227 protein-coding genes, 2 tRNA genes, 6 pseudogenes and 1 riboswitch (2 of these 236 cut by a window edge) are annotated in these 221201 nt (G+C 64.1%); of the genes and pseudogenes, 155 read left to right on the forward strand and 80 right to left on the reverse strand.

From position 1 onward, the window contains the following. On the reverse strand, positions 1 to 560 hold the 5' portion of the coding sequence (locus CJD35_RS07570) for a YiaD family glycine zipper/OmpA-like lipoprotein (RefSeq protein WP_017183834.1). Its footprint begins 121 nt before the window's first position; only the first 560 of its 681 coding nucleotides appear in the window; the start codon lies at positions 558 to 560; its stop codon lies off the left edge, out of view. Positions 561 to 725: 165 nt separating this feature from the next. Here CJD35_RS07570 and CJD35_RS07575 point away from each other — a divergent pair, with 165 nt between their 5' ends. Beyond that, positions 726 to 2060 (forward strand): hemolysin family protein, encoded by a 1335-nt coding sequence (locus tag CJD35_RS07575; protein ID WP_017183835.1) that lies wholly within the window; start codon positions 726 to 728, stop codon positions 2058 to 2060. A gap of 66 nt (positions 2061 to 2126) precedes the next feature. Continuing rightward, positions 2127 to 2540, forward strand: a complete 414-nt coding sequence (locus CJD35_RS07580; RefSeq protein WP_017183836.1) for a nuclear transport factor 2 family protein — start codon at positions 2127 to 2129, stop codon at positions 2538 to 2540. Between the two features lie 7 nt (positions 2541 to 2547). On the opposite strand, the gene CJD35_RS07585 is transcribed toward CJD35_RS07580, so the two are convergent. Both CJD35_RS07585 and CJD35_RS07590 read right to left on the reverse strand, forming a co-directional pair. Further along, positions 2548 to 3129 (reverse strand): GNAT family N-acetyltransferase, encoded by a 582-nt coding sequence (locus CJD35_RS07585; protein WP_017183837.1) that lies wholly within the window; start codon positions 3127 to 3129, stop codon positions 2548 to 2550. Between the two features lie 33 nt (positions 3130 to 3162). After that, entirely contained in the window at positions 3163 to 3783 is a 621-nt protein-coding gene (locus CJD35_RS07590; RefSeq protein WP_017183838.1) for a c-type cytochrome, read from the reverse strand. A gap of 185 nt (positions 3784 to 3968) precedes the next feature. On the opposite strand from CJD35_RS07590, the gene CJD35_RS07595 reads away from it, so the two are divergent. The 7 genes from CJD35_RS07595 to CJD35_RS07625 all read left to right on the forward strand — a co-directional run bounded on the left by CJD35_RS07595 (position 3969) and on the right by CJD35_RS07625 (position 9118). After that, on the forward strand, positions 3969 to 4859 hold the full coding sequence (locus CJD35_RS07595; protein ID WP_017183839.1) for a prephenate dehydratase: 891 nt from the start codon (positions 3969 to 3971) through the stop codon (positions 4857 to 4859). A gap of 213 nt (positions 4860 to 5072) precedes the next feature. Continuing rightward, the gene (locus CJD35_RS07600) at positions 5073 to 5804 is read left to right on the forward strand and encodes a sterol desaturase family protein (RefSeq protein WP_017183840.1); all 732 of its coding nucleotides are present in this window, start codon (positions 5073 to 5075) and stop codon (positions 5802 to 5804) included. Next, a complete protein-coding gene (locus tag CJD35_RS07605) occupies positions 5801 to 6238 on the forward strand; it encodes a DUF2141 domain-containing protein (RefSeq protein ID WP_017183841.1) in 438 nt (145 codons plus the stop codon). The genes CJD35_RS07600 and CJD35_RS07605 overlap by 4 nt, the downstream gene beginning before the upstream one ends. 72 nt (positions 6239 to 6310) lie before the next feature. Continuing rightward, positions 6311 to 7153, forward strand: a complete 843-nt coding sequence (locus CJD35_RS07610) for a MipA/OmpV family protein (RefSeq protein ID WP_095686974.1) — start codon at positions 6311 to 6313, stop codon at positions 7151 to 7153. A gap of 218 nt (positions 7154 to 7371) precedes the next feature. Next, positions 7372 to 8283: a tetratricopeptide repeat protein gene (locus tag CJD35_RS07615; protein WP_026002523.1), complete on the forward strand. Its 912-nt coding sequence runs from the start codon at positions 7372 to 7374 to the stop codon at positions 8281 to 8283. A gap of 11 nt (positions 8284 to 8294) precedes the next feature. Then, entirely contained in the window at positions 8295 to 8909 is a 615-nt protein-coding gene (locus tag CJD35_RS07620) for an LON peptidase substrate-binding domain-containing protein (protein WP_017183844.1), read from the forward strand. A 20-nt stretch (positions 8910 to 8929) separates the two neighbouring features. Then, entirely contained in the window at positions 8930 to 9118 is a 189-nt protein-coding gene (locus tag CJD35_RS07625) for a Trm112 family protein (protein WP_017183845.1), read from the forward strand. Positions 9119 to 9135: 17 nt separating this feature from the next. On the opposite strand, the gene CJD35_RS07630 is transcribed toward CJD35_RS07625, so the two are convergent. The 3 genes from CJD35_RS07630 to CJD35_RS07640 form a co-directional block, all read right to left on the reverse strand. Further along, positions 9136 to 9558 carry a RidA family protein gene (locus CJD35_RS07630; RefSeq protein ID WP_017183846.1) on the reverse strand — a complete coding sequence of 141 codons (423 nt, stop codon included), beginning with the start codon at positions 9556 to 9558 and terminating at the stop codon, positions 9136 to 9138. Between the two features lie 79 nt (positions 9559 to 9637). Continuing rightward, entirely contained in the window at positions 9638 to 12250 is a 2613-nt protein-coding gene (locus CJD35_RS07635; RefSeq protein ID WP_017183847.1) for a TonB-dependent receptor plug domain-containing protein, read from the reverse strand. Positions 12251 to 12441: 191 nt separating this feature from the next. Continuing rightward, the gene (locus tag CJD35_RS07640; RefSeq protein ID WP_017183848.1) at positions 12442 to 13023 is read right to left on the reverse strand and encodes a TlpA family protein disulfide reductase; all 582 of its coding nucleotides are present in this window, start codon (positions 13021 to 13023) and stop codon (positions 12442 to 12444) included. Between the two features lie 58 nt (positions 13024 to 13081). On the opposite strand from CJD35_RS07640, the gene argH reads away from it, so the two are divergent. The 4 genes from argH to CJD35_RS07660 are packed head-to-tail and all read left to right on the forward strand — an operon-like array spanning position 13082 to position 16760. After that, a complete protein-coding gene (gene argH, locus CJD35_RS07645) occupies positions 13082 to 14452 on the forward strand; it encodes an argininosuccinate lyase (protein WP_017183849.1) in 1371 nt (456 codons plus the stop codon). After that, entirely contained in the window at positions 14449 to 14706 is a 258-nt protein-coding gene (locus tag CJD35_RS07650) for a hypothetical protein (protein WP_017183850.1), read from the forward strand. The genes argH and CJD35_RS07650 overlap by 4 nt, the downstream gene beginning before the upstream one ends. An 18-nt stretch (positions 14707 to 14724) precedes the next feature. Further along, positions 14725 to 15990 (forward strand): diaminopimelate decarboxylase, encoded by a 1266-nt coding sequence (gene lysA, locus CJD35_RS07655; protein ID WP_017183851.1) that lies wholly within the window; start codon positions 14725 to 14727, stop codon positions 15988 to 15990. Beyond that, positions 15990 to 16760 carry a precorrin-2 dehydrogenase/sirohydrochlorin ferrochelatase family protein gene (locus CJD35_RS07660; RefSeq protein WP_017183852.1) on the forward strand — a complete coding sequence of 257 codons (771 nt, stop codon included), beginning with the start codon at positions 15990 to 15992 and terminating at the stop codon, positions 16758 to 16760. The genes lysA and CJD35_RS07660 overlap by 1 nt, the downstream gene beginning before the upstream one ends. A gap of 35 nt (positions 16761 to 16795) precedes the next feature. On the opposite strand, the gene CJD35_RS07665 is transcribed toward CJD35_RS07660, so the two are convergent. Continuing rightward, positions 16796 to 17419 (reverse strand): response regulator transcription factor, encoded by a 624-nt coding sequence (locus CJD35_RS07665; RefSeq protein ID WP_017183853.1) that lies wholly within the window; start codon positions 17417 to 17419, stop codon positions 16796 to 16798. Positions 17420 to 17568: 149 nt separating this feature from the next. On the opposite strand from CJD35_RS07665, the gene CJD35_RS22700 reads away from it, so the two are divergent. The 4 genes from CJD35_RS22700 to CJD35_RS07680 all read left to right on the forward strand — a co-directional run bounded on the left by CJD35_RS22700 (position 17569) and on the right by CJD35_RS07680 (position 20080). Next, positions 17569 to 17709, forward strand: a complete 141-nt coding sequence (locus CJD35_RS22700; protein ID WP_017183854.1) for a hypothetical protein — start codon at positions 17569 to 17571, stop codon at positions 17707 to 17709. Continuing rightward, positions 17706 to 18530 (forward strand): hypothetical protein, encoded by an 825-nt coding sequence (locus tag CJD35_RS07670; protein WP_241763672.1) that lies wholly within the window; start codon positions 17706 to 17708, stop codon positions 18528 to 18530. Before CJD35_RS22700 ends, CJD35_RS07670 begins: the two co-directional genes overlap by 4 nt. Beyond that, positions 18518 to 19417, forward strand: a complete 900-nt coding sequence (locus CJD35_RS07675) for a hypothetical protein (protein WP_017183856.1) — start codon at positions 18518 to 18520, stop codon at positions 19415 to 19417. Before CJD35_RS07670 ends, CJD35_RS07675 begins: the two co-directional genes overlap by 13 nt. 66 nt (positions 19418 to 19483) lie before the next feature. Then, positions 19484 to 20080 carry a winged helix-turn-helix domain-containing protein gene (locus tag CJD35_RS07680; protein WP_241763673.1) on the forward strand — a complete coding sequence of 199 codons (597 nt, stop codon included), beginning with the start codon at positions 19484 to 19486 and terminating at the stop codon, positions 20078 to 20080. Here the strand turns inward: CJD35_RS07680 and CJD35_RS07685 are convergent. Further along, positions 20035 to 20706, reverse strand: a complete 672-nt coding sequence (locus CJD35_RS07685; protein WP_017183858.1) for a TetR/AcrR family transcriptional regulator — start codon at positions 20704 to 20706, stop codon at positions 20035 to 20037. The genes CJD35_RS07680 and CJD35_RS07685 overlap by 46 nt on opposite strands. A gap of 89 nt (positions 20707 to 20795) precedes the next feature. Here CJD35_RS07685 and CJD35_RS07690 point away from each other — a divergent pair, with 89 nt between their 5' ends. Genes CJD35_RS07690 through CJD35_RS07700 form a run of 3 tightly spaced genes read left to right on the forward strand, consistent with a single transcriptional unit; the run spans position 20796 to position 25016 of the window. Beyond that, the gene (locus tag CJD35_RS07690; RefSeq protein ID WP_017183859.1) at positions 20796 to 22310 is read left to right on the forward strand and encodes an efflux transporter outer membrane subunit; all 1515 of its coding nucleotides are present in this window, start codon (positions 20796 to 20798) and stop codon (positions 22308 to 22310) included. Further along, positions 22303 to 23472, forward strand: coding sequence for an EmrA/EmrK family multidrug efflux transporter periplasmic adaptor subunit (locus CJD35_RS07695; protein WP_026002524.1), 1170 nt, complete (start codon positions 22303 to 22305; stop codon positions 23470 to 23472). The genes CJD35_RS07690 and CJD35_RS07695 overlap by 8 nt, the downstream gene beginning before the upstream one ends. 11 nt (positions 23473 to 23483) lie before the next feature. Beyond that, positions 23484 to 25016, forward strand: a complete 1533-nt coding sequence (locus CJD35_RS07700; RefSeq protein WP_017183861.1) for a DHA2 family efflux MFS transporter permease subunit — start codon at positions 23484 to 23486, stop codon at positions 25014 to 25016. A gap of 6 nt (positions 25017 to 25022) precedes the next feature. Here the strand turns inward: CJD35_RS07700 and mobA are convergent, their stop codons facing one another. After that, complete coding sequence (gene mobA, locus CJD35_RS07705) at positions 25023 to 25544, reverse strand: molybdenum cofactor guanylyltransferase (RefSeq protein ID WP_026002525.1); 522 nt, start codon at positions 25542 to 25544, stop codon at positions 25023 to 25025. A 45-nt stretch (positions 25545 to 25589) separates the two neighbouring features. Here mobA and CJD35_RS07710 point away from each other — a divergent pair, with 45 nt between their 5' ends. The 7 genes from CJD35_RS07710 (at position 25590) to CJD35_RS07740 (ending at position 34864) form a co-directional block, all read left to right on the forward strand. Continuing rightward, a complete protein-coding gene (locus CJD35_RS07710; RefSeq protein ID WP_017183863.1) occupies positions 25590 to 26492 on the forward strand; it encodes a LysR family transcriptional regulator in 903 nt (300 codons plus the stop codon). Positions 26493 to 26591: 99 nt separating this feature from the next. Then, entirely contained in the window at positions 26592 to 27044 is a 453-nt protein-coding gene (locus CJD35_RS07715; RefSeq protein WP_017183864.1) for a formate dehydrogenase subunit gamma, read from the forward strand. Beyond that, a complete protein-coding gene (locus CJD35_RS07720) occupies positions 27041 to 28690 on the forward strand; it encodes a formate dehydrogenase beta subunit (RefSeq protein ID WP_017183865.1) in 1650 nt (549 codons plus the stop codon). Before CJD35_RS07715 ends, CJD35_RS07720 begins: the two co-directional genes overlap by 4 nt. Further along, positions 28687 to 31533, forward strand: coding sequence for a formate dehydrogenase subunit alpha (fdhF, locus tag CJD35_RS07725; RefSeq protein WP_017183866.1), 2847 nt, complete (start codon positions 28687 to 28689; stop codon positions 31531 to 31533). The genes CJD35_RS07720 and fdhF overlap by 4 nt, the downstream gene beginning before the upstream one ends. Before the next feature lie 10 nt (positions 31534 to 31543). Then, positions 31544 to 31777, forward strand: coding sequence for a formate dehydrogenase subunit delta (locus CJD35_RS07730; protein WP_017183867.1), 234 nt, complete (start codon positions 31544 to 31546; stop codon positions 31775 to 31777). Then, on the forward strand, positions 31774 to 32568 hold the full coding sequence (gene fdhD / locus CJD35_RS07735; protein ID WP_095686975.1) for a formate dehydrogenase accessory sulfurtransferase FdhD: 795 nt from the start codon (positions 31774 to 31776) through the stop codon (positions 32566 to 32568). Before CJD35_RS07730 ends, fdhD begins: the two co-directional genes overlap by 4 nt. Before the next feature lie 68 nt (positions 32569 to 32636). Next, positions 32637 to 32856: riboswitch (cobalamin riboswitch) on the forward strand. 172 nt (positions 32857 to 33028) lie between these two features. Then, positions 33029 to 34864: a TonB-dependent receptor plug domain-containing protein gene (locus CJD35_RS07740; protein ID WP_026002526.1), complete on the forward strand. Its 1836-nt coding sequence runs from the start codon at positions 33029 to 33031 to the stop codon at positions 34862 to 34864. A gap of 37 nt (positions 34865 to 34901) precedes the next feature. Here the strand turns inward: CJD35_RS07740 and CJD35_RS07745 are convergent, their stop codons facing one another. Then, positions 34902 to 35771, reverse strand: coding sequence for an ABC transporter substrate-binding protein (locus CJD35_RS07745; protein WP_095686976.1), 870 nt, complete (start codon positions 35769 to 35771; stop codon positions 34902 to 34904). Between the two features lie 77 nt (positions 35772 to 35848). Between CJD35_RS07745 and CJD35_RS07750 the strand changes: the two genes are divergently transcribed. Both CJD35_RS07750 and CJD35_RS07755 read left to right on the forward strand, forming a co-directional pair. Then, positions 35849 to 36844 (forward strand): FecCD family ABC transporter permease, encoded by a 996-nt coding sequence (locus CJD35_RS07750; protein ID WP_017183871.1) that lies wholly within the window; start codon positions 35849 to 35851, stop codon positions 36842 to 36844. Beyond that, positions 36838 to 37629 carry an ABC transporter ATP-binding protein gene (locus CJD35_RS07755; RefSeq protein WP_017183872.1) on the forward strand — a complete coding sequence of 264 codons (792 nt, stop codon included), beginning with the start codon at positions 36838 to 36840 and terminating at the stop codon, positions 37627 to 37629. Before CJD35_RS07750 ends, CJD35_RS07755 begins: the two co-directional genes overlap by 7 nt. Here CJD35_RS07755 and CJD35_RS07760 read toward each other — a convergent pair whose 3' ends face one another. Next, positions 37630 to 38835, reverse strand: a complete 1206-nt coding sequence (locus CJD35_RS07760) for a penicillin-binding protein activator (RefSeq protein ID WP_017183873.1) — start codon at positions 38833 to 38835, stop codon at positions 37630 to 37632. Between the two features lie 11 nt (positions 38836 to 38846). On the opposite strand from CJD35_RS07760, the gene rsmI reads away from it, so the two are divergent. The 4 genes from rsmI (at position 38847) to CJD35_RS07780 (ending at position 41856) form a co-directional block, all read left to right on the forward strand. Then, positions 38847 to 39689: a 16S rRNA (cytidine(1402)-2'-O)-methyltransferase gene (gene rsmI / locus CJD35_RS07765; protein ID WP_017183874.1), complete on the forward strand. Its 843-nt coding sequence runs from the start codon at positions 38847 to 38849 to the stop codon at positions 39687 to 39689. Next, positions 39686 to 40039 carry a YraN family protein gene (locus tag CJD35_RS07770; protein ID WP_017183875.1) on the forward strand — a complete coding sequence of 118 codons (354 nt, stop codon included), beginning with the start codon at positions 39686 to 39688 and terminating at the stop codon, positions 40037 to 40039. Before rsmI ends, CJD35_RS07770 begins: the two co-directional genes overlap by 4 nt. 138 nt (positions 40040 to 40177) lie before the next feature. Further along, positions 40178 to 41152, forward strand: coding sequence for a glutathione synthase (gene gshB / locus CJD35_RS07775; protein WP_017183876.1), 975 nt, complete (start codon positions 40178 to 40180; stop codon positions 41150 to 41152). 104 nt (positions 41153 to 41256) lie between these two features. Next, the gene (locus tag CJD35_RS07780) at positions 41257 to 41856 is read left to right on the forward strand and encodes a DedA family protein (RefSeq protein WP_095686977.1); all 600 of its coding nucleotides are present in this window, start codon (positions 41257 to 41259) and stop codon (positions 41854 to 41856) included. Here CJD35_RS07780 and CJD35_RS07785 read toward each other — a convergent pair. Further along, positions 41853 to 42746 (reverse strand): tyrosine recombinase XerC, encoded by an 894-nt coding sequence (locus tag CJD35_RS07785; protein ID WP_017183878.1) that lies wholly within the window; start codon positions 42744 to 42746, stop codon positions 41853 to 41855. The two genes, CJD35_RS07780 and CJD35_RS07785, sit on opposite strands and share 4 nt — an antisense overlap. Positions 42747 to 43175: 429 nt before the next feature. On the opposite strand from CJD35_RS07785, the gene CJD35_RS07790 reads away from it, so the two are divergent. The 5 genes from CJD35_RS07790 to CJD35_RS07805 are packed head-to-tail and all read left to right on the forward strand — an operon-like array spanning position 43176 to position 47308. Next, a complete protein-coding gene (locus tag CJD35_RS07790; protein ID WP_017183879.1) occupies positions 43176 to 44054 on the forward strand; it encodes an MBL fold metallo-hydrolase in 879 nt (292 codons plus the stop codon). 23 nt (positions 44055 to 44077) lie between these two features. After that, positions 44078 to 44776, forward strand: a complete 699-nt coding sequence (locus CJD35_RS22360) for a DUF4230 domain-containing protein (RefSeq protein ID WP_157742292.1) — start codon at positions 44078 to 44080, stop codon at positions 44774 to 44776. Continuing rightward, complete coding sequence (gene nadA / locus CJD35_RS07795; protein ID WP_017183880.1) at positions 44773 to 45759, forward strand: quinolinate synthase NadA; 987 nt, start codon at positions 44773 to 44775, stop codon at positions 45757 to 45759. The genes CJD35_RS22360 and nadA overlap by 4 nt, the downstream gene beginning before the upstream one ends. Positions 45760 to 45762: 3 nt before the next feature. Next, the gene (nadC, locus tag CJD35_RS07800; RefSeq protein WP_017183881.1) at positions 45763 to 46611 is read left to right on the forward strand and encodes a carboxylating nicotinate-nucleotide diphosphorylase; all 849 of its coding nucleotides are present in this window, start codon (positions 45763 to 45765) and stop codon (positions 46609 to 46611) included. Continuing rightward, positions 46604 to 47308 (forward strand): ribonuclease T2 family protein, encoded by a 705-nt coding sequence (locus tag CJD35_RS07805; protein ID WP_017183882.1) that lies wholly within the window; start codon positions 46604 to 46606, stop codon positions 47306 to 47308. Before nadC ends, CJD35_RS07805 begins: the two co-directional genes overlap by 8 nt. Before the next feature lie 24 nt (positions 47309 to 47332). On the opposite strand, the gene CJD35_RS07810 is transcribed toward CJD35_RS07805, so the two are convergent. From CJD35_RS07810 to CJD35_RS07825, 4 genes are all read right to left on the reverse strand, one after another. After that, the gene (locus CJD35_RS07810) at positions 47333 to 47755 is read right to left on the reverse strand and encodes a DUF4112 domain-containing protein (protein ID WP_017183883.1); all 423 of its coding nucleotides are present in this window, start codon (positions 47753 to 47755) and stop codon (positions 47333 to 47335) included. A 26-nt stretch (positions 47756 to 47781) separates the two neighbouring features. Continuing rightward, a complete protein-coding gene (locus CJD35_RS07815) occupies positions 47782 to 49278 on the reverse strand; it encodes an ABC transporter substrate-binding protein (protein WP_017183884.1) in 1497 nt (498 codons plus the stop codon). 63 nt (positions 49279 to 49341) lie between these two features. Beyond that, positions 49342 to 50940, reverse strand: coding sequence for a sensor histidine kinase (locus CJD35_RS07820; protein WP_017183885.1), 1599 nt, complete (start codon positions 50938 to 50940; stop codon positions 49342 to 49344). Further along, positions 50909 to 51613: a response regulator transcription factor gene (locus CJD35_RS07825; protein ID WP_017183886.1), complete on the reverse strand. Its 705-nt coding sequence runs from the start codon at positions 51611 to 51613 to the stop codon at positions 50909 to 50911. Before CJD35_RS07825 ends, CJD35_RS07820 begins: the two co-directional genes overlap by 32 nt. 293 nt (positions 51614 to 51906) lie before the next feature. Here CJD35_RS07825 and CJD35_RS07830 point away from each other — a divergent pair, with 293 nt between their 5' ends. The 3 genes from CJD35_RS07830 to CJD35_RS07840 all read left to right on the forward strand — a co-directional run bounded on the left by CJD35_RS07830 (position 51907) and on the right by CJD35_RS07840 (position 54925). Then, positions 51907 to 53511, forward strand: a complete 1605-nt coding sequence (locus CJD35_RS07830) for a phosphoenolpyruvate carboxykinase (protein ID WP_019053049.1) — start codon at positions 51907 to 51909, stop codon at positions 53509 to 53511. A gap of 114 nt (positions 53512 to 53625) precedes the next feature. Further along, on the forward strand, positions 53626 to 53943 hold the full coding sequence (locus tag CJD35_RS07835) for a hypothetical protein (protein ID WP_026002527.1): 318 nt from the start codon (positions 53626 to 53628) through the stop codon (positions 53941 to 53943). Positions 53944 to 54106: 163 nt separating this feature from the next. Next, entirely contained in the window at positions 54107 to 54925 is an 819-nt protein-coding gene (locus tag CJD35_RS07840) for a ferredoxin--NADP reductase (RefSeq protein ID WP_017183889.1), read from the forward strand. Between the two features lie 156 nt (positions 54926 to 55081). Here the strand turns inward: CJD35_RS07840 and CJD35_RS07845 are convergent, their stop codons facing one another. Then, positions 55082 to 56920 carry a DUF885 domain-containing protein gene (locus CJD35_RS07845; RefSeq protein ID WP_017183890.1) on the reverse strand — a complete coding sequence of 613 codons (1839 nt, stop codon included), beginning with the start codon at positions 56918 to 56920 and terminating at the stop codon, positions 55082 to 55084. 85 nt (positions 56921 to 57005) lie between these two features. Beyond that, complete coding sequence (locus CJD35_RS07850; RefSeq protein WP_017183891.1) at positions 57006 to 57467, reverse strand: hypothetical protein; 462 nt, start codon at positions 57465 to 57467, stop codon at positions 57006 to 57008. A gap of 319 nt (positions 57468 to 57786) precedes the next feature. On the opposite strand from CJD35_RS07850, the gene CJD35_RS07855 reads away from it, so the two are divergent. Then, entirely contained in the window at positions 57787 to 59325 is a 1539-nt protein-coding gene (locus CJD35_RS07855; RefSeq protein ID WP_017183892.1) for a methyl-accepting chemotaxis protein, read from the forward strand. Positions 59326 to 59385: 60 nt separating this feature from the next. Here the strand turns inward: CJD35_RS07855 and CJD35_RS07860 are convergent, their stop codons facing one another. Both CJD35_RS07860 and CJD35_RS07865 read right to left on the reverse strand, forming a co-directional pair. Then, complete coding sequence (locus CJD35_RS07860) at positions 59386 to 59829, reverse strand: NfeD family protein (RefSeq protein WP_017183893.1); 444 nt, start codon at positions 59827 to 59829, stop codon at positions 59386 to 59388. Between the two features lie 280 nt (positions 59830 to 60109). Then, positions 60110 to 61081, reverse strand: a complete 972-nt coding sequence (locus tag CJD35_RS07865) for an SPFH domain-containing protein (protein ID WP_026002528.1) — start codon at positions 61079 to 61081, stop codon at positions 60110 to 60112. Between the two features lie 75 nt (positions 61082 to 61156). Here CJD35_RS07865 and CJD35_RS07870 point away from each other — a divergent pair, with 75 nt between their 5' ends. Continuing rightward, positions 61157 to 61972 (forward strand): HpcH/HpaI aldolase/citrate lyase family protein, encoded by an 816-nt coding sequence (locus tag CJD35_RS07870; RefSeq protein ID WP_017183895.1) that lies wholly within the window; start codon positions 61157 to 61159, stop codon positions 61970 to 61972. Between the two features lie 10 nt (positions 61973 to 61982). Here CJD35_RS07870 and CJD35_RS07875 read toward each other — a convergent pair whose 3' ends face one another. The 4 genes from CJD35_RS07875 to CJD35_RS07890 all read right to left on the reverse strand — a co-directional run bounded on the left by CJD35_RS07875 (position 61983) and on the right by CJD35_RS07890 (position 67299). Next, positions 61983 to 63416 (reverse strand): AcvB/VirJ family lysyl-phosphatidylglycerol hydrolase, encoded by a 1434-nt coding sequence (locus tag CJD35_RS07875; protein WP_017183896.1) that lies wholly within the window; start codon positions 63414 to 63416, stop codon positions 61983 to 61985. 98 nt (positions 63417 to 63514) lie between these two features. Continuing rightward, complete coding sequence (gene mprF, locus CJD35_RS07880; protein ID WP_086485918.1) at positions 63515 to 66109, reverse strand: bifunctional lysylphosphatidylglycerol flippase/synthetase MprF; 2595 nt, start codon at positions 66107 to 66109, stop codon at positions 63515 to 63517. After that, complete coding sequence (locus CJD35_RS07885; RefSeq protein ID WP_017183898.1) at positions 66088 to 66510, reverse strand: DUF2147 domain-containing protein; 423 nt, start codon at positions 66508 to 66510, stop codon at positions 66088 to 66090. The genes mprF and CJD35_RS07885 overlap by 22 nt, the downstream gene beginning before the upstream one ends. 3 nt (positions 66511 to 66513) lie before the next feature. Next, positions 66514 to 67299, reverse strand: a complete 786-nt coding sequence (locus tag CJD35_RS07890) for an AcvB/VirJ family lysyl-phosphatidylglycerol hydrolase (protein WP_017183899.1) — start codon at positions 67297 to 67299, stop codon at positions 66514 to 66516. An 80-nt stretch (positions 67300 to 67379) separates the two neighbouring features. On the opposite strand from CJD35_RS07890, the gene CJD35_RS07895 reads away from it, so the two are divergent. The 3 genes from CJD35_RS07895 to CJD35_RS07905 are packed head-to-tail and all read left to right on the forward strand — an operon-like array spanning position 67380 to position 69837. Next, a complete protein-coding gene (locus CJD35_RS07895; protein WP_017183900.1) occupies positions 67380 to 67754 on the forward strand; it encodes a PDZ domain-containing protein in 375 nt (124 codons plus the stop codon). Between the two features lie 13 nt (positions 67755 to 67767). Next, positions 67768 to 68448, forward strand: coding sequence for a winged helix-turn-helix domain-containing protein (locus CJD35_RS07900; RefSeq protein ID WP_017183901.1), 681 nt, complete (start codon positions 67768 to 67770; stop codon positions 68446 to 68448). Between the two features lie 24 nt (positions 68449 to 68472). Continuing rightward, positions 68473 to 69837 carry a sensor histidine kinase gene (locus CJD35_RS07905; protein WP_017183902.1) on the forward strand — a complete coding sequence of 455 codons (1365 nt, stop codon included), beginning with the start codon at positions 68473 to 68475 and terminating at the stop codon, positions 69835 to 69837. A gap of 105 nt (positions 69838 to 69942) precedes the next feature. Here the strand turns inward: CJD35_RS07905 and CJD35_RS07910 are convergent, their stop codons facing one another. The 6 genes from CJD35_RS07910 to CJD35_RS07935 all read right to left on the reverse strand — a co-directional run bounded on the left by CJD35_RS07910 (position 69943) and on the right by CJD35_RS07935 (position 77773). Then, positions 69943 to 70125: a hypothetical protein gene (locus CJD35_RS07910; RefSeq protein WP_017183903.1), complete on the reverse strand. Its 183-nt coding sequence runs from the start codon at positions 70123 to 70125 to the stop codon at positions 69943 to 69945. Between the two features lie 156 nt (positions 70126 to 70281). Further along, positions 70282 to 71199 (reverse strand): formylglycine-generating enzyme family protein, encoded by a 918-nt coding sequence (locus tag CJD35_RS07915; RefSeq protein WP_017183904.1) that lies wholly within the window; start codon positions 71197 to 71199, stop codon positions 70282 to 70284. A gap of 59 nt (positions 71200 to 71258) precedes the next feature. Continuing rightward, positions 71259 to 73154, reverse strand: a complete 1896-nt coding sequence (locus CJD35_RS07920) for a sulfatase-like hydrolase/transferase (protein ID WP_017183905.1) — start codon at positions 73152 to 73154, stop codon at positions 71259 to 71261. After that, positions 73151 to 74881, reverse strand: coding sequence for a sulfatase family protein (locus CJD35_RS07925; protein WP_095686978.1), 1731 nt, complete (start codon positions 74879 to 74881; stop codon positions 73151 to 73153). Before CJD35_RS07925 ends, CJD35_RS07920 begins: the two co-directional genes overlap by 4 nt. 86 nt (positions 74882 to 74967) lie before the next feature. Continuing rightward, on the reverse strand, positions 74968 to 76470 hold the full coding sequence (locus CJD35_RS07930; RefSeq protein WP_100215236.1) for a sulfatase family protein: 1503 nt from the start codon (positions 76468 to 76470) through the stop codon (positions 74968 to 74970). Between the two features lie 28 nt (positions 76471 to 76498). Continuing rightward, the gene (locus CJD35_RS07935; RefSeq protein WP_017183908.1) at positions 76499 to 77773 is read right to left on the reverse strand and encodes a spinster family MFS transporter; all 1275 of its coding nucleotides are present in this window, start codon (positions 77771 to 77773) and stop codon (positions 76499 to 76501) included. Between the two features lie 326 nt (positions 77774 to 78099). Between CJD35_RS07935 and CJD35_RS07940 the strand changes: the two genes are divergently transcribed. From CJD35_RS07940 to maiA, 5 genes are read left to right on the forward strand one after another with little or no spacing between them, the layout of a single operon-like run. Next, complete coding sequence (locus CJD35_RS07940; RefSeq protein WP_241763674.1) at positions 78100 to 80475, forward strand: TonB-dependent receptor; 2376 nt, start codon at positions 78100 to 78102, stop codon at positions 80473 to 80475. A 59-nt stretch (positions 80476 to 80534) separates the two neighbouring features. After that, positions 80535 to 82229 carry a glycoside hydrolase family 3 protein gene (locus CJD35_RS07945; protein ID WP_095686979.1) on the forward strand — a complete coding sequence of 565 codons (1695 nt, stop codon included), beginning with the start codon at positions 80535 to 80537 and terminating at the stop codon, positions 82227 to 82229. A 10-nt stretch (positions 82230 to 82239) separates the two neighbouring features. Then, a complete protein-coding gene (gtdA, locus tag CJD35_RS07950; RefSeq protein ID WP_017183911.1) occupies positions 82240 to 83304 on the forward strand; it encodes a gentisate 1,2-dioxygenase in 1065 nt (354 codons plus the stop codon). Beyond that, on the forward strand, positions 83301 to 83996 hold the full coding sequence (locus CJD35_RS07955) for a fumarylacetoacetate hydrolase family protein (RefSeq protein WP_017183912.1): 696 nt from the start codon (positions 83301 to 83303) through the stop codon (positions 83994 to 83996). The genes gtdA and CJD35_RS07955 overlap by 4 nt, the downstream gene beginning before the upstream one ends. Further along, complete coding sequence (gene maiA, locus CJD35_RS07960) at positions 83989 to 84624, forward strand: maleylacetoacetate isomerase (RefSeq protein WP_017183913.1); 636 nt, start codon at positions 83989 to 83991, stop codon at positions 84622 to 84624. Before CJD35_RS07955 ends, maiA begins: the two co-directional genes overlap by 8 nt. A 22-nt stretch (positions 84625 to 84646) precedes the next feature. On the opposite strand, the gene CJD35_RS07965 is transcribed toward maiA, so the two are convergent. Beyond that, positions 84647 to 85696: a LacI family DNA-binding transcriptional regulator gene (locus CJD35_RS07965; RefSeq protein WP_026002534.1), complete on the reverse strand. Its 1050-nt coding sequence runs from the start codon at positions 85694 to 85696 to the stop codon at positions 84647 to 84649. Between the two features lie 101 nt (positions 85697 to 85797). Beyond that, positions 85798 to 87288: a sulfatase family protein gene (locus CJD35_RS07970; RefSeq protein ID WP_017183915.1), complete on the reverse strand. Its 1491-nt coding sequence runs from the start codon at positions 87286 to 87288 to the stop codon at positions 85798 to 85800. Between the two features lie 153 nt (positions 87289 to 87441). On the opposite strand from CJD35_RS07970, the gene CJD35_RS07975 reads away from it, so the two are divergent. The 6 genes from CJD35_RS07975 to CJD35_RS08000 all read left to right on the forward strand — a co-directional run bounded on the left by CJD35_RS07975 (position 87442) and on the right by CJD35_RS08000 (position 98232). Next, positions 87442 to 89385, forward strand: coding sequence for a glycoside hydrolase family 3 protein (locus tag CJD35_RS07975; RefSeq protein WP_241763675.1), 1944 nt, complete (start codon positions 87442 to 87444; stop codon positions 89383 to 89385). Between the two features lie 306 nt (positions 89386 to 89691). Beyond that, positions 89692 to 92541: a TonB-dependent receptor domain-containing protein gene (locus tag CJD35_RS07980; RefSeq protein WP_017183917.1), complete on the forward strand. Its 2850-nt coding sequence runs from the start codon at positions 89692 to 89694 to the stop codon at positions 92539 to 92541. 274 nt (positions 92542 to 92815) lie between these two features. Beyond that, complete coding sequence (locus CJD35_RS07985; protein WP_241763677.1) at positions 92816 to 93835, forward strand: LacI family DNA-binding transcriptional regulator; 1020 nt, start codon at positions 92816 to 92818, stop codon at positions 93833 to 93835. Positions 93836 to 93896: 61 nt separating this feature from the next. Beyond that, entirely contained in the window at positions 93897 to 95618 is a 1722-nt protein-coding gene (locus tag CJD35_RS07990) for a sulfatase family protein (RefSeq protein ID WP_037514934.1), read from the forward strand. Further along, positions 95615 to 96697, forward strand: a complete 1083-nt coding sequence (locus tag CJD35_RS07995) for an aldose 1-epimerase (protein WP_017183920.1) — start codon at positions 95615 to 95617, stop codon at positions 96695 to 96697. The genes CJD35_RS07990 and CJD35_RS07995 overlap by 4 nt, the downstream gene beginning before the upstream one ends. A gap of 50 nt (positions 96698 to 96747) precedes the next feature. Then, the gene (locus CJD35_RS08000; protein WP_244917174.1) at positions 96748 to 98232 is read left to right on the forward strand and encodes a sulfatase; all 1485 of its coding nucleotides are present in this window, start codon (positions 96748 to 96750) and stop codon (positions 98230 to 98232) included. On the opposite strand, the gene CJD35_RS08005 is transcribed toward CJD35_RS08000, so the two are convergent. After that, positions 98208 to 99149, reverse strand: coding sequence for a LysR family transcriptional regulator (locus CJD35_RS08005; protein WP_095686980.1), 942 nt, complete (start codon positions 99147 to 99149; stop codon positions 98208 to 98210). The two genes, CJD35_RS08000 and CJD35_RS08005, sit on opposite strands and share 25 nt — an antisense overlap. A gap of 108 nt (positions 99150 to 99257) precedes the next feature. On the opposite strand from CJD35_RS08005, the gene CJD35_RS08010 reads away from it, so the two are divergent. From CJD35_RS08010 to CJD35_RS22960, 7 genes are all read left to right on the forward strand, one after another. Further along, a complete protein-coding gene (locus CJD35_RS08010; RefSeq protein ID WP_017183923.1) occupies positions 99258 to 100433 on the forward strand; it encodes a DSD1 family PLP-dependent enzyme in 1176 nt (391 codons plus the stop codon). Beyond that, positions 100427 to 100843, forward strand: coding sequence for a RidA family protein (locus CJD35_RS08015; RefSeq protein ID WP_017183924.1), 417 nt, complete (start codon positions 100427 to 100429; stop codon positions 100841 to 100843). The genes CJD35_RS08010 and CJD35_RS08015 overlap by 7 nt, the downstream gene beginning before the upstream one ends. Positions 100844 to 100865: 22 nt before the next feature. Then, on the forward strand, positions 100866 to 101735 hold the full coding sequence (locus CJD35_RS08020) for a GNAT family N-acetyltransferase (protein ID WP_017183925.1): 870 nt from the start codon (positions 100866 to 100868) through the stop codon (positions 101733 to 101735). Between the two features lie 11 nt (positions 101736 to 101746). Next, positions 101747 to 103024 carry an NAD(P)/FAD-dependent oxidoreductase gene (locus CJD35_RS08025; RefSeq protein ID WP_026002537.1) on the forward strand — a complete coding sequence of 426 codons (1278 nt, stop codon included), beginning with the start codon at positions 101747 to 101749 and terminating at the stop codon, positions 103022 to 103024. Between the two features lie 119 nt (positions 103025 to 103143). Continuing rightward, complete coding sequence (locus CJD35_RS08030) at positions 103144 to 104514, forward strand: aldehyde dehydrogenase family protein (RefSeq protein ID WP_244917242.1); 1371 nt, start codon at positions 103144 to 103146, stop codon at positions 104512 to 104514. Positions 104515 to 104556: 42 nt separating this feature from the next. Further along, complete coding sequence (locus tag CJD35_RS22955; RefSeq protein WP_244917175.1) at positions 104557 to 105387, forward strand: NAD(P)/FAD-dependent oxidoreductase; 831 nt, start codon at positions 104557 to 104559, stop codon at positions 105385 to 105387. Further along, positions 105384 to 105905, forward strand: a complete 522-nt coding sequence (locus CJD35_RS22960) for an NAD(P)/FAD-dependent oxidoreductase (protein ID WP_244917176.1) — start codon at positions 105384 to 105386, stop codon at positions 105903 to 105905. The genes CJD35_RS22955 and CJD35_RS22960 overlap by 4 nt, the downstream gene beginning before the upstream one ends. Before the next feature lie 94 nt (positions 105906 to 105999). On the opposite strand, the gene CJD35_RS08040 is transcribed toward CJD35_RS22960, so the two are convergent. From CJD35_RS08040 to CJD35_RS08050, 3 genes are all read right to left on the reverse strand, one after another. Continuing rightward, the gene (locus tag CJD35_RS08040; protein ID WP_017183929.1) at positions 106000 to 107646 is read right to left on the reverse strand and encodes an alkaline phosphatase D family protein; all 1647 of its coding nucleotides are present in this window, start codon (positions 107644 to 107646) and stop codon (positions 106000 to 106002) included. A gap of 23 nt (positions 107647 to 107669) precedes the next feature. Then, a complete protein-coding gene (locus CJD35_RS08045; protein WP_017183930.1) occupies positions 107670 to 109943 on the reverse strand; it encodes a TonB-dependent receptor in 2274 nt (757 codons plus the stop codon). Between the two features lie 323 nt (positions 109944 to 110266). After that, a tRNA-Ser gene (locus CJD35_RS08050) sits at positions 110267 to 110357 on the reverse strand. 93 nt (positions 110358 to 110450) lie between these two features. Here CJD35_RS08050 and CJD35_RS08055 point away from each other — a divergent pair. From CJD35_RS08055 to CJD35_RS08085, 7 genes and pseudogenes are all read left to right on the forward strand, one after another. Further along, positions 110451 to 111341 carry a peptidylprolyl isomerase gene (locus CJD35_RS08055; RefSeq protein WP_017183931.1) on the forward strand — a complete coding sequence of 297 codons (891 nt, stop codon included), beginning with the start codon at positions 110451 to 110453 and terminating at the stop codon, positions 111339 to 111341. 58 nt (positions 111342 to 111399) lie between these two features. Next, positions 111400 to 112515 carry an alanine dehydrogenase gene (gene ald / locus CJD35_RS08060; RefSeq protein ID WP_017183932.1) on the forward strand — a complete coding sequence of 372 codons (1116 nt, stop codon included), beginning with the start codon at positions 111400 to 111402 and terminating at the stop codon, positions 112513 to 112515. 219 nt (positions 112516 to 112734) lie between these two features. After that, positions 112735 to 113564: pseudogene (locus CJD35_RS08065) on the forward strand (sulfite exporter TauE/SafE family protein). A 70-nt stretch (positions 113565 to 113634) separates the two neighbouring features. Continuing rightward, positions 113635 to 114372, forward strand: a complete 738-nt coding sequence (locus CJD35_RS08070; RefSeq protein WP_017183935.1) for a response regulator transcription factor — start codon at positions 113635 to 113637, stop codon at positions 114370 to 114372. Beyond that, complete coding sequence (locus CJD35_RS08075) at positions 114365 to 115729, forward strand: sensor histidine kinase (RefSeq protein ID WP_017183936.1); 1365 nt, start codon at positions 114365 to 114367, stop codon at positions 115727 to 115729. The genes CJD35_RS08070 and CJD35_RS08075 overlap by 8 nt, the downstream gene beginning before the upstream one ends. Beyond that, positions 115726 to 116292 carry a hypothetical protein gene (locus tag CJD35_RS08080; protein WP_017183937.1) on the forward strand — a complete coding sequence of 189 codons (567 nt, stop codon included), beginning with the start codon at positions 115726 to 115728 and terminating at the stop codon, positions 116290 to 116292. Before CJD35_RS08075 ends, CJD35_RS08080 begins: the two co-directional genes overlap by 4 nt. 122 nt (positions 116293 to 116414) lie before the next feature. Beyond that, entirely contained in the window at positions 116415 to 116783 is a 369-nt protein-coding gene (locus CJD35_RS08085) for a hypothetical protein (RefSeq protein WP_017183938.1), read from the forward strand. A gap of 38 nt (positions 116784 to 116821) precedes the next feature. Here CJD35_RS08085 and CJD35_RS08090 read toward each other — a convergent pair whose 3' ends face one another. Then, a complete protein-coding gene (locus CJD35_RS08090) occupies positions 116822 to 118060 on the reverse strand; it encodes a phospholipase D-like domain-containing protein (protein WP_095686982.1) in 1239 nt (412 codons plus the stop codon). Between the two features lie 83 nt (positions 118061 to 118143). Between CJD35_RS08090 and rpoZ the strand changes: the two genes are divergently transcribed. Then, positions 118144 to 118488, forward strand: a complete 345-nt coding sequence (gene rpoZ, locus CJD35_RS08095; RefSeq protein WP_026002539.1) for a DNA-directed RNA polymerase subunit omega — start codon at positions 118144 to 118146, stop codon at positions 118486 to 118488. A gap of 108 nt (positions 118489 to 118596) precedes the next feature. Here the strand turns inward: rpoZ and CJD35_RS08100 are convergent, their stop codons facing one another. Continuing rightward, complete coding sequence (locus tag CJD35_RS08100) at positions 118597 to 118776, reverse strand: hypothetical protein (protein WP_017183941.1); 180 nt, start codon at positions 118774 to 118776, stop codon at positions 118597 to 118599. A gap of 7 nt (positions 118777 to 118783) precedes the next feature. Continuing rightward, positions 118784 to 119470 carry a uracil-DNA glycosylase gene (ung, locus tag CJD35_RS08105; RefSeq protein WP_017183942.1) on the reverse strand — a complete coding sequence of 229 codons (687 nt, stop codon included), beginning with the start codon at positions 119468 to 119470 and terminating at the stop codon, positions 118784 to 118786. Between the two features lie 95 nt (positions 119471 to 119565). Between ung and CJD35_RS08110 the strand changes: the two genes are divergently transcribed. Genes CJD35_RS08110 through CJD35_RS08120 form a run of 3 tightly spaced genes read left to right on the forward strand, consistent with a single transcriptional unit; the run spans position 119566 to position 122095 of the window. Further along, positions 119566 to 120555: a serine hydrolase gene (locus tag CJD35_RS08110; protein WP_017183943.1), complete on the forward strand. Its 990-nt coding sequence runs from the start codon at positions 119566 to 119568 to the stop codon at positions 120553 to 120555. Between the two features lie 58 nt (positions 120556 to 120613). Beyond that, entirely contained in the window at positions 120614 to 120979 is a 366-nt protein-coding gene (locus CJD35_RS08115) for an Mpo1-like protein (protein ID WP_095686983.1), read from the forward strand. 45 nt (positions 120980 to 121024) lie between these two features. Beyond that, positions 121025 to 122095 (forward strand): GNAT family N-acetyltransferase, encoded by a 1071-nt coding sequence (locus CJD35_RS08120; RefSeq protein WP_017183945.1) that lies wholly within the window; start codon positions 121025 to 121027, stop codon positions 122093 to 122095. Here CJD35_RS08120 and CJD35_RS08125 read toward each other — a convergent pair. Together CJD35_RS08125 and CJD35_RS08130 are read right to left on the reverse strand one after the other, a co-directional pair. Then, positions 122073 to 122942 carry a cupin domain-containing protein gene (locus tag CJD35_RS08125; protein ID WP_017183946.1) on the reverse strand — a complete coding sequence of 290 codons (870 nt, stop codon included), beginning with the start codon at positions 122940 to 122942 and terminating at the stop codon, positions 122073 to 122075. The two genes, CJD35_RS08120 and CJD35_RS08125, sit on opposite strands and share 23 nt — an antisense overlap. Next, positions 122939 to 124069: a GNAT family N-acetyltransferase gene (locus tag CJD35_RS08130; RefSeq protein WP_017183947.1), complete on the reverse strand. Its 1131-nt coding sequence runs from the start codon at positions 124067 to 124069 to the stop codon at positions 122939 to 122941. Before CJD35_RS08130 ends, CJD35_RS08125 begins: the two co-directional genes overlap by 4 nt. A gap of 181 nt (positions 124070 to 124250) precedes the next feature. Between CJD35_RS08130 and CJD35_RS08135 the strand changes: the two genes are divergently transcribed. The 4 genes from CJD35_RS08135 to CJD35_RS08150 all read left to right on the forward strand — a co-directional run bounded on the left by CJD35_RS08135 (position 124251) and on the right by CJD35_RS08150 (position 127962). Beyond that, positions 124251 to 125252 (forward strand): NAD-dependent epimerase/dehydratase family protein, encoded by a 1002-nt coding sequence (locus CJD35_RS08135; protein ID WP_017183948.1) that lies wholly within the window; start codon positions 124251 to 124253, stop codon positions 125250 to 125252. A 352-nt stretch (positions 125253 to 125604) separates the two neighbouring features. Further along, positions 125605 to 126564 (forward strand): KpsF/GutQ family sugar-phosphate isomerase, encoded by a 960-nt coding sequence (locus CJD35_RS08140; protein ID WP_017183949.1) that lies wholly within the window; start codon positions 125605 to 125607, stop codon positions 126562 to 126564. A gap of 41 nt (positions 126565 to 126605) precedes the next feature. Next, positions 126606 to 127367, forward strand: coding sequence for a cytidylyltransferase domain-containing protein (locus tag CJD35_RS08145; RefSeq protein ID WP_241763680.1), 762 nt, complete (start codon positions 126606 to 126608; stop codon positions 127365 to 127367). A gap of 4 nt (positions 127368 to 127371) precedes the next feature. Continuing rightward, positions 127372 to 127962 (forward strand): histidine phosphatase family protein, encoded by a 591-nt coding sequence (locus CJD35_RS08150; protein ID WP_026002542.1) that lies wholly within the window; start codon positions 127372 to 127374, stop codon positions 127960 to 127962. 64 nt (positions 127963 to 128026) lie between these two features. Here the strand turns inward: CJD35_RS08150 and CJD35_RS22705 are convergent, their stop codons facing one another. From CJD35_RS22705 to CJD35_RS08165, 4 genes are all read right to left on the reverse strand, one after another. Continuing rightward, a complete protein-coding gene (locus CJD35_RS22705) occupies positions 128027 to 128200 on the reverse strand; it encodes a hypothetical protein (RefSeq protein ID WP_017183952.1) in 174 nt (57 codons plus the stop codon). A 121-nt stretch (positions 128201 to 128321) separates the two neighbouring features. After that, positions 128322 to 128882 (reverse strand): LptA/OstA family protein, encoded by a 561-nt coding sequence (locus CJD35_RS08155; RefSeq protein ID WP_017183953.1) that lies wholly within the window; start codon positions 128880 to 128882, stop codon positions 128322 to 128324. Further along, on the reverse strand, positions 128882 to 129529 hold the full coding sequence (locus CJD35_RS08160; protein WP_017183954.1) for a hypothetical protein: 648 nt from the start codon (positions 129527 to 129529) through the stop codon (positions 128882 to 128884). The genes CJD35_RS08155 and CJD35_RS08160 overlap by 1 nt, the downstream gene beginning before the upstream one ends. A 21-nt stretch (positions 129530 to 129550) precedes the next feature. Continuing rightward, on the reverse strand, positions 129551 to 130168 hold the full coding sequence (locus tag CJD35_RS08165; RefSeq protein ID WP_017183955.1) for a ribonuclease D: 618 nt from the start codon (positions 130166 to 130168) through the stop codon (positions 129551 to 129553). A 239-nt stretch (positions 130169 to 130407) separates the two neighbouring features. Between CJD35_RS08165 and CJD35_RS23385 the strand changes: the two genes are divergently transcribed. Beyond that, the gene (locus CJD35_RS23385; protein ID WP_026002543.1) at positions 130408 to 131238 is read left to right on the forward strand and encodes a cold-shock protein; all 831 of its coding nucleotides are present in this window, start codon (positions 130408 to 130410) and stop codon (positions 131236 to 131238) included. Between the two features lie 172 nt (positions 131239 to 131410). Here the strand turns inward: CJD35_RS23385 and CJD35_RS22975 are convergent, their stop codons facing one another. From CJD35_RS22975 to CJD35_RS08180, 3 genes and pseudogenes are all read right to left on the reverse strand, one after another. Further along, a complete protein-coding gene (locus CJD35_RS22975) occupies positions 131411 to 132238 on the reverse strand; it encodes a GGDEF domain-containing protein (protein ID WP_244917243.1) in 828 nt (275 codons plus the stop codon). Between the two features lie 114 nt (positions 132239 to 132352). Continuing rightward, a pseudogene (locus tag CJD35_RS22980) lies at positions 132353 to 133186 on the reverse strand (MASE1 domain-containing protein); the annotation flags it as partial. A 226-nt stretch (positions 133187 to 133412) separates the two neighbouring features. Continuing rightward, positions 133413 to 134822 carry a helix-turn-helix domain-containing protein gene (locus CJD35_RS08180; RefSeq protein ID WP_017183957.1) on the reverse strand — a complete coding sequence of 470 codons (1410 nt, stop codon included), beginning with the start codon at positions 134820 to 134822 and terminating at the stop codon, positions 133413 to 133415. A 140-nt stretch (positions 134823 to 134962) separates the two neighbouring features. Between CJD35_RS08180 and CJD35_RS08185 the strand changes: the two genes are divergently transcribed. After that, the gene (locus CJD35_RS08185) at positions 134963 to 135160 is read left to right on the forward strand and encodes a hypothetical protein (protein ID WP_095686984.1); all 198 of its coding nucleotides are present in this window, start codon (positions 134963 to 134965) and stop codon (positions 135158 to 135160) included. Positions 135161 to 135223: 63 nt separating this feature from the next. Here the strand turns inward: CJD35_RS08185 and CJD35_RS08190 are convergent, their stop codons facing one another. From CJD35_RS08190 to CJD35_RS08200, 3 genes are all read right to left on the reverse strand, one after another. Continuing rightward, positions 135224 to 136222 carry an inorganic phosphate transporter gene (locus CJD35_RS08190; protein WP_017183959.1) on the reverse strand — a complete coding sequence of 333 codons (999 nt, stop codon included), beginning with the start codon at positions 136220 to 136222 and terminating at the stop codon, positions 135224 to 135226. 21 nt (positions 136223 to 136243) lie between these two features. Beyond that, positions 136244 to 137359 (reverse strand): DUF47 family protein, encoded by a 1116-nt coding sequence (locus CJD35_RS08195; RefSeq protein WP_017183960.1) that lies wholly within the window; start codon positions 137357 to 137359, stop codon positions 136244 to 136246. Positions 137360 to 137441: 82 nt separating this feature from the next. After that, positions 137442 to 138362, reverse strand: a complete 921-nt coding sequence (locus tag CJD35_RS08200; RefSeq protein WP_026002545.1) for a LysR family transcriptional regulator — start codon at positions 138360 to 138362, stop codon at positions 137442 to 137444. A gap of 110 nt (positions 138363 to 138472) precedes the next feature. On the opposite strand from CJD35_RS08200, the gene CJD35_RS08205 reads away from it, so the two are divergent. Then, a tRNA-Gly gene (locus tag CJD35_RS08205) sits at positions 138473 to 138546 on the forward strand. Between the two features lie 16 nt (positions 138547 to 138562). Here the strand turns inward: CJD35_RS08205 and CJD35_RS08210 are convergent. Further along, a pseudogene (locus CJD35_RS08210) lies at positions 138563 to 139551 on the reverse strand (LacI family DNA-binding transcriptional regulator). Positions 139552 to 139648: 97 nt separating this feature from the next. Between CJD35_RS08210 and CJD35_RS08215 the strand changes: the two are divergent. From CJD35_RS08215 to CJD35_RS08245, 7 genes are all read left to right on the forward strand, one after another. Next, entirely contained in the window at positions 139649 to 139843 is a 195-nt protein-coding gene (locus CJD35_RS08215; protein ID WP_017183962.1) for a DUF4169 family protein, read from the forward strand. 141 nt (positions 139844 to 139984) lie between these two features. Continuing rightward, positions 139985 to 140968, forward strand: coding sequence for a hypothetical protein (locus CJD35_RS08220; protein ID WP_244917177.1), 984 nt, complete (start codon positions 139985 to 139987; stop codon positions 140966 to 140968). A gap of 141 nt (positions 140969 to 141109) precedes the next feature. Next, positions 141110 to 142327, forward strand: coding sequence for an argininosuccinate synthase (locus tag CJD35_RS08225; RefSeq protein ID WP_017183964.1), 1218 nt, complete (start codon positions 141110 to 141112; stop codon positions 142325 to 142327). 81 nt (positions 142328 to 142408) lie between these two features. Beyond that, positions 142409 to 143062 carry a methyl-accepting chemotaxis protein gene (locus tag CJD35_RS23390; protein WP_276324375.1) on the forward strand — a complete coding sequence of 218 codons (654 nt, stop codon included), beginning with the start codon at positions 142409 to 142411 and terminating at the stop codon, positions 143060 to 143062. A 147-nt stretch (positions 143063 to 143209) separates the two neighbouring features. Then, positions 143210 to 143833, forward strand: a complete 624-nt coding sequence (locus CJD35_RS08235; protein ID WP_017183966.1) for an EF-hand domain-containing protein — start codon at positions 143210 to 143212, stop codon at positions 143831 to 143833. Between the two features lie 135 nt (positions 143834 to 143968). Continuing rightward, entirely contained in the window at positions 143969 to 144688 is a 720-nt protein-coding gene (locus tag CJD35_RS08240; RefSeq protein ID WP_017183967.1) for a response regulator, read from the forward strand. Further along, positions 144688 to 146043: a sensor histidine kinase gene (locus CJD35_RS08245; protein WP_017183968.1), complete on the forward strand. Its 1356-nt coding sequence runs from the start codon at positions 144688 to 144690 to the stop codon at positions 146041 to 146043. Before CJD35_RS08240 ends, CJD35_RS08245 begins: the two co-directional genes overlap by 1 nt. Before the next feature lie 23 nt (positions 146044 to 146066). On the opposite strand, the gene CJD35_RS08250 is transcribed toward CJD35_RS08245, so the two are convergent. Genes CJD35_RS08250 through pyrE form a run of 5 tightly spaced genes read right to left on the reverse strand, consistent with a single transcriptional unit; the run spans position 146067 to position 149802 of the window. Further along, on the reverse strand, positions 146067 to 147149 hold the full coding sequence (locus CJD35_RS08250; protein ID WP_017183969.1) for an AI-2E family transporter: 1083 nt from the start codon (positions 147147 to 147149) through the stop codon (positions 146067 to 146069). 24 nt (positions 147150 to 147173) lie between these two features. After that, positions 147174 to 148046, reverse strand: a complete 873-nt coding sequence (lepB, locus tag CJD35_RS08255) for a signal peptidase I (protein WP_026002546.1) — start codon at positions 148044 to 148046, stop codon at positions 147174 to 147176. Positions 148047 to 148081: 35 nt separating this feature from the next. Next, complete coding sequence (acpS, locus tag CJD35_RS08260) at positions 148082 to 148483, reverse strand: holo-ACP synthase (RefSeq protein ID WP_017183971.1); 402 nt, start codon at positions 148481 to 148483, stop codon at positions 148082 to 148084. Further along, a complete protein-coding gene (locus CJD35_RS08265) occupies positions 148480 to 149217 on the reverse strand; it encodes a pyridoxine 5'-phosphate synthase (RefSeq protein ID WP_017183972.1) in 738 nt (245 codons plus the stop codon). Before CJD35_RS08265 ends, acpS begins: the two co-directional genes overlap by 4 nt. Before the next feature lie 3 nt (positions 149218 to 149220). Then, a complete protein-coding gene (pyrE, locus tag CJD35_RS08270; RefSeq protein ID WP_026002547.1) occupies positions 149221 to 149802 on the reverse strand; it encodes an orotate phosphoribosyltransferase in 582 nt (193 codons plus the stop codon). Between the two features lie 283 nt (positions 149803 to 150085). Here pyrE and coxB point away from each other — a divergent pair, with 283 nt between their 5' ends. The 10 genes and pseudogenes from coxB to CJD35_RS08315 all read left to right on the forward strand — a co-directional run bounded on the left by coxB (position 150086) and on the right by CJD35_RS08315 (position 158941). Next, on the forward strand, positions 150086 to 151102 hold the full coding sequence (coxB, locus tag CJD35_RS08275) for a cytochrome c oxidase subunit II (RefSeq protein ID WP_017183974.1): 1017 nt from the start codon (positions 150086 to 150088) through the stop codon (positions 151100 to 151102). Between the two features lie 18 nt (positions 151103 to 151120). Continuing rightward, complete coding sequence (gene ctaD / locus CJD35_RS08280; protein ID WP_017183975.1) at positions 151121 to 152815, forward strand: cytochrome c oxidase subunit I; 1695 nt, start codon at positions 151121 to 151123, stop codon at positions 152813 to 152815. Between the two features lie 90 nt (positions 152816 to 152905). Further along, positions 152906 to 153814 (forward strand): heme o synthase, encoded by a 909-nt coding sequence (locus tag CJD35_RS08285; RefSeq protein ID WP_019052892.1) that lies wholly within the window; start codon positions 152906 to 152908, stop codon positions 153812 to 153814. Continuing rightward, positions 153811 to 153948, forward strand: coding sequence for a hypothetical protein (locus CJD35_RS22710; protein ID WP_017183977.1), 138 nt, complete (start codon positions 153811 to 153813; stop codon positions 153946 to 153948). Before CJD35_RS08285 ends, CJD35_RS22710 begins: the two co-directional genes overlap by 4 nt. Continuing rightward, entirely contained in the window at positions 153948 to 154523 is a 576-nt protein-coding gene (locus CJD35_RS08290) for a cytochrome c oxidase assembly protein (protein WP_017183978.1), read from the forward strand. The genes CJD35_RS22710 and CJD35_RS08290 overlap by 1 nt, the downstream gene beginning before the upstream one ends. Before the next feature lie 44 nt (positions 154524 to 154567). Continuing rightward, complete coding sequence (locus CJD35_RS08295; RefSeq protein ID WP_017183979.1) at positions 154568 to 155398, forward strand: cytochrome c oxidase subunit 3; 831 nt, start codon at positions 154568 to 154570, stop codon at positions 155396 to 155398. Positions 155399 to 155485: 87 nt separating this feature from the next. Continuing rightward, the gene (locus CJD35_RS08300) at positions 155486 to 155884 is read left to right on the forward strand and encodes a DUF983 domain-containing protein (protein ID WP_051034322.1); all 399 of its coding nucleotides are present in this window, start codon (positions 155486 to 155488) and stop codon (positions 155882 to 155884) included. Then, a pseudogene (locus CJD35_RS08305) lies at positions 155881 to 156515 on the forward strand (SURF1 family protein). Before CJD35_RS08300 ends, CJD35_RS08305 begins: the two are co-directional and overlap by 4 nt. Positions 156516 to 156559: 44 nt before the next feature. Next, positions 156560 to 157960: a threonine synthase gene (gene thrC / locus CJD35_RS08310; protein WP_017183982.1), complete on the forward strand. Its 1401-nt coding sequence runs from the start codon at positions 156560 to 156562 to the stop codon at positions 157958 to 157960. 111 nt (positions 157961 to 158071) lie between these two features. Next, positions 158072 to 158941, forward strand: a complete 870-nt coding sequence (locus tag CJD35_RS08315; protein ID WP_017183983.1) for a class I SAM-dependent methyltransferase — start codon at positions 158072 to 158074, stop codon at positions 158939 to 158941. A gap of 118 nt (positions 158942 to 159059) precedes the next feature. Here the strand turns inward: CJD35_RS08315 and CJD35_RS08320 are convergent, their stop codons facing one another. Together CJD35_RS08320 and ygfZ are read right to left on the reverse strand one after the other, a co-directional pair. Further along, entirely contained in the window at positions 159060 to 159806 is a 747-nt protein-coding gene (locus tag CJD35_RS08320) for a glutaminyl-peptide cyclotransferase (protein ID WP_017183984.1), read from the reverse strand. Continuing rightward, the gene (gene ygfZ / locus CJD35_RS08325) at positions 159803 to 160543 is read right to left on the reverse strand and encodes a CAF17-like 4Fe-4S cluster assembly/insertion protein YgfZ (protein WP_017183985.1); all 741 of its coding nucleotides are present in this window, start codon (positions 160541 to 160543) and stop codon (positions 159803 to 159805) included. The genes CJD35_RS08320 and ygfZ overlap by 4 nt, the downstream gene beginning before the upstream one ends. Before the next feature lie 48 nt (positions 160544 to 160591). Between ygfZ and CJD35_RS08330 the strand changes: the two genes are divergently transcribed. After that, on the forward strand, positions 160592 to 161923 hold the full coding sequence (locus CJD35_RS08330; protein WP_017183986.1) for a dihydroorotase: 1332 nt from the start codon (positions 160592 to 160594) through the stop codon (positions 161921 to 161923). A 246-nt stretch (positions 161924 to 162169) separates the two neighbouring features. Here CJD35_RS08330 and rarD read toward each other — a convergent pair whose 3' ends face one another. Next, positions 162170 to 163027: an EamA family transporter RarD gene (gene rarD, locus CJD35_RS08335; RefSeq protein WP_244917244.1), complete on the reverse strand. Its 858-nt coding sequence runs from the start codon at positions 163025 to 163027 to the stop codon at positions 162170 to 162172. A 49-nt stretch (positions 163028 to 163076) separates the two neighbouring features. Then, a pseudogene (locus tag CJD35_RS22995) lies at positions 163077 to 163289 on the reverse strand (hypothetical protein); the annotation flags it as partial. A 159-nt stretch (positions 163290 to 163448) separates the two neighbouring features. On the opposite strand from CJD35_RS22995, the gene CJD35_RS08345 reads away from it, so the two are divergent. From CJD35_RS08345 to CJD35_RS08375, 7 genes are all read left to right on the forward strand, one after another. Next, positions 163449 to 164192 carry a hypothetical protein gene (locus tag CJD35_RS08345; protein ID WP_017183989.1) on the forward strand — a complete coding sequence of 248 codons (744 nt, stop codon included), beginning with the start codon at positions 163449 to 163451 and terminating at the stop codon, positions 164190 to 164192. A 65-nt stretch (positions 164193 to 164257) separates the two neighbouring features. After that, a complete protein-coding gene (gene crcB / locus CJD35_RS08350; protein ID WP_017183990.1) occupies positions 164258 to 164644 on the forward strand; it encodes a fluoride efflux transporter CrcB in 387 nt (128 codons plus the stop codon). Continuing rightward, entirely contained in the window at positions 164641 to 166008 is a 1368-nt protein-coding gene (locus tag CJD35_RS08355) for an RluA family pseudouridine synthase (protein ID WP_017183991.1), read from the forward strand. Before crcB ends, CJD35_RS08355 begins: the two co-directional genes overlap by 4 nt. Positions 166009 to 166019: 11 nt before the next feature. Further along, positions 166020 to 166679: an HAD-IA family hydrolase gene (locus tag CJD35_RS08360; protein WP_017183992.1), complete on the forward strand. Its 660-nt coding sequence runs from the start codon at positions 166020 to 166022 to the stop codon at positions 166677 to 166679. Further along, positions 166676 to 166930: a hypothetical protein gene (locus CJD35_RS08365; protein ID WP_017183993.1), complete on the forward strand. Its 255-nt coding sequence runs from the start codon at positions 166676 to 166678 to the stop codon at positions 166928 to 166930. Before CJD35_RS08360 ends, CJD35_RS08365 begins: the two co-directional genes overlap by 4 nt. Then, positions 166927 to 167622, forward strand: a complete 696-nt coding sequence (locus tag CJD35_RS08370; RefSeq protein WP_017183994.1) for an ATP12 family chaperone protein — start codon at positions 166927 to 166929, stop codon at positions 167620 to 167622. Before CJD35_RS08365 ends, CJD35_RS08370 begins: the two co-directional genes overlap by 4 nt. Before the next feature lie 101 nt (positions 167623 to 167723). After that, positions 167724 to 168497, forward strand: a complete 774-nt coding sequence (locus CJD35_RS08375; protein WP_017183995.1) for a hypothetical protein — start codon at positions 167724 to 167726, stop codon at positions 168495 to 168497. 101 nt (positions 168498 to 168598) lie between these two features. Here the strand turns inward: CJD35_RS08375 and CJD35_RS08380 are convergent, their stop codons facing one another. The 3 genes and pseudogenes from CJD35_RS08380 to CJD35_RS08390 form a co-directional block, all read right to left on the reverse strand. Continuing rightward, on the reverse strand, positions 168599 to 169273 hold the full coding sequence (locus tag CJD35_RS08380) for a murein L,D-transpeptidase catalytic domain family protein (protein WP_017183996.1): 675 nt from the start codon (positions 169271 to 169273) through the stop codon (positions 168599 to 168601). Positions 169274 to 169325: 52 nt separating this feature from the next. Beyond that, complete coding sequence (locus CJD35_RS08385) at positions 169326 to 169634, reverse strand: hypothetical protein (RefSeq protein ID WP_017183997.1); 309 nt, start codon at positions 169632 to 169634, stop codon at positions 169326 to 169328. Between the two features lie 6 nt (positions 169635 to 169640). After that, a pseudogene (locus tag CJD35_RS08390) lies at positions 169641 to 171103 on the reverse strand (L,D-transpeptidase family protein). Between the two features lie 71 nt (positions 171104 to 171174). Here CJD35_RS08390 and CJD35_RS08395 point away from each other — a divergent pair. Next, positions 171175 to 172074, forward strand: a complete 900-nt coding sequence (locus CJD35_RS08395) for a histone deacetylase family protein (protein ID WP_017183999.1) — start codon at positions 171175 to 171177, stop codon at positions 172072 to 172074. A 33-nt stretch (positions 172075 to 172107) separates the two neighbouring features. Here CJD35_RS08395 and CJD35_RS08400 read toward each other — a convergent pair whose 3' ends face one another. The 7 genes from CJD35_RS08400 to hisB all read right to left on the reverse strand — a co-directional run bounded on the left by CJD35_RS08400 (position 172108) and on the right by hisB (position 176355). After that, on the reverse strand, positions 172108 to 172674 hold the full coding sequence (locus CJD35_RS08400; protein WP_017184000.1) for a hypothetical protein: 567 nt from the start codon (positions 172672 to 172674) through the stop codon (positions 172108 to 172110). Between the two features lie 71 nt (positions 172675 to 172745). Further along, positions 172746 to 173066 (reverse strand): phosphoribosyl-ATP diphosphatase, encoded by a 321-nt coding sequence (locus CJD35_RS08405; protein WP_017184001.1) that lies wholly within the window; start codon positions 173064 to 173066, stop codon positions 172746 to 172748. 44 nt (positions 173067 to 173110) lie between these two features. Further along, positions 173111 to 173374, reverse strand: a complete 264-nt coding sequence (locus CJD35_RS08410; RefSeq protein WP_017184002.1) for a PEP-CTERM sorting domain-containing protein — start codon at positions 173372 to 173374, stop codon at positions 173111 to 173113. 167 nt (positions 173375 to 173541) lie between these two features. Continuing rightward, on the reverse strand, positions 173542 to 174306 hold the full coding sequence (gene hisF / locus CJD35_RS08415; RefSeq protein WP_017184003.1) for an imidazole glycerol phosphate synthase subunit HisF: 765 nt from the start codon (positions 174304 to 174306) through the stop codon (positions 173542 to 173544). Positions 174307 to 174310: 4 nt separating this feature from the next. Next, on the reverse strand, positions 174311 to 175048 hold the full coding sequence (hisA, locus tag CJD35_RS08420) for a 1-(5-phosphoribosyl)-5-[(5-phosphoribosylamino)methylideneamino]imidazole-4-carboxamide isomerase (protein WP_017184004.1): 738 nt from the start codon (positions 175046 to 175048) through the stop codon (positions 174311 to 174313). 105 nt (positions 175049 to 175153) lie between these two features. Further along, positions 175154 to 175771, reverse strand: a complete 618-nt coding sequence (hisH, locus tag CJD35_RS08425) for an imidazole glycerol phosphate synthase subunit HisH (RefSeq protein WP_017184005.1) — start codon at positions 175769 to 175771, stop codon at positions 175154 to 175156. Then, positions 175768 to 176355, reverse strand: coding sequence for an imidazoleglycerol-phosphate dehydratase HisB (gene hisB, locus CJD35_RS08430; protein ID WP_026002551.1), 588 nt, complete (start codon positions 176353 to 176355; stop codon positions 175768 to 175770). Before hisB ends, hisH begins: the two co-directional genes overlap by 4 nt. Positions 176356 to 176465: 110 nt before the next feature. Here hisB and CJD35_RS08435 point away from each other — a divergent pair, with 110 nt between their 5' ends. The 6 genes from CJD35_RS08435 (at position 176466) to CJD35_RS08465 (ending at position 181177) form a co-directional block, all read left to right on the forward strand. Then, on the forward strand, positions 176466 to 176942 hold the full coding sequence (locus CJD35_RS08435) for an SspB family protein (protein ID WP_017184007.1): 477 nt from the start codon (positions 176466 to 176468) through the stop codon (positions 176940 to 176942). Positions 176943 to 177246: 304 nt separating this feature from the next. Next, positions 177247 to 177438 (forward strand): hypothetical protein, encoded by a 192-nt coding sequence (locus CJD35_RS08440; protein WP_017184010.1) that lies wholly within the window; start codon positions 177247 to 177249, stop codon positions 177436 to 177438. A gap of 152 nt (positions 177439 to 177590) precedes the next feature. Further along, entirely contained in the window at positions 177591 to 177914 is a 324-nt protein-coding gene (locus CJD35_RS08445) for a hypothetical protein (protein ID WP_037514946.1), read from the forward strand. Positions 177915 to 178675: 761 nt separating this feature from the next. Beyond that, complete coding sequence (locus tag CJD35_RS08455; protein ID WP_026002552.1) at positions 178676 to 179113, forward strand: hypothetical protein; 438 nt, start codon at positions 178676 to 178678, stop codon at positions 179111 to 179113. Between the two features lie 284 nt (positions 179114 to 179397). Further along, a complete protein-coding gene (gene fumC / locus CJD35_RS08460) occupies positions 179398 to 180783 on the forward strand; it encodes a class II fumarate hydratase (protein WP_017184013.1) in 1386 nt (461 codons plus the stop codon). 49 nt (positions 180784 to 180832) lie between these two features. Then, the gene (locus tag CJD35_RS08465) at positions 180833 to 181177 is read left to right on the forward strand and encodes a hypothetical protein (RefSeq protein WP_017184014.1); all 345 of its coding nucleotides are present in this window, start codon (positions 180833 to 180835) and stop codon (positions 181175 to 181177) included. Here the strand turns inward: CJD35_RS08465 and CJD35_RS08470 are convergent. After that, positions 181174 to 181728, reverse strand: coding sequence for a DUF2585 domain-containing protein (locus tag CJD35_RS08470; RefSeq protein WP_026002553.1), 555 nt, complete (start codon positions 181726 to 181728; stop codon positions 181174 to 181176). The two genes, CJD35_RS08465 and CJD35_RS08470, sit on opposite strands and share 4 nt — an antisense overlap. 66 nt (positions 181729 to 181794) lie before the next feature. Between CJD35_RS08470 and gmk the strand changes: the two genes are divergently transcribed. After that, on the forward strand, positions 181795 to 182460 hold the full coding sequence (gene gmk, locus CJD35_RS08475; protein ID WP_017184016.1) for a guanylate kinase: 666 nt from the start codon (positions 181795 to 181797) through the stop codon (positions 182458 to 182460). Between the two features lie 13 nt (positions 182461 to 182473). On the opposite strand, the gene CJD35_RS08480 is transcribed toward gmk, so the two are convergent. Together CJD35_RS08480 and lgt are read right to left on the reverse strand one after the other, a co-directional pair. After that, complete coding sequence (locus tag CJD35_RS08480) at positions 182474 to 183532, reverse strand: class I SAM-dependent methyltransferase (protein ID WP_017184017.1); 1059 nt, start codon at positions 183530 to 183532, stop codon at positions 182474 to 182476. Continuing rightward, positions 183522 to 184388, reverse strand: a complete 867-nt coding sequence (lgt, locus tag CJD35_RS08485) for a prolipoprotein diacylglyceryl transferase (RefSeq protein ID WP_017184018.1) — start codon at positions 184386 to 184388, stop codon at positions 183522 to 183524. The genes CJD35_RS08480 and lgt overlap by 11 nt, the downstream gene beginning before the upstream one ends. Positions 184389 to 184671: 283 nt before the next feature. Between lgt and CJD35_RS08490 the strand changes: the two genes are divergently transcribed. From CJD35_RS08490 to CJD35_RS08505, 4 genes are read left to right on the forward strand one after another with little or no spacing between them, the layout of a single operon-like run. After that, positions 184672 to 185793 (forward strand): Ppx/GppA phosphatase family protein, encoded by a 1122-nt coding sequence (locus CJD35_RS08490; RefSeq protein WP_017184019.1) that lies wholly within the window; start codon positions 184672 to 184674, stop codon positions 185791 to 185793. Between the two features lie 10 nt (positions 185794 to 185803). After that, positions 185804 to 186508 carry an RlmE family RNA methyltransferase gene (locus CJD35_RS08495; protein WP_019052925.1) on the forward strand — a complete coding sequence of 235 codons (705 nt, stop codon included), beginning with the start codon at positions 185804 to 185806 and terminating at the stop codon, positions 186506 to 186508. 41 nt (positions 186509 to 186549) lie between these two features. After that, on the forward strand, positions 186550 to 188058 hold the full coding sequence (locus CJD35_RS08500) for a YifB family Mg chelatase-like AAA ATPase (protein WP_095686986.1): 1509 nt from the start codon (positions 186550 to 186552) through the stop codon (positions 188056 to 188058). A gap of 7 nt (positions 188059 to 188065) precedes the next feature. Further along, a complete protein-coding gene (locus CJD35_RS08505; protein ID WP_017184022.1) occupies positions 188066 to 188434 on the forward strand; it encodes a YkvA family protein in 369 nt (122 codons plus the stop codon). A gap of 205 nt (positions 188435 to 188639) precedes the next feature. On the opposite strand, the gene CJD35_RS08510 is transcribed toward CJD35_RS08505, so the two are convergent. From CJD35_RS08510 to CJD35_RS08520, 3 genes are all read right to left on the reverse strand, one after another. After that, a complete protein-coding gene (locus tag CJD35_RS08510) occupies positions 188640 to 189020 on the reverse strand; it encodes a bactofilin family protein (protein WP_017184024.1) in 381 nt (126 codons plus the stop codon). Then, positions 189001 to 190086, reverse strand: coding sequence for a M23 family metallopeptidase (locus tag CJD35_RS08515; protein WP_017184025.1), 1086 nt, complete (start codon positions 190084 to 190086; stop codon positions 189001 to 189003). Before CJD35_RS08515 ends, CJD35_RS08510 begins: the two co-directional genes overlap by 20 nt. A gap of 261 nt (positions 190087 to 190347) precedes the next feature. Beyond that, a complete protein-coding gene (locus CJD35_RS08520; RefSeq protein ID WP_026002555.1) occupies positions 190348 to 192636 on the reverse strand; it encodes a putative bifunctional diguanylate cyclase/phosphodiesterase in 2289 nt (762 codons plus the stop codon). A gap of 368 nt (positions 192637 to 193004) precedes the next feature. Here CJD35_RS08520 and rpsL point away from each other — a divergent pair, with 368 nt between their 5' ends. The 29 genes from rpsL (at position 193005) to CJD35_RS08665 (ending at position 211659) form a co-directional block, all read left to right on the forward strand. Next, positions 193005 to 193376: a 30S ribosomal protein S12 gene (gene rpsL, locus CJD35_RS08525; protein WP_026002556.1), complete on the forward strand. Its 372-nt coding sequence runs from the start codon at positions 193005 to 193007 to the stop codon at positions 193374 to 193376. 14 nt (positions 193377 to 193390) lie between these two features. Further along, positions 193391 to 193861 carry a 30S ribosomal protein S7 gene (gene rpsG, locus CJD35_RS08530; protein WP_017184026.1) on the forward strand — a complete coding sequence of 157 codons (471 nt, stop codon included), beginning with the start codon at positions 193391 to 193393 and terminating at the stop codon, positions 193859 to 193861. 160 nt (positions 193862 to 194021) lie between these two features. Then, positions 194022 to 196094 (forward strand): elongation factor G, encoded by a 2073-nt coding sequence (gene fusA / locus CJD35_RS08535; RefSeq protein ID WP_017184027.1) that lies wholly within the window; start codon positions 194022 to 194024, stop codon positions 196092 to 196094. 131 nt (positions 196095 to 196225) lie between these two features. After that, positions 196226 to 197416, forward strand: coding sequence for an elongation factor Tu (tuf, locus tag CJD35_RS08540; protein WP_017184028.1), 1191 nt, complete (start codon positions 196226 to 196228; stop codon positions 197414 to 197416). Positions 197417 to 197554: 138 nt separating this feature from the next. Then, positions 197555 to 197863 (forward strand): 30S ribosomal protein S10, encoded by a 309-nt coding sequence (gene rpsJ / locus CJD35_RS08545; RefSeq protein WP_006960299.1) that lies wholly within the window; start codon positions 197555 to 197557, stop codon positions 197861 to 197863. 313 nt (positions 197864 to 198176) lie between these two features. After that, positions 198177 to 198929 carry a 50S ribosomal protein L3 gene (gene rplC / locus CJD35_RS08550; protein ID WP_017184029.1) on the forward strand — a complete coding sequence of 251 codons (753 nt, stop codon included), beginning with the start codon at positions 198177 to 198179 and terminating at the stop codon, positions 198927 to 198929. Between the two features lie 3 nt (positions 198930 to 198932). Continuing rightward, positions 198933 to 199556 (forward strand): 50S ribosomal protein L4, encoded by a 624-nt coding sequence (gene rplD / locus CJD35_RS08555; protein WP_017184030.1) that lies wholly within the window; start codon positions 198933 to 198935, stop codon positions 199554 to 199556. After that, a complete protein-coding gene (locus tag CJD35_RS08560) occupies positions 199549 to 199863 on the forward strand; it encodes a 50S ribosomal protein L23 (RefSeq protein ID WP_017184031.1) in 315 nt (104 codons plus the stop codon). Before rplD ends, CJD35_RS08560 begins: the two co-directional genes overlap by 8 nt. Positions 199864 to 199873: 10 nt before the next feature. Beyond that, positions 199874 to 200710, forward strand: a complete 837-nt coding sequence (rplB, locus tag CJD35_RS08565) for a 50S ribosomal protein L2 (protein ID WP_017184032.1) — start codon at positions 199874 to 199876, stop codon at positions 200708 to 200710. A gap of 5 nt (positions 200711 to 200715) precedes the next feature. Next, positions 200716 to 200991, forward strand: a complete 276-nt coding sequence (rpsS, locus tag CJD35_RS08570) for a 30S ribosomal protein S19 (protein ID WP_017184033.1) — start codon at positions 200716 to 200718, stop codon at positions 200989 to 200991. Further along, complete coding sequence (rplV, locus tag CJD35_RS08575; RefSeq protein WP_006960310.1) at positions 200991 to 201377, forward strand: 50S ribosomal protein L22; 387 nt, start codon at positions 200991 to 200993, stop codon at positions 201375 to 201377. The genes rpsS and rplV overlap by 1 nt, the downstream gene beginning before the upstream one ends. A 4-nt stretch (positions 201378 to 201381) precedes the next feature. Continuing rightward, on the forward strand, positions 201382 to 202077 hold the full coding sequence (gene rpsC / locus CJD35_RS08580; protein WP_017184034.1) for a 30S ribosomal protein S3: 696 nt from the start codon (positions 201382 to 201384) through the stop codon (positions 202075 to 202077). A gap of 21 nt (positions 202078 to 202098) precedes the next feature. Beyond that, positions 202099 to 202530 (forward strand): 50S ribosomal protein L16, encoded by a 432-nt coding sequence (gene rplP / locus CJD35_RS08585; RefSeq protein ID WP_006960313.1) that lies wholly within the window; start codon positions 202099 to 202101, stop codon positions 202528 to 202530. A 4-nt stretch (positions 202531 to 202534) separates the two neighbouring features. Then, the gene (gene rpmC, locus CJD35_RS08590) at positions 202535 to 202738 is read left to right on the forward strand and encodes a 50S ribosomal protein L29 (protein WP_006960315.1); all 204 of its coding nucleotides are present in this window, start codon (positions 202535 to 202537) and stop codon (positions 202736 to 202738) included. 12 nt (positions 202739 to 202750) lie between these two features. After that, positions 202751 to 203014 carry a 30S ribosomal protein S17 gene (rpsQ, locus tag CJD35_RS08595; RefSeq protein WP_006960320.1) on the forward strand — a complete coding sequence of 88 codons (264 nt, stop codon included), beginning with the start codon at positions 202751 to 202753 and terminating at the stop codon, positions 203012 to 203014. 164 nt (positions 203015 to 203178) lie between these two features. Then, entirely contained in the window at positions 203179 to 203547 is a 369-nt protein-coding gene (rplN, locus tag CJD35_RS08600) for a 50S ribosomal protein L14 (protein ID WP_006960322.1), read from the forward strand. Beyond that, positions 203547 to 203858 carry a 50S ribosomal protein L24 gene (gene rplX, locus CJD35_RS08605; protein WP_017184035.1) on the forward strand — a complete coding sequence of 104 codons (312 nt, stop codon included), beginning with the start codon at positions 203547 to 203549 and terminating at the stop codon, positions 203856 to 203858. The genes rplN and rplX overlap by 1 nt, the downstream gene beginning before the upstream one ends. After that, a complete protein-coding gene (gene rplE, locus CJD35_RS08610; RefSeq protein ID WP_017184036.1) occupies positions 203858 to 204433 on the forward strand; it encodes a 50S ribosomal protein L5 in 576 nt (191 codons plus the stop codon). Before rplX ends, rplE begins: the two co-directional genes overlap by 1 nt. A gap of 64 nt (positions 204434 to 204497) precedes the next feature. Further along, complete coding sequence (gene rpsN, locus CJD35_RS08615; RefSeq protein ID WP_017184037.1) at positions 204498 to 204803, forward strand: 30S ribosomal protein S14; 306 nt, start codon at positions 204498 to 204500, stop codon at positions 204801 to 204803. Positions 204804 to 204815: 12 nt separating this feature from the next. Next, positions 204816 to 205211: a 30S ribosomal protein S8 gene (gene rpsH, locus CJD35_RS08620; RefSeq protein WP_017184038.1), complete on the forward strand. Its 396-nt coding sequence runs from the start codon at positions 204816 to 204818 to the stop codon at positions 205209 to 205211. Beyond that, positions 205211 to 205744: a 50S ribosomal protein L6 gene (gene rplF / locus CJD35_RS08625; RefSeq protein ID WP_017184039.1), complete on the forward strand. Its 534-nt coding sequence runs from the start codon at positions 205211 to 205213 to the stop codon at positions 205742 to 205744. Before rpsH ends, rplF begins: the two co-directional genes overlap by 1 nt. A gap of 1 nt (position 205745) precedes the next feature. Further along, the gene (gene rplR, locus CJD35_RS08630; protein ID WP_017184040.1) at positions 205746 to 206099 is read left to right on the forward strand and encodes a 50S ribosomal protein L18; all 354 of its coding nucleotides are present in this window, start codon (positions 205746 to 205748) and stop codon (positions 206097 to 206099) included. Between the two features lie 2 nt (positions 206100 to 206101). Next, entirely contained in the window at positions 206102 to 206827 is a 726-nt protein-coding gene (rpsE, locus tag CJD35_RS08635) for a 30S ribosomal protein S5 (RefSeq protein ID WP_017184041.1), read from the forward strand. A 5-nt stretch (positions 206828 to 206832) separates the two neighbouring features. Further along, the gene (gene rpmD / locus CJD35_RS08640) at positions 206833 to 207012 is read left to right on the forward strand and encodes a 50S ribosomal protein L30 (RefSeq protein WP_006960339.1); all 180 of its coding nucleotides are present in this window, start codon (positions 206833 to 206835) and stop codon (positions 207010 to 207012) included. A 137-nt stretch (positions 207013 to 207149) separates the two neighbouring features. Next, a complete protein-coding gene (gene rplO / locus CJD35_RS08645) occupies positions 207150 to 207683 on the forward strand; it encodes a 50S ribosomal protein L15 (RefSeq protein WP_017184042.1) in 534 nt (177 codons plus the stop codon). A 194-nt stretch (positions 207684 to 207877) separates the two neighbouring features. Then, complete coding sequence (gene secY, locus CJD35_RS08650) at positions 207878 to 209242, forward strand: preprotein translocase subunit SecY (protein ID WP_017184043.1); 1365 nt, start codon at positions 207878 to 207880, stop codon at positions 209240 to 209242. 46 nt (positions 209243 to 209288) lie between these two features. Continuing rightward, positions 209289 to 209945: an adenylate kinase gene (locus tag CJD35_RS08655; RefSeq protein ID WP_017184044.1), complete on the forward strand. Its 657-nt coding sequence runs from the start codon at positions 209289 to 209291 to the stop codon at positions 209943 to 209945. A 38-nt stretch (positions 209946 to 209983) separates the two neighbouring features. Beyond that, complete coding sequence (locus tag CJD35_RS08660) at positions 209984 to 210517, forward strand: SRPBCC family protein (protein ID WP_026002557.1); 534 nt, start codon at positions 209984 to 209986, stop codon at positions 210515 to 210517. Positions 210518 to 210627: 110 nt separating this feature from the next. Further along, on the forward strand, positions 210628 to 211659 hold the full coding sequence (locus tag CJD35_RS08665; RefSeq protein WP_167383145.1) for an acyltransferase family protein: 1032 nt from the start codon (positions 210628 to 210630) through the stop codon (positions 211657 to 211659). 42 nt (positions 211660 to 211701) lie between these two features. On the opposite strand, the gene CJD35_RS08670 is transcribed toward CJD35_RS08665, so the two are convergent. Continuing rightward, the gene (locus CJD35_RS08670; protein ID WP_026002559.1) at positions 211702 to 212472 is read right to left on the reverse strand and encodes a CsgG/HfaB family protein; all 771 of its coding nucleotides are present in this window, start codon (positions 212470 to 212472) and stop codon (positions 211702 to 211704) included. A gap of 184 nt (positions 212473 to 212656) precedes the next feature. Here CJD35_RS08670 and lepA point away from each other — a divergent pair, with 184 nt between their 5' ends. From lepA to CJD35_RS08685, 3 genes are all read left to right on the forward strand, one after another. After that, on the forward strand, positions 212657 to 214465 hold the full coding sequence (gene lepA, locus CJD35_RS08675) for a translation elongation factor 4 (RefSeq protein WP_017184048.1): 1809 nt from the start codon (positions 212657 to 212659) through the stop codon (positions 214463 to 214465). Between the two features lie 71 nt (positions 214466 to 214536). Beyond that, complete coding sequence (locus CJD35_RS08680) at positions 214537 to 214938, forward strand: hypothetical protein (RefSeq protein ID WP_017184049.1); 402 nt, start codon at positions 214537 to 214539, stop codon at positions 214936 to 214938. 180 nt (positions 214939 to 215118) lie between these two features. Continuing rightward, the gene (locus tag CJD35_RS08685; RefSeq protein WP_095686988.1) at positions 215119 to 215820 is read left to right on the forward strand and encodes a ParA family protein; all 702 of its coding nucleotides are present in this window, start codon (positions 215119 to 215121) and stop codon (positions 215818 to 215820) included. A gap of 100 nt (positions 215821 to 215920) precedes the next feature. On the opposite strand, the gene CJD35_RS08690 is transcribed toward CJD35_RS08685, so the two are convergent. Then, the gene (locus CJD35_RS08690; protein WP_031309815.1) at positions 215921 to 217003 is read right to left on the reverse strand and encodes an IS5 family transposase; all 1083 of its coding nucleotides are present in this window, start codon (positions 217001 to 217003) and stop codon (positions 215921 to 215923) included. A gap of 67 nt (positions 217004 to 217070) precedes the next feature. On the opposite strand from CJD35_RS08690, the gene CJD35_RS22365 reads away from it, so the two are divergent. After that, on the forward strand, positions 217071 to 217406 hold the full coding sequence (locus CJD35_RS22365; RefSeq protein WP_157742293.1) for a hypothetical protein: 336 nt from the start codon (positions 217071 to 217073) through the stop codon (positions 217404 to 217406). A 461-nt stretch (positions 217407 to 217867) separates the two neighbouring features. Here the strand turns inward: CJD35_RS22365 and CJD35_RS08695 are convergent, their stop codons facing one another. Beyond that, a complete protein-coding gene (locus CJD35_RS08695) occupies positions 217868 to 219079 on the reverse strand; it encodes an IS256 family transposase (RefSeq protein WP_095686774.1) in 1212 nt (403 codons plus the stop codon). A gap of 227 nt (positions 219080 to 219306) precedes the next feature. On the opposite strand from CJD35_RS08695, the gene CJD35_RS08700 reads away from it, so the two are divergent. The 3 genes from CJD35_RS08700 to CJD35_RS08710 form a co-directional block, all read left to right on the forward strand. Then, positions 219307 to 220134 carry an IS5 family transposase gene (locus CJD35_RS08700; protein ID WP_095686800.1) on the forward strand — a complete coding sequence of 276 codons (828 nt, stop codon included), beginning with the start codon at positions 219307 to 219309 and terminating at the stop codon, positions 220132 to 220134. 2 nt (positions 220135 to 220136) lie between these two features. Beyond that, positions 220137 to 220676, forward strand: coding sequence for an SIR2 family NAD-dependent protein deacylase (locus CJD35_RS08705; protein ID WP_157742294.1), 540 nt, complete (start codon positions 220137 to 220139; stop codon positions 220674 to 220676). Positions 220677 to 220751: 75 nt separating this feature from the next. Further along, on the forward strand, positions 220752 to 221201 hold the start of the coding sequence (locus CJD35_RS08710; RefSeq protein ID WP_031309815.1) for an IS5 family transposase. The gene runs 633 nt beyond the window's last position; the window shows 450 of its 1083 coding nt (coding positions 1-450); the start codon lies at positions 220752 to 220754; the stop codon falls past the right edge of the window.

Here is a 221201-nt window from a genome sequence, read left to right on the forward strand (position 1 = left end):
CCGATGCGGGCGGACTGGACGCCGCGACCGATCAGATAGTCGGCGACGGAGCGGGCGCGCCGTTCCGACAGGGTCTGGTTATAGGCGTCCGACCCGTCGCTGTCGGTATGGCCGAGCACGTCGATATAGGTTTTGGGATATTGCGCCAGCACGCTCGCGACGTCGTTGAGCGTTGGCTGGAACTGGGGCTGCACATCGGCGCGGTCATAGCCGAAGGTGATGCCGGAGGGCATGCGCAGCAGCAGATTGTCGCCGTCGCGAATCACGTCGACGCCCGTGCCGGCGGTTTCTTCGCGCAGCTTGCGTTCCTGGGCGTCCATATAAGCGCCGACGCCCGCGCCCGCGATGGCGCCAATGCCAGCGCCCAGAATCTTTTCGGTCCGGTCATTGCGCCCGCCGACCAGATCGCCCAGCAGATAGCCGCCCAGCGCGCCGCCGATGCCGCCGATCGCGGCCTTGGAAATGGTGCGCTGACCGGTGTTGGGATCGGTCGTGCAGGCGGTGGTGGCCAGCATCGCGGCCAGGCCTGCCGCGCCGATGATGCGGTGAGAAATCTTCATGATCCTGATCCCTTGTCTTTCCTGAATCTCGTTTTGGCGCCCGTATGAGCCGAATAACCCCAAAATCACCGAGCTATGTGTTTGTTCCACAAGCGAACTGAACGGGCGATGATGGGGATGTTGTGCAATTGAAAGAATAACGGTTATAGGAGGTCGCTGACCGCCATGGCCACGATCCCCCTTCCCAATCCGACGCCCTTTCCCTGGGCCGATCTTTTCATCATTCTCGCCCTGGTGGCGTTGAACGGTATTTTCGCGATGTCGGAGCTTGCCATCGTATCGGCGCGCAAGCCGCGCTTGCAGGGGCTGGAGAAGGCCGGGCGCAAGGGCGCGGCGACGGCGTTGCGGCTGGCGAGCGATCCGGGCAAATTCCTGTCCACCGTGCAGATCGGCATCACCCTGATCGGCATTGTCGCTGGCGCCTATTCGGGCGCGAGCCTGGGCGGCCCGGTCGGCGAACGGCTCTATGCGCTGGGCCAGAATCTGGGCATAGGCCTGTCGTTCAATGCCGCGGAAAATCTGGGCTTTGCGCTGGTCATCGGTTTTACCACCTATGCATCGCTGATCATTGGCGAACTGGTGCCCAAGCAATTTGCGCTGCGCGCGCCCGAACCGATTGCGGTGATCATGGCCGGGCCAATGCTGTGGCTGTCCAAGGCGACCGCGCCGGTCGTGTGGGTGCTCGACGGGTCGAGCGCGCTGATCTTCAAGCTGTTGCGGATGAACCGCGAATCGGAACAGCATGTGACCGCCGAGGAGCTGCATCTGATCGTTGCCGAAGCCAGCCGGTCGGGCGTGATCGAGGAAAGCGAACGGGCGATCATTTCAGGCGTGGTGCGGCTGGCCGACCGACCGGTGCGCGAGGTGATGACGCAGCGCATGGACGTCGACTGGATCGACATTGCGGCGGATGACGCGACGATTCGCGCGCGATTGCTGGAAACGCCCCATACCCGGTTGCCGGTGGGCCGCGGATCGGTGGAGGATATTGTCGGCATCGTCCAGGCGCGCGACATTATGAGCGCGCTGTTCCGGGGCGAGACGCTGAATGTCGGCGCGCTGATGCGCAAGGCGGAGGTGGTGCCTGACCAGGTCGATGCGATGGACGCGCTGGAAGTGCTGCGCCGGTCGGACGTGCCGATGGTGATGGTCCATGACGAATATGGCCATTTCGAGGGGATCGTGACCCCGGCCGACCTGTTGTCGGCGATTGCGGGCCATTTCGCGTCCGATCGCGACGCCTATGACGAGCCTGACGTGGTGGAACGGGAGGATGGCAGCCTGCTGGTATCCGGGCAGATGCCGATCGACCAGCTGGCCGAGCGGATCGGCATCGGCCTGTCGGAGGACCGCGATTATGCGACCGTGGCGGGCCATGCGCTGTGGCTGCTCAAGCGCCTGCCGGAAGTCGGCGATTTCGTCGACGATCAGGGTTTCCGTTTCGAGATTGTCGATATGGACGGGCGCAAGATCGACAAAGTGCTGGTCGCAGAGCGCTGAGGCGCGCGGGACAATCGGTTGCCGAAATACTAACATTCGTTATGATCTTCCCCAAAGGAGAGGATCATGCGATTTACCGAACAGGATTATCTGGCCTATGTCGCTGCGTTCAACGCGCGCGACTACAAGACGCTGGAGACGTTTTTTGCCGACGATTTCGCGTTGGAAAATGCGGGGTTCAAGGTCCAGGGAAAGGCGGCGTTCCGCGAATTCTATGCGTTTTTCCATGACTATATCCGTGAAACCGTGTTGTTCCGCGGCTTTTATCCGGGCCAGGACGGCTTCGTCGCCCATGTCGTCATCCGCTTTGAAGGGCTGAAGGATCTGACCCCGGCCGTGCTGGCGGAAAAGGGTTATCCGGGCATGACGCCGGTCAATCGTGGTGGCAGCGCAGATGTGGAGTTTCTGATCCTCTACCTGCTCGATGCGGACGGACTGATCCGCCATATCAAGGGCGCGGTCTGGGTGCCGGAGCGCTGAGCGACGATCAGTCCAGCCTTTTCACCCAGAATTGCATCGGGTGGTCGCTTTCGACGGCGTCGCCCCTGTCCTTCCAGCCAAACTGGCCGATCAGCCCATCGACCGGCGCAAAGCCGCGCTTGTGCCAGAAGGGGTCGAGCGGGCTGTAGCCGGCGGGGCGGGCAGGGTGATCGGCCGGGCGGATGACGGCGCAGAAGGCGGCGATGGAAAAGCCAAGGTCGCGCGCCCTGGCTTCGCGCCGGTCGAAAAAGGCGTGGCCGATGCCATGGCCGCGCCATTCGGGCAGCAGGACCGATTCGCCGAAATAATAGACATGGCCAATATCCATGCCGCGCGCGCGGAAGGGGGCGGCGAAGGCGGCGGCATGATCGGCCATCGGCGCGGCGGTGGCGGCGCCGACCAGCCTGTCGCCCTGATCGGTCCTGGCAAAGGCGCCGACGACCAGCGCGCCGGGGCTGTCGGCATAAGCGGCCAGATAATCGCGCTCATAGGCGCGGTCCCCGTCATAGAGATAGGGGAAGTCCCTGAACACCGCGATGCGCAGGTCCGCCAACGAATCGAGCGCGGCAACCAGTGCCGCGCCCGTCAATTCGCATATGTCGACCGGCGTACCGATCGGGCTTTACTCGGCAGCGTTCGCTGCCGGAGCTTCGCTCGCATTGGCAGCGTTGCCCGCTTCGGCTTCGGCGGCGTTCGCGCCTTCGGCGGCCGGCGCAGCGTCGGCAGCTGGCAGCGGCAGGTTGGAACCCTGCGTGTTCATCCAGGCGATCAGGTTGGCGCGATCGACCGGATTGCCAAGGCCCGCAAAGGTCATCTTGGTGCCAGGCGCAAATTCACGCGGGCTCTTAAGCCAGTGATCGAGATTTTCGAAGGTCCAGCTGCCGCCCTTGCCGGACAGCGCCGCCGAGAAGGCGAAACCGCCCTTGCCCTTGCCGATTTCCTCGCCGACCGTCGCATACAGGTTGGGACCGATGCCGTTGGCGCCGCCCGACGTGATGGTGTGGCAGGCGGCGCACTTGGCAAACACCTTCTCGCCCGCTGCGACGTCCGCGCTGGCCAGCAGGGTGTTGAGGCCGGGGCCGGAAGCCGCGCCTTCGCCTTCAGCCTCGACGCCTTCGATCGCATAGCCCATCGGTTCGGGCCGTTCGTCATGGAAATATTTGGAACTGACGATCGCGCCGCCGAGCGCGATAATGCCAGCGAACAGCGCCCAGCCCGCTACGGTATTGAAACGATCGCCCATTTCGCTCGATTTCCCTTGCATTTCTGTTCGGGCGGCTGTCTTGGCGCCCCCTCTTGGCCGTTGCCATAATGGCGGACACGCGAACGTGCAACCCGGCTTGACACCACAAATGCGCAGGGGAGCGTCGCGCTTGCGCCGCCGACGCTTGCGCGGCCCCGCGCAACTGCCTAAGCGCGCAGCCATCCATGGAAAACTATCCCGCCCCCGCGCGCGCGATTGTCGCGCAACTGGCTGAAAAAGCCGCCGCCGACCCGGCCCGCGCCGTTGCCTATCAGGGCGCGCCGGGGGCCAATTCGCATCTGGCGGCGCTTGGCTATGCGCCCGATTGCGTGCCTTTGCCCTGTTTCGCATTCGAGGATGCGATCGATGCCGTGCGCAACGGACAGGCGGAACGGGCGATCATCCCGATCGAAAACAGCCTGCACGGGCGGGTGGCGGACATGCATTTCCTGCTGCCCGAATCGGGCCTGTCCATCGTGGACGAATATTTCCTGCGCGTGCGCCATTGCCTGATGGCGCCGGACAACAGCCCGGTCAAAAGCGCGATCAGCCATCCCCAGGCGCTGGGCCAATGCCGCCATTATCTGCGCGAACGGGGCATCCAGCCGGTCGCCTATGCCGATACGGCGGGCGCAGCGGCGCTGGTGGCGGAAACGCGCCTGCCCGGCGAAGGGGCGATCGCGCCCTATCTGGCGGCGGAGATTTACGGCCTGCGGCTGATTGCGGAGAATATCGAGGATAGCGACGATAATGTGACGCGCTTCCTGGTGCTGGCGCGCGCGCCGCGGATGCCGGTCGCCAATGTCGGGCCGGTCATGACGACTTTCCTGTTCGAGGTGAAGAATGTCCCCGCCGCGCTCTACAAGGCGATGGGCGGCTTTGCGACCAACGGCGTCAACATGACCAAGCTGGAAAGCTATCAACGCGGCGCGAGTTTCGCCGCGACGGAGTTTTTCTGCGATATTGAAGGCATGCCGGGCGACCCGGCGGTCGACCGGGCGCTGGCGGAACTGGAATTCCACACCAAATGGGTGCGGATGCTGGGCAGTTATCGGCAGGCGCGGCCACGGACTTAGGCGCGCGCAACCGATCATCCTCCCTTCAAGGGCAGGTGTCGGGCCGCAGGCCAGACGGAGGGGTGTCGCCGTCTCGATAGGGTAACACCCCTCCGTCAGCACGTCGTGCTGCCACCTCCCCTGCAAGGGGAGGATGTCACAGTTGTGCGAAGAAAAAGACGGGATTGCAGCTTTCGTTGGGATGCCGGGATTTGTTTGGGCTATAGGCGCTGGATGGTCGCAGCTATTTTCTGGTCCGCTTTGGCGATGAGCGCCATTGTCGGCGTTCGCTATCTGCTGGCGAGCGGCGGTTTTGCGCTGGCGACGCGAGTGCGGCAGCCGGGCCTGTATCGCGGGCTGGAGCGGCAGATGCGTCGGGAGATCGGCTGGTCGCTGCTGTCCGCGCTGATTTACGGCATCCCCGCCGGGATCGTCGCATGGGGATGGCAGGCGCGCGGATGGACGCGCATCTATACCGATGTCGCAGCCTTCCCGATCTGGTACCTCCCCGTGTCGGTACTGCTTTACCTGGCCGCACATGACACATGGTTTTACTGGACGCATCGCTGGATGCACCGGCCCAAGCCCTTTCGCATCGCCCATGCGGTGCATCATGCCAGCCGCCCGCCGACGGCCTGGGCGGCGATGAGTTTTCACCCCTGGGAAGCGCTGACCGGGGCGGTGGTGATACCGGCGCTGGTGTTCATCATCCCGATCCATGTCGGCGCGCTGGCGGCGGTGCTGACGATCATGACGATCATGGGGGTCAGCAATCATATGGGGTGGGAGATGTTTCCGCGCTGGATGGTGCGCGGGCCGCTGGGCGGCTGGCTGATCACCGCCACCCATCATCAGCGGCATCATGACCTCTATGCCTGCAATTACGGCCTCTATTTCCGGGTCTGGGACCGATTGTGCGGCACGGACCGGGGGCTGGGCGATTTTACGGCAAAGGCGCGCGCGTGAAGGGGCGGGCCGGTGGGTTGACGTTGCTGGTTCCGCTGTTGCTGGGCGCGGCGCCGCTGGGGCAGCCGCAGCCGCTCATCATGGCGCTGGAGGGGCTGCGATCGACCAAGGGACAGATATTGGTGTGCGTGACGCGGGTGCCGCGCTATTTCCCGGATTGCAGCGACGATCCCGACAAGCGGCATTTTGCGGTAGCGGCCAGGGGTGGCGCGGTGACGATCGGCAATGTGACGCCGGGCGATTACGCCATCGCGATCGTCCATGACGAAAATGGCAATGGCAAGCTGGATACGTTCGCGGGCATCCCGCGCGAGGGGGTCGGCTTTTCCCGCAATCCGGTGCTGCGCTTTGGCGCGCCCAGTTTCCGATCGGCCAGTTTTGCGGTCGCAGGCGCGCCGGTGGAACAGGATATCCGGGTCAAATATTTCCTGTAGGCATATCCGGCGGAACCTGTAACCGGCGTGAAACATTCTCTGGCCGACCGCCATTGGCTGAACAGGGGCCTTATGAACCAGCTTACCCGCATCCTCCTCCTTACCCTTCCTTTCATGGCCGCCGCGCCCGCGCTGGCGCAGGAGGCGGAGGATCACAGCAGCCTGACCATTGGCGTGGGCGTCGCTTCCGTCCCCAGCTATGAAGGGTCCGACGATTCCCGATTGATCGTTGGCCCGCAATTGCGCGGCAAGGTGAAGGATCATGCCTTCTTCACCCGTGGCCCCATGCTGTTTTTCGATGCCATTCCCAACCGGGATGATAGCGGCATCGACTTTCAGGCGGGGCCGGCCGTGGGCGTCCGGCTGGACCGGACCAGCCGCAAGCAGATCAAGGACAGCGCGGTCGAAGCGCTGGGCAAGCGCGATACCGCAGTCGAGGTCGGCGGCTATGTCGGCATCGGCAAGACCGGGATCATCACCAGCGCCTATGACAATCTGAGCGCGCGGGTCGCGGTGACCAAGGATGTCGCGGGCGCGCATGAAAGCTATATCGTCACCCCCGCGATCGAATATTTTACGCCGCTGTCGATCCGCAGCTTTGCGGGCATCGGCCTGTCGGCCGATTATGTCGGCAAGAAGTTTGGCCGCTATTATTTCGATGTCGATGCAGCGGGCGCGCTGGCAAGCGGCCTGCCGGTCTATACGCGCGGCGGCAGCAGTTCCGGGTTCCGGCGCGTCAACGCCAATCTGACGGGGGGCTATTCCCTGTCCGGCGACATCCGCAAGGGCTGGGTGATCGTCGGCGCGATTGGCTATTCGCGGATGCTGGGCCGCTATGCCGATTCGCCCGTGGTGGCGATTGCCGGGTCGAAGAACCAGTTTCTCGCCGCGCTCGGGGTTGGCTATACTTTCTGAGAAGTTTTTTTAAAAATGCGCGAAAGAGCGCATTTGTGCTGCCGCACCGGCCCGCTCCCCCACCCGGCCACCCATAGAATACTGGCGTAGGGCATCCGGGCAGGGGAGCGGGCGAGTTTGTTGCAGCGCGCGTATCTCCTGCCTTGCGGGGAGGGTGACGCTACCCATATTGCGGGCTATGGAGGCGGCGACGTACCGCAGTGGCAGGAGATGAAAGCGTGGCGACCCTGGGAATGAGCGAGGCCGACAAGCTGGCCGTGGAGGCGTTTCGCCGCGACGTGGTGGAGCCTTCGCGCACGCAGTTGGTGATCGTGGATTTCTGGGCCGAATGGTGCGGTCCGTGCAAGCAGCTGACGCCGATCATCGAGAAGGTGTGCGCCGACTATGCGGCCAAGGGCGTCAAGCTGGTCAAGGTGAATGTCGACGAAAATGGCTTTATCGCCAGCCAGTTCCGGGTCCAGTCGATCCCGACCGTCTATGCCGTGTTCCAGGGGCAGCCGGTCGCCGACCTGTCCCAGGCGCGGACTGAAGGGCAGCTCAAACAATATCTCGACCAGTTGCTGGGCCAGTTGCCGATCGAATCGGAGGAAAAGGCGCAGGAACTGGAAATCGCCCCATTGATCGCCATGGCCGAGGAAACGCTGGCGGCGGGCGATGCCGAGCGTGCTCTGTCGATCTTTGCCCAGATTGCCGACATGGTGCCCGGCCATGCCGATGTGGCGTCGGGCCAGGCGCGGGCGCTGGTGGCGATGGGGCAGCTGGACGAGGCGGACGCGGTGCTGGACGCGCTGCCCGCCGATGCGGCGAAGGATCAGGCGGTAGATCGCGCGCGCGCGGCGATTGCCCTGGCGCGTGACGCCAAGCCGGTGGCCGACCTGTCGGGGCTGGAGGCGAAGGTCGCAGCCGACCCGGACGATCATGCCGCGCGGTTCGAACTGGCGGGCGGGCTGATGGCCAATGGCGACCGGGACGGCGCGGCGGAGGCGCTGCTGGAGATCGTGCGGCGCGACCGGGCGTGGAATGACAGCGCGGCGCGGACGCAATTGCTGACCCTGTTCGAGGCGGTCGGGCTGGAAGATCCCTGGGTATCGGCGCAGCGTCGCAAGCTGTCGCAGATATTGTTCGCCTGACGGCCCGGCCGGTGCCTCTCGCCCGCGTCTCGATATTCCCGCTGTCCGGCGCGCTGCTGCTGCCCGGTATGGATTTGCCGCTGCATATTTTCGAGCCGCGATACCGCGCGCTGATTCAGGACACGATGGCGCGGGACCGGCGGATCGGCATGATCCAGCCGCGTGGCGACGGGCCGGTGCCGCCCCTGTTCGACATGGGGTGCCTGGGCCATGTCAGCCATATCGAGGCGCTGGACGATGGGCGGTTCAACATCATCCTGACCGGGCTGGCGCGGTTCAAGGTGGTGCGCGAATTGCCGGTAACGACGCAGTTCCGCCAGATCGAGGCCGATGTGATGCAGGCGCCGCAGGAGGATGAGGTGCTGCATGCGGTAGAGCGGGCGGCGCTGGAGCAGGAATCTCGCCGCTTTGCCGATGCGCTGGGCTATGTCGTCGACTGGACGGCGGTGTCGCGGCTCGATGATATGGCGCTGGTCAATGGCATCGCCCAGATCGCGCCATTCGACGCGGCGGCCAAGCAGACGCTGCTGGAGGCGGACACGCTGGGCGAACGGTCGGAACGGATCATCCAGCTGATGCAGATTTTCGGCCGGATCGAGCGCGATGGCGGCGCGACGATGCAATGAATGGGGCAATGACCGGGGCAATGAGCGGTTCAGGTGCTGGCGCGCCGGTCGACCCGTGGCTGATGGCCAAGCTGGTCTGCCCGGTGACGCGCACGCCGCTGCGCTGGGACGATGCGCGCGGGGCGCTGGTCTCCGACGCGACGGGGCTGGCCTATCCGGTGCGCGATGGCGTGCCGGTGCTGCTGCTGCGGGAGGCGGTGGCGATCTGAGCCGAATACGGAGGTGGTTACGGGTAAGCGGCGATACATTCCACTTCCAGCGGCGCGCCCAGCGCCAGGCCATCGGCGCCAAAGGCGCTGCGCGCGGGCAGGCGCTTGCCCTTGAAATAGGGGAGATAGGCCGCGTTGAAGCGGGGCCAGTCGGCCATGTCATCCAGCATCACCGTGCATTTGACGACATGGCCAAAGTCGAGGCCGTTGTCGGCCAATATCCTGGCGACCGAATCCATCGCCGCCCTGACCGCAGCATCAAACCCTTGCCCGTGCGGGTCCATGCCCGGCGGCACCTGCCCGATCTGGCCGGACAGATAGAGCGTGTCGCCGACGCGGACGGCGGGGGAGAAGGGCAGAGCCGCGGGCATCGCCTGCTGCGCCATGGCGGGTGCTGCGATGGTCAGGCTGAGCGCGGCGAGGAGGGCGAATGGCTGCATGGACGGACCCCTGTCGGACGGAAAAGGGCCGGTGCGTTTCCGAACCGGCCCTTCCTTTATGACATGATTTAACGGTCTATCAGAATTTGAAGTCGATGCGGGCGTAATAATAGCCGCCCGACGTGCCATAGGCGCCGTGGTTATAGGGGCTGTTATAGGAGCCGGAGCCGTTGATGTAGGGCGACACGCCGGGATTGACGACCACCCCGGTGCCGGTCACCAGCTTGGGCACTTCTGGAATCTTGTCGAACAGATTGTTCGCACCGATCGAGAAGGTGACATTGTCGGTGAAATCATAGCCGACTTCCAGGTCGGTGATGATTGCCCGTTTCACCACGCCGTTGAAATAGAGCTGGTTCGCATTGACGCCGTTGATCAGCGCGCCGTCGGCGATCAGGAAGCCGCCATCGGGGATCACGCCGCTGCCAACGCCCGGACGGACCAGCACGCTCTGCTTGGCATAGAGGGTTTCGCGCAGGTTGACGGTCAGCTTGTCAGCCTTCAGCAGGGCACCGAAGCCGACCTTATATTTGGGCGTCGTATCTTCGATATTGCTTTCCGACGCGGCGTTGAACAGCGGATAGCCGACCTTGTTCTTGGTGATCTTGGTCTTGTTGTAATTGCCGTTCAGCGACAGGTTGAGCGTGCCGAAACCAAGCGCGACCGGATAGCTGGCGGAGAAGTCGATGCCCTTGGTCTCCGTGTTGATGCCGTTGGTGAAGCTTTGCACGCCAACGGTCTGGAGCGCGGTATCGAGAACGATGCCGGCGGCCGCCAGCGCGTCGAAGATCGCTGCTGCGCCGGGCTGGATCACGCCGCCCTGGACGGCGTTGCGCGATGCGGTAGCGGCGATGCGGTCCTTGATCTTGATAAGATAGGCATCGACGGTGATCGCCAGCCGGGGCACGGGGCGCAGAACGATGCCCGCCGAGAAGTTCTTCGATTTTTCCGGGCCAAGCGAATCGAAGCCGAGCAGGGCGGCAGCGGGCGTGCCAGCGGGAAGCTGGGCGACGGCGCTGGTCGGCCCCACGTTGATGGTCGAATATTTCTGTTCGGCCAGTGTCGGTGCGCGGAAGCCGGTGCTGGCCGTGGCGCGGACCGCAAAGGCATCGGACAGATCATAGCGGGTCGTGATCTTGCCGATCAGCGTATCGCCGAAATCGGTATAATCTTCGTAACGGCCCGCCAGATCGACGCTCCAGCCTTCGACCGGGTTGGCGATGAAGTTCAGGTAGCCCGCGCGCGAACTGCGCTTGAAACGCCCGGCGTCGGTCGACTTGTAGCCGGGGAAGGACTGAACCCCCGTCTTGTAGGTCGAATAGAAATCGCCCTGGACGATTTCATAGGTGTCCTTGCGATATTCGCCGCCGAACGCGAAGGTCAGCGGAGTGGCCATGCCTATGTCGAATTCCTTGCGGATGTCGGCGGTCACTGTGGTCTGGCTGAGGCGGAAGCCGCCGTCATAGGCCTTGTCAGGCGTGTTGGGAACGCCGACGCCCAATAGCGACGCGGCATAGCTTTCCTGCCACACTTCGCGATGGGCGGACCTCTCGGTCCAGATGTCGTTCTTCTGATTGCCGTAGGTGGTGCTCAGGTCATAGTTCCAGCCTGCGGTTTCGCCCCGCGCGCCGACGGTGAAGCTATATTCATCCTCGATCACATGCTGGAGCGGGACCATGCCCACAGTGCCGGTATTGCTGTAGCAGATATTGGGATTGTAGGCCGCGGGCGTGACGCCGCCACCCAGATTGCCGGATTCGTAGCAGATGCGCTTGGGATGGCGGTAGCCCTGCTTGGCCCAGCCTTCGCGGCGGGCGAGGCTGCCGAAGCTATAGACTTCCACGCCGCCGAAATCATAACCGGCATTGTAGAAGAGCAGGTTGAGTTCGGTCTTGGGCTGGCCGCCATTGATCCCGGCCAGCGCGTCGCCGGTAAGGTTGGACCATTGGGCAGGGGCATTGGGCTGGAGCGTGCCATCCAGCTTCGTCACCTGCACCTGGCCTTCGCCGAGCGTGGTATAGTCCTGACGGCGATGGAACAGGGACAGGTTGATATAGCCGTCCTCGCCAAGCCGGACGCCATAATTGCCGGAAACGGAGAAAAGTTCGCCTTCGCTGTCATAATGCTGACCGCCGGTCAGCTTGATCGAGCCGCCCTCTGGATCATCCTTCAGAATGAAGTTGATGACGCCTGCAATGGCGTCCGTGCCATATACGGCGGCGGCGCCTTCCTGCAGCACTTCGACGCGTTCGACCGAGTCTGGCGGAATAAGATCAATGCTGGGCGCGGCCGAGCCGGAGAAGGCACCGAGCACCTGAAGGATGCCATTGCCGTGGCGGCGCTTGCCGTTGACCAGTACCAGCGTGTGGTTGGGGCTGAGACCGCGCAGACGGGCCGACAGCGAGAAGCTGGAAAGGTCGGTACCCTGCGTCTGAGCCGTGAAGCTTGGTACGATCTGGGTCAGCACCTGGTTGAGGTTCGGCTGGCCGACATGGGCGATGGCGTCCTGGCTGAGCACCTGGATCGGTGCGGCGCTGTCTGCGGCCTGCATGCCGACGGCGCGCGTGCCGGTGACGATGATCGCTGTACCTTCGTCAACCTGTGGTTCCTGCGGCGCGTCTTGCGCGATGGCGCAGGCGGACCAGGACGATGCGAGGATCAGTGAGAGTTTAAGCGCCGATAACCGTGTCATTCATGCCCCCTGTTCAGCTTTATCGATGACAGGGGGAATGACGAAGGGGCAGCGCCGATCCTCTATTGCGCTGCACAAAAATTACAGATTTATGGATTGTTTCTGCTTCGTTTCTATGTCGGAAACGAGGCGTTATTGGGCAGGCGCAGCCGCATAAGCCGATTTTGCGGCTGCGCCAAAGAGCCGTGTGGTCAGGACGCCATGGCGGCCTCTATCAGCGCCTTGGCTTCCGCCCCTTCCCAATCCATCGCGCCGATCACGCGGACCATTTCCTTGCCCTTTGCGTCATAAAGGACGGTCGTGGGGAGCAGGCCGGTGGCATAGTCGAAGCCGAAATGATTGTCCGGGTCAGCCCAGCCCTTGAGATGGGGCAGGGGATGCTTGGCGAAGAAGGGCTTGACGGCCTTTGCTCCCTGCGTGTCCTGCGAAATGGTGAGGACGGCCAGCCCCTTGGGGCCATAGCTTTGCGCGATCCGGTCGAGCGTAGGCATTTCCGCGACGCAGGGGGTGCACCATGTCGCCCACAGATTGACCAGCATCGGGCGTCCGGCGAAATCCTGCAAGGTAGCCTCGCCCCCGTCGGGATTCTGGAAGGCGAAGGTGGGAGCGGGGGTGCCCGCCTTGCTGCGGTCCAGCCGATAGCTGAACTCGCCGTCTCCCTGCGAGGCATTGCCTGACGCGGGAACCTCACCGCTCATGCTTGCATTGGCTTGCCCAGCGGGCGGCGATTGCCTATCGCAGGCCGCCAATCCGGCAGTCAGGAGCAGTATCATCAGCGCGCGTGAAGCAGATCGGGACAATGGGGGTTCCAAGGGAGAAGGCTCCAACAGCATGTGGGGTGGCCGGTTCGCGGCCGGCCCCGCTTCGATCATGCGCGAGATAAATGCCTCCATCCCATTCGACAAGCGATTGTGGAAGCAGGACATCGCAGGATCGAAGGCGCATGTCGCAATGCTGGCCAAGCAGGGCATCGTCGATGGCGAGGATGCGCAGGCGATTACTGAGGGGCTGAACCGGATCGCGGCGGAATATGAAGCCGATGGCGTGCCCGTGGACCTGGACCTTGAGGACATCCACATGGTCACCGAATCGCGGCTGGCGCAGCTGATCGGCCCGACCGCCGGGCGGCTGCACACCGCGCGCAGCCGCAACGATCAGGTGGCGACCGATTTCCGCCTGTGGGTGCGCGATGCGATCGACGAGGTGCAGGCGGGGCTGACCGGCCTGCAACGCGCGCTGCTGGCGCGGGCAGACGAGAATGCCGATGCGGTGATGCCGGGCTTTACCCATTTGCAGTCGGCGCAGCCGGTGACGCTGGGCCATCATTTGATGGCCTATTATGAAATGGTGCGCCGCGACCGCAGCCGCTTTGCCGATGCGCGGGCGCGGGCGGACGAATGCCCGCTGGGCGCGGCGGCGCTGGCCGGCACGGGCTTTCCGATCGACCGGCACGCGACGGCGGCCGCCCTGGGCTTTGCCAAGCCGACCGACAACAGCCTGGACAGCGTGAGCGACCGCGACTTCGCGCTCGATTATCTGATGGCGGCAACGCAGGCATCGCTGCACCTGTCGCGGCTGGCGGAGGAGTTCATCATCTGGGCCAGCCAGCCCTTCGGCTTCGTCAAGCTGCCCGACGCCTATTCGACCGGCAGTTCGATCATGCCGCAAAAGCGCAATCCCGACGCCGCCGAACTGGTGCGCGGCCATGCCGGGCGGATCATGGGCTGCATGAACGCGCTGTGCGTGACGATGAAGGGGCTGCCGCTCGCCTATTCCAAGGATATGCAGGACGACAAGCCGCCCGTTTTCGAGGCGCACGACCTGCTGGCCCTGTCGATCGCGGCGATGACCGGGATGATCGAAACGGTGACGTTCCGCACCGACCGGATGCGCGGCCTGGCCGAAAGCGGCTTTGCCACAGCGACGGACCTGGCCGACTGGCTGGTGCGCGAAGGGGGTATTCCTTTCCGCGAGGCGCACCATATCACCGGACGTGCCGTGGCGGCGGCGGAAGCGGCGGGCGTGCCGCTCGACCAGCTGCCGATCGCCACATTGCAGGGCATCGACGCGCGGATCGACGATCGCGTCTATGCGGTGCTGACGGTCGATGCGTCGGTCGCCAGCCGGATGAGCCATGGCGGCACGGCGCCCATGCAGGTGCGGGCGCGGATCGCGCAGGCGCAGGAGGAATTGGGATCATGACGATTCGGACGATCGTGGGACTGGCCTTTACCGCGCTGGCGCTGGTTTCCTGCGGCGGGCGGCAACCGTTGAAGCCCGTTGCGGGCCAGGAGCTGCCAGCGGTGCCGGTGGGCGCGGCGACTTCGCCGACCGCCGCGCAGTTGATGACGCCATCGACCCAGGCGCGGCCGCAACGCAATGTGGAATTGCTGACCCAGTCGCAAAAGCGACAGGCGGACGAATTTGACCTGCCGCCCGAAAAGCAGCCCCAATAAGAGACTGAGGACCGGAATTTGGACCATTTCGACTATGTGGACGGCGCCATGCAGGTGGAGCAGGTGCCGATGGCGGCGATCGCCGATGCGGTCGGCACGCCGGTCTATGTCTATTCGACCGCGACCCTGACGCGCCATGTCGGCGTGTTCCGCGACGCACTGGGCAGCCTTCACAATCCGCTGATCGCCTTTGCGGTCAAGGCGAACCCCAATGCGGCGGTGCTGGCGACGCTGGCGAAACTGGGCCTGGGCGCGGACGTGGTGTCGGGCGGGGAATTGCTGCGCGCGATCGCGGCGGGCATTCCGGCAGACCGCATCGTCTTTTCGGGCGTGGGCAAGACGGCTGAGGAAATGCGGCTGGCGCTGGACCATGGCATTTTCCAGTTCAATCTGGAAAGCGAACCGGAAGCGGAAATGCTGTCGCAAGTCGCGCTGTCGATGGGCAAGCGCGCGCCGGTGGCCTATCGGATCAACCCGGATGTGGATGCGGGTACCCACGCCAAGATTTCGACCGGCAAGTCGGAAAACAAGTTCGGCATCCCCTATGCCAGGGCGCTGGAAAGCTATGCCGCCGCGCGCGATCTGCCGGGGCTGGATGTGCAGGGCGTTGCCGTCCATATCGGCAGCCAGCTGACCGACCTCGCCCCGCTGGAGGCGGCCTTTACCAAGGTTGGCGCGCTGATCGCGGCGCTGCGCGATGCGGGCCATGACATTCGCACCGCCGATCTGGGTGGCGGCCTGGGCGTTCCCTATGACCCCGCCCAGCCGGAGCCGCCCAGCCCGGCGGCCTATGGCGACATGGTGTGCCGGGTAACGCAGGACTGGCCGGTGCGGCTGATGTTCGAACCGGGCCGGGTGATCGTGGGCAATGCAGGAGCCTTGCTATCGCGGGTTGTGCGGGTGAAGCAGGGCGCGAAGGCGCCTTTCGTCATCGTCGACGCGGCGATGAACGACCTGTTGCGGCCCAGCCTGTATGACGCCTGGCATGATATTCGCGCGGTGACCCCGGCGGGGCAGCGCGCCGCCGCCAATGTGGTGGGGCCGGTGTGCGAGACGGGCGATACTTTCGCCATGGGCCGCGACATGGACGTGGTGGCCGCGGGCGATCTGGTCGCGTTCATGACGGCGGGCGCTTATGGCGCGACGATGGCGGGCACCTATAACAGCCGCCCGCTGACCCCTGAAGTGCTGGTATCGGGCGACAAATGGGCGGTGGTGCGTGCGCGCCCGCCGATCGAGGCGCTGATCGCTGGCGATAGCATTCCGGACTGGCTGGCCGACTGATGCACAGCCTGCCCGTCTTTCTGCGCCTGACGGGCAGGCCGGTGATCCTGACCGGAGCGGGCGAGGCGGCCGACGCCAAGCGCCGCCTGCTGGAGCGGGCGGGCGCGCAAATCGTGGGTGAGGAGGACAGCGCTGCGCGGATCGCCATCGTGTCGGATGGCGACGCGGCGACGGCGGAGCGGCTGCGGGCGCGCGGCGTGCTGGTCAATGCGACCGACAATCCAGACCTGTGCGATTTCACCCTGCCCGCGATCGTCGACCGCGATCCGGTGCTGATCGCGATCGGCACGGGCGGGGCGTCGGCGGGGCTGGCCAAGGCGCTGCGGCAGAGGCTGGAGGCGATGCTGCCCGCGCGGTTGGGCAAATTGGCGGATGGCTTGCTGGCCGCGCGCGGGGCGATCAAGGCGCGCTGGGCAGATGCCGGCGCGCGGCGGCGGGCCATAGACGCGGGCCTTGCGCCGGGTGGGATGATCGACCCGCTACGGGCCGACGCGGCGGATGCACTTGGCGCGTGGCTGGCGGCGGAGGGGCAGGCGGTAGCAGCGCGGCTGGTATCCATCCGTCTATCGTCGGACGATCCGGATGAACTGACGCTGCGCGCCGCGCGGTTGCTGGGGGAAGCGGACAGGATCTACCATCCCCCGTCAGTGCCTGCCTTGATCCTCGACCGGGCGCGGGCGGATGCGGCGCGGATCGTGGCGGACGGGCCGCCTGATCATCCGGGTGAAGGCTTGTCGCTGTGGGTGACGTTGGGCGAGGGGATAGCCTAAATCTCGTCCGCTCGAAACGAACCGCGATGCGTGGCTCAGCCCTGTTGCGCGCTCAACCGTTCGACTTCGTCATGCAGCGCCTGGATGGATGATACGAGGCGGGCGCGGTCGGCCTGAAGTTCGCGCAAGGTTTCGCGCGTTTCGCCCAGTTCGACGGCGCGCCGCGCGATGCGGGCGTCCAGTTCGGCATTGTGACGGGTGAGCGTGCCGAGCGTTTCGGCGCGCAGGCACAGATGACGCAGCCGCGCATCGAGCACGTCGAAATCAAAGGGTTTGACGACATGATCGTCGGCCCCGGCCTCCAGCGCCTCCACCGTCGACTGGCTGTCGAGCCGCCCGGTCAGCATGACGAAGCAAGCGGAGGCGGAAAGGTTCGCCGCGCGGATTTTCTTCATCGTCGCGATGGCGGGCAACATGGTCAGCCCCATGTCTATCAGGATGATGTCGGCCGGGCGTGTGACGAGCAGGTTGACCGCGACAAAGCCATTTTCCGCCAGCGCCACGTCATAGTTCAGGTGCGACAGACGGCGGGCGACGACGGCGCGCGCGGTAGGATTTTCGTCGATCAGCAATATGCGAAGGCGGCGTTGCGGTCGGGCAGTCTCGCTCATGTCCTGATCGTCGGGCCGACGGCTGCGAACGCGTTTGAAGATCGGCATGGCTCCACCCTTTTGCTACAATCCCCATGATAGGATGGCCGCGCAAAGAATTGGTTAATGAGCGGTAGCCACGATTAATTACATTTAATTGGTCCCCCCTTCCCGCGCGCCATAGCGTCGCCCCTGCGACCCGCAGAAGGAGGATGCCGATGCCACAGACCGTGCCTCAACTGGCGATTGACGATATTGCCGACCTGCCTGGCGAGGTCAGCCTGTTCGGATTGCAGGATGGCGATGTGCTGGACATCAGCCTGATGGATATTGTGATTGCGATCATCGACCAGCCGTGACGCCAGCAGCGTTGGGGGCGGCGCTGGGGCGGGCAGTGGCCGAGGCGCAGGATGCGCCGCCTGGCCGTGCGCTGGCGCTGATCCGGCCGTTCCTGCATGACATAGGCTGGTTCACCGACCTGTTGGCGCAGGGCTGCGCGGCGTTGGCCGACGATCCGCTGCATTTGCCCGGCTTTCGCGCGAGCCGCAACGGTGCGGCCCGGCATATGGTGCTGGCGCGGACGGAGCGGATATGGCTGTCGGCGACGGTGATCGACCCGGTGCCGCAAACAGGATCGCGGGTGCATTTTTCCGGTCGTCACATGCTGTGCCGCCCGCTCAACCGCGCGCTGCGGGCCGAGGGGTTTCGGCTGGAGGCGGACCGGGCCGTGCCGACCGGGCAGCGGCATTGCGCCATGGGCGAGATATTGGAAGTGGACGAGCGGCGCGAAACGCTGCGCATTCTGCCGGACGGAGCGCCGCTGATGCTGTTGCGGGCACAGGTCGCGCCGCAAGGGCCGGTCCGTTCGCGCATATGCGATTTTGCGACCGGGGTGCTGGTGGCGCGGGCGGAGGCGGATGAGGGCCATGCCCGCGCGCTGATGCTGCTGTCGCTGTTGCGGGCGCAGGGGCGGGCCGACGCGGCGGCGCAATTTGGCGAGGCGCTGGATACGCCGCTTGCCGCGCAACGCTGGGCGGTGATGCGCGAATATCTGGCGCTGGATACGGCAAGCGCCCTGCCTGCCTTGCGCGCCATGGCGCAGCGGGAAAGCGACGTTGCAGTGCGGGCGCTGGCCGCGCGGACGCTGACGCAGATCGGGGACATGGCGTGCCCCGCCTGATCGATCCAGCGCCAGACGAGCGGATGATCGACCTGGATGCCCTGATCGACTGGTGCGAAAGTCCGGCCTTCGATCCCGCCGACGAGGACGGGCTGGCGGCTGCCGCGCCCATGCTGCGGGCGCTGGGGCGGAACCGGCATTTCCTGGCCGATTTTGCGATCGCCGAACTCAAGACGCGCTGCGCGGGGCAGCGGCAGGCCAATCCCTATTCGGCGCAGGTCATGCTGCTGCGCCCGCCCAGGGGCAAATATGTACTGCGCGCCGCCTTCTGGCCCGCCCAGCGCGACCATGTGATGCGGATGAGTGGCCCGGCCCCCTTCCTGTACCATGTGCCGCACGATCATGGCTTTGATTTCCTGACCATCGGCTATCTGGGGCCGGGCTATGGATCGGACTATTATGTCTATGACGGCGATGTCGCGGGCGCGGCAGGGGAGGCTGTGGCGCTGCGCTTTGTCGAGCGCAGCCATTTGTCGCAGGGGCGGATGCTGCTCTATCGCGCCAATCGCGACATTCATGCGCAATTGCCGCCGGACTCCCTCTCTGTCTCGCTCAATATATTGGCGAGCGCGCCCGACCAGGGCTGGCGACGGCAATATCGGTTCGATACCGCCCGCAGCACGATCGCCGAATGCATGACCGTGGCCAGCGCGCAATTGCTGCTGGAACTGGCGGTCGGATGCGGCACGGACAATGCGATCGACCTGGCGCGGGATTTTGCGGCCCGCCACCCGGTCGACGCGATGCGGCGGACCGCCTGGGACGCGATCGGCGCCGGGATGAACGGCGCGGCCCGGATCGACCATTGGGAATCGGGCGCGCGGGGGAGCAGCCCGCTGATCCGGCATGCGAGCGAGGCTGCGCTCCGAATGGTCCAAAATGGATAGGGATTGGCTTGTTTTCGGACTGCGTCGGCGGTCGGATGCGGCTGGTCAGCAATGGGTGGATGACAGGTGGGCAGGCGGGTCGATTGTCACGGATTGGGCAGTGATTTCGCCCCGCTGGCACGGGCGCTGAGCGCGCGCGGCTTCGACCTGGCGATGTTGGGTTCGGGCAGTGAGCCGCCGCGCGTCAGCATCAGCGACACGACGATATTGTGGCAGGGCGTGGACGATCCCGCCGCGCGCGCCCGTGCGCTGGAGAGCGGCGTACAGGATGTGGTTGGCCCCTGGATGCATGAAGACGAAGCGGTGGCGCGGATCATCCGGCTTGCCCGTGATGAGCAGCCCCGGCTGCGCGTGGGCGACCTGCTGATCCATCTGGTCGACCGGCAGGTGGAGCGGGCGGGCCGGGCCATCCCGTTGCTGGCCCGCGAATATGCGCTGCTGCTCCACCTGGCACGACGGCCGGGGGAGGCGATCAGTCGGGAGGCGCTGTTGCGGGCGATATGGGGGCTGGAGTTCGACCCCGGCACCAACAGCGTGGAAGTGCATATGTCGCGTCTGCGCGCCAAGATCGACCGGGACTTTGACTGGCCGTTGCTGCGGACGATCAAGGGGAAAGGCTATGCGCTCTGCCCGGTGGTGGCGACCGTGCTTTCAGGGGCATAGGCGCGCATGAACAGGTTGACCGCCAGGGCGACATCCGCCTGCAAGGCTTCCGGTCGTGGCTCGCGCATCTGCCCCATCAGCAATTGCTGATGACTGCCCCCCATGGTCATGGCCATCAGCATGCGTGCGGCGTCGGTTGGATCGGCCCGTCTTATCTGGCCGCGATTCATGGCGCCTTCCAGAAAGTCGGCGAGGAGCGCGCGGGTATGGCGGGGGGCAAGCTCGAAGAAAATCCGGCTGAGTTCGGGAAATCGCCCACCTTCGGAATAAATGAGGCGGTGCAGGGCGATGGCTTGGGGGGAGCAGACCTTGTCGAGCAGACTGCGGCAGGCGCGCAGCAGCGTCGGTTCCAGCAGGCCGCAGGGATCAAGGATTTGCGAGAGTTGCATCCGATAGGCCGTCACGACCCGATCGACGACGGCGGAAAATAACTCTTCCTTCGACGGAAAATGATTCCAGAGCGTCCCCTTCGACCCGCCCAAATCCGCCGCGATGCCCGACATGGTCGTTCCGGCATAGCCATGTTCCAGGAAATAGCGCTCCGCAACCGTCAGGATACAGTCCCGCCGGTCCAGCCTGCGCGCTTCCCTTCGCGTGGGAGGAGGAGATTTGACCACAGCTGTCATTAAACCGTACCATAGAGTATGGCAATTTTGTTGACAAGGCCTGGCAACAGCGGCAATGGCGGTTTTCATACTGGATGGTACGGTTTGTCATGTCGGTGAGTCGCCTGTTTTCCCCCGAACGCATCATGATTTCGACGGCGGCCCTGTCGCTGCTGTCAGCATGTGCGGCCGTGCCCGATCTTGGCCCCGCCCCCGCGATTCGCACGGCGCAGAGCGTGGCGGCGCAGGACAGCCTGCACGCGCCTGACGCCGCCTGGCCGGGCGAAGGCTGGTGGACCGCCTATGGCGACCCGCAACTGACCGCGCTGATCGAGGAAGGGCTGGCCAACGCGCCCGACATGGCGATCGCCGCCGCCCGATTCGCACAGGCGCAGGGCATGGCGCAACAGGCAGGCGCCACATTGCTGCCGTCGGCGGATCTGGACGCCAGGGCCGGGACGACCAAGCAAAGCTATAATATGGGACAACCCAAGGAGTTCATTCCGCAGGGCTGGCTCGGTACGGGTCAGGTGGCGCTCAATCTGGGCTTTGACCTGGACCTTTGGGGTCGGAACAAGGCCGCGCTGGCAGCGGCGACGTCACAGGCCCGCGCGGCGCAACTGGACGCGCAACAGGCGCGGCTGGCTCTGACGACGGGCATCGCCGACGCCTATGCCGATCTGGCGCGGCTGTATGACGAAGCCGAACTGCAACAGCGCACGCTGGACATCCGGACCGCCAGCCAGAAGCTGGTTGCCGATCGCCGCCAGAACGGGCTGGAAACGCGCGGCAATGTGCGCCAGTCGGACGCGACGGTTGCGACGGCGCGCGCGCAACTGGCTGGGGCGCGCGTGGCGATCGCGCTGCGCCAGCATCAGATTGCGGCGCTGGTCGGGGCGGGGCCGGATCGCGGGCTGGCGATCACCCGTCCGCCCAAGGGCCGGTTGATGCCGGTCGGGCTACCCGCGGACGTCACCACCAATCTGGTCGCCCGTCGCCCGGACATCGCAGCCGCGCTCGCCCGCACGGAAGCGGCAGCCAAGCAGGTCAAGGTCGCACGCGCCGATTTCTACCCGGCGGTGCGCCTGAGCGCGCTGATCGGGGTTCAGGCGCTGGGCTATGACACGATGTTTACCGGCACCGGCGTCAATGGATCGGCCAAGCCCTTCTACAACAGGCTGTTCGAGAAGGATTCGCTGTTCGGCAATGCCGGTCCGGCGATCAGCCTGCCGATTTTCCACGGCGGCGCGTTGCAGGGCCAGTATCGCGGCGCGCGCGCCGGTTATGATGAAGCGGTGGCCAATTATGACAAGACGGTGCTGGCCGCCTATCGCGACGTTGCCGATGCGCTGACCAGCCGCCGCACGCTCGACGATCGGCTGGTGGATGCGCGCGCGGCGCTGGCGGCGTTGCAGGACGCCTATGGCGTGGCGCGCAAACGCTATGATGGTGGCCTGTCCACCTATCTCGACGTGCTGAATGTCGAGGATCAGCTGATCGCCGCGCGCCGGTCCGTTTCTGCGTTGGAAGCCAGCGCCTTTTCGCTCGATATTGCCCTGATCCGTGCGCTGGGCGGCGGTTTCGCCGACAGCGCTACACTGCCCAAGGATGCTGCGCATGGCTGATGCCACCCCTGAATTTTCTGCCTCAGAGGCTTCGGATGCCACTGCGCCGGATGACACGAAAAAGGCGGATCGTGCCGCTGTGCGCAAGCTGTGGCTGACCCGTCTTGCGCTGGCAGTCGTGGTGCTGGGCCTGTTGTGGGCGGCCTGGTATCTGCTGATCGGGCGTAATCATGTCAGCACCGACAATGCCTATGTGAATGCCGAAATGGCGCAGGTGACGCCGTTGATTTCCGCGCAGGTGACGCAGGTGCTGGTCAGCGACACCCAGGCGGTGAAGCGCGGCGACGTGCTGGTGCGGCTGGACCCGACCAATGCGCGCATCGCCCTTGCGCAGGCGCAGGCCGATCTGGCCGAAGCGCGGCGCCGCTTCCGCCAGAGCAGCGCGACCAGCAGCGCGCTGGCGGCGCAGGTCGACGCGCGCGTCGCGGACATCGTGCAGGCGCGCGCGCAGCTGGCGACAGCGCAGGCCAATGTCGAAAAGGCGCGGATCGACCTGCAGCGGCGCGAGGCGCTGGTGGGCGACGGTGCGGTGTCGGGCGACGAAGTGACCAGCGCGCGCACCGCCTATGCCGCCGCGCGCGCTGCGCTGGAACTGGCGCAGGCCGGCGTCAACACCGCGCAGGCGACGCGCAGCGCGGCTAGCGGGCAGCTGGCCGCCAATGACGCGCTGGTCAGCGGGTCGAGCGTCGATACCGATCCGGGCGTCATGGTCGCGCAGGCCAAGCTGGATGCGGCGAAGCTGGACCTGGACCGCACGGTCATTCGCGCGCCGATCGACGGCGTCATCACCAAGCGGCAGGTGCAGGTAGGACAGCGCGTCGCGCAGGGCAGCCCGATCATGACGATCGTGCCGCTGGCGCAGGTCTATGTCGACGCGAACTTCAAGGAACGGCAGTTGCGCCAGGTGAAGGTCGGCATGCCCGCCACGGTCGTTGCCGACATTTACGGCGGCGACGTCGTCTATCATGGCAAGGTTGTGGGCTTTTCCGGTGGCACCGGATCGTCGCTGTCGCTGATCCCGGCGCAAAATGCGACCGGCAACTGGATCAAGGTGGTCCAGCGCCTGCCGGTCCGTATTTCGCTCGACCCCAAGGAGCTGGCGGCCCACCCGTTGCGTGTCGGCCTTTCCACGGAGGTCGATATCGACCTTTCCGGTCACTGAAAGGCCGGGTCGTGAGCGGCGAGGCAAATATTTTTTCCCGGCTGACGGCGCGACAGCGCACATTGGCGGGGATGGTGCTGGCGCTCAGCAATTTTATGGTCGTGCTGGACCTGACCATCGCTAATGTTTCCGTGCCGCATATTTCGGGCAATCTGGGCATCACGCCCGATCAGGGGACGTGGATCATCACATCCTACGCGGTCGCCGAAGCGATTTGCGTACCGCTGACAGGCTGGCTGGCGCAGCGCTTTGGCGTCGTCAAGATGTTCATCAGCGCGATGGTCGGCTTTGGCCTGTTTTCGGTGCTGTGCGGCCTGTCGATGTCGCTCAGCATGATCGTGGTCTGCCGCATTGGCCAGGGGCTGTGCGGTGGCCCGATCATGCCCATGTCGCAAACGCTGATGCTGCGCGTCTTTCCGCCCGAACGGCGTGCGCGGGCGATGGGGCTATGGGCGATGACGACGCTGCTGGGTCCGGCGATGGGGCCGATTATCGGCGGCTATATCAGCGATAATTGGAGCTGGCACTGGATCTTCTTCATCAACCTGCCGATCGCCATCCTGTGCGTATTTGCGGCGATGGCGCTGCTGCGTCCGGTCGAAACGGAAACGGCGCGCGTGCCGATCGACAAGATCGGGCTGGCGTTGCTGGTTTTCTGGATCGGCTGCCTTCAGGTCATGCTGGACCTTGGCCGGGACCATGACTGGTTTGCTGATCCGCTGATCTTGAGCCTGGCGATTCTCTCGCTGATCGGCTTTCTGGTCTTTATCATCTGGGAATTGACGGAAGAGCATCCGATCGTCGATCTGCGCGTGTTCCGCCATGTCGGCTTCACCACCGGGGTATTGTCGCTGGCGCTGTGTTATGGTGCCTATTTTTCCGGCATCGTCATCATCCCGCAATGGCTTCAGTCCGCCAGGGGCTATACCGCGACATGGGCGGGCATCGTCACCGCCTTCACGGCCATGGCCGCATTGATGAGTGCGCCGGTCGCCGCCAGGATCATGGGCCGGGGGGTCGATCCGCGCTTCATGATTTCGGGGGCCGTGTTGTGGCTGGGCCTGATGACGCTGTGGCGCGCGCACTGGACCAGCAGCGTCGATTTCTGGATGATGGCTGCGCCGCAGTTCATTCAGGGGTTTGCCATGCCCTTCTTCATGATTCCGCTGACCACGCTGACATTGGGGTCGGTGCGGCCCGAAGAGACGGCGTCCGCTGCCGGGCTTCAGAATTTCCTGCGCACCATGGCGCTGGCGATCGCGACGTCGCTGGTGCTGACAGGCTGGGGCAATGGTCAGCGCGTGTCGCGCAGTGAACTGGCGGGCACCCTCCAGCCCGCCGATACGCAGGCGGCCCTGGCGAATATCGGCATGTCGACCGACCAGGCGCGGCAGGTGATTTCGAACATCGTCGATCAGGAAGCGACGGCCATTTCGGTGGATCATATATTCTTCATATCGGCCCTGATCCTGTTCTTCGCGTCGGCGATGGTCTGGCTGGCGCCCCGTCCCCGCCCCAATGTGGACACGTCCGCCGCGCACTGACCCCGTTTACAGCGCCGCCAGATCCTCCGGCCGGTTGATATTGGGTAGTGCCAGCCCCGGCACCGTCACCACACGGGCGCCGATGCGGTCGAGCCAACCGTAGATGGAGCGATTATTCGCCTCCGCCAGATGCGCGTCCAATGCGTTGGCGAGCGATGCCGGCCACCAGCCAAGCAGTTGCTGACCCTCCAATATCGCGGCCTGTTCACCGATCAGCAGGGCGGGCAGGTCCGCAGGATAGACCGGCATGTCGCACCCTGTCGTCAATATTCCGGCAAACCCATGGGCCTGCGCGTGATGCAGCGCTGCGTTGAGGCCGCCGAGCGGTCCCATGCCGGGCGCGGGCCGATCCGCCAGACCGGCTGCGCGACCGCAAATCACCACTTGTTCGACATGGGGGGCCAGCCCCGCGATAGCATGGTCCAGCAAGGTTCGCCCATCCGGCAGTATCGCCAGCGCCTTGTCGCTGCCAAAGCGGCTGGAGCGCCCCCCTGCCAGCACCGCCCCCAATATCCGCCGTTCCGCCATGATGCTTCCTTGATAGCGCCGCTCTATCAGCCCTATAGCAAAGAGATGCAGACCCGCCTTGTCGAATATTTCCTGGCGCTGGAGCGCGAAGGCCATTTCGGGCGGGCGGCGGTGCTATGCCATGTGTCGCAACCCACGCTGTCCGCGGGGATCGCCACGCTGGAGACGCAATTGGGCAAGCGGCTGATCCGGCGCGACCGCAAATATGCCGGGCTGACGCCGGAGGGCGAGGCGATATTGCCATGGGCGCGGCAGTTGGTGGCGGCCGCCGAAGCGCTGGGGCAGGCGGCGGAAACTGCGCGTGGGCCGTTGAAGGGCGAGCTGCGGCTGGGCGCGATTCCCGCCGCCATGCCGGCGATCGGTTGTCTGGCAACCGCGATGCTGGACCGGCATCCGGGGCTGAACATTTCCGTCCGCGCGCTGACGTCGCGCCAGATCGAGCGCGAACTGGCCGCGTTCGAGCTGGATGCGGGCATCACCTATCTGGATTTCGAGCCGCCCGCCCATGCCCTGTCGGTGCCGCTGTATGCCGAACGGGCTATGCTGGTGAGCGCGGCGCATGGCGTGCCGATCCCGGCAGTCCTCGACTGGGCGGACCTGGCAAGCCTGCCGCTCTGCCTGTTGCATCAGGGGATGCAGAACCGGCGGATACTGGACGCGCGGCTGGCCGAGCGCGGGCTGGCGCTGCGGCCCCTGGTCACGGCCGATTCCTATGTCGCGCTGCTGGGGCTGGTGCAGCAGGGACGGCTCTGTTCGATCATCCCCGACAGCCATGCCGCCTTGCTGGACGGGCTGCGCTGGGCGCGCACCGCGCCGCTGCCGGACATGGGGGAGGGCAGCCGGGTGGGCGTGATCGTGTCGGACAGCGCGCCGATGGGGCCATTGGCGCAGGCGGTGCTGGCGGTGGCGCGCGGGTTGCGCCTGCCGCCCGGCTTTGGCTCCATTTGATAGATAAACTCTATCAAGCATCGCTGCCTTCGATTTGACCGGCGCACCTTCCCGCCGCACAATCGCGGCAAAGGCTGGGCCATAAGTCAGGGTATCGGGATGGAAGAGTTTATCGAAGGCTGGACTGCGCGTCATGGCGCAACCCGCGACCAGTTGCTGCCGCTGCTGCATGCGGTGCAGGAAGAGGCTGGCTATGTCGCGGACACTGTCGTGCCGGTCATCGCCCGCGCGCTGAACCTGTCGCGCGCTGACGTGCATGGCGTCGTCACCTTCTACCATGATTTCCGCCGGACGCCTGCGGGCCGCCATGTCGTGAAACTGTGCCGGGCCGAAAGCTGCCAGGCGCGGGGCGGCGCGGCGATCGAGGCGGCGGCGGCGCAGCGGCTGGGCGTGGCGATGGGGGAGACGCGCGGCGATGGCGCGATCAGTCTGGAGCCGGTTTATTGCCTGGGGCTGTGCGCGGTCGGGCCGAACGCGCTGGTCGATGGTCGCCCGGTCGCGCGGATCGACGGTGCGGCGCTGGACCGGATCGCGGCGGAGGTGGCGGCATGAAAATCTATGTGAGCCGCGACATGGCGTCGGTGGCGCTGGGCGCGGACGCTGTCGCGCAGGCCTTTGCCGATGCGGGGTGCGAGGTGATCCGCACCGGATCGCGCGGGCTGTTCAGCATCGAACCGCTGGTCGAGGTGGAAACGGCGCAAGGCCGGATCGGCTATGGTCCGGTCGGGCCGGGGGATGTCGCGGCGGTGCTGGATGGCAGCCACGCCAACCGGCTGGGGCCGGTCGACCAGCATCCATTCTTTGCGGGACAGCAGCGCTTCACCTTCGCCCGGTGTGGCGTGATCGATCCGGTCAGCCTGACCGAATATGCGGCGCAGGACGGATGGAAGGGGCTGGAGGCAGCGCGCGCAATGACGCCCCAGGCCGTGGTCGATGCGGTCAAGGCGTCGGGCCTGCGCGGGCGCGGCGGGGCGGGGTTCCCGACCGGCATCAAGTGGCAGACGGTGCTGGATGCGCCTGCGGGCGACAAATATATCGTCTGCAACGCCGACGAAGGCGACAGTGGCACCTTTGCCGATCGTATGCTGATGGAGGGCGACCCCTATTGCCTGATCGAGGGCATGGCGATTGCGGCCCATGCCGTGGGCGCGCGCCATGGCTATATCTATATCCGTTCCGAATATCCCTTCGCCATTGCCACGATGCGACTGGCGATCGAGCATGCCGCCCATCTGATCGCGCCTTTCACGCTGGAAGTGCGCGAAGGGGCGGGCGCCTATGTCTGCGGCGAGGAAACCGCGCTGCTCGACAGCATCGAGGGCAAGCGCGGACAGGTGCGGGCCAAGCCGCCTCTGCCTGCGCTCAAAGGTCTGTTCGGCCAGCCGACGGTCATCAACAATGTGCTGAGCCTGGCGGCCGTGCCGTTCATTCTGGCGGAAGGGGCGGAGGCCTATGCCGCCGTCGGCTTTGGCAGGTCGCGTGGCACGATGCCGGTGCAACTGGCGGGCAATGTGCGCCATGGTGGCCTGTATGAGATCGGCTTTGGCATCACGCTGGGCGAACTGGTGAACGATGTCGGCGGCGGCACGGCCAGCGGGCGGCCCGTACGCGCGGTGCAGGTGGGCGGGCCGCTGGGCGCCTATTTCCCGCCATCCATGTTCCATCTGCCCTTCGATTATGAAGCCTTTGCCGCGGCTGGCGGCCTGATCGGCCATGCCGGGATCACGGTGTTCGACGACAGCGTGGACATGGCGCATATGGCCCGTTTCGCGATGGAATTCTGCGCGGCGGAAAGCTGCGGCAAATGCACGCCCTGCCGGATCGGATCGACGCGCGGGGTGGAGATTGTCGACCGGATCATGGCGGCGAGACCGCCTATTTCCAGTCGTCATCCTGACGAAAGTCAGGATCCAGAGTCCCGCAATGCAAGGTTGGATGATGCCGCCCTGGATGATGACTTTCGTCAGCATGACGGGAAGGGGGGCTATCTTGGCAAAGCCCTCTACTCCCGTTCCCCCAGCCGTATCGATACGTCGCTCGACGCGCAAACCACGCTGCTGCGCGATCTGTGCGATACGATGAAATATGGCTCGCTCTGCGCGTTGGGGGGCTTCACCCCCTATCCGGTGCTGAGCGCGCTCGATTACTTCCCAGAAGATTTCGGCGCGCCTGCGCCGTTGAAGGAGGCTGCGGAATGACCTTTACCCGCGAAACCGACCATGGCACGCCCGCTGCGATTGCGACCGGCAAGTCCGTCACGCTGACCATCGACGGGCAGGCGATAACCCTGCCCGAAGGCACCAGCATCATGCGCGCGGCGTCGCTGCTGGGTGGCTCCATTCCCAAACTCTGCGCCACTGACAGCGTCGAAAGCTTCGGTTCGTGCCGCCTGTGCCTGGTGGAGGTGGAGGGCCGCAACGGCTATCCCGCGTCCTGCACGACGCCAGTGGCCGAAGGCATGGTGGTGCGCACCCAGACCGACCGCCTCAAGCAGTTGCGGCGCGGGGTGATGGAACTGTATATCTCCGACCATCCGCTCGATTGCCTGACCTGCGGCGCGAACGGGGACTGCGAATTGCAGGATCAGGCTGGCGCGGTTGGCCTGCGCGACGTGCGCTATGGCTATGATGGCGCGACCAATATGGGGCAGGCGAAGGACCAGTCTAACCCCTATTTCGATTTCGATCCCAGCAAGTGCATCGTCTGTTCGCGCTGCGTGCGCGCCTGTGACGAAGTGCAGGGGACGTTCGCGTTGACGATCGAGGGGATGGGGTTCGATTCCAAGGTTTCCGCGTCGCAGGGCGAGGGATTTCTGGGGTCCGAATGCGTGTCCTGTGGCGCCTGCGTGCAGGCCTGTCCCACCGCATCGCTGATCGAAAAGAAGGTCGTCGAAGTCGGCACCCCCGACCGCGCCGTCGTCACCACCTGCGCCTATTGCGGTGTGGGCTGCACCTTCCGTGCGGAAATGCGGGGCGAGGAACTGGTGCGCATGGTGCCGTGGAAGGACGGCAAGGCCAATCGCGGCCATAGCTGCGTCAAGGGTCGCTTCGCCTGGGGCTATGCCCAGCATCAGGATCGCATCCTGAACCCGATGATCCGCGCCAGCATCGACGAGCCATGGCGCGAAGTGTCGTGGGACGAGGCGATCGCCCATACGGCCAGTGAATTCCGTCGCATCCAGGCGAAATATGGCACCCGCTCCATCGGCGGCATCACGTCGAGCCGCTGCACCAATGAGGAAACCTTCCTTGTCCAGAAGCTGATCCGCCAGGGTTTTGGCAATAATAATGTCGATACCTGCGCCCGCGTCTGCCACTCGCCGACCGGCTATGGGCTGAGCCAGACCTTCGGGACGTCGGCGGGTACGCAGGATTTCGACAGCGTGATGCAGTCGGACGTCATCCTGGTCATCGGCGCGAACCCGACCGACGGCCATCCCGTATTCGCCAGCCGGATGAAACGCCGCTTGCGGCAGGGGGCCAAGCTGATCGTCATGGACCCGCGCCGCACCGATCTGGTCAAATCCCCCCATATCGAGGCGGACCATCATCTGCCCCTGCGCCCCGGCACCAATGTCGCGATGCTGACCGCGATGGCGCATGTCATCGTCACGGAGAAGCTCTATGACGAAGCCTTCATCCGCGAACGGTGCGACTGGGATGAGTTTGCCGACTGGGCCGATTTCGTCTCCCAACCCGCCCGTTCGCCCGAAGCGATCGAACCGCTGACCGGCGTGAAGGCGGACGAGGTGCGGGCCGCCGCCCGGCTCTATGCCACAGGCGGCAATGGCGCGATCTATTATGGCCTGGGCGTTACCGAACATAGCCAGGGGTCATCGACCGTGATGGCCATCGCCAACCTGGCTATGGCGACCGGCAATGTCGGGCGCGAAGGCGTGGGCGTGAACCCGCTGCGGGGGCAGAATAATGTGCAGGGCGCCTGCGACATGGGCAGCTTCCCGCATGAATTTTCCGGCTATCGCCATGTGTCCGACACGGCGACGCGGCAATTGTTCGAACGCACATGGGGCGTCAGCCTGGACGCCGAGCCGGGGCTGCGCATCCCCAACATGCTGGACGCCGCGACCGACGGGACGTTCAAGGGGCTGTTCGTGCAGGGCGAGGATATTCTTCAGTCCGATCCCAACACCCATCATGTCGCGGCGGGGCTTGCAGCGATGGAGTGCGTCGTGGTGCAGGACCTGTTCCTCAACGAAACCGCCAATTACGCCCATGTCTTTCTGCCGGGATCGACCTTCCTGGAAAAGGACGGCACCTTCACCAACGCCGAACGGCGCATCCAGCGGGTGCGCAAGGTGATGGCCCCGCTCAATGGCTATGCCGACTGGGAAATCGTGCAACTGGTGGCCAACGCCATGGGCCTGCAGTGGACCTATGATCACCCCGCGCAGATCATGGATGAGATCGCCGCGCTCACCCCGACCTTTGCGGGCGTCCATTATGACCGGCTGGAGGCGGAAGGATCGCTGCAATGGCCCGCCAATGACGCTGCGCCCGACGGTACGCCGACCATGCATATCGACGGTTTCGTGCGGGGGAAGGGCAAGTTCGTCGTCACCGACTATGTGCCGACGGACGAAAAGACCGGCCCGCGCTTCCCGCTGCTGCTGACGACGGGGCGCATCCTGTCCCACTATAATGTCGGCGCGCAGACGCGACGGACGGCGAACACCGCCTGGCACCCGGAGGACCGGCTGGAAATCCATCCGTCCGATGCGGAAAATCGCGGGATCAAGGAAGGCGACTGGGTTGCCCTGAAAAGCCGGGCGGGGGAAACCACGCTGCGTGCGCAAGTGACCGAGCGGGTAGCGCCGGGCGTGGTCTATACGACCTTCCACCACCCCGAAACCCAGGCCAATGTCATCACCACCGACTATAGCGACTGGGCGACCAACTGCCCGGAATATAAGGTGACGGCGGTGCAGGTGATGCCATCCAACGGCCCCAGCGACTGGCAACTCGACTATGCCGATCAGGCCAGGATGAGCCGCCGCATTGCGCCACTGGAAGCGGCGGAATAGGATCGGCCCGATGAGCGACGAAAATGACGTCATGTCCACCGCCGACCGGCTGATCTACATGGCCAACCAGATCGCGCGCAATCTGGCGGCGCAGGGCGATGCGGAGGCGGTTGCGTCCACCGCCAGCCATATCGCCAGCTTCTGGGACCCGCTTATGCGCGCGCGGATCGTGGCGCTGGCGGCGGAGCAGCCCGACGCCCTGTCGCCGATCGCGGCGCAGGCCGTGCGCCGGATCAGCGCTTGAAGCAGGGCGGCGACGCGCTGACCTTCACCCGCCTGGCCCGCGATGGGCAGGGCGAAGCGGTCGAACGGGTGCTGGCCGATGAAGTGCCGGTCGCGATCGAATTCAACGGCATCGGCTATGCGGTGCTGATGGCGACGCCCACTGATCTGACCGATCTGGTGCTGGGTTTTGCGCTGGCGGAACGGCTGATCGGGCCGGACGATGCGCCCTTCGACGTCGATACCCATGATACCGATCAGGGCATCGTGGCGCGCGCGACTCTGCCGCCATCGCGGACCGATTTGCTGCTGGACCGGGTACGGCACCGCGCGTCCGATTCATCGTGCGGCCTGTGCGGGATCGAAAATCTGGAACAGGCGATTCGGCCCCTGCCGCCAGTGACGGCGCGATCGCGCGCCGACCGCGCCGCGATCTTTCGCGCGCTTGATGGGCTGGCGGCGCATCAACCGCTCAATGCCGCGACCGGCGCGGCCCATGCCGCCGCCTGTGCCGACGCGGACGGGGCGATCCGTCTGGCGCGGGAGGATGTCGGGCGGCACAATGCGTTCGACAAGCTGATCGGCGCGATGAAGCGCGCGGGCGCGGGCTGGGACGACGGCTTTGCGCTGCTGTCGTCACGCTGTTCCTATGAACTGGTGGAGAAAGCGGTGCTGAGCCAATGCCCGCTTTTGGTGACGATTTCCGCCCCCACAAGGCTGGCGGCCGAGCGCGCGGCGGAGGCGGGACTGCCGCTGGTCGTGCTGGCGCGACGCGATGCGATGTTGCACCGGGGCAACGCACCGCTGACGTAGCGAAACAGCCGCTTGGCAATGCCGCGCCTTTGCCCTAGAGCGCGTCGCGTGAGGGGGGCTCGCTTTCCTTACAGCTAGATCGCGCCGGTGTCCCGCAAGGGGCTGAAAATGGGAATGCGGTGCGGGCGTGAAAGCGCCCTATTCCGCAGCTGTCCCTGCAACTGTAAGCGGTGAGCATGATGCATAAGGGTCGCAAGACCCGGCCACTGGACGCCAATGTCTGGGAAGGTTCGTGCATCATTGCCCTGACCCGTGAGCCAGGAGACCTGCCGGCGTCTGGTCGCTCTTGCCCTGATCCAGGGGATTGGTCATGGCACGGTGGTTTTCCGTCGAGCGACGCTGTGCGGCCGGGGCCGCATCGTGCCGTGCGGCGGGGGCTGGCGTCATCCCGCATCATGGCGCGACCGCGTGCGCGGACGCCCTGGCCTTGAAGTCGCATGGGACGCTCAGGGCATATATCATGGTAAGAACAGGGATTTCTCTCATTGCGCTGCTGGCGGCAACGCCCGCTCTGGCGCAGGACGATGACATCATCGTCACCGCATCGGGCATCGAACAGTCGCGCGACGAAGTGGGGCAGGCGATCACCGTCATCGACGCGCAGACCATCCAGACGCGGCAGGTTATCGATGTGGTCGATCTGCTGGCGACGACGCCGGGCGTTCGTTTCAACCGTAACGGGTCCACCGGCGGCGTGACCGGCGTATCGCTGCGCGGCGCGGAAACGACGCAGACTCTGGTGCTGATCGACGGGGTGAAGGTCAATGACCCCAGCGGCATTGGTGACGGTTATGACTTCGGCCATTTGCTGACCGGCAATATCAAGCGGATCGAAGTGCTACGCGGCTCCAACTCGGTCGTCTATGGCAGTCAGGCGATCGGCGGCGTGGTGAACATCATGACCGGCGTGCCGGTGGACGGCTTCGGCGCGAACGCCTCGGTCGATTATGGTTATAGCGATACGGTCAATGCCAAGGCGGACGTGTCCGGCACCAGCGGCATCGCGTCGGGCGGCGTGGGCGCGGCCTATTTCCGCACGGATGGCATTTCCTCTGCCGCGGGCGGCACGGAAAAGGACGGCTATGAAAATATCGCCACCAACGCGCGGCTCAAACTGGCGTTCAGCGATGCGTTGAGCCTCGACCTGCGTGGCTATTATATCCATGCGGATCTCGACTATGACAGCTTCTTTGGCGCACCGGCCGACAGCAGCGATGTGAGCAAGCTGGACCAATATGTGGGCTATGCGGGCCTCAACCTGGCTTTGCTGGATGGCAAGCTGACGAACCGCGCAGCCGTCACCTATCTGCGCAACGACCGCGACTATTATTTCGTGCGCGGCACCGACCCGGATTATGGCTATTCCGGCACTAACCTGCGCTTTGAATATGAAGGCGTCTATGCCCCGGTCGATCAGGCCAAGCTGGTATTCGGCTACGAGCATGAACGGCCCGACTATGAATTCTTCGGGTTCGGCAGCACGTCGTCGGCAAGGATCAATATCGACAGCGTCTATGCGCTGGCGATCGTCAAGCCCTTTACGGGCCTGTCGGTCACGGGCGGTGTGCGGCATGACGATCATAGCCAGTTTGGCGGCGCGACCACGTTCGGCGCGAATGCCAACTATTCGCCCAATGCAGGCGCGACCAATTTTCGCCTGAGCTATGGCGAAGGGTTCAAGGCGCCCTCGCTCTATCAGCTGTACGACATGTTCAGCGGCAATAGCGCGCTGCGCCCCGAACGGTCGAAAAGCTATGATGTCGGCTTTGACCAGAGCCTGGATGGTGGCCGGGCGATCCTGTCGGTAACGGCGTTTCGTCGCGACACGACCGACCAGATCAATTATGACAATGCGACCTTCAGCTACAGCAATCTGGACCGCACCCGCGCCAAGGGCGTGGAGGCGAGCATTGCCTTGAAGCCGGTGGACGCACTGACCGTGACGGGCAGCTACAGCTATGTCGATGCGCGCGACCGGTCGGGCGGGATCACGGACGGCAACCGTCTGCCGCGCCGCGCGGCCAACGCGATCAGCGTTTCGAGCGACTATGTCTGGTCGTTCGGCCTGTCGACCGGGGCGACCGTGACGATGGTGGGCGACAGTTTCGACAATGCCGCCAACACCCGCCGTCTGGACGGCTATGCGCTTGTCGGCCTGCGGGCTTCGCTGCCGCTGGGCGAGCATCTGGAAGTCTATGGCCGGATCGACAATCTGTTCGATGAAGCCTACGCCACGGCCTATGGCTATGGCGTCTATGGCCGCTCCGCCTTTGGCGGCGTGCGTGTCCGTTTCTGATATGGCACAAGGGGGGACGGGCGCGCTGCTCGTCCCTTCACCTTGGCGCGTTCTGACGCGCCGTGCCTTTGCTGCGTGGCGCCCCAAGTTGCGCCGTGCTTTTGCTGCGTGGCGCCCCAAGTTGCGCCACGATGGCCCGCGCCGCCTGCACATAGGCCGGGCCGCCGCACACGGTCCAGCTTTGCGGCAGGCTGATGCGCGGGATGGATTTGATCGCAGGGTGCTGGAGCATTTCGGTCCCCTGATCGACCACCGCTTCGCTGCCGCTTTCCACGATCAGCCAATCGGGCCGCGCCGCGACCATCGCCTCCAGCGGCACTTGCGCCAGCGCGGGCTTGCCGAGTTTTGCGGCCAGATTGGTCAGCCCGACCCGATGCATCAGGTCATCAACCAGCGTGCCTGTGCCGGTCATATAGCCGCGCCGCTGATAATAGGCGGCAACGCCGCCGCGCTTCGCTTTCGGCAGTGCCGCCAGATCGCGGTTCATCTGCGCAATCAGCTTTTCGCCCCGGTCGACATGGCCGACCGCGCGCGCGACCTGCCGTATCTGATCCTCGATCGCGTCATAATTGTCCGCACTGGCCAGGCCCAATGTGGTCCATTGGCCCGGCGGCGCTCCGGCGACCATGTTCGGCCCGATCGGATAGCCCAGGATCAAATCGGGCCGGATCGCCAGCACCTCTTCCGAAGCGCGGCGCAGCGTACGATAGCCGCGCGCCTTGTCCGCCGCCGCCGACAATTCGGGATCGAGCGCATTGCTGCTGAGCGCCGCGATCTGGCCATTGTCGGCCAGCGCGATCAGATATTGATCGGCGCACACGTTGAGCGACACGATCCGCCGCGGCGCAGCGTGTGCCGTGCCGGTGAGTGTCAGGGCGGCAAGGGCGAGGATCAACGGACGGATCATGGAGCCTGTCTTGTAGTAGGACCTGTTCCTGCCTTCGCAGGAACATGGCGCTTTGCCAACCGCCAAGGGGAGCGTCCATGACGGCCCGCCGCCACCCCTTGCTCGTCCCCGCGCTGCTGATCCTGCTGGTCGGCGCGGCGATGGGATCGGTGATGCTGGGGGCCGTCGCGATCAGCCCGGCGCGGATATGGGCGGTGCTGACCGGCGGCGGCGATGCGGTCGCCCGTGCGATCATCATCGACCTGCGCCTGCCGCGCATGTTGCTGGGCCTGCTGGTGGGCGCGATGCTGGGCCTGTCGGGCGCGGCGTTGCAGGGCTATCTGCGCAACCCGCTGGCCGAACCGTCCGTGCTGGGCGCGTCCAATTCAGCGGCGCTGGGCGCGGTCTGCGCGCTCTATTTCGGCCTCAGTGCGCTGCATCCGCTGGTCCTGCCGCTGCTCGCCATCACCACCGCGCTTGTCGCCATTGCCGGGCTGTTCTTGCTGGCCGGTCCATCGGAAAGCCCGCTGACCCTGATCCTGGCGGGGATCGCGGTCGCGACGCTGGCGGGGGCGGGCATCAGCCTGTCGCTTAACCTGTCGCCCAATCCCTTTGCCGCGATGGAGATCATGACCTGGCTGATGGGCAGTCTGGAAAACCGCAGCTATGTGCATGTCCTGGTCGCCTTGCCCTGCATCGCGATCGGCGCGGCGCTGCTGATGGCGGACGGGCGGACGCTGGACGCGCTGACATTGGGGGAGGAAGGCGCGCAGGCGCTGGGCGTGAACCTTAATGCCGCGCGGTTGCGCATGATGCTGGGCGTCGCGATCGGCGTGGGCGGCGCGGTGGCGGTGTCCGGCGCGATCGGCTTTGTCGGCCTGATCGTCCCGCATATCGTCCGCCCGCTGACCGATCGGTCGCCATCGGCGGTGCTATGGCCCTCGCTGCTGGGCGGCGCGGTGCTGCTGACGCTGGCGGATATTGGCGTGCGGCTGATCCCGTCGGTCAATGAACTGAAGCTGGGGGTCGTCACCGCGATGCTGGGCGTGCCGGTGTTCCTGATCCACCTGATGCGGGAGCGACGGCTATGGTGAGCCTGGCGGTAGAAGGGCTGTCCGTCCGGCTTGGCCGTCATGTGGCGGTGCGCGATGTCGCGGTGACGCTGGAGCCGGGCCAGCTGGTCGGCATCATCGGTCCCAATGGCGCGGGCAAGTCCACGCTGATCCGGGCGATGCTGGGCCTTGCGAAGCCGCGGGCGGGCCGGGTGCTGATTGACGGGCAGGATGTGGCGCGGATCGACCGGGGGGCGATAGCGCGCGCCATCGCCTATCTGCCGCAGGGTCAGACATTGCACTGGCCGCTCAGCGTCGATCGGCTGGTGGCGCTGGGGCGGCTACCGCATCTGGGGCCGCTGTCACGCCTGTCCGACGCAGATGAGGCAGCGGTCGAGGCAGCGATGGCGCGGGCCGATGTGCTGCACCTGAAAGGACGGATCGCGACCGAATTGTCCGGTGGGGAGCGGGCGCGGGTGCTGCTGGCGCGGGCGCTGGCGGTCGGGGCGCGCGGGCTGATCGCCGACGAACCGCTGGCGGCGCTGGACCCTGGACATCAGATCGACGTCATGAACCTGCTGCGCGACGAGGCGCGCAGCGGCGCGCTGGTGGTGACGGTGCTGCATGACCTGAGCATGGCCGCGCGCTGGTGTGACCGGCTGCTGCTGATGGATGGCGGCGCGCTGGTCGCCGACGGCGCGCCGATGGAGGTGCTGACGACGCAGGCGCTGGCCGATGTCTATGGCATCACCGCCTGCATCGATCCGGGCAATGGCTGGCCCTTGATCCTGCCGACCGGGCGGGTGCCCCGGCCGGCGGCGGACTGATTATTCCGCGAAGCTGCGGGGAGCAGGCGCGATGACCGTGACTGCCCCAGCCCCTACTTCGGACACTTCCAGCGCACGTTCGGCGACGCCGTTGCGGCCAAAGCGGAATGCGCCGTCAATGCCCGAAAAGCCGCCGGAATCGCGCAGGCGCGTGGTGGGGAAGGGGCTGCCGGGCTTCCAGTCCTGCGCGATCCGCACCGTCAGCAGGACCGAATCATAGCCGAGCGAGGACAGGCGGAAGGGCGCCGTGCCGTAGCGGGCGCGATATTTGCCCGCGAGCTGGCGATAGAGCGTGTCCGACACGCTGGCGAACCACGCGCCGCGCAGCACCGGGCTTGCCGCCAGCGTGCCGTCCGTATTCCACAATTCCGTGCCGAGCAGGCGAGCGGTCGCGCCGCCATTCTTGCGCACGATCGGGGCGATCTGGATCGCGACCTTGCCACTGTCGGCGATCAGCAAGGCGTCATAGCTGGACGAGGCCTGCAATTTCTTCACCGCTGCGGTGATCGAGCCGGGGCTACGATCGAACGTCTGCATCGACACGACGGTGCCGCCCGCCTGTTCGACGGCGCGCAGCAGTGCATTGCCGGCGCGTTCGCCATAGGTACCGCGCGGAATGAGCGCGGCGAACTGCGACAGCCCCTTGTCATGGGCGAAACCCACGACCCGCTCGATCGACTGGTTGGGGTTGTAACCCATGATGTAGACGCCATTGCCCGCGACGCTGGCGTCGTTGGAAAAGCTGATCACCGGCACATTGGTGCGCGCGGCGATCGGCCCCACGATGCGGGCGTCCTCCGCCAGCAGGGGGCCAAGGATCAGGCGGTTGCCCTCGGCCAGGGCGCGGTTCGCCGCGGCTGCGGCGCCGGGCGCGGTGTCATAGGTGGTGATGCGGATCTTGTCGGTCCGGGTGTCCATCAGCGCCAATGTGGTCGCGTTGGCGATCGACTGGCCCACGGCGGCATTGGGGCCGCTCATCGGCACCAGCAGCGCGACGCGGTGGCGCAGCGTATCGGTCGGCAGCCCCTGGGTCACATCAGGGCCGGTCGGTCCTGTCGGGCCGGTCGGGGTGACGGGGGCCGGTCCCTTGGGCACGATCGACTGACAGGCGGCGAGCAGCAGCGTGCCCGCGGCAAGCACAATGCGCGTGCCGCGTTTCAAAGAAGCGAACAAGTCCGCTTGCCGGGAGGCATCCGTCTCTGTCATCTGGCGTCCTTATGGAAACACAATCATCGGGTCTTGAACCTGGGCTTTATATCGTTGCTGGGCCGATCGGCAACCTTGGTGACCTTACCCCGCGCGCGGCGGAGGTGCTGCGGTTGGCCGATGTCGTCGCCGTGGAGGATACGCGAGTGAGCGCGCGGCTGTTGCGCCATGCCGGTTCGGACCGACCGATGATCCCCTATCATGACCATAGCGGCGAAAATGTGCGGCAAAGGCTGGTTGACCGGATGGCGGGCGAATCGGTCGCCCTGCTGTCGGACGCGGGAACGCCGCTCATTTCCGATCCGGGTTACAAGCTGGTGCGCGATGCGCGGGCGGCGGGACGGCGGATCACCACCCTGCCCGGTCCCAGCGCGGCGATCGCGGCGCTGACGCTGTCGGGCCTGCCGACCGACCGTTTCCTGTTCATGGGCTTCCTACCTAGCAAGGCCAAGGCGCGCGGCGATGCGCTGGACGAGGTGGCGGGGCTGCGGGCGACCCTGGTATTCTATGAAAGCGGCCCGCGCCTGTCGGAAAGCCTGTCCGCCATGGCCGCGCATCTGGGCGACCGGGACGCGGCGGTCAGCCGGGAAATCAGCAAGGCCTTCGAGGAAACGGCCTGCGGCACGTTGAGCGAACTGTCCGCCCGCTACGCCGACGCGCCGCCCAGGGGCGAGATTGTGGTGACGGTCGGCCCGCCCGGCGAAGCTGCGCCGGCCAGCGCCGAGGATGCCGACGCGGCCCTGCTGGAGGCGCTGACCCGGCTGTCGGTGTCGAAGGCGGCGGGCGAGGTCGCGAAGAAACTGGGGCTGGACCGGCGCACCTTGTATGACCGGGCGACGGAATTAAAGGGGTGAAGCGGGAAGCGGCCGAGCGACGCGGACGTCAGGCAGAGCGGATCGCGGCCTGGTGGCTGCGGCTGAAGGGCTGGCAGATTGTCGGACGGCGGATGCGGACGCCAGCGGGGGAGGTCGATCTGGTCGCGCGCAAGGGCGCGATGCTCGCCTTTGTGGAGGTCAAGGCCCGCGCTACGGCGGCGGAACTGGACCTGGCGATCGACGAGCGGCGGTTGCGCCGGGTCGCGGCGGCGGCGGAAATTCTGTGGCATGATCTGGCCAAAGCGGGCGACGACATGCGAATCGACGTCATCCTCCTTGCGCCGGGCCGTGCGCCACGCCATCTGGCCAATGTCTGGCATGGGGGGTGATGTGCCTCTCCCCCCAAAACCGTTCGGGCTGAGCGAAGTCGAAGCCCTCGCCTGAGCGCCAGCGAAGGCAAAGCACCTCGCTAACGCTCGGCGGAGCCCTTCGACTTCGCTCAGGGCGAACGGAAAAGGAATGATCGAATGACGCAACTGAACCCCCTGACCGTCGCCGTCCAGATGGACCCGATGGAGGGCATCAAGATCGCGGGCGATTCGACCTTTCACATCATGCTGGCCGGGCAGGCGCGGGGACACAGGCTCTACCATTATCTGGCGACCGACCTGACCTATCGCGATGGCCGGGTGCTGGCGAAGGCGCGGCCGGTGAATGTGCAGAAGGTGGAAGGCGACCATTTCGCTTTTGGCGAGCCGGAAATGCTGGACCTGGGGCGCGATGTCGATGTCGTGCTGATGCGGCAGGACCCGCCCTTTGACCTGAGCTACATCACCGCCACCCATTTGCTGGAGCGGGTGCAGGAAGAAACATTGGTGGTCAACGATCCGGCCAGTGTCCGCAATGCGCCCGAAAAGCTGTTCGTGCTGGACTATGCCCGCTTCATGCCGCCGACCATGATCACCCGTGACCTGGCCGAAGTGCGCAGCTTCCTGGCCCAGCATGGCGAGATCGTCGTCAAGCCGCTCTATGGCAATGGCGGCGTCGCCGTTTTCCATGTCGGCAAGAATGGCGCGAACCTGTCTTCGCTGGTGGAAATATTCAAGGCGTCATGGGTTGAGCCGTTCATGGTTCAGGCCTTCATCCCCGGCGTCGCGCAAGGCGACAAGCGTATCGTCCTGATCGACGGCGAGGTCGCGGGCGCGGTCAACCGGATTCCGGGTGCGGGCGAAATCCGTTCCAACCTGGCGGTTGGCGGATCGGCGGCCAAGACCGTGCTGACCGACAGGGAGCGGGAAATCTGCGACGCGATGGGACCGGAACTCAAGGCGCGCGGCCTGCTGTTCGTGGGCATCGACGTGATTGGCGGCGAGTGGCTGACCGAAATCAACGTGACATCGCCCACCGGGATCGTGTCGATCGATGCCTTTGACGGCACCGATACGGGCGGGATGATCTGGGACGCGATCGACGCGCGGCTGGCGGCACGAGCGGCGGCGTAGTTGATGTCTTTGCCCGCCGTGCTCCCGCGTAGGCGGGAGTCCAGTCCCGCCGTTTCAACTGGGCTCCCGCCTGCGCGGGAGCACGGGGAACCCAGAGTGAGGCGATGACCGACTGGGTGCTCCGCCTGATCGACGCGGGCGGCTATTGGGGCATTCTCGTCCTGATGGTGCTGGAAAATGTCTTTCCGCCGATCCCGTCGGAACTGATCATGGGCATTGGCGGCATTCGCGTGGGTCAGGGGCGGATGGCGATGGAATGGCTGCTGCTGGCCGGCACCATCGGCACCACGGTCGGCAATTATTTCTGGTATCTGGTCGGCCATGTGCTGGGCTTTGGCCGGTTGAAGCCGCTGGTCGATCGTTATGGCCGCTGGGCGACGCTGGAATGGCGCGATGTCGAGGCGCTGGACCGACTGTTCGGCAAATATGGCCAGATCGTCGTCTTCGTGTTCCGCTTCATGCCAGCGCTGCGGACGATGATATCGCTGCCCGCCGGACTGTTCCGCATGGGGCATGTGAAATTCCTGGCGTGGACAGCGGGCGGGGCGCTGATCTGGAACATCATCCTGGCCTATGCCGGATTCGTGCTGGGCAGGAATTTCAGCCAGATCGACAAATATATCGGCCCCGCCGCTACCCTGTGCGTGGTGGGCGCGGTGATCCTCTATCTGTGGCGGCTGGCGACCTGGCGGCCAAAGGGTTAGGCGCGCGGGTGGGCGTTGCGGTAGACGTCCATCAGGTGCGCGGCATCGACCTGGGTATAGACCTGGGTGGAGGACAGGCTGGCATGGCCGAGCAGTTCCTGCAAACTGCGCAGGTCCGCGCCGCGCCCCAGCAGATGGGTGGCGAAGCTGTGGCGCAGCGCATGGGGGGTGGTGCGGTCCGAGAGGCCGAGCCGTCCGCGCGCGCCCTGTACCGCGCGGCGGATGAGCGCGGGGGAGAGCGGGCCGCCACGAGCGCCGCGAAACAGCATCTCGTCGCGGGTCATGGGATAGGGGCAGAGCGCCACATAGGCGTCGATCGCCGCGCGGACCTGTGGCAGCAGCGGGACGACGCGCATCTTGTTGCGCTTGCCCGTGACGCGCAGGGTTTCGCCGAGCGGCAGCGCCGCGCCGGTCAGGCCCATGGCCTCTCCGATTCGCAGTCCCGCGCCATAGAGCAGCATCAGCACTGCCCAGTCACGCGCGCCGATCCAGGCTTCACGCGCCCCTTCGGCAATGTCCTGCGCGAGCGCGACGGCTTCATCGGGGGAGACGGGGCGGGGCAGGCCGCGCTTGGTGCGGGGGCCTTTCAATAGGGGCACGCGGGCGTCCTCACCCCCGATGAAGCGCAGGAAACCACGCACGGCGGACAGTTCCCGCGCCGCTGACAGATTGCCGATACCCTCCATCCGCCGCGCGGTGAGGAAGGCGCGCAGGTCCGCCTGGCTGATCTGCGCCAGCAGCGCAGCGGTGACTTGCTCGCCATGATGCGCCTCCAGAAAGGCGACCAGCCGCTCGGCGGTCGCGACATAGGCGCGCACCGTATGGGTTGATCGCCGCCGGTCGAGGCTGAGATGATGACGCCAGCGTTCGATAAGGTCGGGGGAGGGCATGAGGGCAGTCTAGGGCAGGCGTGGGAAATAGGAAATGGCGGGCTTAACTTCGCATATTTCCCGGCAAATGCGACATAAAAGAACAAGACTGGGACATTTTGTGACGGCTGAGCGGGCTGCAAATCCGATAGTGGTGTGGTGGTTGACCGGAGGCCAGAGGAAGGGGGATCGCGCTTCCGATAGGGCGACGCCTCTCCACCATCGCTTCGCGGCGGTCCCCCTCCCCTTGCAGGGGAGGATTTGCTGGTGTCGGCTTTGTACAGCGCATGTTCGCCTAATTTTTGAGCAAGGAAGAAGGGTTGGGATTGCCCGGTCCGGCATGGGCCGGGTTCGATGAAATGGGAGAGTAGTGGCGGCAGCATAGGGCCAAGCGGGGCGATAGGACAGGCGTGGCCTTGAAATCCGGCGGGAAATGGGCACATGGGAAGCATGGCACCCCCTTTTGATCTGGCCGACCTGCCGACGGGCGTGGCGATGCCCCTGTCGCCGATGGTGGCCCGCGTGCTGGCGCCCAATCCGTCGCCCTTCACCTTCACCGGCACCCAGACCTATGTGGTCGGATCGAGCGACGTGGCGGTGATCGATCCCGGCCCGGACGAGGCGGATCATCTGACGGCGCTCACCGCTGCCATTGCCGGGCGGCCGTTGGTGGCGATCGTCTGCACCCATACCCATCGCGACCATAGCCCGGCTGCCCAGCCGCTGCGCGCCATGACCGGCGCGCCGGTGATCGGCTGCGCGCCGCTGACGCTGGACGATGACGGGCCGCGCGCCGATGCGGCGTTCGACGCGGCCTATCGCCCCGACCGGATACTGGCGGACGGCGAACGGCTGGCCGGCGAGGGGTGGACATTGGAGGCGGTGGCAACGCCGGGGCATACGTCCAACCATCTGTGCTTCGCCCTGGTCGAGGAACAGGCGCTGTTTACCGGCGATCATGTGATGGGCTGGTCCACCAGCGTCATTTCGCCGCCTGATGGCGACATGGCCGATTATATGCGGTCGATGCAGCGGTTGCTGGAGCGTCAGGACACTATCTATTATCCCGCCCATGGCGAACCGATCGACAATCCGCAGCGTCTGGTGCGCGGCATGATTGGCCATCGCAAGCAGCGCGAGGGCCAGATTTTGCGCTTTCTGGAGCGCAATGGCGACAGCTTGATCCCCGACATGGTGGCCGAAATGTACAAGGGCGTCGATCCGCGCCTGCACCCGGCCGCCGGGCGATCGGTGCTGGCGCATCTGATCGACCTGCATCAGCGGGGGCTGGTCGCGAACAGACAAGACAATCGTTGGGGGGCACTTTGAGATCGATTCGTATCGCAGCTTTTTTGGCGATCGCCGCCGCGCTTGCATGGTTCGGCTATCAGGCGTTGCCCGATAATCGGCAAATAGAACGTGAACCAAATGGCGAAGCGATATCGAAAATAATTTGGTCGAAGATGCAATCAACGACCAGCATTAAAGTTGCTGATTTGTCCGGCGACGTTCAGGGAACAGCTGAGTATGAAGGAACAGTCTTTACAACTCGGCAAAAAGCCAGATTTCCTTTCAGTGTAGATTATTTCGTAAACTTTAAGTCGATGCGTAAAAGCGACCTGTATTGGGACCCGGAAAAGCGCAGATTATATATCGACGCCCCAGATGTTGTACCAGCAGCGCCAAACATTGATGAGAGTCGGCGCTTTGCCGTTGAGACAACGGGAATTTTCGTTTCTCGCGAAGCAGCAGAGGAACTGGTGAAGAGAGTGTCGGTAGATGCTACCAGTCAGGCAGCAAATGGTGCGAGAACGCAAAAAAATATGGATGGCGCGCGCGAAAGGGGTGTTCTTGCGTTGAGTAAACTCTTTTCGCTCCCCTTGGCTGCGGCTGGATATGATGACGTCACGGTCATTGTGACATTCCCCCAGAGCGGACGCTTCGCAACAGTGAGCAATGGGATCGGACTGCTTCGATCAACGAAGCACTGGCGAATGGTCGCCAGCAGCGCTAGGGCGCTCGTCAAGGACCGAGGAGTTTTAGGGACATGAACGCTTTTACCGGCATTCCGCAGGGTACCGACCTGCGCGCAGAGATTGAGCGGCTGCGCAAGGAGCGCAACGCGGTGATCCTGGGTCACTATTATCAAAGCCCGGAAATTCAGGACCTGTCGGACTTTGTCGGCGACTCGCTGGAACTGTCGCGCAAGGCGGCGGAGACGGACGCGGACGTCATCGCCTTCTGCGGCGTGCGCTTCATGGCGGAGACGGCCAAGATCCTGTCGCCCGACAAGATCGTCGTGCTGCCCGACATGGATGCCGGTTGCAGCCTGGAGGACAGCTGCCCGCCCGCCCAGTTCAAGGCGTTCCGCGAAGCGCATCCCGACCATATTGCGCTGAGCTATATCAACTGTTCGACCGAGGTGAAGGCGCTGTCCGACATCATCGTGACATCTTCGTCCGCCGAAAAGATACTGGCGCAGATCCCCAAGGATCAGAAGATCATCTTCGGCCCCGACAAGCATCTGGGCGGTTATCTGAAGCGCAAGCTGGGCCGCGACATGCTGCTGTGGCCGGGCGTGTGCATCGTGCATGAGGCATTCAGCGAGACCGAATTGCTGAAGCTCAAAGCCCAGCACCCCGACGCGCCGATCGCCGCGCACCCCGAATGTCCGCCCTATATCGTCGATCATGCCGATTATGTCGGGTCGACCAGCGGCATATTGGACTTTGCCAAGACGATGCCGGGCGACACGCTGATCGTTGCGACCGAACCGCACATCATCCACCAGATGGAAAAGGCGGTGCCGGAAAAGACATTCATCGGCGCACCGGGCGCGGACGGCAACTGCAACTGCAATATCTGCCCCTATATGGCGCTCAACACGATGGAGAAGCTGTACCTCGCGCTGCGCGACCTCCAGCCGCGCATCGAGATGGACGAAACGCTGCGGCTGGGCGCGAAGAAGAGCCTCGATCGGATGCTGGAAATGGCCAGCGGCACGGTGGGGCAGGGGGATTTGGGGGCGCGATAAGCCATGACCTTCTCCCTCCCCCGTTTCGACCTTGACGCTTTCGTCGCTTCCACGCTGGCCGAGGATCTGGGGCCGGATGGCCGGGACGTCACCAGCGAGGCTGTGATCCCCGCCGATGCGATGTTCGACGGGGTGATGGACACGCGGGACGCGGTGACGCTGGCGGGCCTGCCGGTCGCAGCCGCTTTCTTCCGGGCGCTCGATCCTGATGTGGTGATAGAACTGCTGCATCAGGATGGTGACCGGGTTGCGGCGGGGACCGACATCATGCGGATTCGCGGGAAGGCGCGGGCGATGCTGACGGCGGAGCGATCGGCGCTCAATACGGTCCAGCATCTGAGCGGTATCGCGACGATGACGCGCGCCTATGTCGATGCGATCGATGGAACCGGCGCGACGCTGCTGGATACGCGCAAGACCATTCCGGGGCTGCGTGTCCTTGAGAAATATGCGACGCGGATGGGCGGGGCGACCAATCACCGCATGGGATTGTGGGACGCGGCGATGATCAAGGATAATCATGTCGCGGTCGCCGGATCGGTCGAGGAAGCGGTGCGCCGCGCGGTCGATGCCGGGGTCGCCAGCATCATCGTCGAGGTCGACCGGATCGACCAGATCGAACCGGCGCTGGCCGCCGGGGCCACGCATTTGCTGCTCGACAATATGGATGCGGCGACGCTGCGGCAGGCGACGGCACTGGTCGGCAGGCGCGTGCCGACCGAGGCGTCGGGCGGGGTGACGCTGGAGACGATCCGGGCAAGGGCGGACACGGGCGTCACCTATATCAGCGTCGGGCGGCTGACCCAGTCGGCCCCGGCGGCGGACATCGGGCTGGATTTCGCTTATGCTTAAAGGGCTGGCCCTGGTGGCGCTGATCGCGATGCCGGGGACGGCGCTGGCGCAATCGGCCCAGTGCAGCCCGCCCGCGCAGATCGCCCGGCCCGACCTGGAGGGGCCGACCGCCAAAGAGCCCAGGCGCATCCTGCCGATCGGCAGCTATACGCTCGCGCTCAGCTGGTCGCCGCAATATTGTTCGACCGCAAAGGGCGGGCGCAGTGCGATTCAGTGCGGGGGGCGGAATGGCCGTTTTGGCTTCACCCTGCATGGGTTGTGGCCGGACGGCTTTGGCAAGGAATGGCCGCAATATTGTCGCGCCGCCAATCTGGTGCCCCGGCAAGTGATCCGGCAGAATCTGTGCGCGACGCCGTCGGTCCAGCTGATCCAGCATGAATGGGCCAAGCATGGCACCTGCATGACGACAAGGCCGGAGCGCTATTTCAACAGGTCGCGGGCGTTGTACCAGTCGATCCGCTACCCCGACATGGGGGCGCTGGCGCGGACCAAGTCCCTGACCGTCGGCCAGTTTGCGCAGGCCTTTGCCCGCGCCAACCGGGGGCTGAAGCCCGATATGCTGCGGGTCACGACGACGCGGGGCAACTGGCTGAGCGAGGTGTGGCTGTGCATGGACCGGGCGATGGCGTTTACCCGCTGCCCGGCGCATCAGGGCGGCGCGCCGGTGGCAAGCCGGCTGCGGATCGCGCCGCTATAGTCGCTAGCCCTCGATCGTCAGTCCCTAGCCCTCGATCGTCGCGGTCGAGGGGTGGTGCTTGTCCAGATGCTTGCGGATGATGCGCAGGTTGCGGGTGTTTGAGCGGAACGCGAAGTCGAACAGATCGCCGACCAAGGGAATGGCGCCCAGCAGCGTATCGACCCCGACATTGGCCGACATGCGGGTGATCTGCCATTTCGACATGCCCAGATTGCGCGCTTCCCAGACCATCCACATGCCCATGGAAGCGGTCGCCAGGTCGCCGATGACCGGCACCAGCCCGACGATGCTGTCGATACCGACGGGGCGATTGATGCCGGGGACGACGAACAGGCGCTCCAGCACCGCCTCCATCGCTTCGATACGGCGGCGCACCGAGGCGGGGTCGCGGCCAAGGCCCGGAATGGCGCTGGCGGCGCCATTTGCGGAGTCGGGCGAAATCGGCATGGGCAAGGCGTCTCCTGTTGCCTGCCCTAGTTGGTGCGTCGGAACAGATGGTTCAATGGGTGGCGTGCGCGGGGCGATGGCTGGAAACCGTTGAGCCGCCTGGACACGAGCGACCAGCGGATCGGCGTGCCAAGCGGGATATAGCCATTATGCGCGACCATCAGCGCTTCGGCCTCCGCGATGCGGGCGGCGCGGTCCTCCGGCGTGCTGGCAAGGCTGGCGGCCTGAAGCTGGGCATCGGCGGCGTCGCTGCAATGGATTTTGCGGGCGCAGCCAACCCGGCCCAGATACCAGAGCGCGCTGTCATAGGCGGCGACTTCGTCGATCAGCCGCAGGTCCGCGTCGCTGGTCATGGAGACGCGCCGCAGCGGCAGGCCGATGGCGTCCAGATCGCGTCGCAGCAGCCCGAACAGCAAAGTCGCGCCCGGCCCCTGCGGCAGGGCGATGCGCAACGGCGGCGGGTCGCCATGATCGTCGCGCCAGACGGCAACGGCAGCGCTCGCCCGGCCGCGCCGGTCCTCCAGCGACAGGGCGGCCCAGTCCGGATCGGTCGGCGCGCGGCCAAGATCGAGCTGGTCGGGGACGATGCGGTTGCTGGTGGCCCAGCCGCCGATCGGCAGCAGGGCAGGGATCTGGCTGCGGTCGATCGCCATGTTGATCGCCGCGCGTATGCCGTCATCGTCGAGCAGGCTGCCCCGGCCCGTCACGGCCAGCCCCAGCAGCCCCTGCACCGGATCGGCCCGCACGGCATCGCGATCGACCCCGGCGGGGACGAGCAGCGGCAAATCGGCCAGTCGCCCCCCCAGCACCAGCGCGGCCTGCCCTTCGCGGAAGCGCACGATGGCAAGGGCAGCGCGTTCGGCGCGCAGCACGCGCGTCTGCCAGGCGGGGACCGGCGTGTCTTCGGCATCGTCATCGTCGCTCAGCCGGTCGATCGGGGTCAGGATTATCGCCTTGCCCCATGTCTTGCGGCGATAGGGGCCAGTGCCCCCGTCGCGCGAGACGATGGCCATTTGCGGCTGGGCCAGCATCTGGAGGATATAGGGGCGGGCCGTCGCAAGGCGGATTTCAATCACTTCGCCGGTCATCGGGATCACGGCCTGCACCGCGTCGAGCGGGCCGTCCGGGTCGAGCCGGCGCAGCGATTCGATCCGGGCCATCAGCATCCGCGCCACGTCGGGTGCGGCGACCCGCGCGCCATTGGCCCAGAAGGCGCGGCGCAGGCGGAAAATATAGCTGCGCCCGTCATCCTCCACGATCCAGCGCTGGGCGAGTGCGGGCAATATGTCGCCGCTGGCGTCGAAAGCGACCAGCCCCTGCGCGGTCGCTTCCAGAAACAGCTTGGCGCCCGGATCGGGCAGACGCTGCAAGGGTTTGGCGAAATCTTCGCGATCGCCCACGACGCTGACGACGACGGGATCGTTGCTGTCGGCCGAACAGCCGCCCATCATCGCAAGCAGGCCGGGCAGCGCAGCAAGGGCGAGGCGGTGGACGCGCCGACGGGGGATGGGGACGGTCGACATGATGGGCCGCCACCCTAGCCCGCTAACGGCCTGTCGCCAACCGCCATGGCGGGGCGATCGCGATCATTCCGATACCATCCCCGGATCGCGCGCCACCGCCATCGGCAGGTGCAGGATGAAGCAGGCGCCGCTCTGGGCGTCCTGACGGTCGGCGATGCTGATGCGGCCCTGATGACCGTCGATGATCGAGCGGGCGATGGCGAGGCCGAGGCCGGAATGCTTGCCGAAACTTTCGCCTTCGGGGCGGACGCTGTGGAAGCGGCGGAAGACATGCTCGCGCTCCGATTCGGGGACGCCCGGTCCTTCATCCTCGACGCTGACCAGCACCTGATCGTCGGCGACGGTCGCGACCACCTGAACCAGTCCGCCGTCCGGCGAGAAGGAAATGGCGTTGTCGATCAGATTTTCCAGCACGCGCACCAGCCGCTGTTCCTCGCCCAGCACCACCGCGACATTCTTGCGCGGGCGGGCGAAGGCAAGCCGCACGCCGCGGGGTACGCCGCGCGCCTCATGCGCGCCGACGATCCTTTCGATGAGCTGGCCAAGGTCCACCGGCTCGAACCGGGTGCGGGACAGTTCGGCATCGACGCGGGAGGCTTCGGCAATGTCGGTGACCAGCCGGTCGAGACGGCGGACATCGTCCTGCGCGATCGCCATCAACTGCGCGCGCAGGTCCGGCCGGTCGACCCGTTCCAGCGCGTCGAGGGCGGAGCGCAGCGAGGCGATGGGGTTTTTCAGTTCATGGCTGACATCGGCGGCAAAGGCGTCGGTCGCGTCGATCCGCTGGCGCAGCGCCTGGCTCATGTCCGACAGGGCGCGGGCGAGCATGCCGATTTCGTCGCGCCGTTCGGGCAGGCGCGGCACGGTCACCTGCCGCGCGCGGCCCAGCCGCACGCGCACGGCGGCGCGGGCAAGGCGCTGGAGCGGGAGCACGATGGTGCGCGCCAGGAACAGCGAGAGCAGGACCGACGCCAGCACCGCGACCGCCAGCACCATGCCGAGGCGCAGCCGCTCCGCGCGGACGGTGCGGGTGATGTCGCGGGCATTTTCGGTCGCGAACAGGCTGGTGCCATCGCGCATCGCCACGGCGGCGGAGATCACGAAGGTCCGGTCGGGGGCATAGCGGTTGACCGCCTGCGGCCGCCCCGTCTTGCGCGCCATCTGCACTTCGGGCCAGGCGTCCGCGCGATCGACGGCGGGTTCGATGAAGTCGGGCGGCCGGTCCGCCGACACGACCCGGTCCATCGCCTTGTCAAGGAAGCGGGCGACATGGCGCTGCCAGTCCTCTTCCGACGGCTGGCGCAGGCGATAGCGCGGCGCGTCCATGGCGAAACTGTCGGACAGGCGATGGCCGTCGGGCGCGTAGCGGCGCACCCGATCGCCGGTCTGGCGGGCATAGGCGGCGATCAGCTGACGCTGGCGTTCGGGCGGCACGCTTTCCAGCCCGATCGCCAGCAATTGCAGTTCCCGCGCCGACTGTTCCAGCCGCGCGTCGACGATGCGCGTGCGATAGCTGTCGAGATAGAAAAATCCCCCCGCCAGCAGTGCCAGCGCAAAGACGTTGACGGCCAGGATGCGCGGCGTGAGGCTGATCCGCCCGGACCAGCGCAAGCCATCAGCACCCAGGCCGTCACTCTTCGGAGAAGCGATATCCGGCGCCATAGAGTGTGTCGATTGCGTTGAAATCGGAATCTACCTCGCGGAATTTGCGCCGCAGCCGCTTGATATGGCTGTCGATGGTGCGATCGTCGACATAGACGTCGTCCTGATAGGCGGCGTCCATCAACTGGTTGCGGTTCTTGACCACGCCGGGGCGGGTGGCCAGCGTTTCGAGGATGAGGAATTCGGTGACGGTCAGCGTCACGTCCTGACCGTTCCATTTCACCCGGTGGCGGGCGGGGTCCATTTCCAGCCGCCCGCGAATGATCGGGTCGGCGACCGGCTGGTCGGGGGTTTCGGGCGTCCGGCTGACTTCGGCGCGGCGCAGGATCGCGCGGATGCGCGCGATCAGCAGCCGTTGGGAAAAGGGTTTGGAGATATAGTCGTCCGCCCCCATCGCCAGCCCCAGCGCCTCATCCAGCTCATCCGCCTTGGACGTCAGGAAAATGACCGGCATCGGGCTTTTTTCGCGCAGGCGGCGCAGCAGTTCAAGGCCATCCATGCGCGGCATCTTGATGTCGAACACCGCCAGATCGGCAGGATTTTCGAGCAACGCCTTCAGCGCGCCTTCCGGGTCGGAATAGACCCGCGTCATGAAGCCTTCGGTCTGGAGCGCGATCGACACGGACGTCAGGATATTCTTGTCGTCATCCACCAGGGCGATGGTTGCTGTCATGCGGCATCCCAGAAATATGTGTGGTCAGAAACATGCGTGGCGGGGGCGGAACGAGCGTTAGACGATGCCAGCGCGCGCTGCAAGGAAGGCGGGGTCGGCCGATCATGCGGCAGGACAGTCGCTATTCGGGACAAACGCCTGAACACAGGGATTTGACGCACCCTACGCAAAGCCGTATGCCGCCAATGTCTGCAGGAATGACGCCGCCCGCAAGATAGCGGCGCTGAGGGGCGGACCGGTCGCGAATATACAGAATGTTTGTGACACGGAATTATTACATCAGGAGCAAAGGCGTGCAGGCCAAATCCTCAATCACCCTGGCCAACCAGGGCATTACGACCAATGCCGTCCAGTTCTGGAATCTCGGCACCGCGCCTCTGGTCGAGGCGGCGATCCGCAACGGCGAAGGCATATTGTCGAAGGACGGCCCGCTGGTCGTCAAGACCGGCAAGCATACCGGCCGCAGCGCCAAGGACAAGTTCATCGTCCGCGATGCCGAAACCGAATCGACGGTGTGGTGGGGCGAGACCAATCGCGGCATGACTCCGGAACATTTCGCCGCGCTCAAGGCGGATTTCTTCAAGGCGCTGGGCGAAAAGGACACGCTCTATGTCGCCGACCTGTTCGGCGGTTCGCAGCCCGAACATCGCGTCAATGTGCGCGTCATCAACGAGCGCGCCTGGCACAACCTGTTCATCCGCACCCTGCTGGTGCGTCCCACGGCCGATGAACTGGCGGGCTTTGCGCCCGAATATACGATCATCGACCTGCCCACGTTCAAGGCCGATCCGGCGCGTCATGGCTGCCGCAGCGAAACCGTCGTCGCCGTCAACTTCACCGAAAAGCTGATCCTGATCGGCGGCACCGCCTATGCCGGTGAAATGAAGAAGTCGGTGTTCGGCATCCTCAACTATCTGCTGCCGGTCAAGGGCGTGATGCCGATGCACTGTTCGGCCAATATCGGCCCGAACGGCGACACGGCTGTGTTCTTCGGCCTGTCCGGCACGGGCAAGACCACCCTGTCGGCGGACGCCAGCCGCACGCTGATCGGCGATGACGAGCATGGCTGGTCGGACACTGCCGTGTTCAATTTCGAAGGCGGCTGCTATGCCAAGATGATCAACCTGTCGGCCGAGGCCGAGCCGGAGATTTTCGCCACCACCAAGCGTTTCGGCACGGTGCTGGAAAATGTCGTGATTGACGAGGAGACTCGCGAAATCGACCTGGACGACAATAGCCTGGCGGAAAACAGCCGCGGTTCCTACCCGATCGACTTCATCCCCAACACGTCGGAAAAGAATCTGGGTCCGGTGCCCAAGAATATCATCTTCCTGACCGCCGACGCCTATGGCGTGTTGCCGCCGATCGCGCGGCTGACCCCGGAACAGGCGATGTATCATTTCCTGTCGGGCTATACCGCGCGCGTTGCGGGGACCGAGATCGGCGTGACCGAGCCGACCGCGACCTTCTCCACCTGCTTTGGCGCGCCGTTCATGCCGCGTCATCCCAGCGTCTATGGCAATCTGCTGAAGGAACGGATCAACAAGGGCGGGGTCACCTGCTGGCTGGTCAATACCGGCTGGGCCGGTGGCAAGGCGACGATGCCGGGTATCAAGCGGATGCCGATCAAGGTGACCCGCGCGCTGCTCAACGCCGCGCTCGACGGCAGCCTGAACCAGGCCGAGTTCCGCACCGATCCCAATTTCGGCTTCGACGTGCCGGTGGCGGTCGCTGGTGTCGATTCGACCATCCTGGACCCGCGCGCGATGTGGGCGGACGCCAACGCCTATGACGAAACCGCCGCCGTGCTGGTCAAGCAGTTCGTCGACAATTTCGCGCAGTTCGAGGATCATGTGGACGAGGGCGTACGCAGCGCGGCGCTGGTCGCTGCCGCCTGATCGGACGCAATCGCGCAAATCGGGGCCGGGGGAGCGATCCTTCCGGCCCTTTTTCTTTTTGCACCTGCGTAACGATGCTATGGTAGCTGCCGGTGCGAAGCAGGAGTGACGATGATGGGCATGTTCGACGATCTAATCGGCAAGGTGGGCGGTCTGGAAGCGATCGCGGCGCAGATCGGCCTGACGCCCGAACAGATGCAGGGGCTGATGAGCGAGATCAGCGGCAAGATCGGGTCCGGTGAAACCAGCGTGGCGGCGCTCGCCGAAACCGCGGCGGAACATGGCGTGTCGGCGGACAAGTTGCAGGAATTGCTCGCCCAGTTCGGCGGCCCCGAAGCGATATTGGGCAAGCTGGGCGGGATGTTCGATCGCGATGGCGACGGCAATCCGCTCAATGAACTGGGTGGCCTGGCCAAGGGTCTGTTTGGCTGAATAGCCCGACCGCTGCGGGGGGCAGCTATCGGCCCCCCAAGTTTTTTTCGCCTTGCCTTCATGGGGCGATGGCTCCATTCGCGTCAGATATCAGTTGTTGCGAACGATACGCAACTGGCGCGGCCCGCCCGGCCCGCGCGCATAGATGGCAAGGAAGAAGGTCTTGACCGACGTGACGATCGAAAAGCCGCAATTGGAACCCACCGGCGCGCTGAGCGTGGAAACGGTGCTGTCGGTGCGGCATTGGAACGAGCATCTGTTCAGCTTCCGCATCACCCGCCCGGCAAGCTTCCGCTTCCGTTCCGGCGAGTTTGTGATGATCGGTCTGAAGGGCGAAAATGGCAAGCCGCTGCTGCGCGCCTATTCGGTCGCCAGCCCGTCATGGGACGAGGAACTGGAATTCCTGTCGATCAAGGTCGAGGATGGCCCGCTGACCAGCAAGCTCCAGTTGATCGAGCCGGGCGACCAGATCTATCTGGGCCGCAAGCCGACCGGCACGCTGGTGACCGATGCGCTGCTGCCGGGCAAGCGGCTGTTCATGCTGTCGACCGGCACGGGCCTGGCCCCGTTCCTGAGCCTGTCGCGCGACCCGGACGTGTATGAATTTTACGAGCAGGTCGTTGTGATCCATTCGGTACGCCGGGTCAGCGATCTGGCGTTCCGCGAGGAGCTGGAATCCAAATGGGCGGAAGATCCGCTGGTGTCCGAACAGGCGCCGGCGCAGTTCCATTATGTGCCGACCGTGACCCGCGAACCGTTTGACGGCCACAGCGCGCGGATCGACAAGCTGGTCGAGAGTGGCGCGCTGTTCGAGGGGATTCCGGGCGCAGGGACGTTCGATCCCGAAACCGACCGGATCATGATGTGCGGCAGCATGGAGATGATCAAGCAGTTCGCCGCCTGGTTCGAGGCGAATGGCTTTACCGAAGGCTCCAACGCCGCGCCGGGGCAGTTCGTCATCGAGCGGGCGTTTGTGGGGTAACGCCTGAGCGCAGCGGAACAGCACGGGGCCGGGGGAGCGATCCTCCGGCCTTTTTTTCGTCAGGGGTTGAAGCAGCGTGCTCCCGCGCAGGCGGGAGCCCAGTAGAAAGGGCGGGACTGGGCTCCCGCCTGCGCGGGAGCACGTTGCTCTTTGAACCTAACCGCGCTTCCGCTCCGCCACCCATGCGTCGACATGGCCGGCCAGCACGGTCATGGGCACGCCGCCGCCCTTGACCACGGCGTCGTTGAACAGGCGGAAGTCGAAGCGGTCGCCCAGCGCGGCCTTGGCCATGCTGCGCAGGCGGTTGATTTCGCCATGGCCGACCTTGTAGCCGCAGGCCTGCCCCGGCCAGGCGCAGTAGCGGTCGACTTCGGCCTGGACATCCTCGACCGTCGATCCGTTGGTGGTGGCGAACCAGTGGATCGCCCTGTCGCGGGTCCAGCGTTTGGCGTGGAGGCCAGTGTCCACCACCAGACGGCAGCAGCGATAGGCGATCGACTGGAGATAGCCCAGCCGCCCGGCGACATCGCCGTCATAGGCGCCCAGTTCGTCGCCCAGTTGCTCGGCGTAGAGCGCCCAGCCTTCGCTATAGGCGTTAAAGGCCAGCAGCGACCGGATCAGCGGCAGTTTGTAGGTATATTCGCCCTGCCAGATATGGCCCGGTATGCCTTCATGATAGGTGAGCGTCGGCAGGCCGTAACGCGGCCAGATGCTGGTGTCGCGCAGGTTGATATAATAATTGCCCGGCGTCGTCCCGTCGATGGACCCGGCCCCGGCATAGGCGCCGGGCGCGCCCGCTTCGATCTCCACCGGCACGCGCTTGACGACCAGTTTGGCGGGGACCAGCGTGGCGAAGGCGCGGGGCAGGCGGGTGCGGATGTCGGTCAGGCGACCGTCGATATAGGCCAATATCTGCGCGCGTCCCGTATCGTCATTGGGGAAGAGGTAGCGCGGGTCCTTGCCCATCGCGGTCATGCGTTCGCCGACGGTCCCTTGGGTCATGCCCAGCCCTTTCAGCAGCCCGTCCATTTCGGATTGCAGCGTGGCCAGTTGTTCCAGCCCCAGTTGGTGCACCTCTTCGGGCGACATGGTGGTCGTGGTTCCGGCTTTGAGCGCCCAGGCATAATAGGCCTCCCCTTCGGGCAGCTTCCACACGCCCGCGTCCATGGTCGCGGTGGCGCGCTGGCGCTTGAGTTCCGCGACCTGGGCGGCGAGCGCCGGGGCGACCTTGTCCCGCACGATCTGAAGCGCTCTTGCCCCATAGTCGCGGGGCATCGACGCGGTGCGGCGGGCGATGGAGGCGACCGGCACCCACTGGTCGAGCGGCAGGGCGCGCACCGCCTCCATCTGGGCAATGCTCTTGTCGAGCAGGAAGGCGGGGGCGCTGACGCCGATGCCCGCGTCATGGCGCAGACGCTCCGTTTCGCCGGCCAGATTGGCGGCATAGGCGGTGAGTCGGTCGAGATAGGCGTCGGCGTCGGCGGGGTTGGCGATGGCGTGGTTGCTGTCGAGGAAATCGGGGGTCTCGACAAAGCTGCCGGTATTCTGCGCAACGGCATAGGGCGCGTTGCGGTAGGACCAGTTGCTGTTCATGATCGCCATGTCGCCAAAGGGGAAAGCGAACCCTTCCGCCGCCAGTTCGTGCGCGGCGCGGGCGACCTCCACATTGGTGCGGGTGATGGGGGAGAGCGGGGCAAGGTCGATGGCGCGGAGCTTGCTCAGGCGGTCGGTCACATGGGCGGCGATCTGCGCCTGGCCCGCCGGGCTTTTATTGCCGAGCCGATGCTTGAGCGCGGCGCGCGGGCCAGTGTCGATGCCAAGGCCGCTGGCGCTTTCGGGCGCATCGACCAGCATCGCTTCGGCCATGGCGGAAAGGGTCGCTTCGGCGCGGGCGTCCGGGCCGGATGCTAGGGCGTCGGCAGCGCAGGCGGGCAGCGCAGTCAGGGCGAAGGCGGAGGAACCAGCGACAAGGAAATCGCGGCGAGTGGCAGTCATGCAAGCGCTCCGGGATAGGATAGTTGCCGCTTAACTTCGCATATTTCCCGGCAAATGCGACATGATATTTCCTACTGGCGACAGATCATAACAAATCGCTGCGTGCCTGTTCCGTCTGCTCGCGCTGGTCGATCCGCACACGATGGGGCATATGCGCGCGCAGCCCTTCGACGTCGCCCGCCAGCGACCGCAGCGCCGCGAACATGATGCGATGGTCCGGCCCGGTGCGATAGCCGACCTCCCGCCTGCCCCGGAAAAGCGGTCGCGGCGCATCGTCATGGATCAGCGCCATCGCGCGATCCCGCGCGGCATCCAGCCCCATTTCGATCGCCCAGTCCCACGCCGCGGCGAAACTGTCCGCGCCGGGCCGCGCACGCAGATGATAGGCCGAGCGCGGCGAACAGCCCACGCTGCGCGCCGCATGCGCGACGATGCCGCACTGGGCCAGCGCGGCGATAAACGCCGCCTGCGCATCAGGCGTCCATCCGCGCGCACGGCGCTGAAGCGGGACCGGGGTGAAGCGGAGAAGATTGGGAGCGTCAGCCATGACGGGGAGCATGGCATGGGAGGCGGGGTGTAGGACAGGGGGCACGACTGGCTGGTCGCGGACTGGCCATTGCCCGACGCCAGAATGCCGGGCGCGTGATTGTCAGACCGTGGGCGGTCGAGAATGGAAATGTCTGGTTCGGCGCAGAAGCGCCGCAAAAAATTCCTATAAGTAGAGATGAGCCATTTCCGGCCCCCGCTACAAAATTAACCAGATTTTGAGCCTATTTGTAGTATTATATCGCATGGCAGCAACTAACTTTCGCTTATTTGCTATTGGGACGCCACGATTCCTTTCACGGGTTCGTAAGGCGGCGCCCATGCCTGATCATGTGATCGAGGGGCAATTGCGGGCCGCGCGTGAGGGGTATGCCGCGACATTTGTCGGAACCATCACCGTTGCGCTCCTGCTGGCCATTGCGGTCCCCGACACCGGGCATCGATGGCAGGTGGTGGTTGCGGCCACATTGTTGATTGCATTTTCTATCTGCAATTTTCTGGCGTGGCGTCGTGAGCGACGCGCAGGCTGGCACTATCCCAACCCCACGCAGAGCGTGAAACGGCTGACTTGGGTCAGTTTCGTTACTGGGGTGCTGTGGGGAATATTGCTGGGTGCGGCGATCTACGAGGCGCCAACCGATTGGGAATTGCTGATATCCTGCACGCTGGTCGGCGTTGGATGTATCGGCCCCCTTAATGTGGCGACCGTGCCCAAGGCGAGCCTGGGCTTTATGGCCGGATGGTTGGTGATGTCCGTGGTCGACATGTTCCTGATCGCGGAAGCACCATTAGAAGTGCTGCTGGCGCTGACGGTTTTCATTGCGCTGTTTGCGCGGAGCATCCTGGCGATGTCGCGCGCATCGTCCGACGCAATCCGGTCGCATGACGATCTTGTCGCGGTGACCCGCGAGCATGAGCGCCTGGCATTGCAGGCGGAGACAGCGCGGTTGCAGCTGATGGTCAGCGAAAGTGATGCTCAGGCGCGCGCGACCAGCCTTGCCGTCGAGCATCGTCGGCAGGAGATGACGGCCCTGGCCACCCAATTTGAACGGACAGTGGCGGACGCGGTCACGGCGCTGGGGGCAGCCGCTGAAACGGCGCAGCATTCAACGATGTCGCTCGCGTCGATCAGCGTCGCGGATGCCGATGCGGCGGGTCGCACGGCCGAGGTCGCCCACCGGATCGAACAGGCGGGACAGATGATGCGCGAGACCGCAGCACAGCTTGGCGATTCTGTCGGCAAGGTCGGAACGCAGGTCGAAGCGCAGGTCGCGCTGGCCATGGCCGCTGCAGACCGATCAACGGGCACCCAGGCGGCATTCCGTGCGCTTGTCGCAGATGCGCAGGGGATCGGCGACATCGTCGCGTTGATCGAGGAGATTGCACGGCAAACCAATTTGCTGGCGCTGAATGCCGCGATCGAGGCTGCGCGTGCCGGCGCGACCGGAAGCGGATTTGCGGTCGTTGCGTCGGAGGTAAAGTCCCTGGCCGGGCAAACCCAGCGCGCAACGGGCGATATTGCACGACGAGTGGCAGCCATTCAGGAGCGCGTCGCCAGCGCGGTCGATAGCGTGTCTGCGGTGATCGGCCATGTCGATGAGGTCGCGGGCATAGCCGATACAGTGACCGCCGCGGTGATCGAACAACAGCGCGTCGCCGCCTTGATCGGGCTGTCGGCCGACGAAACCGCCGATGGAACCGAGAGCCTGTATAACGATGTGGCCGATACCGCGCGGCGGGCGGAGCGGACGCGCTTACTGACCGCCGAAGTTGCCGATGCCACCAACCTGATCGTCACGCGCGTGACCGCATTGGGGCATACTACGCAGCAACTCCTGTCCGAATTGCGCGCCGCTTAAAGCCGAAGCCGCAATTGTGGCGATGTCGCCCTGGCACTGCGGGACGTGGTGCGTCCGCCCCTAACCCCCCTCCACCCGCAACGCCGTCCCCTCCGCTGCGATCACGCGCACTCGTGCGCCGACATCGGCGTCCGGGCCTAGCGCGGTCCAGACGCTGTCGCCGACTTTGACGCGGCCTTCGCCGCCGGCGATGGCTTCGACGACGGTGACAGTCTGGCCGATCAGGCGGGCGGTGCGGTCGTTGAGGAGGGGGTCGGTGGAGGCGACGGGGTGGTCGGCGTACCAGCGGCGACCGGCCCAGACGGCGGCGATGCTGAGGGCCGCGAAGATCAGCAGTTGCAGCGGCAGGCCGATGGGCAGGGCGAGCGCGGCCAGGCCGGTGATGGCGGCGGCGATGGCGATCCAGATCAGGAACACGCCGGGGATCATCACTTCGGCGATGCCCAGCAGGGCGGCGAATACCAGCCAGGCCCAATGATCTTCGAGCAGGGTAGCGATGGTCATGGGGCGGGGGTCTCTTTGCTTCCGTCACGCCCATGCGGGCGGTGAACGATGTTCGGCGTCAGCCAATCCGTCTCGCAAGCGTGGCGTTGGGTGGAGAGGTTGGGAGATGGGTCCCCGCCTTCGCGGGGATGACGGGGTGGTTGGTGGCTGGACATAAGGTCCGTTCGTTTCGAGCGTAGTCGAGAAACCGGTGTGCGACGTTTCTCGACTACGCTCGAAACGAACGGAGGTGGGGAACTGGTCGCGAACCGGAGATGGTGTCGGGCCGCACCCATCGCGCTTACCCCTGGCTCTGGCCGAAGGGGCCGCGCCGGGGGGCGGGCGGGGTTGGCGTGGGGGTGCCGTCGCTGCCCAGCGCTTCCTTCGCCAGCGCGCCGATGCCGCCCAGCGTGCCGATCAGCTGGGTCGCCTCCACGGGGAAGAGGATGGTTTTTGCATTGGGGCTGGTGGCGAACTGGCTGACGGCTTCGGTATATTTTTGCGCGATGAAGTAATTGAGCGCCTGCGGGTTGCCCGCCGAAATGGCGTCGGACACCATCTGCGTCGCCTTGGCTTCGGCCTCCGCCTCGCGCTCGCGGGCTTCGGCGTCGCGGAAGGCGGCTTCGCGGCGACCTTCGGCTTCCAATATCTGCGATTGTTTGGCGCCTTCGGCTTTCAGGATTTCCGATGCGCGTAGCCCTTCTGATTCCAAGATCAGGGCGCGCTTTTCGCGTTCGGCCTTCATCTGGCGGCCCATGGCGTTGACGATGTCGGCGGGCGGGCGGATGTCCTTGAGCTCCACGCGGGTGATCTTGATGCCCCAGGCGTTGGTCGCATGATCGACCACCGACAGCAGCCGGGCGTTGATCTCGTCGCGTTTCGACAGGGTTTCGTCGAGGTCCATGGAGCCCATGACAGTGCGCAGGTTGGTGGTGGCGAGCTGCATGATCGCGACATAGAGTTCGGACACTTCATAGGCCGCCTTCGCCGCGTCCAGCACCTGAAAGAACACGACGCCATCGACCGACACCATGGCGTTATCCTTGGTGATGATTTCCTGGCCCGGAATGTCGACCACCTGTTCCATCATGTTGATCTTGCGACCGACCGCGTAGAAGAAGGCGGGGTAGAAATTGAGGCCGGGCCTGGCGACTTCGGTGAAACGGCCGAAGCGTTCGATCGTATATTGATAGCCCTGCCGCACCACCTTTACGCTGACGGCGAGGTAGAAGAGCACGAGTGCTGTAAGTGTGAGGGCGAAGGTCGTCAGCATCATGGTCTCCCCGAAACAGGCTTGGACTATGCGCTTTATTCGTTAACGGGGAAAGTCAAACCAAGGAGAGTTTCGATGTTGCTGCGTCATGCCCGTTCGCTGCTGTTCCTGCCCGCATCCAATGCGCGCGCCATCACCAAGGCGCGCAGCCTGCCGTGCGACATGGTGATACTGGACCTGGAGGATGCCGTGCCGGACGAGGCGAAGGCGGATGCGCGCGCCGGGGCGGTGGCCGCGCTGGCCGAAGGCTTTGGCGGGCGCATCACCGGCGTGCGGATCAATGTGGAAGGGACGCCCTGGCACGGCATGGAGATGGTCGCGATGAAGGGGGCGAGCGCCGACTATGTGGTGCTGCCCAAGGTCGAGAATGCCAAGCAGGTGCGCGACGTGTTCAGCGTGGCGCAAAAGCCGGTGATCGCGATGATCGAAAGCGCAAAGGGCGTGCTGGCCGCGCCGTCCATCGCGGCGGGCGAAGGGTGCGCGGCGCTGTTCATCGGCGTCAATGATTTGCGCCGCGACCTTGGCATACCCGCCGGTGCGGGGCGCGAAGGGCTGACCCTGGCGATGCAGACGGTGGTGCTGGCGGCGCGGGCGGCGGGCATCGCGGTGTTCGACGGGGTCTATAACCGGCTGGACGATCTGGACGGGCTGGCGGCGGAATGCATCGCCGGTCACCATCTGGGCTTTGACGGCAAGACGCTGATCCATCCCGCACAGGTGGCGGTGGCGAACGAAGTGTTCGGGCCGGACGCGCAGGCGCTGGCCGACGCAAGGCGGCTGATCGAGGCGGCGACCGGCGGGGCGGAGCGGTTCGAGGGGCGGATGATCGAAACGATGCATGTCGAGGAAGCGCGCGCTCTTGTGGCGCGGGGGGATGCGGTGGGGGCTTAAGGCTTTCGCGTCACACCCTCTGCCGTGATGCCGGGTTGAGGACGATGTTGGCCAGCAGCGCGGCGTTGCGGTCGAAATGGTGGCCGCCCGGCACGACGATCTGCGTCGCCAGGCCGCGCGGAATGGCGGGACAGGCGCTGTCCTGCTCCAGCGTGCCGCGGATGCAGCGAATGGGCACGTCGCGCAGGCGTATGATCGCGGGCACGGTCGGCTGGGCCTGCGCTGAATCAAGGTTCAGCCATGAGGCGAGATGGAACTGAAAATCGGCGGTTGGTCCAAGCCCCAGCAGCGACAAGCTGGCGATCTGGTCGCGCGTCTGCGGATCGAGCGTGCCCATGATCGCGGGCAGCGCGTCCGCGCCGAAACTATAGCCAATCAGCATGACGCGCGGCCGGTCCCAGCGTGCGCTGTAGGCGGCGATGATTCGGCGCAGATCCTGCCCCGCGCCCGCCGGCGTCCGCTGGCTCCAGAAATAGGACAGGCTGTCGATGCCGACGACCGGAATACCCTTCGCCGCCAGCTGGCCGGCAATGTCGCGGTCCAGCCCGACCCAGCCGCCATCGCCCGAATAGATGACCGCCATCCTGTCGTCATGGGTCGCGCGCGGGGCGGGCGTCACGATGTTGAGCGGCAGGTCGTCGACATTGGCCGCGTCGACGCGATTGAGCATCGGCGCCAGCGCCGCCATCACGCGCGGCATCCAGCGGGCGCGATCGGCAAAATCATGGTCGCCTTGGGGCAGGTCGATCAGGCGGGCATGGGGGACTTGGGCGACGAAGCGCCGGGCGGCGGCGAAATCGACCACCGTGTCGCGCTGCCCCTGCACCACGATCCAGGGCAGATTGATCTGGCGGTTGGGCGCAAACAGCCACCCGCGCGCTGGCTTTGCGATGGCATGGGCGCGAAAGCCGGGCGCTGAACACCAGGGCTTTTTGCCGGGGATGTCGGCGCTGAACCCCAGCGACAGGACAGCGCGATACGCCCCGTTGGGCCATTGCGCCAGACTGGCATAGGCGACCGTCGCGCCAGCGGAATAGCCGATGATGATGGGCTTCATATAGGCATGGACGCCCGCGCGATGCTGGACATCGCGCGACAGGGCGACAAGGGCATAGTTGGGGTCGATGCAGCGATCCCGCTGCCGCTCCAGCGTACGCATCAATGTGGGGGTGGATACGCCCGCCACCAGCAAGCCGCGGTTCGCCAGATCGCGCGCCATGGCGGCGGTGCCCGCATTCCATCCGCCGTCGCCCGACAGGAACAGCGCGGTCGCGCGGGGTTGGCCGTCGGGGCGGTAGAGGCGGATTCCGCCAAAGGGCGCCAGGCTGTAGGCTGTTTCCCTGACGCCCCTGTCGGCCGAAGCGCGGACCGGCGCGCCGACCCCGGTGACGACCAGCAGGCATCCGGCGACGAGGCTGGACATGGTGCGAATGATCTTGCGCATGAGCGGTAACCCCTAATGACCAGGATGCACCATGCGCCAACGCAACTGTCCCGCCATTTACGGGCGGATGACAAGTTCGTCATATAGAGGGGATGGCCCTATCCGCCGCCGCTGCCGACCAGCGCCTGAAGATCGATCAGGGTACGGGCGAAGGTCAGCCCCTGCGGCCCGGCGACGAAGCGCGCATCCCATTCGGGCGAGAATTTCTCCTTATAGGCGCGCAGCCCTTCAAAGCCGTACAGGGCGTTGCCATGCTGGTAGAGCATCGCCCCCAGCCGCGACCATAAGGGCGCCAGCCGCCGCGCCTCCAGCCCCGAAAGGGGTGCCATGCCGAGGTTGAACCAGCCATAGCCCTGCGCCTGTCCCCATTGCATCAGATGGACGAACAGAAAATCCATCGTGCCATAGGGCATGTCGTCGCGATGGCGCATCAGGTCGACCGACAGTTCCGATCGGTCCTGCGTTTTCCAGATGTTGGCGAAGGCGACGATCCTGCCCTGCACGCGCACGACCGCGCAATCGAAATGGGCCATATAGGCGGGATCGAAGCGGCCAACGCTGAACCCCTTTTCCCGGTGCCGCTTGGCCGCCAGCCAATGCGCCGAAATGTCCGCCAGTTCGTCCATGACGCCAGCCAGCTTTTCGGCCGGGACGATGTCGAAGGTCGCGCCTTCCCGCGTGGCGCGCCGTTCGGCATAGCGCAGCGGCTTGGCATCAGGCCCGTCCAGCGTGAAACGGTCGAGCGGGACATGCGCCTCTTCGCCATATTTGGTGATCTGCAACCCCAGTTCGATCGCCAGCGGCAGGGCGGCGGCGCTGATCTGGTACAGCAGCAGGCGACCCTGCGCGGCATCGACCTGTTCGCGAAAGGTCCAGAGCAGGTCGCTCCATTCCGATTCGGCGCCGACGGGATCGCCCATCACGATCCAGCTATGGCCGCGTATCTGGTACATCAGGAAGGACTGACCCGTGGCGGACAGCAGGAAGCGCTTGTCGCCGGTCAGCGCGAGATTGGCGTCGGTCCGCTGGGCCAGCGCCATTGCCGCTTCGCTTGGGCCGATGGCGGCATTGATGTCCTGCCGGACAGGCGCGGCCGGGCGGAAAAGGCGCAGGAAGGCAACGCCTGCCAGCAGGATGGCCACGGCAAAGCTGGCCCGCAGGAAGCGCGACGCATCCCCGCGCCGGGCAAATTGCCACCACAGGTCGTTCTGATAATCCACATGCTTGTAGGCGAAGAAGCCGATCCATATCGACAGGCCGACCATCACCGCGACGGTCGCCAGCCAGCCCGGCGAAAAGGCTTCGGCCAGCAGGTGCGTCTGGCGATAGAAGGCCGGGCGGGTCCATTGCAGTGCGCCCGCGATGAGGAGCATGACGACCGCTTCCTCATAATCCAGCCCCTTGAGCAGCGAAAAGGCTGCGCCTGCGATCAACAGCAGGCGCGTCAGCCAGAAGGCCCCGTCCAGCCGCCGATAAAGGCCAGAGGACAGGATCAGCAGCGCCGCGCCCACGAGGCTGCCCGCGAGATGCGATATTTCGGTAAAGGGCAGGGGCAGCAGGGTGGAGAGCGTTGCGGCCCGGCCCGGTACGGTCGGCAGCGATCCCGACACCAGCAGCACTGCGCCGCCCAAAAAGACGAGCGCGGCCATCATCATGGGCGCAAGGCCGGAGGCGACGACCCGCATGCCGCCCAGCGTGCGCGCGATCGGCCGGTGCCAGCGACTGCCTGCCTGAAACAGGACGATCGCAACGGCCAGCAGCAGGGGCGCGATATAATAGATCAGGCGATAGGCGAGCAGCGCGGCGACCAGTTCCGGCCGCCCCGTGCCGGGCAGCGCGGCCAGCATCACGGCTTCGAACACGCCGATGCCGCCCGGGACATGGGTGATGAGGACGGCGATGATCGCCAGCGTATAGCCGATGAAGAAGGCGGGCCATTGGTCAAGGCCGATGCCGGGGACCAGGACGAACAGCGCGGCGCTGGCCGCGGCAATATCCATCGTGCCGATGCCGATCTGCGCCAATATGCCGGTGGCTGGCGGGACCGGAACGCTCCAGCCGCGCAGCCGGATCGTGCGTCCGCGCCGTCCCGCCCAGACGGCAAGGCCGGCGATCGCGAGCAGCAGCGCGATGCCCAGCCCCCGCAGCAGGTCCGTCGACCCGGCCAGCGCGCCGATCGCCATCATTTGCGGACGCCAGACCAGCATCGCGCCTGCCAGCACGAACACCCCGCTCCAGAAAGTCGCGCTGGCGATCGTCACCACGCGCGCAATGTCGCTGAGCGACAGGCCCGCCGCGGTATAGATGCGGTAGCGGGCCGATCCGCCCGTCAGCAGCGACAGGCCAAGATTATGGCTGAGCGTATAGCTGGTGAAGGATGCCAGCGCCGCGGTGCGATAGGGCAGGGGGCGGCCGATGGCCCGCAGCGCCGATACGTCATAGAGGGTCAGCGTCAGATAGCTGATCGCCGTCAGCGCCGCCGCCGCCAGCAGGCCGGTGGTCGGCAGCGCGTGCCAGGCCGCCCTGACCTGATGCAGATGGACCTCCTGCAACAGATGGTCGAGCGCCACGAAGCCCAGCGCCGCCAGCAATATGACGATGCCCACCGACAGGGCCATGCGATACCGTTGGAACGGGTGGCCCGCCATCGTGCGATCGGTCATGCTGTTCTTCACCCCCGTTGCCGCGTCCATATCTGGCTTTTGCACAGCCAGCCGCGAAACAGGCAACCCGATATCTTCAATCGATCGGCATCGAGTTGCTCGATCGTGGAGGAAAAGCTGCGGCCCTTGTCAGGCACGAATACATAGCCGGACCAGCGCCCCGGCCCGCGATAATGATAATCCTGCAGCAAGGCGGTGCCGACCAGATGCGCGACCCCGGCATCGGCCGCATCGGCGGTCGCGTGGCCGTCGGCCCAGCGCACCCAGCCGCACAGCGCGTCGCGGCAGGCGCCCGTCGTCACGACCACGCTGCCATGGGGGTTGACCCAGTTGCCCTCGATCGGTTCCGCCGCAAGGCCGGGCCGCGGCAGGAACAGGGCACTCAGGATCAGGGGACTGGCGACGATCAGCCAATGGCCAAGGCGCGGCATGGTTTAGGACCGTCCCACAAGATGGGCGCGGACCATCGCCGCGCGCAACGTGCCATAGACGGCGTCGACATCGCCGTTCAGCCGATGGCCGCCGGGCAAGGCGACGGACCGGGCGTTGGGCTGATGCAGCAGCGGGCACAGGCTGGACGCTTCCTCGCGCCCCTGAATGCACAGCAGCGGCGTCCAGGTGATTTGACGCGCGGTCGGCCATGCGTCCGATTCCGCCATGGCGAAGGTGAAGATTTCCGATGGGGACGCCCTGTATTGGACCGTCGCCCCCGGCACCACCAGCGCGACCAGTCCGATCGACGACCGGTCGGCGCGCGGCAATTTGCTGAGCGCGACATGCAGCATGTCCGCGCCATAGGATTGGCCAACGAGCAACAGCCGTCCCTTCGGGTTGATCTTGCGGGCCTGGGCGATGGCCGATTCCAGCAGCGCGTAGGCATCGGCGGCGGTGCGGGTCGTCCTGAAATAGCTGAGCGAATTGACGCCGACGACCGGCACGCCATCCGCGACCAGCCGGGCCGCGACCTTTGGCCCCATGCCGACGCGAAATCCCATGTCGCCCGACCACAGGATCGCGACCGGGGCTAAGGGTTGCGGCTGATAATGGGCCGGGCGCATCGGCGTGAAAAGGTCGCCGCCCAGATAGCCGAGCCAGGCGAGTTTGAGCGCGATCACCACCAGCAGCGCGCCGATCCCTACTATCCATCGCTTTTTAGACTTGCGCATCATCTGTCGGGCCTCTGGTCTGTTATCGTCGCCCTTTTGCGCCCGCTTATCCATCGCATCGGTGACCTTTGCATGAACTCTATGTCATGTACCGGACAGCGCGGGGACAAGAGCCATGGGCTAGAAGGACGATCATGATCTGGTCCGCCCGCCCTTTCTATGCCGTCGCGATATTGCTGGCGTCCTTCGCGCCGCTGCTGGCGACCCGGTTAGAGCGCGCGCCATCGGCACCCACGGCGGTGAGTGATCGCATGGGGCTGACGCTGGGCGAGGACGAGCGCCATCATATCGTCGTGACCAGCCTGCGCAGCGGCGGCGTCGCCGATCGCGATGGCATCGCGGTAGGCGACCAGCTGACCGGCATGGCGGGGCGACCGGCAACGACGCTGGAGGCGGTGCGCAGACTGGTGCGCGCGCCGGGGCATTGCGCCATGCCGCTGATGCTGGCGCGGCATGGCATTCCCTATCGGGCGATAATCTGGCAGTGCGGCAAAGCCAGCATCGGTTAGAAGGATCAATCCCATGGGTCGCAAGATTTTGCTGGTAGAGGATGACCGGACGACCGCCGACTTCATTATGAAGGGGCTGGCCGAACATGGCCATGTCGGCGACCATGCCGCCAATGGCCGCGACGGCCTGTTCATGGCGACCGACGGCGGCTATGACGCGATCATTCTGGACCGGATGCTGCCGGGCATGGACGGGCTGGCGGTGCTGGGCGCGCTGCGGGCTGCCGGAATCGAAACGCCGGTCATCCTGCTGTCCGCGCTGGGATCGGTCGATGACCGGGTGACGGGGCTGACCGCGGGATCGGACGATTATCTGGTCAAGCCCTTCGCCTTTGCCGAGTTGCTGGCACGGCTGGAACTGCTGATGCGGCGGCGCGGGAGCGGTACGCATGTCGAGACCGTCCTGATGTGCGCCACGTTGCGCATGGACCTGCTGAAGCGCGAGGTCAGGCGCGATGCGCGCGTCATCGACCTGCAACCGCGCGAGTTTCGCCTGCTGGAATATCTGATGCGTCATGCCGGGCAGGTCGTCACCCGGACGATGTTGCTGGAAGGGGTGTGGGATTATCATTTCGACCCCGGCACCAACGTCATCGACGTGCATATCAGCCGCCTGCGCCGCAAGGTCGACGGGGATGGCGACCAGCCCCTGATCCATACCGTGCGCGGCGCGGGCTATCGGCTGGGCGAATGAGGCCGGGTGCATGAGGCTGGACCAATGACCGCCACCCGCGCCCTGCGCTGGCTGCGATCGTCCCATGCGCGCTTCATCGGGCTGATCCTGCTGCTGGAGCTGGTCTTTGGCGGCGCGCTGCTGCTGTCGGTGACGCAACTGGTCCATGCCAGCCTGGACGCGGCGGACAATGCCATTGCGCGCGACACGCGCGACACGTTGCTGGAAATCGGGCGGCAGGACGGGGACCGCGCGCTGGCCAGCGCCGTCACCGCGCGGGCGCAGGAGGAAAGCGACGCCGTCCTGCTGCTCGCGCGAGCCGATGGCGGCAGGATCGCGGGCAATCTGTCAGGCTGGCCGCCGGTCATTCCCGCCGATACCAAAGGGGTCAAGGCGAAGCTGTATCGCATCGGCGACACCGATGCCCTGTCCTACACGATCGTCGCCACCCGATTGCGGGATGGCCGCCGCCTGATGGTGGGCGAAAGCACCGACGACAGCGACCAGATCCGCGAGACGGTGGAACGCACGTTGCTGACCGCCCTGCTGATGGCTTTGCCGCTCGCCATCGTCGCGGCATGGCTGGTGGTCCATATCATCGACCGGCGGATCGGGCATATCGCAGCGACCGCCGCGCGGGTCGGCGCGGGCGAGATCGACCGGCGGGTGCCGCTGGACGGATCGGGCGACAGTTTCGACACGCTGGGCCGCACGATCAACAATATGCTGGACCAGATCGGCGCGCTGCTGGCGGAATTGCGGACGGTTACGGACAGCATCGCCCATGACCTGCGATCGCCATTGACCCGGTTGCGGACGCGGATCGACCGGGCGATGCTGTCGGACAATCCGGCAGACCTGCGCGAGGCGATCGACGGGATCAGCCGGGAGGCCGACCAGTTGCTGGCGATGCTGGCGACCGCGCTGGAGGTCAGCCGGATGGAGGCGGGCATCGGGCGCGACCGTTTCGTCGCGACCGACCTGGCGGCCATGCTGATCGACATGGGCGAATTGTACGAGCCGGTCAGCGAGGATCAGGGGCGGACGCTGGCCATATCGATCGAGCATCCCGTCACATTGCCGGTCCATCGCGAACTGCTGGGTCAGGCGATCGCCAACCTGATCGACAATGCGCTGAAATATGGGGCGGGACGGATGACGCTGTACCTGGCGGTCGAGGGGGACGATGTCATCGTCGGGCTGGCGGACCAGGGGGCGGGCATTGCGCCCGAACGAGAGGCCGAGGCGTTGCGCCGCTTCGGGCGTCTGGACCCTGCCAGGGGGATAGCAGGGGCCGGCCTCGGTCTCTCTCTCATCGCGGCGGTTGCGAGGATGCACGGAGGAGACGTGCGATTCGACCGTCGCGACGAACAATTTGCCGTGGAAATGCTGCTCAGGCGCCCCGCTTAGGGGCGCGGTGGCGCGACGGCACTGTTCAGGCGACGGGAGCCGGGTCGGGTCGACAGGGGGGACACCCGATGCCGACTTCCCGTCGCAGGGCTGGCTGTTACCGGCTTATTTGGAGGCGGGCTTCGTCGCGGTCGTGGTGGTGGTGGTCGTCGTCGAGACCTTCTTGGCGGCCTTGTGCTTCATGGCATGATGGGCAGGCTTGGCCGAGGCAGTGGCAGCCGATGCGGCGAGCGGGGTCGCGACCACGGCGAGGGAAGCCAGGCTGGTCAGGATCAGGCGAGTGTTCATGGGTTCAACTCCTATCAAGCGGTCCATTCTGGACTGCCTGATCCTTATGGCAGCAGCGTCCCGTCGCGAGCGTGACCGGAAGATGAACTTTCGGACAGACGCGACGGGATGGCCGTCATCTGCTTGGCGATTCTGACACCGCGACGGACGCCCCGTTCAGCGCGAACGGGAAATGCAGCGGAAGCCGATATGGCTCGTCGAACTGTCGATCGCCTGTGCGTGGCGGGCGGCCGGGCGGTAGCGCTGGCAGTAATTGGCGGCGCACAGATGCGATCCGCCCTTGAGCACCTTGCGCGGGATCGCGATGTCGGGCGCGGCGGGATCAAGGCTTTCGCGCTTCGTCGCGCCGCGCGGATTGGCCGGAACGCAGCAACTGCCCCGGCTTTTGCGTTCGAGCCTGGGCTGGCCGTACCAGTCGGACGTCCATTCCCAGACATTGCCGATCATGTCGAACAGGCCATAGCCATTGGCGGGATAGCTGCCCACGGGCGAGGTGCGTTCATAGCCATCCTCCAGCGTGTTGCCGTAGGGAAAGGCGCCCTGCCAGTAATTGGCGAGCATGGCGCCGCCCGGCGCGAGTTCGTCGCCCCAGGCATAGTCCGCCCCGTCCATGCCGCCGCGCGCGGCAAATTCCCATTCCGCCTCCGTGGGCAGGGTCTTGCCCGCCCATTTGGCATAGGCTTCGACATCCTGATAGGCGACATGGACCACGGGATGATCCTCCAGCCCCGCGATGCTGCTGTCGGGCCCATGCGGGTGCCGCCAGTCCGTTCCGGTGCTGAATGTCCACCACTGGCTGTAATCGCCCAGATCGACTGGCCCGGCCGTCCGCTGGAACAGCAGCGATCCGGCCACCGCCAGCGCCGGGTCCATGCCCGGATAGTCGCGGGGGTCGGGCGGAATTTCGGCAAAGCTGCGATAGCCGGTCGCATCGACGAAAGCGGCAAATTCCCGGTTGGTGACGGGGGTTTCGTCGATCCAGAAGCCGTCCACCCGCACGGTGCGTACCGGCGCTTCTTCTGGATAGAAATTGACCGATCCCATCTGGAAGGCACCGCCTTCGATCCACCGCATTCCGTTCTTGTCAGTCAATCCGATCGTCCTTGCACTCAGTTCGGCCTGGCCATGGTCGGCTAGCCAGGGCCACCCGCCGCCCGCATCGCCTCCCGGTCGAAAATGATCGTCGATGGCGTATATTCGCCGTTCATCGTCAGCCGCAAATAGCGGGCCGCATTGGCAAGATAGAGCTTGGGATCGCTTTCCGCCACCTTTGCGATGGGGAGGGCAGGGCGGGCCGCTTCGCCGATGAATGTGAGCGCGTTGATCGCATGGAGCCGGACCTGCCAGGATTGCGAGGGCGCGCACAAGGCGATGAGCGCCGGGACCGAGTCCGCCGTTTCGCCCAGCCGGGCCAAGGCTTCGGCCAGCTGGATGCGGACATGGGGGGATGATTCGGCCTTCAGCCGGGCCAGCATGTCGGCCTGGGCCGGGCGCGCCGCATCGCCATGGATCAGCAGGCCCATGGCGCCCCAATAGCGAATGACCTCTACCGGGCTGGCGAGCGCCGCGCGCAGTTGCGGCAGATTGTCGGGCCGGGCGGCAGCGGCGGAATGGGCCAGCGCCATGACGTCCTTGAGCGGGTAGAGCGCGGGATTGCGCGAGTCTTCCCAGCCTTCGCCCTTCATATCTTCCGGCAGGAAGCCGTTGTCGTTGATGGCAATCATATGATCGTCGAGCAGCCGCGAGAATTTGGCGAGCGTGGCGGCATGCGCCGGTTCACGCGCCAGATCCTTGATCTCGTGCGGGTCGGACGACAGGTCGTACAGTTCCTCGAACGGCTTGGTCTGGAAGAAGCGGTCCTGCACCGCGTTCAGCGTGCCTTCGATATGCGCCTGTTCCCAGTCCTGATAGCCCTTGGCGAGCCATTCAAACGCCTGATGCTGGCCCCAGGGACGATGCGGCATATAGTTGCGGATATAGCGCCAGCGGCCATCGGTGACGGTGCGCTGGAAATCGATCCGCTCGTCCATGCGGTTGCGCATGCCGAACGCGACGGCCTGTGGCCGCGCCTTGGGGCCAAGGAACGGTTTGCCGCGCATCTGCTTGGGCTGGGCCACGCCGGCGAGCGACAGGACGGTGGGGGCAAGGTCGATGAAGCTGACCGGGGTGGCGACTTCGCTACCCGGCTTGGCGGGCATCAGGTGCCGCCATTTGGGCGGCACATAGACGACCATTTCGCACCGCAGACCTTCATCATAGCAATAGCGTTTGGACCGGCCGAGGACGCCGCCATTGTCGGAATAATGAAAGACGATCGTATCGTCGGCCAGCCCGTCGGCCGCCAGTTCGGCGAGCCGTTCGGCCAGCTGGCCGTCCATTTTTTCGATGAGGTTATAATAGCTGGCGAAATCCTGCCTGATGCCCGGCGTATCGGGCAGGAAGGGCGGCAGCGTCACCATGTCCGGCGTCACCCGCCCAGGGGTGGGACTGAACAGGCGGGATTCATGGGTGGTTTCATAGTTGAACACGGCCATGAAGGGCTGCGTCCTGTCTGTGCGCGAGCGCCAGTGCGCCGCATTGCCTTCTCCGTCCCAGATCGCCTTGGGATCGACATCGCAATTATAGTCGGTCTTGGCGTTGTTGGTGCAGAAATAGCCAGCCGCGCGCATCAGTTCGGGATAGGTGCGGAAGTCCTTGGGAAGCTTTGCCACGGCGCGCATCTGGTTCGCAGGCGCGCAGCTTTCGGGATAGACGCCGGTCAGGATGCCAAAGCGTGAGGGCGCGCAGACCGGTGCGTTGGAATAGACGTTGCGGTACAACAGACCCTTTTTCGCCAGCCCGTCGATCGTGGGCGTATGGGCCAGCCGGTCGCCATAGGCGCCGATATAGGGATTATTATCCTCGCTCACGATCCACAGGATATTGGGGCGCTCACCCCTGGCGGGCTTTGCCAGCGCGCCCGATCCTGCAGCGGCGGCGAGGCCAGCGGCTGACCCCAATATGGCGCGACGGGAGATGTCATGGGTCATGGCTTGGCGGTTCCCTGGACCTGGCGCGTCAATTCTTCGCTGAGCGGCGGGGTGTAGATGAGCGGCTTGCCAGCGGCCTGCGCCTTGAGCTTGGCGGGGCTGTCGGGCAGGATCGGATCGAGCCGGTCGACGGGGTTGGGCTTCACATACCAGTCAGCGGGGAAATCGGCCGCGCGCGGGCCGTCAATATCGCGTCGCACCGCGCCGATCGACAGGCGCGCGCTGTAGGGAATGTTGTGGCGGCCATTGCGGTCGGCAAGCTGCTGGTAGAGCGCGATGCGCAATTCCTGTTTCTTCGCGGCCCAGGCCGGATCGTTGACGAGATTGTGCATCTCGTCCGGGTCCGTGTTGAGATCATACAGTTCGTCCGTGTCCCAGACGCCGTAATATTGGATATATTTCACATTGTCGCGTTCGATGGCGAAGGTGCCCGGCGTCATCGGGAAATTATATTCCCAATAATATTCATAGACGAAGTCGCCCGGCTTCCAGTCCTTGGCGGCCTGCTTGCCTTCCCACAGCGCCCATGCGCTCTTGCCTTCAAACTGTTCGGGGCGGGCAGCGCCCGCGACGTCGAGGAAGGTCGGGGCGAAATCGAGATTGCGGATGCGGCCTTCATTGACCGTGGCCGCCGGGATCGTGCCCGGTTCCCACACCAGCAGCGGCACGCGCACCGACGCCTGATAGGCGTTGCGCTTGTCGATCAGCCCATGTTCGCCGACCATATAGCCATTGTCGGACGTGAAAACGACCAGCGTATCCTTGTCCAGTCCATTCTTGCGCAGATAGTCCATGATCCGGCCAAGGCTGTCGTCGATCGCCGACAGCGTGCCGTAATAATATTTGAGATATTCGGTCATCGGCACGTCGGCATTGTAGAAAAAGTCGATGCCGTGCCAGCTGTTGCGCTGGTTGCGCACCCATACCGGCTTGCCTTCATTATTCTGGGGCGTGTTCGCCGCGCTGGCGGGCAGGGTGAAGCGCGCCTTGTCATATTGATGCGCGTAACGCGGCGGGGGCAGGGGGTCGGAATGGACGCCCTTGTGGCTGAGATAGAGGAAGAAAGGCTTTTTGGGATCGCGCTCCTTCTGCAGCCAGTTCATCGCATAGTCGGTCAGTTCGTCGGTGATATAGCCCTGCTGCGGCACCGCCTTGCCATCGACATTGAGGTTGGGGGAGCTATGGGCGCTTTCCGCCTTTGCGGGCCAGTAATTGCCCTGCCCCTTGAAGCTGACCCATTTGTCGAAGCCGGGGCGCGGGCCGTCGGTTTCGCTGCCCATATGCCATTTGCCGAAGAAGGCGGTGTTGTAGCCGGTCTGCTGCAAATAGCTGGGGAAGTAAGTGAGGCCCGCTTCGCTACTGTCATTATTGTCGACGATGCCGTGGTTGCGCGCGGTTTGCCCGGTCAGGATGGTCGCGCGGCTGGGGCTGCATAGCGAGGAGGTGACGACGGCGTTGGGAAAATAGCTGCCTTCCTTTGCCATGCGGTCGATGTTCGGCGTCTTGAGGAGGCCCGGCTGAAGGAAGCCCATGCCGTCATAGCGCAGGTCATCCACGAGCACGAAAATGATGTTGCGGGGGCGCTGCTGCTGCTGGGCAGGGGCGGTCGCGGCCTTTTTGGGCGCGGCAGCGATCGAGGCGGGCGCCGTGAAGGAGCAGGCGATGATGCAGGCCGCGCCTGTCAGCGCGCGGCGCAGCGTGGGTGCCCATTTCTTGTTGTTCGACACAGCGCGGTCCTCTCAATCTGCTTTAACTGGATATAATAGGCTGGCGTTCCGATGACGCCGGGAATGGCCCTGAAACGGCCCGTCCATCAATAGACCATCTCCGTCTCCCGCCCGTTCACCGTCACTTTGCGGGTGGAATGGAGCTTCCACAACGGGGCGGGGAGCGATGTGCGGTAACGCTCGATCGCGCTTTTCAGTCGCTTGTCATTCTTTGGATCCCTGGCCGACAGATCCTGCTCTTCGGCGGGATCGGCCTTCAGATCGTAAAGATGCGACTGGTTCCAGTCGCGCGAGAGCCAGACTTTCTTGTCGCCCTGCCGCGCGGCATAGACCGGCTCCTGCCCCCAGACCAGCAGGCGGTCGGGCTGTGGCTTGCGCGCGGTCGTCACCAGATCATGCCCTTCCAGTTCCCTGGGCAGGGCATGGGCCGGGTCCGCGGCGCGCAGCACCGTTGCCGCAATGTCGAGTGAGGACACCGGGCTGGCGCTGATGCCGCGCGTCCTGAGGCCTGCGGGCCACGAAAATACGAAGGGCACCCGCACCCCGCCTTCCAGATAGGTGAACTTGCCAGCGCCGAAGGGATGGTCGGGATTGCAAAAGCCGAAGCGATGCGGGCAGCCATTATCGGACAGGAACAGGACCATCGTATTGTCCCGCACGCCGCGTTTTTCCAGCGTATCGAGTATCTGGCCCACGCCATCGTCCATCGCCGCGATCATCGCGACATAGGTGCGGCGTACCGGATCCTTGATATGCGCGAACCGGTCATAATAGCTTTGCGGCACCTGCAACGGCCAATGCGGGGCGTTGTAGGCGACATAGGCGAAAAACGGGCTGTTCTTGTCCGCCGTGGCGCGGGTGATGAAATCGACCGCGCGATCGGTGATCTGGTTGGTCAGATAGCGCGAGAAATCGTCCGCCGGGCGCGCGTCCGGGCCTTCCACCATGGCATGATTGCCGGTGCGGGGGCCGATTTCATATTTATCCTCTTTGGTCGGGGTGGTGACGATGCCGGGCGTGGCCGGATCGACATAATTGGTTTCCCCGGCCAGGAAACCGAAAAATTCGTCGAAGCCGCGCCGCGTGGGATAGAATTGCGGGTCCGATCCCAGATGCCATTTGCCAAAGGCAGCGGCGCGATAGCCAAGCGGGCGCAGGCGGTCGGCCAGCGTCTTCTGGTCGACAGGCAGGCCAGCGCCCTTATCGCCTTCATCATTGATATTATAGGTGAAACCAAAACGCTGGGGCATGCGGCCGGTCAACAGGGCCGCCCGGCTGACCGCGCATACCGACGCCGCGACATAGGCGTCCGAAAAGGCGACGCCCGATTGCGCGATCCGGTCTATGTTGGGGGTCGGCGCATCGCGACGGCCATAGGTCGACACGTCCGCCCAGTCGAGATCGTCCACCAGGATGATCACGACATTGGGGGGTGCCGCCGCCGCCACGTCCTTGGCAGGCGTCGGCGTGGCAGGTGTCGGCTGGGGCGTCGCGGTGATCCCGGTCGTCGTCGGCGCGCCCAGCCCGAAGGTCAGGGCGCTGGCGGCCAGCAGCAACGAGGCGAGAGGGCGGCGGGGGCGCTGGACCATCGGGTGGACCCTTTCTTGCGAAGCGATGTCAGGCGGGCAGGACGGCGTCGGCGGATGCGGCGATGGCGCGGCCATAGCCCCGCATGCCCAGCAGCAGGGCGGCGACCGACAGCGGCGAGGCGATGGCGCAGACCAGCGTGATGGCGGCGGGCAAAGCCTGCGGATCGCCGTACCAATAATCGGTCACGAGTGCGATGGCGAACGGCCCGCCAGCCGCGCCGATCAGATTGACGATCAGCATATAGCCCGCCGATACCGACGCCCGCATCCGGTTGGGGGTGATTTCCTGCAAGGCGGCAAGACCACCGCCGAAATTGAACCCTGCAAGGAAGTTCATCGCGCCGATCAGCGCGAGCGACAGGGCCGCGGTCGGCATCTGGGGGAACAATATGGTCACCGGGATCAGGCTGATGAAGCCGAACAGGGCGGCATAGAGATTGCCGCGCGCGATCCCGCGACGCCGCAATGCCGAGGCCGCAAAGCCGCCGATCAGCGTGCCGCTCACGCCGCAGACCGCCGTGATAGTGCCATAGAGGCCGCCAATCTGCGCGGTCGTCAGCCCGAATTTGCGCTCAAGGAAAGCGGGAATCCACGCGCCCGTCGCATTGCCGACCAGGATCATCAGCGCAAAGCCCAGGCTGATGCCGACATAGGCCTGCCAGTGCCGGGCGATGTGCGCGAACAGCACCGGAAAGGGCGGGCTGGGCGCATGGACGCCTTCGCCCCGGCGCGGGGGTTCAGGGACAAGCAGCATGAGCGCGGAGAGCAGCAGGCCTGGCAGGCCGAGCACCAGAAACGCGATATGCCAGCCCTTGGTCTCGCCGATCAGCGGCACGTTCACGATGCTGGATGGCGGCACGACCGTTGCGAGCAGCCCCCCAAGCAGCAACGCCGCCGCCCCGCCGACATAGATGCCCATCTGATAGACGCCCATGGCCGCGGGCAGCCGGTGTTTGGGGAAATAATCGGACAGGATGGAGTAGGCGGCGGGGCTGAGCCCGCCTTCGCCCGCGCCCACGCCGATACGGGCGACGAACAGCATGCCGAAGCTGCGGGCGAGGCCGCACAGGGCGGTCGCGAGGCTCCAGATGAAGATGGCGGCGGCAACAATATTGCGGCGGTTGGCCCGATCCGCCAGCCGCGCGACCGGAATGCCGACCAGCACGTAGAACATGGTGAAGCTGAGGCCGTAAAGCAGGCTCATCGCGGTGTCGCTGACCTGCAAATCTTCCTTTATGGGCTGCACCAGAAGCGCCAGAGCCTGCCGGTCGACAAAGGCGAATGTATTGGCAGCGGCAAGCATGAACGCCGCGAACCACGCCTGACGCGCTGGTGGCCACGTGTCTGTTGTCGTCGACTCCGCCATTTCAACCTCTCCACGAATATGTAACGCTACAAAGCTTGTATCGGCCCTGCTGTCAATATCGGCGTGACCGGACGGACATTCTAACCCCTGTTATCGGGCATATAGAAGCTAGGTAGGCGGCACATACCTATGGATGGACATGCGAAAGCCGATTGACAATCCGCTCAAAAAGTCATTTAGCGGTACATCGAAGCGACTCACGGATCTGGTTCCCAAGTCGCCAAACCGTTGACGTCAAAAATCTCGACATGAGGGGATCTGAAGTGGCCACCTATAAGTGCACGTTAATTCCGGCGGCCTCCGCCCTGGCCATGGGCATGGCGATGCTGGCCATGCCTGCCGTGGCGCAGGACCAGGCAATGCCTGAGAATGAGCCGGGCGAAATCGTGGTCACTGCGCAAAAGCGCGCCGAGCGTCTGCAGGACGTGCCGTTGGCCGTCACCGCCGTGGGCGCGGACACGCTGGCATCGCGTCAGATCAACGACACCAACTCGCTGGTCCAGGCCGTGCCTTCGCTCTCGTTCCAGCAGGGCGCCAACCCCACCAACACCAGCTTCCGTATTCGCGGCGTTGGCACCGCGCTGTTTGGCCAGGGCGTTGAGCCTTCGGTTTCGGTCGTCGTCGATGGCGTGGTCGCCGTGCGTTCGGCGCAGGGCTTTTCCGAACTCGCCGATGTGGAGCGGGTCGAAGTGCTGCGCGGCCCGCAGGGCACCTTGTTCGGCAAGAATGCGTCGGCCGGCGTCATCAGCGTGACGACGGCGCGCCCGTCGCGCGACTTTGAGGGCAAGGGCGACATCACCATTGCCGAGCATAATGAATATCGCGCCCGCGGCACCGTTTCGGGTCCGATCACCGACACGCTGCGCGCCCGCGTTTCCGGCTTCTACAGCGACGTCCAGGGCATCACCCGCAACCTGGCCACCAACAAGTGGACGAACGGGTCGAAGAGCTGGGGCGTGCGCGGCAAGCTGGAATGGGACGCAACCGACAGCCTGACCCTGCTGCTGGCCGGCGAATATCGCAAGACGGACGCCGATTGCTGCGCCTCCACGCTGATCCAGATCCGCAACCCTGTGCTCCAGTCGATCGTCGGGCCGATCAACGCATCGCGCGAGAATCGCGAGATCAACGACGACGCCGAAACCTATGCGAACAGCAAGGCGCAGACCTATTCGTTGCAGGCTGACTGGGATCTTGGCAGCGCCACGATCACGTCGATCAGCGCGTTCCAGAAATATGATCTGGATGTGAACCAGCCGATCGACCGCATTCCCGCGACCTCGCCCATCTTTCTGGGGACGGCTGCCTTCGCGCCCTACACCTTCTGGAACCAGAACCACGGCACGGTCGACCTGAAGGGCTGGTCGCAGGAACTGCGCATCGCCAACAACGGCAATTCCGACCTTAACTATGTCGCGGGCATCTTCTACATGCACAGCGACATCCTGCGTCCCTTCGACCGTCGCCGCGCGCGTTGCACCGCCGGTGTCGTGGGCCAGCCCTGCGCGCCCGCCAACATCGTCTGGCAGTCGTCGGCCAGCCGCATCCGGCTGAAGCAGGACAGCATCGCCGCGTTCGGCCAGGCGGACTATCGCATCGTCGGCGGGCTGCGCGCCATCGGCGGCATCCGCGTGCAGTATGAAAAGGGCACCAACAGCGGCTATCGCATTGCGCCGATCGTCGCGGGTGACGCGATCTTCCCCGGCAATCCGCCCCGCAGCGGCACCTTCTCCGCCAACGACACCGCCGTCACCGGCAAGGCGGGCCTGCAATATGAATTCAACCGCAATGCACAGGTCTATGCCAGCTACACGCGCGGCTATAAGGGGCTGGGCTATGAAATGGAGATTGGCGGCGATCTGGCCAACCAGAAGGCCATTCAGCCTGAGCATGTGAACGCCTATGAAATCGGCTTCAAGGGCAGCACGGCCGACCGTACGCTGAGCATCTCGGCCGCCCTGTTCCAGGCCGACTATTCCAACCTTCAGGTGCAGGCCAACCGGTCCGATCCGACCACCGGTATCATCCAGTTCGTGACCACCAACGCCGGTTCGTCGCGCAGCCGCGGTTTCGAAGTCGAAGCCACGCTGCGTCCGTCCGACTCCTTCTCGGTCAATGCCGCCGTGACCTACGCGCAGTCGCGCATCAACATTGACGGCCTCAACTGCGCATTGCAGCTTCAGGCGGCAGCGCCGGTGCTGAGCGGCACGCCGACCAACATCTGCTATCGCACCGCGCCCGGCGCCACGCCGCAGCAGAATCTGCGCAACCGTCCGTTGCAGGCAAGCCCCGACTGGCGCATCGGCGTGACGCCGCGCTATGACTATGAAGGCGACAATTTCAACGCCTTCGCGCAGGTCAGCGCCAACTTCACCAGCGCGCAGTTCTTCTCGTCGGAACTCGATCCGCTCACGATCCAGCCGGCCTACACGCTGGTCGACGCGACGGTGGGCGTCACCACGTCCGACCACCGCTATGGCGTGACGCTGTTCGTGAAAAACCTGTTCGACGAAAATTACCTGACGAACATCGGTCACAACTCCATCATGTCGACCGTGGCAAATCCGCTGGATCTGGTGGGCACCTATAACAAGGACAGCAGCCGCTACTTCGGGGCAACCTTTAGCGCGCGCTTCTGATCGGGCCGGGAGCCGGGCGATGCGCGTCCGGCTCCTCCACTCCTTTGTTAGGGTACAGCATGCTCCTGGACAGTCTCACGCCGCCCCCGACAGAACCGCTCTCCATCGACGAGGAAGCACGCGCATGGGTGGAGCGCACGCGTGACGCCATGAGCATCGAGGAGATGATCGGGCAACTCTTCATCTTTTCAACGTCACAAGACAGCGCCGAGGAGCTAGGCCCGCTCCTGGCGCTCAAGCCCGGCGGCATCAACCGTTTTCCCCGGAACGACCTCTCCGCGTTCCGCTCCGCGTCCGTCCACGCGATCGAGCAGGCGGTGGTGCCGCCGGTCTTTACCGGCGATATAGAAGGGGGCACGATCAGCTATCCCTTCGCCACGACCGTTCCCAACATCATGGGCATTGCGGCGTGCGACGATCTGGCGACGACAGAAGCCATCGCCCGGCTGGTCGCGCGGGAAAGCCGGGTGCTGGGCTATGACTGGTCCTTTGGCCCGGTGGTCGACATCAACCATGCGTTCCGCAGCGCGATCGTGGGCACGCGATCGTTCGGCTCGCGCCCGGAAAATGTGCTGGCGCAGGCCAGCGTCTATATCCGCGCCTTGCAGGAAGAAGGCGTTGCCGCCTGCCTCAAACACTGGCCGGGCGATGGTTTCGACGACCGGGACCAGCATCTGGTCACCAGCGTCAATCCGCTGTCGGTTGAGGAATGGCACGGCTTGTTCGGCCGCATCTACGGCCAGCTGATCGGGCAAGGGGTGATGACGGTCATGTCCGCCCATATCGCCTTTCCCGCCTATATCCGCGCGCATTTGCCGGACGCGGGGCGCGAGGCGTTCCAGCCCGCGACCGTGTCGCACCTGCTGAACCAGCGCCTGCTGCGCGAGGAACTGGGCTTTAAAGGCCTGATCGTGTCGGACGCGACCGGCATGGGCGGGCTGACCGGCTGGATGGAGCGATCCGAAACGGTGCCGGCGGTGATCGAGAATGGCTGCGACATGTTCCTGTTCAGCCGCGCGCCGCAGAGAGATTATGGCTTCATGCTCGATGGCCTGCGCAATGGCCGGTTGTCCGAAGGCCGCCTGTATGAGGCGGTGACCCGCATTCTGACGCTGAAGGCGCGGCTGGGGCTGCACCGGATCGATCCGGCCGAGCGGATGATGCCGATCGAGGCGATGCGGGACGCCTTGCAGACGCCCGACCATCGTGTCGCCGCGTTGCAGGCCGCCGGGCAGAGCATCACGCTGGTCAAGGATACGCAATCGCTGTTGCCGCTGGCGCCCGCGACCCACCGCCGCGTCGTCATCGTCGCGGAAGAAGGGTTCAGCTTCTGGGACGGCGCCTTGTCGCGCGGCTATGGCCCGGTTCTCGACGAATTGCGCGCCCGCGGCTTCGAGCCGCGGATGCTGGACGTGGACCAGTGGCCGACGCGCGAGGACACCGACCTTGTCCTCTATCTGGTCGGGCAGGAAGCAACGCCCAGCGCGGCGCACATCTTTCTGGATCTGGTGAAGCTGCACGGGTCCAATCGCAAGGCGATGAGCCAGTTCGCGCAGGAAATCCCGACCGCACTGCTGTCGTTCGGGCAGCCCTATTATCTATATGATGCCCCGTATATGAAAACATGCGTCAACGCCTACAGCGCGATCGAGCCGGTGCTGCGCGAAACAGTGCGTCGGCTGACCGGCGAAGCGCCCTTCACCGGCGTCAGTCCCGTTGATCCATTTTGCGGGCAGGAACAGTTGCGTTGGTAAGGAGAGCGATATGACGGTCATGTCCCAGGGTCACGGCGCCAACGATCAGCGCGCCCAGTTGGAGGCGCTATATGCCGCCATGGCCCCCAAAGGGCTGCTGCCGCTGTGGGAAAGCCTGCATGCGCTGGTCCTGGCCGAGCCGCAGTCCCCGGCCAAGCCCTGGCGGTGGAGCTATGACGAGGTGCGCGACCATCTGATGCGCGCAGGCGACATCATCAGCGCCGAACAGGCGGAGCGCCGCGTACTCATTCTGGAAAATCCGGGGCTTGGCGGCCTGTCCGCCATAACCCCCAGCCTGTACGCCGGATTGCAGCTGATCCTGCCGGGCGAGGTCGCACCGTGCCACCGGCATTCCCAGAATGCGCTGCGCTTCGTCATGGAAGGCAGCGGGGCCTTCACCGCGCTGGACGGGGAAAAGGCGGTCATGCAGCCTTTCGACCTGGTGCTGACGCCTGCGGGCCAGTGGCACGACCATGGTAACCAGACCGACCAGCCGATGATCTGGCTCGACGGGCTGGACATTCCCACCGTCCGCCTGTTCGACGCCAGCTTCGCCGAGCGGCTGGATGTCGCTGCCCATCCCGAAACGGTGCCCGCCGGCGACACGCTGACCCGATATGGCCACAATATGCGTCCGTTGCGCGGGAGCCTGGCGGACCGTAGGCCCAGCGCGCGCCCGTTGTTCCATTATCGCTATGCCGACTGGCGGCCCGCGCTGGACGCGATGGCGTCGAGCGCCGAGATCGATCCGCATTTCGGCCATGCGCTGGAATTTCTGAACCCCGCCGATGGCGGCCCCATCCTTTCGACCATTTCCGCGCATGTCCGCCTGTTGCCCGCAGGGTTTGAAACCAGGACGCGGCAGGCGACCGACGGCACGGTGTTCGTGCTGGTCGAAGGCGAAGCGACGCTGGAACTGGGCGATCAGGAAATCCGGCTGGGCGCGCGCGACATGGTTGTCATACCGTCCTGGATTCCCTACCGCTTCCAGGCGCATTCGCAGACGATATTGTTCGGCTATTCCGACAAGGCTTCACAGATGAAGCTCGACCTCTACCGGGAGTGCAACCATTGACCCTCTTGTTCGACCCTCAGTCGCCCGTTCTGGCCCCGACGAGCGACGGCCATGATTTCCCCGTCCGCCGCATTTTCTGCATCGGCCGCAACTATGCCGATCATGCCAAGGAAATGGGCGTCGAGGTGGATCGCGAAGCGCCCTTCTACTTCACCAAATGGGCCGAAACGGTCGTGCCCAGCGGGCCGATCGCCTACCCGACGATGACCGGCAACTATCATTATGAAGCCGAACTGGTCGTCGCCATCGGCAAGGGCGGTCGCGACATTCCCGCCGACAAGGCGGTCGACCATATCTACGGCTATGCCACCGGCCTCGACATGACCCGCCGCGACCTTCAGCTCGACGCGCGCGCCAAGGGGCGTCCGTGGGACGCGGGCAAGAATGTCGAGCAATCCTCCCCGCTCGGCACGCTCCACCCGATCAGCGAGACCGGGGAATTGTCAACCGGCGCCATTCGCCTGACCGTCAATGGCGAGGTGAAGCAGCAGGCCGACCTTGCCGACCTGATCCATCCGGTGTCCGAACTCATCGCCTTCCTCTCGCGCGCCTATCGGCTGGAGCCGGGCGACCTCATCTACACAGGGACGCCCGCTGGCGTCGGCGCGGTCGTGCCGGGCGATGAAATCATCGTGTCGATCGACGGCCTTACCGATACCAGGGTCATGATCACGCCGGTCGCCCATGACTGACATGATCCTGCACGGCTTCTGGCGATCCTCCGCGTCCTGGCGCGTGCGGATCGCCATGGGACTGAAGGGCCTGACATGGTCGGATCGCACCTATCGCTTGCGTGCGGGCGAGCAGCGGTCCGACGCCTATATGGCGATCAACCCGCAGGGGCTGGTGCCAGCGCTGGAAGTGGACGGCACGGTGCTGACGCAAAGCATGGCCATCTGCGAATATCTGGACGAATGCTATCCCGATCCGCCGCTATTGCCCGCCGACCCGCTGATGCGGGCGACCGTGCGGGGGTTCGCACAGGCCGTTGCATGCGATATTCACCCGGTCCAGAACCTCAAGATTCTGCGCATGCTGGCAGCGCGCGGACTGGATGAGGACGCCGTGCAGGGCTGGGCGCGCGAGGTGATCGAGACCGGGCTTGAAGCCTGTTCGCGGCTGATTGCCGATCGGGAAGGGCCATATTGTTTCGGCGATCAGGTGACGCTGGCCGACATCGTCCTGATCCCGCAACTGGGCAATGCCCGTCGCTTTGGCGCGCGCACGGATTTTCCCCGGATCGAGGCTGTGGAAGCGGCCTGCAACGCCTTGCCCGCCTTTGCCGCCGCGCGGCCCGATCGCCAGCCAGACGCCGAGTAGCAATGTCGTTAGCGGGAGACGATCAGGCCCGTGCCGGTCCGGTCGATTGCCGTTCGATCATCTTGTAATCGACGTAGATCGCCAGCGGCTGGGTTTCCGGCGGCTCGCCGCGCAGCGTTGCGACGAGCCGTTCCGCCGCCCGTTCGGCGATCAGGGCCAGCGGCTGCCGGATGGTGGTCAGTTCCGGCCAGATTTTGACGGCGATCGGCGTATCGTCGAAACCCGTGATCGACAGGTCGTCCGGCACCGAAATCTTGTTGCGCAGCGCCACATTCACGAACGCCGCCGCCATGTCGTCATTGCCCGCGATGACGGCGGTGAAATCCCGCTGCGTGGTCAGTACGCGCTCCGCCAGCGCCAGGCCCGCCTCGAACGTCGGGGGCGCTTCCCAGACCAGCTTCATATCGGCGACGACCCCTTCGTCGCCCAGCGCGCGCAGGTAGCCCTTCAGACGGGAGGCCGCCACCAGCGAGGTCGGCAGCGTGACGATGGCGATCCGGCGGTGCCCCTTGCCAAGCAGCATGCGCGTCATTTCATAGGACGCCTGTTCATCGTCGATGCGCACGCAATCCATGTTGCGCAGGTCGCCGCCGGGCGCCAGGCCGATCATCGGCACGTCATGCCTTTCGGGCAGACCAGCAGCGCTGGCGATCTCGCAGATCGGCGGCGGCAGCAACAGGCCGTCAATGCCGCTTCGGATCATCCTTTCGATGCTGCCGACAGGATCGGAGAAGTCGTATATTTCCAGCACCAGCTGCACGCCAAGGCGGGACGTGGCGCGCAGGCTGCCGACCAGCATGGCGCTCAACAGCGCGCTGTCAATGTCGCGGTGGAGCAGGCCGATCCGCAGCGTCTTGGCCGCCGCCAGGCTGCGGGCGGCGGAATTGGGCGTGTAGTTGAGCGCCTTCACCGCCTTCAAAACGGCTTCGCGCGCGACCGGGTTGACGAAGCTCTTGTTGTTGATGACGTTGGAGACCGTCATGGCCGATACGCCAGCCTCCCGCGCGACTGCCGTGATCGTGGGGCCTTTCGCGCCTCTCCGGCGTTTACGGGTAGTGTCCGGGCTCGTCATGTCATCCCTGGTCGGTTGGCGAAGGACATCGTCATAAGCGGGGATTGGCAAACAATCCACACTCTGACGACCAGGCCCATTGGCCGGGCTGGTTCGGCCAATCAGTCACCGCCACGGATGCGGAACTTGGCCGGCTCCTGCTTCAGGACCGGGGTGCCACCGGCCAGCGAGACGCGGAAATTTTCCAGCTGGGGATCGCCCGTCCGCTCCATCTCGGCCAGCATCAGCCGCTTCATCTCATCGACCTTGGCCTTGTAGGCGGGATCGGCGATCAGATTGTTCCGCTGGCCCGGATCAGCCTCCAGATCATAGAGCGCCATGGGATAGCCCATCACATATTGCTTCACGCGCGCGGCGATGCGCGCATCGGTTTCCGCAGCCTTCGCCATGGCGGGGAAGGTGAGGCCCCACATGCTTTCGATCTTGAGTTCGGTCTTGCCGTTCGCCCAGGCGGTGTAATGGAAGGCGTGGCGTTTGTCCTGCAAGGTGCGGGAAGGGTAGAGCATCCCGCTCGACACATAGTCGACATAGGACATGACGAACGGCTTGTCCTGCGCCGCGCCGCCCTTCAGCATCGGAACCCAGGATTGCCCGTCCAGCTCCGCGATCGGCTTGGCCTGCAACAGCTCGATCAGCGTCGGCAATATGTCGAGGTTGGTCGTGAGCGTATCGAAGCGGCGCGGCTTTCCCATGCCGGGGTAGCGCAGCAGCACGGGCGTGCGGATGCCATGGTCATAGACGCTGGCCTTGGCAAAGGGCATCGGCATGCCATGATCCGCCACGAACAGGACAATCGTGTCGTCCCAAGTGCCGCTATCCTTGAGAGCCTTCAGAATATTGCCCACGGCGATGTCGAGGCGTTGCACCGAATTCCAATATTGCGCCATCTCCTCCCGAATATCGGGCAAGTCTTCGAGATTGGCGGGGATCGGAACCTGGCCCGCCTTGAGCGGCCGGGGGATGCGGTAGGGGCCGGTCTGCTCGTGATCGATTTCCTGCGCATCCTCCGCGCCATAAAATGGCCGGTGCGGATCGTTGATGTTGCAGTTGATGAAGAAGGGTTTGTACTGGGCCTGCGCTTCCGTGACGGCGAGGCGGAGCATGTCGGCATGCACCATGGGATGACGGTCCTTGCCTTCCTGCTTTAAGTCCCAGGGGAAGGAGGAGGCGGGCTGCATATGGCCGATCTTGTGGCTGGCGGCGCAATAATAGCCTTCGGCAGCCAGGGTGGTGCATAGCGTCGGCGTACCCTCCCGCATCGGGAAGAAGCCGTTGCCGCCATTTTTGTGCGGCAACAGGCCGCTCATGAACGCCTGGCGCGAGGGCATGCAGATCGGCGCTACGGTACGCACTTGCTCAAAGACATGGCTTTGCGCGGCGAGGCTGTCGAGATTGGGGGTGAGGCCGCGCCGTCCGTTCATGAAGCCGAGCGCCGACCAGTCCACATCATCCGATGTGATGAGCAGCAGATTGTGGCGCTTGCGCGGATCACGCTTCACATAGTCGACCGCCTGGGCATAGCGGGGAAACGCGGCCATGATGGCGGCGGCTGCGCTGGCCTGCAAAAACCTGCGCTTGCGTTGGTTGATCATCCCATCCTCCCTTGCGGCCACCGTCGCGTCACCCTGCGGGGCCGGCCGGTCCGTCACTTGATATGCTGCCTTGTGCAAATGCAGTCTTGCCCACTTCTGCGATATAATCAATATAGCGCTAAATTAAACTGACATTGCGGGACAGGAGGGGGCATGGCCTTGAAAGAGCGGTATCGGGGCGTATTGCTGGCTCCGGCCTGCGTCGCCGGGCTTTTTGCCCTGGCCACGCCGCTGGTCGCCGCCGCGCCTGATGTGCCGCAGTGGCGGGATCTGAACCGCAACAACCAGCTAGACCGCTACGAGGATTCGCACCTGTCGGTGCAGGAGCGGGTCGATGACCTGATGGCGCGCATGACCATCGAGGAAAAAGTCGGCCTGATGGTGCATGCGAGTCTGCCGGGGCATGGATCGGCGATCGGCGTGTCATCGACCGGCTATGACATGGCGCGGGTGCGCGCCATGATCGAGGACGGGAAGATCAACAGCTTCATCACCCGGATCGTGGTGAAGCCGGCGGAATTCGCGCGCCAGAACAATATGGTGCAGAAAATCGCGGAAGGCACAAGGCTGGGCATTCCGGCAACGATCAGCACTGATCCGCGCCACCATTTTCAGGCCACGATCGGCGCGAGCACGACGGGCGGTGGCTTTACCCTGTGGCCCGATACGCTGGGATTTGCGGCGCTGGACGACGCCGATCTCGTCCGCCGGTTTGGGGATATTGCGCGGCAGGAATATCGCGCCGTCGGCATCCATATGGCGTTGTCGCCCCAGGCCGATGTGGGCAGCGAGCCGCGCTGGTCCCGCTTTTCCGCGACATTCGGTTCCGATCCCGCAACCATCTCCCGCCTGGCGGGCGCCTATGTGGAAGGGTTCCAGGGCGGCGCGACCGGCGTGACGCCAATGGGCGTCGCGACCGTGGTCAAGCATTGGGTCGGCTATGGCGCAGAGCCGGAAGGGTTTGACGGGCACAATCATTATGGCCGCAACGTCCATCTGACCGATGCGTCATTTGCCGATCATGTCCGTGCGTTCGATGGCCCGTTGGCGGCAGCGAGCGAGGGCGTGATGCCCACCTATGTCGCGCTGCATGGCCCCTCGATTGGCGGCAAGCCGGTCGAGCCGGTCGGCGCAGGGTTCAGCAAACAGGTGCTGACCGACCTGCTGCGTGGCGAAAAGGCATATCGGGGCCTGATCATTTCGGACTGGTCGATCACGCGCGACTGCCCGGAGACCTGCGTATCGCCGGATGCGAATCATCCCCAGGCGCCGCAGGCGATCGGCATGCCATGGGGCGTGGAATCGCTGAGCGTCGCCGATCGATTCGCCAAGGGCGTGGACGCAGGCATCGACCAGTTCGGCGGCGTGGATGATGCCGCCCCGATATTGGAAGGCGTGCGCAGCGGCGCAATTTCGGTCGAGCGAATCGACGATTCGGCGCGGCGCATATTGGCGCTCAAGTTCCGGCAGGGTCTGTTCGACAATCCCTATGTCGACGAACAGGCCGCTGCCAGGCTGGTCGGCAATGCCGCCTGGCAGAGCGAGGCGGACAAGGCGCAGCGGCAAAGCCAGATCCTGCTGCGCAACGAGGGCGGATTATTGCCGCTGAAGGGGCGCAAGAAAATCTGGCTTTATGGCGTGGATGAGGCTGTTGCGGCTTCGGCGGGCTATGTCGTCGTCAAAGACCCGTCCGAGGCCGACATAGCGCTGGTGCGCGCCGCCACGCCGTTCGAAAAGCTGCACCCTTTTCATTTTTTCGGGTCGCGGCAGCATGAAGGGCGGCTCGACTTCAGGGCCGATGATCCGGCGCTGGTGGCGCTCAAGCGGGCGGCGGCACATGTGCCCGTCATTGCCGCGGTGGAAATGGATCGCCCCGCGGTGCTTACCGCCCTCATGCCGCATGCCAAGGCCGTGCTCGTCAATTTCGGCACCAGCGACGTGGCCCTGTTCGACATAGTGTCGGGGCGCAGTCCGGCCTGCGGTCACCTGCCTTTCGCGCTTCCGGCATCCATGGCCGCGGTCGAACGCCAGCGCGCGGACCTGTCGGACGACGAGGAGGCGCTGTTCCCCAGGGGTGCGGGCCTGTGTCTGAAATGATTTGGCAGTATCCGGGTCGGTATAGGCCAGTGTCTGGCGCGCAAGGCACTGTTGCAAAACTGTATCGCTCGCCAGGCAATCGTGGGCAAGCGTGCAACGATGCGATTGACAGCGCTGCCATATAAAATTACCGCTACATCAACGGGTGAGCCCTCAAACGTCTGAATCGATGTCGGGGCACATAATCAGGCAGGCCAATTCTGACAGGCCGCCGCAACAGGGGAGGGTATCGTGGCTTCACAGCGTCATCGTCATTATCTGGGATTCTTGCTCGCGGGGGCCGCGATGGCATGCTGCGGCGCTGCAATGGCGCAGGAGCAGGCGGGGGAAGCGGATGGCGCAAGCGAAGCCATCATCGTTACCGGTTCGCGCGTGGTTCGTAACGGCGCGGACATGCCCACGCCTGTCACGGTGGTAGGCGCGGACCTGATTGCGCAGACCGGCGCGACGCAGCTGTCGCAGGTCATCAACGACCTGCCCGTCGTGCGCACCGATACCAGTTCGACGACGGCGTTCGTCGGCGGTGGCGGCAACGGCCCCGGCAACAACCTGATCAACCTGCGCGGTCTGGGCGCGGTTCGCACCCTCGTGCTGGTGGACGGGCTGCGCTTTCCCGCGACGACCTTCACGGGCCTGTTCAACACCGATCTCATTCCAAGCTCGCTGGTGTCGCGGCTGGACATCGTCACCGGCGGCGCGTCGGCGGCCTATGGTTCGGACGCTGTGGCCGGTGTCGTCAACATCATCCTCAACAACAAGCTGGAGGGCGTTCGCGCTTCGGCGCAATATGGCGTGACGGACGCTGGCGATGGGGATGAGCAGAAATACTCGTTCGGCGTGGGCCAGAAATTCCTGGATGGCCGTCTGCACATCATCGCCGGGCTTGATTATCAGGACCGGAAAAGGACGGGCAACTGCTATTCGCGCAGCTGGTGCGCCCAGGAATATGGCGTCATGTCGAACGCCAATTCCGCGCAGAACGGCCTGCCGGCCCTGATCATCTCGCCCGACGTGCGTTGGTCCCAGAATACGCCCGCTGGTCTGATCGTCAGTTCCAGGCTGACCAATGCATTTGGCGGGCAACAGGTGTCGGACGATGGCACGACGCTGCTGCCCTTCACCTTCGGCCAGCTCTACGCGCCCAATAACAACCAGATGATCGGCGGGTCGCGCCGCGGCATCAATCCTGCCAGCAGCGCCTTCGATCTTCAGGGGCCGCAAAAGCGCTTGGCCGCCCTCTTCCGGGCGGAAGCGGAACTGAGCGACAATCTGAAGGCGTGGGTGGACAGCTCCTACGGTCAGACGGACAATCAGGGCACGTTCGCGCAGCTGCGTTCGGGTAACCAGAACGCCGCAGGCACATTGCGGGCGGGGCCGCTCAACACCGGCGCGATCACGCTGTCGGTCAACAATCCCTTCCTTCCCGCCCAGCTGCGCAGCCAGATGCAGCAGATCGGCCTGGCGAACGTCAACATCGGCAAGGCGGGCGATGGTCTGCTGGTTCCGATCGTCGACTATCATGTCGAAAGCTATCGGGTCGCCACCGGCCTGAAGGGCGATCTGGGCGGCTGGACCTGGGACGCCAGCTATGTCCGGGGCGTCAGCAAGCTGGACAATGTCGCGCGCAACATCATCAATCAGAATAATTTCTCGCGCGCGGTTCAGGCCGTCAGCGGCACGGGCGCCAATGCCGGCAGGATCGTCTGCGCGGTCAACCAGTCGGTGACGACGGACGCCGCTTGCCAGCCGCTCAACCTGTTCGGCGTCGGCACAGCCAGCGACGCCGCGCTGCAATATGCCTTTGGCACGGCCGTTCAGCGGTCCAGGATCACGCTGGACGATGTCAGCGCGAACGTCCAGGGGCAGCCTTTCGACGCCTGGGGCGGGCCGGTTTCAGTCGCGGCGGGCGCGGAATATCGCACCGAAAGCATCGCGGCGGACGTCGACCCGGTATCGGCCGCTGGTGGCTTCGTTCAGAATTACAGCGCCCTGCACGGACGCAGCAAGGTGTTCGAAGTCTATGCCGAGGCCAATGTGCCGCTGCTGTCCAACGTTCCCCTTGCCGAGACGCTGGAAGTCAATGGCGCGGTGCGGCACGCCCATTATAAATTCTCCAGCCCCGAAGCGCCCCTGGCGGGCGGCGCCGTTGGCCCTGCGGATTCCAGCTTCAACGCGGTCACCTGGAAGCTCGGCCTGGTCTACAAGCCGGTAGACTGGCTGCGGATGCGCGGCACCATTTCGCGCGACTTCCGTGCGCCGAACATGAACGAGCAATATATCCTGCCCAACGTCCAGAACAGCGCGATCCTGGACCCGGCGACCAATACCAGCACGCAGGTCGCCACCCAGTCCGGCGGCAACCCGAATCTGCGCCCGGAAATTTCGCATACCAAGACTTTCGGCGTCACGATCCAGCCTGCGGCGATACCCAATCTCCAGCTGTCGGTTGACTATTATGACATCAAGGTCACCGGCTATATCGCGGCCGTGGGCGGCCCCACCCTGGTCACCCAGTGCTTCCAGGGCGCGCAGGATGCATGCGCCTTCGTCACCCGCGACGCCAATGGCGTTCTGACCTTCATCCGCAACATCTCCGCCAACGCGAACGAGTTGCAGGTCAAGGGCTTCGACGTCGAACTGGGCTATCGCAAGCAGATCGAGAATATCGGTACGCTGGACCTGCGCATCCTGGGCACGGCCTATACGAAGCTGACCTATGTCAACGCGGGATCGCCACTGGACGGCAAATGCCAGAACGGCACCGTCACGCAGCAGGCCTATCCCAGCATGTCCTGCTATCAGATCAACACGCGGGCCACCTTCACCAGCGGGCCGCTGACTTTGGGCATGCAGTCGCGCTATATTCCCAAGGGCAAGTTCGGCACCACCTATGTCGGGCCGCAGGATGACGGCTATAGCCCGACCCTGCCGAACAGCATCAACGACAATCGCGTCAAGGCGGTCACCTATGTCGACGTGAATGCGAGCTATCGCATCATCGACAATGGCCCGCGCATGGTGGAAGTGTTTGGCGCGATCAAGAATGCGTTCAACACCAACCCGCCGGTGGCGCCGGCCAACAATATCGGCACCAACGCCAATCTTTACGACGTGCTGGGTCGCACCTTCCGCGTCGGCGTGCGGATGGCCTACTGATCGGACCAGTGCCGGATAATGGGCCGCCGCGATTTCGATCGGGGCGGCCTTTTCTTTTGAGCCTGCCGGGCATGGCCCCGGATGGCGGGTACGGGGTAATCGTCATCCCGATGCGCAAGCGTGGCGTGCCTGCCCCGCTTTAACGCTAACTATAGCGGCCATGAAACCCGTGCCGCCTTGATGGAGTCGCACTGCGTGGTTGCGCTACATCATGACATTTGCATCTGCCCAACTGCTGCCATAGGCCGTTCGCCCAGCGACAGTCCGTAATGAGGTGAGATTTTTGGTCACGATCTATGATGTGGCGGCCAAGGCCGGCGTCGGCATGAAAACCGTCTCCAGAGTTCTCAACAACGAAGCCCATGTCCGCCCGGCCATGAAGGACCGGGTCATGAAGGCTATCGATGAACTTGGCTATCGCCCCAATCTGGCGGCGCGGCAATTGGCGGCCAGCCGATCCTTCCTGATCACCTTCATATTGAGCGACGTTTTCAGCAGCTATCAGACGAGCATGCTGGTGGCCGCATCGACCGAATGTCGTCTGCGCAATTATCATCTCGTGGTCGAGGTGAGGGATCAGGACGAGACTGCGGAGAGGCTGGTCGAGCGGGTGACGGCCAATCTGCGCCCGGACGGCATCATGCTGGTCCCGCCGCTCAGCAACGACGCCGCGATTGTCAGGGCGATCGAGAGCAAGGGAACCCGGCTGGTCAGGGTCGCGTCCACCCTGTCGGGCTATGGCGACATCGTTCCTGTCAGGGACACGGACGTCAGCCACAAAATGGTGGCGCATATCGCTGCGACGGGAAAGTCGCGCATCGCCCTCATCGCGCCGCCGTTCGACAAGGCCGCCGCCAGCGAACGGGTAACGGGCTATCGGTCCGCCCTTGCCGATGCGCGCCTGCCCTATCGTGCCGACTATGTCGTGAAGGGGGATTTCACTTTCGCGTCCGGCAAGGCCGCCGCCGAGCAGCTTTTGGCCTTGCCCGAACCCCCCGACGCCATTTTCGCCACCAACGACGCGATGGCGCTGGGCGCGATGGCGGCGGCGCGGCAGATCGGCCTGGACATACCCCGCGACATAGCGATTGCGGGCTTCGACGATTCGCCGGGCAGTCGCACCATGTACCCGCCGCTCACGACAGTGAGGCAGCCGATTCCGGGCATGGCGCGCAATGCCATTTCCGTCCTTCTGGGCCATGCCGACGCGCTGGAGGAACTGGTGCCCGAACTCGTCATCCGTGGGTCCACGCAACCGGGAGCGGCTGCCGAGGTGCATGGCGAGGACATGTAAGGCGCGACATTGACAGCGCTGCCAATTGCGATATTACCGCTCTAAACAGATTGGAGGGGTCATGAAGAGGCTGCGTCTATACGGGTTGCTGGCGGCGGGTATGGTGTTGGCGACATGCCCCGCGACCCTGCTGTCCGCGCGCCCCGCGCAAAAGGCGGCCAGTCCCGCCAAGGCCGAACCGGCGCGCAAGCCGCGGAACGTCGTCTTCATCCTGCTGGATGACCTGCGCTATGACGGCATGGGCTTTTTGCAGCCGGAACTCAGAACCCCCAATATCGACCGGCTGGCGCGGGGCGGCACCTATTTCCCCAATACGGTGGTCACGTCGTCGCTGTGCAGCCCCAGCCGCGCCACCATCTTGACGGGCGAAACCGCGCGCAACCATGGCATTGTCGACAATGCGAATTCGTCGGAAGCCGGGCTGACCTTCTTCCCGTCCTATCTGCAGAAGGCCGGTTACCAGACCGCCTTCATCGGCAAATGGCATATGGGCAATGATGTCGACACGCCGCGTCCGGGCTTTAACAAATGGGTCAGTTTCCGGGGGCAGGGGAGCTATTATCCTGCGAGCGGCGATCCCGATGCAGCCGTGCAGGGCGGCGAAACGACGATGTGGAACGTCGATGGCAAGAAGGTCGCGCAGCAAGGCTATATTACCGATGAACTGACCGACTACGCCATGAACTGGCTGGAAAAGGAACGCGACAAGAGCAAGCCGTTCTTCCTGTATCTGAGCCACAAGGCAGTCCATTCGGACCCTCTGCCGCCGCCGCGCTACCGCCATCTGTACGATCGGACCGATTTCAAGATTCCGGCCAGCGCCGCCAACACGCCCGAAAATTACAAGGGCAAGCCGATGTGGGTCTATAACCAGCGAAACACATGGCACGGCATCGATTTCTTCTTCAACACCGATATGAAGATGACCGAATATCTGCGCTATTATTATGGCGCGCTTGCCGCGGTCGATGACAGTGTTGGCCGTATTGCCGACTATCTGAAGGCGAACGGGCTGGAAAAGGATACGCTGGTCGTCTTTACCGCCGACAACGGGTTTCAGATCGGTGATCATGGCCTGATCGACAAGCGGACCGCCTATCAGGCGTCGGTGCGCGTGCCGATGGTCATGTATGAGCCGGGGACGGTGCCGGCCGGTGTGGTCAACACTGGGCGGATACGCAATCTCGACTATGCGCCGACCTTCCTGGACCTGGCCGGGGTGGAGAAGCCAGCGCAGTTCGAAGGGGTCAGCGCATGGCCGCTCATTACCGGCAAGGTCGCGGACAAGGACTGGAAGGCGCCCGACTTCACCTATGAATATTATTGGGAATGGGCCTATCCCATGACGCCGGGTACATTCGCCATTCAGCGCGATAACCTGAAATATATCCAATATTACGGCGTCTACGACACCGACGAACTCTATGATCTGGCGCGCGATCCTGACGAAATGCACAATCTGATCGACGATCCGGCCTATCTTCAGGCCAAGGTCGATCTGCGCAAGGCGTTGTACCAGCAACTGGCCAATCGCGACGGTCGCCACGCCATTCCCTATGGCGAACGCAACGCCATCGGCAGCGTACGGCGCAACCGCGCGGGAACCGGCGCTGCGCCTTTCCCGGACAGCTGGCTGGTGGAACCCAATCGCGTGGACAGGAAGGACAATGTCCTGCCCGACAGCGTCGCCAAGCAGCGCGCGAATGATGAAGGCAAGGCGTTCGTGCGCTTCCCGGTGCTTGGTTCGCCGGAAGCGAATGCAAATGCGGGAATCAAGGATTGACGGCACGGACGCCTGATGTGCCGCCGGTGACGTGCCCGCCGCGCCGGGCGGGGCTGGCCATGGCGGCGGCGGCGCTGCTTGCAGCCGCGCCTGCCATGGCGGCCCAGGACGGACCGGGATGCCTGGACCAGCGCCTGTCGGCGACGCTGATCCGCCTCCAGCCCAAAAGGTCGCGCCTGACGGCCGTGATCGCCCCGACGCTGGGTGGACAGCTGGTCGGGTTGCAGCTGCGCCGGGCGGGCAAGAGCCATGAGCTTCTCTATCGCGGCATGGATTTCTGCCCGCAGCCCGGCTTTGCGGGCAAGGCGATGGTGATGTGGCCTGCAACGGGACGCACCTTCGCTGCCGATCCTTCGCAGGGCAAGGCTGACAAGGCCGCCGGCTGGCAATGGCAGGGGAAGCTGTGGCCGATGCCGATCCATGGCTTTGCCAAAAATGGCGCATGGTCGGTCGTTACCCCGCCAAAGGGGGCGAGCGGAGAGAGCGTCACGATCGCGTTGCGCGACACGCCCGAAAGCCGCGCGCTGTTCCCATTCCCGTTTCGCCTGTCGATCACCTACGCGCTGCGTGGCGAGCGGATCAGCGTCACCCATCAGGTCACGAACCTGGGCGACGTGGCGATGCCCTTTTCGATCGGCAATCACATCACCTTCGCCTTGCCGCTTGGCGGGCAGGGCGACGCTGCCGACGCAAGGATCAGTACCGACGGGCGAGCGCGGCTTTTGCTGGACGCCTATGGACGGCCCGCAGGCACAGGCGCGGTCGGCCCCCTTAAAGTCGCGCCGCTCTCCTCGCTTGGCACTGAAACTGCGGTTCCTCTGCTCTGGTCGGGTTTTCGGCGTCGCCCCGCCGTCACGCTGACGCAGCCTGGCGTGGGATCGATCATGATCATGCAACAGTCGCGGCGTCCGGCGGAGCGCGATGTCGTCGCCTTCAATCTCTGGGGCAATGTCGACAAGGGCTTTTTCAGTCCAGAGCCATGGTATGGGCGGCAGAATGCGCTGTCCGATGGCGGCGTCGTGCTGCTGCCGCCGGGACAGAGTTTCACATGGGCGTTCTCCGCCGACATTCGTTTGTAGTTTTATTGCAGGGCGTGCGTTCGTCCTGCGGCAGAAGGGATCAGGGAAGCATGATGAGCAGGCAGCGCAGGCAGAGGGCGAGTTTGTGGGTGCAGGCGGCAATGCTGGCGCTGGCCCCCTGCGCCATGTCGCAGCCCGTTGTTGCCAGGACCAGCGCGCCGGAACAGGCCGCCCCGCAGCAGCAGCGCATGAACGTCCTTTTCCTGATCGCCGACGATCTGAACACCCGGACCAGCGCGACCGGCTTCAAGCCGGTCCAGACCCCCAATCTGGACAGGCTGGCGAAACGATCCGTGAACTTTGCCAACGCCTATTCGCAATATCCCTGGTGCGGGCCGAGCCGCGCCTCCTTCCTGACCGGGCGACGGCCCGACACCACCGGCGTCTGGGATTTGAAAACCAAGTTTCGGGACAATTTGCCCGGCGTCGTGACCCTGCCGCAATATTTCCGTCAGAATGGCTATTTCACCGGGCGCGTGGGCAAAATCTATCATCAGGGCGTGCCCGGCGACATCGGGACCAGCGGGCCTGACGACACGCCATCATGGGACCGTGTCGTCAATCCTGCCGGGCGGGACAAGATCAATGAGCGGGATGGCCGGATGACCATCCTCAACCCGCATCCGTCCGGGCGGCTGGGCAGCGCGCTCGCTTTCCTGGCGGATGAAGGGACGGATGAGGAGCAGACCGACGGCAAGGTCGCGTCCGAAACCATCGCCATGTTGAAAGAGCATCGGGACGGCCCTTTCTTCATTGCCGCCGGTTTCTATCGCCCGCACGTCCCAGAAGTTGCGCCCAAAAAATATTTCGACATGTATCCGCTGGACAAGGTCAAGTTCGAGCCGGAGGACCCGGCGGCGCTGGCCAAGGTGCTGCCCGCATCCTACGGACTGGTCGGCTTCCAGAATCTGGACCTGACCGTCGATCAGCAGCGCAGCTTCGTGCGCGCCTATTACGCCGCCACATCTTTCATGGACGCGCAGGTCGGCCGCGTGCTGGATGCGCTCAAGCCGCTGGGGCTTGATCGCAACACGATCATCATATTCACCAGCGACCACGGCTTCCTGCTGGGCGAACATGGCCAGTGGGAAAAGCAGATGCTGTTCGAAGGGTCTGTGAAGGTGCCGCTGATCATCAACATGCCCGGCGCGAAAGGCAATCGGCGCGTGTCGAGGAAGATGGTCGAACTGGTCGATCTCTATCCGACCATCGCGGAGATCGCCGGACTGCCCAAGCCCGATGGCCTTGAAGGCGACAGTTTGAAGCCGCTGCTGGACAATCCGGCGTCGAAGGCGTGGACGCAGCCCGCCTATAGCCAGGTGCAGGGCGGTCGCAGCGTTCGCGTCGCCCGCTGGCGCTACACGGAGTGGGAGAAGGGCAAGCTGGGCGCGGAACTCTATGATGAGGATCGCGATCCGGGCGAGACGCGCAATCTGGCGGCTGATCCACGCTATGCCCACATCGTCCAGCGGTTGAAGGCGATGTTGCCCGAAGCCTCTCCGGGGCCGCGTTACGGCATTGGCGGGGCTGAATAGCCGCCTGATGGCCTGACCCGCCACGGCACGGGATGCAGATGCCTGCGCATGATGTCGAGGAAGGCCGTGATGCGGCGGCTGCGGCCATGGCGCGCGCCCAGCAGGGCCACCACGTCCACGTCGGGCGCGCGCCAGTCGGGCAGGATCTGCACCAGGTTGCCGGTCGCAAGGTCGTCGGCAAGATCCCATTCCGACCGCATGATCACGCCCAGTCCCGCAAGCGCCCAGCCGCGCATGATCGCGCCGTCATTCGTCGACATGAAAGGTTTGATCCGGATCGTTTCGGGGCTGCTGTCGGGCCGGGAAAATCGCCACAGCGTGACGTCCTCGTCATTTTCCCGCAACGCCAGGCATCGGCACTGTTGCAGATCGACGGGTGCCTTGATGACGGGATGATCCCGAAGATAGGCCGGCGACGCGCAGACGATGCGGCGATTGGGGGCGAGCGTGGTGACCAGCCGGGTCGTCCCGTGCAGCGCCCCGATATGAATGACGACATCCCAACTGTCCGATGACAGCGACGCGGGATGATCGGACAGTTCCAGCGCGACCGTGGCTTCCGGATGCAACCGGACGAACTCGCTGACCGCCGGGGCGACGAATTCCCGGCCAAAGCCATAGGGCGCGGCGATCCTCAATTTTCCCCTGACGCTCGTCGATCGTTGGCCCAGCCGTTCGTCCAGTTGCTCGATCGCATCGACGATCGCCGAGCCCTGGGCGGCCAGAAGCTCACCTTCATCGGTCAGCATGAACCCGCGCGACGAACGGTCGATCAGCCGTACGCCCACGCGCTGTTCAAGCGCCTTGAGCCGCTGGGTCACCGCTGGCGCCGACACGTTGAGCCGACGCGATGCGTCCGCCAGCGAGGCTGACCCGGCAATGACCCCGAAGAACAGGAAATCCTCACTCGATAGCATTAAGTCTGACCTTAATTGGAAATGACGAATCTATTAATTGAAGACGAGGGGAAATTCCATAGACTGGTTGTCCTGTCACGCCCCCTAAAGAGTGAAGCGGAACCAGCCTTGTTGGATGAAAAGACACGATATGCCGCCGATGCGGGCGTTCAAACGCTCAGGACCGTTGGCACCCCCTGCCTGATCCTCGATCAGGATCGGATGGACCGCAACGTCGCGCGGCTGCGCGGGCGAATGGAGCGGCTGGGCGTGCAATTGCGGCCCCATCTGAAAACGGCGAAGTCGGTCGATGCCGCGCGGCGGGTCATGACCGCGCCAGCGGGTCCGGCGACGGTTTCGACACTGAAGGAGGCGGAGCAGTTCGCACGCGCTGGCGTGACCGACCTGACCTATGCCGTGGGCATTTCCCCCGACAAGATCGACCGGGTGCTGGCCCTGCGTGCATCGGGGGTCGACGTGTCGGTCACGCTGGACACGGTCGAGCAGGCGCGCGCGGTGGCGGAAGCATCGCGCCGGGCGGGCGACAGGATACCCGCCCTGATCGAGATTGATTGCGACGGTCATCGGTCGGGCGTCCTGCCCGGCGATCGCGCGCTGCTGATCGACATCGCCCAGGCGCTGGAAGATGGCGGCAGCTTGCGCGGGGTGCTCACCCATGCCGGGGCAAGCTATGGCGCGATCGGCGACGATGCGATCCGCGCAGCGGCCGAAGGCGAGCGCGCGGCGGTGGTTCAGGCCGCCACGCTGCTGCGCGAAGCGGGTTTCGATTGCCCGGTCGTAAGCGCTGGGTCCACGCCGACCGCGCATTTCGCCGAAACGCTGGACGGCGTGACGGAAATGCGCGCGGGCGTGTTCGTCTTTTTCGATCTGGTCATGGCCGGGATCGGCGTCTGCGCGATCGACGATATTGCGGTGTCGGTGCTGGCGACGGTGATCGGGCACCAGCCTGAAAAGGGCTGGATATTGGTCGATGCCGGATGGATGGCGATGTCGCGCGATCGCGGTACCGCCAAGCAGGCGGTCGATCAGGGATATGGCCTGGTCTGCGATGTGCACGGCCAGCCTATGGACGATCTGATCCTGTCCGAAGCGAATCAGGAGCATGGCATCATCACGCTTCGGCCCGGTTCGACGGCGTCGCTCCCCGACTTGCCGATCGGCACGCGGCTGCGCATCCTGCCCAACCATGCCTGCGCGACGGGCGCGCAGCATGACAGCTATCATGTCGTCAGCGGGCAGGGCGACAGGATCGAGGCCGTGTGGCCCCGGTTCGGAGGATGGTGATGACGCGCATCGACGCGACGGGCGACGGCCCGCTTCCCGTGACGACGGCCAATGCGCCCGCGGCAGGCGGTCATTATGCGCAGGCCATCAAGCATGGCGGTCTTGCCTATATTTCCGGCCAGTTGCCGATCGACCCTGATGGCACGCACCGTCCCGAAGCGGATTTTGACGATCAGGCGCGGCTGGCCATCCGCAACCTGCTGGCGGTGGCGCAGGCAGCCGGCAGTTCGGCCGAAAGTCTCCTGAAAGTGACGGTCTATATCGTCGGCATCGAAAACTGGCCCCGTTTCAATGCTATCTACGCCGATCTGCTGGGCGACGTTCGCCCGGCCCGGTCGGTCGTTCCCGTCCCGCATCTCCACTATGGCTATCTTGTCGAAATTGACGCCATCGCCGCCTGCGCGGACTGATGGCGCTGAACTGATATGTGACATGAAAGAGGATAGAGCGATTTCCACCCATCCTTCCATCATCGTGCGGCCCATGACCGGCGCGGACCGGGATCTCGATGGTGCGCTGGCGCTATCGCAGGCGGTCAGCTGGCCATATCGCAAGGATGACTGGCGCATCGCGCTGGAACTGGGCCACGGCCTGCTGGCGGAAGCCGATGGCGCCATCGTCGCCTCCATCCTCTGGTGGCCCTATGGCGACGCCTTTGCCACCTGCGGCATCATCATCGTGTCGCCCGCCATGCAGGGACGCGGACTGGGCCGGACGTTGATGGAACAGATGCTCGACGCGACCGGCGACCGGGCGCTTCTGCTCAATTCGACGGTGGAGGGCCATCGTCTGTATGAAAGCTTCGGGTTCCACGATGTCGGCACGGTTCACCAGCATCAGGCCCGACTGCCGGATAGCATCCCTCCCTTGCCGGACAGCGCGGTGCGAACGGCGCAGGCAAGCGACCTGCCCGCCATCGTCAGGCTGGACGAACAGGCCTTCGGCGCGGCGCGGACCCGATTGATCGAGGCGTTCAGCCGCATCGGCACCGCCGCAGTCATCGAACGGGACGGGGTGATCACGGGCTTTGCCATGTGCCGGCGCTTTGGCTTTGGTCAGGCGGTCGGGCCGGTCGTCGCGGCAACGGCAGGCGATGCGCGGCAACTGATCCACCATTTCATGGCGGAACATGCGGGCACATTTCTGCGGATCGACATTAGCGGCGATAGCGGTCTGGGCGACTGGCTGACGACAAATGGCCTGCCCGAAGTCGGCCACGTCACGACCATGATCCGGGGACAGCGTCCTGCCGTCGCGGGAGAAGGCCGGACCTATAGTCTTGCAAGCCAGTCTTTCGGTTGAAGGCGCAGTTCATGAAACTTATCCCCTATTGGCACGACACGGCCCCCGTCTTTTCTGGCACCGAAAAAGGGCCGGTCGAAGGCGACTATGACGTGGCAGTGGTGGGCGGTGGCTTTACCGGCCTTTCCGCATCATTGGCGCTGGCGAAGAAGGGCGCGCGCGTCATCCTGCTGGAAGCCGGGCGGCTGGGCGGATGTGCATCCGGGCGCAATGGCGGGATGTGCAACAACGGCTTTGCGCAGGATTATGCCGGCATGGTCGGCCGCCTTGGCCCGGATGTCGCCAAACGCCTCTACCAAAGCTTCAACAGCGCGGTCGACACGGTCGAGCAGATCGTCCGGGACGAAGCGATCGACTGCGATTTCAAGCGCGTCGGCAAGCTCAAGATGGCGGCGAAGCCCGCACATTATGACAAGCTGGCGCGGTCGCAGGAACTGATGGCGCAGGGCGCGGACCCGGACGCCTATATGGTGTCGCGTCAGGATATGCCCTCGGAAGTCGGCACCGACCGCTATTTCGGCGGGCTGATCTTTCCCAGAAGCGCGGCGATGCATATGGGCAAATTCGTTCATGGTCTGGCAAGCGCAGCGGCGCGCCATGGCGTTCGGCTGCATGAGGACAGCCCGGTCACGGGCATGAAGCGGCTGAACGGCCACGCCCATCGCCTGTCCACGCCATCGGGTGATGTCACGGCCCGGCAGGTGCTGCTGGCGACGGGCACCTCCGCTGTCGGGCCATTATCCTATTTTCGCCGCCGCATCGTTCCGGTCGGTGCGTTTCTGATCGTGACCGAACCCCTGTCGCAGGCGCGGCTGGACAGCCTGTTGCCGCATCGTCGCAACGCGACCGACACGCGCAATTTCGTCAGCTATTTCCGCGTGACGCCGGACAATCGCCTGCTCTTTGGCGGGCGGGCGCGCTTTGCCAGATCCAATCCCCGGTCGGACGTGAAGAGCGGGACCATCCTCCAGAAATCGATGGTCGATATTTTTCCCGGCCTGTCCGACGCCCGGATCGATTATTGCTGGGGTGGCATGGTCGATATGACGGCTGATCGCCTGCCGCGCGCGGGCGAGCATGACGGTCTGTTCTATTCCATGGGCTATAGTGGGCACGGCACGCAGATGTCGACCCATATGGGCCAGATCATGGCCGAGGTGATGGACGGCAACCCCGCTGCCAATCCGTGGGGCGATTTCGCCTGGCCGGCCATTCCGGGGCATTTCGGACCGACATGGTTCCTGCCGTTCGTCGGCGCCTATTATAAATTGCAGGACATATTGCACTGAAACGGTCCCGAATACCGGGCCTGTCGGCAACAGCTTCATAAGGACAGATCAGCGTGAGCGTCCCAGAATATCGCCAATTCTATATTGATGGCGCGTGGCGTACATCATCGTCCGACAAGATGAGCGCCCTCGTATGTCCGGTGACCGAAAAGGTCATCGGCTCGCTGGCCATGGGCACCCACGCCGATGTCGATGATGCCGTTGCCGCCGCCAGAAGTGCGTTCGCGACTTTTTCCGTCACGCCGGTCGAGGAACGGCGCGCGCTGCTGGGGCGGATATTGGCGCTGATGGAGGAGCGGGCCGAAGCGTTGGCGATCGCGATGACCACGGAAATGGGCACGGCGATCAGTTTTGCGCGCAGCGCGCAGGTGCCCTTCGGCATCGCCCATGTGCGGGCGGCGATGGAGGCGTTGAGCGACTATGCGTTCATCACCCATCAGGGATCGACCGCGATCGTGCGGGAGCCGATTGGCGTATGCGGCCTGATTACGCCCTGGAACTGGCCGCTCTACCAGATCACCGCCAAAGTTGCGCCGGCGATCGCGGCGGGCTGCACGACCGTCCTGAAACCCAGCGAATTGTCGCCGCTGAGCGCGCTGCTGTTCGCGCAGATCATGCATGATGCGGGCACGCCCCCCGGCGTCTTCAATCTGGTCAACGGCACCGGGGAAGAGGTTGGGGCTGCGATGGCGTCGCATCCCGACATCGACATGATATCCATTACCGGATCGGTGCGTGCGGGCATATTGGTGGCGCAGGCGGCGGCGGTAACGGTCAAGCGCGTGGTGCAGGAACTGGGCGGCAAGTCGCCCAACATCCTGTTGCCCGACGCCGATTTCGCGCGCGTGGTGCCGTTGGGCGTCGCGTCAGCCCTGCGCAATGTCGGCCAGTCGTGCAGCGCGCCGACGCGGATGATCGTCCCCGTCGACCGGCTGGAAGAGGTGGAGAGACTGGCCCGCCGTCATGCGGAAACCATGATCGTTGGCGATCCGATGGCGCAGGACAGCGTTCTGGGCCCGGTTGCCAACAAGGCGCAGTTCGACCGCGTTCAGCATATGATCCGCGTCGGCATCGACGAAGGGGCGAAGCTGATCTGCGGCGGTCCCGGTCGTCCCGAAGGATTGAGCGAGGGCTATTTCACGCGGCCCACCATATTTTCCGACGTCACGACCGACATGCGCATCGCGCAGGAGGAGATTTTCGGGCCGGTACTGTGCATCATCCCCTATGCGACGGAAGATGACGCGATCGCCATCGCCAACGACACCGTCTACGGCCTTGGCGGGCATGTCCAGTCGGCGGACCTGGAAAGCGCGCGCCGGGTCGCGCGCCGCATCCGATCCGGCCAGGTGCATATCAATCACCCCGCCTGGGACGCCCATGCCGCCTTTGGCGGTTACAAACAGTCGGGCAATGGCCGCGAATATGGCGTTTTCGGTCTGGAAGAATGCCTCGAAACCAAGGCGATATTGGGATACGGCCCGTCATGACCAACGTTTGAAGGGGCTGTCGCCAGAACCTTTCCCACCTTATTGACTGAACGCAGGCTGGAACTTCATCATGTCCCCAGAACCAAAAAGATCGCCAGCGACGAAAGTCTGCCCCGGTCCGCCGACGTCGTCATCATCGGGGGCGGTATCGTCGGCGCGGCGACCGCTTATTATCTCGCCAGGCGCGGCCTGTCGGTGGCCCTGCTGGAAAAGGGCTATATCGGCTGTGAACAATCCAGCCGGAACTGGGGATGGTGCAGGCAACAGAATCGGGACATGCGCGAAATGCCGCTGTCGGTCCTGTCGATGCGGCTCTGGGACGGGTTGGCCGATGAAATCGGTCAGGATCTGGGCTTTCGCCGAACCGGCCTTCTCTATGCCAGCGATGATGACAAGCAGTTGGCCGAATGGGAAAAGTGGCAGGAGGTCGCGCGGCTGTTTGATGTCGAAACGCGCATGTTGTCGGCGCGCGAAGCGGCGGAAACCTTCCCCGAAACCAAACGCAAATGGCGCGGTGGCATCCACGCTGCCCGCGATGGCAAGGCGGAACCCGCGCTGGCCGCGCCTGTCCTTGCCGAAGGTGCGCGCGCGCACGGCGCGACGATCCATCAACAATGCGCCGCCTATGCGCTCGATATAACCAATGGGGCCGTGAGCGGCGTCCACACGGAGAAGGGGTTTATCGCGGCCGATGCCGTCCTGTGCGCTGCCGGTGCCTGGGCATCAGCATTTTGCCATACACTGGGCGTGCGGTTTCCCCAGGCCAGCGTGCGCCAGACCGCGCTTCGTTCCCGCCCCGCGCCCAATGTCGGCGAAGTGCTCTATACCCCGACTGCGCGCTCACCCGCAGGCTGGACGGCAGCTATACGATGACGATCAGCGGCAAGGCCACGTTGGAAGTGACGCCCCAGAGCCTGCGTTACGCCAAGCCGTTCATGCCCATGTTTCTCAAGCGTCTGCGGGCCGTACAGGTGGGTGTCGGCAAATCCTTTTTCGTCGGGCCGGAATCCGTTTCGAGCTGGTGGTCTGCCAAGGAGCACCGCTTTTCCGACATCCGGGTGCTGGACCCCGATCCCGATCCGAAATTCATCGCTGCGATCCTGGCCAATGTCCGCGCGAGCTTCCCGGCGCTTGCGGACATCGAAGTCGATGAGGCGTGGGGCGCCTATGTCGATTCGACCCCCGACGCGGTGCCGGTCATTTCGCCGATCGAAGGGATTGGCGGCTATTATCTGGCCGCTGGCTGTTCGGGACATGGCTTTGGCGTCGGGCCGGGCATTGGATTTCTGGCGGCGGAACTGATCGCCAATGACAAGCCCAGCGTCGATCCCCACCCCTATCGGCTGTCGCGATGGTCCGATGGGACAAGGATTGAAGTCGGCGCGCTATAATCCTGCGCGAATGGGGCAGGCTTTCACAATATGAGCCGTCCGATACGGCCCCGCCTCCATGGGACATAGCCCGTGGAGGCGGGAGTCTTTCCGATCAGGCGTCCACCAGTTGTTTCGCGCCGCGCTGCACCGTCATGCGGTGCGTACCGGCCAGTTCGGTCGTGCGGGTGCGGATGTCCTTCATGAAGTGCCATGAACCTGCGACCTGTTGCGGCGTCACCTCCAGCGAGACATAGCCGCGCTGGCTGGTGTCGCAGAAGGCCATGCCCGGATTGACCGCGCGCAGGGCGCGGGCAATGTCGGCTGGCGGCACGCCCTTGGCATAGGCTTCAAAGCCCGGCGACGTGACGCTATGACCGGCAAATTCCACGCCGACCCGGTCCTTGCCGCCGCCCTGACCGGGGCCGCGATCGCCCAGATTATAGCCCCAGGCATTGTGGCTGTCGCCCGACAGGACGACAAGGTCGGCGTCGGCCCCAAGCGCCGCGTCGTACAGGCGGTTGCGCGCCGCCGGATAGCCGTCCCAGCTGTCCATATTATAGGGCAGGCCCGCCTGCGAGGCAGCGACCGCGCCGGCCAGCGACTTGCGCACGATCTCCGGCGCGTTGGCGGGCACCCAATCGGCCGCGTTGGTCGGAAAACGGCCATAGCCCATGATCACTTGCTGGGCCAGGATCTGCCAGGCGGTGCCTGCCTTTTTGGATTTGCCGAACCCGTCATAGAGCCATTTTTCCTGCGCCGTGCCCATCAGCGTACGGTCCTGCGCGCTCCAGGCGCCATCGCGGAAGTCGGCGAGCGCCTTGGCGACGTCCCCGCGCCCGGCGATCGCTTCGCGCACGTCCAGCTGCTTGTCGCGCCCGGTGATCCGGGTTTCGGGACGGAAGATGGTGGCCAGCGTACCGATCTGGAAACTGTCATACATCGCGTCGGAAACGGGCATCCATTCGCGATAGACCTTCTCCGCCGCCGCCTTGCGCACGGCCCATTCGCCTTCCTTGTCGGGCTGATGATTTTCCGCGCCGTCCCTATAGGCGTCGTTCGCCAGTTCATGATCGTCCCACTGGGCAATCATCGGGAAGGCGGCGTGCAGCGCCTGAAGATCGGGATCGAGCCGGTAAGAGGCGTAGCGCAGGCGATAATCGGCCAGCGTCACCATCTCGTTCGCCGGTTCGATGATGCGGCCGGGCACCGCCTCCTCCAGGCTGGGATAATGGCCGCGATCATATTCGTAGAGATAGTCGCCGCAATGGATGACCAGGTCGATATCGTCCCGCGCGGCGGCATGGCCATAGGCGTTGAAATAGCCAAAGGGCAGGTTGGAGCAGGAAAAGAGACCGATGCCGAAGCGGGATACGTCCCCCTGCGGCAGGGTGCGGGTGCGGCCGATCCGGCTGATCCGGCCATCGGGGGCGATGAAGCGGTAGAAATACCATTGGCCCGGCTGAAGGCCGGTAACGGTTATTTTCGCGGTGTGATCGGCATCGGCGCGGGCCGTGACTTCGCCGCCCGACATGACCTTCGCAAAGGCCGGGTCGGTCGCGACCTCGACGCGCAGCTTGCTGTCGCCTGACCCGACATAACGGGTCCACAGCAGCACGCTATTCGCGCCCGGCTCGCCACTGGCGACGCCATGGGTGAAGCCGCGCAGGCTCAATATCTGCGCAACGCCGGGGACGGGCAGGGCGGCCAGCCCGACGATGCTGGCTTTGATAAGCAGGCGGCGGTCGATGGTGAAGCTCATGGCGGTTCCTTTCCTGCTGCCGTTCAGAAACGGCCGGTCAGCTGCGCGCCGTAGAAGCGCGGTTCGGCGGGGATGAAGGTCGGGATGCCAAAGGCGCCCCCGGTATTGCCTGCGTCGAGCAGGTAATTCCTGTCTGTCGCGTTGCGCACGAAAGCGGAAATTTCGTAGCGATCCTCGGCAAAGCTGACGCCTGCGCGCAGGTTGACCAGCATCACGCCCTTCTGGCTGATTGCTTCGCTGTTGGGCACTTCGAAATAGATTTTGCTGCGATAGGTAAGGCTGGGCGTCGCAAAGACGCGCATGCCGTTGCCCATCGGCGCATCGATCGTGAAGCCAGCCGCCGCCTGAAATCTGGGCTGGAGGCGGAACTGGTCCCCGGCGAAGCGACCATTGGCCGGCTTGTCGTCGATGCCGCCATCGATATAGCCGCCATTGGCGAATATGTTGAGCCAGCTGGTAGGCTGGATCGCGACTTCCGCTTCAACGCCAAGGTTGCTGGCCGTGCCAGCGCTGACCGTGCGGGTCACGCCGTCGCTGCCGGTCACGCTCACCTGGAAATTATCATAGGTCTGATAGTAGACGCCCAGCGAGCCGGAGAAGATGCCGCTATTGCCCTTCAGCCCGACTTCATAGTTCCAGACATTTTCTTCCGCGATCCGGTTGATGCGGGCGACGCCCCCGGCGGCAGCGTCCAGATTGACGGTCGGCGAGCGGCGGCCCTTCGACACGGTGGCAAAACCGTTCAGGGCGGGCGAGAAGCGATAGAGGATGTTGAAACGCGGCAGGAAGGCCGCGAAGCTGCTCTGGGTCCGCAGGACGCGACCATTGGTGTTGACCTGACCCGGAATGAGGGGCGCGCGGGTCAGCACGGAATTGGGCACATTGGTCACATAGCCCGACCGGCGTTCTTCGATCAGCGCGCGGATGCCAGCCGTCAGTTCCAGCGACGGGCTGGCGAGCCAGGTGCCGTCGGCGAACATCGAATAGCTGTCATTCTTGCCCTGATTTTCAAAGACCGAGCTGTAGGGAATGACGGTGGCCGCGCCGTTGGTGAGGATCGCGGTCGCCTGCGACGCGGCGACGGTGCCGTTGGCCGCGACGCAGGGGAGGCCGGGGATCAGGCGCGCGGCGCACTGGAGATAGGTGCCTTCTTCGGTCGAAAAGGGCACGCGCTGGTGGTTATCCTCGCGAAACAGGTTCCAGCCGAACGCGCCGCGGAAATGATCGCCGGCATAGGCGAAGCGGGTTTCGTGGCTGGCTTGCCAGCCCTTCGCCTCCTCGGCAAATTCCAGATACCAGGCGGCCGACCCGTCGGCGTCAAAGACTTCGTTGCTGTCGAACTTGCGATAGCCATTGACCATCGTCAGCGTCCAGTCGTCGGCGAAATCCCAGCTGAAGGTCAGGTTCGCGTCATAGACGTCGCGGTGCAGGCCAAGCTTGTCGCCGCCCAGCACGGTCGACGACAGCGGCGAACCGCTCAGATTGGCCGCGCCGAACGGGTTGCCCGGCCCTTCCGATGTCGGCAGCGCGCGGGATATGAAGGGCGTGCCGGAATTGCGCTGGCGGTCATAGGTCAGGATAAGGTCGGCGGTGAAGCTGTCGGTTGGCTTGAGGCGCAGCGAGCCGCGCACGCCCAGCTGGTCGCGGGCATAGAGATCATCCTGCGTCGCGGACAGATTCTTCACATAGCCGTCGCGCTTTTTCCAGGCAAAGGCGATGCGTCCGGCGACCTTGTCCGACCCGCCATTGACGAAGCCGCTCAGCAGCTTGGAATCATAATTGCCGTAGCCCGCAGTCAGTTCGGCGGAAAAGCCGGGCTTGGGCCGGGCGGAGATCATGCTGATCGCGCCCACCGCCGACGCTGTGCCGAACAATGTCGCCTGCGGTCCCTTGATGACCTCGATCCGCTCCATATCGTAAATATCCTGATAGGAGCCGCGCGAGCGCGAAATATCGATGCCATTATAATAGAGGGTGACGCGCGGCGCCTGTTGCGCCGACCCGCTGTCGGACGTGATGCCGCGAATGACGATGCCGGGATTATTGGCGCTCTGTTCCTGGATGTTGAGGCCGGGGATATAGTTGGACAGTTCGTCGAGGTCCGAAACGCCGATTTGCTCCATCCGCTTGCCGCTGACGGCCGAGATGGTGATTGGCACATCCATCGCGCGCTGTTCGATCTTCTGGGCGGTAACGATGATCTGTTCGCCACCGGCCACTTCCGCGTCAGGCGCAGCGGTCTGGGCGATGGCGGGGAAGGCTGTGCTGCTGGCGAGCAGGACGGCAAAAATTTTCATACGGCGTGTCATGGTGCGAACCCCCTTTATGGATGAGGACGCCGTTGCCGGAAGGATGTGACTCGTCGACTGCCGGGACATGACAATGTCGTGAAAGTTACGATATTATATTGTCATACAATACCGGTTCCTAATGGCGCCGAAACGGCCCGTCTGGACCTGTCGCCATGATCGTGACAGCGGCCCTCAGCATGCCTTGTTGCGGCGCGTAGTTGCGGCACAGAGGCGAGCAGGCGGCATGCCAAACCGCGATCACAACAGGGCGGCAACCATAGATCCGCACCAGCCGGATTTTAGAGAATTATTTGAAAGCAGAGATGTGGTGGCGGAGCGGCAGGGATTCGAACCCTGGATACGCTTTTGGCGTATACTCACTTTCCAGGCGAGCGCCTTCGACCACTCGGCCACCGCTCCGCATTGCTCTGGAAGTGGCGCTCCCTATCGCGGCGAAGGCGGCTAGGCAAGGGGATGCTTTACTTTCCTGCGCGGTGACGCTCTGATCGGGACATGATCCGATTTTTCGCGCCCGCGCTGCTCGCTTTTATACCCGCTTCTGCCGCCATCGCCGCTGATCCGCCCGCAACGCCCGCTGCCGTGGTGGCCGCCGCCCCGGCCAGCGCCTGGCGCGCGATTGCGGCGGAAAATCTGCTGGTGATGACGATCGAGGGGGGCAAGCGCGTGGTGATAGAGGTCGCGCCGGCCTTTGCGCCGCGCCATGTCGCCAATATCCGCGCGCTGGCAAAGGCGCACTGGTGGGACGGGACCAGCATCAACCGGGTGCAGGACAATTATGTCGTGCAATGGGGCGATGCGACCGAGAAGAAGCCGTTGCCGCCTGGCCTGTCGCCCACCAGTCCGGCCGATTATGTCCGATCGATCGCCAATGTGCGGCTGGCGATCACCCCCTCGCCCTCGGCGGACGCCTATGCGCCCAAGACGGGCTATGTCGATGGCTGGCCGATGGCGATGGACGGCGATAGCGCGTGGCTGCCGCATTGCTATGGCTTTATCGGCGTCGGCCGCAATGTCTCGCCCGATGCGGGAACGGGGGCGGAGCTTTACGCCGTGAACGGGCAGGCCCCGCGCCAGCTTGATCGCAATATCGCCGTGGTCGGCCGGGTGGTCGAGGGCATGGCGCATCTGTCCAGTCTGCCGCGCGGATCGGGCGAACTGGGTTTCTACACGGCCGACGAAAAGACAGTGCCGATCCTGTCGGTGCGACTGGCGAGCGAATTGCCTGAAGCCGAACGGCCGCATTTTCAGGTGATGGACGTCGCTTCGCCCAGCTTTGCCGCCTATTTGCGGCTGCGCGCCAACCGGAAGGATGATTTTTACGATCGCCCTGCTGGCGGCGTCGATCTGTGCAATGCGCCGGTGCCGGTGCGCGCCGCGCCATAAAGGAACATTCGCCGCCCCATTCGCGCTATAGCCGCAGCATGATAGCGGGAGAGAGCGGATGATCGTAGGCACCGTCAAGGAAATCAAGAATCACGAATATCGCGTCGGGCTGACTCCCGAAAGCGTCCATGAACTGACCGCGCATGGTCATGAGGTGCTGGTGGAAACGGGCGCGGGCGACGGGATCGGCGCGCATGATGCGCTGTATGAGAAGGCGAGCGCCAGGATCGTAGCCACCGCTGCGGAGATATTCGCCAGCGCCGAAATGATCGTGAAGGTCAAGGAGCCGCAACCGGGCGAACGCGCCATGCTGCGCGCCGGGCAGATCCTCTACACCTATCTGCATCTGGCCCCCGATCCCGACCAGACCCGCGATCTGATCGCCAGCGGGGCCGTCTGCATCGCCTATGAAACGGTGACGGACGATCAGGGTGGCCTGCCGCTGCTCAAACCCATGAGCCAGGTGGCTGGTCGCATGTCGATCCAGGCGGGCGCGACGGCGCTGGAAAAGGCGCATGGCGGGCGTGGCGTGCTGCTGGGCGGGGTGCCGGGCGTGCTGCCTGCCAAGGTGGCGGTGATCGGCGGCGGCGTGGTCGGCTTCAACGCGGCGCAGATGGCGGCGGGGCTGGGCGCGGACGTGACGATTCTGGACCGCAGCCCGCAAGTGCTGGAGCGGCTGGGCATGTATTTCGAAGCGCGGGCCAAGACGCGCTTTTCCAACCGCGCCAATCTGGCCGATTGCGTGGCGGACGCTGATCTGGTGATCGGCGCGGTGCTGATCCCCGGCGCGGCCGCGCCCAAGCTGGTCAGCGCGGACATGCTCAAAAGCATGAAGAAGGGCGCGGTGCTGGTCGATGTCGCGATCGACCAGGGCGGCTGTTTCGAAACCAGCCATGCCACCACCCATGCCGACCCGACCTATATCGTCGATGGCATCGTCCATTATTGCGTCGCCAACATGCCGGGCGCTGTGGCCCGCACCAGCACCTATGCGCTCAACAATGTGACGCTGCCCCATGCGTTGCGGATCGCCGATCTGGGATGGAAGGATGCGTTGCGCAGCGACCCGCATTTGCTGGCGGGCCTCAATGTGTGGGACGGCAAGATCACCTATGGCGCGGTCGCGGACGCGCTGGGTCTGGATCATGTTTCGGCGGCACAGGCGGTCGCCTAGATAAGCCACCGTCCAACTTTTGCCTGTTCCTGTTGCGGGTTAGCCTCGCCTGTTCGTCTAGCCAGACAAGGGGCGCTGTTCCGTGTCCCTTATCCGGTTTCGCCGAAGAGAGGCATGGTTTCCCGTGATGATCGATTCCCCGACATTCGCCCCCTTGACCTGCAAGGGCGTTAGCAACAGCTTGATCAAGGGTCAGGCACGGGAACAGGGGGCGCGGTGATGCACGGTGATGTCATGACCTGGCTGGTGCCGCTGGTTTCCATGCTGGCGGCGGGGCTGTTCGCCGGCTTTGCCGCGGGCATTTTCGGTATTGGCGGCGGCTTCGTCGTCGTGCCTGCCTTGTTCGTCGTGCTGCCCCTGCTGGGCGGCACGCACGATGCCATCGCCCATGTCGCGATCGGCACGTCGGCGGCGACGATCATCGTCACCTCCATTCGCTCGCTCCTGTCCCATGCCAAGCGCGGGGCGGTGGAGTTTGAGATACTCAAGACCTGGGCGCCGTGGATCATCCTGGGCGATGGCATGGGCGTGTTGTTGGCAGGCCATGTCGACGGGCGCATCCTGACCATGATCTTCGCCGGGGGCGTATTCCTGATGTCGCTCAACTTCCTGCTGCCCAAGGTCGGCGACAAGGTGATCAGCCAGGACATGCCGTCGGGGATCGCGCGGGTCGGCATTGCCGGGGGCTGGGCACATTTTCCGCGCTGCTGGGGATCGGCGGCGGGACGATCGCGATCATGGTGATGACCTTGTGCGGTCGCTCGATCCACCGCGCGATTGCCACTGCGTCCGGCGTCGGCACGCTGATCGCCATTCCCAGCGCGATCGGCTTTGCGCTGATCGGCCTTAAGGAAACCGGCCTGCCCTGGGGGTCGCTGGGCTATGTCAATGTGCCCGCGACGCTGGCGATTGCCTCCATGTCGGTGCTGACCGCGCCGCTCGGCGTCGCAGTCGCCCATGCGCTGCCCGCCAAGCCGCTCAAGAAGATTTTTGGCGTCTATCTGGTCGTCATCGCCTTCGTCATGTTCCGCAACGCCCTGAAAATCTGACGGCGTGGGGCGTCACTAACAGCCATTGTCACTGGCGGCCTTTCCCTTCATTCGTGTAGCGGGGGGCGTTATGGGGCATAGTGACCAGATTTCCGTGCTGTTGGTGGAGGATGACGCGGCAGCGCGCGCCAATATCGCCGCGATCCTCAGCAGCGCGGGCATCAGCGTGGAACAGGCCGAAGATGGCGCGACCGGCCTGACGCGCGCGGGCAGCGGCAGCCATGACGTGCTGATCCTGGACCGGATGCTGCCTGGCTATTCGGGCATCGACATCGTCACCCGGCTGCGCGGCGCAGGGGTAGGGGCGCCGGTACTGATGCTGTCCGCGCTGGGGCGCAGCGAACATCGGGTCGAAGGACTGGAAAGCGGGGTCGACGACTATCTCGCCAAGCCGTTCGAGCCGGACGAACTGGTCGCCCGCGTCCGGGCCTTGTGGCGGCGCGCCAGTCGCCGCAGCCATGATCCGGTTTTGCTGTTTGGCGATCTGGAATGTCATGCCAAGGCGCGCACCGCCTATCGACAGGGTCGGCATCTGGCGCTGTCGCCCAAGGAATTTGAACTGTTCCGCTACCTGATGGACCATGCGGGTGAGGTGGTGACGCGCGAAATGCTGCTTCGCCATGTGTGGAAGCTGAATTTCGATCCGCAGACCAATGTCGTCGACGTCAATGTCGGCCGCCTGCGCCGCAAGCTGGAGGAGGGGTTTGACAGCCCCGTGCTGGAAACGGTGTGGGGCACCGGGTACCGGCTGATCGCGGTCGGGGCCGGGCCTGCCGGCGGATCGACCAGCGGACCGGCCGGTGGCTAGGATCAATCTGTTCCACTCGGTCTTTGGCCGGGTCACCCTGTCGGCGCTGCTGGTCAGCCTGTTGTCGACGCTGGCGCTGTTCCTGGTGGTGGAAAAGATTGTCGTCGATGATGGCCGGGCGAGGCTGGCGCGGGAGGTCGATACCGATCTGGCCGGGCTGGCGGATATTTATGTCAGCGGCGGCGACGCGGAATTGCGCGCGCGCATCGCCGACCGGCTGTCGGTCGAACAGCAGGATGGCGAACAGGGCTGGTATCTGCTGGCCGACGCGCAGGGACGGCGCATCGCAGGCAATCTCGACCGCTGGCCCAAATTGTCCGCCCATGTTTCCGAAGCGCGATTCGTCACCCTGCCCGATGGGCAGCGCATGTTCGCGCGGGCGACCCGGCTTGGCCCGTCGGCGCAATTGCTGGTCGGGCGCAGCGATGTGCGCGGGCAGGCGCTGCTTGCCCGGCTGGCGATGGCCTTTGCCGTCGCGGGCGCGCTGATCGCGTTGTTCAGCCTGCTGGCGGGTCATTTTGCCGCGCGCCGCCTGCGCGTTCGGGTGGAGGCGGTCAACGCCACCTTCGCGGCGGTTCGGGCCGGGCGGATTGCGGCACGGGCGCCGGGCGCCGGGACCAGTGACGAACTGGCCGAACTGGCCGCCAACACCAATGCGATGCTGGATCAGGTCGAACGGCTGATAGAGGCGCAGCGCGCCGTGTCGGACCAGACCGCGCATGAGATCCGCACGCCGCTGATGCACCTCGACACCCGCATATTGAAGGCGATGGAAGGGACGCAGGACAGCACGCTGCTGCGCACGCTCGACCAGTCGCGCGGCGAGATTCGCGGGGTCGTGCGATTGCTCGATTCGCTGCTCGACATAGCGGGCACGCAGGCGCTGCGCGGTGACCTGCGCGGGCTGGCGGAAGTCGATTTGAGCGACATAGCCGAGACGCTGGCGGACCTTTATGGCGCAAGCGCCGAAGAATTGGGCATCGGCTTTCATGCCCGGATCACGCCCGGCGTCATGCTGCGCGCGGACCCGATGCAGATGATGCGGCTGATGTCCAACCTGCTCGACAATGCGTTCAAATATGTGCCGAGCGGCGGGTCGGTGGCGCTGATCCTGTCGCCCGGCCCGCGCATCATCGTGCAGGATGACGGCCCCGGCATCCCCGCCGCCGACCGCACGCGCATTTTCGAACGCTATGTTCGGCTTGATGTCGGGTCAGGCGGCGGGCATGGGCTGGGACTGGCGCTTGCCAGAGCGATTGCGCAGCGGCATGAACTGTCGCTGCATGTGGAGGATGCCGCGCCCGGTGCGCGGTTCGTCGTCCAGTTGGAGGATCTGGCGGCTGGAGGGTCGGGATGATTAGGCTGTTGCTGCCCGCATTGCTGCTTGTCGCGCCGCCCGCTGCGCCCGCCGCGGACATGCTGCCCGCCGACCCGGTGCTGCGCACGTTGATGGAGGGGGACGCCGCACTGGCTGGCGGCAATGCGGCGCAGCTTATGGACGTGGCGCAGATTCTCAAGGCCTTGGGCGCGACGCCCGCCGAGGGACAGGATGACCTCGCCGCGCTCTGGACGCAGGAGGCGCAGACGCGCGGCGTGACCCGATCCACCCTGGCCTTTCGCGGGCGGGCTCTGGGTCCGGCCTACCGGCGCGGCTTGCTGGAGGCGGGCGGCAGCTTCACCATGCGGCAATTATTCCTGGCCGGGCAGCGCGCGCAGATTTCCATTGCCCCGGCGAGTGGGGCTGGCGGCGCTGGCCTGTCGATCCGGGTACAGGGGAGCGACGGCGCGACCCTGTGCGCGAAAGCGGTCGGCGGGCCGCAGGCGGACTGCGCCTGGCTGCCGGTCTTTACCGAACGCTATGATATTGTGATAGAAAATGGCGGATCGACGCCTGCGGGATTCTATCTGATCATGCGCTGACCGCCGCTCGGTTCGTCGCTGCGCGGGCGCGCTTCATCCATTCTGTCAGTTCATTCAGGCGAAAAAGGCCGGGGTCGGGGCGTTGTGTCCTCCATGTTTCATGAGGAATGAGGAGAAACCCGATGAAGCGTTCGTCCTTTCTGGCCGCTGCTGCCCTGTTCACCCTGACCTCCACCACGGCTTTCGCGCAGGGTGAAGGCCCGATCAGCTATGAAGAGCAATTGGCGCAGGTGGAAAACCAGTTGACCTATCAGTCGCCGATCGCCGGGGTCGAGAATGATTATTGGTTCAATTATCAGACCGACCTGGCCGAAGCGCGCAAGGAATTGACCAAGGATCTGCGCCGCTCGTCCGATGCGGAGGATAATCGGGACGCCTGGGAAGAATATCGCGCCGAACTGGCCGACGCCCGCGGCGACTATGCCAAGGAAATGGCCGAAAAAGGCTATCCGGTCGGGCAGGTGCGCGTGTTGAGCGATAATGGCCGGTGAAGAGGCGACGGGGGAGGGGACTGCCCTTTCCCCGTCCCTCAGTCGGCGTCGGGATCGCGGAAATTCAGCCGCCGCGTGACGGTATAGTCGAGCACGCCGACCAGCAGATAGCTGATCCATTGCTTGACCAGCGTCACCATCGTGCGGGTGGCGCGGTGGCTTTCCATCGTTACCAACTGGCTGTCCCGCGCCAACCGATCGATCAGCCCGCGCACCGACGTCGCGAACCCGGCATCGTCGATCCGCAGCATGACCTCCAGATTGATGAACAGGCTGCGCATGTCGAAATTGGCCGATCCGATAAACACGGCATCGTCGATGACGATCAGCTTCATATGCAATTTGCGCGGGCTATATTCGGCGATCTTTACGCCACGCTTGAGCAGTGGGCCATAGAGCAGCCGCGCCGCCTCTATCGTCGTGCGATTGTCCGATTTGGCGGGCAGGATGATCCGCGCGCCCTTGCGACCTGCGGCGCGGGCGATTCGCTTGAGCATCCCGCGTCCCGGCGAAAAATAGGCCGCGACCATGTCGACGCGCTGCGCATGCTCCAGATCATGCTTGACCACCTGCGCCCAGGGGCTGAGCCGCCGGGTCGGCCCGCCGATCAGCCAGCGGAACGGATCGGCCGGGTCATGATGGAGCGAAGGGTGCCAGTGGCGCACCATGCGCCGCAGCGTGCGGAACCGCTGCTTTTTGGTCGAGACCCAGCGCCATAGCTGCCCATACCAGCGGGTCATCGCCTCGACCTGCGGACCCTCTATCCATAGGCCCATGTCCGCCCAGCTATCGCGCGGCGGGATGCCGAAATAGCCGTTTTCGACATTGAAGCCGCCGATCAGCACCTGCGTGTCATCGGCAATCGCCATCTTCTGATGGTTGCGGATCAGGTAGCGGGTGGACCGGGGCGTGCCGAAACGGCCGAAATGGGCGCCTGCCTCCACCAGAGGGGCAAAGAAGCTGTCGGGCGTGCGCGCCGATCCAAAGCCGTCGACCATCAGCGTCACCACCACGCCGCGCGCCCGCGCCGCGACCAGGGCATCACGCACCGCCATACCGCAGTCATCACCGGAAAAGATATAATAATAGAGTTTGAGCGACGTCCGCGCCCCTGCAATCAGTGCGATCAGCGCATCCAGCAGGGCTGCGCCGTCGACGATCAGGCGCAGGTGATTGCCGTCCAGCGTGACGGCGATGTCGGGCACGTCGGCTTGCGCGCCTGCTGGCCTGTGGGTCGCCATCGCGCCCTCATGCCGCCTTTTGGCAGCGCGCGCCATGGCTTTATGGCCTTTTCATTGACTTGTAACAGGGGCGCTGCTAACCGGCCAACTGATTATTCCATTTGTTGCAGGAGGCCCGTTTGGCCCGCGTTACCGTCGAAGATTGCGTCGACAAGGTTACCAACCGTTTTGACCTCGTTCTGCTCGCCGCCCAGCGCGCGCGGGAAATTTCGGGCGGCGCAGAGCTGACCGTGGACCGCGACCGGGACAAGAATCCCGTCGTCGCCCTGCGCGAAATCGCTGAAGAAACGGTGCTGCCCGCCGAACTGCATGATTCGGTTGTCGCCTCGCTTCAGAAGGTGCAGATTGACGATGACGATACGCCGGACGAAATCGGCTCGATCGCGCAGTCGGCCGAAGCCCTGCGCCTGACCGCCGCTGCGCCGCCGCGCAACCAGAATATCGGCGGCGATTACGACGGCTGATCCACGGGATTGAGTTTGGAGAGGGAAGAGGCCCGGCCTGCGCAAGCAGGACCGGGCCTCACTTATTGGCGGCGGCTATTCCCTCTCCCTTCAGGGAGAAGCGCGCGCTCACCCCGCAGGCCGCGCGATGCGCTTGCCTTTGGTCCGGCTGGTGAGGTGAAATTGCCCGCAGCGGTCGCAGCGATAGGGGCGGAGGATGATGGTCGCCTGCTCAACCGCTGCCTGCGCCTGCTCCTGCGTCGGATAGCGGCGCTTGGCGGCACAGATGCGCAGGCGGGTGCTTTTCACAGATCAGTCACAGCGGCGGCAAGGCCCAGTCGATCGGCCCGCGCCCATGCGCTTCCAGAAAGGCGTTGGCCTGCGAAAAGGGTCGCGATCCGTGAAAGCCGTTATGGGCAGATAGCGGGGAAGGGTGGGCGGACTTCAGCACCAGATGCCGGCTTTGATCGACAAACGCCGCCTTGCGCTGGGCATAAGCGCCCCACAACAGGAATACGGTGGGCTTTTCCTGCTCCGCCACCAGTCGCACGACGGCATCGGTGAACAATTCCCACCCCTTGCCCTGATGCGATGCGGCGCGCGCCATTTCGACGGTCAGCACGCTGTTGAGCAGCAGCACGCCCTGCCTGGCCCAATGTTCCAGAAATCCATGGGATACACGCGGGATGCCCAGGTCCGCCTCCATCTCCTTGTAGATGTTGACCAGGGATGGCGGGGTGCGCACGCCCGGCTGGACCGAAAAGCACAGGCCATGCGCCTGCCCTTCGCCATGATAGGGATCTTGCCCCAATATCACGACCTTGACCTGGTCCAGCGGGGTGAGGTCGAGCGCGCGGAAATAGTCGCGCCCCTTGGGGAAGATGCGTTTGCCCGCCGCCTTTTCCGCCGCCAGAAAGGCTTTCAGTCCCTGCATATGCGGGGTGGTGAACTGGTCGGCCAGCGGGGTCAGCCAGCTTTCGTGCAACTTGATCGCGCTACTCATGGCGCGGGTGATGGCCCGCCCGGCAAAGGCCTGTCAACGCGCGAATCGCGGTAAACTCTCTTGCGCTTGGCCTGCGCTTTGGCGACATGGGACGCATGGTTCCGTTTCGTCCCATCGCCATGCTCGCCGCCCTTGGCCTGTTCCTCGCGCCACTGCCCGACGCCGACGCCTTTGGCCCTACCAAGACAGCGGTGCAGCAAACCGCCGAAACGCGCCTGATCGCCCAGTTCCAGCGCTTTGCCAGCCTGACCGACGGCACGGTCGGCATCGTCGTGCGCGACCTTGGCACCGGGGAAACGCTCTCGCTCAATGGCGATACGCTCTTCCCGATGGCCAGCGCCTACAAGGTCGCGGTGGCGGGGCGGATCTTTGCGATGATCGACGCGGGCGCGCTGACGCTGGAAGAGCAACTGGCCAGCCCGGCGGGTCCGGTTTCGGTTGCCACGCTGCTGGACCTGATGCTGACCCGCAGCGACAATGACGCGACCGACCTGCTCGTCGCGCGGGCAGGCGGCCCGACGGCGGTGCATCAATGGGTCGCGGGGCTGGGCATCCGGGGTCTGCGGGTGGACAGCAACACCGCCGACCTTCTGTATCGCGCCATGGGCCTTGCCCCCCAGCCGGGCAATTTCCACCGCAATGTCGCCGCTGCGATGGCGGCCGACCCGGCGTTGCGCGAACGCGATGCACATGACATTCCCAACATCGCCTTCGCCCGCGACCCGCGCGATACCGCCACGCCGACCGCGATGACCGATCTGGTCGCCGCGATTCGCACCGGCAAAGCCCTGTCGGGGCGCAGCACGGTGGCTTTGCTGTCGATCATGGAACGGTGCCGCACCGGCAAGGCGCGGCTGCCCGGCATGTTGCCGCCCGGTACGCTGGTCGCGCACAAGACCGGGTCGCTCAACGGCACCGGCAATGATACCGGCGTCATCAGCCTGCCCGATGGACGGCTGTTCGCGATCACCGTATTCGTGATGCAGGATCATAAGGGGCATGCGACGCGCGACCGCATCATGGCGGAAGCCGCGCGGGCAAGTTATGACTATTTTCTGTTCGCGCCTGATAGAGGCACGGTCTGACGCACAGCCCTTAACATCGATCAACTCTGCGGATAGGGTGGCGGTAGAGAGGATTGCCGTGCCCGCCATCACCCGATTTCGCGACTTCTGGCCCTATTATCTGCAAGAACATGCGCGTCCTGGCACGCGCGCCCTGCATTATACCGGGACCAGCATGGTCGTGGCGCTGCTGACGGCGGCGCCCGTTCCCGGGCGCTGGTGGATGGCGCTGGCCCTGCCGGTCGTCGGCTATGGTTTTGCATGGATCGGCCATGGCCTGATCGAACGCAACCGGCCTGCCACCTTCCGCTATCCATTCTGGTCGCTGCGTGCCGATTTCGTGATGTGGTACCGTTATTTGACCGGGCATATCCGCCGCGATCTGGCGCGTGCCGGGGTGCGGCCCGATGGCACGGTGGACCCCGACCGGCGCGTGTCAGCCTAGCACCACTGCTTGACCGCACCCGGCGCTCTGCCACAAGAGGGCGCAATGGCTCTTGTCGCGCAATTTCTTCCCCTGCCGAACCGGACGGCGCTTGGCGCGCGCTGGAAGGCGCTCGAAGCGCAGGCGGACGCGGCGTTTTTCCTTAGCTGGACCTGGGTGGGCGCGTGGCTGGCCAGCTATGACGTGCGCCCCGAACTGCTGGCGGTGACGGACGAGTCAGGCGCAGATGTCGCGCTGGCGCTGGTCGGTCACGCAATGATGCCGCGCCTGCTGGGACGCACGGCGACGCTGAGCCTCAACCAGTCGGGCGATGGGCAGGCCGACCGGCCCTATGTCGAATATAATGGCTTGCTTGCCGCGCGCGGGCGGGAGGCGGAGGCCGCGACCGCCGCCATCGCCGCGCTGGGCCGCCGTCGTGACTGGCGCGCGCTGCGGCTGAGCGGGATCGCGCCGGATTCGCCGCTGCTGGACATGCCCTGCTGGACGAAGCGCCGGGTCGACGCCTCGCCGGTCTATCAGGTCGATCTGGACGGGGTGCGCGGCGTGGCGGGCGACTATCTCTCGCTGCTCAGCGCCAATACGCGCGGCCAGATCCGCCGCGCGATCAAGGATCATGGCGGCGGCCTGCCCCATGTCGCGCGGGCAGGCGCTAACGAAGTTGCGCCCTGGCTGGCGGAAATGGCCGCGCTTAACAGCGGGCGTCATGCCGACAATGCCTGGGACGATCCCGCCTTTCGCGGCTTTGTTACCACCATCGTCGAACAGGGACGGGCCAGCGGCGCGGTCGATCTGCTGCGCTTTACCGACGCGGGCGGGGTCGTCGGCCTGCTCGTCAATTTCGTCCATCGGGGGCAGGCGCTCAACTATCAGTCCGCCTTTGCCGATCCGCGCACGGGCAAGGACAAGCCGGGCCTGCTCTGCCACGCCGCCGCTGTCGACCATTATGCCGCGCGCGGCCTGGCGCTTTATTCCCTGCTCGCGGGCAAGGATCGCTACAAGCAGAGCCTCTCGACCTGTCAGGAGAGTCTGGACTGGTGGGTGATCGAACGTTTTTCGCCGCGGCTGGCGGCGGAAGCGGCGCTGCGCTATATCCTCAAGCGCCCAGCTTCCGCATGACCCGATAGACCAGCCGTCGGACGCTCTGCTTTTCAGGCCGGTCACTGACGGTGCCCACCGGCAGTTTGCGCCGTCGCAGCAGCGCGTTGAAACTGTGCAACTCCCCTTCCGCCACACTGCGTTCGGACCGCCATGTCACCGACAGGCTGACCGATACGGCAGGGCCATTTTCGACGAAATGCGGGGCCTTGACCGGCACATGCACCGCGTCGCCGGGGTGGAGCGGGTAGGGCGCGCCCAGCGCCTTGAACCCGTCCTGCCAGACCAGATTGCGATGGCCACCGCCATGAAATTCCTCGCTCTTCTGCGCCGGAACCAGCGCCTCGTCGCGCGCGGGGAAGATGGTCATCACCTTGGACCCCATGATCTGGAGCAGGATATTATGTTCCGGGTCCATGTGAAACGGGGTGACGCTGCCCGGCGATGTCAGGAAGATGAAGGCTTCGCGGTGGAGCATCGGCCCGGTCCTGGCCGCCACGATCGGCTCCAGATCGGCCAGCGCCGCATCGAGCAGGGCGGCATAGGCCGGGTCGCGCTCGACATTTTTGAGCACGGCCCAGCTGCCGTTGGTTTCGATGGTGCGGATCGTTTCGCCCAGTGTCAGGCCGTTCGACGGCGTATCCTCCGGTCGCACGCCCAGGGGCAGCTTGCCCAGATTATATTCGACGCTGGACGCAGGCATCCGCTCTGCCAGCGTGGCGAGCGCATCAAGGCTGAGCAGCGAGTGGCCGACCAGATTATGGCTTAGCGCGACCGGCTGGTCGGGATAGGCGGCGGCAAAGGTCGTGCGCGCGCTGTCGGGGAAGGTCGCTTCGTGAGTCGCGGCGATCGGGCGATGGGCGGTCATCGCTGTCCTTTCAATAGGCTGGCCAGGGTTTCAAGGCCGTTGACAAGGGCGAAGGCGGCGGCGCGCTGGACCCGCGCCAGGCCGGTGCCGCGCAGCGCGATGCGATATTGCACGATCGTCCGCCGTTCCGCCCACAGGCTGTCGATCATCGGATGGTCAGGCGCGGCGCAACTGTCCATCCAGCCGATAGCGGGATCATCCTGCACCGCGTGCAGATTGGCGATCTCGATCAGCACGCCCGGCGAAAAGCGGCCCAGCGCTTCGTCAAAGGCGATCTTGAATGAAAAGGCGCCTGCACCATGGCGGAAATTGGCCAGCATGGCGATCGCCCGGCCATCCAGGTCGATGCGCAGCATATGCAGCCGCCCGGCCTCGAATGCCGCCGCGCAGGCCGCACGGAAAAAGGTGGCGTCGGCGGGCTTGCAGGCGAGCGCCGTACCCTCCTGCCCCTTCCAGCCCGACGCTTCGAGCGCCAGAAAATCGGCGCACCAGTGCGGCAGGTCGGCGCGTTCGGTGAGCAGCCGGGTCTCGACCGTGCCAAGTTCGGCAAGCCGCTTTTGCAGGCGTCGGATTTCCTTGCGCTTTTTGGCGCGAACATTGGTGTCCCAATAGGCGTCGGCCGACAGGTCCGACCGCAGCATCGCCCGATCGTAGCGGTGAATCTCGCGCCGTCCGCGCCGCTGTTCGACGCACAGCGCTTCCAGCGCGGCGGCATTCGCCCCGGCCGCGTCCAGCCCCTCCATATGCAAAAAGCCACGCGCCCAGGGGGCGTCATCCAGCTGCGCCAGGAAACTGCGCCACGCCGCGACTTCCTGCCCTTCGCGAATCATCGGCGCGCCAAAGAAGCAATGATCGTGCATCCAGTTGGACACGCAGCCGATCGGCATGCGGCCATGGCGCGGCTGCACCACGACCGGCAACAGCCCGATCAGATGGTCGCCCACCCGCGCTTCGATCAACCGGACATGCGCGTCGGTGGCGAGATGGTCGATCGCCGCGCCCAGCATGTCGGGCGCATAAAAGGCATTGGCTTCCGCCGCCTCCTTCGCTAGCGCCGCCCAGCGCGCACGCGGCTTCGCCCCCGTTGGCAGGGGGACGGGGCGCGATGGGTGCAATGCCATGTCCATCGGTTTCGCCTTAAATGGCAAAGATTAGGGAAAGCCTAAACTTTGCCCGCTAGGCGCGAAGCCACAGGATGGTTTATCGGGCAAATGGGGCGCGAAAAGGCCTTTACTTTGCCCGCCACTTTGGTGTGACTGACAGGGTGCGCCGCCCGCTGGCGCGACTTCGCGTGGGAGAATGAAGAGCATGACGATATTGGTCACCGGCGCGGCCGGCTTTATCGGCATGACCGTCGCCGATCGGCTCATGGCGCAGGGCCATGCCGTGGTCGGCATCGATAATATGAACGATTATTATCCCGTGTCGCTGAAGCGGGACAGGATTGCCGCGCTGGAACAGGCGCATGGCAAGCTGTTCACCTTTCACGAGCTGGATTTCGCCGACAATGATGCGTTGCAAGCAGCGCTTGCCGATCAGGTGATCGAATCGATCGTCCATCTCGGCGCGCAGGCCGGCGTGCGCTATTCGCTGATCAATCCGCACGCCTATGTGCGCTCCAACTTGGCGGGGCATGTCAACATGCTGGAACTCGCGCGTGAGCGGCGGGTGCGGCATTTTGTCTATGCCTCTTCCTCCTCCGTCTATGGCGGCAATGACAGCCTGCCGTTCCGCGTAGAGGACCGGGCCGACCATCCCGTTTCCCTCTATGCCGCGACCAAGCGTGCTGACGAACTGATGAGCGAGACCTACGCCCATCTGTTCCGCATACCGATGACGGGGCTGCGCTTCTTCACCGTTTACGGGCCTTGGGGGCGGCCAGACATGGCGATGTGGATCTTCACCAAGAAGATTCTCGCCGGGGATCCCATTCCGGTATTCAACCATGGCCGGATGCAGCGTGATTTCACCTATATCGATGACATCGTCACCGGGGTCATCGGCTGCCTCGACCATCCGCCCGCCGATGACGGCGCGCCCAAGCCTGGTGGCAGCCGGTCGCCGCACCGGCTCTACAATATCGGCAATAACAAGCCGGAAGAACTGATGCATCTGATCGCGGTGCTGGAGGATGCGCTGGGCCAGAAGGCGCAGATCGATTTCCAGCCGATGCAACCGGGCGATGTTCACGCCACATTTGCCGACATCAGCGCCATCGCCCATGACATCGGCTTTGCCCCGACCACGCAAATTGAATCGGGCGTGCCGCGATTCGTGGCATGGTATCGGGACTATCATCAGCCAAAATGACAATCCTGTTGCAACGCACCCACTGAGGCGAGAAAAGTTCCGCGGCTCGTCGCTAACTTAACTCCGCCTGTCGCGCGGCGTCGCGACGGTGTGAAGCAAAACCACGCCGAAATCCCTTTTCGCAGTTGCAAAATGATTTGCCATAAGTCCCTGAAACGGCGTAGACAGTCGCCCTGTGCCGGGGGTCAAACCGGCCAGGGGTCGCGGAACGAGGGATAGACGGCGCACCAAATAAGGTGGTTCGTCGCCGCGTGTGCCAGCCGGATATCCGGCGGTGACATGCGGGAAAAAGGGCAAACGCGTGTCGACACTTGCTTCGAAAATTGTGCCGTTCGGTTCGGGCGGACGAATAGTGAAGGCGGCCTGCCACAGCCTGTCGGTCGCTGCATTGGGCCTCAACGCGCTGGAAGCGCAATTTTCTGAACGTGACTTTGCCGCTACATTCGTGCGGCTGATCGGCGTCATCATGAATGTCCGGGGTCGCGTGATCGTGACCGGCATTGGCAAGAGCGGCATTGTCGCCCGCAAGATGACGGCGACTTTGACCTCCACGGGCACGCCGGCCATCTTCCTGCATCCAGCCGATGCTGGCCATGGCGATCTGGGCATGGTGACGCCGGATGATGTCGTGCTGATGCTGTCCCATTCGGGCGAGTCGACCGAGCTTGGCCCGATCATCCAATATTGCAAGCGCTTCGCCATTCCCTTGCTGGGCATGACCGCGCGGGCCCACAGCACGGTCGCCACCGCCGCAGACATTTGCATGCTGATGCCCGATGTGCCGGAAGCCTGCCCCAATTCGCTCGCTCCCACCACGTCGACCACGGTGCAGATGGCCTTTGGTGACGCCATGGCGATTGCGCTGATGGAAATGCGCGGATTTTCGGCGGATGATTTCCACAAATTCCATCCCAATGGCCGTCTTGGCGCGCAACTGATCAAGGTGCGCGAACTGATGGCCAAGGGAGCGGACATCCCCTCCGTGCGGGAAGGCGCCTCGCTGCTCGATGCGACCATCGAAATGACGCGCGCGCGCCTTGGCGGCACAGCGGTTGTCGATCGCGAAGGGCGGCTGATCGGTGCCTTCACTGACGGCGACCTGCGCCGCACCGTGACCGGCAAGCAGAATCTGACCGAGGCGGTCGGCCGCTTCATGACGCACACGCCGCTGGCCGTGGGGCCGGACGAACTGGCGCAGGAAGCACTGCACCTGATGCATGAACGCAACGTCATGCTGCTGTTCGTTTGCGACAATGGTCGTTTGATCGGCGCCGTCCATATGCACGATCTGCTGAACGCGGGCGTCGCCTGAACCAGCTTGTCGTCATTCCCGCGCGGGCGGGGTCATCCCGCCTGCCGCGCAAGCCGCTGCGTCTGATCGCCGGGCGCACCTTGCTCCATCGCACCATCGCCATGGCCCGCGCCGCGATCGGCGCGCGCGCGGGCGTTGCGCTGACGGTCGCTACCGATGATGACGAAATCGCCGATCATGCCCGCGCGGTCGGGTGTGATGCGGTGATGACCGACAGCGCCATTGCCACCGGATCGGGGCGCGCGCTGGCCGCCGCGCTGGCGGAGCCCATGCCGCCGCGCTTCGTCGTCAACCTCCAGGGCGATTCCCCTTTTCAGCCGCAGGGTGCGCTGGGCGCGGTCATAGCCGCGCTGGAGGCGGGCGCGCAGGTCGCCACTCCGGTGATCGCGCTCGATTGGGCTGCGCTCGATGCCCTGCGTGATCACAAGACCCGCTCTCCTTTCAGCGGCACGACCTGCGCTCGCGCGCCAGATGGCCGGGCCTTGTGGTTCTCCAAAAATATCATTCCCGCCATCAGGGGGGAGGATGCCCTGCGCGCCAGCCAGCCCGTCTCGCCGGTCTGGCGGCATGTCGGCCTTTATGGCTATGCACTGGACGCCCTGCGCGCCTTTGAAGCCAGCCCCCCCACGGCGCTCGAAAATCTGGAAGGGCTGGAGCAGCTGCGTTTGCTGGAACTGGGCATCCCGGTCATGACCGTGCCGGTCAATCCGCCGCTGTTCGACAGTAGCGGCATTGATACCGAAGCGGACATCAGCCGCGTCGAGGCGCTGATCGCCCGGCATGGCGATCCGACGCCGCCCTGACGCCATGCGCCGTCTTTTCATCATCCGTCATGGCAACACGTTCGCCAGCAGCGCGCAGGCCTGTCGCATCGGATCACGCACGGACCTGCCGCTGGTCGAGAGTGGCCATGCCCAGGCGCAACGGCTGGGCGCGTGGTTCGCCGCGCAGGACTTCGCCATCACCCGCCTGCTGACCAGCCCGCTCCTGCGCGCCCGACAAACCGCGCAGGCGATCGCTGAAGCCACCGGCCATATGCCAGACGGTACGGGCGACTGGCTGGGCGAAATCGATCATGGTCCCGACGAAGGCCGGCCCGAGGCGCAGGTTCTGGCGCGCATCGGCGCGCAGGCGATCGCCGACTGGGATGAGCGCGGCATCGCCCCGGCCGACTGGATCGTCGACGCCGAAGCGCGGATCGCGGCATGGCGCGCCTGCTTTGCCGAGGGCGGGGAGGGGGTGGACCTGTTCGTCACCAGCAATGGCGCGGCCCGCTTCGCGCTGCTGGCTGCCGGTTTGCCGCTAGGATCGCTCAAATTGCGGACGGGGGCGTTCGGGGAGCTGGCGCTGGATGCGGATGGCGGGGTGACGCTGGTGCGATGGGACGTGCGGCCTTGAAGCGATAGCGACGCGCTCGCTTCCTCTTGCCTGCCGGGGTGTGGCGGACCGCCGATCGAGGCTGCTAGTAGCTTTTGGAAAACCAGATCATGATGCCCATCGAGGCTATCGCCCAGCCGGCCAGCCCGACCGCCAGGCCACTGATGACGCCGATGGTCATGTTCCAGCGGCGCGCACTGAGAATAGCGCCACCAAGCGCGAGGGCGAATACCACCAAAACGATTGCCGCCAATGTCATGAGGCAGCTTATCGCAGCACAAATGAAAATGTGCAATCCATGATTGCTACAGGGTTGACGCCCCGGATCAACCCGCTTTCAAACGGTTCGTCGCGTCAGGAAAACTCCACAACGTCCGCGCTTAATTTTTTCGCTGCGGGACCGAGAATGTCCCCGTCACCCGGCCCCCGGCGCTGCCTGTCACGCCAGCGCCGCCGCCCGATGCGCGACCATCGACGGTCGATCGCCCGGTGTTCAGGTCCATCACCAGCCGCCCGCCGGTCAGCCGGTTGGACCCCTGCGTCAGCGCGACATTGCCCAACATGGTGATGAGCTTGCTGTTGAGGTCGTAAATGGCGACATTGCCACGCGCGGTCTGATCCGCCTTGGTCACCACGACATTGCCCGATGCGTCGATCCGGTCGATCTCCACCCCGCTCGCGCCGCCGCCTGGCTCGTTGCGATAGGCCACCGTCATGCGCGCGGCGTTGAGCGTCATGCCCGCCTGCGTCACTTCGACATTGCCGGACACGACGACGCGGTCGGCGCGGTCCTGCACCTCGATCCGGTCTGCGGTGAAGTTGACCGGGGCGTTGCTGTCATGCTTGCTGACGACTTGCGCGAGCGATGGCATGGCGCCGACGAACATCAGGCCCGCGGCGCCCGCGCAGCCGACCGACAGCAGAAGATAAGAGGCTTTCATCAGTTTCGCCCTTTGAGGCCATTTTGTTCGATGCGCAAGCTGGCCCGGCCATTCAATGTCACCGTGCGCGCGCTCATGTCGGCTTCCAGATGGTCCGCGCTGAATGTGCCGATCGGGATGCGTCCGTCGACCCGACCCGCGCTGCGCATCCGCCGGGTCTTTAGGTCGATGCCGACGTCGCGCGTGGTCAGGCGATAGCCGCCCGCCGCCTCGAACTGCACTGGTCCTTCGATCCCGACCCGCTCGGTCTCCATGTCGTAACGACCCTTTTGTGCGCTCAGCACGGCGGGGCCGTCCGACAGCAGGATGCGCGCGGACATGCTGTTCAGGTCCACGATCGGCTCGCGCGAGCTTTTCTGCACCGCTGATCCCGCGCGCAGGGAAAAGGGCTGCCCCTTGCTGTCCTGCCCGCGATACAGCGCCTCGGTCACGCGCATGCGTTCCTTGGCGACTTCGACCTTGTTCTTGTCCAGAACGAAGCTGACCTTGTCGCCGCTGGTAAAGGGCGCGGTCGCCAAAAGCGCGCTCAGCACCCCGACCGCGACCGGCAGCCAGTTTTTGAGCAGGCCGACCAGCCGGTCATGGCTGCCCCCCGGTCGCGCCCAGTGGCGGCGCACATCGCGTTGCTGATCGGCCTGGACGGACATGGTGACGACGATCCGATTCGCTTACATGTGGGAAAATATGTCGATCTCCGGCCATCCCGCCAGGTCGAGTTCGGCACGGTGCGGCAGGAAATCGAAACAGGCCTGCGCCAGTTCCATCCGCCCTTCGCGCTCCAGCCGCTTGTTCAATTCGGTGCGCAGCGCGTGGAGGAAGCGCACGTCGGACGCGGCATAATCCTTCTGTGCGTCGGACAGGACGGGGTTGCCCCAGTCGCTCGACTGCTGCTGCTTGCTGATGTCCTGGCCCAGCAGTTCGCGGACCAGTTCCTTCAGGCCATGGCGATCGGTATAGGTGCGGATCAGACGCGAAGCGATCTTGGTGCAATAGACAGGGGCTGCCACGACGCCCAGATAATATTTGATCGCGGCAATGTCGAAACGCCCGAAATGGTAGAGTTTCAGCCGTTCCGGGTCCGCCAGCACGGCGCGCAGGTTGGGCGCAGCATAGTCCGATCCGGCGGCAAAGCGGACCAGATGTTCATCGCCCTTGCCATCGCTGATCTGCACCACGCACAGGCGGTCGCGCGGGGTGATCAGCCCCATGGTTTCGGTGTCGACGGCAACCGGGCCGGGGGCGAGCACGCCTGCGGGCAGGTCTTCTTCATGAAAATGGACGGTCATGGCTTCCCCTCTATGGGCAAAGCGGGGATATCGCAATCAAAGGCTTTGCCGATGGTGCGACATGGCCATAGGATCAACCGAAGTCCTACCTGAAGCCTTGCCTGTAAAAACATTCGCGCTCCCCTGAAAAGTTGATATAGTGATTCCCAAACCGCGCCTTTGCGGTGGATTGTGCATGTCATTCGCCCGACATGTTTGTCCGATTGGTCTTGGGGCGAAGCGAAAGTGACTAACAGGGCATGAGTTTTGACAGAGGTCGCCGCGGCGGGCGCGGCAAGGACAAGCGCGACGGTTTCGGCGACGACAATTTCTACGATCAGGGCGCTGGCGGCGGCGGTGGTCGCGGTGGTTTTGGTGGCGGCTTCGGTGGCGGTGACCGCTTCGGCGGCGGCGGCGGTGGTTTCGGCGGTGACCGCTTCGGCGGCGGCGGCGGTGGTTTCGGCGGTGATCGCGCCGGCGGCGGCGGCTTTGGCGGTGGCAACCGCGGCGGCTTCGGTGGCGGCGGCGGCGGCGGTGGTCGCGGCATGCCTGCGCAGGTCGTTGGCGAAGGCACTGGCGTCGTTAAATTCTTCAATGGGCAAAAGGGCTTCGGCTTCGTCGTTCGCGATGACGGCGGCGAGGACGTGTTCGTGCATATCAGTGCTGTCGAACAGGCCGGCCTGACTGGCCTGGCCGAAGGTCAGCAGCTTGGCTTCACCCTGGTGGATCGTGGCGGCAAGGTTTCGGCAACCGATCTCAAGATCGAAGGCGAACCGCTCCCCGTGACGGACCGTGGCCCGCCGCGCGAACCGCGCGCCGGTGGTTTCGGCGCCCCCGGTGGTGATCGTGGCGGCCCGCAGCGCCAGCTGACCGGCGAACGCGCCAGCGGCACGGTCAAATTCTTCAACGCGATGAAGGGCTTTGGCTTCATTCAGCGCGATGATGGCCAGCCCGACGCCTTCGTCCACATCAGCGCCGTCGAACGCGCTGGCATGGCCGCCCTGAATGAAGGCGATCGTCTGGACTTTGAACTGGAAGTCGACCGTCGCGGCAAATATGCCGCCGTCAACCTCCAGCCCAAGGCCGACTAAGCGGCCACACTTCCGCTTTCGCGGGAGAGGATAAAGAAGGGGTCGCCTGCCCGGCGGCCCCTTTTTTGGTGTTGGGGTGTGGGGCGGCTATGCCGCGTGACGATGGCATTGCCGCAATCAGGCGCGAAGGCTTATTCGCGCAGGCAAGCGCGTGAACGCGATATTGTCCGCGTCACCCGGCTGCACGGACGCCGTTTCGTCCATCCCGCTTGACCTGATACAGGGCAGTGTCGGCGGCCTCGAACAGTTGATCGCGCGACATGCCCGGCATGTAGCCTGCGACTCCGCAACTGATCGAGGTGAGGACTAACAGGGTATCATCGGAAAATATGGGGCGTTGGGAAATGGAATAGGCGATACGCTCGCAGGCCAGTTTCGCTGTTTCCAGGTCGCATTGAAAGAGGATCGCGAACTCGTCGCCGCCGATACGGCCTACGATGTCGCTTTGTCTTATGCCGGCGGTCAATCGCTGCGCGATCTCCATGAGAACCGCATCCCCGACCTGATGACCGTAGCGGTCGTTGATGACCTTGAAATGATCGACATCGACAATCGCTACCGAACAGGGACGGCTGGTGTCGGCCAGCGCGGCGCGCACATGTCGCCGAAAGCCAGCCCGGTTCTTGACCCCGGTCAGATCATCGGTTTCGACCTGAATGGTTATCGCCTGCTCGCGGGCCTTTCGCGCTGTCGCGTCGCGCAAGGTCACGACGCGCCCAACAATCATGCCATCACGGGTAAGATCCCGGAACGATGCTTCCAGTGTGAGGGACGGTTGCAAAATCGGCGAAAACTCGATGGCCTTCTCCGTGCGCCGTTCATCGGTGGGGCGGCCAGACGCCACCAGCAGCTCTTCGCCTGTGCGAAGGGCGATTGCAGCGGCGGGATTGCCAAAAAGCTCCTCCGGCCCAAGCCCCAGATATTCGCGCACAGGACCGTCCGCCCATCGGCACACGCCATCATTGTCGAAGCTCAGGATGACGTCGGGTGAATGCGCCATGATGAGGCGCAGCGTCTCCTCGCGGGCGGCCAGATTGCCCAACGCTTCGGCGCGCGATGCAACGATCGCTGCGACAGGCAGTGTCGTCACCAATAGCGTCGCCAGATAGGCCTGAAAGAAGATGGCCTGAAAAGTAGCGCCCTCATTGATCAAGGCCATGGGGCCAAAATGCTGAAGGGCTGACACCGCGCCGATAATGGCAACGAGCATGACTCCAGCATAGGTGCCGAGCCGCCCGATGCGGAATGAGAGTAGAAGAAGCGAAGTGAAGGAAAGGAACAGTATCGGCAGGTGATTCTGCCCGAACACAAAAATTGTCACGGCGGCGTGGATCGCCATCAGGGCGAATGTTTCGCCTCTTTCCCACAGACTTTTGGCCGCAAAGCAACGACGGTAGCTTCCATCGAAAACGGCGTTCAGGAACGGCGTACAAACGAGCAATCCAAGCGAATTGCTGGCAAACCAGCGGATGAATGACGGGCCGATCGGCACATTTTAATTCACCGAAGCGACCAGAGATCCGACAGCGGCTCCCATCAAGGGGGCGAAAAGACCTGCCCAGATGACGAAGCGCCCGACCGCCCTTACATCGGAGAGCAGATTCCTGGTGTCGCCGGACCGTCTGAGCGACCATGCCGCCAGCAGCACCTGGCCCATGTTGATCGCACCATAGAGAATGATCCCGATGGTCCATTCACGGGTGAGCCCGTTGGCGGCAAGGTTGCCCAGCCACCCTGCCGTCAGAAGCAATGGCCAATGCCGTCTGCCCGAATTGAGGAGCAGCGCCAGGATGATGGCATCTGCGGGCCACACCGTTGCGTGATCACGGCCGTCGCTTGTCAGCGCGATAGTGCCACTGGCAAGCATCAGATACCCTAACGCCCCCACCAGCGCGAAGGCGATCGGCTTTCTCAGCAATATTCCGTTGAAAGGGCGGCGGCTGTGCATCACGCCCTGTCTTGCCCGCACGCTGGTTAAAAAGACGTCAACCTTCCTGGACTATGCGACGAATGACATTGAAAACTGATGCTTTTTCCTCCGTCGCCTCTTTTTGATGGGGCCACCCGATTTCGCGGCTTCAGGCAAATTGGGCGATCGAGGATGATCGACGATGGCCGTTGACACCCCGTCCCAAATGCAGCGCGGCCATTTGCCTGCCAGCCACAACTCCCGATCACACACGCCTGAACGGAAACGGCGCGCTTGTCCGTTCATAGCCATGCAAATCGAGCGCCCGTGTTACCGGGGGCAGCGCCCTGTCGGGGCAGGCGCGGCGTTCGCACAGGTGGCAGGTCGGGCCGACCTCGACCGCATCGTCCTTGTCCGCGTCGATCCCGTCGGCGTGGACGATCCGCGACGCATGTTTCGCCTCGCACCCCAGCGCGATGACCGCGCGGCCACGCGCGCCCGGCGGAAGGGGCAGCGCCATGGCGAGCGTGACGAAGCGGCGCTCGTCCAGCGTCTCGATCAGTTGCACGCTCACCTGATCGACTGCGCCAGCGCCATGCGCGTCCCAGCGGGGGCAAGTGCTGCCATAGCGGGCAAAGGGCCAGGCTTCGCCGTCGAAGCGCTTGGATATGATGCCCGCCCGGTCCATCCTGACCATGAAGAAGGGGATGCCGCGCGCGCCGGTGCGATTGAGGCTGGTCAGACGGTGGGCAAGCTGTTCGCTCGACACGCCGAACCTGTCGCGCAGCATGGGCAGGTCATGGCGGCATTGCTCCGCCGCCTGGCGGATGCGGTCATAGGGCATGATCAGCGCGGCCGCGGCATAGTTGGTGAGCGCGATGGTGGCGAGGCGGCGGCTATCCTCGTCCGGCGGGGCCGTGCGGGCGACCTGCGCGGCAATCGCGTCGGCCAGTTCCTGCGCGCACAGATGATAGGCGATGGCGAACAGCCGCCCGGACGCGGCCAGCCGCTCGCTCAGCATCAACCGCCGCCGGTGCATGTCATAATGGCGCAGCGTCCCCGCCAGCACATCGGCGCGCAGCACCTGGACGGCCATGCCGTGCCGGTCTTTCAGGCGCGCGCGCAACTCGGCCTGCAACAGCGCGGGGTCCTGGCTCAGCTGCGCGGCGATGGCTTCGGCGCCCGCATCGATCTCGGCAAAATGATTGCCCGCCCGCGCGATCGTCTCGCGCAGCCAGTCGATCGGCGCGACCAGTGGCGCGGGGCCGCGCTCCCCCGCCGCTGCTTCGCCCGGCAGGCGGCGCAGATCGCTTAGCGCACGATAGAATCGGGCGATGGCTTCGCTGACGCCGGGATAATTTTCCGACACTTCCAGCACTTCGTCGCGCGCAATGCCGATGTCGCGCACCAGCGCGTCGGACAATATCTCGCTCAGTTCGCCCGATCCGCCATCATTGGCGCGCGCGGTGAAATCGCGAATGTCGATGTCATAGACATTGGCCAGCCGCAGCAGCATCTGCGCGCTCAACGGTCGCTGGTTGCGCTCCAGATGGTTGAGATAGCTGGGAGAAACCCCCAGTTCCTCGGCCATCCGGGTCTGGTTGAGGCCCAGTTCGCGGCGCAGGACGCGCAGCTTGGGGCCGAGATAGAGTTTGCGGTCTGTCGCATCTGCCATAAAGTCATAATGTCATAGATTGACAGATTGACCAAATCCTATTGTGACACGCGGCCACTCATCGCCCTTCCGCTGCGCGTCAATATGTCTAACTCATTGTTCATCGCCGCAAGACGGCTCGCTGAGACAAGGACAGGATCATGACGACGGACACGATGACGCAAGATATGACGGACACCAGCGGCCACCCCCAGCCCGCCCGGTCGCGCGCGGTTTTCTCGCAGGAGGACTTCGGCCTGATCCGCACTGCCATCGTCCATTATCTGCGCGAGATTCAGGACCAGCCGGAATCGGTCAAATATGCCAATCTCTATCACCGGCTTGGCCGCGTCGCCTGATCGGCGTCCAGCCTGACTGAAGCAGCACGGCACCGGCCAGCCATGGCCGGTGCCGTATGGCTATCAAAAGAAGCGCGTGATCCAGTAGAAGCCCGCGCCGATCAGGGCGGCGGCGGGCAGGGTCACGACCCACGCGACGATGATGCGCGATGCGATGTTCCATCGTACCGCCGACAGCCGCCGCGATGCGCCGACACCCACGATCGCACCAGTGATGGTATGGGTCGTCGACACCGGAATGCCCAGATGCGTCGCCATGAACAGGGTGATCGCTCCGCCGGTTTCCGCACAGAAACCCTGCGCCGGGCTAAGCCGCGTGATCTTCGACCCCATGGTGTGGACGATCTTCCACCCACCAAACAGCGTGCCGAACCCCATCGCCGCCTGACAGCTGATCACGACCCAGAAGGGTACGTGGAATTCGCCCTGCAACATGCCCTGCGAATAGAGCAGCACGGCGATGATCCCCATCGTCTTTTGCGCGTCGTTGCCGCCATGCCCCAGCGAGTAGAGGGATGCGGAAACGAGTTGCAGCTTGCGGAACACGCCGTCTGCGCCATGGGGCGTGAAGCGGCGGAAGATCCAGCTGATGATCAGCACCAGCAGCAACGCCAGCAGCAGGCCAATCGCGGGCGACATGACGATCGCTGCGCTCGTCTTGAACACGCCCGACCATATCACCGCGCCCAGCCCGGCCTTGGCCGTCCCCGCGCCCAGCAACCCGCCGATCAGCGCATGGCTGGAGGAAGAGGGGATGCCCAGCGCCCAGGTGATGAGGTTCCACGAAATCGCCCCCATCAGCGCGCCGAAAATCACCTGCGGATCGATGATCGCGGCGTCGACGATCCCCTTGCCCACTGTGGTCGCGACATGCAGGCCAAAGAAGAGGAAGGCGATGAAGTTGAAGAAGGCTGCCCAAACGACCGCATATTGGGGCTTTAGCACGCGGGTCGACACGATGGTCGCGATCGAGTTGGCGGCGTCGTGCAGGCCGTTGAGAAAGTCAAAGGCAAGCGCGACGCCGATCAGCGCGATCAGCAGCGGGAGGGCAATGGGGTCCATGAAGCGTATCCGGCGGGATCGTCAGGCGTGGTCGATGACCAGGCCGGAAATCTGGTTGGCGACATCCTCGAACCGGTCGGTGACCTTTTCCAGGTGGGAATAGATTTCCCGCCCGACGACGAAATCCATGGGATTGCCCTCGCGCGCGGCGGCATAGAGAGTCTTGAGGCCCGCTTCATGCAATATGTCGGCATGGCCCTCCAGCTTGACCAGCCGTTCGGTCAGGTCGTGCAGGCGCGTGGCGTTGAGGTTGAGCGAACGCAGCAGCGGCATCGCTTCGGCCGCCAGTCGCGCGCATTCGACGATCAGCGCGCTCATATCCTGCATCTGGGACGGGAATGCCTTGACCTCGTAGAGGGCGATGGCCTTGGCGGTCTGGTTCATCTGGTCGATCGCGTCGTCCATCACGCCGATCAGGCCGGTGATGGCGCTGCGGTCGAACGGGGTTACGAAGATGCGCCGCACGTCCAGCAACACGTCGCGGATGATGTCGTCCGCTTCATGTTCGCGATCGGAAATCTCCTTGATATGGACGTCCATGTCCGGTCCGCCCTTGAGCAGCCGGGCCAGCGCGTCCGCGCCGGCGACCAGGGTTGCCGCATGATTTTCGAATTGCTCGAAAAAGCGGCCCTGCTTTGGCATCAACGCATGAAACCAGGCGAGCATTCCAGTCCTTTCGCTTTGCTTGTCCTTGAACCACAGCAGCATCCGCACGAACCGGCCCGGATCGCGGGGCGGCTTGCGAAAGGCGGCGATGATTGCCTGAAGATCGGGTTCGTCGACGGCGCAGGCGGCCTCCGCCACAGGGAACCAGCGCAGTTCGCGTTGCCCCTGTTCGGGCCATTGCGACAACTGGCCCGTCACGGCAAGCGGAAACACCTCGACGGTCGCTTCGCGCGCCGCGCCGCTGCGTTTGCGCTTGTCATAGCTGTAGCGGCCAAGCGAGGCGGGGCAGGCGATGCCGTGAATGCCCGCTTCCTCGAACGCTTCCAGTTCGGCGGCGCGATGGCCGGCCAGCCCCTTGATTCGGTTGCCTTTGGGAATGACCCACCGCCGCGTGTCGCGCGACGTGATCAGCAGGATCTGCATCGATCCGTCGGCATGGGTCGTATAGGGAAGGGCGGCGATCTGGCGCATGGAGTGCGCCTTGTAACGAAATTGTCACAATGCGCAATCGGACCTCATCATGCCGGGCTTTCCGCGCCGACGGCATCGGCCCTTAAAGAAACAGAAATTCCGCCAGCGCCTCGACCGCCGGTGTCTCAGCCGCGCGGGCTCCAAGCGCCTGTCGCACCTCGATCGCGGGCAATTGGCTGTCGAGCCGAAGCCGCTCGATCCCGTCCATCCGCCCCAGATCGCGCGCCAGCGCGCCGAAGGCGGCGAAAATGCCTTTGCCCGCGCGCAACGCCGTCATCACCGCGAACATATCATCGGATTCGAGCGCTGGTGCGCCAAGCTGCACCCGCCCGCGCGCCAGCGCATCCTCGATAATGTGGCGCATGGGGTTGCGCCGCTCCAGCGCCAGCATCGGCGTGACCGCCAGATCTTCGCGCGACACGCTGTCCGCCTGCGCCAGCGGATGGGCCGCGCCGGCATAGAGGCTGAGCGGTTCCGACCAGCCATAGCGGGACGCGAAACCGGCCGGTTCCTCCAGCGCATAGAAATAGGCGATGTCCGCGCGCCCCTCCCGCAACGCTGCCGCTGCGTCCGTCACCGACTGGACATGCAAGTCCAGCGTGATGGCAATATCCTCGTTCGCCGCCTCGAACGCCGATAGCGCGTCCTGAAAATGACCGAAGATCGGGGCAGGGGCCGCCAGCATGATCGTCTGGCACTGCGGCGGGGGCGGTTGGAGCGGCGGGGCCGGCGCTTCGGCGGGCGCAGCCGTATCGTCCCAATCCTCCGGCGCATCCTGCGACAATAATGTCATGGCCTGCGCCGTCTTGCGTCCGGCCGGCGTCAGGCGGCCGCTGCCGCTCATATCCTCGAACAGGCGATAGCCCAGCCGCATTTCCAGCGACGCGATGTCACGGGCGATTTCGTCGGCGGTGACGCCCAGCATATCGGCGCAGCGCGCGACGCTGCCCGCCGCGACCATCTGCGCGAAAATATCCAGCTGGCGCAGGGAAGGGCTTTGCATCCCCGTCTGATAGAGGAAATGCCGGGCCGGGTTAAGGGCGATCTTGGCGCAATCATACATTGCGATATTGACGAAGCCCCCAGGATGATGGCAGGGCGCTTCCCGGCCGGGCGGGTATAGCTCAATGGTAGAGCACTAGCCTTCCAAGCTTGTGATGCGGGTTCGATCCCCGCTACCCGCTCCAGCCCTTCCTCAGCAGATCAGCCCGGCCTTGGCCCGCAACTGCCCCGCTCCACCAGCGTGAACAGAAATTCCGGTTCGTCGAGCGGCCCGTTGGCGAGCGCGTCGATGACCGATCGGCCCATTTCCTCCAGCGGCTGACGCACCGTGGTCAGCGGCGGCCAGCTTGTGAGACTCGCGGGGGTATCGTCGAAACCGACCACCGACAGATCGTCCGCCACGTTCAGGCCCATGCGGTGGGCCAGGGTCAGTACGCCCAGCGCCATGTCGTCATTGGTCGCAAAGATTGCCGTGGGCGGCTGCGGCAGGGCCAGCAGCGCTTCGCCTGCCGCTATGCCCGACGTGAAATCGAAACCGCCCTGCACGAACAGCGCGTCGTCGACAGGCAGGCTCGCCGCGCTCAACCCGTCGCGAAACCCCTCGACCCGGCGCAGCGCCGCGCGGTGCGAGGGCGGGGGGTGATGATGCCGATTCGCCGGTGCCCATGCCCGATCAGATGGTCGGCGACCATCCGCCCGGCGGCACGTTCGGGCGTGTGGATGTTGAAGCTGGCCGCGACAACCGATCCCGCGATCCGCGCGCAGGGCAGGCGCAATTCCGCCAGGCGCGCGAGCAGCGCTTCATTGTCTGACAAGGGCGGCACCAGCAGCACGCCGTCGGGCCGCAACGCCGCGACCAGCCGGTCCAGCACGTCGAACCATTCCTCGCCCGCTGCCGAAATCGGCTCCACCACCAGATGATAGCCCAGTTCGCGGCAGCGCGCCGCCGCGCCGGACTGGATGCCGCTGATATAACCGGGGGCGGGGTTGCTGTAGAGATAGGCGATCATGAAGGAGCGCCCGCCCGCGAGCCGCCGCGCCGACTGGTTGGGGCGATAGCCGAGCTGATCGATGGCCGCCTGCACCCGCCTGCGCAGGTCCGGGCTGACATTGGGGGCGTTGTTCACGACACGCGACACAGTCTTGATGGATGCCTTGGCCAAAGCGGCGACGTCGTGGATGCTGGTCATAAGCCTGTCATGGAAGGGAGACGCCACGCTTGGCAAGTCATGATCGCGACTCCTATGATAGATGCTGAACGAGCCGCACATGAAGGGTCATCGGCACATGAGCAATGTCGTCAATCTGCGTCAGGCGCGCAAGGTGAAGGCGCGGGCCGACAAGGCGCGCGTGGCAGACAGCAATCGCGCCAAATTCGGCCGGACGAAGGCGGAGCGGATCGCGCAGGGCAGGGATCAGGCGCGGCAGGACGCTTTGCTGGATGGCGCATATAGGGAAAGTCGCCGTTCAGACGAAACATAGTATAGTTCTGTAAATCTGCGGTTCATTTGAAGATGAACCATTGTTCATCTCAATCAATCTGCCGCTTATCCGCCTCCTTCCGTCCCGGAATCGAGAGTCACCTTGCAGTCGATTGAAGATGTCGCGGGTTCTTCTCTCGCTATGACTGAACACACAAGCCCCATTCGCCCCGCCAGGGCCGCGATCGCCGCTGTTTTGGCTCTCAGTGCAACCCCTTTGCTGGCGCAGGAAATCGCCCCGCCGCCGGTTGCTCCCACCGTGACGGTTCCCGCCACGCCTTCGGCACCTGCGGTCGCGCCCGTTGCCGCTGCGCCAGCCACGCCGACATTCGCGCCGAGCGCGCCGGTCGTGCAGGCAACCCCGTCGGTCGAGGAGCGTCGCGCCGCAGCCATTGCCGCTGCTGAAGCGGAAGCCGCCGCCACGCCTGCCCCGCGCCGCGCCGCGCCGCGCAGTGTGGAACGGGCCGCTGCGCCGGTAGCACCTGCCGCCATGGCCCAATCTGCTGCCCAGTCGACCCCGGCTGTTGCGTCGCCGACCGTGACGCCAGCCCCCGCTGCACCAATCGTTGCGCCTGAGCCGATGGCTCAGGCTCCCGCCGAGCCCGTCGTGGCCGAGCAGCCAGCCCGGACCGATAATGCGCTTCTGTTCGCCATGGGCGGCGTCGCCCTGCTGCTTGCCGGACTGGGTGGCGCTGCATTGATGCGCCGTCGTCGTCCCGCTGACGCGGTTGTGGACGATCAGGCGGTGGCGCCTGCGCCGATGGCCCAGCCGATGCCGGTTGCCGCGACGATGCCGGTTGAGGCCGCGCCGGAACCCGTCAGGCCAGCGCCTGTCGCGCCGCGTACGGCTTACACGCCCGCTGCCTCGGCAACGGACGAGGAGCGCACGATCGCGGCGATGGTGGCCGCGCCGCCCAGCGCGGAAAACCCCTTCCTCACCCATGCCAAGCGGCTGCGTCGGGCAAGGTTCCTGCTGGCCGAGCGCCAGGCGATCGAAACCCCGCCAGCGCCCCGCGCGGCTGACCCGGTTGCAGCCCCTGCTCCGGCGGTCGATCGCAGCCAGACCGTCTATCGCTTCGGCAATGATGGTGTGCGTACGGGCCTTCTGAAGCCGCGCACGTCCTGATTGGACTGAAGACAGAGTGAAAGGGACCGAAGGCGCTACGCTTTCGGTCCCTTTTTGCCTGTCCGGTTGCACTTTTGCACACTGGCTGATACGCGCCGCGCGCATCATCCGCGCCACCCTTGCACAGAAGAGTCGCTAGCCATGTCAGACAAGATCAACCGCATCGTCCTTGCCTTTTCCGGTGGCCTCGACACCAGCGTGATCCTGAAATGGCTACAACAGACCTACCAGTGCGAGGTGGTGACCTTTACCGCCGATCTGGGGCAGGGCGAGGAACTGGAGCCCGCGCGCGCCAAGGCCCGGCTGATGGGCGTCAAGGAAGAGCATATCTTCATCGACGATCTGCGCGAAGAATTTGTGCGCGACTATGTGTTCCCGATGATGCGCAGCAATGCGCTTTATGAAGGTCTCTATCTGCTCGGCACCTCGATCGCCCGGCCGCTGATCGCCAAGCGCCAGATCGAAATCGCCAAGATGGTGGGCGCGGACGCCGTGTCGCATGGCGCGACGGGCAAGGGCAATGACCAGGTCCGTTTCGAACTGGGCTATTATGCCCTGTCGCCGGACATCAAGGTGATCGCGCCGTGGCGCGAATGGGATCTGACCAGCCGCACCCGCCTGATCGAATTTGCCGAAAAGAACCAGATTCCAATCGCCAAGGACAAGCGCGGCGAAAGCCCCTTTTCGACCGACGCAAACATGTTGCATACCTCGTCCGAGGGCAAGGTGCTGGAAGATCCGTGGGATGAAGTCCCCGACTATGTCTATTCACGGACGGTCAACCCGGAGGACGCGCCCGACGCGCCCGAATATATCACCATCGATTTTGAGCGCGGCGATGGCGTGGCCATCAACGGCGTCGCCATGTCCCCGGCAACGCTGCTGGAAACGCTCAACGATTATGGCCGCAAACATGGCATTGGCCGTCTCGACCTGGTCGAAAACCGCTTCGTGGGCATGAAGTCGCGCGGCATGTATGAAACGCCGGGCGGCACCATCTATCACCTCGCCCATCGCGGTATCGAGCAGGTGACGCTGGATCGCGGCGCGGCGCATCTGAAGGACGAACTGGCCCCGCGCTACGCCGAACTCATCTATAACGGCTTCTGGTTCAGCCCGGAGCGTGAGATGTTGCAGGCAGCGATCGACCATAGCCAGGAAAAGGTCACCGGCACGGTGCGGCTCAAGCTGTACAAGGGCGGCGTCTATGTCGTTGGCCGCAAGTCGCCTAATTCGCTCTACAGCGAAAAGGTCGTGACGTTTGAGGATGATGCGGGCGCCTACGACCAGCGCGACGCGGCGGGCTTCATCAAGCTGAACGCGCTGCGGCTGCGCTTGCTGGGTCGGCGGGACCGCTGACAGCTATCACGCGCGGCCTGCCGCATGGTTAGGCAAGCGTTAACCGATTGTGGCCCATGCCTCCATTTCGGAGGCATGGGCATGTACGGTATAGAGTTGGAGACATCGTCAATCTGTCGGGCAATCGAACGCTCGACGGCGATCGTCAGCTTCGACATGCATTGTCGCGTCATTGGCGCCAACGACAATTTCCTGACCCTGTTCGGCTATGCTTTCGCGGACATAGAATTGCGCCCGCACAGCCTGTTCTGCGAACCGGGCTTTGCCGATACGCCCGGTTATGCGGCGTTCTGGGACAGGTTGCGCGCGGGACAGTTCGACACTGGCGTCTATCGGCGGCAGGATCGGCACGGTCGGCTGATCTGGATCAGGGGCAGCTATAACCCGATCTTCGACGATCAGGGCGTGCAGATCGGCATCATCAAATTCGCTACCGACATCAGCGCCGAACAGGAAGCGATCGCCGCGCGCGAGGACGCCGAGAGGCGCCTCAATCGCCAGGAACGCGACCGCCGCGCCAGCATAGAGCAGGTGCTCTGCGAAGTCGGCGGCATTGTCGATACGATTGACGGCATTGCCCGCCAGACCAATTTGCTGGCGCTCAACGCATCGATCGAAGCGGCGCGCGCGGGGGAGGCGGGGCGCGGCTTTTCCGTCGTCGCGGCGGAGGTTAAGAAGCTAGCGCTCGATACGCAGGCCGCCACGCGCGACGCCCGCGCCTTCATTTCCGGCTGATTTTCGGCGCGGCCACGCAAATACGCGGTTACAAATTGCGACAGTTTGCCGGTTGCACTGACATAGTTGCGGGACAAATCCTGCCCATAACGGATTTCAAGGACGGCGACTTGTCGTTCATGACAATCATTGGGAAGGTAACAGGATATGATCCGCAAATTTTTTGGCACCGTCGCGCTGGGTTCGCTCTTCGTCGGCGGTCTCGCCGCCTCGCATCTCGCTTTTGCCCAGCCGGGCGCTGATGGCCCCGGCCATCGGGGCGGTCGCGGCGGCATGATGGCAATGGCCGACACCAACAAGGATGGCGCGATCAGCAAGGCGGAAATGACCGCCGCGCTCGAAGGACGCTTTGTGAAGATGGACGTCGACAAGGACGGCAAGCTGACCCAGGCCGATCGCGACGCCATGCGCGCCCAGCGACTCGACAAGCGCTTTGCCATGCTGGACGCCGACAAGAACGGCCAGGTCAGCAAGGCGGAATTTGCCGCCGCCCACGAAGCCCGCGCCGACAAGCGCGCCGAGCGTGGCGAAGGCCGCAAATGGCAGGGTCGCGGCCATCATCGCGGTCACGGCATGATGGGCATGCGCGCCGACGCGAACAAGGACGGCACAATCACCAAGGCGGAATTCATGGCCGCGCCGACCGCGATGTTCGACAAGGCGGACGCCAACAAGGATGGCAAGGTGACCGCCGATGAAATGAAGGCAGCCCGTCAGGCGATGCGTGGCGCGTGGAAGGACCGCAAGGCTCCGCCGCCACCCGCAGGCTGACCTCTCCCCATTCGCGTCCGGCCCGGCATTTCCCCTGATGTCCCTGAACCCGGTCGCGACACCTGGAAGGGCGAAGGCGTCCCCCCTTGCGCCTTCGCCCTTCCAACCTTTGTTCAGCCGTGACAGACAGGCAGCATGAGCGAAAAACCCCATCTCCTCCTCGTCGATGACGAGCGTTCGATCCGCGAACCGCTGGCGCAATATCTCTCGCGCAACGGCTTCCGCGTCACCGCCGTCGACAGCGCGGCCGAAGCGCGCATCCGGCTGAATGCGAACGCGATCGACCTGGTGATCCTCGACATCATGATGCCAGGCGAGGATGGCCTGTCGCTGTGCCGCCATATCCGCGAAACCAGCGAGATCCCGGTGATCCTGCTGACCGCCCGCGCAGAGGAGACCGACCGCATCGTCGGGCTGGAAATGGGCGCGGACGATTATGTGCTCAAACCCTTTTCGCCGCGTGAACTGGTCGCGCGGATCAAGGTGATCTTTCGCCGCGTCGCCACCGGCGGCCAGCGCGTCACCGCGCCCGATGGCGCCAATTACAGTTTCGCCGGATGGCTGCTCAAGACGCAGGAACGCACGCTGGTGGATAGCGAGGGCGTGTCGCTGCCGCTTTCGACCGCCGAATATAATCTGATGCTGGCCTTTGCCACGCGCCCCAACAGCGTGCTCAGCCGCGACCAGTTGCTCGACATCACCCAGGGGCGTGAGGCCAATGCCTTCGACCGGGCGATCGACAATCAGATCAGCCGCCTGCGCAAGAAGATCGAGCCGGACCCCAAAAACCCCACGCTGATCAAGACCGTGTGGGGCGGCGGCTACACCCTGTCGGCGGAAGTCCGCAAATTGTGATGGCGCAGGGGTGGCGGCGGCTGCGCCTATGGTCGCAAAGTCTGGTGGGCCAGATCATCCTGATCGTCGCGCTGGCGCTGTTTGTCGCGCAGGCGATCAATTTCACGCTGCTGTTTCGTGAACGGACCCGGCTGGAACTGACCGGCCAGACGGCCCCTGCCGTCTATCGCGTCGTCGATGCGCTCGACAACCGGCCCGACCGTCCCGCCCCGCCGCGCATGCGCGCGCGCTTCGTCCAAGGCACGCCGACACTCGAAGGACAGCCGCGCCCGGACATCGAACGGCGCGCAATGGCGATGTTCGATGATATTGGCCTCAATATCCTGAATGTTCGCGTGGTGCAGGATGACGCCATCATGCCCCTGCGCCGCTGGGAACGCATCCGCATTCGCGCCAATGGCGATCGTCCGCACGACCATCGCGTCGCGCGGCTGACGCTGGCGGCGGAATATGAAGCGGGCAAATGGGTGGTGACGCAGGCGCGCACCGGTGACCGGCCGCAACGCTTTGGCGGCTGGCTGGTCGGTCAGACGCTCATCCTCTACGTCATCGTCCTGCTGCCCCTGCTGTGGGTTGGCAGCCGGCTGGCGCGTCCGTTGAAGCAACTTACCGGCTCCGCCCTGCAATTTGCCCGCACCGGCGCGGCCGATCCGGTCGATGAACGCGGCCCCGGTGACGTGCGCGACCTCACCATGGCGTTCAACGCCATGCGATCGCGCATCATCGCCATGCTGGACGAAAAGGACCGGATGCTGGGCGCGATCGGCCATGACCTGCGCACGCCGCTCGCTTCGCTGCGGGTCCGCGCCGAATCGGTCGAGGATGATGGCGAACGGGCGCGCATGTCCGAAACCATCGAGGAAATGAACCGGATGCTGGAGGACATCCTCTCGCTCGCCCGCGCCGGGCGCAGTACCGAAGCCGCGCAGAAGGTCGATCTCGCCAGCCTCGCCGACGCGGTGGTGGAGGATTTCATCGAACTGGGGTCGCCGGTCGCCATGACCGACAGCGATCGCGCCGTCGCCTTCGTCCGCCCGCAGCAGATTCGCCGCGCGCTCCGCAACCTCATCGAAAACGCCATCGTCTATGGCGATCGCGCGCATGTGTCGGTCAGCCGCGAAGGGGCGATGATCCGCATCGCCGTGGCCGACGAAGGGCCGGGCATTGCCGCGGACCGCATGGACGAAATGCTCGAACCCTTCACCCGGCTGGAAGGGTCACGCAACCGGGAAACCGGCGGGGCCGGGCTGGGGCTGGCGCTGGTGCGCGCGATCATGGCGGAGCATCAGGGCCAATTGCGGCTGGCGAACCGACCGGGCGGCGGACTGGAAGCCAGTCTCCTATTGCCGGGTTGAGGCTCGATAGGGCGGGCTGTCCATCAAACCGCCAGCCTGTCCTTCACCTGCCTGGCCCGCACCTCTTCTAGTCTTTTGGATCGTTCCTCCAGATAGACCTTGATCATCGCCACGATCGGATCGGCCAGAAACAGCCCCATGATCCCGAACAGCGCGCCAAACAAAATCTGCGCCGCCAGCACCAGCGCCGGGGCCAGATCGGTGGCCTTCTTCGCCACCATCGGCACGATCAGATAGCCATCGACCAGTTGCACCGCCAGATAGACGCCAAAGGCATAAAGGCCCGTATTGGTCCCGCCCGAAAAGCCGACCAGGATGATCAGCACGCCGGATATGATCGATCCGATATTGGGCAAAAAGGCGAAGAGGCCGGTCAATATGCCCAGCAGCCCCGCCATCGGCACGCCGCCTGCCCATAGCAGCAACCAGGTGCCGACCCCTTCCACCGTCATGCCGATCAGCCGCCCGGCCATCAGCCGTCGCAACGTCCAGCCCATCTTGTCGGCGATGGCGTAGAAATGGCTGCGCTTGTCCATCGGCAGCATCCAGGCGACCCCGCGTTCGTACAGTTTGGGATCGACCGCGATGAAAATCGCCAGCACCAGCATCATCACCCCGCTGGTGATCGCGCCGACCGCGGTGCCGACCGCTGCCGTCACCCGGCCCATGGAACTCATCGCCTGGCTGGCCAGGCTCTTCAGATCCTCCGGCGTCGTCGACACGCCCATCTGCTGCATCCAGCCGCCCACGCGCGCGACCTGCGCTTCGACAATGGTCCGCATCGCCTGCGCCTGATTCATCAGGCTCGATCCGGTAAGGTAGAAGGTCCAGACCATGAAGGCGACGGCACCCAGCAGCACGATCGTCAAGCGCCAGCCGCGCGCGATCGGCAATATGCGGTTCAACAGCCGCGCCCCGCCATCCATCATCGTCGCCAGCACCAGCGCGCCCAGCACCAGCAGGATCGGCTGGGCCAGCAGGGCGATCAGCCCTATGACGATGGCGAAGGCAAACCATACGCCCGCACGCTGCAATTCATGCGCGACCAGCGGGCTACGCACTTCGCTGGGACCGGGCGCCTCGACATGATGTTGCGTGTCGCTCAAACCCGATACCCCTTTGGTCTTTGACTATTTCGGGTCGGTAACGCTCACTGGTCGCAGGCTGTTCCCGGCCCGGCCGCTACGCAGTGACCGGACCCAGCTCAGCGGGTTCCATGTCGTGTCGCCGTCCAGGCTGAAGGTGATGAATTCCGCCCGCCCGCCAATCGCTTCCCATGGCACAGGTCCACCCAACCCATTTTCTTCCAGCGGCGCGCGGCTGTCGGCGCTATTGTCGCGATTGTCGCCCATCAGGAACACATGGTTGGCGGGCACCCTGACCGGCCCATACCAGTCGAGCGCGCTCGGCCCCATGTCGATGGTGAGGTAGGTCTTGCCATTGGGCAGGATTTCCTGCCGTACCGGCAATTCGCAATAGTCCTTGCCGTCCGCGCCGCTGACCCGCGCGCCGGGGAATTGCATCGGCGAACAGGGCGCGTTGGCATCGACGGGCAGGCGCAGCGTTTTCAGCGCCTTCTGCTTCACCGGCACGCCGTTCAGCACCACCTGTCCGCCGCGCACCTCGACAATGTCGCCGGGCAGGCCGATCACCCGCTTGATATAATCTTCCCGCCGGTTCTGCGGCGACACGATGACGATGTCGCCGCGTTGGGGCATGCGCCCGAACAAACGCCCTTTCAGAAAGGGGAGGGGGTGGAAGCTGGGCGAGACATAGGACCAGCCATAGGGGAATTTGCTCACCACCAGCCGGTCGCCGGTCAGCAGCACCGGCATCATCGATTCGGACGGGATATAGAATGGCTTGGCGACGAAGCTGTGAAAGGCCAGCACCGCCAGAATCAGCAGCGACAGGCTTTTGACCTCCTGCCACCAATTGACCCAGGGCGCGGGCGCTTTTGCTTCCGGTGCAGGCATGTCGTCGTGCAGGTCGGTTGCCGTCATGGGGGTCTGCTCGCTGGGATCGGGGGGCAGGGCGCTCACAGCGGCACCGCCTCTATGATGACGAAGGCCTGTGCCCATGGATGATCGTCGGTTAGCGTCAGATGAATGACCGGCTTGTGACCTGCTGGCACCATGCTCTCCAGCCGCGCCAGCGCCCCGCCGGTCAGCGCCAGCGTCGGCGCGCCCGATGGCGCGTTGACGACGCCGATGTCCTTCATGAACACGCCGCGTTTGAACCCGGTCCCGACCGCCTTGGAAAAGGCTTCCTTGGCGGCGAACCGCTTGGCCAGCGTCCCTGCCTTGGTGAAGGGGCGGCGATTGGCCTTGGCCTGCTCGACATCTGTAAATACGCGCTGTTCGAATCGCACCCCGAAGCGGTCGAGAGAATTCTGGATACGCTCGATGTTACAGAGGTCAGAGCCGAGGCCGATGATCACCGCGCCAGATCCATCTGCCGCCGCATCTCTCTGATACTGCCTTCCAGCCCGCCAAAGATCGCCTCGCCGATCAGGAAATGGCCGATATTGAGTTCGGCGACCTGCGGGATGGCGGCGATGGGGGCGACATTGTCGAAGGTCAGGCCATGCCCGGCATGGGGCTCTATCCCGTTCCTGGCCGCCAGCGCAGCCGCATCGGCAATCTTGCGCAATTCCGCCGCCCGCGCCTCGCCGCCCAGATGGGCATAGGCGCCGGTATGAAATTCCACCACCGGCGCGCCCAGCCGGATCGCCGCGTCAATCTGGGCCGTGTCCGCCTCGATGAACAGGCTCACCCGGATACCTGCGTTCCCCAGCGCCTCCACGATCGGCTTGAGAGCCTCGAACTGGCCCGCCGCGTCCAGCCCGCCCTCGGTCGTGCGCTCCTCGCGCTTCTCCGGCACGATGCAGGCGGCGTGGGGCTTGTAGCGCAGCGCGATGTCCAGCATCTCCGCCGTCGCCGCCATCTCCAGGTTGAGCGGCACGCTGAGCGCAGCCATCAGCGTCGCGACATCTTCGTCGCGAATATGCCGCCGGTCCTCGCGCAGATGCGCGGTGATGCCGTCCGCCCCCGCCTTCACCGCCAGCAAAGCCGCCTTGACCGGATCGGGATGATCCCCGCCGCGCGCGTTGCGGATGGTGGCGACATGGTCGATATTGACGCCCAGTCGCAGTGGGGCGGGGGAGTGCGGCATATCCTATATCTTCCGGCTGCCGGGCTTGATCGCCGGGATCGCCGCCAGTTCGGGCGGCACTGCATCGGCTTCATAGACCGGGAAATTGATCGACACGAGCGGATAGAAGGGGACGCCCAGTTCCACCTCGCCCGCCGACCGGTCGACCAGCGCGGCTTCGGCGATGACCACGCCGCCTTCCTTTTCGACCGCCTCGATCGCCTGGCGCGACGACAGGCCGGTGGTCACGACATCCTCGACCATCAGCACTTTCTGGCCCGGCGCTATGGCAAAGCCGCGGCGCAGTTCGAATGTCCCTTCGGGCCGTTCCAGAAAGACCGCATCCTTGCCCAGCGCACGGCCGACTTCATGGCCCACGATCAGCCCGCCCATGGCTGGCGAAACCACCAGGTCGATTTCCTGCCGCAATTCGCGCGGCAGCTTCTGCACCATGGCGCGGGCCAGCTTGCCGGCGCGCTCTGCATTCATCAGCACGCGGGCGCATTGCAGATAATTGGCGCTGCGGCGGCCCGACGACAAAATGAAATGTCCTTCCAGCAATGCCCCTGCTGCCCGGAATTCCGCCAATACCTCTTCGTCGTTCATGCCGTTCATCAATCCTGTCGCGGGCCATCCGGGCGCTCTGACCCCCATCAAATCCCTGTCAACATGACGCACAAGACGCGCCATGATCGCGCCCCTGTGCGCGCTGCTGCGAAATAGGCGGCCAAAGGGGGCGTTGCAACAGCGAAGAAAATCTGGTCATGGAAGCTTGAGGCATGAAAAAACCATGCCTATAAGCCGCGGCAGAACCGACCGGGCGGGGGCGATGCGCAGACGCGCGTCTTCGTTGCAGCGGCGCCAAGGGGTTACGGGGTAAGAACACGCTATGAACAAGGTGAAATCGCTCGTTCTCGCCGGATTGCTGGCCTTCGCGCCATCAATCGCGATGAACGGTCAGGCGCTGGCGCAGGACAATGTCGCCGCCGCTGCTGCGCCGGCTGCCGACAATGCAGCCGCTCCGGCTGATTCGGCTGCCAACGCCACCGAGGCTGCGCCTGTGGCCAAGGTCGCCGCGCCGCCGCGCATGAAGCCGACCGAAGGCATTGGCATGCCCAAGCCTGGCGAAGTCACGTTGCAGGAACAGTTCACCTCGACGGGGCACACCGCGCGCTGGCTGCATGACAAGATGCTGCTGCCGCTGATCTTCGCGATCTCCATCCTCGTCCTTGCCCTGATGCTCTACGCCATGTGGAAGTTCCGGGCGAGCGCAAACCCGATCCCGTCCAAGACGTCGCACAACACGCTGATCGAAGTCGTGTGGACGGTGCTACCGGTGCTGATCCTGCTGGTCGTCGCCGTGCCCTCCATCGGCCTGCTGGCCGACCAGTACAAGCCCGCGCCCAAGGATGCGCTGACCGTCAAGGTCACCGGCTATCAATGGTATTGGGGCTATGAATATCCCGATGCGGGCATCCCCGAATTCGTGTCGAACATGCTGACCGAAGAACAGGCCAAGGCCAGCGGCGAACCGCATCAGCTGGCCGCCGACAACCGGCTGGTCCTGCCCGTGGGCCGCCCGATCAAGCTGATCATCACCGGCGCGGACGTGATTCACAGCTTTGCCGTGCCGTCGCTCTGGGTGAAGATGGATGCCGTTCCCGGCCGCCTGAACGAAAAGAGCTTCACCATCGAAAAGCCGGGCGTCTATTACGGCCAGTGTTCGGAACTGTGCGGCGCGCGCCACGGCTTCATGCCGATCGCGATCGAAGCGCTGCCGCCTGCGCAATTCGACCAGTGGGTGCTTTCGCAGGGTGGCAAGCTGCCCGGTGCAGCGCCAGCCGCCGCCGAAACGGCCCAGGCCGCTGCGCCTGCCGCCGCGCCCGTCGCTGACGCCAAGCTTTGATGTAAGGGCAGAACCGCCATGACCACCATTACCGCCGATCATCATAGCGATCATACGCATGATCATCATGACGCCGATCACAAGCCAGCCTTCTTCCAGCGCTGGTTCATGTCCACCAACCATAAGGACATCGGCACCCTCTACCTCATCTTCGCGATTTTCGCGGGCGTCGTAGGCGGGGCGATTTCCGGCCTGATGCGTGCTGAACTGGCGCAGCCGGGCATCCAGTATCTTCAGGGCTGGGCCAATATCCAGCATGCGATGCTGGGCGCTGAACCGGCCTCGCTGGATCAGGCCTATCATCTGTGGAATGCGCTGATCACCGCGCACGGCCTGATCATGGTGTTCTTCATGGTCATGCCCGCCATCATCGGCGGCTTTGGCAACTGGTTCGTGCCGATCATGATCGGCGCGCCGGACATGGCCTTTCCGCGCATGAACAATATCAGCTTCTGGCTGCTCATCCCCGCCTTCGCGCTGCTGCTCGGCTCGGCCTTCGTTCCCGGCGGCACCGGCTATGGTGCAGGCACCGGCTGGACGGTCTATGCCCCGCTGTCGACCAGCGGCTCGGCTGGCCCGGCGGTCGACATGGCGATCCTGTCGCTGCACATTGCCGGCGCAGGCTCGATTCTGGGCGCGGTCAACTTCATCACCACCATCCTCAACATGCGTGCGCCGGGCATGACCCTGCACAAAATGCCGCTGTTCGTCTGGTCGGTGCTGGTCACTGCCTTCCTGCTGCTGCTGGCCCTCCCGGTCCTGGCCGCTGCCATCACCATGCTGCTGACCGACCGCAATTTCGGCACCACCTTCTATGACGCATCGGGTGGCGGCGATCCTGAACTGTACCAGCACCTTTTCTGGTTCTTCGGTCACCCCGAAGTGTACATCATGATCCTGCCCGGCTTCGGCATCGTCAGCCAGATCATCTCGACCTTCTCGAAAAAGCCCGTGTTCGGCTATCTCGGCATGGCCTATGCCATGGTCGCGATCGGCGTCGTCGGCTTCGTCGTGTGGGCGCACCACATGTTCACCACCGGCATGTCGGTGAATGTGAAGATGTATTTCACTGCCGCCACCATGGTCATCGCGGTGCCGACCGGCATCAAGATCTTCTCGTGGATCGCGACCATCTGGGGTGGCTCGATCAGCTACAAGACGCCGATGGTCTGGGCGCTGGGCTTCATCTTCCTGTTCACCGTGGGTGGCGTCACCGGCGTCGTGCTGGCCAATGGCGGCGTCGACGATGTGCTGCACGACACCTACTATGTCGTCGCGCACTTCCACTATGTGCTCTCGCTGGGCGCGGTGTTCTCGCTGTTCGCGGGCTTCTATTACTGGTTCCCGAAAATGTCGGGGCGCATGTATAATGAATTCCTCGGCCAGCTGCACTTCTGGGTGTTCTTCGTCGGCGTGAACATGCTGTTCTTCCCGATGCACTTCCTGGGCCTGTCGGGCATGCCGCGTCGTTACCCCGACTATCCTGCCGCCTTTGAAAAGTGGAACTCGGTCGCGACCCATGGTTATGAAATCATGGCCGTCGGCATGGTGATCTTCTTCATCAACGTGTTCTGGTCGCTGGCTGCTGGCAAGAAGGCGGTCGGCAATCCCTGGGGCGAAGGCGCCACCACGCTGGAATGGACCCTGTCCAGCCCGCCGCCCTTCCACCAGTTCGAAACCCTGCCTGTGATCGACGATGCCGCGCATCATTGATCGCCAGACACAGTGACATGATCGAGGGGGCGGGTGATAAAGCCCGCCCCCTTATGCTATATGCCTCGACCTGACGGGGCTGGAACCGATATGACGACCGCTATGCTGACCACCGCACCGATCACGGCCGACTGGCGCGACTTTCTGGCGCTGACCAAGCCGCGCGTCATGACGCTGGTGGTGTTCACCGGCCTTTGCGGCCTGCTTGCGGCACCCGGCCATATCCATCCCGTCCTCGCTTTCACCGCCATCCTCTGCATTGCGCTGGGCGCAGGCGCAGCCGCCACGCTCAACCAATGGTATGAGGTGGACGTCGATGCGAAGATGAAGCGCACCGCGAACCGCCCCTTGCCCGCCGGGCGGATGGACCGCGAAGCGGCGCTGCATTTCGGTGTCGGCCTGTCCTTCTTCTCGGTCATTCTGATGGGCATGGCGACCAACTGGCTGGCGGCGGCCGTGCTGGCGGTCTCCATCCTCTTCTACGTGTTCGTCTATACCATCTGGCTCAAGCCCCGGACGGCGCAGAATATCGTTATCGGCGGTGCGGCGGGGGCCTTCCCTCCGGTCATCGGCTGGGCGGCGGTGACAGGCGATGTCACGGCATTGCCGATCGCGCTGTTCATGCTGATCTTCTTCTGGACGCCGCCCCATTTCTGGGCGCTCGCCCTGTTCGTCAAAACCGATTACGCCGCTGCTGGCATCCCGATGCTGCCGGTCGTGTCGGGCGAGGTCGCAACCCGTCGCCAGATCTGGTTCTACACCGCGATCATGGCGGTCGCGGCGATGGCCCCGGTGCTGCTGCACCTTACCGGCCTGCTCTACGGTACCGTCGCGCTGCTTGGCACATTGCTGTTCGCCGTCTTCGCCTTCCAGGTCTATCGCCGCCGCGAAAATGATCCGTCGAAGATGGGCCCGGAGCGGCGCCTGTTCAAATATTCGATCCTCTATCTTTTCCTTCTCTTTGGAGCAGTGGTCGTCGACCGCTGGTTGCTTGCATGACCCCGGATGAAGAAAAGCTGATCCGCGCCCGGCAAAAGTCGCGCGCTCTTGTCACCGGCCTGATCCTCGCGGCGCTGGTGATCCTGTTCTACGCCATCACCATGGCCAAGATCGGCGCGAGCAGCGCGATTTGATGGCGACGCTCCCGCCTTCTCCGTTCGACCGCGACCGGCGCAACCGCCGGACGATGATGGCCATGGCGGGCGTGGGCCTGTCGATGCTGGCGCTCGGCTTCGCATCGGTGCCGCTCTACCGCATCTTTTGCGAACAGACCGGCTTTGGCGGCACGACGAAGCGCGCATCGGCCGATGTCCAGGTGCGCGAAGCGGTGGGCCACACCATGTCGATCCGCTTCGATTCCAACGTCCAGCCGGGCATGCCCTGGCAATTCTACCCCGAACATCGCACCGACACGGTGACTGTGGGGCGCAAGGACATGGCGATCTTCATCGCAAAGAACATGTCGGACAGGCCGGTCACCGGCACGGCCAGTTTCAATGTCACCCCCAGCCAGGCGGGTGCCTATTTCACCAAGATCCAATGTTTCTGCTTCACGCAGCAGACCTTGCAACCGGGGCAGGAGGTGCGGATGCCCGTCCTCTATTTCGTCGATCCCAAGATCCTCGATGACCCGGATAACAAGGATACGCAGCAAATTACCCTCAGCTACACCTTCTACCCTGTTGAGCAGGAAACGAAGCCAAGCTAAGGCACGAGTTGAAAACACGGACAAGCGAACAGGGAAGAGCAGTCATGGCAGGCGCCAAGAATCACGATTATCATATTCTCCCGCCCAGCATCTGGCCCTTGTTTGGCGCCATGTCGGCGCTGGTCATGGCCTTTGGCGGGGTCATGTGGATGCATCCCGATGCGCTGCCGGCCGGCGGCGGCTGGGTGTTCCTGCTCGGTCTGGGCGGCGTGCTGTTCACCTTCTACAGCTGGTGGGCCAATGTCATCGCGGAAGCCCATGCGGGCGATCATACCCCGGTGGTTCAGCTGCACCTGCGCTACGGCATGATCCTGTTCATCGCGTCGGAAGTGATGTTCTTCGTCGGCTGGTTCTGGGCCTTTTTCGACTTCTCGCTGTTCCCCAGCGCGCTGCCGCCGATCGACGGCCTGTTCCCGTCCAAGGGCGTGGAAGTCATGAACGCCTTTGAGCTGCCCCTGCTCAACACGCTGATCCTGCTCTGCTCCGGCACCACCGTGACCTGGGCGCATCATGCCCTGATCCATGGCGACCGCGACGGCCTGATCAAGGGTCTGTGGTGCACCATCATCCTGGGCGCGATCTTCTCCTGCGTGCAGGCTTATGAATATGCCCATGCCCCGTTCGATTTCGGCGGCAACCCCTACAGCTCGTCTTTCTACATGGCGACCGGCTTCCACGGTTTCCACGTTCTGGTCGGCACGATCTTCCTGGCCGTCAATCTGATCCGCGCCTATAAGGGCGACTTCACCCCGCGCCAGCATTTCGGCTTTGAAGCTGCTGCCTGGTACTGGCATTTCGTCGACGTGGTGTGGCTGTTCCTCTTCGTCGCCATCTATGTATGGGGCGGATGGGGCGCGCCGGTCCACGGCGGCTGATCGACGGTCGACCCCTGACATCATGAATAACGGCCGGGCTTGTCCCCGGCCGTTTTCTTTTGGGCCGCCGCCCGCTATGCCATGGCCATGAACCCGCCCACCGAACCCGCCCGTCCCGCCGCGCCACTTCTGGTCGATGCGGCGCGGGGTGCCTGCCCCCGATGCGGCGCGGCGACCCTGTTCGACGGCCCGGTCCGATTCGCCTCTCATTGCCGCGCCTGCGGGCTCGACTATGTCCAGTTCAATGTCGGCGATGGCCCTGCGGCCTTCCTGACGCTCATTGTCGGCACGGTGATGGTCGTGCTGGCGCTCGTGCTGGAACTCAACCTCCACCCGCCGCTCTGGGTCCATATCCTGCTCTGGACGCCGCTGACGACGATCGCCGTGGTCGCCAGCCTGCGCGTTGCCAAGGGCGCGTTGTTGACGCTGGAATATCGCAACCGCGCGCGCGAAGGCCGTATCGCGAACAAAGGCCCGGACGCATGAACAAGGCGCGCATTCCGCTCATCCCGACCATCCTCGTCGCTGTGGCGGTGCTGGTGATGATCGGCCTTGGCATCTGGCAATTGCAGCGTCGCGGGGAAAAGGCACAGGCGCTGCAACTCGCCGCCAGCAATCCGACCCGCCCCCGGTCGCCTTTCCGCAGCTACCCCCCGTGTCGCCCGAACAGCTGTTCCGCCCCTCGTCGGTCCACTGCCTGCGCGTCATCGGCTGGCAGGTGGAGGCGGGGCGCGCGGCCGATGGGTCCACCGGCTATCGCCATATCGCGCAATGCGCGACCGGCGCGGAGGGGCCGGGCGCCCTCGTCGCGCTGGGCGTGACGGAGCGGCCCGACGCGAAACCGGCCTGGACCGGCGGGCAGGTGGCGGGCTGGATCAGCGAGGAGCCGGACCATCGCGCCCTGCTGACCCGCATCGGGGGCAAGGCGATGCCGCTGCGCCCGATGCTGATCGCCCGCGCTGCGCCGGATGGCCTCAAACCCTCCGCGCCGCCCAGCGCCGCCGATGTCCCCAACAATCATCTCGCCTATGCGGTGCAGTGGTTCTTCTTCGCTGGCATAGCGACGATCATCTATATTCTCGCCCTGCGCCGTCGCGGCGCGCCCAAATCGCCCTAAACGCTTGCCCATGGGCGCGCGCATCGCTACCGCGCTTCCCCATCATGCAATATGTCAGCACCAGGGGTAGCGCACCGGCGCTCGGTTTTGAGGATGTCACGCTGGCGGGCCTCGCGTCCGATGGCGGGCTGTACGTGCCGGAAAGCTGGCCGTCCTTTTCGCCCGATGATATTCGCGCTTTGTCGGGCCTCTCCTATGTCGAAACCGCCGTCCGGGTGATGACGCCCTTCGTCGCCGGATCGCTCGACGAGGCTGAGCTGCGCGAATTGTGCCAGGCCGCCTATGGCCGCTTCAGCCATCAGGCGGTGGTGCCGCTGGTTCAGCTGGACCATCGCAACTGGCTGCTCGAACTCTTCCACGGCCCGACGCTGGCGTTCAAGGATGTCGCGCTCCAATTGCTCGGCCAGTTGTTCGAACGCTTCCTGTCGCGCCGCGACGATCATCTGACCATTGTCGGCGCGACGTCGGGCGATACCGGGTCCGCCGCGATCGACGCGGTGGCGGGGCGCGAGAAGGTCGACATCTTCATGCTCCACCCGGAAGGCCGCGTGTCCGACGTTCAGCGGCGTCAGATGACCACGGTGCGCGCGCCCAACGTCCATAATATCGCGATCGACGGCAGTTTCGACGACGCGCAGGCGATGGTGAAGCGGATGTTCAACGACGCGGATTTCAAGCGTCGCTTCAACCTGTCCGCCGTCAACTCGATCAACTGGGCGCGGCTGATGGCGCAGGTCGTCTATTATTTCTACGCCGCCGTGCGCCTGGGCGCGCCCGAACGTCCGGTCGCTTTTTCCGTCCCCACCGGCAATTTCGGCGATGTGTTCGCTGGCTATGTCGCGGCGAAAATGGGCCTGCCGGTCGCCAAGCTAATCGTCGCCACCAACGTCAACGACATTCTGCACCGCGCGCTGTCGCAGGGCGATTACAGCCAGGGTCAGGTCGTATCGACCGCGACGCCCAGCATGGACATTCAGGTCAGCTCCAATTTCGAGCGGCTGCTGTTCGACGCGGGCGGACGGGACGGGCTGGCGCTCGCCGCCCAGATGGGCGGCTTTGAAGCGACCCGCGCGATGCGCCTCACCAATGCGCAGCGGGAAGGGGCGGCAGGCCTGTTCACCTCGGCCCGGATCGACGCCGACGGCATGACCATGGCGATGCGCTGGGCCTATGATGCGGCGGCCCAGATCATCGACCCGCACAGCGCCATCGGGCTGGCCGCAGCGCAGGCAACCGATCTCGACCCGTCGATCCCCGTCGTCACGCTGGCCACCGCCCACGCCGCCAAGTTCCGCGACGCGGTAGAGCGCGCCACCGGCACCCGCCCACCGCTCCCTGCGCGCGTCGGCGATCTGTTCGCGCGTGAGGAACATTATGTGAAGCTGCCCGGCACGTACGAAGCGGTGACGGCCTATGTCGCCGAACGCGCGACGCCGCGCGCCTAGATATTGTCCGTTCGCCCTGAGCCTGTCGAAGGGCTCGGCCGAACATAGTGAGGCCTTCGCTGTCGCTCAGGCGGGGGCTTCGACTTCGCTCAGCCCGAACGGAGAGTTGCTATGATCCTTCAAACCCTCATCGGCGAACCCTGGGCCGATTATGGCCTGATCGATTCGGGCCATGGCCGCAAGCTGGAGCGCTATGGCCGCTTCCGCTTCATTCGCCCCGAACCGCAGGCGATGTGGGCGCCCGCGACCGAAAACTGGACGGCGGATGGCGAATTCGTGCCCGGTTCGGACGAGGAGGGCGGGGGCCGCTGGTTCTATGACAAGCCCGTCCCTGCCGAAGGCTGGCCGCTTGGCTGGAAGGAAGTCACCTTCCAGTCCAGTTGCACTCCCTTCCGCCATCTGGGCTTCTTTCCGGACATGGCGCCGGTATGGGACTGGATGCGCGAACGGACCGCCGACAAAGCCGACGCGGAGGTGATGAACCTGTTTGGCTATACTGGCGTCGGAACGCTGGCCATGTCGGCCAGCGGCGCGCGCATGGTCCATGTCGACGCCTCGAAAAAATCCGTCACCCAGGCCCGCGCCAATGCCGATCTGTCGGGCATGGCGGACAGGCCCGTCCGCTGGATCGTGGAGGATGCCGCCAAATTCGTCGCCCGCGAAGTCCGGCGCAACCGCCGCTATGACGGCATATTGCTCGATCCGCCCAAATATGGCCGTGGCCCCGACGGCGAAGTCTGGCGTCTGGAGGAAGACCTCCCGGCGCTCATCGCCAATTGCCGCCAGTTGCTCGATGCCGACAGTCGCTTCCTGTTCCTGACCGTCTATGCCGTTCGCATGTCGGCGCTGGCGATCGGTGAGTTGTTGCGTCAGGCCTTTGCCGACCTTCCCGGCGAGGTGGAAGCGGGCGAACTCGCCGTCCGCGAAGAATCGCGCGGGCTGCTGCTCCCCACCGCCATCTGGGCGCGCTGGAAGCGATAGCGCCGAACCCCAACATCCGTTCGGGCTGAGCTTGTCGAAGCCTTGTCCTTCTTGAAAGAAAGGACGACCCTTCGACAGGCTCAGGGCGAACGGAAAGGGGGTAAGCGCTCAACCCCGTTTACTTCCCCACCCGAATCTCGAACAGCTTTGGCCAATATTTGCCGGTGATGAACACCCGGTCCCGTGCGGCATCATAGGCGATGCCATTGGCCACCGCTTCGCTGTCCCGCACGCCAGCTGCCTTGACCAGCGGCGTAACGTCGATCCAGTCGATCACTGCGCCGGTCGCGGGATCGATCCGGGCGATCTTCGTCTCATACCAGATATTCGCCCAAATCTCGCCGCGCACATATTCCAGCTCGTTCAGCCGCTGGACCGCGCGCCCGTTCCACGTCACGGTGATGCGGCGCTGCTCGGCCAGCGTGTCGGGATCAAGGAAGCGCAATTGGGCGCTGCCGTCGCTCTGGATGATATGCCGCCCGTCCTGCGTCAGGCCCCAGCCTTCGCCAACATAGCGAAAATCGCCGACCGGCGCGAAATCGTCCAGCTTCCAGACAAATCCCTGGCCATGGCGCCAGGTCAGGCTGATCAGCCGGTCGTTCCAATTGACGATCCCCTCGCCAAAATAGCGCGGCTCCAGCACGCGCCGCTGGATGACCTTGCCGTCCTTCAGCCGCACCTTGCGAATGTCCGACCGCCCCTCCAGCCCGGTGCTTTCATAAAGCGCACCGTCATGAAAAAAGAGCCCCTCGGTAAAGGCAGCGGAATCGTGCGGATAGGATTTGACCAGCGTCCAGGGCGTGTCGGCCAGGGCGGGGGTCGCGAACGCCAGCGCGCCCAATAGCGCGAACAGAAGCCGCTTCATTCCGCCGCTGCCTGCGCCGCAACCGCCGCCGCCAGCCAGTCGGGCAGCAGCGCCGGGTCCAGATCCTCGACCCGCCGCAACTCGATCGACAGGTCCATGTCCGGCAGCGCCGCGCGCTGGCGCTTCTCCTCCGCCTGGGCCAGCGGCACCGCGACCAGCCGCCGGTTCACCTTGGCGCGATAATGCATCCGGGCGGTATTCTCCTGCCCCACATAGCAGCCCTTGTCATAATCGACGCCGTTCAGCTCCCCGGCATTGGTTTCCAGCCACAGCGTCTGGTCCTGCCCCAGTTCACCTGCGCCCTCGAACACGCCCTGGCTTAGCCGGTGCGCGCGGAACGCCGCCGCAGCGTCGCCATCCCCTGGCGCGGCGATCCAGCGATGCCCAAGGGCAGGCAAGCGCGGATCAAGCGGTCTGTCCGCTGCATCCGGCGCCCAATGCACCGCCAGCGACTCGTCCCGCGCGATCACGACCTTGCGCCGCAGCCGGTACAGCGTCAGCCGCCTGGCCAGCGCATCGGCCTGCGCCGCCTCGCAATCGATCAGCACATCGTCGCCATCTGCCCACAGCATCATGTCGAACAGCGCTTTGCCCTGCGCGCTCAGCAACGCGGTCCAGCGCGGCACGCCCTGTGCCAGCGTCAAGACATCGCGTGTCAGCAGGCCTTGCAGGAAGGGCCGCGCCTCCTCGCCTGAAATTCTGAGGATAGCGCGGTCGGTGAGGGTGGTGCCGGTCATCGGCTTTAGGTAGGACAGGCGACTTCCATATCCAAGCGGTGAGCCACCATGTCCGAAACTTTCGACCTGATCCTTACGAACGGCACCATTCATACGCCGGGCGGCGCGGAGCGGGCCGACATCGGCGTGCGCGGCGGCAGGATCGTCGCGATCGGCACGGGGCTTGGTGACGCGGGGGAAGTGATCGACTGTACCGGGCTGGACGTGCTGCCCGGCTGCATCGACAGCCAGGTCCATTTCCGTGAGCCGGGGCTGGAGCATAAGGAAGATCTCGAATCGGGCAGCCGGGCGGCGGTGCTGGGCGGCGTCACCGCCGTGTTCGAAATGCCCAACACCAATCCCAACACCGACACGGCCGATCGCGTCCAGGACAAGCTTGCCCGCGCCCATCACCGCATGTGGTGCGACCATGCCTTCTATGTCGGCGCGACTGCCGACAATGCCGAACAGCTCAAAGAGCTTGAACGCATCCCCGGCACGGCCGGGGTCAAGATATTCATGGGCGCGTCGACCGGCAGCCTGCTGGTGGACGATGACAATGCGCTGGCCCGCGTGCTGGCCAGCGGCACGCGCCGCGTCGCCATCCATGCCGAGGATGAAACGCGGATGAATGCGCGCAAGAGCCTGGCGCTGGCGGGTGACCCGTCCACCCATCCGGTATGGCGCGACGATGAAAGCGCGATGATCGCCACCAAACGCATCATCGGCCTGGCCCGCGCCGCGCGCCGCCGCATCCATATATTGCACATCACGACCCCCGCCGAACTCGCCTATATCGGCCAGAACAAGGATATCGCGACCTGCGAGGTGACGCCCCAGCATCTGACGCTGGCAGGGGAGGATGCCTATCCGCGCCTTGGCACCTATGCCCAGATGAACCCGCCGATCCGGTCGGGCGCGCACCGCGACGGGCTGTGGCATTGGCTCAACCAGGGCGTGCCCGACGTTCTGGGTAGCGATCACGCCCCCCACACGATCGAGGAAAAGGCCAAGCCCTATCCGACCAGCCCCAGCGGTATGCCCGGCGTTCAGACGCTCGTGCCGCTGCTGCTCAATCATGTCGCGGAAGGGCGGCTGACGCTGCGCCGCTTCATCGAACTGACCTCCTCCGGTCCTCAGCGCGTGTTCGGGCTGGTCGGCAAGGGGCGGATCGCGCTCGGCTATGACGCCGACTTCACCGTGGTAGACCTGAAAAAGCGCTGGACCGTCGGCAGCGACTGGCTTGCATCCCGCTGCAACTGGTCGCCGTTCGAGGGGATGGACCTGACCGGCAAGGCGGTCGGCACCATCATCCGCGGCCACCGCGTGATGTGGGAAGATGCGCTGGCCAATGAAGCGATTGGAGAGCCGGTGCGTTTCGAGGCGACCGAATTTTCCTGATTCACATTCGATCAAGGCTGCACGCCACCATGCATCCTCCCCTGCAAGGGGAGGTGGCAACGCAAAGCGTTGACGGAGGGGTGTCACCCTCTCGATAGCGCGACACCCCTCCGTCTGGCCTTCGGCCCGACACCTCCCCTGCAAGGGGAGGATCAGTTACGACGCAACGCTGATACTAGTGGTCCGATTCTGACATTTGCAGATCCATCCCAGCCGCCAGGGGATGCAAATGTCAAAATCAATCCACTAGACCGTCGCCGCCCGGTTCCGCCGGGCCATCCGCACCCCGTCGGTCGCGAACAGGATCAGCGCGATCCAGATCAGGCCAAAGCTGAGCATCTGGCCATGGCTCAGCTTTTCGCCGAACAGCATGATGCCACAGAAAAATTGCAGCATCGGGGCCAGATATTGCAATATGCCCAGTGTCGCCATCGGCAGCCGTTGCGCCGCCATGGCGAACAGCACCAACGGCACTGTCGTCACCGCGCCTGATGTCACCAGCAGAGCGGTGGTCGCGGCGTCCTGTCCGAAACTCACCCCGCCATGGCTCGCTTCCCAGATCAGATAGGCAATTGCAGGCGGCGTCAGCAGCAGCGTCTCGACGCCAAGGCCGGTCATCGGCGCCACCGGCGTCACTTTGCGCAGCAGGCCGTAAAAGGCGAAGCTGAACGCCAGCGTCAGGCTGATCCACAATGTCGTCAGCGCCGCCGCCGCCAATATGGCCACGCCCACCGCCGCCACGCCGATCGCCATCAATTGCGGTCGTCGCAACTTTTCCTTCAAAACCATCACGCCCAGCGCGACATTGACCAGCGGGTTCAGGAAATAGCCAAGGCTTGCCGCGACGACATGGCCATCATTGACCGCCCATACATAGGTCAGCCAGTTGATCGCGATCATCAGCGCAGACCCCGCCAGCGGCAGGACCAGCCGACGGTCGCGCAACGTCGCCAATAATGGCCCCAAAGTCCGGCGCGCCGCCAGCAGTGTGACGATCAGCAATAGCGACCATAATATCCGCTGGGTGACGATCTCGATCGGATCGACATGATGGAGCAGCCGAAAGAAGATCGGCAGCAGCCCCCAAAAGCCATAGGCGAAGATCGCGGCGATCAGCCCATTGCGCGTATAATTTTGCGCCGGGCTCAGAATATCCCCCGCCCAGAAACAGCCGCAGCGCGCCAAAGGCCGCGACGATCAGGCAGAAATTGCGCCCGCCATTGCGCGAAGAAATGGCGCCGATCACCGCGCCGAACAGCGCCATGGGCACCAGCAACCAGTTCAGCGCCCCCAACAGCGGCATGAAGGCGGGAATCATCAGGACCAGGGTGACCAGGCCGATAAAGCCGGATAATATGTTCAGCATTCAGCCTAGATGGCGGTTTCGCCGCATGGCCACAAGACGGGCGTGCAGGCCAGTGGCCAGAAACTGGCCCGATGATGCGGAAATTTCGCGCGATTCACCAAATGTCCTAACGAAAAATTAACCCGCACTCTTCATGCCTTGTTTACGAAGGAGTGCAGCATGGCGTTTTTCCGGCCCGTTTCCATTATCGCGCTGACATTGGCGCTCGCCGCCTGTGGCAAGGGGGACAAGGATGCCAGCCTCGCGGCGCTCGATGCGCAACTCACCAACAATGCGGTCGACCCCGCGCTGAAAGGCGCGCTTGCCGACCCGATCGTGGTTGATCCCCAACTGGTCGGCCAGTCCAACCGCAATGCCGTGCGCACGGCCGATCGTCCGGCCAATGGCGCGGTGCCGCTGCTTGGCGGCGATGCGGGCAAGGCGCAGGCGGCCGCGCTGCAACAGGCGGGCGGCAAGCTGCTCAGCGCGCCAGCACCCAGCGCGGGTGATGCTATGCCATCGACCGTCACCCTGGGCGCGGTCGCGCGCGAACAGGCGTCCCGCAACGGCGGCAACGCCAATTGCAGCAAGCAGCTCGTCTATGGGATGGAATGGGCGCAACGCCTGCCCGATCCCTTCACTGTGTATCCCGGTGCGCAACTGGTCGAAGCGGCCGGCGCGGAACGTGATGGCTGCACCCTGCGCGCCGTCAGCTTCGTCACGCCTGTCCCGCGTCAGGGGGTGATGGACTATTATTATACGCTCGCCCGCCGCGCGGGCTATGATGGCGAACATAAGATATTGGGCGGCGATCATGTGCTGGGCGGCACGCGCAAGGCGGATGGCAGCGCCTATTTCATTCTCTTCACCGATGCGCCGGGCGGCAAGACCAACATCGACATCATCGCCGACAACGGAAAATAAGGGCAAAGGCGGCGAATCGGGCCGCCCCATTCCCCTGATCGCCATTTGCCTGTAGGGGCAGCGGCATGACCAATATTTTCCTTGTTATGGGCGGGGGCGCGGTGGGCGCTGCGCTGCGCTACCAGCTGGGCCGCGTCCTGGGCGCCATGGTGCCCGGCGCCGCCTGGCCATGGGGCACGTTCGCCGCCAATCTGCTCGGCGGTTTCGCCATGGGCCTGCTTGCAGGCTGGCTGGCGCGTGGCAGCACGATGCCGGGTGAACCGATCCGGCTGTTGCTGGGCGTCGGCCTGCTGGGCGGTTTTACTACCTTCTCCGCCTTCAGCCTGGAAACCTTGTTGATGATCGAGCGTGGCCAGCTTCTTGTCGCGCTGACCTATGCGTTGGCATCGGTGATCGGGGCGATCGTCGCGCTGGCGCTGGGCCTGTCGCTGATGCGGAGCATCGTCGCATGAAGGGCCGTCCTCCCGGCAAGGGCGACGCGCCGCGCGGTCGCAAACCCGCAACCCCCGGCAAATCCTTCGGCAAGCCGTCCGGCGCACCCGGTCGCGCCCGTGGCGGCGCAAAGGCGGCCACCGCGCGCAAGGGGGAGGGTGGCAAGCCCGCGTCGAAACCACCCTTCAAGTCCGGCCCGAAAAAGCCCGCCGCCAAACCCGCCGCTGCCAAGGCTGCGCCAGTGGTTCAGGCCGCTGCGCCCAAGCCTTCGGCCGCGAAGGGCGTCTCGCTCGACGTGCGCCAATATCGGGTTCATGCGGACGATGACGGCATCCGCCTCGACCGCTGGTTCCAGCGCCACTTGCCCGATGTCGGCTTCAACATCGTGTCGCGCTGGTCGCGCACCGGCCAGTTGCGGGTCGACGGCGCGCGCGCCGCACCGGGGGATCGCATCGCCGAAGGGCAGATGATCCGCGTCCCGCCCGCCGAAGCGAAGGCCGCCCCGTCCGAACGCCCCGCCCGGCGTGTCCCGGTCATAGACCTGACCCCTGACGAAATCGCCTATGCGCAGGAAATGGTCATCCATCGCGATGCGCAGGCTATCGTCATCAACAAGCCGCCCGGACTCGCCACGCAGGGCGGGACCAAGACGGACGAGCATGTCGACCGCTTGCTCGACGGCCTGATCTTCAACGCCGAATCGCGGCCAAAGCTGGTCCACCGGCTGGACAAGGACACGTCGGGCGCGCTGCTGCTCGCCCGCTCCAGCCGCGCCGCCGCCCATTTCGCCAAGGCGTTTTCCAGCCGCACCGCGCGCAAGGTCTATTGGGCGCTGGTCATCGGCGTGCCGTCCATCGCGGACGGCATGATCGAACTGCCGCTGGCCAAGCAACCGGGCACCGGCGGCGAAAAAATGCATGTCGACGAAGCGGAAGGCTTGCCCGCCCGCACCCGCTATCGCGTCATCGAACGCGCGGGCAATCGCGCCGCCTGGGTCGAACTGCAACCCTATACCGGCCGCACCCACCAGTTGCGCGTCCATCTCGCCGCGATCGGCCATCCCATCGTCGGCGACGGCAAATATGGCGGCAAGGACAGTTTCCTGACCGGCACGATCAGCCGCAAGATGCACCTTCATGCCCGCCGCATCCGTGTCGATCATCCCGATGGTGGCCGCGTCGACGTGATGGCGGACCTGCCTGCCCATTTCGCCTCCAGCCTTGCCGATCTCGGCTTCGACATCAGCCTGGGCGACATGCCGCTGGATGACGAGATCGACCGCAGCCCCACGCGCGAGGATGAAAAGAAATTCGCGCGCCAGCATGCCAAGCAGATACGCAAGGATCGCAAGGGCGAACGGCGCTCGCGGGGCGGGGGCGGATAGGGGCAGCGTCTATGGCCAACCCGTTAGTCGTGTTCGATTGCGACGGCACGCTGGTCGATGGCCAGCACAGCATCTGCGCCGCCATGGCCCGCGCGTTCGAGGAAGCCGGTCTGGTCGCGCCCGACCGGCTGGCCATCCTCTCCGCGGTCGGCCTTTCGCTGCCCCATGCCATGGCCCGGCTGCTGCCGGATGCGGAGGCGGATTTTCACGCTCATCTCGCGGAACGCTACAAACTGGCCTTTCAGGCGCTGCGGCGCGAAAATGCGGTGTCCGAACCGCTCTATCCCGGCATGGCCGATCTGGTGCATGATCTGGATCGCGCAGGCTGGCTGCTGGGCGTCGCCACGGGCAAGTCGGATCGGGGCCTGGCGCTCTGCCTGACCCATCATGGCCTGATCGACCGCTTCGTGACGCTCCAGACCGCCGATCGCCACCCGTCCAAGCCGCACCCCTCCATGCTGCTGACCGCCATGGCCGAAGCCGGCGCGTCCCCGGACACGACCGTCATGATCGGCGACACCAGTTTCGACATCGACATGGGGCTGGCGGCAGGCGTGCGCAGCATCGGCGTCGCCTGGGGCTATCATGCCCCTGACGAACTGATCGCGGCAGGCGCGCAGGCAGTGGCCATGGACAGCGGCGAATTGCGCCGCCATATCGGCGCGCCATGACCGACTTTCCGCCTCCACCCCCCGTTGATCCCGAAAAGATCGCCCGCCAGCGGCATTTCGCCATCGGCCTGTTCCGCCTGTCGGGTGCGTTGATCGTCATGTTCGGCTTCCTCGCCATCATGCAGCGCTTCACCTGGGTGCAGGGGGACAAGGCCAAGGCGTTCGGCGCGATCATGGTCATCGTCGGCCTGTTCCAGTTCGTCATCGTGCCCCGCCTGATGCTGGCCCTGTTCAAGCGTACAAAGCCATGAAGCGCTTTTACAAGGACGTCGCCGTGATCGCGTCCGATCAGGGTTTTGCCGTCCAGCTCGACGCCCGCCCGGTCCGCACCCCCGCCCGTGCGCTGCTGGCGCTGCCTACGCCTGCCCTGGCTGAGGCGGTGGCTGCCGAATGGCGCGCGCAGGGGGAGAGTGTCGATCCCGCGACGATGCCCTTTACCGGCCTCGCCAATGCTGCGATCGACCATGTCGTCGCCAACCATAAGAGCTTTGCCGCCGGGATCGCCCGCTATGGCGAAAGCGACCTGCTTTGCTATCGTGCCGAAGCGCCGCAAACGCTGGTGCAGCGGCAGGCGGCGGCGTGGGATCCGCTGCTCGACTGGGCGCGCGCCCGCTATGACGTGGCCTTCGTCGTCACGCAGGGTGTCTTGCCAGTCGCGCAGCCGGCACTGACCCTCACCCGTCTTGGCGCAGTGGTCGAAGCCTTCGATCCATTCCTGCTCGCGGGCCTGTCCACGCTCGTCAATCTCAGCGGCTCGCTGATCTGCGGCCTCGCCATTGTCGATGGCGGCCATGATCTTGACGCCATCTGGCAGGCGGCGGAAATCGACGAAGCCTGGCAGGTCGAACAATGGGGCGAAGATGCGCAGGCCGCCGCGCGTAATGCACGGCGCGCGGCCGATTTTGCCGTGGCCGGAGCCTTTTGCGGGATGAGCCGTCCCTGAAAGGCTGGGAACCAGCCTGCTCCTTCGTTCATTATTCATGTTGAAAGGCGTAGCAATCGCCCGTTCGACATTATGGAATAACGACCAAGGAGACCCTAACATTGGCAAAGTCCGCCCTGATCGCTTTGATGAGCCTGTCCGCGCCGCTGGCGCTGGCTACCCCCGCAATGGCGCAGGACGCCCCCGCCGCCCCCGCCGCTGCTACCCCTGACACGGAAGCTGCCACGCAATCCGCGACCCCGGCTGCTGCGGAAATGACGCCGGAACAGATCACCGCCTTCAACAGCGCGGTTACGGCCTTCACGGCCGGGCAGGCCGCCCAGCAGGCTGGCGACAATGCCGGAGCCGTTGCAAAATATGATGCGGCGCTGCCCGCCATCCGGACCGCGGTAGAGGTTGACCCGTCCAAGATCGAGAATGTCAATTTCCTCGCCAACGCCCTCTATGCTGATGCCGCTGCCTATGGCGCGCTGGGCCAGATGGACAAGGTGATCGCCCTTTACGGCGAATCATTGCCCTATTGGCGCAAGGTCGTGGAGGCCAAGCCTGCTGACGCGGCCAGCCGCAATATCCTGGCGGGCATCTTGATCCAGATGGGCAACCAGAAGCTCGCTGCCCAGGACAAGGTCGGGTCCGCGCCGCTCTACGCCGAAGCACTGACCCTCGCCCGCAAGTCCGCGTCCGAAAATGCGAACGACAAGGTGACAAAGAATATTCTTCTTTCGGCCCTTATCGGCTCCAGCCAGACCAGCAGCGACCCCGCGCTCAAGACCGAAGCGGTGACGCTCAGCAAGACGATGCTGGCCAATGGCACGGTTGATGCGACCAACAAGCCTGCGGCCGAAGCGCTGACCGGCGCTGCCAAGGCGGGCTGACAAGCCACAACGTTTGCCCTGAGCCTGCCCTTGGGAAGGCTCAGGGCGCACGACCCTTACAAGTTGATCCGCAGGCATGCGGAGCGGGAACGGGCGTGCCCTTACGCCTCGACCCCGATCTTGTCCGCGTAGAGCAGCCGCCCGCTGCCCAGCAGCCCCAGCAGTTGCGGCAGCATATGCGGCGCGACCGCGAAACAGCCTTCGCTCCGCCCGCATTTGCCCCAGGCGGCGATATGATCCTCGCCCACATAATCCGCGCCATGGACGACGATGGCGCGCGGTTCGGCATTGTTGTTCTGCGGGTCCAGCCCGATCAGCCGCATCGCCCGGCCATGCTGGCCGACATATTGCTCGCCGGTCACATAAGCGCCCGAACTGCTGGCCAGCGAATTGGGTTCGTTGGAAAAACTGTGCAGCCAGCCGCTATGCGCCGGGTCCGATCCGCGGCCATGCGCTACCAGATAGCTGCTGCTCTGCCCGCCGATCAGGTCGACGACATGGAAGCGCAATTCCTTCGACGGGGCCGCAAAATCGGCGATCGCCACGCGGTCGCGCAGGGTGAAGGCGTCGCCATGCCGGTCTAGCGCGGCCTTGGCCTTTTCCAGCAGCGACGCATAGGGTTTGGGGGCGATCGGCTGCACGATGGGCTTGGCAGGCGATGGCGCGGCGGCGGGCAGGGGCGCTGTTACCGGCACGGCGGCCCGGCCGATGCTGTCGGATAGAAACGAAAAAGCGAGTCCGCTCATGGCGAACTTCGTGAAATTGCGGCGATCCATGGCGCGAATATAGCAAAGTCGCCGCCCCGCTCCAAGAGCGGGGCGATGCGCCTTATGGCGCGGAATGGCTCGCTTCGTCCGCAGGCTGGCTCTCTTCGCCTTCCTGTGGCAGGCGCGCGGTCATGCCGCTGGCGTCGGCATCATCCTGAATCTGCTGCTGTTCGGAAACCGACGGCGGCGGCGCGGGAGTCGCGACCGCATTGTTCGACGGCGGCGGCAGAACCGCATCGGGTTCCTCGATGATGACATTTTCGACCGGCGGCTCGACTAGATTATTGGTCGCTGCCGGTTCTTCTTCTTTCTTGCCGCAGGCGGACAGGGCCAGGGCACCGGCAAGGGCGAACAGGGCAATTTTGCGCATGGGTGATCAGTCCTTCGATGCGATGGTTGGGGTGGGTGCGGGCGCGGCGGTCGGGTCGGCCCGGCTGCTCGACGCCTCGATCTTTTCGGCCAGCAACTTGTCCCAGCCATAGGGGTCGGCGCGGAAGCTCATCGTGCCGTTGCTGCTGGCAAAGGCGGTCCAGTAGAGCAGATAGACCGCCACCTCCTGCGGCAGGGATACGCGCTGCGTCTTGCCGCTATCGATCAGCGTCTGGATCTGGCCGTTCAGGTCCGGGTCGCTCGCCACCATCAGTTCGGCCAGCGACACCGGCTTTTCCAGCCGGACGCAGCCATGGCTGGCCAGCCGGTCATAGCTTGAAAATTTCCCGCGCGCCGGCGTGTCGTGCAGATAGACGGCAAACGGGTTGGCGAAATCGAACTTCAACCGCCCCAGCGCGCTGTTCGGGCCTGCGGGCTGGACGATCCGTTCGCCGCCTTCGGGTGTCTTGACGATCTTGTAGCCCTGCTTGGCCAGCGTCGCGCGTCCCTTGGGGAACAATTCCCGCCTGGCGATCGACATCGGCACGTTCCAGGGCGGATTGACCACGATCGAATGGATGTTCGACGACAGCATCGGCGTTGCATTTTGCGGGCTGCCGGTGACGGCGCGCATCGACGTGACCGGCTGGTCGCCCTCGAACACGGTCAGCACGGCGGCGGCGATGTTCACCTGCACCCGGTTGACCGGCAGGCGGCGCGGCATCCAGCGCCACCGCTCCATATTGGCCATGATCGCGGCGATCCGGTCGTCCACGCTGACATTGAGCGCCGCCAGCGTCCGCGTGTCGAGCAACCCTGTGGGGTTGAGGCCATAGCGCCGCTGCGCGCGTTGCAGCACGTCGGTCAGATTTTCGGTCGGCGTGACGCTCCTGTCCTCCAGCGCGATGCGCGCGCGCACCACCATGGGCGCGGATGTCGCGGTCAGCACCGGCCAGCCGCCCTTGTCGCGGATCGCCTCATAGGTCGCCAGCCCCTTGCGCAACCCTTCATAGCCCGCATAGGGCGGCGTCAGCGCATTCGCCCATTGTGCCAGCCGGTCCTCGGCCACGGCCTTCGCCAATCCGGGGCGCGGGTCATAGGGTTCTGGGCGCAGCGCCCAAATCTCCAGAAAATCGGCGGCATCGACCCGTCCGGTGGACAGCGCCTTCGCCCGGTCCAGCAGCGCGCTGACCAGCGCGTCGCCGGTCAGCGTGGCGGTCGCCTTGCGCCGCGCGGTCAGCCCTTGTTCGGCTCCGCTGCGCAACCAGTCATTCGCCCATGCTTCCTGCGTGGCCGAAAGAGGGGGAATGGGGGCAGGCAATGGCGCGGGCGGCAATGGCTGCACCATCGCGGGGGCAGTGTCGGCGCCATGGCCGGGGGTTGTGTTACCGGCGTCTGGGCGTAAGCGGGCAGGGTGCTGGCACTAAGGACACTGGCACCAAGCAGGGCCAGCGTCGAAAAACGGATCATATCGGGACGGTTCATGCTGGACCAGATAGCGCAAAGCGGCCACCGTTCAAATCACGATAGCGGAAAAGATCATGCTGCACGTCGTTCACCATCCTGCCTATGTCTCTCCCGCAACACCCGGCAGCCGCTTTCGTTTCGACAAATATGGGCTGGTGATGGAGGCGTTGCGCGAAGTTGCGCCCGCCATGACGCTCCACACGCCCGATGCGATGCCGCGCGCCTGGATAGAGGCGGTGCATGATCCCGCCTATGTGGAAGAAGTGCTGACCCTCACCGTCCCGCAGGCCAAGGAACGGCGGATCGGCTTTCCTGTGACCCAGCGGGTCATGCTCCGCTCCACCCTGTCGCCCGGCGGCACCTGGGCGGCGGCGCGGCTGGCGCGCATCCACGGCTTTGCCGCTAATGCCGCAGGGGGCAGCCACCACGCGCTGGCCGATAGCGGGGCGGGTTATTGCGTGTTCAATGATCTTGCCATCGCCGCCAACCGCCTGATCGCGGAAGGGGAGGCGGATCGTATCCTCATCCTCGACCTCGACGTGCATCAGGGCGACGGCACGGCTTCGCTGCTGGCGGGGCGGGCGGATATTTTCACCCTGTCGATCCATGCTGAAAAAAATTTCCCGGTGCGCAAGGCGCGCTCTACGCTGGACATCGGCCTGCCCGACGGGGTGGAGGATGCCGCCTATCTTGCCATCCTCCATGACACGCTGCCGCGCGTGCTGGATGATTTCGCGCCCGACCTCATTCTCTATCAGGCCGGGGTTGATCCCCATGGCGACGACCGGCTGGGGCGGCTGGCCCTGACCGACGCGGGGCTGGATGCGCGCGACCGCTATGTCATGCGCCAGGCCCGCGCCCGCGCCATCCCGGTCGCCAGCACCATGGGCGGCGGCTATGGAGAGGACCGCATGGCCGTCGCCCATCGCCACGCCGCCTGCATGATCCGCATGGCGCAGGAAGCTATGGTTTGAAGCTCCAACGGGTCAGAGTGACGGCATCGCGGCTTAATGCACCGTCCCGACCGTGGGTTGCGCCCGGTCCATGATCTTCGCTGCGATCAGCCCGGCCACGGCCAGCGCCACAAAGTCACTGAACGCCAGATAGAGAATATAGCCCCAGGGCGCATGGTTGAACACGGATTGCCCGACATGCATCCACAAGACCCCGGCCAGCGCGAAGATCAGGGCTACCCGGACCCGCTCGGCAAAGCCGGTCGTCACGAACCGCAGCGCCAGCGCAATCAGCACGCCCACCACCAGCGACAGGATCAACCCGCCGATCAGGCTGGCGCTGTCCGTCACCGGAAAGCCGCTGCTGTTGTAGAAAATCTGCGCTATCGGCCCCTTGCCGTACAGGATCGTGCCCTCCGCCGTCGCCGGATCGGGGACCGTATAGACGCCGGTGCCAGTCGTGTTGAGCGCCTGCGCCAGCGCCGCCTGCAAATTGGCGCTCGCCTGTCCCTCCGCGCGGCTCATCGCCAGCGCGCTCAATGGCGTGCCCCAGAACAGGAAGCCTGTGATAAACATTGCAAAGCCGCCCAGCAGGCCGCCGATTACCGTCCGTATCATCATGCTCTCCACTCCCTGTCCCGCCCATAAGGCTAGGCCAGAACGCAGCGGAGGCAAAATCTATCCGGTAATTGTCAATCGGTAGGGCGCGATGCCTTTTCGGCGATGCCCGACACGCCCTCGCGCCGCTCCAGCTCGTCGCACACGGCATCCAGCGAAATGTCGCAATCGGCCAGCAGCAGCAGCAGGTGGAACAACAGGTCCGCGCTTTCGCCGACCAGTTCGTCACGGTTTCCCGCCATCGCGGCGATCACCGCCTCGACCGCTTCCTCGCCGACCTTCTGCGCAATCTTGCCGCGTCCCCGCGCCGTCAGCTTGGCGACATAGGATGTGGACGGGTCAGCCGACCGCCGCTGGCGGATCGTCTGTTCAAGCGTAAAGAGGGTGGCGCGCATGGCTGCGCATCAAGCGCCGCGCGCGCCACCCGTCAATGGGAAAATTATTTCCGCTTGCGGCCGCTGCGCAGCAGGCGGAAGCCGACAATGGCCACACCCATCGCAAACAGGCCCATCTGTTCCGGTTCAGGCACCGGAGTCGGGGTGCTGCCGCCTGAGCTGGACGTCGTGCCGCCGCTGCTGGTCGTGCCACCGCTGCTGGTGCCGCCGCCGCACTTGCCGAACCAGCACCATGTCGCCTGCGCCGGCGTCGCCGCACCGATCAGGCCAGCGGCCCCGGCCGCCAAAAGCATCTTGTTGAGTTTCATGAATGTCACCCTGTTTCCGTTGAACCGATATGGTCGAACGCGACCCGTCAGGGTTAATGCAGCCTTCATGCCGGATGGTGCCATCTGGCAGATTTCCGCCATTTTTCAGGGTTAACGACGCTTCCGGAAATATGGTTACTGTAAAGTAAATCGACGCTTTTGCGGGGTCAGGCCGCCCGCACCGGCACGCCCGCCGCCGCCAGCGCGCGATGGGCTTCGGCGATGCTGTGCTGCCCGAAATGGAATATCGATGCTGCCAGCACCGCGCTGGCATGACCCATGGTCACGCCCTCGACCAGATGCTCCAGCGTCCCCACGCCGCCGCTGGCGATGACGGGGATCGATACCGCGTCGGCAATGGTCCGCGTCAGCGCCAGGTCATAGCCCGCCTTCGTCCCGTCGCCGTCCATCGACGTCACCAGCAATTCGCCAGCGCCCAGCTGCGCCAGTCGCAGCGCATGCTCCAGCGCGTCGATCCCGGTCGGCTTGCGCCCGCCATGGGTGAAGATTTCCCAACGCCCTTCACCGACTTTGCGCGCGTCCACAGATCCCACGATACACTGGCTGCCGAAGCGATCGGCAATATCCGCCACCAGTTCGGGCCGCGCCACCGCCGCGCTGTTCACCGCCACCTTGTCCGCGCCTGCCAGCAGCAGCGCACGCGCATCGTCGGGCGTGCGTACCCCGCCGCCCACGGTGACGGGCATGAAACAGACTTCGGCCGTGCGCCGCACCACGTCGAGGATAGTGCCGCGCGCCTCATGCGTGGCGGTAATGTCCAGAAAGCACAGTTCGTCCGCGCCCGCCGCATCATACAGCTTCGCCTGCTCCACCGGATCGCCCGCGTCGCGCAGATCGACGAAGTTCACGCCCTTGACCACGCGCCCGTTGGCGACGTCCAGGCAGGGGATGACGCGGGTGCGGACGGTCATCGGATCACGCTGCCGCCTGCGCCACGGCCAGCGCCGTTTTCAGGTCCAGCCGCCCGTCATACAGCGCCCGCCCGGTAATCACGCCCTCGATGCCGTCGTCGGCGTGCAGGCTCAATATCCTGATGTCGGCGATCCCCGCCACGCCGCCGCTCGCGATCACCGGAATGTCGGTCGCCCGCGCCAGATCGACCGTCGCCTCGACATTGCAGCCTTTCAGCATCCCGTCGCGGCCCACATCGGTAAAGAGCAGGCTGGCAACGCCCGCATCCTCGAACCGCCGGGCCAGGTCGATCACCGGCATGTCCGATTTTTCCGCCCAGCCATCGGTCGCGACGAACCCGTCGCGCGCATCGACCGCCACGACGATCCCGCCGGGAAAATCGCGCGCCGCCAGCTTGACGAAAGCCGGATCTTTCAGCGCCGCCGTGCCGATGACGATGCGCGATACGCCAAGGTCGAACCAGCGCTCCACCGCCTCCCGGTTGCGGATGCCGCCGCCCAGCTGGACATGCCCCGGAAAGGTCTCGACAATCCGCTCGACCGCCGCGGCGTTCACCGCATGGCCCGCAAAGCTCCCGTCCAGATCGACAACATGCAGATGCTGCGCCCCCGCCTGCGCAAACAGCGCCGCCTGCGCCGCCGGATCGTCGCCATAAACGGTCGCACGATCCATATCGCCCTCGGCCAGGCGCACGACCTGCCCGTTTTTCAGATCAATGGCGGGAAAGACGATCAGAGACATGGGCTCACCAGACAATATTGGGGCAGCGTGTTCCCGCGAAGGCGGGAACCCAGCTCCGACGTTTCAACTGGGTTCCCGCCTTCGCGGGAACACGGATCGGCATCATCACGGCTTCCACTCCAGAAAGCGCGACAGGAAGGAAAGGCCATAGGTCTGGCTCTTTTCCGGGTGAAACTGGCAACCGATAATCGTGTCGCGCGCGACCGCCGCGACCAGCGGGCCGCCATGGTCGGTCACGGCCGCGACATGCGCCGGATCGGTCGCCTCGAAATGATAGCTGTGCAGGAAATAGGCCTCGCCCGCTTCGATCAGGGGCGGCGCGCCGTTCAGCACGACATCGTTCCACCCCATATGCGGCACCTTGATGCTGGCATCGCCCGGCTGCATCAGCCGCACCGTGCCGCCGATCCAGCCCAGCCCCTCATGCCGCCCGAATTCCTCGCCCGCGTCGGCCAGCAACTGCATGCCCACGCACACGCCCAGAAACGGCACGCCGCGCCGATGCACGGCCTCGCCCATCGCCTCGACCATGCCGGGGATCGCCACCAGCGCATCGCGGCACGCCCGGAACGCGCCTACGCCCGGCAACACGATCCGGTCGGCCCGCGCCACCACATCGGCATCGGCGGTAATGACGACATCGCCCGCCCCCGCCTTGCGCAGGGCATTATAGACCGAATGCAGATTGCCCGCGCCATAGTCGATCAGGGCGACCCCGCTCACAACATCCCCTTGGTCGACGGGATCGCGTCCGCCTTGCGCGGGTCGATCTCCACCGCCTGCCGCAGCGCGCGGGCCAGCCCCTTGAAGGCGCTCTCGACGATATGGTGATTGTTGCTGCCATACAGACATTCGATGTGCAGCGTGATGCCGGCGGCCTGCGCGAAGCTGTGGAAGAAATGCTCCACCATCTCCGCGTCCCACTCGCCGATCTTCTGCACGGTGAAGGGCAGCTTGCACACCAGCCATGGCCGCCCCGAAATGTCGAGCGCCACCCGCGTCAGCGTCTCGTCCATCGGCGAATAGACGGAGCCATAGCGCGAAATCCCGCGCTTGTCGCCCAGCGCCTTGGCCACCGCCTCGCCAATGGCGATTGCGCTGTCCTCGGTCGTGTGATGCTGGTCGACATGCAGGTCGCCCACGGTCTTGACGCTCATGTCGATCAGCGAATGGCGCGACAATTGCTCGATCATATGGTCGAGAAAGCCGATGCCCGTGGACACCGTATAAAGACCCGTGCCGTCGAGGTTGACGGTTACGTCGATCTGGGTTTCCGCCGTGTTGCGGTGAATCTCGGCCGTGCGCATGCTGGCCCTATAGCGCGTGCCGCCCATCTTGCAATCTGGTCGTGCGATGCGGGCCATCCAAACCGGCAGGGGGGTTGACCCCCTGTTTCGCGTCGTTAGGACATTGGCCCATGAGCGATGACCTGCCCGATAGCCTGATTCCCTATGACGAAATCGTGCAGGAAGCCCTGCGCGCCGTCGTCGGCCGCGTGCTGGGAGAGGTGCAGGCCAGCGGCGGCCTGCCCGGCAGCCACCATTTCTACATCACCTTCAAGACCCAGGCCCCCGGCGTCGACATCCCCAAGCGACTGATCGAGCGCTTCCCGGACGAAATGACCATCGTTCTCCAGAATAAATATTGGGACCTGAAGGTCAGCGACCATCATTTCGAAGTCAGCCTGACCTTCAACCAGGTCGCCGCCCACCTCGTCATCCCCTTCGCGGCAATCACGGCGTTCGTCGACCCCGCCGTCAACTTCGCCCTTCAGTTCCAGGTCGCAGGCGACGCCCTGCCCGAACCCCATGACGAAGCCGAAAATGACGGCCCGCAGGTCGTGGCGGAAGATGGCTCCAACGTCGTGACCGTGGACTTCGGCAAGAAGAAATAGGCGCAAGCGGCGGCTAGACCGCGCCTGACCGAGCGATCGTGCGCGACCAAGTCGCACTCCCAACCTCGTCACCCCGGACTTGATCCGGGGTCCCGCTTTTTGAGTGGTTTGGCTGATATTGGCCGATTTCGGAATGTCGCCTTACCGACGAGCAGGAGGGGATAGCCGCCGGTCATCTTTAGGGCACGCGACACGATCGTGGGCGGGAATAGCTGCCTGTCGCCCATCGACCACTTATTGCCATTGAGATCACAATGGCGCTGGCCCGGTTGCTGACATTCAACGGGTCGGTTATCCTGCCGATATGGGCAAGCGCAGCGGTGTCATCGATCATGAAGAGGGGTTGGCCAAATTGAGTTTGGTCGAACTCGACAACGAAATCGCAAGGTGCAAAACGCGCTTGGGCATTGCCCCCAGCACTCAGCAGAAAAAACAATTTGAAAGCCGCATACACTGGCTTGAGAGCTTCCGACAAAGATATCACGCCGATAAGTGATGTGATGCTTTCGACCAAAAATGGTCACTCGATCATTGCCATTCGTATCACCGAAACCCGCCGCTCATTGAGATGGCAAGTCGAACGCTGAATAACCAAATCTAGTGGAAAGCGGTCATTGCACCGACAGCCCTCTGTAGTAGTTTGTGGCCGTGGAATTCGACGAACTACGCGGCCGCTTAGCGGCGATCTTGGCCGTTGAGGAACGACAGCCTACCGATTGGCTCGAAGTGGAACGGCTAGCGAGCCAGCTACAACGGGAACTGCCAATCGACGCCACGCCAGAGGCGGTGCATCGCTACCTTGATGATGCCGACATTCGCTTCCGCGACGACGCCTACGGAGCGAGGCAGCGACGCGAAGTGCGTCGATATGTTGATCTTGGAGAATACGACGACGGCATCCCCGTTCCGTGGTGGGGGTGCGCTCTGGTCCTTCTTGCTGGCGCAGGCGTAGTTAAGTGGCTGCTTCTCTAGTTGCGGGCACGGCAACAAGTGGGGCGTGAGCCGCCATCAGCACCGGAACGGCAAAATAAATGGTGGAAAGCGGTCGATCTGTAGCGGGTCGCGCATCAAACGAAGGAGGCACCGCACTTAGTGCATTTGTTCGGAAGCGGCAGTCTCACGCCGCCATGTTCCTTGCCCCAAAAACGCGTCCAAAACCGCTGGTCCTGCCTGAGCGCCTCTTCCGCTTCATAGTTCGTGAACGCTGGCCAGCGGCAGGTGTAGCATTTGATGCTGAACAACCAAACGCTCGGAAGAAACGCGACAAATCCGATTGCGGACGGCCACAGATAACCTAGGGGCCAACCGACAAAGGAGGCGAGAACGAAGAGGACAAAGGCGGCTGCTGCGGCCCATTGCCAACGTCGCGCGATGCGAAATCGCCTCGGAACCGCGCTGCACTCATCACTCATTCCGCCCCCCCGAACAACCGCGATCAATGGCACTGCCCCGAGTATATGGATGAGGAGGAATGTCCGCTACTGGAGCGATTGCTGCCGAATAATTTTTATCCGGGCAATGTTGGCTATCGGTGGTCATCTACCCAGAAGCTGACCGTCGTAAATCCACCCATGACGGCCCTCCCTAGAATCGCAGATTTGCGAGTATTTTCAGTGTTACAACCGGAACCACTTGTGAGAAAGTGGTTGATGAGAATGGTTAACGACTTTGCAAGGCGGACTGTCGCCGAACGACCATTGCAGACGTTACCACCTACGATGTAGCTTCACGCAATGACAAAGATGCGCATTATCGTGCTACCAATCATGCTCAGCCTGATGGCTCCGGTATCTGCATTTGCCTGTGCCGTCCGTCGCCCTCCACATGACCCCAGCAAGACGCCTTCCGATCTGATAATCGAAGGAAGAGCGGGGCGGATCGAAAGCGAAGGCAACAGGTCTTTCAACGCCACCACGATCAGGGTCGATAAGGTTTGGCTGGGGAGCACACAGCTTAAATCAGTTAGGCTCTCGTGGCCCACGGCGCCGATGATGTGTCCACCTGAACAGCCCCCGAAAAGCAGTTCACGATTGATGATTTACTTGCGTGAGGAGAACAATGAGCTTGTGCCGATTGGTTGGCTTTTCGTGAACAAAACGCCGAATAGGCTCGCGATTGAAGCAGCGAACGACATGGCAAGATATCGGGCTTCTATCGACAAGAGCAAATAGTCCGTCGACCACCCAACTCAGCCAACCATCATCCCGCTAGTCACGCGACGTATGAACACAGGCGCACCCCCCGTCGCCACTGTGCAATTCCCGCTGTCCTACATCGCCCCCCGGCGCTAACTCTCCATATGCGACATGGGCGAACTTAGCGAAGTTTCACACGCCATCCCCTCCAACCAACCCGCCCCGGTCACCGCTCTACTGACAACCCCTTGGATTTCCTTCCCCTCACCTTAAATCAGCATCAGATTTGCGAATGACTCTTAACTGAAAGGCGCCCCCAAATGCCCGCGACCCGCACCGAAAGTGATAGTATCGGCGCCATAGAGGTGCCAGCGGACGCCTATTGGGGTGCGCAGACGCAGCGGAGCATCGAAAATTTCCCGTTCGGCTCGATGGAGCAGATGCCGATTGGCATCGTCCATGCGCTGGCCATCGTGAAGCAGGCTGCGGCGCGGGTGAACCGCCATCATGGGCTGGTCGCCACCCAGGCAGACGCCATCGAAGCCGCCGCCGCCGCCGTGGCGGCTGGCCAGCATGACGATCAGTTCCCCCTCGTCATCTGGCAGACCGGCAGCGGCACCCAGTCCAACATGAACGTCAATGAAGTGATTGCCGGCATCGCCAATGAAGCGCTCACCGGCACGCGCGGCGGCAAGCATCCGGTCCACCCGAATGACCATGTCAATCTCGGCCAATCCTCCAACGACAGCTTCCCTACAGCGCTTCATATCGCGGCGGCTCTGGCCGTCACCAAAGCCTTGTTTCCCGCGCTAGACCGGCTCCATGCCGCGCTCGACGCGAAAGCGAAGGCATGGGATCATATCGTCAAGATCGGTCGCACCCATTTGCAGGACGCGACCCCGCTGACGCTGGGGCAGGAATTTTCCGGTTACGCGCATCAGGTCTATCGCAGTCGCAAGCGGATCGAACCCGCCGCCATGCACGGCATGATGGCGCTGGCGCAGGGCGGCACGGCGGTCGGCACCGGCCTCAATGCGCCCGAAGGGTTCGATGTCGCGGTCGCGGCGGAAATCGCCACCATCACCGGCCTGCCGTTCCGCACCGCCGACAACAAGTTCGAGGCGCTGGCGTCCAACGATCCGCTGGTTCACCTGTCCTCGACACTCGCCACGCTGGCCGTCGCGCTGACCAAGATCGCCAACGACATCCGCCTGCTCGGCTCCGGTCCGCGCTCTGGCCTGGGCGAACTGGATCTGCCCGCCAACGAACCGGGCAGTTCGATCATGCCGGGCAAGGTCAATCCGACCCAGTCCGAGATGCTGACCATGGTGGCGGCGCAGGTCATCGGCAATCATCAGGCCGTGACCGTGGGCGGGATGCAGGGCCATCTGGAACTCAACGTGTTCAAACCGATGATCGGCGCGGCAGTGCTGCGCTCGATCCATTTGCTGGCCGTCGGGATGGAAAGTTTTGCGGAACGCTGTGTCGAGGGGCTGGAGGCGAACGAGACGCGCATCGCCGAACTGGTCGATCGCTCGCTGATGCTGGTCACCGCGCTCGCCCCCGCGATCGGCTATGACAATGCCGCCGCCATCGCCAAGCACGCGCACAGGACCGGCCAGACGCTCAAAGCCGCGGGGCTTGAACTGGGGCTGGTGGACGCGGCGACCTTCGACGCGCTGGTGCGGCCGGAAAATATGACATGATCGACATCGGCATGGCGGAACCGCGCGCCGTCCGATACATTGACCCAGTATGAAAAAGCCTCTCGCCCCCAAAGCCCCGCGCGTCTCCGTCACCGCTCCCAAAAAGACCGGCCTGCTGCGCAAGGCAGCGCGCGTCGGCGCGACCGTCGTGGCCACGCGCGTCGCGGCCGATACCGGCAAGAAGGGCGTGTTCGGCCTGCTCGCCGGGATGGGGGCCAAGCGGATCATCACGCGCTATCCGGTCGGCGCGCTGGTCGTCACCGGCGCTTATATGGCGGGCAAGCTTTATGAGGCCAAGCGAGAGGTTGATCGCAAGCGCGCGATCAAGGCCCTGCCGGACCTCAGCAAGGAACCGGTGCCGATCAATGCCGCGCGCAAGGTGGCCAAGCCCTAAAGCGCGGCCTGCCACGTCCGGACGGCGTCCAGCGGAAAGGTCAGCATCAATATGTTGAGCGTCAGATTGTCGCGGATCACCGCGAGCGCCAGCAATTCGAACCCGACCGCCACCGCGACCGACAGCCAGACCGGCGCGCGCGAAGCGAACAGGAAGCCCAGCGTCATCATGCCAATGTCGCTCATCGAATTGAGGACCGAATCGCCACTATAGCCAAGCGCAATGGTCGCCGTGCGGTAGCGGTCGATGATGACCGGCGAATTCTCCAATATCTCCCAGGCCGACTCCACCGCCACGGCCAGCGCCAACCGCACCCCCATCGGGCGCTTGCGCAACAGCCAGAGGGTGGCGGGATAGAATAGCAGACCGTGAATGACATGGCTCAGGCTATACCAGTCGGCGATATGCTGGCTGTTGCCACTATCCAGCGCCCCGTGCCACAATTCGATCCGGCCACAGGTGCAGATCGGCGGCCTGTCCATCATCAGCAGCAGGGCGCAGCTTAGCAGGGCGATCAACCCCGCTGCGATCAACCCCCTGCGATGGACCATCCGCCTGTTGCGCATCCTGCCATTTCCCCCTCTTGCAAAAGCCCGCATCAAGCGGCACTAGCGGCCATGGCCGACAGCATCCTGATCGAAACGCCCGACTTCAAGCGGCGCGGCGTCCTCTTTGTCCTCTCCTCGCCTTCTGGCGCGGGAAAGTCCACCATTGCGCGCAAGCTGCTCGCCGCCGAACCGGATATGTCCATGTCGGTGTCGGCAACCACTCGACCGATGCGGCCGGGCGAAGTCGACGGCAAGGATTATCATTTCGTCGACCTGCCGGAATTCCGCCGGATGACCGCGGATCAGGAATTTCTGGAATGGGCCCATGTATTTGGCCAGCGTTACGGCACCCCCCGCGCGCCGGTGGAGGCCATGCTCAAAAGCGGGCAGGACGTGCTGTTCGACATTGACTGGCAGGGCGCGCAGCAATTGCATCAGATCGCCGGGGGCGACGTGGTGCGGGTATTCATCCTGCCACCCTCGATGGAGGAACTGGAGCGTCGCCTGCGCGGCCGCGCGACGGATAGCAACGAAGTCATTGACGGTCGCATGGCCCGCGCGGCGGGCGAAATCGCGCATTGGGACGGCTATGATTATGTGCTGTGCAATGTCGATGCAGATGATTGCTTCAGCCGCGTGCAGACCATCCTCCATGCCGAACGGATGAAGCGCAGCCGCCAGACCGGCCTGATTGGCTTTATCCGCAAGCTGGGCCGCTATCACCAGGACGATTGAGGACGATCCGCCGTCAAAAGCCTGCCGGGTCGGCCCAGTCGGGATGGACCCAGGCCATCGCCTTGAACAGGCTGCCCATCGCATCGGCACTGGTCAGCCGGGCGCGCGCGACCTCTATTTCAGCGGCGCGCGCAGGATGTGTGCGGGCCAGTTGCTCGGCGCGGGCGTCAATCCCTAGATCGCGCAGATACGGCCCCTGATCGACCGGGCCTGACACCCGCAATCCCGCCTGCCGCGCCATATTGCCGATGATGGTGAAGTCGACATGGGTGGTCAGGTCGACCTCGCCAGGATCGGCGAAGGGATCGGCAAATTCATGCGCCTTCACCGCTTGCAGCGTATCGCCCAGCAACGGCCCGGCATAGCCATAGTCGATGATGATCGCCGCACCGCCCTGCTTGGCGATCCGCTGCGCCAGTGCATAGGCGATCCCCGCGCCCACGATCGGCGTTTCGATGATCGCCCCGTCCTGCGCCTGCGCCGCGATTGGTGGCAGGCCGGATTCGATGCGGCGATAGCCAGGAACGGCGACAAAGCGCCCTTCTTCTTCGCGCCGGATGACGACCCGCTCGCGCCATTCCTCGCCCACGCGAATGCACTGGCGCACCGGCAGCGCATCGAAAAATTCGTTGGCGATGACCAGCAGTGGCCCGTCGTCAGGCAGGCTTTCGATACTGTCATGATGGGTGACATGGGGCAGCAGTGCGCGCTGCCGTTCGCGCAAGGTGGGGCTGGTCTCGACGAAATGAACGCGCGGCGCGAGGGCGGCGCTCTCCATCGCGCGCAGTGCGTCGGCGGCCAATGTGCCGCGTCCCGGCCCCAGCTCGGCATAAAGCGGCCCAGGCTTGCGCCCCGACCGCATCCACACGTCCGCCAGGCACAGCCCCACCAGTTCGCCGAACATCTGGCTGATTTCCGGCGCGGTGGTGAAGTCGCCATCCGCGCCCAACGGGTCGCGGGTGGCGTAATAATGCTGGTTCGCCTCCGCCATGAAATGCGCGACGGAGATCGGCCCGCCCGCGGCAATCTGGCGTGAAAGCCGTTCAGCCAGGGTCAGCGGCTCAGCTGACACTCGCGTTTCCGGCGATGGGCTCCACCCGCGCGCGACGCCCCTTCGACGTGACGATCAGGTAGAGCCCGCCCAAGATCATGGGCAGGCAGAGCCACTGACCCATATGCAGGCCGGTACGCGCGGCAAATTCCATCAACTGCGCGTCCGCTTCCCGCACATATTCGACGCCGAACCGGAAAATGCCATAGCCCAGCAGGAAAATGCCCACCAGTTTCCCCGGCTGATAGCGCGCGCGCGTGCGCCAGAAGGCGAAGGCCAGGATGGCGAACAGGACAAGCCCTTCCAGCGCGGCTTCGTACAACTGGCTGGGATGGCGGGGATAGGGGCCGCCGGTCGGGAAGATGATGCCCCAGGGAACATCGGTTTCCTTGCCCCACAATTCACCATTCACGAAATTGGCGAGGCGCCCGAAGAACAGGCCGAAGGGGACGCAGCAGGCGACATAATCATGGATGCGCAGCCAGCTGAGCTTCTCCTTGCGCGCCATGTAGAGAATACCGAGCGACACGCCCGCCGCGCCGCCATGGAAGGACATGCCGCCATTCCACAGCTTGAAGATGTCGAGCGGATGCGCAAGGATTTCCGGCTGGTAGAAGATCACATAGGCTAGTCGTCCGCCGATGATGATCCCCAATGTTGCATAGAAGATCATGTCGTCGGCATGGCGGCGACCCATGGGCGATCCGGGCTGGGCGATCAGCTTGAGCAAATACCAGTAGCCGATCAAGATCCCCGCCAGATAGGCGAGACTGTACCATTTGAGCGTGAAGAAGCCGAGGTCGAGCGCAACCGGGCCGACGCCCAGATCGTCAAAGCGGATCGCGCCCGAAGCGGCAGCGGCAATGTCCAGGATCAATTCGGCTTCCTCTTGGCAATAGGATTGTGGCCATAGAAGGATTTTCAGTCAGATGGAATCATCTGATGGCACTCAAATCACGGAAATCCAAAAATCCCCGACAGGCCGGACAGTATGGGGGGCGTTGCTCTTTTCGCCAGATAGGCGGGCCTCATCCTTGATCCGTTCCGCATTTCATGGAGGGCAGGGCGCGCGCCTTGCGCATTGTCGCGTATCTGCTTAAGCATGGTTCCCAAGTTCTGGCTCCGCATTGGGGCTGGCGATATGTGAAGCGAGTTACGGCATGGTGCAGCAAAGCCGCCCATCGCCGCAGAGTTCCGGCCCGACCGGCCGTTATGCGGGCAAGCGCGCCGCTTCCGGTCCGGGCGATGGGAGCAGGGCTGCGGCCATTCCTCCCCCGTCAACGCAGCGGGGCTTTGCGCCTTATGGCGCGCGCGAACGGCGATCCTATGCCGCGATCGACCTTGGCACCAACAATTGCCGCCTTTTGATCGCCAAGCCGTCGGCTGACGGTTTCATCGTCGTCGATGCTTTTTCGCGGATCGTGCGTCTGGGCGAGGGGCTGGCGTCCACTGGCCGGATCAGCGACGCGGCGATAGACCGGGCGATCGCTGCCCTGTCTGTCTGCGCGGACAAGCTGCGCCGCCGCCATGTCACGCTGGCGCGATCGGTAGCGACCGAAGCCTGTCGCCGTGCCAGCAACGGCGCTGAATTCATCCAGCGCGTCTATCGCGAAACCGGCATAGCGCTCGACATCATCAGCGCGGAGGAAGAGGCGCGGCTTGCTGTGCTGGGGTGCCATGCCTTGCTGGAACCGGGCAACGGCCCGGCCCTGATCTTCGACATTGGCGGTGGATCGACCGAATTGGTGCTGGTCGATGCTCAGGGCTCGTCGGGCGCGCCGCGCATTGTCGATTGGGTAAGCGCGCCATGGGGCGTCGTATCGTTGACCGAGAGCGAGGCGTTCGAGCATGACGATGCCGATGCGCGGCTGGCCGCTTATGGTAGGATGCGCGCGCGGGTCAGCGATGCATTCGCGCCGCTCGCGCGCCGCCTGCCGCAGGCGGCGGAGGACATCCGCCTGCTCGGCACGTCCGGCACGGTGACGACGCTGGCAAGCCTGCATCTCAACCTGCCGCGCTACGATCGGCAGGCGATTGACGGGCTGATCGTGCCCTGCACCTCCATGCGGTCCATTTCGGAGCGGCTGTCGACCATGACGCTGGGCGAACGGCAGAAGCTGCCCTGCATCGGCACCGAACGGGCCGATCTGGTGGTGGCGGGTTGCGCGATACTGGAATCGATCCTCGACATCTGGCCTGCGCAGCGGCTGGGCGTTGCCGACCGGGGTATCAGGGAAGGCATTTTGCGCGGGCTGATGGACCGCGACGGGAGAATGATGTGAAGGGCGCCATATGAGAGGATCTGGCGCAGGCAAGGTGCGGGTCAAGAGCGCGAAGGGCCGCACCGCGCAGTCGGTGCGCTGGCTGGAACGCCATCTGAACGACCCCTATGTCCATAAGGCCAAGGCGGAAGGCTGGCGCAGCCGCGCCGCGTTCAAGCTGATCGAACTGGACGAGAAATTCCATTTCCTGAAAGGGTCGCGCGCGGTTGTCGATCTTGGTGTCGCGCCGGGCGGCTGGTCGCAGGTGGTGCGCAAGCTGGTGCCCAAGGCGGCTGTCGTGGGTATCGACCTGCTGCCGGTCGATCCGATCGGGGGTGTCACCCTGTTCGAGATGGACTTCATGGATGACAAGGCGCCGCAGCTTCTGCGCGATGCGCTGGGGGACGCGCCGGATCTGGTGATTTCCGACATGGCGGCCAACACCGTGGGCCATCCCCAGACCGACCATCTGCGCACCATGGCGCTGGTCGAGGCGGCGGCCTGGTTCGCGGTTGAAAATCTGCGCAAGGGTGGCACGTTCGTAGCCAAGGTCTTTGCGGGCGGGACCGACGGCGAACTGCTGGTGCTGCTCAAGAAGAATTTCACGACGATCAAACATGCCAAGCCCCCCGCCAGCCGCAAGGGCAGCGTGGAATGGTATGTCGTGGCGCAAGGGTTCAAGGGGCGACCCGATGAACCGGCGCGGGACCGGACAGGCGCGCCGATCGCCGAATAGGGCCGGATGGCTGACGCATAGCGGAAGGAAGCGGGGGTCACTTGGTCGCAACGGTATCGACGGTCGCTTATCTGGGTCTGGAGGCGCGGGGCGTCGAGGTACAGTGCCAGTTGGTTCCCGGCCTGCCCAATTTCATCGTCGTCGGCCTGCCGGACAAGGCGGTGGCCGAAAGCCGCGAGCGAGTGCGCAATGCCATCGCCGCCATCGGCCTGTCGCTGCCGCCCAAGCGGATCACGGTCAACCTTTCCCCCGCCGACCTGCCCAAGGAAGGGTCGCACTATGACCTGCCGATCGCACTGGCGCTGCTGGGGGCGATGGGGGTGATCGATGCCGAAACGCTGTCGGGCTATGTTGTCGTCGGCGAACTGGGTCTGGACGGCCGCACCGCGCCATCGCCTGGCGTGTTGCTGGCCGCGCTGCATGCGGGCGAACAGGATATGGGGCTGGTCTGCCCGGTAGCGCAGGGGGCCGAAGCCGCCTGGGCAGGGCAGATAGAGGTAGTCGCTGCCCCCGATCTGCTGAGCCTGCTCAATCATTTCAAGGGCACTTCGGCATTGTCGCCGCCGCAACCGGGCGCTGTCGAAGCGCCGGTTCGCACCGCTGACCTGAAACAGGTCAAGGGGCAGGAAACGGCCAAGCGTGCCATAGAGATTGCTGCGGCAGGCGGTCATAATCTGTTGATGGTCGGGCCGCCGGGCGCGGGCAAATCGCTGATGGCAAGCTGCCTGCCGGGCATATTGCCCGAACTGACACCGGGCGAAGCGCTCGAAACGTCGATGGTGGCGAGCGTCGCGGGGACGCTGGAGGGCGGGCGGATCAGCCGCGCCAGGCCGTTTCGTACCCCCCATCACAGCGCGTCGATGGCGGCATTGGTCGGCGGCGGGCTGCGCGTGCGACCGGGGGAGGTCAGCATGGCGCATCTGGGTGTGTTGTTTCTGGACGAACTGCCAGAGTTTCAGCGCGCTGTGCTGGATTCGCTGCGCCAGCCGCTGGAGACGGGCGAGGTGACGGTGGCACGCGCCAATGCTCATGTGACCTTCCCGGCAAGAGTGCAATTGATTGCCGCCATGAATCCCTGCCGCTGCGGGCATCTGGGCGATCCGGCGCTCGCCTGTTCGCGCGCGCCGCGTTGTGCGGCGGATTATCAAGCCAAGGTTTCCGGGCCGCTGCTCGACCGGATCGACCTGCATGTCGAGGTGCAGGCGGTGACCGCTGCCGATCTGGTGCTACCGCCGCCGGCGGAAGGTTCCGTTGAGGTCGCCGCGCGCGTCGCCGCTGCCCGCGCGGTCCAGACCGCGCGCTATGGCGACGGCAAGGTGCGTACCAACGCCGAAGTCGATGGCGAGGCGCTGGAACAGGTCGCGGGGCCGGACGAGGCAGGCCGGCAGTTGCTGGCGCAGGCCGCCGCCGCGATGAAGTTGTCGGCCCGCGGCTATACCCGCGTATTGCGGGTCGCGCGGACGATTGCCGATCTGGCCGGGGCGGAAAAGGTCGGGCGCGTGCATATCGCCGAAGCGCTCAGCTATCGCCGGCGCGCGCCGGTGAACTGACACAGCGATGCTCGCCGCGCTCAAAGCCTGGGCCGGGCGGCTGAAGCGGGAAGTCTTGGCATTGTGGATTGCCGCGCGCAGCCCCGATACGCCATTGCCCGCACGGCTGATCGCCCTGCTGGTCGCCGCCTATGCGCTCAGCCCGATCGACCTGATCCCGGACTTCATTCCAGTACTGGGGTTGCTGGACGATCTGCTGATCGTGCCGCTCGGTATTGCGCTGGCGGTCCGTTGCATCCCGGCCGCGCTGATGGCGCGCTATCGGATCGAGGCGGCGGCGCGTGCCGACCGGCCATCGAGCCGCACGGGCATGTTCATTGTGCTGTTTCTGTGGGGCGTGGGGCTGGGCGCCTGTGTGCTTTGGCTGGCCGGCTGACGGATCAGGGGATTGGCTGGACGCTCATCAGCGTGAAAAGGCCGATGGCGACGCCGCCAATCGCAAAGCCGATCAGAAAGCGGCGAATATCCGGCCAATAATCGGGCGTGTCCATGGTGTCGTCTCCCCATGTCGATGACGGGGGAGGGGTATCGCTGCGATGCGGCTGCTACCAGTGACAAATATGGTTAGGGGGAGGGGATGATCAGGCCGCGCCGTCGCCAGCGATCAGTTTGAGTTCCGTGACCGGGCTATGGTCCTCATGCGCGAAATGTCCTTCGATCCGGCTGCCCGGTTCGATCGTTATCCGTTCATAGCGCACGTCGCCTGTAATCCGGGCCGTGCTCTCGACCACCAGTTCCTGCGCGGCAATCGATCCGTCGACAAGGCCCGCCAGGCGCGCGCTCTGCGCGGTGACATGGCCGACGATGCGGCTGTCTGGACCCTGCACCAGCGCGGCACAGCTGATGTCGCCTTCAACCGTGCCGTCGACATGCAGGTCGACCGATGCAGTCAGATTGCCGCTGATGGTCACATCACTGCCGATCAGCGAAAAGGGGGTGTTTTTAGCCCCGGTTGCCGACATCGGCGAAACGCGCTTTTGCGATTTGCTGGACTTGGAGAACATCTTGGCGGGCCTCCAGAAAACGACGCGGGTTGATGGCCTGGCCATTCAGCCGGACCTCGAAATGCAGGTGGGTGCCGGTCGAACGGCCAGTCGATCCCATGCGGCCGATCGTGTCGCCGCGTGAAACCGACTCGCCCACGCGACCCACAAAGCCGGAAAGATGGGCATAACGGGTCATCAGGCCATTGCCATGTTCGACCTCGACGACATTGCCATAGCCCTGACGCTGGCCCACGAAGCTGACCTTGCCACCAGCGGCCGCGTGAATGGGTTGACCATAGCGGCCGGGAAAGTCGATTCCGGCATGGAAAGCGGCATGGCCGTTAAACGGATCGCGGCGATAGCCATAGGAACTGGTCTGCATCGGTGCCGTGGTGGGCTTGCCCGACGGGATGGTGAGCAGGCTGCGCTCCAGCAATTCCATGCGGTTGAGCGCGCTGGCCAGCTCTTCCAGCTCGCCGGTCATCGCACCCTTGTCGCCCTTCCACGGGACGAAGGGGCCGCCCTGCGCGCGGGCGGCGTTGCGGGTCAGGCTGTCGGGGTTCAGGCCAAAGCTGCGGATCGCGGCGGCGGCCTTGTCTGCGCGCCGCTCGACCGCGCTGGTCAGCATCATCGCGAACTGACGCTGCCGCTGGGCCAGTCGGACGAGAGGCGCGGCTTCGGGGGCCATGCTGATCTTGGCCGTCAGCTTGCCCTTCTCGCCGCTCTTGGCCGGGCCGACCAGATCGGCGCCCGCGGCATTGCCGTCCTCCGCACCGAAATGCGTCTTGTAGAGTTCATCCATGAAATCCTGGCGCGCTTCCAAGTCCTGCGCCAGATCCTCGACCGATTTGCGATAGTCCGCGACCTTGTCCGCTGTGCTGGCGACGGCCTTGCCCTGTTCGGCGAGCCGTGCGCGCTCCTGCGCCACAGCGGCTTTGCCAGCGAGCATAGAGATGGTTGCGCCGCCCCAGCCGATCAACGCGGTGGAGGCGATGGCAATAGCGGCAAGCTGCGCCCGGCGCGAGATTCGCAGGAACTTCACCTGCCCCCCGGAGCGGAGAAAAATCTCCCGCTCAGGGCAAAGCGCGTTCAACCGCGCGCGGAGAGCGGCGGCTCCCGTTTTGCTGTTCTGCGACAATTGCGACCCCGCACTCTTATTCGAGTCGGGCCGATAGCAAAGCATTGCGAACTAGGCGAATCCGTCGTTGCGGAGTCGTGACGAGTCGAAGCCTCAGCGCGGCGAAATGATTGGGGCCTTTATTTGTTCCTTGCCGTCGAAAACAATTTTCAGCGCTGTTTCAATCTATTTGAGGGCTGGGCTGGCGAGTTTCTGTTTTGCCAGCAGCTCTGTTATGGTCGCCGCAGGCATGGCTGCGCCAAAATGATAACCTTGGCCATAATGGCATCCGCCCGCGCGCAGATAATCGACCTGACTGCTATTCTCCACCCCTTCGGCCACGGTACGGATACCCAGGCTATAGGCCAGGTTCAGCACCGTGCGGACGATGGCGGCGTCGTCCGGGTCCGTCTCCAGATCGCGGACGAAGCGCTGGTCGATCTTGATGATGTCGATCGGAAATTGCTTGAGGTGGGAGAGGGATGCGTAGCCCGTCCCGAAGTCATCAAGGGCAATGGACACGCCCGCTTTGCTCAGGCGGTGCAGCACCTGACCGACACGGTCGGCATTGCGACCCAGAAAGACCGACTCGGTGACCTCCAGTTCGATCATCGTCGGCGACAGGCCCGCCTGCGCCAGCCGCTCCAGCAAATGACCCGTGAAATTGTCATCGTTAAGGTCCGCGCCCGACACATTGAGGGCGACATGACCAACGTCCAGCCCGGCATCGCGCCAGCGGGCGCAGTCGGCAATGATGCCGGCGATCATCTGATTGGTGATCGCCGGTCCCAGTTCGGGATGCTCGAACGCCGCAGCGATGTCGGCCGGCATGATGACCGTTCCATTGCCGGTCGGGCAGCGGAACAGCGCTTCGAACCCGATGATCGCGCCGGTGTCGAGCGCGATCTTGGGCTGATACCAGGGGCAGGGGTGTTCCTGCGCCAGAACATGCCGGGCACGGTCGAGCATCGCCGTTTCCCGGTCCCAGCTTTCCAGCAGGTCCGGCCCGAATATGGTTGCGCGGCCCCGGCCGTTATTTTTGGCATGATAAAGGGCGATGTCGGCATGTTTGACCAGCGCGGTCACATCCTCGCCATGGTCGGGGAACAGCGCCACGCCGATGCTGACGCGAGATTCGATCGGTCGGCCGCGATAGTCGAGCGGCGCGTGCAGATGATCGGCGATGCGCGTCAGGATCGACTGAAGCGCGTCGGCATCGGGCAGGCGGGTCAGCAGCACGGCAAATTCGTCGCCGCCCATCCGCGCGACCAGATCACCCGGCCGCAGCGCTTGGCGCAACCGTCCGGCCACGGCGCATAGCAGCGCGTCGCCCGCATCATGTCCCGCCGTGTCATTGACACGCTTGAATTCATCCAGATCGATCAGCAGGACCGCGAGTTGCGTCCGGTCGTTCGATGCCGCGGTCGCCTGCGTCACGGCGGCCATGAAATGCGCGCGGTTGGCAAGGCCGGTCAGCGCGTCCGTCATGGCGAGGCGTTCGAGATGCCGTTCGGCCTGCTTGCGTTCGGTAATGTCGACCACGCTGGTCATGAAGCAGGGTTCGCCGTCGATCACGATCGGGCGGGCGGACAGCATTGCATGGCGGATGGCCCCGTCGGCGCGGCGCAGCCGACACTCGAAATTGTCCACCGCTCCGCCGCGCTGTAGCGTAGCGAACAGCTCGTCGCGCACCGGCAAATCCACATAGGTTTGCTCGGCATTATCGAGCCGGACGTCATGTCCCGCTCCATAGGCATCGATGGCCGCGCGGTTTAGATGCAGGATTTGACCGTCATAGCGTGTGACCAGCAAGGGTAACGGCACAGCCATGAACATGCGCTGCAACGTATCGCGGCTGTTGGCCAGTTCCAGCTGTACGGCCTGCGCGACCTGCCCGGCGGTCCATTCCTGCCGCTGAAGCCGGTTGTTGCGCGCGATCGCGATGCACATGCCGCAATGGAGTATCAGCATGGCCAGAACCATGCCCGGCATGGTGGAGGACAGCGGGGCAGGGGCGAGATAGCCGATCAGCAGCACGATGCCACAGGCCAGCCCGCCGCCGACATTGCCGCGATAACTGGTTGGGACGACCAGATAGAAAACCAGCGGCAGCATGACGAGGACGAAGATGGCGATGTCGCTGCGCGAACTCACCAGAAAGGCGACGCCGATGGCGGTTACGACCTGCCAGGCGAAGCAGATGCGTTCAACCGCCCGAAAGCTTGTCATCCGACGGGTTAGCCACAGGCTGACGATCGACCAGATAATCACGGCCAATCGCGCCGGCACGGCGACCCAGAAATGCGCGGTCCCGGCAAAGCGCCAGTCGCTCAACAGGAACAGCGTGTTGAGAATCGTGGAAAGAATGAAAAGATTGCGGGCATGACGCCGCGATTCGGGCAGGCGCTCGGACTGGAACGCCGACTCCCGCTCGGCCAGGCGAAATTCGCCGCTGATTGTCGAAAGCCCGTTCACGTCCAGTCCAGTTAAGGCGCCCCGTTGGTGCCGGGGGCTAAAATAGGGCAGGCACGGTTAGCAATTCCCTAACCAGCGTCCTTTGACCCTGCCAGATCAACGGGATGGCCAGGCGGTCGGCGATCGGCTTGACCCTTTGCCCCGGCATCGCTATAGGCCCGCCTGCCCAGCGGTCTGCCGCGTCGAGACTCGTCTCCTCGCATCATCCCACGCGGGCAATACAGAGCTGAACATTACCGGATGCTCTTGCGGCTCCAGGGGGGTATTGCACCCGCCGGGGCCTTTGCTGTTTGGAAGCGACATGTTTCCCGGCCGCACTGAAACGCAGGGATGTTGCGGTAAAGTAACTGAAAAAGGTGAAGGGCTTCATGCCAACAATCAACCAGCTGGTCCGCAAGGGCCGCGAACCGCAGAAGGCCAAATCGAAGGTCCCTGCCATGGATGCGAACCCGCAAAAGCGTGGCGTTTGCACCCGCGTCTATACCACGACCCCGAAAAAGCCGAACTCGGCGCTCCGCAAGGTTGCCAAGGTTCGCCTGGTCAACCAGCGCGAAGTCATCACCTATATTCCGGGTGAAGGTCACAACCTTCAGGAACATAGCGTCGTGCTGATCCGTGGCGGTCGTGTGCGAGATCTTCCGGGCGTGCGTTACCACGTTCTTCGCGGCGTTCTGGATACCCAGGGCGTCAAGGATCGCAAGCAGAGCCGTTCCAAGTACGGCGCCAAGCGTCCTAAGTAAGGGGAGAACAACCTATGTCACGTCGTCGTCGCCCCGAAAAGCGCATCATCCTGCCCGATCCCAAATATGGCGATCAGGTTCTGTCGAAATTCATGAACTCCATCATGCAGGACGGCAAGAAGGCTGTTGCTGAATCGATCGTTTATGGCGCCCTGGAAACCGTCGAGGCCCGCGCCAAGAAGGATCCGATCGGCATGTTCCATGACGCGCTGAACAACATCAAGCCGGGCATCGAAGTTCGCAGCCGCCGCGTTGGCGGTGCGACCTATCAGGTTCCCGTCGAAGTGCGTCCTGAGCGTTCGCAGGCCCTGGCCATTCGCTGGCTGATCGCCGCAGCGCGTAACCGCAGCGAAACCACCATGGCCGCCCGCCTGTCGGGTGAACTGATGGATGCAGCCAACAACCGCGGCAACGCGGTCAAGAAGCGCGAAGACACGCACCGCATGGCGGAAGCGAACCGCGCCTTCTCGCACTATCGCTGGTAAAAAGATTGGCGGGGCGGCGTTCAATCGGCCGCTGCCCCGCCTATCGCTCTTAAAAATCCATCCGTTCGTCGTGGGCCTACCCATGGCGGACGGATTGGTTTAGGGGCCACGCAAGAACACGAATCCCCAACCGCCGGTGCGCCGGCAACGGAGAAGCATCATGGCCCGCAGCCATCCGCTCAAACTGTATCGCAATATCGGCATTATGGCCCATATCGACGCCGGCAAGACGACTACGACCGAGCGTATTCTTTATTATACCGGCAAGTCCTACAAGATCGGCGAAGTCCATGACGGCGCCGCGACGATGGACTGGATGGAGCAGGAGCAGGAGCGCGGGATCACGATCACCTCGGCTGCGACGACCTGTTTCTGGAACGGCCACCGCATCAACATCATCGATACCCCCGGCCACGTCGACTTCACGATCGAAGTTGAACGTTCGCTGCGCGTGCTCGACGGCGCGGTTGCCTGCTTCGACGGCGTTGCCGGCGTTGAGCCGCAGTCTGAAACCGTGTGGCGCCAGGCGGACAAGTATAAAGTTCCGCGCATGTGCTTCATCAACAAGCTCGACCGCACCGGGGCCGACTTCTATTATTGCGTGCAGTCGATCATTGATCGTCTGGGTGCGCGTCCCGCCGTTCTGTATCTGCCGATCGGCTCGGAAAGCGATTTCAAGGGTCTGGTCGACCTGGTCGAGAACCGCGCGATCATCTGGAAGGATGAGTCGCTGGGTGCCGAATTCTTCTTTGAAGAAATCCCCGCCGACATGGCCGACAAGGCGGCGAAATATCGCAGCGACCTGATCGAGCTGGCCGTCGAGCAGGACGATGCGGCGATGGAAGCCTATCTCGAAGGCACCGAGCCCGACACGGCGACGCTGAAGTCGCTGATCCGCAAGGGCGCGCTCAACCAGTCGTTCGTGCCCGTCGTTTGCGGTTCGGCGTTCAAGAACAAGGGCGTTCAGCCCCTGCTCGACGCAGTCGTCGACTATATGCCGAGCCCGCTCGACATTGAAGACGTGCAGGGCGTCAAGATGGACAGCAACGAGCCGGACAGCCGTCCCGCGACCGACGATGCGCCCTTCAGCGCGCTGGCGTTCAAGGTGATGAACGACCCGTTCGTGGGTTCGCTCACCTTCATCCGCATCTATTCGGGTACGCTCGTCAAGGGCACTTACCTGAACTCGGTGAAGGACAAGAAGGAAAAGGTCGGGCGCATGCTCGAAATGCACGCCAACGAACGTAAGGACGTTGAAGAGGCATTTGCAGGCGACATCATCGCGCTGGCCGGCATGAAGGAAACCACCACTGGCGACACGCTGTGCGCCGAGCGTCAGCCGATCGTGCTGGAGCGGATGGAATTCCCTGAACCGGTTATCGAACTGTCGGTGGAGCCCAAGACCAAGGCGGACCAGGAAAAGATGGGCATCGCGCTCAATCGCCTGTCGGCCGAAGATCCCAGCTTCCGCGTGTCGACCGATCATGAATCGGGCCAGACCATCATCAAGGGCATGGGCGAACTTCACCTGGAAATCCTCGTCGACCGCATGCGTCGCGAGTTCAAGGTCGAAGCCAATGTCGGCGCGCCGCAGGTGGCCTATCGCGAATATCTCGCGAAGAAGGTCGACATCGACTATACCCACAAGAAGCAGTCGGGTGGTTCGGGTCAGTTCGGCCGCATCAAGGCGACCGTCATTCCTGGCGAGCGTGGTTCGGGCTACCAGTTCTTCGACGAGATCAAGGGCGGCAATATTCCCAAGGAATATATCCCCTCGGTCGAAAAGGGCTTCCGTGAAACCGCGCTGACCGGTCAGCTGATTGGCTTCCCGATCATCGACTTTGAAGTCCATCTCTATGACGGCGCCTATCACGACGTCGACTCGTCGGCTCTGGCGTTCGAAATCTGCGCCCGCGGCGCCATGCGCGAAGCGGCTCAGAAGGCGGGCATCAAGCTGCTGGAACCGATCATGAAGGTCGAAGTCGTCACCCCGGAAGATTATCTGGGCGACGTCATCGGCGACATGAACAGCCGTCGTGGCCAGATTCAGGGCACCGACAGCCGTGGCAACGCACAGACCGTCGATGCCATGGTCCCGCTGGCCAACATGTTCGGTTATGTGAATACGCTGCGCTCTTTCACCCAGGGTCGGGCCAGCTATTCCATGTCGTTCTCGCACTATGACGAAGTGCCGCAGAATGTCGCTGACGAGGTGAAGGCCAAGATGGCCTGAAAATCCTGATCCGCCCTGTGCGAACGGGGCGGTTAGGGCTTTCATTATGCAAATTTGCTGCTATGGACGCGCCTTCGCAAGGCGCGGCCGAGCGGTCAAACCCATCGGATTTGATTAGAAGGTAGGATAAAATGGCGAAAGCTAAGTTTGAGCGGACGAAGCCGCATTGCAACATCGGCACCATCGGTCACGTCGACCATGGCAAGACCTCGCTGACCGCAGCGATCACGAAGGTGCTGGCCGAAACCGGCGGTGCGACCTTCACCTCGTATGACAACATCGACAAGGCGCCCGAAGAGCGCGAGCGCGGCATCACCATTTCGACCGCCCACGTCGAATATGAAACCGAGCTGCGCCACTATGCGCACGTCGACTGCCCCGGTCACGCTGACTATGTGAAGAACATGATCACCGGTGCTGCCCAGATGGACGGCGCGATCCTGGTCGTGTCCGCCACCGACGGCCCGATGCCCCAGACTCGCGAGCACATCCTGCTGGCTCGTCAGGTCGGCGTGCCGCAGATGGTCGTGTTCATGAACAAGGTTGACCTGGTCGACGATCCGGAAATTCTGGAACTGGTCGAACTGGAAATCCGCGAGCTGCTGTCGTCCTACGACTTTGATGGCGACAACATCCCCATCATCCCTGGCTCGGCTGTTTGCGCGCTGAACGGCACGAACCCTGAAATCGGTCACGACGCCGTGCTGAAGCTGATGCAGTCGGTTGACAGCTGGATCCCGCAGCCCGACCGTCCGGTCGACAAGCCCTTCCTGATGCCGATCGAAGACGTGTTCTCGATCTCGGGTCGTGGTACGGTTGTGACCGGCCGCGTTGAAACCGGCATCGTCAAGGTTGGTGAAGAAGTCGAGATCGTCGGCCTCAAGGACACCCGCAAGACCGTCGTCACTGGCGTCGAAATGTTCCGCAAGCTGCTCGACCAGGGTGAAGCTGGCGACAATATCGGTGCGCTGGTTCGTGGCGTTGGCCGTGAAGACGTTGAGCGTGGTCAGGTTCTCTGCAAGCCCGGCTCGATCAAGCCGCACACCGAGTTTGAATCGGAAGTCTATGTGCTGTCGAAGGAAGAGGGTGGCCGTCACACGCCGTTCTTCGCCAACTATCGTCCGCAGTTCTACTTCCGCACCACCGACGTGACCGGCGAAGTCGTTCTGCCGGAAGGCACCGAAATGGTCATGCCCGGCGACAACGTGAAGCTCGGCGTCAAGCTCATCGCCCCGATCGCGATGGAGCAGGGTCTGCGCTTCTCGATCCGCGAAGGCGGCCGGACCGTCGGTTCGGGGGTTGTTTCGGCAGTCACCAAGTAATATAGGCAGCGAGCCGCGCGGGTCATCTGATTCGCGCGGCTCGGATTTTAACCGCCTCGGACCGATCCTCGCCGGCTTCGCGCTAGAGGATTAAACGGGGCGGTTTGTTTTTTGGCTCTTTCGCATCGGTAGTAGGACATGGACAGCAACATCCGCATTCGCCTTAAGGCGTTCGATCATCGCGTGCTCGATCAGGCGACCGGCGACATCGCCGACACCGCCCGCCGCACCGGCGCCCTCATTCGCGGCCCCATTCCTCTGCCGACGCGCATTGAAAAGTTCACGGTCAACCGTGGCCCGCACGTCGACAAGAAGTCGCGCGAACAGTTCGAGGTCCGCACCTACAAGCGTATGCTTGACATTGTGCAGCCGACGCCGCAGACGGTCGACGCGCTGATGAAGCTGGACCTGGCTGCCGGCGTAAATGTCGAGATCAAGCTCGCTTAAGCGGGTTTGCCTTAGCCCCGGCGATGGCCGGGCAGGCAAGCCAGCAAGTTCCTGCTGACGGAAAAGTCGCCAGGGTATCGGGTATTCCACCCCGCCTTCTGCAAGGAAGGGTGGAAGCTCAAACGACACAAGGGATACCGCGCGGCTTCGGCCGTGGCCCTGGTCCCCCGTCGCTGTTCCCGAATAGGGGGTGGCATCCAACCCAGACGGGGTGATCTGAAAGCTAAGGGTTGGCCGCGAAGGAGAGATCCTGAGCGGTTTTTTCGTTGGATACGCCCGCTGATAAGGCGGGCCTCTATTGGGAGTATGGATCATGCGCACTGGCGTGATCGCGAAGAAAGTCGGGATGACCCGCCTGTTCCAGGAGGACGGGCGTCACGTTCCGGTTACGGTTCTGGCCCTTGAAGGCAACCAGGTCGTAGCTCGGAAGGACGTGGACAGCGACGGCTATGTGGCCGTGCAGCTGGGTGCCGGCACCGCGAAAGTTAAGAATGTCGCCAAGCCGCAGCGCGGTCACTTCGCGAAGGCGGAAGTGGAGCCCAAGGCTCGTCTGGTCGAATTCCGTGTCGCCGAGGACGCGCTCCTCGATGTCGGCGCAGAAATCGCCGCTGACCATTTCATCGCCGGCCAGCTGGTCGACGTGGCCGGTCACACCCAGGGTAAGGGCTTTGCCGGCGCCATGAAGCGTTGGGGCTTCGGCGGTATGCGCGCCACCCACGGTGTGTCGATCAGCCATCGTGCCCATGGTTCGACGGGTAACCGCCAGGATCCGGGTCGCGTCTTCAAGAACAAGAAGATGGCCGGTCATATGGGCGATCGTGAACGCACCCAGCAGAATCTGGAAATCGTGCGGACCGATGTCGAGCGCGGCCTGCTGTTCGTCAAGGGCAGCGTTCCGGGCGCCAAGGGCACCTGGCTCACCGTCAAGGACGCGGTCAAGGTCGCTCGTCCGGCGGACGCACCCTATCCCGCCAGCCTGAAAAAGGCTGACAATAGCAACGACGCTGCGAACACCCCGGCCGAAGACGCCGTGGCGACCGACGTCACCGAAGGCCAGGAGGGCTAAACCATGAAGGTCAAGGTACAGACCCTCGACGCAGCAGAAGCTGGCGATCTGGAGCTGAACGATGCCGTTTTCGGCCTCGAGCCCCGCGCCGACATTCTGCATCGCGTCGTCACCTGGCAGCTTGAAAAGCGCCGCGGCACCGCCCGTGCCACGCGCGAGCGCAGCGATGTCGCCCGCACCGGCAAGAAGTTCGGTCGCCAGAAGGGCGGCGGCACCGCTCGTCACGGCGATCGCCGTGCGCCGGTGTTCATCGGCGGTGGTAAGGCCCACGGTGCCCGCGTCCGTGACTTCAATCCCTCGCTGAACAAGAAGGTTCGCGCGCTGGGTCTGAAGATGGCGCTGTCGTCGAAGGTCAAGGCTGGTACGCTCACGATCATCGACAGCCTAGATGTTGCCGAAGGCAAGACCAAAGCGCTGGTCGCCAGCCTCGCCAAGCTGAACCTCAACAAGGTGCTGTTCATCGACGGCGACGCTGTGAACATCAGCTTTGCCAAGGCATCGGCCAACATTGTCGGCGTGGACCTGCTGCCGGCCGTCGGCGCCAATGTCTACGACATTTTGAAAGCCGACTCGCTGGTGCTCACGCGCGCTGCGGTCGAAAAGCTGGAGGCCCGTTTCAATGGCTAAAAAGCAAGCCGGAACCGTCGACAACCGTCATTATGACGTCGTCGTCGCGCCGCACATCACCGAAAAGTCGACGCTCCTGAGCGAAAACAACGCCGTGGTTTTCAAGGTCGCCAACAACGCGACCAAGCCGGAAATCAAGGCGGCTGTCGAAGCGCTGTTCGGCGTGACCGTCAAGGCGGTCAATACGCTGGTGCAGAAGGGCAAGACCAAGCGCTGGAAGGGCAAGCCCTACACGCGTTCGGACGTCAAGAAGGCGATCGTGACGCTGGCCGAAGGCCAGTCCATCGACGTCACCACCGGTATCTGAGGCGCGGACCATGGCACTCAAGCACTATAACCCGACCAGCCCCGCCCAGCGCGGCCTGATCCTGGTCGACAAGTCGAGCCTGCACAAAGGAAAGCCCGTCAAGGCGCTGACCGAAGGCAAGCGCAAGACCGGTGGCCGCAACAACAAGGGTCATGTGACCTCGCGCGGTATCGGCGGCGGTCACAAGCAGCGCTATCGTATCATCGATTTCAAGCGTCGCTTGTGGGATGTCGAAGGTACGGTCGAGCGTCTGGAATATGACCCGAACCGCACCGCTTTCATCGCGCTGGTCAACTATCCCGATGGCACCCAGGCCTATATCCTGGCGCCGCAGCGTCTTGCGCCCGGTGACAAGGTCATCGCGGGCAAAAAGACCGACGTGAAGCCGGGCAACGCGATGGAACTGGGTCAGATGCCGGTCGGCACGATCATCCACAACATCGAAATGAAGCCGGGCAAGGGCGGTCAGCTCTGCCGTTCGGCGGGCACCTACGCCCAGCTGGTCGGTCGCGATCGCGGCATGGTCATGGTTCGCCTGTCGTCGGGTGAACAGCGCTACATTCGTTCCGATTGCATGGGCACCATTGGCGCCGTCAGCAACCCGGACAATGGCAACACCAACCTCGCCAAGGCAGGCCGCAACCGTTGGAAGGGCATTCGTCCTCTGACCCGCGGTGTTGCCAAGAACCCGGTCGATCACCCGCATGGTGGTGGTGAAGGCCGGACCTCTGGCGGCCGTCATCCGGTCACGCCCTGGGGCAAGCCGACCAAGGGTGCTCGCACCCGCCACAACAAGGCGACGGATAAGATGATCATCCGTAGCCGCCACGCGAAGAAGAAGAGGTAAGCGAGATGGCTCGTTCCGTCTGGAAAGGTCCGTTCGTGGACCTCAGCCTTCTGAAGAAGGCGGAAGCCGCGCAGGACGCGGGTGGCCGTGCGCCGATCAAGACCTGGTCGCGTCGTTCCACCATCCTGCCGCAGTTCGTTGGTCTGACGTTCAACGTCTATAACGGCCGCAAGCATGTTCCGGTCTCCGTGAACGAGGAAATGGTGGGTCACAAGCTGGGCGAATTCGCTCCGACCCGCTTCTTCCCCGGCCACGCCGCCGACAAGAAGGGCAAGCGCTAATGAGCAAGGAAAAAGCTCCTCGTCGCGTCGCCGACAATGAAGCGCTGGCCGTTGGCACGCAGATCCGTGGTTCGGCCCAGAAGCTGAACCTGGTCGCCACGCTCATCCGCGGCCGCAAGGTCGAAGATGCGCTGAACATCCTCGCCTTCTCCAAGAAGGCGATGGCGGTCGACGTGCGCAAGGTGCTGGCTTCGGCCATCGCCAACGCAGAAAACAACCACAATCTGGACGTCGACGCGCTGGTCGTCGCGGAAGCATCGGTAGGCAAGGCGTTCACGCTCAAGCGCTTCCATGCCCGTGGCCGCGGCAAGTCGACCCGGATCCTCAAGCCTTACAGCCGCGTGCGCATCGTCGTGCGTGAAGCTGGCGAAGAAGCGGAGGCCTAAGCACATGGGTCACAAGAGCAATCCGATCGGTCTGCGTCTCCAGATCAACCGTACCTGGGACAGCCGCTGGTTCGCCGAAGGTGCCGACTATGGTCGTCTCCTGCTGGAAGATCTCAAGATCCGCCAGTTCATCTTCAAGACGTTGCCGCAGGCCGCGATCTCCAAGGTCGTGATCGAGCGTCCCGCCAAGCTGTGCCGCGTGTCGATCTATGCCGCCCGTCCGGGTGTCATCATCGGCAAGAAGGGTGCGGACATCGAGAAGCTTCGCAAGAAGCTGGGCGCGCTGACCTCGTCCGACGTGTCGCTGAACATCGTCGAAATCCGCAAGCCGGAAGTCGACAGCCGTCTCGTCGCGCAGGGCATTGCCGACCAGCTGGAACGCCGCGTTGCATTCCGTCGCGCGATGAAGCGCGCGGTGCAGTCGGCGCTGCGTCTGGGCGCTGAAGGCATCAAGATCACCTGTGGCGGCCGTTTGGGCGGCGCGGAAATCGCGCGCGTCGAATGGTATCGCGAAGGCCGCGTTCCGCTGCACACGCTGCGCGCGAACGTCGACTATGCCGAAGCCACCGCGCACACCGCCTATGGCGTGTGCGGGATCAAGGTGTGGATCTTCAAGGGCGAAATTCTCGGCCATGATCCGTTCGCGACCGACCGGCTCATGCTGGAGGCTCAGACCTCCGGCGTGCGCCCGGCGCGCTGATTTTGAATAGGGTATAGCGTCATGCTGCAACCGAAGAAAATGAAGTTCCGCAAGACCTTCAAGGGCCGGATCAAGGGCGATGCGAAGGGCGGCACTGCGCTGAACTTCGGCGCCTACGGCCTGAAGGCCATGGAGCCGGAACGGATCACCGCGCGCCAGATCGAAGCGGCTCGCCGTGCGATCACCCGTCACATCCGCCGCCAGGGCCGTCTGTGGATCCGCGTGTTCCCCGACGTTCCGGTGACGAAGAAGCCGGCTGAAGTCCGTCAGGGCAAGGGCAAGGGTTCGGTCGAATATTGGGCGGCTCGCGTCGCCCCCGGCCGCATCCTGTTCGAACTGGACGGCGTGCCCGGTCCGCTCGCAGCTGAGGCTTTCTCGCGTGCCGCGATGAAGCTGCCGATCAAGACGAAGGTTGTTGCCCGCCTCGGCGACACCTCGCATCTGGAGGGCTAAGGTCATGGCGAAAGTTGCTGATCTCAAGACCAAGACGGACGACGAGCTGTCGACCGAGCTGAACAACCTGAAGCGCGAGCAGTTCAACCTGCGTTTCCAGGCGGCCACCAACCAGCTGGAAAAGCCCAGCCGGGTCAAGGAAGTCCGCCGGTCGATCGCGCAGATCAAGACCCTACAGACGGAGCGTAACAGCTCCGCTGCCAAGTAAAGGAACCACACGATGCCCAAGCGCGTGCTGACGGGAACTGTGGTTTCCGACAAGACCGACAAGACGGTGGTCGTTCGCGTGGAGCGCAAGGTTAAGCATGCGCTCTACGGCAAGATCATCCGCCGTTCGAAAAAATATCATGCCCATGACGAGGGCAATGTCTACAAGGAAGGCGAGACGGTCCGCATCGAGGAAACCGCCCCGATTTCCAAGCTCAAGACCTGGAAGGTCATCGAGCGCGTGGACACCCACAAGTCGCCGGAAACGGCGGCCTGAGGGATAGGTCACCGACTCTTTGAGTCTAATTGCGACGCGGGGCTGGCCTTTTCGTTCAGAAGAGGTTACAGGCCCGCGCTTCGCGTATGACTCACAGGGTCCAGGCACGAAATTCGGAACCACCGGAATTTTTCCGGTAGGCCAAATAAGAAGGAACCGGATCCATGATCCAGATGCAATCCAATCTTGACGTCGCGGACAATAGCGGCGCCAAGCGCGTCCAGTGCATCAAGGTGCTGGGCGGGTCGAAGCGGCGCTTCGCCGGCGTTGGCGACATCATCGTCGTCTCCGTCAAGGAAGCGGCTCCGCGCGGCAAGGTCAAGAAGGGCGACGTTCATCGCGCCGTCATCGTGCGTACGGCCAAGGACATTCGGCGCGCCGATGGTTCGGTCATCCGTTTCGACGGTAACGCCGCTGTGCTGATCAACAAGAACGAGGAGCCGATCGGCACCCGTATCTTTGGCCCCGTGGTTCGTGAACTGCGTGCCAAGAAGCACATGAAGATCATCAGCCTAGCCCCTGAGGTGCTGTAATGAGCGCTGCTAAGATCAAGAAGGGCGACAAGATCGTCGTCCTGGCTGGCAAGGACAAGGGCCGTACTGGCGCTGTCCTTCAGGTGATGCCTAAGGACGACAAGGTCCTGGTCGAAGGCATCAATGTGCATGCGAAGCATCGCAAGCCCGACCAGTCGAACCCGCAGGGCGGCATCGAGCGCAAGCCTGCGCCGCTCCACATCTCGAACGTGGCGGTCGCCGACAAGGACGGCAAGCCGACCCGCGTTCGTTTCGAGGAGCGCGACGGCAAGAAGGTTCGCGTCGCCGTCAAGTCCGGTGAGGTGCTGTAATGGCCGACAAATATATTCCGCGCTCCAAGGCGCTCTATGACGCTGAAATCGCCAAGGCGATGACCGCCAAGTTCGGTTACAAGAACGTCATGGAAGTCCCCAGGATCGAAAAGATCACGCTCAACATGGGCGTGGGCGAAGCGACCCAGGACAAGAAGAAGGTCACCCAGGCCGCCGAGGAAATGGAACTGATCGCCGGCCAGAAGCCGGTCATCACCAAGGCGAGGAAGTCGATCGCGCAGTTCAAGCTGCGTGAAGGCATGCCGATCGGTGCCAAGGTCACGCTGCGCCGCGAGCGCATGTATGAATTCCTGGATCGCCTGATCAACATCGCGCTCCCCCGCGTGCGCGACTTCCGTGGTCTGAACCCCAAGAGCTTTGACGGCCGTGGCAACTATGCCTTCGGCATCAAGGAACAGATCATTTTCCCGGAGATCAGCTATGACCGCGTCGACAAGGTGCGCGGCATGGACATCATCGTGACCACCACCGCGAAGACGGACGACGAGGCGCGCGAGCTGCTGCGCCTGTTCGGTTTCCCCTTCCCGCAGGAAGAAGAGAAGCAGGCGGCTTAAAGTCCTTAGGGATTTTGGCCCGGCTTCTCTCCCAACGCATTAGCTAAGGAAGAGAACTTAAGTCATGGCGAAACTGAGTTCGATCAACAAGAATGAGCGTCGCAAGAAGCTGGTGAAGAAATATGCCGGCCGTTATGCAAAGCTCAAGGCGATCGCAAATGATACCAATGCTGACGACGGTGATCGTTTGATCGCGCGTCTGAAGATGGCGGAAATTCCCCGCAACGGTAACCCCACTCGCGTGCGTAACCGCTGCGAACTGACGGGTCGCCCGCGCGCCTATTACCGCAAATTCCGGCTCTGCCGTATTCAGCTGCGCGATCTGGCCAATAAGGGCCTGATCCCCGGCGTCACCAAGTCGAGCTGGTAAGGATATCATCTCATGGCATTGACCGATCCCCTGGGTGATATGCTCACCCGCATCCGCAACGGGCAGCAGGCGAAGAAGGACAGCGTTATGTCCCCCGCCTCCAAGCTGCGCGCCCGCGTTCTCGACGTGCTTCAGCGCGAAGGCTATATCCGCGGTTATTCCGAGGAAGCGCTTGGCGCCCATCCCGGCCTGCGCATCGAGCTGAAATATTTTGAAGGCCAGCCGGCCATCAAGCATGTCGCTCGCGTGTCCAAGCCTGGCCGCCGCGTCTATTCGGGTTCCAAGGAACTGCCGGTAGTGCGCAACGGCCTGGGCATCACCATTGTCTCGACGCCCCGCGGCGTTCTGTCCGACGCGGAAGCGCGCGAGCAGAATGTCGGCGGCGAAGTGCTGGCGGAGGTGTTCTAATGAGCCGCATCGGTAAAAAACCGGTCGCGATCCCCGCAGGGGTCACCGCGACGATCGAGGGCGGGCAGCTCTCGGTGAAGGGCCCCAAGGGCACCCTCGCCATGCCGCTGCGCGACGAGATCAGCTATACGTTGGAAAATGACGGCATTTCGGTGCAGCCTGCCAACAAGACCAAAGCGGCGCGCGCCTTCTGGGGTATGCAGCGTACGCTGGTCCAGAACCTGGTTACCGGTGTGACCGAAGGCTTCTCCAAGAAGCTGCTGATCACCGGCGTTGGCTACCGCGCCAACTCGCAGGGCAAGAACCTGAAGTTGCAGCTGGGCTACAGCCACGACGTCGATTACGCGATCCCCGAAGGGATCGAGATCAAGACCCCGGATAACACCACGGTCGAGATCATCGGTATCGACAAGCAGAAGGTCGGACAGGTTGCGGCCGAAATCCGTCGCTGGCGTAAGCCTGAGCCTTATAAGGGCAAGGGTATCAAGTACGACGGCGAATTCATCTTCCGCAAGGAAGGGAAGAAGAAGTAAGATGGCAAAGCTTTCCCTCTTCGCGCGGCGTCGTCGCCGCGTTCGCACCGCCCTTAAGGCCGTGTCGGGCAATCGCCCGCGTCTGAGCGTCCATCGTTCGGGCCGTCACATCTACGCCCAGGTCATTGACGACGCCGCCGGTACCACCGTCGCCGCCGCTTCGACCCTGGACAAGGACGTGCGCGGCAAGACCGGCGCAACCGCTGATGCGGCTGCCGATGTCGGCAAGCGCGTGGCGGAAGCCGCGACCAAGGCTGGCGTCACCCGCGTCGTGTTCGATCGCGGCGGTTTCCTTTTCCATGGCCGCGTCAAGGCGCTGGCCGATGCGGCCCGTGAAGCCGGGCTGGAGTTCTGAGCATGGCAGACGAAAACACCATTGAAGTCGCTGCGCCCGTCGACGGCGCGGACGCTGCACCGACCGAAGGTCGCGGCCCCGGCCGTGGCGGTCGTGGCAACCGTGGCGGTGGCGGTGATCGCAACCGTGGCGATCGCGGCGGCCGTGGCCGTCGTGACGATCGTCGTGGCGGCAACCGCGACGAAGATCAGGGCGAAGAACTGATCGAGAAGCTGGTTCACATCAACCGCGTCAGCAAGACCGTCAAGGGCGGCAAGCGCTTCGGTTTCGCGGCTCTGGTCGTCGTTGGCGATGGCAAGGGTCGTGCGGGCTTCGGCCATGGCAAGGCGCGCGAAGTGCCTGAAGCGATCAGCAAGGCGACCGCCGCTGCCAAGAAGGCAATGGTTCGCGTTCCGCTCAAGGAAGGCCGCACGCTGCATCATGATGGCCTTGGCCATTTCGGTGCGGGCAAGGTGACCGTCCGTTCGGCTCCGGCCGGTACGGGTATCATCGCCGGTGGTCCGATGCGCGCCGTGTTCGAAAGCCTGGGCGTTGCGGACGTCGTGACCAAGTCCAACGGCACGTCGAACCCCTATAACATGATCCGGGCGACCTTTGCGGCGCTGGGCGAACAGACCAGCCCCAAGTCGGTGGCGCAGCGTCGCGGCAAGAAGGTCGCCGACCTGCTTCGTCGTGGTGGCGCCTCGGTCGAGTTGGCTGCCGCCGACGCCGAAGCGATTGCGGAGTAAGCGATATGGCCAAGATCAAGATCAAGCAGATCGGCTCGCCGATCCGCCGTCCCGCCGACCAGAAGAAGATTCTGATCGGCCTGGGCCTGGGCAAGATGCACCGCGTGGTGGAACTGGAAGACACAGCGGAAGTCCGCGGTGCCATCCGCAAGCTGCCTCACATGGTGCAGGTGGTCGAGGGCTAACAGCCCTTCGATCCGACGATATGATGCGGAAGAGGGGGAAACCCCTCTTTCGTTTTTTCCAAGGCTCGGCTATCGGCCCGGCCTCTTTGGTTCCCCACCGGGGGACAGCGCGAACATAGCGAAAGCGAGTGCACGATATGAAACTCAATGACATCCGAGACAATGATGGCGCCCGCAAGGGCCGTATGCGCGTCGGACGCGGCATCGGTTCGGGCAAGGGCAAGACCGCCGGTCGCGGCCAGAAGGGCGCCAAGGCGCGTTCGGGCGTTGCCATCAACGGTTTCGAAGGCGGCCAGATGCCGCTCCACATGCGCATCCCGAAGCGCGGCTTCAACAACATCTTCGCGAACGATTATGCGATCGTGAACCTGGGTGCCGTGCAGAAGGCGATCGATGCCGGCAAGCTGGACGCCAACGCAACCATCGACCATGCCGCGCTTAAGGGCGCCGCGCTTGCCCGTGGTGGCAAGGATGGCGTCCGCCTGCTCGCCAAGGGTGAATTGACCGCCAAGGTCAGCTTCCTGGTCGCCGGCGCGTCCAAGGGCGCGGTGGAAGCCGTCGAAAAGGCCGGTGGCAAGGTCGAGGTGATCGAAGTGGTCGCCGCAGCCGACAAGGCGAAGGCCAAGAAGGGCACTGCGCTCGCCGCTGCCAAGGCTGCGCGGAAGGCGTAATTCGCCGTCCCAGACTTGCATGTATGGCCCCGCTGCCCGATATGGGTTGGCGGGGCTGTGCGTATCTGGGGGGGTATTTTGTCGCTTGCGCGGCAACTCCCTGTTCGACACGGCTAACCCGTCCCGCTAAGGGATGAGCGATTCCGCTCCGGGGCCTTGATGCTCCGGCACGCATGATTTGAAGGGCAGCCACCATGGCATCGAGAGCCGACCAGCTCGCATCCAATCTCAGCCTCGCGAAATTCAGCCAGGCGACCGACCTCAAGAAGCGCCTGTGGTTTACGCTTGGCGCGCTGATCGTGTTCCGTTTTCTCAGCTTCGTGCCGCTGCCCGGCGTCGATCCGACCGCCTTGTCGCAGCTCTACAGCCAGACGCAGGGCGGCATCCTCGACATTTTCAACACTTTCTCCGGTGGCAGCCTGTCGCGCATGAGCCTGATCGCGCTCGGCGTCATGCCCTACATCACCGCATCGATCGTGGTGCAGCTGGGCGCGTCGCTCTCGCCCAAGCTGGCGGCGATCAAGAAGGAAGGTGAGAGCGGGCGCAAGAAGCTCAACCAATATACCCGCTATGGCACGGTCGGCCTGACCGCGGTCCAGGGCTATTTCATTGCGGTCGGGCTTGAAGGCTTCGGTGCGCAATCGGGCGTCGCCGCGGTGATCGAACCGGGCATGCTGTTCCGCCTGACCGCCGTTGTTTCGCTGATCGGCGGCACCATGTTCCTGATGTGGCTGGGTGAACAGATCACCTCGCGCGGCATCGGCAATGGCGTGTCGCTCATCATCATGGCGGGCATCGTCGCCCAGTTGCCGGTGACGTTGAGCAACCTGTTCAAATCGGGCAGCGAAGGCACGATTTCCGGCCTGCTGATCTTCCTGATCATGGTGATGGCCGTCGGCCTTGTCCTTTTGATCTGCTTCATGGAGCGGGCCCAGCGCCGCGTGCTGATCCAGTATCCCAAGCGCCAGACCCGCCAGGGGCTGATGCAGGCGGATCGCAGCCATCTGCCCTTGAAGGTCAACACCGCCGGTGTGATCCCGCCGATCTTCGCCAGCTCGCTGCTGCTGATGCCGCTGACCATCTCGCAGTTTGCGGGTCAAACCGTCGCGGGTGAGAGCAGGCTGGGCGACTTCGTGCTAACGCTGAACCAGTATCTGTCGCATGGCAGCCCGGTCTACATGGCGCTGTACGGGCTTGGCATCGTGTTCTTCTGCTTCTTCTACACCGCCGTGGTGTTCAATCCGGAAGAGACGGCGGACAATCTCAAGCGCAATGGCGGCTTCATTCCCGGCATCCGTCCGGGCAAGAATACCGAAAACTATCTCGACTATGTGCTGACGCGCATCACGGTGATCGGCGCGGCCTATCTGGCGTTCATCTGCCTCGTGCCTGAATTCGCCATCGCCCGGGCGGGAATTCCATTCTACCTTGGTGGGACTAGCCTGTTGATCGTTGTCAATGTTACGGTCGATACGGTGACCCAGATTCAAAGCCATCTGCTCGCCCATCAATATGGGGATCTGATCAAGAAGGCGAAGCTGAAAGGCCGTATGCGCTAATTGGCGCAGACCGGCTCAGGGCGCACAACAGGGGAGAATGCGCGCAATGAATATCATTCTGCTTGGCCCTCCGGGTGCTGGCAAGGGGACGCAGGCCAGCCGTCTGGTCGATAGCCGTGGTATGGTCCAGCTGTCGACCGGCGACATGCTGCGCGCTGCGGTCAAGGCGGGAACGCCCGTAGGCCTGCAGGCCAAGGCGCTGATGGAATCGGGCGCACTCGTGCCTGACGAAGTCGTGTCAGGTATTATCGGCGAGGCGCTGGACGCGCTTTCCTCCGACACCGGCGTCATCTTCGATGGCTATCCGCGGACAGAGGCGCAGGCGCATTCGCTCGATACCATCCTGGAACAGCGCGGCCGTTCGCTCGATCATGTTGTCGAACTGGAAGTCGACGAAGACGCGCTGGTCGAACGCATTACCGGGCGCTTCACCTGCGCCAGCTGCGGGGAAGGCTATCACGACACATTCAAGAAGCCCAAGGTCGAAGGCGTCTGCGACAAATGCGGCGGCACGGAATTCAAGCGTCGTCCCGACGACAATGAAGAAACCGTCCGCACCCGCATGGCCGAATATCGTGCCAAGACGGCGCCGATCCTGCCAATCTATGAAGCGCGCGGCATCGTGTCGCGTGTCGATGGCATGGCGGATATGAACGATGTGAGCGTTGCGATCGCTGCCATCTTGGACGGCGGCGCAGCCTGAGCTAGATTGCCCTCCGCACGCGACGGGGGGAGGGCATCATGCGCATCATCGGACTTTTGCTATGGGCTGGTGCGGCGATGGCCGCGCCGGCCCATAGCGCTGTTACAGCGACCAGCGACATAGGCTTTGCAACGCAAAGCAGCGTGGAGATCGCGGCGGAACCGGGCGCTGTCTATGCGTTGCTGGCAATGCCCGGTCGCTGGTGGAGTGACAGTCACACCTATAGCGGCGATTCGGCCAATATGGTGCTGGACCCGCACGCGGGTGGCTGTTTTTGCGAAGCTCTGCCCAATCCGTCCGGCAAGCCCGGCAGCGTCGAACATGGACGGGTCATCTATGCCGTGCCCGACAAGCAGTTGCGCCTGTCCGCCGCGCTGGGACCGCTTCAGAGCGAAGGCGTCGCTGGCACGCTCGATGTCACGATCAAGCCGTCGGGCAAGGGTGTTCGCGTCACGATCACCTATGTCGTCGGCGGCTATCTGCGCGCCGGTGCAGCCACGCTTGCTCCATTGGTTGATCAGGTCCTGAACGAGCAATTACAGGGCCTGAAACGTGCGGCGGAGGCACATTGACCGATCGACTGGTGCGATCTGGCAAAAAATCAGCAACAAAAGAGGGTTAAGACGCTCTAGTTAACCACGATGTTAACGGATTTATTGCTGTCATGTTGCTATAGCGCGGCATGGCCGGATCGCCTTCCTCCCGTACTCGCCTGACCGAGTTGGACGCTTTGCGCGGCATCGGGGCGTTGTGCGTGCTGATTTTCCATTATTCCACTCGCTTCCACGAGCTGTTTCCGCAGGCCAGCCATGTCCCTTTCAGCTTCCCCGGCGGCAATTACCGGGTGTTGCTGTTCTTCACCATTTCGGGCTTCGCGATCTTCTTCACGCTCGACCGGATCGGGTCGGTCGCCGATTTTGTCGTCAACCGCTTTGCGCGCCTTTACCCTGCCTATATCGTCGCCATGCTGCTGACGCTGGGCATCGAATATCTGGCGCATGCGACCCAGTTGCTGGTCGGTCCAGTGGCGATCCTTGCCAACTTTACCATGTTGCAGGGCTTTGCGTTCATGCCCGAAGTCGACGGGGCCTATTGGACGCTGACCGTGGAGATCGGCTTCTATGTCTGCATGATCGCGCTGTGGCGCTTTGCGGGCCTCAAGCGGCTTGAACCCATGCTGGCGGCTTGGCTGGCCATACGCTGGCTCTATTTCGCCTGGCCCGACATGCCCGAACGCATCATCATGTTGCTGGTGCTGCGCTATCTGCCTTTCTTCGTCATCGGCATGTTGTCCTATCGTGTTTGGTCCGGGCAGCGCAGTTGGCGGCAGCAGACGCCTTATATGCTTCTGTCGCTGGCCTCCGTGGCGACGATCGAGACCTGGGACGTGACTATCGTTGCCTGTGTCCTGATCCTATCCTTCGCAGCGTTGATCGCGGGACGGTTGCATTTCCTCAGCCTGCGCCCGCTCGTCTGGCTGGGCGGGATCAGCTATTCCTTTTACCTCATCCACCAGCATGTTGGCTTCATCGTCATGCTGGAGGTTGCCAAGGCCGGCTATAGCCCGTGGGTCGGCTTCTTCGCCGCCTTCGCCGTAGCGCTGCTGCTGGGAACGGCGATCAATCGCGCGGTCGAACGGCCAGCGGGGGAGACGATATTGCGCTGGTGGAAGCGTCGGCGCGCGGGGCCGGCTGTCGCGATCGTTCCGGCCTGATAAGGGGCGCAGCCGGACAGACCGGCCGCGCCCTTTCTGATCCTATCGTGCGACAGGTGCTGCCGCGGCCGCATTTTCGGGCAGTCCGCCCATCTGCGTCACCATCTTGGTATAGGCGTCCAGATAGGCGAGCACGATGACCTGACCGATATCGGTATTCTGGTAGCCGCCGCCGCCGACCGCAGCCAGGCCGCCCATCCAGCCAAGTCCGCCACCGCCGCCAAAGCTGAGGTCCGATTTGCGGAAATAGCCTTCCGCCATCACTTCCTCTTCGGTCGTGCGTGCATTGACGACCGACAGCATGACGTTGGCTTCGCTCTTCTTGATCGATATGCCGCCCAGCAGCGCGCCGCCGACCCGGCCGCCCAGCATCCCGCCGAGCATCCCGCCAAAGGCATTGCCGCCGCTATTCTTGTTGGTGGTCACGATGTCGGGCTGGATGAAATAGTCGGCCGCCTTGACCTGACCCTTGCCCAGATTGCTGCCCGCCTGCAATTCGCCCGAATCCGCCATGGCGCGTTCCAGATTGCGGCTGGCCATCGACCGGCCGCGATTGACCAGGCCAAAGCAGCCGGACTGCTGGACGAACAGTTTGATGATCGCTTCCGGGCTGCCCAGGCTCAGTTCGCGCCACCACTGATTGTCCGGCTCGACGATTGCGACGGTGCCAAGGCGCTTGGTGCAGCGGGGGATTTCCATCTGTTTTTTCGTCTGGGCCTGACGACCCGACGACCCCTTGTCAGCGGCAATGGCTTGCGGCGCGACCAGTGCCAGACAGACCGTAGCGGCTGTCAACGTCTTTAATACACGCATTTTCAAGAACCCCGTTTGTTGCTTGATCTGAATTTGTGCGCGCCCCGATATTTTCGCGCATCATATCATAGCGCCGTCATGCTTCCAAGCGGAGCGGGGTGGGGGTGACGGCCATTGTCATCTTATCGGACGGGGCTTTCGCGATCCTGCTGACAGGGCCGATGACACCTGCTATCGGCGCGCAATGACTGAGCTTAGCCACATCCGTAACTTTTCGATCATCGCCCATATCGACCATGGCAAGTCCACGCTGGCGGACCGGCTGATCCAGCGGACCGGCGGCCTGTCTGACCGCGAGATGAGCGCCCAAGTCCTTGATAACATGGACATTGAGAAGGAGCGCGGGATCACGATCAAGGCGCAGACGGTGCGCCTGGACTATGTCGCGAAAGACGGCCAGACCTATGAGCTGAACCTGATGGACACGCCGGGCCATGTCGACTTCGCCTATGAGGTCAGCCGTTCCCTTGCCGCGTGCGAGGGCGCGCTGCTGGTCGTGGACGCGGCGCAGGGCGTGGAAGCGCAGACTTTGGCCAATGTTTACCAGTCGATCGAGCATGATCATGAGATCGTGCCGGTGCTCAACAAGATCGACCTGCCCGCCGCGGAACCGGAAAAGGTGCGCAAGGAAATCGAGGATGTCATCGGCCTGGATGCGTCCGAAGCGGTGCTGGCCAGCGCCAAATCGGGCATCGGCATCGACGAAATTCTGGAAGCCATCGTCCAGAAAATCCCGCCGCCAAAGGGCGACCGCAACGCGCCGCTGGAGGCGATGCTGGTCGACAGCTGGTACGACCCCTATCTGGGCGTCGTCATCCTGGTCCGCGTCGTCAATGGCGTGATCAGGAAGGGGCAGGCGATCAAGTTCATGATCGGCGGCACCGAACATCTGATTGACCGCGTCGGTTGCATGCGGCCCAAGATCGAACAGCTGCCCGAACTGGCGGCAGGCGAAATCGGCTTCATCACCGCGCAGATCAAGGAAATTGCCCAGACCCGCGTGGGCGACACCATCACCACGGTCAAAAATGGCGCAACCGCGCCGCTGCCGGGCTTCAAGGAAGTGCAGCCGGTGGTGTTTTGCGGCCTGTTCCCGGTCGACGCCAATGATTTCGACAAATTGCGCGACAGCATCAGCAAGCTGCGCCTGAACGATGCCAGCTTCAGCTTCGAAATGGAAAGCAGCGCGGCGCTGGGCTTCGGCTTCCGCTGCGGCTTCCTCGGCCTCCTCCATCTGGAAATCATCCAGGAACGGCTGACCCGCGAATATGATCTGGACCTGATCACCACGGCGCCGTCGGTGGTGTACAAGATCAAGCTGACCTATGGCGCGGGCGAGATCGAGTTGCACAATCCCGCCGACATGCCCGACCCGACCAAGATCGACGAGATTGAGGAGCCGTGGATCGAGGCGATCATCTATTGCCCCGACGAATATCTGGGGTCCATCCTGAAACTGTGCCAGGACCGGCGCGGCATCCAGAAGAACCTCACCTATGTCGGCGGCCGCGCGCAGGTGACCTATGAATTGCCGCTCAACGAAGTGGTGTTCGACTTTTACGATCGGCTGAAGAGCATCAGCCGCGGCTATGCGAGCTTCGACTATCACCAGATCGGCTATCGCGAGGGTGATCTGGTCAAGATGAGCATCATGGTCAATTCAGAGCCGGTCGACGCGCTCAGCATGATCGTCCATCGCGGATCGGCGGAATCGCGCGGGCGCGGCATGTGCGAGCGCCTGAAAGACCTGATCCCCCGCCATTTGTTCAAAATCCCGATCCAGGCCGCGATCGGTGGCAAGGTGATCGCGCGCGAAACCATCGCCGCGATGCGCAAGGACGTGACCGCCAAATGCTATGGCGGCGACATCAGCCGCAAGAAGAAGCTGCTCGACAAGCAGAAGGAAGGCAAGAAGCGGATGCGCGAATATGGATCGGTCCAGATTCCGCAGGAAGCCTTCATCGCCGCGCTGCGGATGGGCGACGAGAACTGACCGACGCGCACGCCGCCCTGACCGGCCAACTGGACCGGATCGAGCGGGCGGCGGCGTTTCTGGCCAATGGCATGTCGCGCGGCCTGTGCCCCGACGCGGCGACACGGCGGCGCGGCGCGATGCCCGCCCGGCTGATCGGCAATGGCCTGCGCGAACTGGACCTGTTCCTGACCGACATGATTGTCGAGGCGCAGCGGATCGACCGGCTGGGCAAGGCGGCAGGGCGCGACCCCGGCATCCATCCGGGGCGGCGCATTTTCAGCGCGGCGGAAGCCTGGCGGCGGGCTGGCGGCCAATTGGGGCTGGCAGGCGCCGAACGCGGGCGGCTGCGCACGATGCGCGCGGCGCAGAACCGGCACTGCTATGGCGGCTGGCGCGACGGAGATAGCGGCACGGCGATGCAGGCCGCCTGCGCCGACTATGCGCGACTGGCGCGGGATGTGCTGGCGGCGGTGCGGGGGAGGATGGGGTAGGGGAGAGGATGCGCCACTTCTTGCCATTAAGATGGCTTGGCCGGTATGCACGAAGCGGACATTCAATTTGGGGTTCCTCTGGGCCGTCATGGCGACCTTGCTAAGCGACAACGAGGCATTCATAGACTGTCTCAGTCATCGAGGAGATCCCTCGCTGCGTGAAGAAGTGCGGAGAATACAATGAAGGCTATAGCCTTTTTCAATAACAAAGGCGGTGTTGGGAAAACGACCCTTCTTTGCAACGTGGCAGCCTACTTCGCGCAGGCGGGTTTTCGAGTTTGTGTGGTTGACTGCGATCCGCAGTGCAACGCTTCCCAGTACCTTTTTCACGATGACTTTCTAGAAAGCACATTTGAAGACCCGCTACAAAATATCGAAAGTTTGTTCACAGGGCTTATGGCCGGTGAGGGGCACGCCTTGCGAGTGCCTATGAAGCGCTCGGCAGCTTTTGGGGTAGATGTGGTGTGCGGGAGTCCCGGCTTATCAATGGCGGAGGATTTCTTGGCCGAAGAATGGGCAAGCCTCAATACGCAGCGCGGATTATCCAGCACGATGGTATTCCACCGAATGCTGAAGTCGTTGACTGATTATGATTTCGTTTTCTTTGACGTGAGCCCATCACTCGGAGCTATAAACAGAACTGTTTTATTATCTTCGGATTATTTTATTAGTCCGATGTCAATAGATATATTTTCATTAAAGGCCTTCGAAAATATAAGTCGCTGGATGTCAAAATGGCAAGCTCATTGGACATACTCCGTAAATAGCCCACAGTTGGATGCTCATAATCAATCAGTAGTTGATGCAAAATTGATAAATGGAGCAAGCTGGACACCTCGAAGAACCGCTGGATTTGCGTGTAGGGTCGACGGTGCGGATTGAGGCGGCGTGGAAGGAGTGATGTTGCAGCGTATTTGTCGGTGATTTCGATATTGCCGGTGCCGCAGTGGCCGGATTTACCGTCGGTGGCGCTTGGTTCATATCAAGCAGGCGCAGTTCGCCCTTCGAGCCAGGCCAAGCGCTGGAAGTTATAGGCCAAGTTGGCCATGCCGATCTTGATGGTAGCGCGGGCGATGCCGATGGTGCGCACGACCAGCCCCATGCGGTTCTTTTGCCCGGCGAACACATGCTCGACCTGGGCGCGGATCTTGGAACGCCGGGTATTGGCCTTGGCGATCCGCTCAGGCAACGCTCGCCGCGGTTTACGCCGCTGGTGAATGTGGCTGGTGAACATGCCACTGGCCAGGAACGCCTCGTTCTTCTTGGATCGATAGGCGGTATCAGCCCAGACGCCGGAGGCAGTGTTGTCCTTACTGATCAGAACCGGCAGCCGTGCGCCGTCATGGGCATTGGCGGCGCTGGCATCCCAGGTGCGGATCAGCCCATGGGTTTTGTCGATGCCGATATGATTCTTGTACCCGAACATCGGGATGGCCAGATCGACCGGCCTAGCCGCCTTGGGATCGGCGCCCTCTTTGATCTTGGCCTTGCTGTACTTGATCGACCAGCGCGCATCACGGTCCTTTTGCCGGGTCTTGGCCGGCTTCCAGCCCTCGGGCACGCCGCCTTCCTTGATCGCTGCTTTCTCCGCTTCGGTATTGCGCTGTTTGGGTGCCTGCACGACCGTAGCGTCGATGATTTGCCCGCCCATGGCGAGATAGCCCCGATCCTTGAGGGCAGCGTCGAAGCGAGCGAAAAGTTTGTCTATGGCCTTGGCATTTACCAGGCGTTCCCGAAACAGCCACACCGTGGTCGCATCCGGCACGGTGCCATCGAGCCCAAGGCCCAGGAACCGTTGGAATGACAACCGGTCTTTGATCTGAAACTCGGCGGCCTCGTCCGACAGCGAATAGAGCGCCTGTAGAACCAGAATCTTGAACATCAGCACCGGATCAAAGGGCGGTCGCCCACCCTTGCCGCGAACGCAGCGACGAAGCGCTGCCACCAGCGGACCACGGAAAACCTCGAAATCCACAACTGCCGCTAATCGCTCCAGCGGATCGCCCGCCGCGCTCAGCGCATCGTACCGGTCCGAAAGATCGAAGAAACCAGGCTGACTTGCCATCATCGCCTCCTACGCATCGCCGACGAAGTGAATCAAATCCGCCGATCAAACGCCAGAGTTTTTCGAGGTGTCCAGCTTCATAGGCTATGTATCACAGCAATACATCGCAAAGCGCGATTCTAGCGGGGAAAGAAGGCCCGTTAAATCATATGATGAAATCATAAAGCAGATCGATGGTCAAATTGACGAGCATTTTAGTGGTAATTTATTGCCGCCGAAGCCTTATGAAATCGGAAAAATTCCAAACTTGCATAGCCTCGCTCCTATGTCGCAATCTCGACGGAAGCCGATTTTTTCTTTGCTAGCTGCTGATGGAATTGTCGGTGCTCACTTCGCGAAAGTTAAAGAGGCAAAAGAAATATTCGGCGAAGTTTCAGACGAAATTCGCAAGCGGCTGATATAACGGATGCTTAAAGAGGAATGGCCAGAACCACTGGTCCGAGACATTGCTCGGCGGCGAGCAATTTTTGTTATTGGATCAGGCGTATCGCGTCACGCTATCGGCGCCGACAAAGTTACGCGCCCGCCAGTGTGGAGAGGTTTTCTCAGTGATGCGGTTCAGCGTTTCCCTAGAGCGGCGGAGACCGAGCATATCTATAAAGCGATCGATGATGGTGACCTCTTACATGCCTGTGAGTGGCTTAAGAACCGCTATGACGAAGATTGGACAGCATATCTTCGGTCGCGATTCACAGACCCTAGATACACACCGGGCCGATTACACGAGTTGATAGCCCTTCTAGATACACGCGTTGTCTTCTCCCTAAGAGCCTGATCCGAAATTAAGTTGAGTGGTATCAGCAGGTTAGCTGGTCGCGTCCGTCAATGTGGTGTAGAATTGGGTGTGGCCAGCGGGCTGCATTTTCAGGCGGCCTTGGGTGTAATCTGTAGCGGCTGTGCCTCCTCGATCATTGGTGTAGCAAGGGCGGCCATGCCCTCGATCTGCATGTAGCGGTGCTGGAGCTGGTATTCGTCATTCTGCTCCAGCAGGACGGCGCCGACGAGGCGGATGATGCTATCCTCGTTCGGGAAGATGCCGACGACATCGGCGCGGCGCTTCACTTCCTTGTTCAGGCGTTCCAGTGGATTGGTGGAATGTAATTTGACGCGGTGCTGCTCGGGGAAGGTCATGTAGGCCAGCACGTCGTGCTCGGCATCGTCCATGCAGGCGCCGAGCTTTGGCCAGCGGGTACGCAACTGGTCGGCGACCTGGCGCCAGACCTGTGTCGCGGCGGCATGGTCGGGCTGGAGGAAGACCTGGCGGATGGCAGCGGCGACGACGGTGTTCTGGCCCTTGGGCACGTAGGCCAGGGCATTGCGCATGAAGTGGACGCGGCACCGCTGCCAGGTGGCGCTGAGCACGCGAGTGATCGCTGCCTTGAGGCCCTCGTGGGCATCGGAGATGACCAGCTTCACGCCGGTCAGTCCGCGGCGTGCGAGGTCCTTGAGGAAGCTCGACCAGAATGGCTCGGCTTCGGAGGGTCCAATGTGAAGGCCAACGATTTCGCGCTTGCCCTCGGTGTTGACGGCAACGGCTATTATCGCGGCGACACTGACGATCCGCCCGCCCTCGCGCACCTTGAGGTAGGTAGCATCGAGCCAGAGGTAGGGCCAGTCGCCGGTGAGCGGCCGCTTAAGGAAGGCATGGACACGTTCGTCGATATCCTTGCACAGCTTGGACACCGAGGATTTGGAGATGCCGGTCATGCCCATGGCCTGCACCAGCTCGTCGACACGCCGGGTGCTGACGCCGGCGATCCACGCCTCCTGGATCACCGCGACCAGCGCCTTCTCGACGGTCTTCCTGGGTTCCAGGAAGCCAGGGAAGTAGGCGCCGGTCCGTAGCTTGGGAATCCTCAGGTTGAGCGTGCCGAGCCGGGTATCGAGGCTGCGGTCGCGGTAGCCGTTCCGCCAGGTCGTCCGGTCGCCGGAGCGCTCGTGTCGGCTAGCGCCGACCAGGCCATCGACGTCGGCCTCCATGATGATCTGTAATACGCTCTCGGCGATCGTGCGCAGGAAATCTCCATCTCCAGTCTTCGCCATCAGCTCGGCAAGCGGTAGTCTGTCGTTGGTCATCGGGATCAACTCCTCGGTGGGCGTGTGAAGTGTGGTAACTCCACCTTACCGATGAGCCCGGTGGCCACCGAGATCGAAATCGCATGGGGTGGGGCATGCCCCACCCCATGCGATCATCTCAATCTACACCAGAAATTACACCACGAGCGCGGACGCTAACGGTTAGCTTGACGGCCTAGCCTGTCGCTGATTCATGGGTTTCGCCAAAAACTACCGTGGATTCAACGATGTGGACTGATACCACTCGCGCCCTTCATGCGCGAAGCGGACTGGCTTTGCCAAGCGATTTGACGGATGCGGAATGGGCTGTGCTGGAGCCACTGCTTCCGACGGCCTCGGCGGTAGGGCGTCCGCGCAAATGGCCGTTGCGGCGCATTGTGGAAGCCATGCTGTTCCTGCTGCGCGGCGGTTTGCCATGGCGAATGCTGCCACCCTGCTTTCCGCCCGTTTCCACGGTTCGGCGCTGGTTCTATCTGTGGCGCGACAATGGCCTGTGGCTGTCGATCAACCACGCGCTGCTGATGGTGACCCGCGAAATGGAGGGGCGCGAGGCTTCGCCCAGTGCCGGCGTGATCGACAGTCAGAGCGTGAAGACGACGGAAAGCGGCGGCCCCTGTGGCTACGATGCGGGCAAGAAGATCAAGGGACGCAAGCGCCATATCCTGACCGACACCAATGGCAATCTGGTCCATGCCCTCGTGCATGGTGCGGATATTCAGGATCGCGATGGCGCACCCCTGCTGCTCACCGGCATCATCGGGCGCTTTCCATGGCTGCGCCATCTGTTCGCCGATGGCGGCTATGCCGGGGACAAACTCAAGGACGCTCTGCGCAAAATGGGCAAATGGACCATAGAGATCATCAAGCGTTCCGACACCGGCAAGGGCTTCACGGTGCTGCCACGCCGCTGGGTCGTCGAGCGCACACTCGCCTGGCTCAATCGCAACCGTCGCCTCGCCAAAGACTTCGAGAAAACCATAGCATCTGCAACCGCATGGCTCTTCATCGCATCCGTTCAGCTATACGCTCGACGCATCGCAAAGCGCGGCCAATAATTTTGAATCAGACTCTAAATTTTGATGATATATACGAAAATAAAAGTCGTGAGATCAATGAGGCGTCGCAATTCACCAAAAATTATAGCGACGCCGACGTCTGTGAGTTCCTGCGAAACGATGCTAGATATGTCGTTAAGGTACATGGCAATTTAGCATCACCTGCCACACTGATTTTTACACAGGAAGATTACGCACGCGCACGTATAAAGCATAGCTTATTCTACACAGCTTTTGATGCCGCCCTAATGACACATACGTTTCTTTTCATTGGCTGCGGCTATGGAGATCCCGACGTTAATTTGCTTCTTGAAAATCAATCTTTTAGCGCACAACCTGGATCGATAAATCCACATTACTTTCTGACTTCTGATGAAATATCAGAAGATATGAAAAGGTCTTTGCGCAAAAATAGAAATCTAAAGACGCTCTGCTATGAAAAAGAAGACGATAATCACATCGGGCTGGTATCAGCTATAGACCATTTATACAGCAAAGTCACTGAAGCACGATCCCTACTTATCGAAAGTGCGAACTGGTAATTGGACACCTCGAAAAACTCTGGCGTTTGATCGGCGGATTTGATTCACTTCGTCGGCGATGCGTAGGAGGCGATGATGGCAAGTCAGCCTGGTTTCTTCGATCTTTCGGACCGGTACGATGCGCTGAGCGCGGCGGGCGATCCGCTGGAGCGATTAGCGGCAGTTGTGGATTTCGAGGTTTTCCGTGGTCCGCTGGTGGCAGCGCTTCGTCGCTGCGTTCGCGGCAAGGGTGGGCGACCGCCCTTTGATCCGGTGCTGATGTTCAAGATTCTGGTTCTACAGGCGCTCTATTCGCTGTCGGACGAGGCCGCCGAGTTTCAGATCAAAGACCGGTTGTCATTCCAACGGTTCCTGGGCCTTGGGCTCGATGGCACCGTGCCGGATGCGACCACGGTGTGGCTGTTTCGGGAACGCCTGGTAAATGCCAAGGCCATAGACAAACTTTTCGCTCGCTTCGACGCTGCCCTCAAGGATCGGGGCTATCTCGCCATGGGCGGGCAAATCATCGACGCTACGGTCGTGCAG

It is taken from the genome of Sphingobium xenophagum, from assembly GCF_002288285.1.
In the GTDB taxonomy this organism is placed as follows: Bacteria; Pseudomonadota; Alphaproteobacteria; order Sphingomonadales; family Sphingomonadaceae; genus Sphingobium; species Sphingobium xenophagum.

What these genes read in the sequence shown, in the direction of transcription:
- CJD35_RS07990 (WP_037514934.1), top strand. Translation starts at nt 93,897, where the DNA reads ATGAAGAGGCTGCGTCTATACGGGTTGCTGGCGGCGGGTATGGTGTTG.
- CJD35_RS07945 (WP_095686979.1), top strand. Translation starts at nt 80,535, where the DNA reads ATGCTCCTGGACAGTCTCACGCCGCCCCCGACAGAACCGCTCTCCATC.
- CJD35_RS08440 (WP_017184010.1), top strand. Translation starts at nt 177,247, where the DNA reads ATGGGCAAGCGCAGCGGTGTCATCGATCATGAAGAGGGGTTGGCCAAA.
- CJD35_RS07750 (WP_017183871.1), top strand. Translation starts at nt 35,849, where the DNA reads ATGACGGCCCGCCGCCACCCCTTGCTCGTCCCCGCGCTGCTGATCCTG.
- CJD35_RS07630 (WP_017183846.1), bottom strand. Translation starts at nt 9,558, where the DNA reads ATGCAGCCATTCGCCCTCCTCGCCGCGCTCAGCCTGACCATCGCAGCA.
- rpsQ (WP_006960320.1), top strand. Translation starts at nt 202,751, where the DNA reads ATGCCCAAGCGCGTGCTGACGGGAACTGTGGTTTCCGACAAGACCGAC.
- CJD35_RS08220 (WP_244917177.1), top strand. Translation starts at nt 139,985, where the DNA reads ATGACTGAACACACAAGCCCCATTCGCCCCGCCAGGGCCGCGATCGCC.
- CJD35_RS08090 (WP_095686982.1), bottom strand. Translation starts at nt 118,060, where the DNA reads ATGGCGCGCGCTGCCAAAAGGCGGCATGAGGGCGCGATGGCGACCCAC.
- rplC (WP_017184029.1), top strand. Translation starts at nt 198,177, where the DNA reads ATGCGCACTGGCGTGATCGCGAAGAAAGTCGGGATGACCCGCCTGTTC.
- CJD35_RS08055 (WP_017183931.1), top strand. Translation starts at nt 110,451, where the DNA reads ATGATCCGATTTTTCGCGCCCGCGCTGCTCGCTTTTATACCCGCTTCT.
- rplV (WP_006960310.1), top strand. Translation starts at nt 200,991, where the DNA reads ATGAGCAAGGAAAAAGCTCCTCGTCGCGTCGCCGACAATGAAGCGCTG.
- fdhF (WP_017183866.1), top strand. Translation starts at nt 28,687, where the DNA reads ATGACCTTTACCCGCGAAACCGACCATGGCACGCCCGCTGCGATTGCG.
- CJD35_RS07720 (WP_017183865.1), top strand. Translation starts at nt 27,041, where the DNA reads ATGAAAATCTATGTGAGCCGCGACATGGCGTCGGTGGCGCTGGGCGCG.
- CJD35_RS07825 (WP_017183886.1), bottom strand. Translation starts at nt 51,613, where the DNA reads ATGACAGCAACCATCGCCCTGGTGGATGACGACAAGAATATCCTGACG.
- CJD35_RS08320 (WP_017183984.1), bottom strand. Translation starts at nt 159,806, where the DNA reads ATGAAGCGGCTTCTGTTCGCGCTATTGGGCGCGCTGGCGTTCGCGACC.
- rpsH (WP_017184038.1), top strand. Translation starts at nt 204,816, where the DNA reads ATGGCATTGACCGATCCCCTGGGTGATATGCTCACCCGCATCCGCAAC.
- CJD35_RS07815 (WP_017183884.1), bottom strand. Translation starts at nt 49,278, where the DNA reads ATGTCGACCGTCCCCATCCCCCGTCGGCGCGTCCACCGCCTCGCCCTT.
- CJD35_RS22700 (WP_017183854.1), top strand. Translation starts at nt 17,569, where the DNA reads ATGCCACAGACCGTGCCTCAACTGGCGATTGACGATATTGCCGACCTG.
- rplN (WP_006960322.1), top strand. Translation starts at nt 203,179, where the DNA reads ATGATCCAGATGCAATCCAATCTTGACGTCGCGGACAATAGCGGCGCC.
- CJD35_RS08195 (WP_017183960.1), bottom strand. Translation starts at nt 137,359, where the DNA reads ATGCGCCAGATCGCCGCCCTTCCCTATACGACCCATGCCGACGGATCG.
- rpsG (WP_017184026.1), top strand. Translation starts at nt 193,391, where the DNA reads ATGTCACGTCGTCGTCGCCCCGAAAAGCGCATCATCCTGCCCGATCCC.
- rpsJ (WP_006960299.1), top strand. Translation starts at nt 197,555, where the DNA reads ATGGACAGCAACATCCGCATTCGCCTTAAGGCGTTCGATCATCGCGTG.
- CJD35_RS08135 (WP_017183948.1), top strand. Translation starts at nt 124,251, where the DNA reads ATGACGATATTGGTCACCGGCGCGGCCGGCTTTATCGGCATGACCGTC.
- CJD35_RS08000 (WP_244917174.1), top strand. Translation starts at nt 96,748, where the DNA reads ATGATGAGCAGGCAGCGCAGGCAGAGGGCGAGTTTGTGGGTGCAGGCG.
- CJD35_RS07580 (WP_017183836.1), top strand. Translation starts at nt 2,127, where the DNA reads ATGCGATTTACCGAACAGGATTATCTGGCCTATGTCGCTGCGTTCAAC.
- CJD35_RS07790 (WP_017183879.1), top strand. Translation starts at nt 43,176, where the DNA reads ATGGCACCCCCTTTTGATCTGGCCGACCTGCCGACGGGCGTGGCGATG.
- CJD35_RS08120 (WP_017183945.1), top strand. Translation starts at nt 121,025, where the DNA reads ATGGCTCTTGTCGCGCAATTTCTTCCCCTGCCGAACCGGACGGCGCTT.
- CJD35_RS07575 (WP_017183835.1), top strand. Translation starts at nt 726, where the DNA reads ATGGCCACGATCCCCCTTCCCAATCCGACGCCCTTTCCCTGGGCCGAT.
- CJD35_RS23385 (WP_026002543.1), top strand. Translation starts at nt 130,408, where the DNA reads ATGAGTTTTGACAGAGGTCGCCGCGGCGGGCGCGGCAAGGACAAGCGC.
- CJD35_RS08380 (WP_017183996.1), bottom strand. Translation starts at nt 169,273, where the DNA reads ATGGATCGCCGCAATTTCACGAAGTTCGCCATGAGCGGACTCGCTTTT.
- CJD35_RS07920 (WP_017183905.1), bottom strand. Translation starts at nt 73,154, where the DNA reads ATGACCCATGACATCTCCCGTCGCGCCATATTGGGGTCAGCCGCTGGC.
- rpsN (WP_017184037.1), top strand. Translation starts at nt 204,498, where the DNA reads ATGGCGAAACTGAGTTCGATCAACAAGAATGAGCGTCGCAAGAAGCTG.
- rplO (WP_017184042.1), top strand. Translation starts at nt 207,150, where the DNA reads ATGAAACTCAATGACATCCGAGACAATGATGGCGCCCGCAAGGGCCGT.
- CJD35_RS08695 (WP_095686774.1), bottom strand. Translation starts at nt 219,079, where the DNA reads ATGACCAACGACAGACTACCGCTTGCCGAGCTGATGGCGAAGACTGGA.
- rplE (WP_017184036.1), top strand. Translation starts at nt 203,858, where the DNA reads ATGGCCGACAAATATATTCCGCGCTCCAAGGCGCTCTATGACGCTGAA.
- rplR (WP_017184040.1), top strand. Translation starts at nt 205,746, where the DNA reads ATGGCAAAGCTTTCCCTCTTCGCGCGGCGTCGTCGCCGCGTTCGCACC.
- CJD35_RS22705 (WP_017183952.1), bottom strand. Translation starts at nt 128,200, where the DNA reads ATGACATTGGCGGCAATCGTTTTGGTGGTATTCGCCCTCGCGCTTGGT.
- CJD35_RS08655 (WP_017184044.1), top strand. Translation starts at nt 209,289, where the DNA reads ATGAATATCATTCTGCTTGGCCCTCCGGGTGCTGGCAAGGGGACGCAG.
- CJD35_RS08470 (WP_026002553.1), bottom strand. Translation starts at nt 181,728, where the DNA reads ATGGTCCATCGCAGGGGGTTGATCGCAGCGGGGTTGATCGCCCTGCTA.
- CJD35_RS08660 (WP_026002557.1), top strand. Translation starts at nt 209,984, where the DNA reads ATGCGCATCATCGGACTTTTGCTATGGGCTGGTGCGGCGATGGCCGCG.
- CJD35_RS08215 (WP_017183962.1), top strand. Translation starts at nt 139,649, where the DNA reads ATGAGCAATGTCGTCAATCTGCGTCAGGCGCGCAAGGTGAAGGCGCGG.
- CJD35_RS07900 (WP_017183901.1), top strand. Translation starts at nt 67,768, where the DNA reads ATGGGTCGCAAGATTTTGCTGGTAGAGGATGACCGGACGACCGCCGAC.
- hisA (WP_017184004.1), bottom strand. Translation starts at nt 175,048, where the DNA reads ATGTCTCTGATCGTCTTTCCCGCCATTGATCTGAAAAACGGGCAGGTC.
- tuf (WP_017184028.1), top strand. Translation starts at nt 196,226, where the DNA reads ATGGCGAAAGCTAAGTTTGAGCGGACGAAGCCGCATTGCAACATCGGC.
- rpsL (WP_026002556.1), top strand. Translation starts at nt 193,005, where the DNA reads ATGCCAACAATCAACCAGCTGGTCCGCAAGGGCCGCGAACCGCAGAAG.
- CJD35_RS08240 (WP_017183967.1), top strand. Translation starts at nt 143,969, where the DNA reads ATGAGCGAAAAACCCCATCTCCTCCTCGTCGATGACGAGCGTTCGATC.
- CJD35_RS08130 (WP_017183947.1), bottom strand. Translation starts at nt 124,069, where the DNA reads ATGGACATGGCATTGCACCCATCGCGCCCCGTCCCCCTGCCAACGGGG.
- CJD35_RS08690 (WP_031309815.1), bottom strand. Translation starts at nt 217,003, where the DNA reads ATGGCAAGTCAGCCTGGTTTCTTCGATCTTTCGGACCGGTACGATGCG.
- CJD35_RS07740 (WP_026002526.1), top strand. Translation starts at nt 33,029, where the DNA reads ATGGTAAGAACAGGGATTTCTCTCATTGCGCTGCTGGCGGCAACGCCC.
- gmk (WP_017184016.1), top strand. Translation starts at nt 181,795, where the DNA reads ATGGCCGACAGCATCCTGATCGAAACGCCCGACTTCAAGCGGCGCGGC.
- CJD35_RS08365 (WP_017183993.1), top strand. Translation starts at nt 166,676, where the DNA reads ATGACCGACTTTCCGCCTCCACCCCCCGTTGATCCCGAAAAGATCGCC.
- CJD35_RS08355 (WP_017183991.1), top strand. Translation starts at nt 164,641, where the DNA reads ATGAAGGGCCGTCCTCCCGGCAAGGGCGACGCGCCGCGCGGTCGCAAA.
- CJD35_RS08015 (WP_017183924.1), top strand. Translation starts at nt 100,427, where the DNA reads ATGGTGATGACGCGCATCGACGCGACGGGCGACGGCCCGCTTCCCGTG.
- CJD35_RS07855 (WP_017183892.1), top strand. Translation starts at nt 57,787, where the DNA reads ATGCCTGATCATGTGATCGAGGGGCAATTGCGGGCCGCGCGTGAGGGG.
- CJD35_RS08265 (WP_017183972.1), bottom strand. Translation starts at nt 149,217, where the DNA reads ATGCCGCACTCCCCCGCCCCACTGCGACTGGGCGTCAATATCGACCAT.
- CJD35_RS08165 (WP_017183955.1), bottom strand. Translation starts at nt 130,168, where the DNA reads ATGACCGTCCATTTTCATGAAGAAGACCTGCCCGCAGGCGTGCTCGCC.
- hisB (WP_026002551.1), bottom strand. Translation starts at nt 176,355, where the DNA reads ATGCGCACGGCCGAGATTCACCGCAACACGGCGGAAACCCAGATCGAC.
- CJD35_RS07810 (WP_017183883.1), bottom strand. Translation starts at nt 47,755, where the DNA reads ATGCCGATTTCGCCCGACTCCGCAAATGGCGCCGCCAGCGCCATTCCG.
- CJD35_RS08285 (WP_019052892.1), top strand. Translation starts at nt 152,906, where the DNA reads ATGACGACCGCTATGCTGACCACCGCACCGATCACGGCCGACTGGCGC.
- CJD35_RS08455 (WP_026002552.1), top strand. Translation starts at nt 178,676, where the DNA reads ATGACAAAGATGCGCATTATCGTGCTACCAATCATGCTCAGCCTGATG.
- CJD35_RS07885 (WP_017183898.1), bottom strand. Translation starts at nt 66,510, where the DNA reads ATGCCGCGCCTTGGCCATTGGCTGATCGTCGCCAGTCCCCTGATCCTG.
- rpmD (WP_006960339.1), top strand. Translation starts at nt 206,833, where the DNA reads ATGGCCAAGATCAAGATCAAGCAGATCGGCTCGCCGATCCGCCGTCCC.
- CJD35_RS07820 (WP_017183885.1), bottom strand. Translation starts at nt 50,940, where the DNA reads ATGGCGCCGGATATCGCTTCTCCGAAGAGTGACGGCCTGGGTGCTGAT.
- rplX (WP_017184035.1), top strand. Translation starts at nt 203,547, where the DNA reads ATGAGCGCTGCTAAGATCAAGAAGGGCGACAAGATCGTCGTCCTGGCT.
- rsmI (WP_017183874.1), top strand. Translation starts at nt 38,847, where the DNA reads ATGGAAACACAATCATCGGGTCTTGAACCTGGGCTTTATATCGTTGCT.
- CJD35_RS08020 (WP_017183925.1), top strand. Translation starts at nt 100,866, where the DNA reads ATGAAAGAGGATAGAGCGATTTCCACCCATCCTTCCATCATCGTGCGG.
- CJD35_RS08665 (WP_167383145.1), top strand. Translation starts at nt 210,628, where the DNA reads ATGGCCGGATCGCCTTCCTCCCGTACTCGCCTGACCGAGTTGGACGCT.
- CJD35_RS08510 (WP_017184024.1), bottom strand. Translation starts at nt 189,020, where the DNA reads ATGTCGGCAACCGGGGCTAAAAACACCCCCTTTTCGCTGATCGGCAGT.
- CJD35_RS08685 (WP_095686988.1), top strand. Translation starts at nt 215,119, where the DNA reads ATGAAGGCTATAGCCTTTTTCAATAACAAAGGCGGTGTTGGGAAAACG.
- CJD35_RS07895 (WP_017183900.1), top strand. Translation starts at nt 67,380, where the DNA reads ATGATCTGGTCCGCCCGCCCTTTCTATGCCGTCGCGATATTGCTGGCG.
- CJD35_RS07845 (WP_017183890.1), bottom strand. Translation starts at nt 56,920, where the DNA reads ATGACTGCCACTCGCCGCGATTTCCTTGTCGCTGGTTCCTCCGCCTTC.
- CJD35_RS08150 (WP_026002542.1), top strand. Translation starts at nt 127,372, where the DNA reads ATGCGCCGTCTTTTCATCATCCGTCATGGCAACACGTTCGCCAGCAGC.
- fumC (WP_017184013.1), top strand. Translation starts at nt 179,398, where the DNA reads ATGCCCGCGACCCGCACCGAAAGTGATAGTATCGGCGCCATAGAGGTG.
- CJD35_RS08110 (WP_017183943.1), top strand. Translation starts at nt 119,566, where the DNA reads ATGGTTCCGTTTCGTCCCATCGCCATGCTCGCCGCCCTTGGCCTGTTC.
- lepA (WP_017184048.1), top strand. Translation starts at nt 212,657, where the DNA reads ATGACTGAGCTTAGCCACATCCGTAACTTTTCGATCATCGCCCATATC.
- CJD35_RS07650 (WP_017183850.1), top strand. Translation starts at nt 14,449, where the DNA reads ATGACGATTCGGACGATCGTGGGACTGGCCTTTACCGCGCTGGCGCTG.
- CJD35_RS08025 (WP_026002537.1), top strand. Translation starts at nt 101,747, where the DNA reads ATGAAACTTATCCCCTATTGGCACGACACGGCCCCCGTCTTTTCTGGC.
- crcB (WP_017183990.1), top strand. Translation starts at nt 164,258, where the DNA reads ATGACCAATATTTTCCTTGTTATGGGCGGGGGCGCGGTGGGCGCTGCG.
- CJD35_RS08080 (WP_017183937.1), top strand. Translation starts at nt 115,726, where the DNA reads ATGATTAGGCTGTTGCTGCCCGCATTGCTGCTTGTCGCGCCGCCCGCT.
- CJD35_RS07660 (WP_017183852.1), top strand. Translation starts at nt 15,990, where the DNA reads ATGCACAGCCTGCCCGTCTTTCTGCGCCTGACGGGCAGGCCGGTGATC.
- CJD35_RS08700 (WP_095686800.1), top strand. Translation starts at nt 219,307, where the DNA reads ATGTGGACTGATACCACTCGCGCCCTTCATGCGCGAAGCGGACTGGCT.
- CJD35_RS08190 (WP_017183959.1), bottom strand. Translation starts at nt 136,222, where the DNA reads ATGGACCCCATTGCCCTCCCGCTGCTGATCGCGCTGATCGGCGTCGCG.
- CJD35_RS08490 (WP_017184019.1), top strand. Translation starts at nt 184,672, where the DNA reads ATGGTGCAGCAAAGCCGCCCATCGCCGCAGAGTTCCGGCCCGACCGGC.
- CJD35_RS07865 (WP_026002528.1), bottom strand. Translation starts at nt 61,081, where the DNA reads ATGCTGACGACCTTCGCCCTCACACTTACAGCACTCGTGCTCTTCTAC.
- CJD35_RS08410 (WP_017184002.1), bottom strand. Translation starts at nt 173,374, where the DNA reads ATGAAACTCAACAAGATGCTTTTGGCGGCCGGGGCCGCTGGCCTGATC.
- CJD35_RS08295 (WP_017183979.1), top strand. Translation starts at nt 154,568, where the DNA reads ATGGCAGGCGCCAAGAATCACGATTATCATATTCTCCCGCCCAGCATC.
- CJD35_RS07760 (WP_017183873.1), bottom strand. Translation starts at nt 38,835, where the DNA reads ATGACAGAGACGGATGCCTCCCGGCAAGCGGACTTGTTCGCTTCTTTG.
- CJD35_RS07850 (WP_017183891.1), bottom strand. Translation starts at nt 57,467, where the DNA reads ATGGCTGACGCTCCCAATCTTCTCCGCTTCACCCCGGTCCCGCTTCAG.
- CJD35_RS07785 (WP_017183878.1), bottom strand. Translation starts at nt 42,746, where the DNA reads ATGCCCTCCCCCGACCTTATCGAACGCTGGCGTCATCATCTCAGCCTC.
- CJD35_RS07780 (WP_095686977.1), top strand. Translation starts at nt 41,257, where the DNA reads ATGACCGACTGGGTGCTCCGCCTGATCGACGCGGGCGGCTATTGGGGC.
- rplP (WP_006960313.1), top strand. Translation starts at nt 202,099, where the DNA reads ATGCTGCAACCGAAGAAAATGAAGTTCCGCAAGACCTTCAAGGGCCGG.
- nadA (WP_017183880.1), top strand. Translation starts at nt 44,773, where the DNA reads ATGAACGCTTTTACCGGCATTCCGCAGGGTACCGACCTGCGCGCAGAG.
- rplD (WP_017184030.1), top strand. Translation starts at nt 198,933, where the DNA reads ATGAAGGTCAAGGTACAGACCCTCGACGCAGCAGAAGCTGGCGATCTG.
- mobA (WP_026002525.1), bottom strand. Translation starts at nt 25,544, where the DNA reads ATGGCGGAACGGCGGATATTGGGGGCGGTGCTGGCAGGGGGGCGCTCC.
- CJD35_RS08155 (WP_017183953.1), bottom strand. Translation starts at nt 128,882, where the DNA reads ATGAAAGCCTCTTATCTTCTGCTGTCGGTCGGCTGCGCGGGCGCCGCG.
- CJD35_RS07935 (WP_017183908.1), bottom strand. Translation starts at nt 77,773, where the DNA reads ATGCTTGCCGCTGCCAATACATTCGCCTTTGTCGACCGGCAGGCTCTG.
- CJD35_RS08225 (WP_017183964.1), top strand. Translation starts at nt 141,110, where the DNA reads ATGTCAGACAAGATCAACCGCATCGTCCTTGCCTTTTCCGGTGGCCTC.
- CJD35_RS08180 (WP_017183957.1), bottom strand. Translation starts at nt 134,822, where the DNA reads ATGGCAGATGCGACAGACCGCAAACTCTATCTCGGCCCCAAGCTGCGC.
- CJD35_RS08385 (WP_017183997.1), bottom strand. Translation starts at nt 169,634, where the DNA reads ATGCGCAAAATTGCCCTGTTCGCCCTTGCCGGTGCCCTGGCCCTGTCC.
- CJD35_RS07975 (WP_241763675.1), top strand. Translation starts at nt 87,442, where the DNA reads ATGGCCTTGAAAGAGCGGTATCGGGGCGTATTGCTGGCTCCGGCCTGC.
- CJD35_RS07590 (WP_017183838.1), bottom strand. Translation starts at nt 3,783, where the DNA reads ATGGGCGATCGTTTCAATACCGTAGCGGGCTGGGCGCTGTTCGCTGGC.
- CJD35_RS07915 (WP_017183904.1), bottom strand. Translation starts at nt 71,199, where the DNA reads ATGCGGTGGATCGAAGGCGGTGCCTTCCAGATGGGATCGGTCAATTTC.
- ctaD (WP_017183975.1), top strand. Translation starts at nt 151,121, where the DNA reads ATGACCACCATTACCGCCGATCATCATAGCGATCATACGCATGATCAT.
- CJD35_RS08045 (WP_017183930.1), bottom strand. Translation starts at nt 109,943, where the DNA reads ATGAAAATTTTTGCCGTCCTGCTCGCCAGCAGCACAGCCTTCCCCGCC.
- maiA (WP_017183913.1), top strand. Translation starts at nt 83,989, where the DNA reads ATGACTGACATGATCCTGCACGGCTTCTGGCGATCCTCCGCGTCCTGG.
- CJD35_RS08300 (WP_051034322.1), top strand. Translation starts at nt 155,486, where the DNA reads ATGAACCCGCCCACCGAACCCGCCCGTCCCGCCGCGCCACTTCTGGTC.
- CJD35_RS07695 (WP_026002524.1), top strand. Translation starts at nt 22,303, where the DNA reads ATGGCTGATGCCACCCCTGAATTTTCTGCCTCAGAGGCTTCGGATGCC.
- CJD35_RS07905 (WP_017183902.1), top strand. Translation starts at nt 68,473, where the DNA reads ATGACCGCCACCCGCGCCCTGCGCTGGCTGCGATCGTCCCATGCGCGC.
- CJD35_RS08435 (WP_017184007.1), top strand. Translation starts at nt 176,466, where the DNA reads ATGAGCGATGACCTGCCCGATAGCCTGATTCCCTATGACGAAATCGTG.
- CJD35_RS07890 (WP_017183899.1), bottom strand. Translation starts at nt 67,299, where the DNA reads ATGGATAAGCGGGCGCAAAAGGGCGACGATAACAGACCAGAGGCCCGA.
- CJD35_RS07730 (WP_017183867.1), top strand. Translation starts at nt 31,544, where the DNA reads ATGAGCGACGAAAATGACGTCATGTCCACCGCCGACCGGCTGATCTAC.
- rpsS (WP_017184033.1), top strand. Translation starts at nt 200,716, where the DNA reads ATGGCTCGTTCCGTCTGGAAAGGTCCGTTCGTGGACCTCAGCCTTCTG.
- CJD35_RS08465 (WP_017184014.1), top strand. Translation starts at nt 180,833, where the DNA reads ATGAAAAAGCCTCTCGCCCCCAAAGCCCCGCGCGTCTCCGTCACCGCT.
- CJD35_RS22975 (WP_244917243.1), bottom strand. Translation starts at nt 132,238, where the DNA reads ATGGCGCATTCACCCGACGTCATCCTGAGCTTCGACAATGATGGCGTG.
- CJD35_RS08125 (WP_017183946.1), bottom strand. Translation starts at nt 122,942, where the DNA reads ATGACCGCCCATCGCCCGATCGCCGCGACTCACGAAGCGACCTTCCCC.
- coxB (WP_017183974.1), top strand. Translation starts at nt 150,086, where the DNA reads ATGAACAAGGTGAAATCGCTCGTTCTCGCCGGATTGCTGGCCTTCGCG.
- CJD35_RS07965 (WP_026002534.1), bottom strand. Translation starts at nt 85,696, where the DNA reads ATGACGAGCCCGGACACTACCCGTAAACGCCGGAGAGGCGCGAAAGGC.
- argH (WP_017183849.1), top strand. Translation starts at nt 13,082, where the DNA reads ATGTGGGGTGGCCGGTTCGCGGCCGGCCCCGCTTCGATCATGCGCGAG.
- fusA (WP_017184027.1), top strand. Translation starts at nt 194,022, where the DNA reads ATGGCCCGCAGCCATCCGCTCAAACTGTATCGCAATATCGGCATTATG.
- CJD35_RS07870 (WP_017183895.1), top strand. Translation starts at nt 61,157, where the DNA reads ATGTTGCTGCGTCATGCCCGTTCGCTGCTGTTCCTGCCCGCATCCAAT.
- CJD35_RS07640 (WP_017183848.1), bottom strand. Translation starts at nt 13,023, where the DNA reads ATGATACTGCTCCTGACTGCCGGATTGGCGGCCTGCGATAGGCAATCG.
- mprF (WP_086485918.1), bottom strand. Translation starts at nt 66,109, where the DNA reads ATGGACGCGGCAACGGGGGTGAAGAACAGCATGACCGATCGCACGATG.
- CJD35_RS08315 (WP_017183983.1), top strand. Translation starts at nt 158,072, where the DNA reads ATGATCCTTCAAACCCTCATCGGCGAACCCTGGGCCGATTATGGCCTG.
- CJD35_RS07715 (WP_017183864.1), top strand. Translation starts at nt 26,592, where the DNA reads ATGGAAGAGTTTATCGAAGGCTGGACTGCGCGTCATGGCGCAACCCGC.
- CJD35_RS08005 (WP_095686980.1), bottom strand. Translation starts at nt 99,149, where the DNA reads ATGCTATCGAGTGAGGATTTCCTGTTCTTCGGGGTCATTGCCGGGTCA.
- CJD35_RS08290 (WP_017183978.1), top strand. Translation starts at nt 153,948, where the DNA reads ATGGCGACGCTCCCGCCTTCTCCGTTCGACCGCGACCGGCGCAACCGC.
- CJD35_RS08200 (WP_026002545.1), bottom strand. Translation starts at nt 138,362, where the DNA reads ATGCAAAGCCCTTCCCTGCGCCAGCTGGATATTTTCGCGCAGATGGTC.
- CJD35_RS08370 (WP_017183994.1), top strand. Translation starts at nt 166,927, where the DNA reads ATGAAGCGCTTTTACAAGGACGTCGCCGTGATCGCGTCCGATCAGGGT.
- ygfZ (WP_017183985.1), bottom strand. Translation starts at nt 160,543, where the DNA reads ATGACCGGCACCACCCTCACCGACCGCGCTATCCTCAGAATTTCAGGC.
- hisF (WP_017184003.1), bottom strand. Translation starts at nt 174,306, where the DNA reads ATGACCGTCCGCACCCGCGTCATCCCCTGCCTGGACGTCGCCAACGGG.
- CJD35_RS08400 (WP_017184000.1), bottom strand. Translation starts at nt 172,674, where the DNA reads ATGATGATACGGACGGTAATCGGCGGCCTGCTGGGCGGCTTTGCAATG.
- rpsC (WP_017184034.1), top strand. Translation starts at nt 201,382, where the DNA reads ATGGGTCACAAGAGCAATCCGATCGGTCTGCGTCTCCAGATCAACCGT.
- CJD35_RS07665 (WP_017183853.1), bottom strand. Translation starts at nt 17,419, where the DNA reads ATGCCGATCTTCAAACGCGTTCGCAGCCGTCGGCCCGACGATCAGGAC.
- CJD35_RS08245 (WP_017183968.1), top strand. Translation starts at nt 144,688, where the DNA reads ATGGCGCAGGGGTGGCGGCGGCTGCGCCTATGGTCGCAAAGTCTGGTG.
- lepB (WP_026002546.1), bottom strand. Translation starts at nt 148,046, where the DNA reads ATGACGGCAACCGACCTGCACGACGACATGCCTGCACCGGAAGCAAAA.
- CJD35_RS08495 (WP_019052925.1), top strand. Translation starts at nt 185,804, where the DNA reads ATGAGAGGATCTGGCGCAGGCAAGGTGCGGGTCAAGAGCGCGAAGGGC.
- CJD35_RS08680 (WP_017184049.1), top strand. Translation starts at nt 214,537, where the DNA reads ATGTCGCGCGGCCTGTGCCCCGACGCGGCGACACGGCGGCGCGGCGCG.
- CJD35_RS08235 (WP_017183966.1), top strand. Translation starts at nt 143,210, where the DNA reads ATGATCCGCAAATTTTTTGGCACCGTCGCGCTGGGTTCGCTCTTCGTC.
- secY (WP_017184043.1), top strand. Translation starts at nt 207,878, where the DNA reads ATGGCATCGAGAGCCGACCAGCTCGCATCCAATCTCAGCCTCGCGAAA.
- CJD35_RS07755 (WP_017183872.1), top strand. Translation starts at nt 36,838, where the DNA reads ATGGTGAGCCTGGCGGTAGAAGGGCTGTCCGTCCGGCTTGGCCGTCAT.
- CJD35_RS07980 (WP_017183917.1), top strand. Translation starts at nt 89,692, where the DNA reads ATGGCGCAGGAGCAGGCGGGGGAAGCGGATGGCGCAAGCGAAGCCATC.
- CJD35_RS07635 (WP_017183847.1), bottom strand. Translation starts at nt 12,250, where the DNA reads ATGACACGGTTATCGGCGCTTAAACTCTCACTGATCCTCGCATCGTCC.
- CJD35_RS07745 (WP_095686976.1), bottom strand. Translation starts at nt 35,771, where the DNA reads ATGATCCGTCCGTTGATCCTCGCCCTTGCCGCCCTGACACTCACCGGC.
- CJD35_RS07930 (WP_100215236.1), bottom strand. Translation starts at nt 76,470, where the DNA reads ATGGTCCAGCGCCCCCGCCGCCCTCTCGCCTCGTTGCTGCTGGCCGCC.
- gtdA (WP_017183911.1), top strand. Translation starts at nt 82,240, where the DNA reads ATGACGGTCATGTCCCAGGGTCACGGCGCCAACGATCAGCGCGCCCAG.
- CJD35_RS08360 (WP_017183992.1), top strand. Translation starts at nt 166,020, where the DNA reads ATGGCCAACCCGTTAGTCGTGTTCGATTGCGACGGCACGCTGGTCGAT.
- rplF (WP_017184039.1), top strand. Translation starts at nt 205,211, where the DNA reads ATGAGCCGCATCGGTAAAAAACCGGTCGCGATCCCCGCAGGGGTCACC.
- CJD35_RS08040 (WP_017183929.1), bottom strand. Translation starts at nt 107,646, where the DNA reads ATGAGCTTCACCATCGACCGCCGCCTGCTTATCAAAGCCAGCATCGTC.
- CJD35_RS08185 (WP_095686984.1), top strand. Translation starts at nt 134,963, where the DNA reads ATGACGACGGACACGATGACGCAAGATATGACGGACACCAGCGGCCAC.
- rpsE (WP_017184041.1), top strand. Translation starts at nt 206,102, where the DNA reads ATGGCAGACGAAAACACCATTGAAGTCGCTGCGCCCGTCGACGGCGCG.
- CJD35_RS08085 (WP_017183938.1), top strand. Translation starts at nt 116,415, where the DNA reads ATGAAGCGTTCGTCCTTTCTGGCCGCTGCTGCCCTGTTCACCCTGACC.
- CJD35_RS07600 (WP_017183840.1), top strand. Translation starts at nt 5,073, where the DNA reads ATGGTCGCAGCTATTTTCTGGTCCGCTTTGGCGATGAGCGCCATTGTC.
- CJD35_RS08030 (WP_244917242.1), top strand. Translation starts at nt 103,144, where the DNA reads ATGAGCGCCCTCGTATGTCCGGTGACCGAAAAGGTCATCGGCTCGCTG.
- CJD35_RS08070 (WP_017183935.1), top strand. Translation starts at nt 113,635, where the DNA reads ATGGGGCATAGTGACCAGATTTCCGTGCTGTTGGTGGAGGATGACGCG.
- rplB (WP_017184032.1), top strand. Translation starts at nt 199,874, where the DNA reads ATGGCACTCAAGCACTATAACCCGACCAGCCCCGCCCAGCGCGGCCTG.
- CJD35_RS07690 (WP_017183859.1), top strand. Translation starts at nt 20,796, where the DNA reads ATGTCGGTGAGTCGCCTGTTTTCCCCCGAACGCATCATGATTTCGACG.
- CJD35_RS08330 (WP_017183986.1), top strand. Translation starts at nt 160,592, where the DNA reads ATGTCCGAAACTTTCGACCTGATCCTTACGAACGGCACCATTCATACG.
- CJD35_RS07625 (WP_017183845.1), top strand. Translation starts at nt 8,930, where the DNA reads ATGAGCGGTTCAGGTGCTGGCGCGCCGGTCGACCCGTGGCTGATGGCC.
- CJD35_RS08405 (WP_017184001.1), bottom strand. Translation starts at nt 173,066, where the DNA reads ATGCGCGCCACCCTCTTTACGCTTGAACAGACGATCCGCCAGCGGCGG.
- CJD35_RS22960 (WP_244917176.1), top strand. Translation starts at nt 105,384, where the DNA reads ATGACGATCAGCGGCAAGGCCACGTTGGAAGTGACGCCCCAGAGCCTG.
- ung (WP_017183942.1), bottom strand. Translation starts at nt 119,470, where the DNA reads ATGAGTAGCGCGATCAAGTTGCACGAAAGCTGGCTGACCCCGCTGGCC.
- CJD35_RS08560 (WP_017184031.1), top strand. Translation starts at nt 199,549, where the DNA reads ATGGCTAAAAAGCAAGCCGGAACCGTCGACAACCGTCATTATGACGTC.
- CJD35_RS07610 (WP_095686974.1), top strand. Translation starts at nt 6,311, where the DNA reads ATGAACCAGCTTACCCGCATCCTCCTCCTTACCCTTCCTTTCATGGCC.
- CJD35_RS08505 (WP_017184022.1), top strand. Translation starts at nt 188,066, where the DNA reads ATGCTCGCCGCGCTCAAAGCCTGGGCCGGGCGGCTGAAGCGGGAAGTC.
- ald (WP_017183932.1), top strand. Translation starts at nt 111,400, where the DNA reads ATGATCGTAGGCACCGTCAAGGAAATCAAGAATCACGAATATCGCGTC.
- CJD35_RS08670 (WP_026002559.1), bottom strand. Translation starts at nt 212,472, where the DNA reads ATGCGTGTATTAAAGACGTTGACAGCCGCTACGGTCTGTCTGGCACTG.
- CJD35_RS07595 (WP_017183839.1), top strand. Translation starts at nt 3,969, where the DNA reads ATGGAAAACTATCCCGCCCCCGCGCGCGCGATTGTCGCGCAACTGGCT.
- CJD35_RS22710 (WP_017183977.1), top strand. Translation starts at nt 153,811, where the DNA reads ATGACCCCGGATGAAGAAAAGCTGATCCGCGCCCGGCAAAAGTCGCGC.
- CJD35_RS07710 (WP_017183863.1), top strand. Translation starts at nt 25,590, where the DNA reads ATGCAGACCCGCCTTGTCGAATATTTCCTGGCGCTGGAGCGCGAAGGC.
- pyrE (WP_026002547.1), bottom strand. Translation starts at nt 149,802, where the DNA reads ATGAACGACGAAGAGGTATTGGCGGAATTCCGGGCAGCAGGGGCATTG.
- CJD35_RS07805 (WP_017183882.1), top strand. Translation starts at nt 46,604, where the DNA reads ATGCTTAAAGGGCTGGCCCTGGTGGCGCTGATCGCGATGCCGGGGACG.
- CJD35_RS07685 (WP_017183858.1), bottom strand. Translation starts at nt 20,706, where the DNA reads ATGACAGCTGTGGTCAAATCTCCTCCTCCCACGCGAAGGGAAGCGCGC.
- CJD35_RS08395 (WP_017183999.1), top strand. Translation starts at nt 171,175, where the DNA reads ATGCTGCACGTCGTTCACCATCCTGCCTATGTCTCTCCCGCAACACCC.
- CJD35_RS07970 (WP_017183915.1), bottom strand. Translation starts at nt 87,288, where the DNA reads ATGATCAACCAACGCAAGCGCAGGTTTTTGCAGGCCAGCGCAGCCGCC.
- CJD35_RS07835 (WP_026002527.1), top strand. Translation starts at nt 53,626, where the DNA reads ATGGGCATGTTCGACGATCTAATCGGCAAGGTGGGCGGTCTGGAAGCG.
- CJD35_RS07860 (WP_017183893.1), bottom strand. Translation starts at nt 59,829, where the DNA reads ATGACCATCGCTACCCTGCTCGAAGATCATTGGGCCTGGCTGGTATTC.
- rpmC (WP_006960315.1), top strand. Translation starts at nt 202,535, where the DNA reads ATGGCGAAAGTTGCTGATCTCAAGACCAAGACGGACGACGAGCTGTCG.
- nadC (WP_017183881.1), top strand. Translation starts at nt 45,763, where the DNA reads ATGACCTTCTCCCTCCCCCGTTTCGACCTTGACGCTTTCGTCGCTTCC.
- CJD35_RS23390 (WP_276324375.1), top strand. Translation starts at nt 142,409, where the DNA reads ATGTACGGTATAGAGTTGGAGACATCGTCAATCTGTCGGGCAATCGAA.
- thrC (WP_017183982.1), top strand. Translation starts at nt 156,560, where the DNA reads ATGCAATATGTCAGCACCAGGGGTAGCGCACCGGCGCTCGGTTTTGAG.
- CJD35_RS08160 (WP_017183954.1), bottom strand. Translation starts at nt 129,529, where the DNA reads ATGTCCGTCCAGGCCGATCAGCAACGCGATGTGCGCCGCCACTGGGCG.
- CJD35_RS07875 (WP_017183896.1), bottom strand. Translation starts at nt 63,416, where the DNA reads ATGCGCAAGATCATTCGCACCATGTCCAGCCTCGTCGCCGGATGCCTG.
- CJD35_RS08345 (WP_017183989.1), top strand. Translation starts at nt 163,449, where the DNA reads ATGGCGTTTTTCCGGCCCGTTTCCATTATCGCGCTGACATTGGCGCTC.
- CJD35_RS07910 (WP_017183903.1), bottom strand. Translation starts at nt 70,125, where the DNA reads ATGAACACTCGCCTGATCCTGACCAGCCTGGCTTCCCTCGCCGTGGTC.
- gshB (WP_017183876.1), top strand. Translation starts at nt 40,178, where the DNA reads ATGACGCAACTGAACCCCCTGACCGTCGCCGTCCAGATGGACCCGATG.